The sequence below is a fragment of the Sphingobacterium spiritivorum ATCC 33861 genome (assembly GCF_000143765.1).
Classification (GTDB): domain Bacteria; phylum Bacteroidota; class Bacteroidia; order Sphingobacteriales; family Sphingobacteriaceae; genus Sphingobacterium; species Sphingobacterium spiritivorum.
This window is the reverse complement of sequence record NZ_GL379770.1, coordinates 342,709-573,394: the sequence shown is the minus strand read 5'-3', so window position 1 is coordinate 573,394 and position 230,686 is coordinate 342,709. Positions and strand designations below refer to the sequence as shown.

General features: G+C 41.1%; 197 protein-coding genes, 1 tRNA gene and 1 pseudogene (2 of these 199 running past the window's edge). 53 read left to right on the top strand and 146 right to left on the bottom strand.

Going from position 1 to position 230,686, the window contains the following annotated elements; all coding sequences use genetic code 11:
• Positions 1-1,083, top strand: partial view of an MFS transporter gene (locus HMPREF0766_RS02720; protein WP_002993465.1) — the 3' portion only. 108 nt of this gene lie to the left of the window's left edge; only the last 1,083 of its 1,191 coding nucleotides appear in the window; its start codon lies off the left edge, out of view; the stop codon is at positions 1,081-1,083.
• A 40-nt stretch (positions 1,084-1,123) separates the two neighbouring features.
• Complete coding sequence (locus tag HMPREF0766_RS02715) at positions 1,124-2,314, top strand: AI-2E family transporter (protein ID WP_002993464.1); 1,191 nt, start codon at positions 1,124-1,126, stop codon at positions 2,312-2,314.
• Positions 2,315-2,347: 33 nt separating this feature from the next.
• On the opposite strand, the gene HMPREF0766_RS02710 is transcribed toward HMPREF0766_RS02715, so the two are convergent.
• Both HMPREF0766_RS02710 and dinB read right to left on the bottom strand, forming a co-directional pair.
• On the bottom strand, positions 2,348-5,266 hold the full coding sequence (locus HMPREF0766_RS02710) for a DNA polymerase III subunit alpha (protein ID WP_002993462.1): 2,919 nt from the start codon (positions 5,264-5,266) through the stop codon (positions 2,348-2,350).
• Entirely contained in the window at positions 5,266-6,447 is a 1,182-nt protein-coding gene (gene dinB / locus HMPREF0766_RS02705) for a DNA polymerase IV (protein ID WP_002993460.1), read from the bottom strand. Before dinB ends, HMPREF0766_RS02710 begins: the two co-directional genes overlap by 1 nt.
• Positions 6,448-6,705: 258 nt before the next feature.
• On the opposite strand from dinB, the gene HMPREF0766_RS02700 reads away from it, so the two are divergent.
• Both HMPREF0766_RS02700 and HMPREF0766_RS02695 read left to right on the top strand, forming a co-directional pair.
• A complete protein-coding gene (locus tag HMPREF0766_RS02700) occupies positions 6,706-7,839 on the top strand; it encodes a sensor histidine kinase (protein WP_002993457.1) in 1,134 nt (377 codons plus the stop codon).
• Entirely contained in the window at positions 7,829-8,584 is a 756-nt protein-coding gene (locus HMPREF0766_RS02695) for a LytR/AlgR family response regulator transcription factor (protein WP_002993456.1), read from the top strand. Before HMPREF0766_RS02700 ends, HMPREF0766_RS02695 begins: the two co-directional genes overlap by 11 nt.
• Positions 8,585-8,739: 155 nt before the next feature.
• Here the strand turns inward: HMPREF0766_RS02695 and HMPREF0766_RS02690 are convergent, their stop codons facing one another.
• From HMPREF0766_RS02690 to HMPREF0766_RS02680, 3 genes are read right to left on the bottom strand one after another with little or no spacing between them, the layout of a single operon-like run.
• Entirely contained in the window at positions 8,740-10,152 is a 1,413-nt protein-coding gene (locus HMPREF0766_RS02690) for an efflux transporter outer membrane subunit (protein ID WP_002993455.1), read from the bottom strand.
• Complete coding sequence (locus HMPREF0766_RS02685) at positions 10,152-13,310, bottom strand: efflux RND transporter permease subunit (protein WP_002993454.1); 3,159 nt, start codon at positions 13,308-13,310, stop codon at positions 10,152-10,154. The genes HMPREF0766_RS02690 and HMPREF0766_RS02685 overlap by 1 nt, the downstream gene beginning before the upstream one ends.
• A 21-nt stretch (positions 13,311-13,331) precedes the next feature.
• A complete protein-coding gene (locus tag HMPREF0766_RS02680) occupies positions 13,332-14,480 on the bottom strand; it encodes an efflux RND transporter periplasmic adaptor subunit (protein WP_002993453.1) in 1,149 nt (382 codons plus the stop codon).
• 263 nt (positions 14,481-14,743) lie between these two features.
• On the opposite strand from HMPREF0766_RS02680, the gene HMPREF0766_RS02675 reads away from it, so the two are divergent.
• Positions 14,744-17,467, top strand: coding sequence for a DNA gyrase/topoisomerase IV subunit A (locus HMPREF0766_RS02675; RefSeq protein ID WP_002993451.1), 2,724 nt, complete (start codon positions 14,744-14,746; stop codon positions 17,465-17,467).
• Between the two features lie 90 nt (positions 17,468-17,557).
• Here the strand turns inward: HMPREF0766_RS02675 and HMPREF0766_RS02670 are convergent, their stop codons facing one another.
• From HMPREF0766_RS02670 to HMPREF0766_RS02635, 7 genes are all read right to left on the bottom strand, one after another.
• Entirely contained in the window at positions 17,558-19,156 is a 1,599-nt protein-coding gene (locus HMPREF0766_RS02670; RefSeq protein WP_002993450.1) for a SusD/RagB family nutrient-binding outer membrane lipoprotein, read from the bottom strand.
• A gap of 14 nt (positions 19,157-19,170) precedes the next feature.
• Entirely contained in the window at positions 19,171-22,449 is a 3,279-nt protein-coding gene (locus HMPREF0766_RS02665; RefSeq protein WP_248676696.1) for a SusC/RagA family TonB-linked outer membrane protein, read from the bottom strand.
• A 178-nt stretch (positions 22,450-22,627) separates the two neighbouring features.
• Positions 22,628-23,710 carry a FecR family protein gene (locus HMPREF0766_RS02660; RefSeq protein WP_002993448.1) on the bottom strand — a complete coding sequence of 361 codons (1,083 nt, stop codon included), beginning with the start codon at positions 23,708-23,710 and terminating at the stop codon, positions 22,628-22,630.
• Between the two features lie 95 nt (positions 23,711-23,805).
• The gene (locus tag HMPREF0766_RS02655) at positions 23,806-24,363 is read right to left on the bottom strand and encodes an RNA polymerase sigma factor (RefSeq protein WP_002993447.1); all 558 of its coding nucleotides are present in this window, start codon (positions 24,361-24,363) and stop codon (positions 23,806-23,808) included.
• A 280-nt stretch (positions 24,364-24,643) separates the two neighbouring features.
• Positions 24,644-25,114 (bottom strand): hypothetical protein, encoded by a 471-nt coding sequence (locus HMPREF0766_RS02650; protein ID WP_002993442.1) that lies wholly within the window; start codon positions 25,112-25,114, stop codon positions 24,644-24,646.
• Between the two features lie 588 nt (positions 25,115-25,702).
• Positions 25,703-26,218 carry a peptide-methionine (S)-S-oxide reductase MsrA gene (gene msrA, locus HMPREF0766_RS02640; RefSeq protein WP_002993440.1) on the bottom strand — a complete coding sequence of 172 codons (516 nt, stop codon included), beginning with the start codon at positions 26,216-26,218 and terminating at the stop codon, positions 25,703-25,705.
• 142 nt (positions 26,219-26,360) lie between these two features.
• Positions 26,361-27,383 carry a glycosylasparaginase gene (locus HMPREF0766_RS02635; protein ID WP_002993439.1) on the bottom strand — a complete coding sequence of 341 codons (1,023 nt, stop codon included), beginning with the start codon at positions 27,381-27,383 and terminating at the stop codon, positions 26,361-26,363.
• Between the two features lie 332 nt (positions 27,384-27,715).
• Between HMPREF0766_RS02635 and HMPREF0766_RS02630 the strand changes: the two genes are divergently transcribed.
• The 4 genes from HMPREF0766_RS02630 (at position 27,716) to HMPREF0766_RS02615 (ending at position 34,821) form a co-directional block, all read left to right on the top strand.
• On the top strand, positions 27,716-28,945 hold the full coding sequence (locus HMPREF0766_RS02630; protein WP_002993438.1) for a C40 family peptidase: 1,230 nt from the start codon (positions 27,716-27,718) through the stop codon (positions 28,943-28,945).
• Positions 28,946-29,009: 64 nt separating this feature from the next.
• Positions 29,010-30,065, top strand: coding sequence for a dipeptide epimerase (locus HMPREF0766_RS02625; RefSeq protein ID WP_201680392.1), 1,056 nt, complete (start codon positions 29,010-29,012; stop codon positions 30,063-30,065).
• Between the two features lie 65 nt (positions 30,066-30,130).
• On the top strand, positions 30,131-33,337 hold the full coding sequence (locus HMPREF0766_RS02620) for a SusC/RagA family TonB-linked outer membrane protein (RefSeq protein WP_002993435.1): 3,207 nt from the start codon (positions 30,131-30,133) through the stop codon (positions 33,335-33,337).
• Positions 33,338-33,354: 17 nt separating this feature from the next.
• Positions 33,355-34,821, top strand: a complete 1,467-nt coding sequence (locus tag HMPREF0766_RS02615) for a RagB/SusD family nutrient uptake outer membrane protein (RefSeq protein ID WP_002993433.1) — start codon at positions 33,355-33,357, stop codon at positions 34,819-34,821.
• Between the two features lie 75 nt (positions 34,822-34,896).
• Here the strand turns inward: HMPREF0766_RS02615 and HMPREF0766_RS02610 are convergent, their stop codons facing one another.
• The 4 genes from HMPREF0766_RS02610 to HMPREF0766_RS02595 form a co-directional block, all read right to left on the bottom strand.
• A complete protein-coding gene (locus HMPREF0766_RS02610) occupies positions 34,897-37,875 on the bottom strand; it encodes a glycoside hydrolase domain-containing protein (RefSeq protein WP_002993431.1) in 2,979 nt (992 codons plus the stop codon).
• A 163-nt stretch (positions 37,876-38,038) separates the two neighbouring features.
• Positions 38,039-39,502 (bottom strand): M14 family zinc carboxypeptidase, encoded by a 1,464-nt coding sequence (locus tag HMPREF0766_RS02605; RefSeq protein ID WP_002993429.1) that lies wholly within the window; start codon positions 39,500-39,502, stop codon positions 38,039-38,041.
• Entirely contained in the window at positions 39,503-40,558 is a 1,056-nt protein-coding gene (locus HMPREF0766_RS02600) for a S66 peptidase family protein (protein ID WP_002993427.1), read from the bottom strand.
• 22 nt (positions 40,559-40,580) lie between these two features.
• Positions 40,581-41,918 (bottom strand): dihydroorotase, encoded by a 1,338-nt coding sequence (locus tag HMPREF0766_RS02595; protein WP_002993426.1) that lies wholly within the window; start codon positions 41,916-41,918, stop codon positions 40,581-40,583.
• Between the two features lie 113 nt (positions 41,919-42,031).
• Here HMPREF0766_RS02595 and HMPREF0766_RS02590 point away from each other — a divergent pair, with 113 nt between their 5' ends.
• Positions 42,032-43,138: a YARHG domain-containing protein gene (locus HMPREF0766_RS02590; protein WP_037459876.1), complete on the top strand. Its 1,107-nt coding sequence runs from the start codon at positions 42,032-42,034 to the stop codon at positions 43,136-43,138.
• A gap of 87 nt (positions 43,139-43,225) precedes the next feature.
• On the opposite strand, the gene HMPREF0766_RS02585 is transcribed toward HMPREF0766_RS02590, so the two are convergent.
• The 11 genes from HMPREF0766_RS02585 to HMPREF0766_RS02535 all read right to left on the bottom strand — a co-directional run bounded on the left by HMPREF0766_RS02585 (position 43,226) and on the right by HMPREF0766_RS02535 (position 59,231).
• Positions 43,226-44,485, bottom strand: coding sequence for an MFS transporter (locus HMPREF0766_RS02585; protein ID WP_002993423.1), 1,260 nt, complete (start codon positions 44,483-44,485; stop codon positions 43,226-43,228).
• Positions 44,486-44,513: 28 nt separating this feature from the next.
• The gene (locus HMPREF0766_RS02580; RefSeq protein ID WP_002993422.1) at positions 44,514-45,662 is read right to left on the bottom strand and encodes a n-acyl-d-glucosamine 2-epimerase; all 1,149 of its coding nucleotides are present in this window, start codon (positions 45,660-45,662) and stop codon (positions 44,514-44,516) included.
• 16 nt (positions 45,663-45,678) lie between these two features.
• Positions 45,679-46,617: a DUF4434 domain-containing protein gene (locus HMPREF0766_RS02575; RefSeq protein WP_002993421.1), complete on the bottom strand. Its 939-nt coding sequence runs from the start codon at positions 46,615-46,617 to the stop codon at positions 45,679-45,681.
• A 34-nt stretch (positions 46,618-46,651) separates the two neighbouring features.
• Positions 46,652-47,320 (bottom strand): GDSL-type esterase/lipase family protein, encoded by a 669-nt coding sequence (locus HMPREF0766_RS02570; protein ID WP_037459534.1) that lies wholly within the window; start codon positions 47,318-47,320, stop codon positions 46,652-46,654.
• Positions 47,321-47,322: 2 nt separating this feature from the next.
• On the bottom strand, positions 47,323-48,009 hold the full coding sequence (locus HMPREF0766_RS02565) for a GDSL-type esterase/lipase family protein (RefSeq protein WP_002993419.1): 687 nt from the start codon (positions 48,007-48,009) through the stop codon (positions 47,323-47,325).
• Between the two features lie 3 nt (positions 48,010-48,012).
• Positions 48,013-49,845, bottom strand: coding sequence for a sodium:solute symporter family protein (locus tag HMPREF0766_RS02560; protein ID WP_002993418.1), 1,833 nt, complete (start codon positions 49,843-49,845; stop codon positions 48,013-48,015).
• Between the two features lie 33 nt (positions 49,846-49,878).
• On the bottom strand, positions 49,879-51,264 hold the full coding sequence (locus HMPREF0766_RS02555) for a DUF5009 domain-containing protein (protein ID WP_002993417.1): 1,386 nt from the start codon (positions 51,262-51,264) through the stop codon (positions 49,879-49,881).
• A 1-nt stretch (position 51,265) separates the two neighbouring features.
• Complete coding sequence (locus HMPREF0766_RS02550) at positions 51,266-52,204, bottom strand: DUF5017 domain-containing protein (protein ID WP_002993416.1); 939 nt, start codon at positions 52,202-52,204, stop codon at positions 51,266-51,268.
• A 15-nt stretch (positions 52,205-52,219) separates the two neighbouring features.
• Positions 52,220-54,058: a RagB/SusD family nutrient uptake outer membrane protein gene (locus HMPREF0766_RS02545; protein WP_002993413.1), complete on the bottom strand. Its 1,839-nt coding sequence runs from the start codon at positions 54,056-54,058 to the stop codon at positions 52,220-52,222.
• A gap of 23 nt (positions 54,059-54,081) precedes the next feature.
• Positions 54,082-57,270: a SusC/RagA family TonB-linked outer membrane protein gene (locus HMPREF0766_RS02540; protein WP_115388642.1), complete on the bottom strand. Its 3,189-nt coding sequence runs from the start codon at positions 57,268-57,270 to the stop codon at positions 54,082-54,084.
• A 131-nt stretch (positions 57,271-57,401) separates the two neighbouring features.
• Positions 57,402-59,231, bottom strand: coding sequence for an FAD-dependent oxidoreductase (locus HMPREF0766_RS02535; RefSeq protein ID WP_002993407.1), 1,830 nt, complete (start codon positions 59,229-59,231; stop codon positions 57,402-57,404).
• 155 nt (positions 59,232-59,386) lie between these two features.
• Between HMPREF0766_RS02535 and HMPREF0766_RS02530 the strand changes: the two genes are divergently transcribed.
• The gene (locus tag HMPREF0766_RS02530) at positions 59,387-60,628 is read left to right on the top strand and encodes an ROK family protein (RefSeq protein WP_002993404.1); all 1,242 of its coding nucleotides are present in this window, start codon (positions 59,387-59,389) and stop codon (positions 60,626-60,628) included.
• Here HMPREF0766_RS02530 and HMPREF0766_RS02525 read toward each other — a convergent pair.
• The 3 genes from HMPREF0766_RS02525 to HMPREF0766_RS02515 all read right to left on the bottom strand — a co-directional run bounded on the left by HMPREF0766_RS02525 (position 60,622) and on the right by HMPREF0766_RS02515 (position 63,504).
• A complete protein-coding gene (locus HMPREF0766_RS02525; RefSeq protein ID WP_174900123.1) occupies positions 60,622-61,434 on the bottom strand; it encodes a hypothetical protein in 813 nt (270 codons plus the stop codon). The two genes, HMPREF0766_RS02530 and HMPREF0766_RS02525, sit on opposite strands and share 7 nt — an antisense overlap.
• 86 nt (positions 61,435-61,520) lie before the next feature.
• Positions 61,521-62,702 (bottom strand): hypothetical protein, encoded by a 1,182-nt coding sequence (locus HMPREF0766_RS02520; protein WP_002993399.1) that lies wholly within the window; start codon positions 62,700-62,702, stop codon positions 61,521-61,523.
• A 1-nt stretch (position 62,703) separates the two neighbouring features.
• Positions 62,704-63,504, bottom strand: a complete 801-nt coding sequence (locus HMPREF0766_RS02515; protein ID WP_002993398.1) for an alpha/beta hydrolase — start codon at positions 63,502-63,504, stop codon at positions 62,704-62,706.
• A 210-nt stretch (positions 63,505-63,714) separates the two neighbouring features.
• Here HMPREF0766_RS02515 and HMPREF0766_RS02510 point away from each other — a divergent pair, with 210 nt between their 5' ends.
• The gene (locus HMPREF0766_RS02510) at positions 63,715-64,164 is read left to right on the top strand and encodes a GNAT family N-acetyltransferase (RefSeq protein ID WP_002993396.1); all 450 of its coding nucleotides are present in this window, start codon (positions 63,715-63,717) and stop codon (positions 64,162-64,164) included.
• Positions 64,165-64,200: 36 nt separating this feature from the next.
• Here the strand turns inward: HMPREF0766_RS02510 and HMPREF0766_RS02505 are convergent, their stop codons facing one another.
• The 14 genes from HMPREF0766_RS02505 to HMPREF0766_RS02440 all read right to left on the bottom strand — a co-directional run bounded on the left by HMPREF0766_RS02505 (position 64,201) and on the right by HMPREF0766_RS02440 (position 83,005).
• Positions 64,201-64,590: a DUF1398 domain-containing protein gene (locus HMPREF0766_RS02505; protein WP_002993394.1), complete on the bottom strand. Its 390-nt coding sequence runs from the start codon at positions 64,588-64,590 to the stop codon at positions 64,201-64,203.
• Positions 64,591-64,675: 85 nt separating this feature from the next.
• A complete protein-coding gene (locus HMPREF0766_RS02500) occupies positions 64,676-66,046 on the bottom strand; it encodes a phosphatidylinositol-specific phospholipase C domain-containing protein (protein WP_002993393.1) in 1,371 nt (456 codons plus the stop codon).
• A 222-nt stretch (positions 66,047-66,268) separates the two neighbouring features.
• Entirely contained in the window at positions 66,269-66,808 is a 540-nt protein-coding gene (locus HMPREF0766_RS02495) for a DUF3347 domain-containing protein (protein WP_002993391.1), read from the bottom strand.
• 37 nt (positions 66,809-66,845) lie between these two features.
• Complete coding sequence (locus tag HMPREF0766_RS02490; protein ID WP_002993388.1) at positions 66,846-68,054, bottom strand: efflux RND transporter periplasmic adaptor subunit; 1,209 nt, start codon at positions 68,052-68,054, stop codon at positions 66,846-66,848.
• Between the two features lie 60 nt (positions 68,055-68,114).
• The gene (locus tag HMPREF0766_RS02485; RefSeq protein ID WP_002993385.1) at positions 68,115-69,425 is read right to left on the bottom strand and encodes an efflux RND transporter periplasmic adaptor subunit; all 1,311 of its coding nucleotides are present in this window, start codon (positions 69,423-69,425) and stop codon (positions 68,115-68,117) included.
• Positions 69,403-70,617, bottom strand: coding sequence for a TolC family protein (locus HMPREF0766_RS02480; RefSeq protein ID WP_236590558.1), 1,215 nt, complete (start codon positions 70,615-70,617; stop codon positions 69,403-69,405). The genes HMPREF0766_RS02485 and HMPREF0766_RS02480 overlap by 23 nt, the downstream gene beginning before the upstream one ends.
• A gap of 232 nt (positions 70,618-70,849) precedes the next feature.
• A complete protein-coding gene (locus HMPREF0766_RS02475; protein ID WP_002993380.1) occupies positions 70,850-72,787 on the bottom strand; it encodes an efflux RND transporter permease subunit in 1,938 nt (645 codons plus the stop codon).
• A 110-nt stretch (positions 72,788-72,897) separates the two neighbouring features.
• Complete coding sequence (locus HMPREF0766_RS02470) at positions 72,898-74,205, bottom strand: efflux RND transporter permease subunit (RefSeq protein ID WP_002993378.1); 1,308 nt, start codon at positions 74,203-74,205, stop codon at positions 72,898-72,900.
• A 135-nt stretch (positions 74,206-74,340) separates the two neighbouring features.
• Entirely contained in the window at positions 74,341-74,691 is a 351-nt protein-coding gene (locus HMPREF0766_RS02465; protein WP_037459870.1) for a heavy-metal-associated domain-containing protein, read from the bottom strand.
• A 225-nt stretch (positions 74,692-74,916) separates the two neighbouring features.
• Complete coding sequence (locus HMPREF0766_RS02460; protein ID WP_002993374.1) at positions 74,917-75,321, bottom strand: HYC_CC_PP family protein; 405 nt, start codon at positions 75,319-75,321, stop codon at positions 74,917-74,919.
• A 237-nt stretch (positions 75,322-75,558) separates the two neighbouring features.
• The gene (locus HMPREF0766_RS02455; RefSeq protein WP_037459868.1) at positions 75,559-77,472 is read right to left on the bottom strand and encodes a RagB/SusD family nutrient uptake outer membrane protein; all 1,914 of its coding nucleotides are present in this window, start codon (positions 77,470-77,472) and stop codon (positions 75,559-75,561) included.
• Positions 77,473-77,485: 13 nt separating this feature from the next.
• The gene (locus HMPREF0766_RS02450; RefSeq protein ID WP_037459531.1) at positions 77,486-80,917 is read right to left on the bottom strand and encodes a SusC/RagA family TonB-linked outer membrane protein; all 3,432 of its coding nucleotides are present in this window, start codon (positions 80,915-80,917) and stop codon (positions 77,486-77,488) included.
• Between the two features lie 186 nt (positions 80,918-81,103).
• Positions 81,104-82,267 carry a FecR family protein gene (locus HMPREF0766_RS02445; protein ID WP_002993368.1) on the bottom strand — a complete coding sequence of 388 codons (1,164 nt, stop codon included), beginning with the start codon at positions 82,265-82,267 and terminating at the stop codon, positions 81,104-81,106.
• A 141-nt stretch (positions 82,268-82,408) separates the two neighbouring features.
• Positions 82,409-83,005, bottom strand: coding sequence for an RNA polymerase sigma factor (locus HMPREF0766_RS02440; protein ID WP_002993367.1), 597 nt, complete (start codon positions 83,003-83,005; stop codon positions 82,409-82,411).
• Between the two features lie 494 nt (positions 83,006-83,499).
• Here HMPREF0766_RS02440 and HMPREF0766_RS02435 point away from each other — a divergent pair, with 494 nt between their 5' ends.
• The 3 genes from HMPREF0766_RS02435 to HMPREF0766_RS02425 all read left to right on the top strand — a co-directional run bounded on the left by HMPREF0766_RS02435 (position 83,500) and on the right by HMPREF0766_RS02425 (position 85,006).
• Entirely contained in the window at positions 83,500-83,829 is a 330-nt protein-coding gene (locus HMPREF0766_RS02435; protein WP_002993363.1) for an ArsR/SmtB family transcription factor, read from the top strand.
• Positions 83,830-83,906: 77 nt separating this feature from the next.
• Positions 83,907-84,371, top strand: coding sequence for a DUF6428 family protein (locus tag HMPREF0766_RS02430; protein WP_002993360.1), 465 nt, complete (start codon positions 83,907-83,909; stop codon positions 84,369-84,371).
• Positions 84,372-84,385: 14 nt separating this feature from the next.
• On the top strand, positions 84,386-85,006 hold the full coding sequence (locus HMPREF0766_RS02425) for a low molecular weight phosphatase family protein (RefSeq protein WP_002993357.1): 621 nt from the start codon (positions 84,386-84,388) through the stop codon (positions 85,004-85,006).
• A gap of 95 nt (positions 85,007-85,101) precedes the next feature.
• Here the strand turns inward: HMPREF0766_RS02425 and HMPREF0766_RS02420 are convergent, their stop codons facing one another.
• The 25 genes from HMPREF0766_RS02420 to HMPREF0766_RS02300 all read right to left on the bottom strand — a co-directional run bounded on the left by HMPREF0766_RS02420 (position 85,102) and on the right by HMPREF0766_RS02300 (position 108,602).
• Complete coding sequence (locus tag HMPREF0766_RS02420; protein ID WP_037459517.1) at positions 85,102-86,331, bottom strand: hypothetical protein; 1,230 nt, start codon at positions 86,329-86,331, stop codon at positions 85,102-85,104.
• 232 nt (positions 86,332-86,563) lie between these two features.
• The gene (locus HMPREF0766_RS02415; protein WP_002993353.1) at positions 86,564-88,999 is read right to left on the bottom strand and encodes a TonB-dependent receptor; all 2,436 of its coding nucleotides are present in this window, start codon (positions 88,997-88,999) and stop codon (positions 86,564-86,566) included.
• A 41-nt stretch (positions 89,000-89,040) separates the two neighbouring features.
• Positions 89,041-89,544, bottom strand: coding sequence for a GNAT family N-acetyltransferase (locus tag HMPREF0766_RS02410; protein ID WP_002993352.1), 504 nt, complete (start codon positions 89,542-89,544; stop codon positions 89,041-89,043).
• A complete protein-coding gene (locus HMPREF0766_RS02405) occupies positions 89,537-90,316 on the bottom strand; it encodes an ABC transporter ATP-binding protein (RefSeq protein WP_002993351.1) in 780 nt (259 codons plus the stop codon). The genes HMPREF0766_RS02410 and HMPREF0766_RS02405 overlap by 8 nt, the downstream gene beginning before the upstream one ends.
• Entirely contained in the window at positions 90,316-91,326 is a 1,011-nt protein-coding gene (locus HMPREF0766_RS02400) for a FecCD family ABC transporter permease (protein ID WP_002993350.1), read from the bottom strand. The genes HMPREF0766_RS02405 and HMPREF0766_RS02400 overlap by 1 nt, the downstream gene beginning before the upstream one ends.
• Positions 91,323-92,342 carry an ABC transporter substrate-binding protein gene (locus HMPREF0766_RS02395; RefSeq protein WP_002993349.1) on the bottom strand — a complete coding sequence of 340 codons (1,020 nt, stop codon included), beginning with the start codon at positions 92,340-92,342 and terminating at the stop codon, positions 91,323-91,325. Before HMPREF0766_RS02395 ends, HMPREF0766_RS02400 begins: the two co-directional genes overlap by 4 nt.
• Complete coding sequence (locus HMPREF0766_RS02390) at positions 92,339-92,797, bottom strand: urease accessory protein UreE (protein ID WP_002993348.1); 459 nt, start codon at positions 92,795-92,797, stop codon at positions 92,339-92,341. Before HMPREF0766_RS02390 ends, HMPREF0766_RS02395 begins: the two co-directional genes overlap by 4 nt.
• Before the next feature lie 5 nt (positions 92,798-92,802).
• On the bottom strand, positions 92,803-93,519 hold the full coding sequence (hypB, locus tag HMPREF0766_RS02385) for a hydrogenase nickel incorporation protein HypB (RefSeq protein WP_002993347.1): 717 nt from the start codon (positions 93,517-93,519) through the stop codon (positions 92,803-92,805).
• Positions 93,512-93,865: a hydrogenase maturation nickel metallochaperone HypA/HybF gene (locus tag HMPREF0766_RS02380; RefSeq protein WP_002993346.1), complete on the bottom strand. Its 354-nt coding sequence runs from the start codon at positions 93,863-93,865 to the stop codon at positions 93,512-93,514. Before HMPREF0766_RS02380 ends, hypB begins: the two co-directional genes overlap by 8 nt.
• Before the next feature lie 10 nt (positions 93,866-93,875).
• The gene (locus HMPREF0766_RS02375; RefSeq protein WP_002993344.1) at positions 93,876-94,787 is read right to left on the bottom strand and encodes an urease accessory protein UreD; all 912 of its coding nucleotides are present in this window, start codon (positions 94,785-94,787) and stop codon (positions 93,876-93,878) included.
• 7 nt (positions 94,788-94,794) lie between these two features.
• Positions 94,795-95,406 (bottom strand): urease accessory protein UreG, encoded by a 612-nt coding sequence (gene ureG / locus HMPREF0766_RS02370; protein WP_002993342.1) that lies wholly within the window; start codon positions 95,404-95,406, stop codon positions 94,795-94,797.
• 11 nt (positions 95,407-95,417) lie between these two features.
• Entirely contained in the window at positions 95,418-96,104 is a 687-nt protein-coding gene (locus HMPREF0766_RS02365; protein ID WP_002993340.1) for an urease accessory protein UreF, read from the bottom strand.
• Positions 96,070-96,600: an urease accessory protein UreE gene (locus HMPREF0766_RS02360; RefSeq protein ID WP_002993338.1), complete on the bottom strand. Its 531-nt coding sequence runs from the start codon at positions 96,598-96,600 to the stop codon at positions 96,070-96,072. The genes HMPREF0766_RS02365 and HMPREF0766_RS02360 overlap by 35 nt, the downstream gene beginning before the upstream one ends.
• Positions 96,600-98,456, bottom strand: coding sequence for an urease subunit alpha (gene ureC / locus HMPREF0766_RS02355; protein WP_002993336.1), 1,857 nt, complete (start codon positions 98,454-98,456; stop codon positions 96,600-96,602). The genes HMPREF0766_RS02360 and ureC overlap by 1 nt, the downstream gene beginning before the upstream one ends.
• Before the next feature lie 20 nt (positions 98,457-98,476).
• Entirely contained in the window at positions 98,477-98,848 is a 372-nt protein-coding gene (gene ureB / locus HMPREF0766_RS02350) for an urease subunit beta (RefSeq protein ID WP_002993335.1), read from the bottom strand.
• An 18-nt stretch (positions 98,849-98,866) separates the two neighbouring features.
• The gene (ureA, locus tag HMPREF0766_RS02345; RefSeq protein ID WP_002993333.1) at positions 98,867-99,169 is read right to left on the bottom strand and encodes an urease subunit gamma; all 303 of its coding nucleotides are present in this window, start codon (positions 99,167-99,169) and stop codon (positions 98,867-98,869) included.
• A 46-nt stretch (positions 99,170-99,215) separates the two neighbouring features.
• A complete protein-coding gene (locus HMPREF0766_RS02340) occupies positions 99,216-100,421 on the bottom strand; it encodes a porin (protein WP_002993332.1) in 1,206 nt (401 codons plus the stop codon).
• A 79-nt stretch (positions 100,422-100,500) separates the two neighbouring features.
• The gene (locus HMPREF0766_RS02335) at positions 100,501-101,883 is read right to left on the bottom strand and encodes a sensor histidine kinase (protein WP_002993331.1); all 1,383 of its coding nucleotides are present in this window, start codon (positions 101,881-101,883) and stop codon (positions 100,501-100,503) included.
• Positions 101,867-102,565, bottom strand: coding sequence for a response regulator transcription factor (locus HMPREF0766_RS02330; protein ID WP_002993330.1), 699 nt, complete (start codon positions 102,563-102,565; stop codon positions 101,867-101,869). The genes HMPREF0766_RS02335 and HMPREF0766_RS02330 overlap by 17 nt, the downstream gene beginning before the upstream one ends.
• A gap of 248 nt (positions 102,566-102,813) precedes the next feature.
• Positions 102,814-103,425 (bottom strand): HEAT repeat domain-containing protein, encoded by a 612-nt coding sequence (locus HMPREF0766_RS02325; protein ID WP_002993329.1) that lies wholly within the window; start codon positions 103,423-103,425, stop codon positions 102,814-102,816.
• Between the two features lie 42 nt (positions 103,426-103,467).
• Positions 103,468-105,006, bottom strand: coding sequence for a sulfatase (locus HMPREF0766_RS02320; protein ID WP_002993327.1), 1,539 nt, complete (start codon positions 105,004-105,006; stop codon positions 103,468-103,470).
• A gap of 134 nt (positions 105,007-105,140) precedes the next feature.
• Positions 105,141-105,524, bottom strand: coding sequence for a hypothetical protein (locus HMPREF0766_RS02315; protein WP_002993325.1), 384 nt, complete (start codon positions 105,522-105,524; stop codon positions 105,141-105,143).
• A gap of 155 nt (positions 105,525-105,679) precedes the next feature.
• On the bottom strand, positions 105,680-106,714 hold the full coding sequence (locus tag HMPREF0766_RS02310; RefSeq protein ID WP_037459514.1) for a S66 family peptidase: 1,035 nt from the start codon (positions 106,712-106,714) through the stop codon (positions 105,680-105,682).
• Between the two features lie 553 nt (positions 106,715-107,267).
• The gene (locus tag HMPREF0766_RS02305; RefSeq protein ID WP_002993320.1) at positions 107,268-107,843 is read right to left on the bottom strand and encodes a hypothetical protein; all 576 of its coding nucleotides are present in this window, start codon (positions 107,841-107,843) and stop codon (positions 107,268-107,270) included.
• Between the two features lie 132 nt (positions 107,844-107,975).
• On the bottom strand, positions 107,976-108,602 hold the full coding sequence (locus HMPREF0766_RS02300) for a hypothetical protein (protein ID WP_236590559.1): 627 nt from the start codon (positions 108,600-108,602) through the stop codon (positions 107,976-107,978).
• A gap of 143 nt (positions 108,603-108,745) precedes the next feature.
• Here HMPREF0766_RS02300 and HMPREF0766_RS02295 point away from each other — a divergent pair, with 143 nt between their 5' ends.
• A complete protein-coding gene (locus HMPREF0766_RS02295) occupies positions 108,746-109,084 on the top strand; it encodes a YdcF family protein (protein ID WP_002993316.1) in 339 nt (112 codons plus the stop codon).
• A 4-nt stretch (positions 109,085-109,088) separates the two neighbouring features.
• Here the strand turns inward: HMPREF0766_RS02295 and HMPREF0766_RS02290 are convergent, their stop codons facing one another.
• The 12 genes from HMPREF0766_RS02290 to HMPREF0766_RS21775 all read right to left on the bottom strand — a co-directional run bounded on the left by HMPREF0766_RS02290 (position 109,089) and on the right by HMPREF0766_RS21775 (position 124,309).
• Positions 109,089-109,643, bottom strand: coding sequence for a hypothetical protein (locus HMPREF0766_RS02290; protein WP_037459858.1), 555 nt, complete (start codon positions 109,641-109,643; stop codon positions 109,089-109,091).
• Positions 109,644-109,956: 313 nt separating this feature from the next.
• Positions 109,957-111,231, bottom strand: a complete 1,275-nt coding sequence (locus HMPREF0766_RS02285; RefSeq protein WP_236590560.1) for a BACON domain-containing protein — start codon at positions 111,229-111,231, stop codon at positions 109,957-109,959.
• Positions 111,232-111,244: 13 nt separating this feature from the next.
• Positions 111,245-112,138 carry a BT_3044 domain-containing protein gene (locus HMPREF0766_RS02280; RefSeq protein WP_002993311.1) on the bottom strand — a complete coding sequence of 298 codons (894 nt, stop codon included), beginning with the start codon at positions 112,136-112,138 and terminating at the stop codon, positions 111,245-111,247.
• A 77-nt stretch (positions 112,139-112,215) separates the two neighbouring features.
• The gene (locus HMPREF0766_RS02275; protein ID WP_002993310.1) at positions 112,216-114,264 is read right to left on the bottom strand and encodes a RagB/SusD family nutrient uptake outer membrane protein; all 2,049 of its coding nucleotides are present in this window, start codon (positions 114,262-114,264) and stop codon (positions 112,216-112,218) included.
• Between the two features lie 23 nt (positions 114,265-114,287).
• Positions 114,288-117,425: a SusC/RagA family TonB-linked outer membrane protein gene (locus HMPREF0766_RS02270; RefSeq protein WP_002993309.1), complete on the bottom strand. Its 3,138-nt coding sequence runs from the start codon at positions 117,423-117,425 to the stop codon at positions 114,288-114,290.
• Between the two features lie 18 nt (positions 117,426-117,443).
• On the bottom strand, positions 117,444-118,769 hold the full coding sequence (locus tag HMPREF0766_RS02265) for an IPT/TIG domain-containing protein (protein ID WP_002993308.1): 1,326 nt from the start codon (positions 118,767-118,769) through the stop codon (positions 117,444-117,446).
• Between the two features lie 500 nt (positions 118,770-119,269).
• A complete protein-coding gene (locus HMPREF0766_RS02260) occupies positions 119,270-120,091 on the bottom strand; it encodes a hypothetical protein (protein ID WP_002993307.1) in 822 nt (273 codons plus the stop codon).
• A gap of 147 nt (positions 120,092-120,238) precedes the next feature.
• Positions 120,239-120,733 (bottom strand): YfbM family protein, encoded by a 495-nt coding sequence (locus HMPREF0766_RS02255; RefSeq protein ID WP_236590561.1) that lies wholly within the window; start codon positions 120,731-120,733, stop codon positions 120,239-120,241.
• A gap of 158 nt (positions 120,734-120,891) precedes the next feature.
• Positions 120,892-121,269, bottom strand: a complete 378-nt coding sequence (locus tag HMPREF0766_RS02250; protein WP_002993303.1) for a nuclear transport factor 2 family protein — start codon at positions 121,267-121,269, stop codon at positions 120,892-120,894.
• Positions 121,270-121,728: 459 nt separating this feature from the next.
• Positions 121,729-122,469, bottom strand: coding sequence for an SMI1/KNR4 family protein (locus HMPREF0766_RS21780; RefSeq protein ID WP_169311196.1), 741 nt, complete (start codon positions 122,467-122,469; stop codon positions 121,729-121,731).
• 130 nt (positions 122,470-122,599) lie between these two features.
• Positions 122,600-123,628, bottom strand: a complete 1,029-nt coding sequence (locus HMPREF0766_RS02240; protein ID WP_138944195.1) for a DUF6414 family protein — start codon at positions 123,626-123,628, stop codon at positions 122,600-122,602.
• Between the two features lie 216 nt (positions 123,629-123,844).
• A complete protein-coding gene (locus HMPREF0766_RS21775) occupies positions 123,845-124,309 on the bottom strand; it encodes a hypothetical protein (RefSeq protein WP_002993298.1) in 465 nt (154 codons plus the stop codon).
• A gap of 932 nt (positions 124,310-125,241) precedes the next feature.
• Here HMPREF0766_RS21775 and HMPREF0766_RS02230 point away from each other — a divergent pair.
• The 9 genes from HMPREF0766_RS02230 (at position 125,242) to HMPREF0766_RS02190 (ending at position 133,895) form a co-directional block, all read left to right on the top strand.
• Positions 125,242-126,087, top strand: coding sequence for an RteC domain-containing protein (locus HMPREF0766_RS02230; protein ID WP_002993297.1), 846 nt, complete (start codon positions 125,242-125,244; stop codon positions 126,085-126,087).
• 262 nt (positions 126,088-126,349) lie between these two features.
• Entirely contained in the window at positions 126,350-126,631 is a 282-nt protein-coding gene (locus tag HMPREF0766_RS02225; protein ID WP_002993296.1) for a helix-turn-helix domain-containing protein, read from the top strand.
• Between the two features lie 100 nt (positions 126,632-126,731).
• Positions 126,732-128,198, top strand: coding sequence for a DUF3945 domain-containing protein (locus HMPREF0766_RS02220; RefSeq protein WP_002993295.1), 1,467 nt, complete (start codon positions 126,732-126,734; stop codon positions 128,196-128,198).
• 2 nt (positions 128,199-128,200) lie between these two features.
• The gene (locus HMPREF0766_RS02215) at positions 128,201-130,285 is read left to right on the top strand and encodes a type IA DNA topoisomerase (RefSeq protein WP_002993293.1); all 2,085 of its coding nucleotides are present in this window, start codon (positions 128,201-128,203) and stop codon (positions 130,283-130,285) included.
• Entirely contained in the window at positions 130,282-131,175 is an 894-nt protein-coding gene (locus HMPREF0766_RS02210) for an ORF6N domain-containing protein (protein WP_002993291.1), read from the top strand. The genes HMPREF0766_RS02215 and HMPREF0766_RS02210 overlap by 4 nt, the downstream gene beginning before the upstream one ends.
• Before the next feature lie 335 nt (positions 131,176-131,510).
• Positions 131,511-132,455 carry an AraC family transcriptional regulator gene (locus HMPREF0766_RS02205; RefSeq protein WP_002993288.1) on the top strand — a complete coding sequence of 315 codons (945 nt, stop codon included), beginning with the start codon at positions 131,511-131,513 and terminating at the stop codon, positions 132,453-132,455.
• A 144-nt stretch (positions 132,456-132,599) separates the two neighbouring features.
• Positions 132,600-133,127 (top strand): MauE/DoxX family redox-associated membrane protein, encoded by a 528-nt coding sequence (locus HMPREF0766_RS02200; protein WP_002993285.1) that lies wholly within the window; start codon positions 132,600-132,602, stop codon positions 133,125-133,127.
• A gap of 19 nt (positions 133,128-133,146) precedes the next feature.
• Positions 133,147-133,446 (top strand): peptide ABC transporter substrate-binding protein, encoded by a 300-nt coding sequence (locus tag HMPREF0766_RS02195; protein WP_236590562.1) that lies wholly within the window; start codon positions 133,147-133,149, stop codon positions 133,444-133,446.
• A gap of 134 nt (positions 133,447-133,580) precedes the next feature.
• Positions 133,581-133,895, top strand: a complete 315-nt coding sequence (locus tag HMPREF0766_RS02190; RefSeq protein ID WP_002993282.1) for a hypothetical protein — start codon at positions 133,581-133,583, stop codon at positions 133,893-133,895.
• A gap of 30 nt (positions 133,896-133,925) precedes the next feature.
• Here HMPREF0766_RS02190 and HMPREF0766_RS02185 read toward each other — a convergent pair whose 3' ends face one another.
• The 3 genes from HMPREF0766_RS02185 to HMPREF0766_RS02175 are packed head-to-tail and all read right to left on the bottom strand — an operon-like array spanning position 133,926 to position 139,824.
• Entirely contained in the window at positions 133,926-135,275 is a 1,350-nt protein-coding gene (locus HMPREF0766_RS02185) for a RagB/SusD family nutrient uptake outer membrane protein (RefSeq protein ID WP_002993280.1), read from the bottom strand.
• A 12-nt stretch (positions 135,276-135,287) separates the two neighbouring features.
• Entirely contained in the window at positions 135,288-138,482 is a 3,195-nt protein-coding gene (locus HMPREF0766_RS02180) for a SusC/RagA family TonB-linked outer membrane protein (RefSeq protein ID WP_236581832.1), read from the bottom strand.
• A 13-nt stretch (positions 138,483-138,495) separates the two neighbouring features.
• Positions 138,496-139,824: a TlpA family protein disulfide reductase gene (locus HMPREF0766_RS02175; protein ID WP_002993278.1), complete on the bottom strand. Its 1,329-nt coding sequence runs from the start codon at positions 139,822-139,824 to the stop codon at positions 138,496-138,498.
• Between the two features lie 308 nt (positions 139,825-140,132).
• Between HMPREF0766_RS02175 and HMPREF0766_RS02170 the strand changes: the two genes are divergently transcribed.
• Positions 140,133-140,543 carry a helix-turn-helix domain-containing protein gene (locus tag HMPREF0766_RS02170; protein ID WP_002993277.1) on the top strand — a complete coding sequence of 137 codons (411 nt, stop codon included), beginning with the start codon at positions 140,133-140,135 and terminating at the stop codon, positions 140,541-140,543.
• 7 nt (positions 140,544-140,550) lie between these two features.
• Complete coding sequence (locus tag HMPREF0766_RS02165) at positions 140,551-140,967, top strand: helix-turn-helix domain-containing protein (RefSeq protein WP_002993276.1); 417 nt, start codon at positions 140,551-140,553, stop codon at positions 140,965-140,967.
• Between the two features lie 118 nt (positions 140,968-141,085).
• Here HMPREF0766_RS02165 and HMPREF0766_RS02160 read toward each other — a convergent pair whose 3' ends face one another.
• From HMPREF0766_RS02160 to HMPREF0766_RS02055, 20 genes are all read right to left on the bottom strand, one after another.
• The gene (locus HMPREF0766_RS02160) at positions 141,086-141,928 is read right to left on the bottom strand and encodes an RteC domain-containing protein (protein WP_002993275.1); all 843 of its coding nucleotides are present in this window, start codon (positions 141,926-141,928) and stop codon (positions 141,086-141,088) included.
• 226 nt (positions 141,929-142,154) lie between these two features.
• Complete coding sequence (locus HMPREF0766_RS02155) at positions 142,155-144,428, bottom strand: multicopper oxidase family protein (RefSeq protein ID WP_037459500.1); 2,274 nt, start codon at positions 144,426-144,428, stop codon at positions 142,155-142,157.
• A gap of 13 nt (positions 144,429-144,441) precedes the next feature.
• Positions 144,442-144,897, bottom strand: a complete 456-nt coding sequence (locus tag HMPREF0766_RS02150) for a heme-binding domain-containing protein (RefSeq protein WP_002993272.1) — start codon at positions 144,895-144,897, stop codon at positions 144,442-144,444.
• A gap of 32 nt (positions 144,898-144,929) precedes the next feature.
• Entirely contained in the window at positions 144,930-145,349 is a 420-nt protein-coding gene (locus HMPREF0766_RS02145; protein WP_002993270.1) for a hypothetical protein, read from the bottom strand.
• Positions 145,350-145,375: 26 nt separating this feature from the next.
• Positions 145,376-145,900, bottom strand: a complete 525-nt coding sequence (locus HMPREF0766_RS02140) for a DUF305 domain-containing protein (protein WP_002993268.1) — start codon at positions 145,898-145,900, stop codon at positions 145,376-145,378.
• 11 nt (positions 145,901-145,911) lie between these two features.
• Positions 145,912-146,577 carry a DUF3347 domain-containing protein gene (locus HMPREF0766_RS02135; RefSeq protein ID WP_002993266.1) on the bottom strand — a complete coding sequence of 222 codons (666 nt, stop codon included), beginning with the start codon at positions 146,575-146,577 and terminating at the stop codon, positions 145,912-145,914.
• A 6-nt stretch (positions 146,578-146,583) separates the two neighbouring features.
• Positions 146,584-148,704: a heavy metal translocating P-type ATPase gene (locus HMPREF0766_RS02130; RefSeq protein WP_002993264.1), complete on the bottom strand. Its 2,121-nt coding sequence runs from the start codon at positions 148,702-148,704 to the stop codon at positions 146,584-146,586.
• 18 nt (positions 148,705-148,722) lie between these two features.
• Complete coding sequence (locus HMPREF0766_RS02125) at positions 148,723-149,028, bottom strand: hypothetical protein (protein WP_002993263.1); 306 nt, start codon at positions 149,026-149,028, stop codon at positions 148,723-148,725.
• A gap of 14 nt (positions 149,029-149,042) precedes the next feature.
• Positions 149,043-149,924: a DUF3347 domain-containing protein gene (locus HMPREF0766_RS02120; RefSeq protein ID WP_037459498.1), complete on the bottom strand. Its 882-nt coding sequence runs from the start codon at positions 149,922-149,924 to the stop codon at positions 149,043-149,045.
• A 708-nt stretch (positions 149,925-150,632) separates the two neighbouring features.
• Positions 150,633-150,854, bottom strand: coding sequence for a heavy-metal-associated domain-containing protein (locus HMPREF0766_RS02110; RefSeq protein ID WP_002993257.1), 222 nt, complete (start codon positions 150,852-150,854; stop codon positions 150,633-150,635).
• A gap of 99 nt (positions 150,855-150,953) precedes the next feature.
• Complete coding sequence (locus HMPREF0766_RS02105) at positions 150,954-153,365, bottom strand: heavy metal translocating P-type ATPase (RefSeq protein ID WP_002993255.1); 2,412 nt, start codon at positions 153,363-153,365, stop codon at positions 150,954-150,956.
• A 264-nt stretch (positions 153,366-153,629) separates the two neighbouring features.
• Entirely contained in the window at positions 153,630-154,193 is a 564-nt protein-coding gene (locus tag HMPREF0766_RS02100; RefSeq protein WP_002993254.1) for a hypothetical protein, read from the bottom strand.
• A 35-nt stretch (positions 154,194-154,228) separates the two neighbouring features.
• A complete protein-coding gene (locus HMPREF0766_RS02095; RefSeq protein ID WP_002993252.1) occupies positions 154,229-155,326 on the bottom strand; it encodes a TonB-dependent receptor domain-containing protein in 1,098 nt (365 codons plus the stop codon).
• A 375-nt stretch (positions 155,327-155,701) separates the two neighbouring features.
• Complete coding sequence (locus HMPREF0766_RS02090) at positions 155,702-156,265, bottom strand: helix-turn-helix domain-containing protein (RefSeq protein ID WP_002993247.1); 564 nt, start codon at positions 156,263-156,265, stop codon at positions 155,702-155,704.
• Between the two features lie 262 nt (positions 156,266-156,527).
• Positions 156,528-157,712 (bottom strand): TolC family protein, encoded by a 1,185-nt coding sequence (locus HMPREF0766_RS02085; protein ID WP_002993245.1) that lies wholly within the window; start codon positions 157,710-157,712, stop codon positions 156,528-156,530.
• Entirely contained in the window at positions 157,709-158,287 is a 579-nt protein-coding gene (locus HMPREF0766_RS02080) for an efflux RND transporter permease subunit (RefSeq protein WP_002993243.1), read from the bottom strand. The genes HMPREF0766_RS02085 and HMPREF0766_RS02080 overlap by 4 nt, the downstream gene beginning before the upstream one ends.
• 377 nt (positions 158,288-158,664) lie before the next feature.
• The gene (gene arsB, locus HMPREF0766_RS02070) at positions 158,665-159,693 is read right to left on the bottom strand and encodes an ACR3 family arsenite efflux transporter (protein WP_002993239.1); all 1,029 of its coding nucleotides are present in this window, start codon (positions 159,691-159,693) and stop codon (positions 158,665-158,667) included.
• A gap of 3 nt (positions 159,694-159,696) precedes the next feature.
• Complete coding sequence (locus HMPREF0766_RS02065; RefSeq protein ID WP_002993237.1) at positions 159,697-160,311, bottom strand: low molecular weight phosphatase family protein; 615 nt, start codon at positions 160,309-160,311, stop codon at positions 159,697-159,699.
• A 19-nt stretch (positions 160,312-160,330) separates the two neighbouring features.
• Complete coding sequence (locus HMPREF0766_RS02060) at positions 160,331-160,795, bottom strand: DUF6428 family protein (protein WP_002993236.1); 465 nt, start codon at positions 160,793-160,795, stop codon at positions 160,331-160,333.
• A gap of 75 nt (positions 160,796-160,870) precedes the next feature.
• Positions 160,871-161,200, bottom strand: a complete 330-nt coding sequence (locus tag HMPREF0766_RS02055; RefSeq protein ID WP_002993233.1) for an ArsR/SmtB family transcription factor — start codon at positions 161,198-161,200, stop codon at positions 160,871-160,873.
• Positions 161,201-161,417: 217 nt separating this feature from the next.
• Between HMPREF0766_RS02055 and HMPREF0766_RS02050 the strand changes: the two genes are divergently transcribed.
• The 5 genes from HMPREF0766_RS02050 to HMPREF0766_RS22670 all read left to right on the top strand — a co-directional run bounded on the left by HMPREF0766_RS02050 (position 161,418) and on the right by HMPREF0766_RS22670 (position 168,938).
• Complete coding sequence (locus HMPREF0766_RS02050) at positions 161,418-161,699, top strand: methyltransferase-A70 family protein (RefSeq protein WP_052646364.1); 282 nt, start codon at positions 161,418-161,420, stop codon at positions 161,697-161,699.
• A 113-nt stretch (positions 161,700-161,812) separates the two neighbouring features.
• Positions 161,813-162,250 carry a DUF1896 domain-containing protein gene (locus HMPREF0766_RS02045; protein ID WP_002993229.1) on the top strand — a complete coding sequence of 146 codons (438 nt, stop codon included), beginning with the start codon at positions 161,813-161,815 and terminating at the stop codon, positions 162,248-162,250.
• Between the two features lie 13 nt (positions 162,251-162,263).
• Positions 162,264-167,669, top strand: coding sequence for an N-6 DNA methylase (locus HMPREF0766_RS02040; RefSeq protein WP_428834889.1), 5,406 nt, complete (start codon positions 162,264-162,266; stop codon positions 167,667-167,669).
• Positions 167,670-167,953: 284 nt separating this feature from the next.
• Entirely contained in the window at positions 167,954-168,574 is a 621-nt protein-coding gene (locus tag HMPREF0766_RS02035; RefSeq protein ID WP_002993226.1) for a DUF305 domain-containing protein, read from the top strand.
• A gap of 28 nt (positions 168,575-168,602) precedes the next feature.
• A complete protein-coding gene (locus HMPREF0766_RS22670; protein WP_002993225.1) occupies positions 168,603-168,938 on the top strand; it encodes a four-helix bundle copper-binding protein in 336 nt (111 codons plus the stop codon).
• 204 nt (positions 168,939-169,142) lie between these two features.
• On the opposite strand, the pseudogene HMPREF0766_RS02020 reads toward HMPREF0766_RS22670, so the two are convergent.
• The 17 genes and pseudogenes from HMPREF0766_RS02020 to mobA form a co-directional block, all read right to left on the bottom strand.
• Positions 169,143-170,259: pseudogene (locus HMPREF0766_RS02020) on the bottom strand (IS256 family transposase).
• Between the two features lie 88 nt (positions 170,260-170,347).
• Positions 170,348-171,175 (bottom strand): RteC domain-containing protein, encoded by an 828-nt coding sequence (locus HMPREF0766_RS02015; RefSeq protein ID WP_002993221.1) that lies wholly within the window; start codon positions 171,173-171,175, stop codon positions 170,348-170,350.
• 151 nt (positions 171,176-171,326) lie between these two features.
• Positions 171,327-172,268 carry a thymidine phosphorylase gene (locus HMPREF0766_RS02010; RefSeq protein WP_002993220.1) on the bottom strand — a complete coding sequence of 314 codons (942 nt, stop codon included), beginning with the start codon at positions 172,266-172,268 and terminating at the stop codon, positions 171,327-171,329.
• Between the two features lie 72 nt (positions 172,269-172,340).
• On the bottom strand, positions 172,341-172,814 hold the full coding sequence (locus HMPREF0766_RS02005; protein ID WP_002993219.1) for a heme-binding domain-containing protein: 474 nt from the start codon (positions 172,812-172,814) through the stop codon (positions 172,341-172,343).
• 23 nt (positions 172,815-172,837) lie between these two features.
• A complete protein-coding gene (locus tag HMPREF0766_RS02000) occupies positions 172,838-174,421 on the bottom strand; it encodes an efflux RND transporter periplasmic adaptor subunit (RefSeq protein WP_002993218.1) in 1,584 nt (527 codons plus the stop codon).
• A gap of 25 nt (positions 174,422-174,446) precedes the next feature.
• Positions 174,447-175,913 (bottom strand): TolC family protein, encoded by a 1,467-nt coding sequence (locus tag HMPREF0766_RS01995; protein WP_002993217.1) that lies wholly within the window; start codon positions 175,911-175,913, stop codon positions 174,447-174,449.
• A complete protein-coding gene (locus tag HMPREF0766_RS01990; protein ID WP_002993216.1) occupies positions 175,900-179,751 on the bottom strand; it encodes an efflux RND transporter permease subunit in 3,852 nt (1,283 codons plus the stop codon). The genes HMPREF0766_RS01995 and HMPREF0766_RS01990 overlap by 14 nt, the downstream gene beginning before the upstream one ends.
• A gap of 93 nt (positions 179,752-179,844) precedes the next feature.
• Complete coding sequence (locus HMPREF0766_RS01985; RefSeq protein ID WP_227694340.1) at positions 179,845-180,417, bottom strand: DUF3347 domain-containing protein; 573 nt, start codon at positions 180,415-180,417, stop codon at positions 179,845-179,847.
• A 24-nt stretch (positions 180,418-180,441) separates the two neighbouring features.
• A complete protein-coding gene (locus tag HMPREF0766_RS01980; RefSeq protein WP_002993214.1) occupies positions 180,442-180,867 on the bottom strand; it encodes a hypothetical protein in 426 nt (141 codons plus the stop codon).
• A gap of 9 nt (positions 180,868-180,876) precedes the next feature.
• Positions 180,877-181,443 (bottom strand): DUF3347 domain-containing protein, encoded by a 567-nt coding sequence (locus HMPREF0766_RS01975; RefSeq protein ID WP_232046363.1) that lies wholly within the window; start codon positions 181,441-181,443, stop codon positions 180,877-180,879.
• Positions 181,444-182,136: 693 nt separating this feature from the next.
• Complete coding sequence (locus HMPREF0766_RS01965) at positions 182,137-184,545, bottom strand: TonB-dependent receptor (protein ID WP_232279791.1); 2,409 nt, start codon at positions 184,543-184,545, stop codon at positions 182,137-182,139.
• A 676-nt stretch (positions 184,546-185,221) separates the two neighbouring features.
• Positions 185,222-187,225 (bottom strand): conjugal transfer protein MobC, encoded by a 2,004-nt coding sequence (gene mobC, locus HMPREF0766_RS01955; RefSeq protein ID WP_002993205.1) that lies wholly within the window; start codon positions 187,223-187,225, stop codon positions 185,222-185,224.
• A 200-nt stretch (positions 187,226-187,425) separates the two neighbouring features.
• Complete coding sequence (locus HMPREF0766_RS22655) at positions 187,426-187,632, bottom strand: GDCCVxC domain-containing (seleno)protein (protein ID WP_002993202.1); 207 nt, start codon at positions 187,630-187,632, stop codon at positions 187,426-187,428.
• Between the two features lie 7 nt (positions 187,633-187,639).
• Complete coding sequence (gene merTP / locus HMPREF0766_RS01950; RefSeq protein ID WP_002993200.1) at positions 187,640-188,233, bottom strand: mercuric transport protein MerTP; 594 nt, start codon at positions 188,231-188,233, stop codon at positions 187,640-187,642.
• Positions 188,230-188,604, bottom strand: coding sequence for an ArsR/SmtB family transcription factor (locus HMPREF0766_RS01945; RefSeq protein WP_002993197.1), 375 nt, complete (start codon positions 188,602-188,604; stop codon positions 188,230-188,232). The genes merTP and HMPREF0766_RS01945 overlap by 4 nt, the downstream gene beginning before the upstream one ends.
• Positions 188,605-188,700: 96 nt before the next feature.
• Entirely contained in the window at positions 188,701-189,981 is a 1,281-nt protein-coding gene (mobB, locus tag HMPREF0766_RS01940) for a conjugal transfer protein MobB (RefSeq protein ID WP_002993196.1), read from the bottom strand.
• A gap of 8 nt (positions 189,982-189,989) precedes the next feature.
• Positions 189,990-190,421: a conjugal transfer protein MobA gene (mobA, locus tag HMPREF0766_RS01935; protein WP_002993194.1), complete on the bottom strand. Its 432-nt coding sequence runs from the start codon at positions 190,419-190,421 to the stop codon at positions 189,990-189,992.
• A gap of 632 nt (positions 190,422-191,053) precedes the next feature.
• Between mobA and HMPREF0766_RS01930 the strand changes: the two genes are divergently transcribed.
• Entirely contained in the window at positions 191,054-192,088 is a 1,035-nt protein-coding gene (locus HMPREF0766_RS01930; RefSeq protein ID WP_002993193.1) for an IS110 family RNA-guided transposase, read from the top strand.
• Between the two features lie 101 nt (positions 192,089-192,189).
• On the opposite strand, the gene HMPREF0766_RS01925 is transcribed toward HMPREF0766_RS01930, so the two are convergent.
• Together HMPREF0766_RS01925 and HMPREF0766_RS01920 are read right to left on the bottom strand one after the other, a co-directional pair.
• Entirely contained in the window at positions 192,190-193,164 is a 975-nt protein-coding gene (locus HMPREF0766_RS01925; protein ID WP_002993192.1) for a DUF5712 family protein, read from the bottom strand.
• Positions 193,165-193,168: 4 nt separating this feature from the next.
• On the bottom strand, positions 193,169-193,717 hold the full coding sequence (locus HMPREF0766_RS01920; RefSeq protein WP_002993191.1) for a BfmA/BtgA family mobilization protein: 549 nt from the start codon (positions 193,715-193,717) through the stop codon (positions 193,169-193,171).
• Between the two features lie 850 nt (positions 193,718-194,567).
• Here HMPREF0766_RS01920 and HMPREF0766_RS01915 point away from each other — a divergent pair.
• From HMPREF0766_RS01915 to HMPREF0766_RS01905, 3 genes are read left to right on the top strand one after another with little or no spacing between them, the layout of a single operon-like run.
• Positions 194,568-195,335: a ParA family protein gene (locus HMPREF0766_RS01915; RefSeq protein ID WP_002993188.1), complete on the top strand. Its 768-nt coding sequence runs from the start codon at positions 194,568-194,570 to the stop codon at positions 195,333-195,335.
• Between the two features lie 11 nt (positions 195,336-195,346).
• Complete coding sequence (locus tag HMPREF0766_RS01910; RefSeq protein WP_002993187.1) at positions 195,347-195,745, top strand: DUF3408 domain-containing protein; 399 nt, start codon at positions 195,347-195,349, stop codon at positions 195,743-195,745.
• A 2-nt stretch (positions 195,746-195,747) separates the two neighbouring features.
• Entirely contained in the window at positions 195,748-196,383 is a 636-nt protein-coding gene (locus HMPREF0766_RS01905; RefSeq protein ID WP_002993186.1) for a hypothetical protein, read from the top strand.
• Positions 196,384-196,443: 60 nt separating this feature from the next.
• On the opposite strand, the gene HMPREF0766_RS01900 is transcribed toward HMPREF0766_RS01905, so the two are convergent.
• Together HMPREF0766_RS01900 and HMPREF0766_RS01895 are read right to left on the bottom strand one after the other, a co-directional pair.
• Entirely contained in the window at positions 196,444-197,238 is a 795-nt protein-coding gene (locus tag HMPREF0766_RS01900) for a cation efflux transmembrane domain-containing protein (RefSeq protein WP_002993185.1), read from the bottom strand.
• Between the two features lie 5 nt (positions 197,239-197,243).
• Positions 197,244-199,415 carry a TonB-dependent receptor gene (locus tag HMPREF0766_RS01895; protein WP_037459487.1) on the bottom strand — a complete coding sequence of 724 codons (2,172 nt, stop codon included), beginning with the start codon at positions 199,413-199,415 and terminating at the stop codon, positions 197,244-197,246.
• Between the two features lie 587 nt (positions 199,416-200,002).
• On the opposite strand from HMPREF0766_RS01895, the gene HMPREF0766_RS01890 reads away from it, so the two are divergent.
• From HMPREF0766_RS01890 to HMPREF0766_RS01830, 13 genes are all read left to right on the top strand, one after another.
• Positions 200,003-200,308, top strand: a complete 306-nt coding sequence (locus HMPREF0766_RS01890) for a DUF4134 domain-containing protein (RefSeq protein ID WP_002993181.1) — start codon at positions 200,003-200,005, stop codon at positions 200,306-200,308.
• A gap of 11 nt (positions 200,309-200,319) precedes the next feature.
• Positions 200,320-200,652: a DUF4133 domain-containing protein gene (locus HMPREF0766_RS01885; protein ID WP_002993179.1), complete on the top strand. Its 333-nt coding sequence runs from the start codon at positions 200,320-200,322 to the stop codon at positions 200,650-200,652.
• Positions 200,649-203,150, top strand: a complete 2,502-nt coding sequence (locus tag HMPREF0766_RS01880) for a TraG family conjugative transposon ATPase (protein ID WP_002993178.1) — start codon at positions 200,649-200,651, stop codon at positions 203,148-203,150. The genes HMPREF0766_RS01885 and HMPREF0766_RS01880 overlap by 4 nt, the downstream gene beginning before the upstream one ends.
• A gap of 27 nt (positions 203,151-203,177) precedes the next feature.
• Positions 203,178-203,810: a DUF4141 domain-containing protein gene (locus tag HMPREF0766_RS01875; protein WP_002993177.1), complete on the top strand. Its 633-nt coding sequence runs from the start codon at positions 203,178-203,180 to the stop codon at positions 203,808-203,810.
• 3 nt (positions 203,811-203,813) lie between these two features.
• Complete coding sequence (gene traJ, locus HMPREF0766_RS01870; protein WP_002993175.1) at positions 203,814-204,809, top strand: conjugative transposon protein TraJ; 996 nt, start codon at positions 203,814-203,816, stop codon at positions 204,807-204,809.
• A gap of 20 nt (positions 204,810-204,829) precedes the next feature.
• A complete protein-coding gene (traK, locus tag HMPREF0766_RS01865) occupies positions 204,830-205,453 on the top strand; it encodes a conjugative transposon protein TraK (RefSeq protein WP_002993173.1) in 624 nt (207 codons plus the stop codon).
• A gap of 10 nt (positions 205,454-205,463) precedes the next feature.
• Positions 205,464-205,892: a hypothetical protein gene (locus HMPREF0766_RS01860; protein WP_002993172.1), complete on the top strand. Its 429-nt coding sequence runs from the start codon at positions 205,464-205,466 to the stop codon at positions 205,890-205,892.
• A gap of 17 nt (positions 205,893-205,909) precedes the next feature.
• Positions 205,910-206,194 carry a hypothetical protein gene (locus HMPREF0766_RS01855; RefSeq protein WP_002993171.1) on the top strand — a complete coding sequence of 95 codons (285 nt, stop codon included), beginning with the start codon at positions 205,910-205,912 and terminating at the stop codon, positions 206,192-206,194.
• Positions 206,181-207,527 carry a conjugative transposon protein TraM gene (gene traM, locus HMPREF0766_RS01850; RefSeq protein ID WP_002993170.1) on the top strand — a complete coding sequence of 449 codons (1,347 nt, stop codon included), beginning with the start codon at positions 206,181-206,183 and terminating at the stop codon, positions 207,525-207,527. The genes HMPREF0766_RS01855 and traM overlap by 14 nt, the downstream gene beginning before the upstream one ends.
• 24 nt (positions 207,528-207,551) lie before the next feature.
• Positions 207,552-208,445, top strand: coding sequence for a conjugative transposon protein TraN (traN, locus tag HMPREF0766_RS01845; RefSeq protein WP_002993169.1), 894 nt, complete (start codon positions 207,552-207,554; stop codon positions 208,443-208,445).
• Between the two features lie 27 nt (positions 208,446-208,472).
• A complete protein-coding gene (locus tag HMPREF0766_RS01840; RefSeq protein ID WP_002993168.1) occupies positions 208,473-209,033 on the top strand; it encodes a conjugal transfer protein TraO in 561 nt (186 codons plus the stop codon).
• A gap of 11 nt (positions 209,034-209,044) precedes the next feature.
• On the top strand, positions 209,045-209,494 hold the full coding sequence (locus HMPREF0766_RS01835; RefSeq protein ID WP_002993167.1) for a DUF3872 domain-containing protein: 450 nt from the start codon (positions 209,045-209,047) through the stop codon (positions 209,492-209,494).
• Positions 209,495-209,615: 121 nt separating this feature from the next.
• The gene (locus tag HMPREF0766_RS01830; RefSeq protein WP_002993166.1) at positions 209,616-209,897 is read left to right on the top strand and encodes a hypothetical protein; all 282 of its coding nucleotides are present in this window, start codon (positions 209,616-209,618) and stop codon (positions 209,895-209,897) included.
• A 59-nt stretch (positions 209,898-209,956) separates the two neighbouring features.
• On the opposite strand, the gene HMPREF0766_RS01825 is transcribed toward HMPREF0766_RS01830, so the two are convergent.
• On the bottom strand, positions 209,957-212,608 hold the full coding sequence (locus HMPREF0766_RS01825; protein ID WP_002993164.1) for a hypothetical protein: 2,652 nt from the start codon (positions 212,606-212,608) through the stop codon (positions 209,957-209,959).
• The gene (locus tag HMPREF0766_RS01820; protein WP_002993163.1) at positions 212,608-214,209 is read right to left on the bottom strand and encodes a hypothetical protein; all 1,602 of its coding nucleotides are present in this window, start codon (positions 214,207-214,209) and stop codon (positions 212,608-212,610) included. The genes HMPREF0766_RS01825 and HMPREF0766_RS01820 overlap by 1 nt, the downstream gene beginning before the upstream one ends.
• A 175-nt stretch (positions 214,210-214,384) precedes the next feature.
• On the opposite strand from HMPREF0766_RS01820, the gene HMPREF0766_RS01815 reads away from it, so the two are divergent.
• The 3 genes from HMPREF0766_RS01815 to HMPREF0766_RS01805 all read left to right on the top strand — a co-directional run bounded on the left by HMPREF0766_RS01815 (position 214,385) and on the right by HMPREF0766_RS01805 (position 215,633).
• Positions 214,385-214,696 (top strand): helix-turn-helix domain-containing protein, encoded by a 312-nt coding sequence (locus HMPREF0766_RS01815; RefSeq protein ID WP_037459849.1) that lies wholly within the window; start codon positions 214,385-214,387, stop codon positions 214,694-214,696.
• Positions 214,677-214,976, top strand: a complete 300-nt coding sequence (locus HMPREF0766_RS01810) for a helix-turn-helix domain-containing protein (protein WP_002993159.1) — start codon at positions 214,677-214,679, stop codon at positions 214,974-214,976. Before HMPREF0766_RS01815 ends, HMPREF0766_RS01810 begins: the two co-directional genes overlap by 20 nt.
• 273 nt (positions 214,977-215,249) lie before the next feature.
• On the top strand, positions 215,250-215,633 hold the full coding sequence (locus tag HMPREF0766_RS01805; protein WP_002993158.1) for a response regulator: 384 nt from the start codon (positions 215,250-215,252) through the stop codon (positions 215,631-215,633).
• A gap of 2 nt (positions 215,634-215,635) precedes the next feature.
• Here HMPREF0766_RS01805 and HMPREF0766_RS01800 read toward each other — a convergent pair whose 3' ends face one another.
• The 18 genes from HMPREF0766_RS01800 to HMPREF0766_RS01715 form a co-directional block, all read right to left on the bottom strand.
• Positions 215,636-216,487, bottom strand: coding sequence for a pPIWI-associating nuclease domain-containing protein (locus tag HMPREF0766_RS01800; protein WP_002993157.1), 852 nt, complete (start codon positions 216,485-216,487; stop codon positions 215,636-215,638).
• Positions 216,488-216,492: 5 nt separating this feature from the next.
• Positions 216,493-217,941 (bottom strand): argonaute/piwi family protein, encoded by a 1,449-nt coding sequence (locus tag HMPREF0766_RS01795; protein WP_002993156.1) that lies wholly within the window; start codon positions 217,939-217,941, stop codon positions 216,493-216,495.
• Complete coding sequence (locus HMPREF0766_RS01790) at positions 217,938-219,440, bottom strand: SMEK domain-containing protein (RefSeq protein WP_002993155.1); 1,503 nt, start codon at positions 219,438-219,440, stop codon at positions 217,938-217,940. Before HMPREF0766_RS01790 ends, HMPREF0766_RS01795 begins: the two co-directional genes overlap by 4 nt.
• Before the next feature lie 23 nt (positions 219,441-219,463).
• On the bottom strand, positions 219,464-219,772 hold the full coding sequence (locus HMPREF0766_RS01785; protein ID WP_002993154.1) for a helix-turn-helix domain-containing protein: 309 nt from the start codon (positions 219,770-219,772) through the stop codon (positions 219,464-219,466).
• A 394-nt stretch (positions 219,773-220,166) separates the two neighbouring features.
• Positions 220,167-220,973 carry a PRTRC system ThiF family protein gene (locus tag HMPREF0766_RS01780; protein WP_002993153.1) on the bottom strand — a complete coding sequence of 269 codons (807 nt, stop codon included), beginning with the start codon at positions 220,971-220,973 and terminating at the stop codon, positions 220,167-220,169.
• Positions 220,973-221,686 carry a PRTRC system protein B gene (locus HMPREF0766_RS01775; protein WP_002993152.1) on the bottom strand — a complete coding sequence of 238 codons (714 nt, stop codon included), beginning with the start codon at positions 221,684-221,686 and terminating at the stop codon, positions 220,973-220,975. Before HMPREF0766_RS01775 ends, HMPREF0766_RS01780 begins: the two co-directional genes overlap by 1 nt.
• A 10-nt stretch (positions 221,687-221,696) precedes the next feature.
• Positions 221,697-222,851: a hypothetical protein gene (locus HMPREF0766_RS01770; RefSeq protein ID WP_002993151.1), complete on the bottom strand. Its 1,155-nt coding sequence runs from the start codon at positions 222,849-222,851 to the stop codon at positions 221,697-221,699.
• Positions 222,852-222,868: 17 nt separating this feature from the next.
• Positions 222,869-223,087, bottom strand: coding sequence for a PRTRC system protein C (locus HMPREF0766_RS01765; RefSeq protein ID WP_002993150.1), 219 nt, complete (start codon positions 223,085-223,087; stop codon positions 222,869-222,871).
• Between the two features lie 18 nt (positions 223,088-223,105).
• On the bottom strand, positions 223,106-223,714 hold the full coding sequence (locus HMPREF0766_RS01760; protein ID WP_002993149.1) for a PRTRC system protein E: 609 nt from the start codon (positions 223,712-223,714) through the stop codon (positions 223,106-223,108).
• A gap of 11 nt (positions 223,715-223,725) precedes the next feature.
• Positions 223,726-223,923 carry a hypothetical protein gene (locus HMPREF0766_RS01755; RefSeq protein WP_002993148.1) on the bottom strand — a complete coding sequence of 66 codons (198 nt, stop codon included), beginning with the start codon at positions 223,921-223,923 and terminating at the stop codon, positions 223,726-223,728.
• The gene (locus HMPREF0766_RS01750) at positions 223,923-224,147 is read right to left on the bottom strand and encodes a hypothetical protein (protein ID WP_002993146.1); all 225 of its coding nucleotides are present in this window, start codon (positions 224,145-224,147) and stop codon (positions 223,923-223,925) included. The genes HMPREF0766_RS01755 and HMPREF0766_RS01750 overlap by 1 nt, the downstream gene beginning before the upstream one ends.
• A gap of 18 nt (positions 224,148-224,165) precedes the next feature.
• Positions 224,166-224,504 (bottom strand): hypothetical protein, encoded by a 339-nt coding sequence (locus HMPREF0766_RS01745; protein ID WP_002993145.1) that lies wholly within the window; start codon positions 224,502-224,504, stop codon positions 224,166-224,168.
• Between the two features lie 25 nt (positions 224,505-224,529).
• A complete protein-coding gene (locus tag HMPREF0766_RS01740; RefSeq protein WP_002993144.1) occupies positions 224,530-224,727 on the bottom strand; it encodes a hypothetical protein in 198 nt (65 codons plus the stop codon).
• A 52-nt stretch (positions 224,728-224,779) separates the two neighbouring features.
• Positions 224,780-225,853: a DUF932 domain-containing protein gene (locus HMPREF0766_RS01735; RefSeq protein WP_002993143.1), complete on the bottom strand. Its 1,074-nt coding sequence runs from the start codon at positions 225,851-225,853 to the stop codon at positions 224,780-224,782.
• 43 nt (positions 225,854-225,896) lie between these two features.
• Positions 225,897-226,289 (bottom strand): single-stranded DNA-binding protein, encoded by a 393-nt coding sequence (locus tag HMPREF0766_RS01730; RefSeq protein ID WP_002993142.1) that lies wholly within the window; start codon positions 226,287-226,289, stop codon positions 225,897-225,899.
• 659 nt (positions 226,290-226,948) lie between these two features.
• Positions 226,949-227,224 carry a helix-turn-helix domain-containing protein gene (locus HMPREF0766_RS01725; protein WP_002993139.1) on the bottom strand — a complete coding sequence of 92 codons (276 nt, stop codon included), beginning with the start codon at positions 227,222-227,224 and terminating at the stop codon, positions 226,949-226,951.
• A gap of 219 nt (positions 227,225-227,443) precedes the next feature.
• The gene (locus HMPREF0766_RS01720) at positions 227,444-228,679 is read right to left on the bottom strand and encodes a site-specific integrase (RefSeq protein WP_037459845.1); all 1,236 of its coding nucleotides are present in this window, start codon (positions 228,677-228,679) and stop codon (positions 227,444-227,446) included.
• Positions 228,680-228,976: 297 nt separating this feature from the next.
• A tRNA-Pro gene (locus tag HMPREF0766_RS01715) sits at positions 228,977-229,050 on the bottom strand.
• Positions 229,051-229,330: 280 nt separating this feature from the next.
• Here HMPREF0766_RS01715 and rplS point away from each other — a divergent pair.
• Positions 229,331-229,678: a 50S ribosomal protein L19 gene (rplS, locus tag HMPREF0766_RS01710; protein ID WP_002993135.1), complete on the top strand. Its 348-nt coding sequence runs from the start codon at positions 229,331-229,333 to the stop codon at positions 229,676-229,678.
• Positions 229,679-229,755: 77 nt separating this feature from the next.
• Here rplS and HMPREF0766_RS01705 read toward each other — a convergent pair whose 3' ends face one another.
• Positions 229,756-230,686, bottom strand: the 3' portion of a protein-coding gene (locus HMPREF0766_RS01705; protein ID WP_002993134.1) for a potassium channel beta subunit family protein. Its footprint extends 59 nt past the window's final position; only the last 931 of its 990 coding nucleotides appear in the window; the start codon falls outside the window, past its right edge; it ends in the stop codon at positions 229,756-229,758.

Sequence of the window (230,686 nt, the reverse complement as noted above, 5' to 3'; positions counted from 1 at the left end):
AATTACCTGAGCAATATGGGCGGAGCAGAATACAAGGGGCTTATTATTGCATTATTTACACTTACAGCGGGTATCTCCAGACCGTTCAGCGGAAAACTCACCGATCGCTGGGGACGGGTGCCCATTATGGCTGTCGGATCTGTGGTCTGTTTTTTCTGTGGTTTTCTGTATCCCGTACTTACTTCCGTTTCCGGATTTTTGATGTTAAGGCTGATCCATGGATTTTCCACTGGATTCAAACCTACAGCGACTTCGGCCTATGTAGCTGATATTATTCCCCGTGAGCGCTGGGGTGAAGCTTTAGGGTTACACGGACTTTGTTTCAGTATTGGGGGTGCCGTTGGTCCTGCAATAGGGAGTGCTATATTTCAATCTTATGGCATCAATACCATGTTTTACAGCTCTTCTGTATTTGCGTTGTTATCCATTGTCATTGTGATCAATATGAAGGAGACGCTGAAGACAAAGGAAAAACTCCATATTTCTATGTTCAAAATATCCCGTTCGGATATTATTGATATCGGGGCTTTACCGGCAGGTATCGTTACTTTTCTGTCTTATTCTGCCTATGGTGTGATTCTGACCCTTATTCCTGACTGGAGTGAACATCTGGGTCTGAGCAATAAAGGTGTTTTCTTTACTGCCTATACAATTACCTCTATTCTGATCCGCTTTGTTTCGGGAAAAGTCTCCGACAGATACGGACGGACCAAAGTTATTATGGTCGGTCTGGTCATTGTAGCGCTATCGCTCTATCTGATCAGTGAAGGGGATTCCTTCTACCGGCTTATGCTTGGGGCGAGTGTATATGGTATCGGTACCGGTATCTTATCTCCGGCAGTAAACGCCTGGACCATTGATCTGAGTCATCCTCAGCAACGGGGCCGTGCTGTTGCGACCATGTATATTGCACTGGAGGCAGGTATCGGATTAGGTGCATTATGTGCGGGATTTTTCTATCAGGATATCATCTCCAGAATCCCTCAGATCATGCTGGTCAATTCAGGCATCTTATTTGTAGCGCTGGCGTATATGTTTTGGTGGGAAAAATCAAAAAAGATAAAACCTACAGTCCATATATAATGTTATTAGATAACAAAAATCACAAATCATACTCATCTATATGGAAGAAAAAAAAACCTCACAACCTTACGCACTGGGTCTGTCGTCAAGTCTCTTTGCACTGGTGCTCATTATTGCACTGATGTATGTCACTCAAAGCGTATTGGTTCCGCTTTTATTTTCTATTATCATTTCCATTACCCTTTTTCCGATTGCTAACTTTTTAGAGAGAAAGCTTCATTTTGTACGTTCTCTTGCGGCTATTGTTTCCGTCATTATAGCGATACTGATCATCGGAGGTCTGATTTGGTTTATTGTTCATGAAAGTATTATTATCGGCAAGGATGCTACCGATATTACGAAAAAGGTCATGTCCGTAGTCGAGAGTTTCCAGTCCTGGGTTGAGGGCCGCTTTGGTGTACAACGCAGTGAAATGGCAGCTCAGTTTCAGGAACAGAGTAACAAAATGCTCAACAATGTCGGGGGGTACTTATCGACAGCATTTGGTTCTATCGGCAGTACACTTGCGGGAATGGTTCTGGTACCCATTTTTATTTTTTTCCTGTTGTATTACCGGGATTTCTTTAAGGAATTTTTCTTTAAAGCCTTTCCGAACACCGAAAATCAGAAAGTACACGGGGTACTCAACAGGATTTATGAAGTGATCCAAAGCTACTTTTTAGGATTGGTCACCGTAATGGGTATAGTGGCCGTGCTGAATACCGTAGGATTAATGATTATGGGAATAGAATACGCCTGGTTTTTCGGGTCCTTAGCTTCGTTTCTGATGTTGCTGCCTTATATTGGCATCGCTATCGGATCTATTCTGCCTGCTCTGTTCGCATTGGCAACAAAAGACAATGCCTGGTATGCGATAGGCGTTATTGCGTGGTTTCAGGTGGTACAGTTTCTCGAAGGAAATATTATTACACCAAATATTGTGGGCGGAAAAGTGAGTATTAATCCATTGATGGCTATTATTGCTATTCTTATCGGAGGTATGATCTTCGGATTGGCAGGTCTGATCCTGGCATTACCGATGACAGCTGCACTGAAAGTAATATTCGATGCTATCCCTTCTATGCAGGCGATCGGTTTCCTTATCGGAGAACCTGACAAAGGACATCTCAAACGCAATTCAACACAGGAACTGCTTACCAAGTGGGGGATCGTACGTCCGGCAAGACTGAAAAAGAAAAAGGTTGCGGAAACTCCGAAACCTAAAGACGACAAGAATACTGAGAATTTATAGTTTATGTTGCATGGGGCTCAGGCCCCATGTAATTTAAAAGCGATACCCTATTTTTTTCATCCGGCTTACTTCCAGCGAATATACCCCAAACTCTTCCACAACCTTACCGGTCAATTGATAGAATCCGTTACCAAGAAAAGGATAATACTGTAGTGTGACCGGAAAATGTACAGTATCCAGCCAATCAGCATTACAATCCAGAAAAGTTCCGAAAACCATCCGCTCCTTGCGGATCGTCGAAGTCTCCTTGATCGTTACAAGGCGGCCTATCATGCTGACTTCTTTACCTAATAAATGAACCAGATCTCTCACATGGACTGTATCAGTCAGGTATTTCGGATCCAGCAGATCAAAAAAATCGCCGACGATAAATCCCATTAATTCCAGTTGATCTTTATAATCTTCCATAGGCTCTTCTTCGAATTCGGGCAACTGAAAATCAAGCTCAGGAGTTTCAAAAAGGGATACTTCCAGAATTTGCTGCCGGGTAGTCATAAAATTAGCTTCCCACAAAAGGGCTTTTTTATTTTTCCCGGTAAAGCGTAACGCATCAATACGGATCAGCAGATTCAACTGTTCCATACCCGGCGACAACCGGGCAATAAAATCATTCAGATCCCGGTATATACCGTTTTTTTTGCGTTCGGTAATAATGTTATGCGCAAATTTTTCTTCCAGTCCCTGTAAATGGATCAATCCTACGTATACGGTATCGTTAACAATGTTGGTATAGTACTGACTGTGATTGATACATGGGAGCTGTACATGAGCACCCGTCTTGAAAAGTTCCTGAAAATAAAATTCAGTACGGTAAAATCCGCCGAAGTTATTGATCACGGCGACATAAAACTCACGCGGATAATAGGTCTTCAGAAAGAGACTTTGGTAACTTTCCACAGCAAAAGATGCACTATGTCCTTTAGCAAAAGAATATCCGCCGAAGCTTTCCATCTGCCGCCACACCTCTCTTGTCACCTGCTCTTCATATCCTCTTTCGCGGCAATTATCAAAAAAGGTCTGCCGCAGTTTCTCAAATTTATTTTCCGAACGGTATTTCCCGCTCATTGCTCTGCGCAGAATATCTGCCTGATCCAGAGAAATACCCGCAAAATGGTGTGCGACTTTGATAACATCTTCCTGGTAAACCATTACGCCGAAAGTCTCTGCCAGCAATTCTTTCATCTTCGGATGGAGATATAGCACCTTATCCCGGTCATGATAACGTTCTATATACTGTTTCATCATTCCGGACTGCGCTACTCCCGGCCTGATAATGGAACTGGCTGCAACGAGTGTAAGGTAATCGGAGCATTGCAGCTTGCCCAATAGCTGCCTCATTGCCGGACTTTCGATATAAAAACAGCCTATTGTATCTCCTGAACGGATCTTCTCTGCCAGCAAAGGATCTTCAAAAAAGCGTTCCACCTGATGAATATCAATATGTTTTCCCGTATTTTCTTCTATCAGTTGCAAGGCATCTTTGATATGTCCCAATCCTCTCTGGCTTAATATATCAAACTTGAACAATCCGACACGTTCGGCTTCAAACATATCCATATGGATAGTCTGAAAATCTTTGGGCGGAAGTTCTACCGCCGCATAGTGGCATATGGGTTTTTCGCTGATGAGTACTCCACCGGCATGTACACTCAGATGGTTGGGAAAGTGTTCGAGCAATTGTCCGTACTTATGTATCCAGCCCTGTATCTTATCTTCTGTACGCCATTCGCGCTGTGCAACGAGCTGATCGATCTCTGCCTTTGGCAATCCGAATACTTTGCCCAGTTCCCGGATAATAGCACGTCGTTTAAAGGTACTGTACATCCCCAGTAGCGCTACGTGCTGCCGTCCGTACCTTTTGAACATATAATCAAAGATCGCATCCCGGTCTTTCCAGCTGAAGTCAATATCAAAATCCGGAGGTGAGCTCCGGTCGGGATTGAGGAAGCGCTCAAAATACAGATCCAGTTTGATCGGATCTACATCTGTGATCCGAAGGCAATAAGCGACAATAGAATTGGCTCCGCTCCCTCTTCCTACATGATAAAATCCTCGCTCGTGTGCATACCGCAGTATATCCCATATGATCAGAAAATAGGCATTAAATCCCTGTTTACCGATCATCTTTAGTTCTTTTTCTACACGTTCGAAAGCCTCCTTATGCTCTGTCCCATAGCGCATGACACAGCCTTCCATCGCCAGCTTGCGCAGCAGATGGCGATCATCTTCTTCGGTAGTTGTAAAATATTTACGGTTCTTATCGGTTTTCAGCTCCATGCTGATATGACAGCTATCTGCGACCTGTATGGTTCGCGAAATCACTGTTGGAAAGCGGGCAAACTGACGAACCAATTCCACTTCAGACTGCAGCATTTCATCGCTTCCGGCAATATCTTCAGGAAGAAGCTTGGAGAGCAGCGTATTGCGGGCTATTGCACGCAAGAGGCGATGTAAGTTAAAGTAAGTTCTGTCCTGGAATGTTACCGGGCTCAGCATCACGAAACGGTCTGCAGCAAGATCCTGCTGCAGTTCCAGCCGGTTCAGATCCTGCGGACGCAGGCCAATCAACTCCCCTTCCCGGAGTGCACTGACGGATTTCTGTCCGTACCGGTAAATAATCCAGAGATGTTCGGTTGACAGTTCGGGTTCTGCCGGGAAGTTTTCCTTACGCTGATTGTATGCAGACAAAAACTGGTTGATCTGGAAAAGACCTGTTTCATTGCGCGCTAAGAGGATATAACAGAATACATGGTCGTTGCGGATTTCTGTTCCCAGAATCGGCTTGATTCCCTGTTCTCTGCATTTTAACACAAAATCCCAGCTATCTGCCGTATTATTGATATTCGTCAGTGCAAGTGTGTGTATATCCAGTGCCCTGGCATCTTCTACCAGTTGTTTGGAAGAAAAAGTTCCGTAATGGTAACTAAACCAGGTTTTACAATTTAAATACATTAATTTCTCTCTTTTTCCGGTGGTTTGGGAACTGATATTGCCCTTTTGACAACTGCATCTCCGTAACGTTGCCGGATATAATCCATCGCCTGATAAAGCCGCACACTCTCTACCGTGTCTTCAAACAAATCAATCTGATACTGTCCCTGTACCAGATGGCTGAAACGTACGCCAAGCAGCCGCACCAATAGCCGCTTGTCGTACAGTTTCGCAAAAAGTTCTTTGGCCTTGGATAGCAATACGGCATCCGAAGCTGTATATGGAATAACCATTTGTTTACTCACTGTGTCAAAATTGGAGTAACGCAGTTTAATGGTAATGCAACCTGTAAGACGGCGATGCTGCCGCAACTGAAAGGTCATTCTTTCGGTCATACGGATGAGTTCGCTCTTCAGATAGTAAAGATCAATGGTATCCTGTTCAAAAGTCTCTTCCGTCCCTATACTTTTTTGTTCAGAATAAGGGACTATGGGCGTAAAATCTATTCCATTGGCTTTACGGGAGAGCTCTACGCCATTCTTACCCAGAAGATTCTGCATCATGGGAACAGGAATTTCACTCAATACCTTGATGGTACGAACGCCCATCTGATGCAATAATCCGGAAGTTTTGTTACCTATACCGGGCATTCGTTCTATCCGAAGCGGAGCGAGGTAATCTTTTTCAAGTCCATGTTCTACTTCCCGTTTTCCGTCAGGTTTGGCATCTTCCGTTGCGACCTTGGAAATGAGCTTATTGGAAGCTAAAGCATAACTGATCGGCAGACCGACTTCTTTTCGCACCTTCTGCTTGAGCTCTGCCATAAACTGACTGCAACCAAAAAAACGATCTACTCCGGTGAGATCTGCATAAAATTCGTCTATGCTGGCCTTTTCCATAACCGGCACATACTCACGCACGACATCGGTCACCATCCGGGAATAATAGCTGTAACTGTCCATATCTCCACGGATCACAATGGCCTGGGGACACAGGCGCAGGGCAAGTTTCATAGGCATAGCACTGTGAACACCGTATAACCGCGTCTCATAACTGCATGCTGATACGACAGCACGATCACTCATTCCCCCGACAATCAAGGGTTTGCCCACAAATTGCGTATTCTTCAACCGTTCTACACTCACAAAAAATGTATCCAGATCAAGATGCGCCACAAAACGCTTATCTCCCTGCCAAATCATAAGTAGTTTCAAAAACAATCAAAATTACTAACATTTTTAGTATTAAAACTAATATTTTTAGATTTTTAATCGAATTAAGCATTTAATTGTTCAAACCGGTCAAAAGATTATACTCCGTTTCATTGGCTGTTTATTCCTTTTCAGAAATGATTTTTGAGGGTTTAGTTAAAAAACATGTGCTATTCAAAGAATAAACCTCAATTTTGTATCTTACAATATATACACAGTATTGACCATACAATAATCTTTTCAAGTTTGATGGAATACAATAAAGAGGTGATCATTACAGAAAAAAAACTTTCTACAAATAAGGTCAAAAGAATCTTATTAGTGGTTTTTGCCTTCCTCTTGTTTTATCTGGTTTCTTTCCTTATAGATCCCTACGGCGAATTCTGGCAGGAGTATTTTCAACGGGGTATATTTGAAATCATTGAAGAGTTAGTTATTTCCTTTATCTTTTGTTTTCTGATCTCGGAATCCAGCATTTTTATTCATTCCCGTCTGAACAAATATGCCCCCTGGACAAAAAATAAGATAAAAAGACTGGTACTGGAACTCAGTCTCAATTTTTTTGTCGTACTGATCCTCATTGTTCTGAATTCTGTATGTTATTATCTGATCTATGATGACCCGGCCTACTCTCAGTCCGAACCGTCTATAGAGGAAATCCGCAACCTGCTGCAGTTTATTATTGTCAGTATGATTATTTCCTTTATGATTATCTCGATCAATACGGGAAGTTACCTGATCAATAACTGGGTAAATACAGAGACACAGGTCGCAAATCATAAATTGCGTACAGCAGAATGGAAACAGGCTTCTGTAGAGGCTGAACTTAATGCCCTGAAACTACAACTGAATCCGCATTTTATCTTCAATAATCTGAGCGTACTCTCCGAACTTATCCTCGAAGATCAGCAACTCGGCTATGCTTATTCAGAGAATTTTTCCAAGGTATATCGCTTCCTGCTGGTCAATTCCAAAAAGAATATGATCCTTCTGGAAGAAGAGCTGAAATTCCTGAACTCTTATATTTTTCTGATTAAACATCGGATCGGAGAAGGCGTTCATTTTGAAATCGATGTACAGGAAGAGAGTAAAAATATGTATATCCCTCCGCTGACCCTCCAGTTACTTATAGAAAATGCCCTCAAGCATAATAAAACGGATCGGAAAAATCCGCTCAGAATAACAATCCGTACCAGTACACAGCATATATTAACAGTAGAAAACACCTTATCCCTGATAGAGAAACCTGAAGGTTATTCTACAGGTATCGGACTGACTAATATTATCAGTCGTTTTAATCTTCTGTCCAAACAGCCTCCTGAAATTGTGACGAGTACGGACTCATTTAAAGTAATTATTCATTTGATGGAATATGACCGATAAGATAGTAATAGTCGAAGACGAAAAGCTCAATGCAGATCGCCTTAAGCGTTTGATCCACACCATACGACCCAATGCCTGCATAGTGGCGGTATTGGACAGTGTCAGTGATGCGGTAGTCTGGTTTTCTAAAAACGGAATGCCGGATCTGGTGATGATGGATATCCGGCTGTCTGACGGCGTGAGCTTTGATATTTTCGAACAAGTGAAGATCGATTGCTTCATTATTTTTACTACAGCTTATGACGAATATGCTGTTCAGGCTTTCAAATATAACAGCGTAGATTACCTGCTTAAACCAATCGAACAGGAGGAACTCGAAGTGGCTTTCAGAAAAGCAGAAATGTATAATTCCATTAATACCAACCATCGTTCGATAGAGCGCTTATTACATTATATCCAGCCAAAAGAATACCGAACAAGGTTTTTACTTCCCTTCAGAGACGGTTACAAAACGGTACAGGTGAGTGAAGTCAAATGTATCTATGTAGAACTGAAAGCGATCAAGGCCCGTCTCAAGAACGGAACAGATATCTTACTCTCACAGAGTATGGAAGAACTGGAACAACAACTTGATCCCCGCATATTTTTCAGAGCTAACCGTCAGTTTATTATCCATATTGATGCTGTACAGCAAGTGGTCAATTACTTCAACGGTAAACTTAAAGTGATATTAAACGGTATCGATCTGCAGATCATCGTGAGCAGGGAAAAGGCTATTGTACTCAAAGAATGGCTTGATTCTTAATCGCGGAAATGTCCCGAAAAATGAGGCTTGTTTCTTTGTATTGCGCTCAGGAGAGTGTCTGCAAAACACCTCCTCATTCCTCAAGGTATTGAGCGCTATATAAATAAGACCGGCTCCCAGAAAGAGCCGATCACTAATATAAACACCCACTAAATTTATTCTGTACCGCCACCGAGCGCTCTGTACAGCTCTGTCACGGCGTCATATTTCTCTTTCTGTATATTGATTGCTTCCAGATCATTCTGCAAGGAATTATTCTGTGCTGTAATGACTTCCAGGTAGGTTGCCATACCACTTTTATATAGCAGCAATGCATCGTTTACAGCCTTTTCCAGCGAGGCTTTCCGTTGTTTCACCAGACCGATACGTTCGCTTGTGTACTGCGTTTTGGCCATAGCATCTGACACTTCAGCCACAGCATTCATGACGGACTGGCGAAATTGTTCGGCTGTTTTCTGCTGTTCTATTTTTGCCTGTTCGTAGTTTGTCTGGAGTTCTTTTTTCTGAAATATAGGCTGTGTAATATTTCCGGCAATGTTTTTCACTAATGATCCGGGAAGATCAAACCAGTTATTAAACTTGAATGAGTTGGCTCCGACTGAAGGTGTGAGACTGATAGAGGGATACATCGCCACTTTGTTCAGTCCGACATTGGCATTTGCCACTACGACGGCATATTCAGCTACTTTCAGATCGGGTCTTCTGCTTAACAGCAGTGCAGGCACTCCTACCGGGAAATTCTCTTCGAAGCTGTATGTTTCCAAACCTGCTGAACAATCAATCCGGCCCGGATATGCTCCGCACAGAATACTCAACGCATTTTCCTGTATGGCGATATTCTGTTTAGCTAATGGCACCAGTAACTCGGCAGTCTTTTTCTGTGCCTCGGCCTGTTCTACTCCTAAAGAATTGACCTGTGCGGACTGAAACTGAAGTCTGATCATCTGCAACGTCTCATCGCTGAGCTTAATATTATTTGCCGCAATTTTCAACTGCTCATCTAAAGTGATCAGATTATAGTAGGCTTGTGCGACTTGCACGATAATACGGGTTTTCAGTGCAGTCAGGTTTTCCTGCTGCATAAGATAATTTGCTCTGGCAGCTTCTTTCTGCATACGTACTTTACCCCAGATATCTGCTTCCCATGATGCCGTAAGTGTTGCAGAAAAATCATCCATGTATTTTTCTCCTGTAAACTGTTCGCTCAAAGATCCGTTCAGGGAATTCCTGGACTGATAGACACGGGATGCGCCTACGGCAAGATTAAGTGTTGGCAATAATCCCCGTTTGGCTTGCTTATAGGATAAATCCAGTTGCTGCAGATTCAGCATTGCAACTGAAATATCTTTATTCTTTTCCAATGCCTGCTCTATCAATATGACCAGATCAGGATCTTTAAAAAAAGTCTTCCACGGCAACAGCACAGTATCTCCGGTCACCTGTACCTGCTCTCTGTAATTTTCCGGTGTAGCCAGATCCGGACGACTGTATGGTTTGCCAACTGCACAGGAAGACAGCAATACTGCTGTTCCTATGCACATGGCAATATGATTGATGATTGATCTCATTACTCTATATTTTGTACTTGTTGATGTGTTTTATTTTTTCCTGAAACTTTTTCCTGCAGATATTGAAACAGCATATACAATAAGGGTATCACGAATACTCCGAAAATAACTCCTGTCAGCATCCCGATAGCTGCACCTGTACTTATAGATCGGTTACCCATTGCTGAACCTCCGGTGGCTACCATCAGGGGAATCATTCCCACGATAAATGCCAGCGATGTCATGATAATAGGTCTCAGCCTGGATCGCGCTCCGTCTATAGCAGAGTCTTTGATAGAAGATCCCGCAGCTCTCCTTTGTACAGCAAATTCGACGATAAGAATAGCATTCTTGGCGAGAAGTCCGACTAACATAATCAGCCCCACCTGTACATAGATATTGTTATCCAGTCCGATAGCCTTTATCGAAGCAAACGCACCTATAATACCTGTAGGTATGGATAGCAGCACAGACAATGGCAAAAGATAACTTTCATATTGTGCGGCCAACAGGAAATATACAAACAGCAGACAGAGGGTCAGGATAATGACAGTTTGATTGCCGGCAGATTTCTCTTCCAGACTCAGACCTGTCCATTCATATCCATAGTCAGAAGGCAGCTTACCGAGGACATTCTTTTCCAGATTATCCATGACTTGTCCGCTACTCACTCCCGGTACAGGAACGACACTAATGGTCAGTGCATTAAAGAGATTATATCTGGATAAAGATTCCGGTCCATATACTTTTTTGAGTGCGACCATAGCTTTCACCGGAACCATCTGATTCTGGTCATTACGTACAAATATTTCATTGAAGGCATCTTCGTCCATTCTGAATATGCCATCTGCTTTTACATTGACTCTATAGAATTTACCGAATCTTGTAAAATTCAGGGATTGATCGCCAGCAAAATAAGATTGTATCGTACTCATCATACTATTGATCTGTACACCCATCTGTTGTGCCTTATCTTCATCAACTTCTATTTCCAATTGTGGAAAATCAGCTCTGAATGTGGTGTAAGCGTACTGAATACCGGGTTGTTGCATAATCTCTCCCATCACCTGATCGGCCATCTTCTTGAGGGCTTCCGGAGATTTACCGGCTTTGTCCTGCAAAACAATTTCTGCACCTCCGGTAACACCGTAACCGTCAACCGGCGGACTTCTGAAAGCCATTACTGTACCTTCTTTGATGGCGGCAAATTGTCCTGACAGGATGCCCATGATTTCATCTATATCCTGTACTTTACCCCGTTCTTTCTTGGGCTTCAGTTTGATAAATCCCATGGCATATGCGGGACTGGCACTGTTCGACAGGATGTTAAATCCGGTAATCGTCGAACTTGTCTCGACAGATTCTGTTTTTTCCAGAATGGCATCTATTCTTTCAGCTGTCGCTGTGGTTCTGTCCAAAGCGGTTCCGGGAGGCATACTTAAATTGTAGATGATAAATCCATCGTCTTCCATCGGCACAAAACTTTTGGGTGTACTCATCATTAACCATCCTGCTACCCCGGTGATAAGCAAAATAAACCCTGCACCTATCCATTTTTTTGCGGTGAGGAATTTCAGACCTTTTATATATTTCCCGGTAAGGTTGTCAAATCCGGCATTAAATGCTGTAAAGAATCTTTTTTTGAATCCTGCTTTTGCAGCTGGATCCGCATGCCCTGCGGCATGATTATTTTTCAACAATAAGGCACATAAGGCTGGTGTAAGTGTCAATGCATTGACTGCTGAAATAATAATTGCAATCGCTAATGTATAAGCAAACTGCTTATAAAATATCCCGGATGAACCGGTCATAAATCCAATCGGAATAAATACAGCAGACATGACAAGTGTAATCGAGATAACAGCACCTGTAATCTCACCCATTGCACTGTGTGTAGCTTCTTTACCGGTCAGATTAGTTCCTTCCATCTTACTGTGTACTGCTTCGACCACCACAATCGCATCATCGACAACGATACCAATAGCGAGCACAAGAGCAAAGAGGGTCAGTACATTGATCGTAAAACCAAATACAAGAAGGAAAAAGAATGTACCTACAATGGCGACTGGTACGGCAATAGCCGGAATAATAGTAGATCTGAAGTCCTGAAGAAAGAGAAATACGACAATAAATACCAATATAAAAGCTTCGATCAGTGTTGACTTGACCTGTCCTGTAGCTTCATCCAGCCGCTCTTTGGTACTCATCAGATTGACATATTTCACTCCCGGAGGAAATGTTTTCGAAGCATCGGTAAGCACATCTCTTACCCCTATTTCTATATCATTGGCATTGGATCCGGTCGTCTGCAGAATAGCTACCGTCACGGCATTCTTGCCATTAGACGTGGAATTTCCGCTGTAATTGATGGATCCGAATTCTATACGCGCCACATCCCTGAGCCTTACAAGCTCTGTTCCGTTTCTCTTGACAATAATATTCTCATATTCTTCCGTCTGGTTCTTTTTACCTTTGTAGCGCATTACATACTCCAAGGCAGCATCTGACTCTTCCCCCAATTTTCCGGGAGCAGCTTCTATACTCTGGCTGGAAATCGCCTGATTGATATCCGCAGGGATCAATCCGTAGGCAGCCATTTTTTGCGGATTCAGCCATACCCGCATAGAATAGTCCTTGACTCCAAATACCTGTGCCTGTCCTACCCCCGGTACCCGCTTGATCTGGGGAAGGACGTTGATATTGACATAATTCTGCAAAAAGAGTTCATCGTATTTACTGTTATCTTCAGTATATACGTTGAAGATCATGATCATACTATTTTGCTGTTTGGAAGTGGTCAGTCCCATACGGATCACTTCTTCAGGAAGTATAGGGGTGGCCTGCTGTACCCTGTTCTGTACATTTACCGCTGCCTGGTCAGCATTAACACCTTGTTTGAAAATAATAGAAATGGAAAATGATCCGTCATTACTGGCGCTGGACTTAATGTATTCCATATTCTCAACTCCATTGATCTGTTCTTCCAACGGAGTCACTACCGAACGGATCACAGCCTCACTGTTTCCGCCGGGATAACTTCCCGACACCATAACGGTAGGTGGAGAAATATCCGGAAAACGGGTAACGGGCAATCTTAATAAACCGATAATACCGAGTATCAACAGTACCACGGAAATTACGGTGGCCATTACTGGCCTGTCTATGATCTTTTTTAACATGATTACTTTTTGAAATAAATATTAATGAGCCAACGAGTCTGCTGCAACAGTAACAGGAGCTACTTTGACTCCTTCGGCAAGCATATCTATACGATTGACCGCTATTTTATCACCAGGTTTTACTCCGGATCTGACAATATAATTTTGTCCTGAACGGCCGGAAATCTCAATAGGTCTCATAGCCACCTTACTGCTGTCTGTAAGTGCAAACACAAAAAATCTATCCTGTATATCTTTTACACTTGCCATAGGTATACTTATCGCTTCGTCTATCTTTCGGGTAAGAATGATTCTCCCTGCTCCACCCGAACGCAATACTCTGTCCGGATTGGGGAATACGGCTTTCAGTGCAATGGAGCCTGTAGCACGATCTATATTACCACTGGCCACCTCTACTCTGCCTTTGTGTCCGTATACTGTACCGTCGGCCATGACGATTTCCACGGTATTCATGCCTTCATCCTTCTTTCTGGCTTTGGTAAAATCAATAAATTCGGCTTCACTCAATGAGAAGTAGACAAATACATTATTGATTTCAGACAAGGTCGTCAACGGAGAAGCATCTGCAGGTGTCACCAGATTACCGACTCTGTTTGGAATTCTTCCGATATAGCCACTCACGGGTGCTTTGATAACTGCAAAGTCAGCATTTATACGGGATGATCCCAATGCTGCTCTGGCCTGTGCCACCTGTGCAGTCGCGGCATCATACTGCGCCTGTGCGGTCTGAAGCTGCAATTCGGAAACAACTTTCCCCTGTACCAGAGGTCTGATTTTATCGAGTTCGATCCGGGCATTCTCCTGTGCAGCGATAGCTGCCTTCAGGGATGCCTCACTGTTATTGACCTGCTCACTGAATACATCGCCTTTTATTTTGAATAAAGCCTGTCCTTTACTGACATAGTCTCCTTCCTGCACGAAAATAGTTTCCAGATAACCGGACACCTGTGCTCTCACATCCACATTAACAGTTCCTTCAATAGTGCCGGGATAGGTCTTTATAAGGTTTGTCGTTCCTGTCTCTAATGTGATAAAATCTGCATCGACAGCTTGTTCGCCATAGTTTTCCTCCTGCTGATTACCTGTACAAGAGCCTAATATAAAAACGAGCGCAGCGATCGGGATCAAACGATTAAAAGTGCTTCTGAAAATAAATTCCTGCTTTACCATTGTGATATCATTAAAATTTTTCAATCACAAAGAACCGGAGTTCGGATCTATAATAAATGGAGTAAATTACTGAACCGTAGAAAATCGTATCTGAAACGAATACATTGATTTCTGAATCAGAAAAGGCTTTGCAGACCCGTCATTTTTATTTTGTGCGGCTAGTGCCACGAAGCGTTGGGAGAATCCAAAATCGTTTTGTATTTTTACCGGGATTGAGAAATCAGACCCATACAAATAAGTCTAACGATATTAGTGTACCGTAAATGAGCGACGAAACGAATTACAACAACGATAATCCGGAAGAACTTACACCCCAAGAAAACGAACAGACGAGTAATACGATTCCTATTACCGGTTTATATGAAAACTGGTTTTTGGATTATGCTTCTTATGTGATCCTGGATCGTGCAGTTCCCCATATTAATGACGGCTTCAAGCCTGTACAGCGACGCATCCTTCATTCACTGAAAGAGATGGATGACGGACGGTATAATAAGGTAGCGAATGTCATAGGTAATACGATGAAGTACCACCCCCACGGGGATGCTTCAATCGGTGATGCTATGGTACAACTGGGTCAGAAAAATTTACTGATCGACTGTCAGGGTAACTGGGGTGATCCGACAACAGGGGATTCGGCAGCCGCTCCGCGTTATATTGAAGGAAGGCTATCGAAATTTGCGCTTGAAGTCACTTTCAATCCTGAAACTACGGAATGGCAGCTCAGCTATGACGGTCGTAACAAAGAACCGGTGACATTACCAGTCAAATTTCCTTTGCTGCTGGCACAGGGAGCTGAAGGTATTGCTGTAGGTCTGGCAACCAAGATCATGCCGCACAACTTCAACGAACTGATCGATGGTTCTATTCAGGTACTCAACGGAGAGCGTCCCAATATATTACCTGATTTTCTTACAGGAGGTATGGCAGATTGTTCGGCCTATAATGAGGGGCAGCGCGGAGGTAAAATACGTGTACGTGCCAAAATTGAGGAACGAGACAAAAAAACTCTTGCTATTACGGAGATCCCGTTTGGTACGACTACGGGAGGACTTATTGAAAGTGTCGTAGCCGCCAATGACAAAGGAAAGATCAAGATTAAAAAAATCGAAGACAATACAGCCGAAAATGTAGAAATCATAGTTCATCTTGCTCCCGGAATCTCTCCGGATGTGACCATAGATGCACTATATGCATTCACAGCCTGCGAAGTTTCGATCTCTCCCAATACATGTGTCATCAAAAACGACAGGCCTCATTTTATGAGTGTCAACGATGTACTCATAGAAAACACAAAAAACACAAAAAACCTGTTGAAACAGGAGCTGGAGATTAAGTTGCATGATCTGCATGAGAAGATTTTCTTCAGCACCTTATTGAAAATATTTATTCAGGAGGGCATGTACAAGCATCCTGATTATGAAAACTCCGGTGACTTTGACACCGTTGTTCAGGTATTGAATGAACTGTTTACTCCATTTTTTGAACTCTTCTATCGTCCTATAGAACCGGAAGATTATAAGCGTCTGATCGACAAACCTATGAGTAGCATCACCCGATTTGATGTAAAAAAAGCAGACGAACAGATGGCAGCGCTGGAAGAAGAAATCAAAACTGTAAAACGGAACCTTCGACAACTGACAGAATATGCCATAGCCTGGTTCGAAAGACTGCGTGATAAATATGGCAAGGGGCGTGAGCGCCGTACCGAACTCCGTGCTTTTGATAAAGTAGAAGCGACACAGGTAGCATTGGCAAATGCTAAATTGTACGTCAACCGTGAAGAAGGATTTATCGGTACAGGCATGAAAAAAGATGAATTCGTAAGTGACTGTTCCGATATAGATGATATCATCGTATTCCGGGGAGATGGCAAATATGTTGTCACCAAAATTCAGGACAAGGTTTTTGTCGGTAAAGATATTATTCATGTAGCCGTCTTCAAAAAAGGAGATGAACGCACGATCTACAATGCGGTATACAAAGAAGGTGGCACAGGTACCAGCTATGTCAAACGATTTGCAGTAGTGGGCGTGACACGAGACAAGGAGTATGATGTATCTAAGGGCTCGAAAGGATCAAAAATATTATATTTCACTGCCAATCCAAACGGGGAAGCTGAAGTGATCAATGTACAGCTAAAACCACACTCCAAGCTTCGTAAGCTGACATTTGATCTTGATCTTGCCGAAATTGCCATCAAAGGAAGAGCATCTCAGGGAAATATTGTATCAAAATATCCGGTCAAAAAGATTACCTTCAAAAGCGCGGGTGTATCTACCCTCGCAGGACGTAAAATCTGGTATGATGAAATCCTTAAACGTCTGAATGTAGATGAAAGAGGCAAATATCTGGGTGAGTTTGACGGAGATGACAAAATACTGATTGTGCTTTCAGACGGTTCATATGAACTTTCCAACTTTGATCTGAGTAATCACTTTGATGAGAAGATGATCCGTATTGAGAAGTTTTATCCGGATCATGTATATTCTGCAATTCATCAGGACGGCAAAAGTGGAACTACTTATGTAAAACGCTTTACGTTCGATGACCTTCCGGTAGGCAAACGCATGACGCTGATCAATGACGAGCCGGGATCTAAACTGATCGTATTGACCAATGCCGCTGTACCGGTTGTCAAACTGGAACTACTCAAAGGAAAATCACAAACGGAAGAAGTACTGGAGCAGTCTCTTACCGAGATTATTGATGTCAAAGGTATCAAAGCTCAGGGCAACAGATTGTCCTTCCATAACATCAGGAAAATTGAGCTGATTACTCCGGAAGAAGATCTGACTCTAATAAAAGAAAAAGCAGCAAACGAGTCTGTCTCGGAAACAACGGAAGAAAGTGTAAAATCAGATGAATCCGGAAATGTTCAGACAGCCGAGGATAAAGGAACGCCTGCAGATTCAGGAATCAAACTGGAAATTACGAATCCGGATGATATACAGATAGATGATAAGGGACAGATGGGATTATTTTAATCTTTACAGCTTTTCTAAAACGAGATAAAAAAGTAAAACGGGCTATCTTTTTAAGAATAGCCCGTTTTATTATTTCATAGGATTTATGCCTTATTGCTTATCCCACCATACACGTCCGGATAGATTATCTCCTCCCGGAACAGCAGCAGAAGCAGCTTTATAATAAGCACTGTTAGATCCCGCTTCTTCCGCTACGGGATACGGAAAACGACGTGGTATTGTTCCCCCTGTTGCATTTCCAGGGTACACAACCGGTGTCAGATTCGGATATCCTGTTCTTCTCCAGTTGAACCATGATTCATAAAAATTCAGTGCTGTATTCTGATGAATCCAGTATTGCTGGCCAATCTGTGCCAATCCTCCTGTGAGTGGGTGCGAAGTAGCATAAGTCTCTGCATCGGCATCACTTATTGCTAATGCTGCATCATACTGACCTAAGAATGTAATACCGGCTTTTACGGCATTCTTATAATGAGTTGCAGCCGAACCTCCTATCCCCCATCGCTGTGCAGCCTCAGCTAACAGCAGCTCACTCTCTGCATAAGTCAGAATAAACGTAATCCCATCTCTTTTGATCATTCCCGGATGTGGTGACGAGTATTCGGGAAAACTGGTATAGGATGGGTGCGAACTGATTGCATACAAAGGATTGCTATTCAGATCTTTCCCGTTAGGCATCCCTTTCTGAACCGCAGGATCGGTTACGTAATTTGGATTTTGTTTTTTATTTCCATTATCATCCAGTTCATTTGGAGTAAGGAAAAATTTTGTGACAGCTACCTTTATACGCGGATCATTTGTATTTTTCAATGCATTGATAAAGGTGTCAGACCATTTCACATAGTAATGTTCCTGTCCGCCATCCCCTAATAATACCTGAGCATTACGATTCTGAGTCACACGCGCACCACTGACATCATGCTTCAGAAAAGCATTATCCGCATTGCTTTGAAGAGTTTTTCCAACCACTTTCTCGGCGTATGCTTTGGCAGTTGTCTCGTCCACTTTGGTCAGACGCATAGCTAATCGTAAAATCAAGGAGTTTCCAAAGCGTTTCCACTTTTCAAGGTCACTTTTATAGATCACATCACCTGTTACCTGATCCGCATTAGCATCTAATGCAGCCATAGCTTCCTCCACCTCTTTCAGCATACTCATATATATTTCCTGCTGCTTATCGTATTTGGCAGACAGATTATTCTGATAGTAACCCTTACCGGCTTCAGAATAAGGAACATCTCCATACAGATCTGTGATCCGGGCAAAAATAAGGGATTTCCAGATACGTGCTACGTTATGCAGATTCTTATACTGTGGTTTATCACGAGTAAGTTCGATTACATCCACTATAGGTTTTACCTGTTCAGCATAAGCCCTTTCCCAGTACGCCGAAGTATACCAGGGGGTAAGCATGTATTTATCTCCGGCCCAATAACTGACCACTGATGAAAGCCCCTGTATCATGGTACCTGAGTAAATTAAATTGCCACGCCAGGTCTCATAAGCAAAATCTGTACTTCCTGTATAAGTCAGTTGTGAAGTGGTGAAATTGAAATTAGGATTAAAAGTTGTCGGACCACTATTAACAGGATCCGTATTAATATCCACAAAATCTTTGGTACAGGCTGTCATTCCTAAAAGTCCGGCTACAACCAAAAGACCATATATTTTTATTGTGTTCTTTTTCATACTGTTCTTCTTGATTAAAATTTAACATTTAAGTTTACCCCAAAAGTTCTGGCCGGCGGCATACCTCCCAGTTCGAGACCCGGAAATGTCGCATTGTAACTGGATTCAGGATCTATATTATCTGTTTTCTTCATCAGGATAAACAGATTACGGGCTACCAGGCTGACATTTAAACTATTGATCTTATTATTAAACATCTTCGCAGGGAAACTGTAACCGAAGGTCAGCTGTCTGAATTTGATAAAACTGGCGTCATTCACAAAACGGAATGAGGTATTGTTGGCTGTATTTTCATAAAATTTAGGCGCTGTATTTCCCAATGTCTCACGATTTTCCAGCGTTGCTTTGTGCAATCCTTTGATATAGCCCAGATAGTCCGTCCCGGAGAACAACTTACCTCCGAATTTACCATCAATCAGGAATCCGAAGTTGAATCTTTTGTATGTAAAGTCGTTGTTCCAACCGGCAAACCATTTGTTATAGGCAGAGCCATAGTCTTTCAATTCGCCGCGATCCGGAGAACCGTCAGCCAGTTTTACAATCTCTCCGTTTGCATCATACTTATAATCATATGCCACAATCTGTCCTAAAGCTTTTCCCGGAATATTCTTCAGAAAACCTACCCCCGAACGAGATGTAGCAATCAGTTGCTCTGGAACACCATCTGCAAGCGAGATAACTGTATTCTTATTGTAGGTCATATTAATAGAAGAAGTCCAGTTGAAGTCTTCTTTTTTAATAATCACTCCGGTAATCAATGCTTCTACCCCTTTATTCTCAATCGATCCTGAATTCAGAATTGCGCCGTCATATCCTACCGTGCTTGAGGTCGTCACTGCAGTAATCTCATCGTCCGAACGTTTTTTGTACCAGGTCAGATCGACATTCAAACGGTTATTGAAGAAGCGCAAATCGGTACCGATCTCCAATTCGGAGGCTTTGGAAGCTTTCAATCCGGAATTCGGAATCTCCAGATTATTAATCTGTCCTAATGAGGCTCCATTTAAGGATTCACTCATTACTCTGTAGGTCAAAGCTGTCTGATAAGGTCGTGTAGCCTGACCGACAACAGCATAACCGGCTCTTAACTTACCAAAGTTAAGAGCGGAAGAGTTAAGAAATTCGGTAAAGACAAAGGAACCACTGATAGAAGGATAGACCACATTCAGTTTATTATCCTTACCCGGTGCCGCTAATGTAGAGAACCAGTCTGAACGTGCACTACCTGTCAGGTATAAAATATCTCTGTAGGCAAACTCCATTGTTCCATATACGGACTGTGTCTCCTGCTCTGTCTCTGCATAAGCCACAGATTTGTTCTTTAGTCCCGCAATATTGTATACTCCCGGAACCAGAACTCCCGATCCCTGATTGATAGTCAGATCTGTCTTTGTATTACGGTAACTCGCACCTACATTAGGAGTCAGGGAAATATCATCATTCACTTTAAAGGATTTGCCTACTAACACGTCTGCATTTATATCTGAAAAACGCATTTTCTGTGACACCAAATTATTAGGCGGTACATATGCAAGTCCCGGAGGCAGTACACTCAGGTAACTATTGGTGTAAAAATCCTGTCCTGCACGTCCTTGTATAAACAGTCCGTTATCAAATGTATAACGCGCAGAAATGGAACTGATCAACCGGTTTCTGTCTGTATTATTCTGGATTTCATAAGCCGCAAACCAGGGATTGGTATCCCATGTATTTCCGGTATTGTAAGGTATTTCTGCTCCCTTATCTGTTTTCCATGGCTTCAGATCTCTGATATCCAGACTTGTTGGCAGAAATACAGCATTGTAATTGGCACTACCTGCTCCATCCGAAAGCATCGGACGATTCTTTGCTTTTTCGATGATATAATTGGCACGTGCATCAATAGCCAGTCTTTTGACAGGTTCAAATGTACCTGTCAGATTAAAGGATTGTCTGTCTAAGCCCGAATTAGGCATGATGGATTTATTCGAAACATCACTGACAGAAAAGCGAAGTGCACCTCCCTCGAATGATTTATTCAGGGCTAATGAATTGGTCCAGGTATGTCCGTCTTTGTAGAAATTTTTAATATTATTCTGCTGCGCAACATAAGGTCTTGAAACACCGTCAAACTGGGGTACACTGCTACCGTCTAATTTTGCTCCCCAGCTGGATCCGCCTACCTGAGCTGCAGCAGCGGCGCTTACCGGTTTTTCACCATTCGTTCCCTGGCCATATACATATTGCCAGTCGGTACGGTCCATTACCTGTTCTACAACATAGTTACTGCTGAAATCAATACCTGATCCTTTACCCGATTTGGTGGTGATCAGGATGACCCCTGCTTTGGCACGTGAACCATAGAGCGCCGACGCGGCAGCACCTTTCAGCACAGATATACTTTCGATATCATCCGGATTCAGGTTACCGATAGCATCTCCCATATCCGGTGCATTGTCCCACTGACTGCCTTTGTTTCCGTTAGGATTGGTATTTCCGAATCCCACCGGTGCATTTTCCATCGGCACGCCATTGATGACGTAGAGCGGCTGGTTGGTCTGGCTCAGACTGGATGCTCCTCTGATCACTACACTGGTAGCTGATCCGACACCTCCGGAAGTGGCACTCACATCAAGACCGGCCACTTTACCGACAAGAGAGTTGGCGATATTGTTTTCACGGGCCTGCGTCAGTGTCTCTCCATTGATCTGAGTTACGGAATAACCTAATGTACGCTTCTCACGGGTCACCCCCAGAGCTGTAACAACGACTTCATTCAAAAGCTGATTGTCTTCCTGCAACGCTATTTTGATCTCATTATTATTTTGCACGGTGACTTCCTGCGACAGGTATCCGGCAAAAGAGATCAACAGCACACTTCCTGAATTTACATCTAATTCAAAGCGGCCATTCAGGTCTGTAGCTTTACCTATAGCAGTTCCTTTGAGGCGTACAGTAGCTCCGGACAGGGCTACTCCCTGTGCATCCGTTACTATCCCTCTCACTTTTAATTGTTGTCTGGGTGTAATCACTACGAGTCCGTCTCCCGAAACAGAATACTGAAGATCAGATCTTTTGAAAAGTCTATCCAATACATCGACGACCTTTGTCTCTTTTACAGATAAGGATATTTCTTTATTCAATAATTGGTTTGTCGAGTTATAGACAAAGTAGTAATCACTATTCTGTTCTATAATCTTCAATACTTTACTCAGTTTGGTTTTGTTAACATCTAAGGTAACTTTTTGCTGAGAATAGACACCTGCTGACACGTGGAGGCAGGCGATTAACATCATAATCAAAGTTAGTTTCATCCAGATAATGAATCTAAAGCGCATAAAACATACCTTATGCACTTGCAATAAGCAATTTTTAATCATACTTTGGTACTTGGTTAAAGTTAAAACTTGGCAGCGCACTTTTTGGCTTAGTTATGCTGCCGGTTTACTAATCATTTTTAGGAGGATGGTGTTGGCTCACCATCCTTTTTCGTTATTCATAAATCGTTATTTTTTTTCCATATATTTTATATTTAAAAGGGTTTACTTTTTGTAATGAACTGAGCACCTGCTCAATATCTTCTTTACTAAAGGTGGCTGTAAATCTAAAATTATTCAACTGCTGACCTTCCAGTTGGATATCCACATCATACCAGCGTTCCAGTATATGTTCCAGAGAGGAGAAGTCCTGATCTACGATTTCCAGACGGCCTTCTTTCCATGCGATATCTGCCAAAGGTAACTCTGCGGTGACGGGCTGCAGATCCTGAATCGTGATTTCCTGCAGAGGTAGTTTTTTGGTTTTCTTTGCTGTTTCCGGAAGAGTTTCTTCCTTTTTATCTGCTTTGGAAATAATTACTTTCTGATTTGGCTTTAATATCAGCGAGTTTTCATTACCTCTTTTACTTCTCATTTCGATAAGTCCGTGGATCAGTACAGCTTCCGAAGTCTTTTCATCCGGATAAGCCTTTACATTGAAAGCAGTACCCAGCACGCGGATGTCGAAATCCTGTGTATGAAGGACAAAGGGTTTGTCTTTATTTTTACTGACGTCAAAAAAAGCCTCTCCTATGAGTGTAACATTTCGTTCATTCTTATTGAAGCTGTTGTCCACAAAAAGCTGACTTCCGGCATTTAACGTGACCTTGGTTCCGTCTGAAAGCTCAATTGTTTTTTTCTCTCCATTGGCCGTTACATAGCTGATGCGGGAAGCAGAAGAAAGCTCTTCCTGTACATTCCAACGCTGTATACCCCAAAACAATCCGCCTGCAAACACTACTACTGCAGCGGCTATTTTGAGCCACAATGAAAATCGTACTATTTTATTTTCAGCCGGAGGGGAATTTACTTCAATATCAGCCTTCAGTTTGTTGACCTGCACATTCAGCGGCTTCTTATTTCCTACCAGGATAATATAAAGCTTTTTCGCTTGCAGTATTTTTTCACGTTGTTCGGGATGATGGCGTAAATAGGTTTCCCAATATTGAATACATTGCTGGTTTTCTCCCGAACAATACTGTTGAAACGTATCGTCAATCAAAAAATCTTCAACATTTTCGTATCTGGTGTTTATCATTTGGTCCTCTTTCCCTTATAGTGTCCTGTAGGGGAAGAATTGCCTAAGAAAAAAAACAACAAAATCACAAACAACTGATTATCAGTAAGAAAAAATTAAAAATCTTTTAACTCCTGTCGTAAGATTTTCAGGGCGTCATACACAGTGTTATAAGCAGTCTTGATCGTTTGTTGGGTTTGAGCGGCTATCTGTTCATAGGTAAGTCCTTCAAAAAACTTCAAATGGATGAGCTGTTTTTGTCTGAAGGTAAGTTTTTCGAGCGCTTCTTTCAATCGGTACTGGATCCATTCATTGGTCTGTACTTTTATAATAAACTCATCGTATGGCATTTCAAACCAGTCGTCCTCAGCCTTCACATTTTGTAATGCTTTATTTATTTTATTCTGCTTTTCCAGCAGTCTGAGCAATTTACGTTTGAGAAACGTAATGAGGTAAGCCTGGACATTCTCTACTCTTTCAAGTTTATCTCTTTTCTCCCATAATGTCACAAATACCTGATCCGTAGCCTCGCTGGACAGCTCTGCATCCCCACTTGTACGAATACCAAAATTGACCAATTCATAAAACAGTGCTTTATAGAGATCAAAGAAAGCATCTTCATCTCCATTTCGCATCCGTTCCCAAAGAAGTCTGTAGGTCAGTTTATTGTTCATATATGATTCGTACAGTTGCAGCTATTCTCCGTGGACAATTATACTTTAACAGTAACCTGTTTTTTTATAATGATCAGGAAAATGTTAAAAGTAATCATATTCGTATTATGAACCTTGAAAAGTTTAATATTATTTAAAAAAACACTTATTATACTGGAATGTACACTCCTAAAACTTTTCGAGTTTGTTCATTATAATATCAGATTTTATACATATCTAAACAACTTAACATAGATCATGAAAACATTAATGAAGCTAATTGACTCTCTGTAAATAAAACCTATTTACTTTCAGGTCTTAAAAAAGGCACATCCTTCGGTTGTATAAGTTCATCTTTATTCATTGTAAATAAAGAGTATTTTACCACTTTAAAATATTCAAGCCGGGTTGGCATTTTTTTAAATTCAGGGGTGGCAAGTAAACCATTATGATAAATATAATTATACCCAACAACACCTTTAGACTTTAAAGAATCGATTCCTGTAGCATCATTTAGGAATTGAATATATAATGCCCTGTTTGGGCCATTTTTTATTTTATTAATCTGGTCAAAATACTTTTTGGTATATTGATTCTTCTTATCTGCAGCATCAGTATCTTTTAAGTCTTTGTAAGTATCATAGTTTATACTATATTCCCTTAACCTTAGAATATCAATCATAATTTCTCTTGATGAAGGTTGTGCAAAAGAAACATTACTAAAGCAGATTAAGAGTATTAAACCGATGACTATTTTTAGTGATCTCTTCATGATAATTAAATATACGAGTTACCCATAAATATCTATTTCCCATTTTGCCATTTCTGCTTCTTCCCGCTATGCATGCCCATAGAAGTCTTTGATTTTCTGGGGGACTTGTGACTATCATAGGCAGAACATAAGTCCCTGGATCCGGAGCACCCCTGAATACTGCAAGCAGTAAAAATTATAAAAGTTAGTAGCATCAATCTAAACTTGTTTTTTACCATCTCCCTGAAATTTAAGTCCATCTTTAGGCTTTTTATGTTCAATCTAATTTCTACCATTCCATTTGTAGAATGGTATTCAGATACAGAACTATTTTAGTTAATGAAAATTTAAAGAAAAAAAATTAAACACGAAGATAGCAACAAAATACAAATATTGCAATTCAATATTTTAAAGAAAACATTTTTGAAACAAACTGAAACAACGTAAAACATTGTTTTGAAAACAATGTATTTTTTCCTCTTTTAATATTCGTGTTAAAAGTGATAGAAACAGAAGGAGCAAAAGAGAGATTTTGCTGACAGGATAAATACAGAAGGTAAGGTCTGATATTTCAAAAAAAGTGGAGATGGTAAAACATCTCCACTTTTTTTATGCTTTAAATTCTTTTAGAAATTTCTGCAATTTTGGTGCTATTACGACAGAACAGAATGGATTCTCAGGATGCGAATTAAAATAATTATGGTGATAATCTTCAGCTTCCCAGAATGTACTTGCCGGCTCTACAGCAGTTACAACAGGATCGGCATATACATGCTCTGCGTCCAGCTGCTGAATAAAGCGTTCAGCTTTCTCCTTTTGCTCTTCATTGTGATAGAATACTACCGAACGGTATTGCGTACCGACATCGTTGCCCTGTCTATTGAGTGTAGTAGGATTATGGGTCTTAAAAAAGATTTTAAGCAGATCCTCAAAACTTACTTTTGATTCATCAATATCCAATTGAACGACTTCTACATGGTCTGTAGTACCTGTACATACCTGTTCATAAGTGGGATGATCGTTCTTTCCTCCCATATATCCCGGTAAAACTGATTTTACTCCGTCTGTATTCTGAAAGATTACTTCGGTACACCAAAAGCATCCCCCTCCAAATGTTACTAGCATGATTATAAAATTAAAAACTCAAATTTAAACAATAAAAAACCAGTTGTCACCTGAGATCTATAACGACAACGTCAAAAAAACAACGCTCTTATGATACACATCCCCACAGCATGCCAGTGGTTAAATACAGGAATGAAAACTGTTATTTAAAAATATGTTTACCCTTAATCAGCAGATCCTGCTTTTCTTCCGTACATACAGCATAAGAAAATCCATTCTGCAATGCATAAGAGCCATATTCTCCCTTTTTATTAAGTGCAAGAAATCCAACCTGTATTTCTTTAGCTGTCTGTGGTTTCTTTTTAATAATGCGTTCTACAGCTTCTTTACATGCTGCTTCAGGGGAATAACCTTGTCGCATAAGTTCTACTACCAGAAAACTTCCTACTGTACGGATCACTTCTTCTCCTACACCGGTCGAAGTAGCTCCTCCTATTTCATTATCCACATATAGTCCTGCTCCGATAATCGGGCTGTCACCTACCCTGCCGTGCATTTTGAATGCCATGCCGCTTGTCGTACACGCTCCTGCCAGGTTGCCGTCACTGTCTAAAGCCAGCATTCCGATGGTATCGTGATTATATTGATTGCCGGGCAGACGCTCTGCCGCAAACCCCTTGTTCTCAATATTCATGACAGGTTTATACTTTTTCTCCTTCAACCATTCTTTCCATGCTTTTTCTCCTTCAGGGGTAAGCAGGTTTTCCTTTTCAAACCCCTGCTCTAAAGCAAATTGCAAGGCTCCTTCACCTACCAGCATCACATGAGGTGTCTTTTCCATTACTAATCTTGCCACCGATATCGGATGTGCAATATGTTCCAATGCGGCGACTGAGCCACAGTTACCTTCTGAATCCATGATACAGGCATCCAGTGTTACATTACCATCCCTGTCCGGATACCCGCCCTTACCTACAGTCATATTTTTCAGATCTGCCTCCGGTACACGTACTCCCTGCTCTACTGCATCTACAGCTTTCCCTTTTTTACTTAACACCTCCCAGGCAGCCTGATTCGCCGCTATCCCAAAATCCCAGGTCGAGATTACAATAGGTTTGCCCGGTTTCAGTATTTTGTCTTCAGCAAAACCGCTAAGTGTACTTATACTTCCTAAAGCAGCCGCACCAACGATTCCTTGTTTTATAAATTTACGTCTTGAATGCATACGAATAATATTTGTAGCACAATATTACGAAAAAGCTTTATGATTTGTGTACAGGCGAATCCCCCAAAACAAGCGGAATACTCGTTACTTTTCCGTAAAATCATAACACAGCCCAAGCTGAAAGGGTCGGTGAGCATCCAGGTCAACTGTTTTACTGCATATTACAGCAGAAGGACTTCTGTTTTTAAGCAACTGGTACCCCGATACCTGTTATTTTAAGACCTGTTCCATTCGTTTTTATGCAACTTTTTTGTTCAAATAATCAAAAACATACAATATAATTATAGATTTATCATATTTTTAATGGTAACTTAGACTATAAACTATCCAACATGAAGACTTTTATTACTTACTCATTTCTTGCATTTACCTTATTTACAAGTCTAAATCATGTAAATGCGCAAGTTATTGACTCTACGGCCTACCTCAAGATCAAAGAACTGCAAGAAACCGTAAAAACGGAAATTGCACCGGACAAAAGATTGAAGATTATAGAATTTTTATCTGTTGATATTCCCAAAAACATCTATGTTATCCAGACGACCGAAAAAACAGCAAAAGATAGACTTGAACAACAGTTAAAAGGGATCAATGCTCAGGTATCGGTCACCTTGCTTCCCGATGCTTCTGTAGCTGACAAGCCTGCAGGAGTGGTCAATCTATCAGTTGCCAATCTGCGCACCAAACCCGAACATTCTGCAGAGATGGCAAGTCAGGTATTATTGGGCGCTCAGGTAGACATACTGCAAAAGATCAAAGGCGACTATCGTGTACGTACAGCGGAAGGATATATTGCATGGGTTCCGACATCCTCTGTTGTCGCTGTGACAAATGAAGAACTGAATGATTGGAAAAAAGCGAAAAAAATTATCTTTACTGATGAATACGGCAAGTCCTATGCTACTGCAAATATGCAGGGACAACAGGTCTCTGATCTGGTATACGGGGATATGCTGATCCTGAATGGCGAAAGCGGCAATTTTTATGCGGTAACATACCCGGATAAAAGAAAAGCCTATGTCCGCAAAGAACAGGCGATGACCTACGACAAATGGTTAACATCACGCAAGCCGACATCTGAGAATATTATCAGCAGTGCCAAAACCATGCTGGGTCTGCCTTATCTGTGGGGAGGTACTTCTACCAAAGGAGTGGATTGCAGTGGTTTTACCAAAACGGCATATTTTATGAACGGTTATATTATTCCGCGCGATGCTTCACAACAGGTTCTCACAGGCCAGAATATAGATATTCTGGGCAAGGATGGTCATTTTGATCCTGAAAAGGCTTTAAAAAATCTAAAACCTGCCGACCTGTTGTTTTTTGCAGCAGGCAAAAACAGCAATCCCGATGCCCGTGTTACACATGTAGCCCTTTATATAGGCAACGGCACATTTATTCATTCCGCAGGATCAGTACGCATCAACAGTATGCTTAAAGATTCGCCCGATTATGATGACTTCCAGACCAGAACTGTAGTCGCTGCAAGACGTTATCTTGGAGAACATGAAAGTAACCTGCAAAAAGTAGAGAACAGCACCTATTACAATGCCGGAAAGTAACGGCAGAAAGTGTCTGAAAAATAAAAATATATCAAGTAATTTTAATACCACAAAAAGACCTATTATGAGTACAACAGCTGATTGGATAGCTAAAGACTTCGGAGCATTCAAATTGCGTTACCGCCCCTATACGTTAGAACTACGTCATGTATTTACCGTTGCATCTTTCAGTCGCAGCACGACCCCCGTAGTCCTCACAGAACTAGAGTATGACGGTATTATCGGATATGGAGAAGCCAGTATGCCTCCCTATCTGGGTGAATCGCAGGAAAGCGTGATCAATTTTCTGAATCAGATTGATCTGAGTAGCTTCAACTCTCCTTTCCAGACTGAAGAAATCCTGCACTATGTGGATCAGACCATGCTCAAAAACACGGCTGCCAAAGCGGCGATAGATATTGCACTGCATGATTTACTGGGTAAAATCCTGCAACAGCCCTTTTATAAAATATGGGGTTTAGATGCGGCACTCATCCCTCCGACATCCTATACCATCGGTATCGATACAGAAGAAATGATCCGTCAGAAAGTAGCTGAAGCAGACCAGTTCAAGATCCTGAAAGTAAAACTCGGACTGGATACGGATAAAATGATTATCGATACTATTCGTAAAGTGACTGACCGCCCGCTATGTGCGGATGTCAACCAGGGGTGGAAATCCAGAGAACAGGCATTGGAAATGGCTCATTGGCTGGCGGAGCGCAATGTGGTTTTTCTGGAACAACCTATGCCCAAGGAACAGATAGATGACAATGCCTGGCTTACGGAGCACAGTCCGATCCCGACGATCGCAGATGAGGCCTGCCAGCGGCTGGCTGATGTGCCGGCTTTGAAAGATGTATACACCGGTATCAATATCAAACTCATGAAATGTACCGGAATGCGGGAAGCAAAAAAAATGGCTGAATTAGCAAGAGCTCTGGAAATGAAGGTGATGATCGGTTGCATGACAGAAACGTCCTGTGCTATCTCAGCCGCAGCTCAGTTAGCTCCGCTAGTGGACTGGGCGGATCTGGATGGAGCGCTATTGATCGCAAATGATATTTATGATGGTATGCAGGTTGTAGATGGTAAATGTATCCTGCCGGAAAGACCGGGAATTGGAATACTAAAAATTTAGCTTTATTTTTAATTAATGATAGAATACTAACCATATTTTTTTAACAAATTAACTAACCCTTAACTATGAAACAACTTTTACTCGCATGTTTGTGTTGTATGTTTTGCTTCGCGGTATCTCATGCTCATGCACAACAAAGTGCTGTCACCGGTAAAGTGACAGACGCCGCGACAGGCAAACCTATTCCTGGTGTCACGATCACAATTAAGGGCAGCAGCAGAAGTACTTCTTCAGATGAAAAAGGCTCTTTTTCGCTTAGCGAAGTCACCTCTTCCAATACCTTGATATTTTCATCTGTAGGCTATCAGACAACCGAACTGGAAGTAGGCAACCGTTCATCTCTCACGGTCAGTCTGACGGCAAGTGATCAGGCTTTGGAAGAGGTCATGGTCGTAGCTTACGGTACAGCCCGAAAAAGTACCTACACCGGGTCTGCAGCAACCGTGAGTCCCAAAGAAATTGCAGATGTACCTACTACTTCATTTGAAAATGCACTAAGCGGCCGGGTGGCAGGTGTACAGATCAATTCGGCTTCCGGCCAGGCAGGGTCCACATCGAGCATACGTATCCGGGGTATCGGATCGATGAATGCGTCTAATGATCCGTTATTTGTAATTGATGGTGTACCTGTAGTATCCGGCAATGTGGGGCAGATCAGCGGACAGCTTTATTCGACATCCAATGTAATGAGCACGTTAAACCCTGCTGATATTGAATCCATTACCATCCTGAAAGATGCGGCAGCCTCTTCACTCTATGGTTCGAGAGCCGCAAACGGTGTAGTGGTCATTACGACCAAACGCGGTAAAACGGGCAAACCTACTCTTAACTTCCGGACGTCAATCGGTCTCACGCCTTCATGGGCAACAGATAATTATGAAATTGCTGACCCTCAGGCTCAGATCAATATGGAGTATCAGATCTTCCATGATTACCGCACATCCAATAAAAACAGTGCTACAGGTGTCAACTATACCGATCAGGAAGCAAGTACGTATGCACTTGGCCAGATCAATCGTCGTTTTAATATCCATGGTTACAAATTTGAAGTGGATAACCCATCGAGAATGACGAATGTCAAAATTCTGGGAATGACTGACGGTGTCGAAAACAGGGAAGGAAAATTTTTCGACTGGGAAGATTACCTGTTCAGAACAGGTGTATTTCAGACAAATGATCTGTCTTTAAGCGGTGGCACAGAAACGACGAAATATTATTCATCCCTATCCTATACAAAAGATAAGGGCAGAGCTATTATCAATGAGTATGACCGTATTTCAGGACGGATAAACCTTTCTCAGAAAGTATTTAATAATGTAGAGTATAATGTCAATCTGAATGTTGCCAGTACAGGCAAAACCGGATTTAATGACACCAGAAGTACGGGTTCGAATTATTTTTTCCAGGCCCGCAACTTGCTGTTCCCGTTCTACTGGCCTACAGATTACAAAACAGGTAATCCCTGGACTGCGCAGTATGGTAGTTTAGCTTACAATTCGGACTATTACAATAAGGAGTGGGACAACAATACAAATACATTGAAACTTGGAGCTGTACAATCCCTTTCTTGGGAAATCATCCCCAACCTGACAGCAAAGACTATCTTTTCTTTTGATAATACAGAAGTAAAAGATGATCTGTTCTACTCGGCTTTGCATTTTAACGGTCTGACTGATAAAGGAAGTTCCAGCAAATGGGCAACAAATATCCGTAAGTATGTTTCCTCTAACACGCTGACGTATGCTAAAAGTTTCGGACTGCACAATCTTAATATTCTGGGCGGTTTTGAAGCCGAAAAGAATAAAACGGATTATCAGTACAGCAATTCTATCAATCTCGGATCCAGCGCTCTAACGTCCATCGGAACAGGTGCCAATTTTAAAGCAGACAGCTATACCTGGGGGAATAACCTGATGTCCTATCTATCCCGGATCGACTACAATTATAACGAAAAATACTTCGCCGGTGCTTCCATCCGTAGAGATGGCTCATCCAGATTAAGTCCTGAAAATCGTTGGGGTACTTTCTGGTCAGTTTCCGGAGCATGGAGTCTGCACAAAGAAGAGTTCCTGAAAAACAACGAAACTATTTCCAGCCTGAGATTAAGAGGCTCGTACGGTGTAAACGGAACATTGCCCACCAATGATTTTGCATGGCGAACGTTAATGTATTACAAATACAACTACAAAGGTAATCCCGGTGGTATCGTGAGTGACGGTTCTACGGGACTGATCGACAGAGGGCTTGGAAATCTCAATCTGGGCTGGGAAGAAAACAAGACCTATGATCTGGCTTTAGAATTTGGATTATTTAATAACAGACTGACAGGATCTGTGGAGTATTTCAACAGAGATTCCAAAGATCTGTTACAGGATGTACCAACCTCCGGAACAACAGGTTTTACGACAATCCTGAGGAATGTAGGCGTGATCAACAACAGCGGATTAGAAATCGATCTGGGCGGCGATATCATCAAAAATGAAAATTTCCGCTGGACAGCACGTGTGAATGCTTCCTTCCTGGATTCAAAAGTCAAAAGATTAAACGGTGGAAAAGATATTATCTGGAATGACCCTACAGGAGGAGATGCCCGGGCTCAATTCATCTACCGTGAGGGAGAGTCTGTATTGTCTTTCTATGGTTATGAATGGGCTGGTGTAGACAAGAACAATGGTAAAAATGTATGGTATACGAACAACGATAAATCAGATTTTGAGTATAACGGACGATCGGCGACCTACAATTTTGGAAATGCAAGCCGTAAAATTATCGGCTCTGGTGTAGCGGATGTCTTTGGAGGGATTAATACAGACCTTGAATACAAAAACATCTCTCTGGGATTTAATTTCAGTTATAAAATAGGTGGCAAATTATACGATGGTGCAGAGAAAGATGTGATGGATGACGGCTATTACTGGGAAAGAATCCGATCAGCCTATTATTACGAAAATATGTGGTCTCCTGACAATATGGAAGGTAGCCTGCCAAAGATTGACGGTAATGATCTGACAGATGCCATTCAGTACAGCAGCCGTCATCTGTATGATGCTTCATTCCTACGTTTGAAAAATATCAATCTGGCTTACAGATTGCCGGCAGCATGGTTGAGCAAAGCTAAAATTTCCAATGCCCGTATATTTTTCAACGGAACTAATCTGCTGACCTTTTCCAAATATAAAATTGCGGATCCGGAAGTCAACCAGTATTCAACACGTGGCTGGGAAACGCCATATGGTAAAACGTATACTTTCGGTGTAGAATTCAGTTTCTAATTTTTATTGATATTGACATGAAAAAATATATAAAAATATTACTCGCAGCATCTGTACTTAGTACGGCATATTCGTGTAAAGACTTTCTGGAAGTCGAACCCAGCAATGCCGTAGACTATGACAAGGCCATCCGTACAGCCAATGATGCACAGATTGTGGTCAACGGAATTCTTCGTCAGATGACTTCCTCCAATTACTACGGACGTAATTTTATTATTTACGGAGACGCCAAAGGAGGAGATTTCACGCTCTTCTCTCAGGGAAGAGGATTAGACCCTTTCTATACGTTTAACCACAGTGCACAGGCCAATAGCTATTCCAGCTTCTGGACTTCTATATACAATATTATTTATCAGGCTAATAACCTGCTGGAAAATATTGAAAAGCTACAAAGTCAGGGTACACTGGAAAATTTTGCACTGGCCAAATCCGATGCACTTACGATCAGAGCATTAGCGTATTTTGACCTCGTGAGATTATATGGAAAATCGTATACCGATGATAAAAATGCCTGGGGTGTACCAAATATTACCAAAACATTATTGTACGACAGTCAGCCGGCAAGATCCACAGTAGCAGAAAACTACACGCAGATTATGAAGGATCTCAAGGATGCGGAAGCAGGTCTTCCGAAGACAAAAAGAGACGGTTATGTAAACTATTATGCCAATAAGGCGATCCAGGCGAGAGTCTACCTGACTATGGGAGATTATGACAATGCGCTGAAAGCCTCAGAGGAAGTTATCAATTCGGGTGTATACAGCTTGTATACCAATGCGCAATGGGTATCGTCCTGGTCCAATCAGTTTGGCTCAGAATCTATTCTTGAATTTGTGATCGAGCCTAACCAGGGAGATCTTGCGCGAACTTCTCTTGCCTTCTATTTGATGAGAAGAAATCATCAGACAGGAGCATTAGGTAATTTTCTTGCCAGCACACCATTCCTCACGGCTCTAAATGCAGATCCGAATGATGTAAGAAAAGGTGTCATGGCACGCGATGAGTCATCGGCCACACGATTAGGTTCCTGCTATAAGTATTCCGGTTCGGTAGCCTTCAGCGGTGATAAAGGGTCCTCCAATTTTACAGCGGTAAACATCAAAGTAATACGTTTATCCGAAATGTATCTTACAGCTGCAGAAGCAGCTTTAAAATCCAGTGTTCCTAATCCTACAAAAGCTGCGGAATACCTGCAGGCTATACGCAAACGTGCTCCGGCACTAACCCCTGCTACGGCAGCCAATGTAACGGAAGATCTGATATTAGCTGAGAAAAGCAAAGAGTTCTTCGGGGAAGGCATTCGCTATTTTGATATGCTGAGACTAAACAAGACTATCAATTTTGATGATGCTTTTGCCGGAATAAGTGTACCTACCCGTACATCTTCTATAAACCGCTCATTCTACCGAACTATATTGCCGATATCGCAGGATGAGATCAATGCGAATCCGGATATTCAGGGACAGCAAAACCCGGGATATTAAGATTTTCTGAAAACAAAAAAAGAAGCAATCTATTTTAAGAGATAGATTGCTTCTTTTTTAACAGCTGTTTTCGGTCTACTTCACAAGGAGCAGCCACCCTTTCCCCTTTTCTACCGGAATCTGTTCTCCGGGTTTGAATACCCGGGCTTCCTGCACATTCCTGATCGCCGGAGCCGTGACATGTACCTTCGCCGCATCCAGCCCCAATACTTGCCAGTCGATCAGCAGACTGACATTTGTATCTGTCTCTGCCCAACTTGCCAGGGCGATCAGCGTACTACCCTCCTTTTGATATACGGTTGTCAGGATTTTAGTATTATCTGTTTTCACCGGATTATTATCTACCCAATAGCCGATCATACGTGCTTCCCGGATACCAAATTCGTCCCATATCCGCCAGATATCACGGGTATCTTTAGCTTTCTCCCAGGGATATCGGTTAGTCATCCCATAGATCATCCCTCTCCATGGATTGCCACCATCCTGCAGCATTTCGCCCATTAATCCGAATGGAATCCCGCTTACTTCAGTCAAGAAGAAATCCGGATCATTTTTTTCGTAGTCAAAATACTCGCCAAACCAAAGACGATTGATGTATGGAAAATGCTCCATGTATAGATTGGCACTGTTATTAAATCCATCACTCTTATTAAACTGATTGGCCGAATGCAGATCGATAATCCCCGGATGATTGTTTTTGGTCATTACCCGTTTGATTCGCTTCATCGTAACACGATCGAATGCCACATCGTCCAGATAGATACCATCTATTCCCATATGATCCACCAACCAGTTCATCCCTTCCACATAGTAATTGTGCCAGCGGTTCATACCACTATTGATAATAGCTGCATCCTGGAACCGGGGTACGTACCATGCCCCGATATAATCGGTATTCAGATGTTCCTGTAACCAGGAGTAGCCTCCTCCCTTGCCGGAAGAAAACACTTCATGTCCCAGACTTCGCAAAGGATAGATTTCATACATCCTGTTAGATACTTCTCGTACGGTGTTGTATATCTTGACTTTTAATCCTTCATGATGTGCCGAATCTATATAGCTTTTCATTTCTTTTGTCGCTACAAACGGATAATTGATATAAGGGTTCAGATTATTCCCATGGTGTATATTGATGACATTCGCACCACTTGTCTTCACTTCTTCTATGGGTTTGTAAGCATGAAAGAAGCGATTGTCCCATTGCCAGTCGGTATTAATGGTATGGAATGGTGTAATCATCAGGTGAAAATTATAATACAGGGTATCTCCGGCTTTCATATTCCGCTCTCCGCTATAACTGTCAACTAATATAGACTTGCCTTTTTGTCCGATCTGTATCCCGCCTTTATTTTCGTTACCCCAGGAGGCAGGCAATATAAGTGGTTTCTGAAGATAAAAGTTAGTATTCAACGGTCTGGAATAATGCTGGTCCCTGAAGGCAAACTGCAGTCCTGCATTTACATTTCCAATCCATCCGCCATCCTGATTTTTATTTGCCACATCCCATTTCCAGTCGATGGCATCTTTACGATATCCTCCCTTTTCACCCAGACCCATAAAATATTTAGCATACTGTGCCTGTAGCGGAATGTGAAACTGCACATCCGAAAGATGTACATCCTGTGTGGCAATAAGCTGTACGGTATAGTCAACAAAACCATCAAACTCCAGAGATCCTTTAATATTTAAAATCAGATCAGGGGAACTTCCTGTCGTGGACCAACTGACTAAGCCTTGTTCCTTACGGTCAAATCTGACAGGGCTATATTCAAAAACAATATCCTGATTCGCATTCTTCCGGAAATGGAAATGTATAGCTTCTGTTAACAGATCATTACCCTGCTTCCCTATACTCAACATATCCTGCGTAAAAAATGTACGGATCTGTGCCGGAAATCCATTTTTATCCAGTGATACTGATCTGCCCAGCAGACTGATCTCATTACCTTCTATCTGTAAGGGGATATAAGGAGCAATCACAGTACTTTCCTGCGCTAAGGTCGAATTCAGCCAATTGAGACGTGTCAGCTTCCACGGCTCGTCATATCCCTGATTGACAGCAGAGCGATCTGACACCTCCAGGCGGACAGGAATATCCCTTGCTGCTGCATTAACTGGTTTGATACTGACGATCCCTTCGTATACGCCACTGACCGTTTCTTTGGGAACGTCAATCCCGCACCACAGCGCCTGTACTTTTTGCTTTGGAACAGTTACATTAAACTTAACAGGCTGTCCGGTATAACTCACCCCATCGGTGTTGATACAATTGATCCGTCCGGAAGCTATTGTATTTCCGTTTTTACTCTTTAAGTCTGAAAATACTACTTTGATATTCTGCAAATCCTGTTTATCAGAATAGAGTCCCAACTGGAAAGCCAGCAATTCTCCTTTGTCTGAGCTGACGCGGAGTGTTTGTCCTTCTATATTGCCGGTTGTCCATCGTTGAGGAAGATTATCAGTCATTTTGATCTGATGATCCCGGTCTTCCGGAAAAACAAGGTAACTGGATTTACGGTGTTTTTTAAGAAATTCGGCTTGTTCCTGCAGTGTAGAGACCACATCCATAGCATCATTCTGATTGAACGTATCTACGGCCTCGAGACGAACCAGTTTTGCATGTGCCTTTACTGTTTTATCCAATGTGTTTGTCACTTTCTCCTGCTTCAAATAGGCTACATCCGGATAGTTTTCACTTCTTCCGACCAATTTATAAGGTAAAAAGTAAACATAGTAAATTCCTTTACCTGAACGGGGTTCAAATTGAAATTCTCCGGAAACAGCGGATATATTACCGTAACGGGATGGCGAAAAAATTTGCTGGGTTGTGCTATCTACAAGTATTATTTGCTGGTCTGACCGTACATTACGATTACGCCATGTAATATTCGCTGTGACCAGCTTTGATGCGGATTCTACACGCAATACTGCTCGTTGTGTACCGAGTTCGTCCGCATTCCACAATGGTTTTTGTGGCGGATATTCATGCTGGGCCTGTACATGTAATGCCGTCAGCATACACAAGCTGCTAAGGAATGCAATTGGTTTGATCATCTGTAGTGTTATTATTGCTCTGCAAATTAAAGTATTGTTTCTTTTCAATACGTATGTTGAAGCAATAATATAGATTACGCAAACCTTTGAGTAACAGCATTTATACACGAAACCTCTGCTACCCTACCTTCTCTTGTCTTCAACAGAATAAAATAAATCTGATCTATTTTATTCCGTTAAAAGCATCCGGCAGATTCCTGCTGAGGTCGATCAGATATCCGTTGACAATAGCATATTTCAATTCATTATCTTTCTTCAGAAAAAATGTAGCTTCCTGACCGGGTGACAGCCCTGTAACATGACGTTGCTCTGTAGGCTGCTGTACTATTCTGACCGGCAGCCGCAATGCTTTTTGCTGGTCCTGCTCCCTTACAATTACAGTGGAATATCCTTGCTTTAGCAAACCAAAAATCACATCAGCTGTAAGTTCGCTGTAGTGACGGAATGCTGTAGGATAGATTTGTCCGTAAGAAAGCGTCAGACCCGTGGCATCCAGATCGTCATATCCGTAGAATTCTTTCAGGTCACCCAGATCTTCAATATATCCTTTGCTGTAATAATCATTTCCTGAGGTGATCTCATCACGACGGATTGCAATATCTACCTGCAGGGGTAATCCACCTGACACTGTACTTACATTTCGGAGCACTACATCGTGCAGTTGTGACGCATTAAATGGAATACGTTCATAATCTTTTATGTCGTATTGTTGATAAGATCCCTGTGCGATCTGTACCAAGGCATTCAGTATAATTGCAAAATTCAGCTTACGGATTTCCTGTTTTTCGGGATCACCTTTAAAGGCTCCGGACTCAATCAGGACTGTACTGGCTCCCCATTTTTGAAAATTATCGCCAAAAGCTCTGGGCGAATGTTCATCATCATATTTAGCTACTGCTCCGGGAATATAGTTCTGGAGCAATTTCTCCATCCCGACAATAATTTTCATTGCATTGCCTCTCACCTCATTGATATCCCGTTCCATATTATAGGCCGGAGCGAGTAAAGAAATGGTCACAGGTGTCTGCGTGCCCGGAACATTATAATAAATATTCTGATCATGCAGATTGAAACCATATTGTGGTTTCAGGCTTTCTGCACGTGCACGCAACAACTTTCCTTCCGGCGTCGCAGTATTGCGGGCATCGCGGTTGAGGTCTATCTTCTGCGCATTGCGTCGGGTATAACGTTCTGCTCCGTCCGGATTGAGCATAGGAATAAAGTGAATAGAAAGATGCTCCTGTAGTAGTGTCCGCACTCCTTCAAAATCATCTTCTTTCCCTTCCAGAAAATTAAAAAGGTCAAACAGCGCCATGGTCGCAGTAGGCTCATCTCCATGCATCTGTGACCACAGCATCACGACCTTTTTACCGGTTCCGTAGCGAAGTTCATAGATACTACGCTGCTCTACTGATGATCCGATCTGCTGCACATCCAGTGCATGCTGTTGCTGATGACGCAGGATGAGTTGTTCCACATCGGCATGCTTGAAGCGGCGATGTTTCAGAGCAGATTCTTTATAGGCCATGTGAGCCTTATCTAATTGCGTTTTGCTCAATACCAGTGATTGAGAAAACGAATCTTTTCCAATAAGCATAAGTAAACAGATAATTAAGAGCTTATTCATTTAATCTTTCAAAGCAGGTTGTATTAATTCTATAGTGCCTTTATCTGCATCTATCCGGACTGCTGCCCCTACAGGCAGTATATACTGATCCGCAATGTGACCAATCATAGCACCGCTGTATGCCGGTATCCCCAGAGGCTTGATATAATCGTTCATAACCTGTTGCAGTGTGAGTGAACCATAGCCTCCTGAAGGGCCGCAGCCTGTACACTTACCAAACACAAAACCTTTGATTACGGCTAATACTCCGGACAATTTCAGCTGACAGAACATCCGGTCTACACGTTCTACTTTTTCATCTACCTCTTCCAGAAACAAAATAGCATCTTTAAAGTCCGGCACATAAGGCGTTCCGCAGAGTCCTGTAAGTACCGTCATATTCCCGCCCAGCAATATGCCCTCTGCTTTCCCCGGATGAAGCGTCGTGATCCGCTCTTTATACTGAACTATGTGATCGCCTTTATCCGTAGGATTGGTAAACAAAGGAAGCTTATTCTCCAGGAACTGACTTTCAAATGCCCGCGCGACCTTATTGGTCCAGGTGCTGATCCCCACCGCTCCGTGGAAACCGATCATTCCGGTCTTACTGTAAAGCGCCAGCAGTAGAGCTGTAATATCGCTGTAACCTAATAATATCTTAGGATTACGACCGATCAGCTTATAATCCAGACGGTCCAGAAGCCGTGATGTACCTGTGCCGCCACGCACGCAGACAATAGCTTTTACCTGCCGGTCTCCAAACATTGCATGAATATCAGCTATGCGTTCTTCATCTGTACCGGCCAACTGTCCGTATCGGCTACGAATGTGTGCACCTTCCTTTACGTTGAAACCTAGTGTCTGAAAGATTTCTCTGGCTATGCTGATCGATTCTTCATCGTCCAGAACACCTGCCGGAGCTATCAGGCCGATCGTATCTCCTTTTTTCAACTTCTGAGCTAACAGTTGCCCTTGTTTGAACCAGGCTGCCGCCTTCTCGCTGTCGTGCGCAAATCCGGTAAGAGGAACTGCCGCAGCAGCCCATGTAATCGATTTGATAAAATCTCTTTTGTTCATCGTATAGGTAGTTAGGTAAGGCTTAGCGATTGAACAGCAAGCGCTGTCCTGCTCCGTATTCAATGAGTGAACCACCTGTATAAGCCAATTGTCCCGAGACAATTGTATGTTCTACAGTAGAGGTAAAAGTATGTCCTTCAAACGGTGACCAGCCACATTTAGACAGGATATTGGATTTTGAAACGGTATACGGTTTATGGAGATCCACCAGTACCAGATCGGCCCAGTATCCTTCACGGATAAATCCACGGTCTTCGATCTGAAAACAGATCGCGGTATTGTGCGCAGATTTCTGTACCAGTTGTTCCAGCGTCATTCTTCCCTGACTGACCATATCCAGCAGAGCCTGCAGTGCATGTTGCACTAAAGGCCCTCCCGACGGAGCGGTATGATAAGGCTGTAATTTTTCTTCGATCGTATGTGGGGCATGATCTGTAGCGATCACATCGATATGCCCGTCTAACAAAGCTTTAACGATCTGATCTCTATCGGAAGCGGTCTTGACTGCCGGATTCCATTTGATAAAATTGCCTTTGGCCGCATAGTCCTGATCTGAAAACCACATATGGTGGATACAGGCTTCTGCAGTAATGTGCTTTTGTTCCAAAGGGATATCATTGCGAAACAGTGCTGTTTCTTTTCCTGTGGAAATATGCAGAATATGCAAACGGGTATTATTTTTCTTAGCCAGTTCAACTGCTTTTGAAGAAGACAGATAGCAGGCTTCTTCCGAACGGATAAGCGGATGCATCTGTATAGTCAGTCCCTCCTCGCCATATTGTTCTTTGAAAATCGCAAGATTCGCTTTTATTGTTGCCTCATCTTCACAATGCGTAGCTACTAATGTAGGAGCGTTGGCAAAGATTCCTTCCAGGGCTTTTTCATTATCGACCAGCATATTTCCTGTTGAAGATCCCATAAAAACCTTGATCCCGCAGACTTTTCGAGGATCTGTCCTGAGTACTTCCTCCAGATTATCATTGGCAGCTCCCATGAAAAAGGAGTAATTGGCCAGGGCATTTTTAGCTGCAATATCATATTTATCCTGCAACAGTTCCTGTGTCAATGTATTGGGAACTGTATTTGGCATTTCCATGAAAGAAGTTGTTCCTCCGGCTACAGCTGCACGGCTTTCATGCCAGATATCGGCTTTGTGTGTCAGACCGGGTTCACGGAAATGAACCTGATCATCGATCAGTCCCGGAAGAAGATGGAGACCTGTAGCATCTATTTCTTTATCTGCTTTGACCTGAAGTTCGCTTCCTATTTTTTCGATTCGTCCGTTACGGATATAAACATCTGCTACTGTGGTTGTCCCTTCATTGACAATATGAGCAGATTTGATAAGTATTGAAGACATGGAGTGATTGTATTTGCTTTACAACAAATATACGCAATACCAAATTAAATAATCCGGCAATTCATATATTGCACGGGATGTGTATATTTATGATTGTAAAATATGCTATACTGATGAAAAATTTCCTATTGATATTATCGCTTTTACTGTGCTTCACAGCTTACAGCTATGCTAATGACGGGGCATTCTTTGCAAGAGGAAATCAACTTGTGCCGATCCATGAAACTGACATTAGTGTCAGAAAGGAGATCCTTACTATCAGAAAGGTGGGAGATAGACAGGTACATATCACCGTATATTATGAATTTGAAAATCCCGTTGAGGATAAGAAAATTACGGTCGGATTTGAAGCGATGTCTCCATCCGGAGATGTGGATGGCACGCCAAAAAATGGTTTTCATCCCTATATGAGAGATTTTACAGTAAAGCTGAATAATCAGGATCTTCCGTATAAAGTTGCCTACGTATATGATTCGCTCTATGTTAATAACGGCAAAATTGTATCTGAACCATTGGATAAAATCAAGAAAGAGATTGATAATGTTAATGAGGTTGGCTTTAACTATGTTTATTATTTTGAGGCTCCTTTCAGAAAAGGCAAAAACAGTATCCAGCATACCTACACCTATGACCTTTCCGGTTCTATAGATTATCAATACTATCTGGAATATGTGCTGACAGCAGCCAGGCGATGGGCAAATAAGCAGATCGACGACTTCACGTTGATTGTAGATATGGGAGATGTAACGGAATTCAATATCCATAAGACATTTTTTGACAAAAAGGAAGACTGGCAGATTAAAGGCTGGGGAAAAACTAAAGAGGTAGAAGCACTTCCTTCTTCTGTACATGAGTCGGATCAGATCCGGTTTACTATCCGTCAGGGTACACTGGTTTTTCATAAGACTAATTTTGCTCCTGCCGGTGAGCTTTATCTCTCTGCTGAAAACTACTTTCCTCCGGGAGAATCTTTTGATTCCAAAACAGATGTCCTGCCCTTTGCGGTATATGCTCAGGATCGTATTCTTAAGGCAAAGGATGAAACAAGCAAAAAAATATTACGTAATCTTCCGTTTGCAAGACGGGGATATGTTTTTAAGTCCAAAGACTTACGGGATTATTACAGTAATATAGACTGGTATGCAGCGGATCCGAAATATATACCGAAACCTAAAGATCTGACTCCGGAGGAGCAGAAATGGCTGAAGGAATTGAAATAAGGAATGAACTGTTCAAAAGAAAACACAGATGCCTCCTGAACCAAGTTCAGGAGGCATCTGTGTTTTATAAAATAAAAAACACTTCTGTTATTTCTCTTCTTCTTCCAGGTAATTGAGATCTTTTGAAAAAGTCTCCTGCATGCCTCTGATTGCCCAAAAGGCTAACAGCAGACACAATAGTCCTACGCAGATACCGGCATAGATCAGATTGTCAAATGAAGCATAGAGAAACTGAAAAAGTATCGTCAGGGGTACGACCGCTCCTCTCACAAAGTTAGGTACTGTAGTCGTAACTGTGGCCCGGATATTGGTACCGAATTGCTCTGCTGCAATGGTCATAAAGATTACCCAATAGCCTACCGAAAGTCCAAGGAAAAAGCAAATAAAGTAGAACGCAGTTACAGACAATCCTGTCAGCGAGAAATAAGCAGAAACACTGATAACTGCCAACGAAAGGAATACATACACGACTTTCTTACGACTTTTGAGTATCTGGCTGAGAAATCCGCTCAGGATATCACCTACTACTAACCCTCCGTAACAACAGGCTACAGCAGCACCTGCACTTACCTCTCCCTGTACGCCAAGCACTTTACCAAACTCCGGTGACAAGGTAATCAGAATCCCTACCACAAACCATAACGGAACGCCTATAATTATACATTTCAGATATTTCAAAAACCGCCCGGCATCTTTAAACAGAGACAAAAAATCGCCTCTCGAGGCATGCTTCTGATGGAGGGTCTTTGCAAACATAGCAGATTCTCTGACACCTATACGCAGTGCCAGTAAAGAAAGTCCCAATCCTCCACCGATAAAATAACACACTTCCCAGGAAAAAAACTGAGCCACAAAATACGCCGCTACTGCTCCGCTGACTCCGACCGAGGCAACAATAGTAGTTGCCAGTCCCCGTTTTTCTTTAGGCATAATTTCCGTTACAAGGGTAATACCTGCTCCTAATTCGCCGGCCAGACCTATTCCTGCAACTAAACGCCACAAACTGTACCCTTCAATTGTCGTTACAAAACCATTGGCAATATTTGCAATGGAGTACAGACAGATCGATCCGAATAATACAGACAGGCGACCCTTCTTATCTCCCAGAATACCCCAGAAAATACCGCCAACCAACATGCCCACCATCTGTATATTTAACAGAAAAATACCGTGATTAGTTAGCTGCTCCCCGCTATACCCCAAGGCCTGCAGGCTGGGAACACGGACAATGCTGAAAAGCAGCAGGTCATATATATCTACAAAATAACCCAACGCTGCCACAATCACAGCAGCGTTAAGTATTTTTGGATTATCCACAGTAGCGGATGGACTACTCATTACATTCATAATAAAGGCTTTATAATTGGTTATATACTTAAGCTAAAGTCTGATGAATCTGCCAGAGTGCACGCGGAGCGTGGAAACACCCTTTCCATTTTCCTCCTTTGAGGGGAAGCAGTACTTCTCCTCTTCTGTTGAGATAGCCGTACCATTCCCCGTATTCGGCATCTCTGAATTTTTCCCAGCTGTAATCATGTAATTTCACAAACCAGGCTTTCGCACGCTCATCTCCGGTCAGCTTCCACGCTTTGGCCATACATACCAGAGCTTCCAGATGTACCCACCAGAGTTTTTGATCCCATTCCAGTTGCTGTGGAGGGTGTCCCTCACTATCCAGAAAATAAAATATGCCTTCATACTCTTTATCCCAGCCATATTCCAATGCTTTCAATGCAATTTCTAATGCTTTATCAATAAGGGAACGATCTCCTTTTCTAACAGCCAGATCCATAATAAACCACATGGCCTCTAACGTATGTCCGGGATTGAGCAACCGGCCTTCAAAACTATTGCTGAAGCTACCGTCCGGATTGACATTTTCGAAAATAATGCCCCGCTCTTCATTATAAAACACCTCCATTACCTCATGAATGATCTCATCCAGTAATTGTTCCACCACTTGCTTATCTAACAGCTCTTCCATTTCCAAAGCCAGATTACTCAGAATCATGGGAAGGGAAAAATTACGCAGGTCCCGTGTTCCGGGATATATTTTATTGTATACGCCTTTGGTATCGGTTCTCCTTTTCAGTATCTGCTCAAAAGTCTGTTTGGCGATAGCACTGTATGTCGTATTTCCGGTAGCCTTATACAGGGCGCTGAATCCCATCGTTGCAAAACAATCCGAAAAGATGTTATAAGGTTGTACAAGTGGTTTTCCTTCTCTGTTCAGCGAAAAATACCAGTTCCCTTCTGCGTCTCTTCCGTATTGTTCCATAAATGCAGCACCGTGAAGAGCAATATCCAGCCATTCCTGTTTTTGTTCACAATGCTGGTAAAGGAATGAAAACATCCAGACCTGACGTCCCTGCAACCACATAAATTTGTCCTGATCGAAGACGTTACCCTGCCTATCCAGACACGTGAAATACCCTCCGCACTCCCGGTCTATGGAATATTTTTCCCAAAACGGAATCACCTGTTCTAATAATTCATTCTTATATATATCACTGTATATCTTCATAATATATTGTATCTGCTTAAAATCCTAATGTATTGATGTATTCTTTATATCTGTTGTATAAATGTCCTGCCTGCAGATAAGCCGACTGCGGACTCATAAAATGTGAAAATTCAAATGTTATTGCTTTATCGTAGCCCGCAGCATGAGCTGCTTCGAGCTTTAATCTCAGCTTATCAAACTTGATCGGCAGAAATTTGATCGGCATATCCCGGTCAAAGGATTCGGCATTTGTCCAGCACTCCAGTCCGTAGCGATCAGCAAGTTTCTTATTGATCTCAAAGAATGCCGGCAGCTCATGATAATCAATATGTCCATCCTGAAAAGCTACTGCATCTATCGCTCCGGAGATTCCATCAAAGATTTCACCCCACTCCTGCTCATGCTCCTTGACAGACACAGCATCTTCTTTGCTGAGGGATGCGCTGGAAGCCATGACTGCTTTTTTCCCATCTATCCAGGGAGAAATAAATGTCGGCAGACCATTGCTTACATCTTTGCACTGTTTTCCCAGGGTATAGAAGGCCTCTGTAGCACCCTTTGTTCTGCGGCTTATCTCTGTACTGATGTACCATCCGCCAAAACTTTTATAATGCCCGTATTTCTGCCATACTTCATCAATCACAAACCTGTTGGCATCGATTTCAAACTGCAGATTTCCGGTGTCCCAATACACACCGCTGTCATAGAGCCCTAAGTAAAATTTCATATCATACTTATCTGCCAGAGTAAGATACAGTTCTACCAGATCCATAGAAGGACGATAACAACCGTGCTTGCTCATCAGGTATTCTGACGGATAAGTAATAAAATTGCGGTATCCGCTACGGATCATAATCACCGTATCAATACCTAAGGCTTTCATATATGCAAAATCCCTGTCCCATTCTTCCGCACCCCAGTTCTGATGCGGAATATCATGCGATATTTCGTCAATAAATGTCCCTGTAATCTTCACTTGATTTTGTTTTTTATAGTAAGGTTAGCTAATGTTATAAATACTTGTTACGTTTCAGAAAATCTACCCATTTCACATAGGCCGCAGGTCTCAGATGTATTCCGTCGTTAGTCATATCGGGCAACAGATTACCCTGACCATCATTGAATAAAGAATACAATTCAATAAACGGCACATTGTACTGTGCAGCCAATGCTTTTATCCGCTTGTTCAATTCGATAATCAGATGTCCTTTGTTTTTGATGTAATCTGCTTTCAGTATTGCATCATTTACAGGCAATACACTCTGTACATACAAGGTAGTCTTAGGACTTCCCTTTTTGAAGCGCTGAATAATCTTTTCATAATTGGCTGCTGTTACCTCTACTGGAAGATTCCGTGAGATGTCATTGACACCGATCAACAAGAATACTTTCTTAGGTTTGGCATCTATGACAGGCTGTATCCTCGCCAATACTCCAAACGTATTATCTCCGCCGATACCTCTGTTGACAATGGGCTTTCCGCTCAGTAGCTCATGCCACATTCCTCTCTCGGTAATACTGTTTCCCAGAAAGACAATGGCCGAATGCGGGATCTGAAGAGAATTGAATAATTCCATTCGTCCCTGATAATACGTATTGTTATAACTGGAGTCAATTTTTTGTGCCTGTACATGTATGCTGTACAGCACCGCTATCAATGCGATTAAATTCTTATGCATGGTTATAAATATTTCTTGGTTTTCAGGTAATCGATCCATTGGATATAAGCTTCCGGACGCAGATGTATTCCGTCTGTTGTCAGCTCTTGTTTCAGGCGTCCTTCCTTATCCATGAATATAGCCTGATGGACATCTATAAACGGAACATCATACTGCTGACATAGCGTTTTGATCTGTTCGTTGAGCAGCACGACCTTTTGATTGGTCACGCGCTGGTAACCATCTGTAAACATAGATTCCCGAACCGGCAGTACACTCTGAATCAATAATTTTGTTTTCGGGGAGTCTTTACGTACTCTTTTAATAATCCGTTCTATATTCTGTACTGTATATTCCGGAGGAATCCCTCTTTTGACATCGTTAATTCCTACTGTCATAAAGATTTTTTTCGGTTGAAGGGCAGTAATGGAAGACAACCTGTTCAATATACCGTACGTCACATCTCCGCTGATACCTCTGTTGATAATATGAGATACCTGTGCGATCTCATACCATTGACCTGCTTCTGTAATACTGTTCCCCAGAAAGACAATAGCATTCTTCACTTTAGGCAACTGATCGTAATAGGCCTGGCGCTTCTGATAATAACTGTTTGCATAGCTACTGTCTATTACTGCTTCCTGTGCAAATAATCCTGTTATCATCTGCAGACACAGGAGCAGGATCATATAAATACGCTTCTTTTCCATATGCTATTTATCTGCTTCAGGGAGTTTATTCCACCAGAATTTTTTCAACAGAATACTGGTAAGGATCAGCACCGCACACCAGATCACCATTTTGGTATTTTCTCTTACCATAAAGTAGATAGGGATAACTACCTGTGCCATCTGCCATACAATCCCGACCACAACATTAAACATATCTCTTTTGAATCCCTTATTAGCTTCGAAAGAAGGATCTTCCATTTCGACCTCTTTCTTTATAGGCCCCCAAAAACCCCAGGGCTTTGTTTTCTTATAGAATTCTTTGACTGTTTCTCGATTTTCAAGGGGCTTGAGGTAAGTCCCGATAATACATCCCAGAAGGGAGAAAAGGAAAATAATGGGGAAGATATAAATATCGACAATCTCCGGAAACAGAAATAATTTGAGCGTAGAAGCTATAAGGCCGAAAAGCATACCCCAGAAATAACCGTCTCCGGAAAAACGCCACCAAACCCATTTCAACACGTTCGCAGCCACATAACCTCCATATAAGGCAGAAGTAATCCAGAGTGTAATCTTATTGAGTGAAGCTGCATTGAATCCAAATATAATACCGATAATAACCAGCAGCACTGAGGATATAATACTCAGGCGTATATACTTTGCATTGGTGGCATTCGGGTTTACATACTTTTTATAGATATCGTTGACAATGTATGCCGGGGCAGCATTGACAAATGCAGAGAAAGTCCCCATGAAAGCGGAAAGAAATCCGGCGAGGATCAATCCTTTAAGCCCTATCGGCACAAAACGATTCACGGCTTCAGGAAGCACTTTTTCGAAATCAATATTCGCTCCCATCTGTCCCATTTCAGGACCGAGATATACCAGTCCCAGCACTGCAAATGATGCCACCATCAGATAACGGGGTATATACATCACAAAGATGGAACTCACACTCATCTTTGCTGCATCGGACGGAGTACGTGAAGACAATACACGCTGCATATCGTAGCTGGGTACAGGTCCGGCGATCGAGGCAAATATTCCCTTGAATACCATCATCATAAACAAGGCACCAAACATTCCGAATCCGTCGGAAAGTATTTTATCATTTGCATTGGGGACCTGCGTCTTGCTCCAATCCAGATCAAGCGTCCAGCCAAATGACATATCAAGCCATCCGTCCGGTATGGCCGCACGAATCTGCTCTGCCGTCACGGCATTATAAGCAATATATCCTATAGCAAAACAAGCTAGTGTCATAATAAAGAACTGCAGTACCTCTGTCGCTACGACACTGTACATACCACCCTTAACTGTATATAAGGTCGTCAGCGCACAGATAATCAAGGCATATGACCGGGCCGAAGACAAATGATAGCCAAGTATATCCACACTCAGATCCCATGGAAGAATAGACGTACAAAATTTACCGATGCCCTCAAAGAAATAGGCGATAAAACCGATCACACTGATCACCGCAAATGCCACAATGATAATATGTGACAACTTAGAACCTTTGCCGTCACCAAAACGAAAAGTAATCCACTGTGCTCCTGTCATTACCCCCGACCGGCGCATCCAAATCGCCAGATATACAAAGACAAAAACCTGATTCCAGACCGGCCACAACCAGGGAATCCATGCACTCTTGAGTCCATAAATGAAGAGTATACTGACTGTCCACATCGTACCGGATGTATCAAACATCCCGGACGCATTACTCAGTCCCAGGTAATACCATTTCATCGTATTGCCCCCTAAAAAATAAGATTGCAGATCTTTAGATGCTTTTGTAGAGATATAAAATCCCAATCCTATTATACCAATGATATAAACAAATATGATGCTTATATCCACTAAACTTAGACTCATTGATTAAACGCTATAATTATAAAATTTGATAAACTATGATTTCCAGAACCACTTTTTCTCTGTGGTCCAGATGGTAAATAATGCGACAATACCTGTAAAAATAACGCCTCTCAATGTACCGTCTCCCAATCCGTGATTCAACCGGTTGAGGTATTCCTCCAGTCCGGAAAGACGCAATACCGGAATCAGCAGTAAGTTGCCTGCAGTGTAGGCTACCATTGGATTTTTACCGACTGAAGCCAGTATCCGAGTGATCCTGCTGAATAATCCGTAGACTTCCAGTACATACAGGGAGGACATTGTGAAAAAGGCTAGTCCAGAACACACGAAGTAATAACTGTATGTGGAAAAATCTTTCTTGATCCCTCCTTCATACGACTCCAGCAACAGACCCAGCAACAGCAGATAACTTCCAGTATACACAAGTCTGGATATAATATTGACCGTTCCGATCTTGCGGATCAGATATACGGCTGTGAACATCAATACCACAGACAAGAAAAAGTTGAGAACCAGCTCCCTGCTGTACAGAAGAATTACATTGCCCAACAATAACAGAAACCCTATCATTCCTACCATCAGATAAGAAGATTTGCAGGTTTTCCAATCCGACGGTGACTTCTGTTCTGTAATGATCCATTCCCCAACCAGTGTAGCTGGCAGAATAATAAACAGATATTTGAGGTAGTAAAACTTATACAACCAGTCGGCCGGAGTCCAGTTGTATATATAATAATTGATAGATCCTTCGTTTTTAGATGCCAGGAATACAGCCATTATCAACGGGAGAACTCCCATCCTGATCCAGATATTTTTCGCAGTCAGCCACCATATTAATGTCCCGAAAAGGGCCATGTTGGCCAGTACCAGAATAATAATATCCGGATTGTGGATATTGAATGATTTGTCCTGATCCTTACCCCAAAATACGATTGCTGCACAGGCCAGATAAGATATAATTTTTACTATCCAGTCATTGCGTTTTCCAATCTTCTGTTCCAGATCAACATAGATCAGAAACAAGAGACCAAATGACAATATTGACAGTACATATTCTTTTGTGCCGGGACTGTCACTAAGCACCCATGCTCTTGCATGCATCGTGAATAAAGCAAAGAACACTAACAGTATAAACCGCTTAGCTATGGACAGCAAAATCTGCCATGAGGATAACCTGGTCAACTTATTCTGCATAGACAGCGGAATCGCTGCTCCCATTGAAAACAGGAAGAAAGGAAATACCAGATCCACCCAAGTAATACCAGCAATTGCCGGATTAAACTGATGATCGGGTGGCGGCACCTGTGCATGATACATCCAGCCCGGCATGACTCCAAAGGCAATGCTCGCGGACAGGACCATCAGAAGAATAGCAATTCCACGTAAGGTATCCAGACTATTATTTCTTTTGACCTGCATGTTATGGATTCACTTTAATATCAAATTGTTTTACAGCCGTCTCTTCTCCTTTGTAATTCACATTCTGCGCAACGAATGTTACTTTATATGTACCCGGAGCTGTGAATTTGTAGGTCAGGCGTTGCGGCATCGGATCTATCATAGCTTTCTGAACCAATGGTTTATCCGGTTTGACACTCGTTGGTGCAAACGGAGCCGTGATCACCCAATGAATATGCGGTTCCAGTGTACTGTTGGGTGTAAAGAACAGATACGGATCTGAAGAGCTGATGGTCCAGTAACTGGCCTTGTTGACACCTGTCAGCACAGGGACAATCTTCCATCCTGCTGTCCGCACAGTGGCCAGTACAGCACGTGTGCCCTCCGGTGTCCTAGTGGCCAGATCAAATACAGGCAGTCTCCATGATCTTCCGCCCGTAGCGGCAGAGGTAGCCGCCTGACTTTCATACCGGTAAGCAAAATAGATAGGCTTACCCGGTACCAGTAAAGAAGAAAGGTCTGCAGGACCGGATGCTGTAGTCGTGGCAGCGATACCGTTAGGAACAGCTGCTGTAGACCAGGTAAATTTATCACTGATATCTGTCCACTCTTCCTCCTTGATCCCTGCTGCCGAATAATTTCCGGAGAATGCTGTCGAATACATCAGTTTCACATTCTTCTCCTGCGAACCGTATAATACACGCGAGGCTATGGATAGTTCCATGCTCAATCCTTCCATTTCGGTACGATCCCGGTACTGGTATTCACGTCCCTTTTCTCCCGAATAGAAAGATATAACATCTGCATATCCGGTATAGGTAAAGGTCACCGAATCCTGCAGACCTATTTCCATACGGTCAGGATTAGCCTCGAAAGACACTTTTTGAGGAATATCTTTCTGACAGGAATTCATATAAAAAATGCTGAGTATAGCTATTGTATTGATCCAAATCTTTTTCATTGTCGTTATCATTACTTACCAACCATTATTTTGTTTAGCCTTTTTGTTCATCTGGATCTCCCGTGACGGAACAGCCAGCAATGTATCCCGAGGCGAGATATTATCTCCGTGACGGGAGGCATATGCATAAGTTGCAGATGTACCTGTTGCAGTACTCTTGATATGAACAGCAACATTTTTCATGGTGCTGATGTAATCTCCCCAGCGTACCAGATCAAATCTTCTCAAGCCTTCATAGCCCAGCTCTAATGCCCGTTCTCTCCGTACAGCCAGACGAAACGCTACTTTATCAAGAGTTTCATTGGTTTTCAGATCCGCATTGACTGTCGCGCGTGGATCTAAGGTAGCTGTGGCAGTCGCTCCTGTTCCGTTTCCGGCAATGATTACATTCGGTACAGAAGTGAATCCCTGCCCTGGATTAAGAAGCATAATACTTGTCACTTTCCCTGCAGATATTACAGCTCTCGCCTCTGCATCGTAACCTCCGCCACCTACGATACTGACCTGTGGTTCCTGTGTATATCCTGTTCCGCCGTTATCGACAGTCACATAGTATACGCCATTCCCAAGTGTCTTACCATACGCTCTTCGTCTTACCTGATTCACATATTCAATCGCCTGACTTTGCGGTCCATTGAGCTCATTATCAGCTTCAGCATACATCAGCAGGACATCAGAATATCTTAATAAAGGAAAGTTGATGGTAGTCGTACCGTTAAATTTGGGATCAGTAGGTTCATATTCTCTTCTCCACTTTGCATCCATCCGGTTGTATATCTGTGTACCGTTGTAGCCGGCCTTCAGATTACCGGAGTAGTAATATGATCCGATTGTCCAGTCTCTCCGCATATCGGGAGAAAGGATCTGACTTACCCCATTGATCGTCATCGGATAATTTTCGAACATATTAAAGTAATATGGGATGGCATGCTTTGCACCGTAGCTGAATCCCCATGGTGTGGTAGCAGAAGCAGCTATACCATTGATGGAACCAAGTGAACCCTCTTCATTCTGTGTACCATTGTACCGGTTAAATTCAACTTCCCACATGGATTCCTTCACATCATAAGTTCCTTTACTCATGTTCTTGAAAACCTCTCTGAAATCCGGGTTCAATGCATTTCCTCCTCCGAGGATTACTTTTTCCGCCCATTTTTTTGCTTCCGCATAGCGGGACTGATCATGCAAAGGGGCTCCGCCCATTTTGAGATTGACACGTGCAAGAATACCCCATACCGTTTGTTTGGTCACCCGTCCTGCATGTCCGTAAGCAGAAGCAGGATTGACCATATCTGCTGCCTTTTCCATATCTGCAACAATCATCTTATACACCTCGCTGTAGGGTGTAAACTCCAGGTCATTATCCGTCACTGAAGAGGTTGCGGTAGTACGTACAGGGATATTACCCCAGTAGTTGGTCAATATAAAGTAGTAGTATGCTCTTAAGAATAAAGCCTGCCCTTCAATTGCTTTTCTTTTGGTAGCATCCATATCTACGCGGTCAATATTATCAAGCAAGGTGTTAGCCCTGTTGATTCCTGTATAGAGATAATTCCAGAGGTCTGTAACTTTTGTATCGGAAGGGTTGTAATTAAATAAGGCAAGATCCTGTGTCCAGGAGGAAAGTGCGACAAAACTATCGTCAGCGATATCAAGCTCAAAATAGATCGTACGACCGTATGTTCCGGATTTCGCGAGAATATCATATACTCCCGTCAGTGCCATTTCTGCCTCGGCCTCATTCCGGAAGAAATTCTGAGGAGCAACAGTACTGGTCGGCAATATTTCCAGAAATTTGTTGCAGGATGTCAATGCAGCTGCTCCAATGACTAAAGATATCAGTATTTTTTTCATAATTATATGCTGTTATAATCCTTTTAAAATGTTGTATTCAATCCCACAGTTATCGTTCTGGCTCTCGGGTAAGCAGAGAAGTCAAAACCCGGAGTCAGTGCGGATCTTCTCACGGAAACTTCGGGATCATAGCCTGAATATTTAGTCCAGGTGACAAGATTCTGTGCAGAAGCATATATCCGCAGTGTCTTCAGTTTGATTCCCTGCAAAAACTCCTTTTTGAAATTATAACCCAGCGCTACTGTCTTCAGTCTCAGAAATGAACCGTCTTCTACCACCCGTGTGGAATATGCTTTGGAAGCATTTCCTTTGATCGCTGCCACACCCGGGATATCTGAATCCGGATTTTCCGGAGTCCAGCGATCCGCATAGGTAGCCCACTGATTATACCCATACTTATAGGCCGATTCAAAGACAATACGATTGGCATTCAGAATATCATTGCCATATGACCATTGCAAGAAGACATTCAGGTCAAAACCCTTGTATGAAAAGTTATTCGAGAACCCTCCGATGTGAACAGGATTAGGATTACCGATCACTGTCTTGTCTGCTTCGTTGATAATATAATCCCCGTTCAGATCACGGTATTTGATGTCTCCCGGCTGAACAGAAGTACCTGAAGCATTATTAGAGGTGACATTGTCTTTCAGGACATAGTTATCACCTACTTTATTAAAATCATCATACTTATATACTCCCTCATAGATATACCCGTAGAACATACCGATAGGCTCTCCTATCTTGGCCACATATCCCGGAATATTTTTCCAGTCATCACCCCATCCCTGACTGGTCAGCAAATAGTTCTGATTTTCAGCCAGCGACAATACTTTATTTCTGTTAAAAGCAATATTAAAGGACGTATTCCAGCTAAAGTCCTTTTTGACAACAGGTGAATAGCTAAGGGTTATTTCCAGTCCTCTGTTACCCACTTTACCGATATTTTTGATAGATCTGTAATATCCGGTATTCGGAGACATATCGGCATTCAGCAACAGATTGGATGTTTTCTTATCATATACATCTACTTCTACAGTTAGTTTATCTTTAAATAATCCCAGATTATATCCGATATCAATCTGACTGGTTGACTCCCATTTCAGATTCGGATTACCGATACTGATATTCGCAAGACCATTGGAATAACCTCCGCCAAATGTGTATCCCGGAAAATTATTGTAGAAATTACCGGCATCTGTATTGACCGCAGCCATAGCAGGGTAAGCGGCAAAATTGCTGACAGCATTATTACCGGTGACTCCCCATGACACGCGAAGTTTGGAGGTTGAAATTGCCGGAACAGATTTAAGCCACTCCTCTTTATCCATCTGCCATGCCGCTGCCGCTGAAGGAAAATAACCCCAGATATTGTCTCCAAGGAAACGGGAAGAACCGTCCACACGTAAGGTAGTCGTAAAAATAAAACGATCCAGTAATTTGTAGTTTAATCTTCCCATAAAGGATGCCAGTGCCCACTCTGATGAACCTGCACCTACTGCATTAGGAACTCCCTCTCCCAGTCCATTCAGCCCAAGACTTTCATTTGGCAGAAGAATAGCACTTCCGTTGAAAAAGCGGCTTTTGCCGGATTCGGCAGAGAAACCGACCATCATATCGAAGTAATGATTCTTATTTAATCTCCGTGCATACGTCAGGGTATTGGCATTTTGCCAGCCCGAACTCATAAAGATAGATTTGGAACCGCTGACGGCAAAGTTGGAAATAAAACCGGATCTCGAAAACCGTCCGTTAAAAACATCATATTCGCGCTGTCCCTGATTGTAACCTCCGGCCAGGCGTAGTTTCAGATATTTATTGATTTCATATTCCAGGTAAGCATTTGTATTCAGACTCCCCCCATAGTTTTCCCGCAGTTCATTTCGGGCTGTCAGTATAGGATTGAAAGTGTTATTATTTCCCTGTTCAACTTCAGGATCAATAGGTTCATTGATCAGGTCTAATGTCGGATCAATAGACAACGGTCTGAATGACCATACACTGAAAAGCATATTCGTCTCATTGACATAACCGGATGCCGAAGTCGGAGTACCAAAGGTTTTGATGTAAGAATAACCGGCATTTATACCCACTTTCAGCTTGTCGTTGACCTGCTGATCCAGCACCATCTTACCCAGTATACGTTTGAAACCCGAATTAATCAGTACTCCATCTTGCCCGGTATAGGACAATGTGGTAGAATACTTGGTTTTGTCGGTTCCTCCTGCTATGTTAAAATAGTGATTCTGCATCGGTGCGATGCGTGTTATCTCATCTTCCCAGTTGATGCCTTTTACTGTACGGTAATAGTCCAGATTACGGCCATCCTGAAAATACAAGGTTTTGGTACGAACAGAATCAATCTCATTTTGCAGACGCACAAATTCGTAAGGATTCAGGGATTGTAGTCTTTTATTATTTTCCTGCAGCCCATAGTATGTATTAAATGTCAGTACCGGTTTTCCTACTTTCCCTCTTTTGGTCGTAACAATAATAACCCCATTGGCACCGCGTGCTCCGTAGATAGCAGTAGCCGAAGCATCTTTCAGCACATCAATAGATTCTATATCTCCGGGATCAATGGTATTTATGGGATTGATAGACTGGTCTCCTGCACTTTCAAATGGGAAACCATCTATTACAAAGAGCGGAAAGTTACTTTGTGTGATCGAGTTATTCCCGCGAATGGTAATGTCAATACCCGAGCCCGGCTGTCCTTCTGCTGAACTGACCTGTACCCCGGCCACTCGCCCGGCAAGTGCTTCATCAAATGTTTTGACCGGTGCTTTCTGCAGATCTTCGATCTTTACCGATCCCACAGATCCGGTCAGGTCCTTCCGTTGCGCAGTACCATATCCAATGACGACCACTTCATCCATTTGTGAAGTCGCCACTGCAAGGGATACCTGCAGCTGAGAGCGATCACCCAGAGCGACGATCTTTCCTTCATAGCCGACATAACTAAATGTCAGGGATTTGTCCGAAGATGTCACGGCAATACTAAAATTACCTTTTCCATCGGAAAGCGTTTGTTTCTGAGATTCTACCACACTCACAGACACACCTGCCAAAGGTTTTCCGTCCTGATCCCGGACAGTTCCCTGTACCTGCCGCGTCTGACTACTGGCGTTGTGTGATGAAAAAATCAACAGAATCATTAATGTAAGGATTCGCCACACATGACTTCCCTTCCATCTACTAATCTCATTCATGTTGTTCATAGCATTATTTAGGTTGTTTATAAAATGTTGGTTACTCGGTTTATTCTATAGCTCCTTCGAAGACGAGCTATATTGTTTTCATAAGATATATTCTCTTTAATCGATTGGGTTGACTGCATTTGTTATTTCAGCCGGCCCTGAAAATCTATATTTTGCGCAAAAGGGTTAAGATACTGATCGATAAGCACCGCCGCCTCAGCGCGTGTAAGATACTTGTTGCCGCTGTATGCGTTTATAATTTCTTCTTTATCCTTTTTCGGATCAACACGCTGAATCAGCGTAGCCAAAAAATCAATTTCCAGATCTTTACCGGAAGCCTGTACATCCCGCAGCTGTGGATAATACGTTCTTAATCCTTCGGTCAGATCATATTCACTGATACGGTGTTCCGGATAAAACCAGGTCTGGTTGGCCCACTTATAGGCGATTCCTTTTCCCTTAAGTATGCCGGTTGCACCGATACGCTGTACCGCTTCAAAATAGCTATCCTGTGGTTTGACATCTATAAAAGGAAGCAGATAAGCGTCATGATCAAGCAACGTCTGTTGAACGGCTCTTACCTCCAGATTCTGAGGACTGCGGTCTGCTTTTACTGCAAGAGCTGCCAGAGCACCGGCTGCCTGCCCTATACCCAATACCACCGGTTGAAGACGTGTAGCTCCTGCGACGATATTACTTACACTGATACTCTTCTCTGCAACGATAAAGTTATCTACACCTGCAGGAATAAGAGCGCCCAGAGGCACATTGTAAGAAGGTACTTTGATTTTTACAAAATCAATTTTCGGAGCCTCCGGATTTTTCAGATGGTGATGATCTATGGTATAGTCACCTACAATACCGCCTGTTCTGTATAATGGTATTTCCTGTTCATAGGGTTTCTGTACATAAGGCAGTGTCAACGCTGCAATCCCAGTTACCCTTCTGGATTCCCGATGATATGGAATGAAAGGCAGCTTATCCGCTGTATCAAACTCATCATCTGCCAGTCCCAGATGTTTAAATCCAAGTACAGTCTGCAGGTGGTAGATAAAACGCAAGGTATGATCTTTGGCCTCCTGCAACGCTTTCTTACGTTCTTCCGGTGATTTCTCGATTATATTCAGATAAATATCATTGCCGTCCTTTGGCCAGTTGATCATATATTTTCCATTCGGAAGTTTGCCGTAGGTGATCATTTGTGAACAGTCAATCTTAGGCGTATTATCATGTGAAGCCGGATCCGCGACATCACAGGCATGTTCGAATACCTTTGGATCATATCCCTTTGGTCTTCTGATCGTCTTATCTGCCCCCGGTCCGTAATCTTTCAATACTGCTACATAAGTCAGATCCTGAATAATATCGTTCGCTTTTTCGGGAGCATATTCCTCTTTTGTATCCTGACGGCTATCCATACCAATCTTATAGGATGCTCCCACGACCGGCAGCAAATCTCCAAGCTCCGTTGCATCGATTACAATTCTGGCCGAGACCAGTATTTTCTTCCCTTTCTTATCGACCTCGACCTCCCACCCCTGTGCGGTTTTAGTTATTTTCTTCCATTGTGCAGAATACCAGACTTCTACATTTTTTTCTGCAGCAATCATACTTTTCAGGATTTTATTCCCGACAGAAGGTTCAAACAGCGTATTGCTGACCCATCCTGTCTCTACCGCGGCAGGACCTCCATAATACTTATATAAATGACTTCTGAATTCGCCCCACAGTCCCGCCGGCATCTGATGATTGCCATCTATAGCAGAAACCCCGGCAGCCGTAAGCATTCCACCCAGCCATTGTGTTTCTTCAATGACCAGTGTCTTCACCCCAAGACGGGAGGCTTGTATAGCTGCCGTGGTACCACTGGCCCCTCCACCGACGATCAGTACATCGACACGGACAGGAGAAGCGCCCTCTGCATGAATTAAACAGGTAAAGAATAAGCTTATAAATACAAGGTAGATTTTCATTTTATCATAATATGGTTTACAGACCACTAATATATAATATATTTAAAATAAACACAACAATTATTAATTTTTTTTATTAATTGACTACCATTTAAAAGCATTTAGTATTTATCAATATATTTCATACATTTGATTTTAAAAAAAATCATATAACAATGACATTCCTTGAAGAGCTTAATGGCGATAATTTTTCGGGTGTTGCCTACAAGAACATACAGTTAAAGAAAAACATCATCTCTTTCTTTTGTACGCACAGCAGCGCTACTATTGCTGATCTATGCAAGGAATTAAACCTCAGCGTTCCCAAAGTGACCAACCTGATTAACGAACTTATTCAGGAGGAACTGGTACAGGATCTGGGGAAAATCAATACCAACGGTGGAAGAAGGCCTAACTTATACGGACTTATCGCTGATTCTGTATTCTTTTTGGGTGTAGACGTCAAACAGAACCATATTAATATCGGAATTACTAACCTTCAAAATGAACTGGTCTATATAAAAGAGCATCTGCCGTTTACGCTGAGCAACAGCACAGCCTCTCTGGAAGAATTAATACAACTGATCCATAGTTCGCTAAAAACATTCAATATTCCCAAGGAAAAAATTCTGGGTATGGGTATTAACCTTTCCGGCCGGATCAACTACGCTACAGGTTACAGCTATAGTTTTTTCCATTTTCATGAAGAGCCGTTAGCTAAAATTCTGGAGAATGAGCTGGGAATAAAGACATTTCTGGAGAATGACTCCCGGGCTATGGCCTATGGAGAGTTCAACTCTGAGGCGATCAAAACGGAGAAAAATGTGATTTTTCTTAATCTGGACTATGGTCTCGGGATGGGCGTCATGATCAACAGTTCATTATACTATGGTAAATCCGGATTTGCCGGAGAATTTGGTCACATTCCTATTTTTAATAATGAGATCATATGTAACTGTGGTAAAAAAGGGTGTCTGGAAACGGAAGCTTCGGGATGGGCACTGACACGCTTATTTCAGGAAAAACTACAGGAAGGTTCTTCATCCATTATCCTCTCCCATCCTGTCAAAACTTCGCCCAAAACAATAGCAGATATCAAACTAAAAGATATTATTGCTGCTGCAAAAGCGGATGATGTACTTGCCATAGAACTGATCGCTGAAGTCGGTGAAAAAATAGGAAGGGCAATTGCATTGCTGATCAATGTCTTTAATCCCGAACTGGTCATCCTGGGCGGAATACTATCGGAGACAGGGGAATATATCACACTCCCGATTAAGAGTGCGATCAACAAATTTTCACTGAGCCTGGTCAATAACGACACAAAGATTATTTCGGCTGTACTGGGTGAGAAAGCCGGAGTATTAGGAGCCTGTTTTCTGGTGAGAAACAGACTCCTGAACAAGGATTATCAATAAGCCGCACCACTTATAGAAATCTCTTCTCCACCCTTTGCAGTCCATTCTTTAGCAGATACAATATCAAAGTATTCTGCTTTGGGACAAGCCATTTCAGTATAACGTTCTTCATGAAAAGGAACCGCTACTAATGCTCCCATTTCATGACGGATCAGATTGGTATAAAACCATCTGGAGCCTTTTACTTTTGTCGTTGTAGCCTGTGCAGGTTTTCCCTCATTAGACATCTGATCAATTGCATTCACCCGCTTAAATTCGCCTTTGCGGCCAAAGGTATATCCAGCACATTCAAAGTCATATTCAAACTTTTTGCCGGCTCCTTCTACTACAAAACGAAGCAATCCGTCCCGTATCAATACAACGGACATATGCACTTCTTCACCGGGATACCAGTAGTAATCTTTGATAGCAGGAGCATTGACGAATACAGCGGCCTGCTCCGTACCATGACCGGTACGACGCATAAAAGGACGGAAGGCTTTACGCTCTTCGCTGACCACTCCCCGTTCATCTTTGATCACCTCCCAGCTCAGGCCTATATCCGTCTCCTGACCATCCATACAGCCCCCAAGATAGACAGATGGATTATCCAGATATTGTTTTGATTTTTTAGGATTGATACGGGTTTTATCAAATTCTAGCTGAGGTAAGAGTACCTTTCCTTCTATACCTACCCAATTATCTTCACTGGAGACTAATTTTCTGTAATAAGCACCTTCAAAACATGCTTTTGCCTGTTCCGGCCTGATCTCACCTTTAAAAAACCGTACGTCAGAAGAAGTAATACCTGCATTATCTAAAGGCATAGTATTTTTTTTGATTGATCCACAGCCTGCTAACAAAATTCCGATTCCGGTTATAATATATTTATACATAGCTATCCTCCCAATCGTTAATTAAGATCTATGGGTACTAAGATCAGTGGTGTAGGCAAACAAGACGCTCCGGGAGGCGAATATGTCAACTTGAGAATCTGCTCCTTACCGATCTGCTCCGGTTTAAAGATCTGAATCAGCACAGCTTCGGGATTTCCTTTCGTATTGAGACGCTCAGCAGGTAACTGTACTACACCTCCTTTATATACACCATCACTCACGACTACACTGGCAGCCATAGCGCTGCACCATTGATTGTCCGATCTGGAGTTCCAGGTCAGCAGAGCCAGTCCTTTACCATCATTACTTTTCCATTTCAGCTCAATATTATACATCACACCGTAATTGCCCGCTAATGTGGATACAGTATTACTTTCCCCTTCTATACCTTTTACCCAGGCATCATCTTTACCATCTGCCACCACGAGCTGTGTGACACCTTTATCTGTCTCCAGCACTGCTTCATTAAATACTTTATAATTGCTCACGCCAAACATTCCTCTCCCTGCATTTTTCTTATTGGTCGGGATTACAGAACCTATTGTTTCATAAGCCTTTGGACCACTTGTACCCGGAGCAGTCTGTAATACAGCTACTTCTCCCGGTTCATCGATCAGAAATTCATATATACCGTGTACCAGTTCATCATACCTGACCACATTGCGCTCCAGCACCTCATCGATCGCAACTGTCTGACCGGATTTTATAACACGTTCCTTGGCCAGTCCCTGCGAATTGAAGTAGTCGTATAATCCTTCCTTACCAACTTTAAAATAGTTTGTACTCGGTTTTTGTGAAGAATACTTAAGCATTTTCAGACGCATATTACCTTTACCGGTATTCTTGATTACAGCGGTGATCTTTCTGTCTGTTTTTGGTTCCTTGACACCGTTCACATTATACACATACAAGCGGACTGTGCCTGGTTCTACTTTTTCCTTCAGCGCGATCCCTTCCGGAATACGGATATATTCAGGATCGTCCGAAATCATATATTGCGGTCCCGGCCAGATCACTTTATCGTAATTTATTTTGGTAAAGCTCTCCGTCAGAAAGTTATCCAGACGGACAATCTCTCCCTGCTTTGTATTTTTTAATTGCGCTGTAATATGCTGCGGAACCTGCTGCGCATACAAAGCAGATACAAAAAGCAGTCCCAATGTTACGGACAATCCCTTTTTCTTCAGTGTAGTATTCATGTTATAATTTGGTTTTTAGTAAGGTGTTGAAATATTCAAAGTGTACCGGCAGGCTCTCAGACCAATAGGTCCCGGTATGTGCCCCGGGTCGTGCGATATAGGTAGCCTTGATCTTCCATTGATCACAGCTATCCCTCAAACTTTTGTTTGCTTTGTACAGGTAATCTTCAGTACCACAATCAAAAATGAAGGTTTTGGAAAGTCCCTTTAATCGTTTTATGTTCGTGACCACAGAATAACGGTCAAAGTTTTCATTTGTATCGCTGTATTCACCCAGATGTTCTGCTATCGTTGTTTTTTTAAACCCGGAGTGCCGCAGATTAACGACCCCGGAGCTGCTTCCGGCACTTAAAAAGGAAGCCGGATAGTTTACAAACAGCCACAATGCGCCGTGACCACCCATACTGGCTCCGGTGACAAAAGAAGCATCTGCACGTCCCCCGAAATGTTTATTGATATACGGCATAAGTTCCCGGATAAAGAAATCTTCGTATTGAATACCGGACTTCAACGGTGAATTCATAAACCAACTGCTTTTCAGTCCATCCGGACATACAATCAGGAATCTGTAGGTGTCCGACAGCCGTTGCAGATCCAATATCCTGGAAAATGTACGATAGTTAGCTCCATGACTATGCAGCAGATAAACAACAGGATATTGTTTCTTCTTCGAGTATCCTTTAGGCTTATATACATAAACGGAATCTGTAGTCTGCAGACTTTGAGAACTAATCAATACAGTCTCCTGTGCGAAACATAGTCCGGATAGTAAAAACAAAAGAAGAAAGAAGTAAATTTTCACAGGTTTATCATTTTAAGAACTCAAATATAAAATAAATTTTAATAAATAATAATCATTTATTAAAAAAAATTAATAACTAACCATGCGAAATACTAACCTTAATCCATTTAGCCCACACCTGAAAGGAATATCTTATCTTTATACTTTTTAAAATAAACAGAGGAATGCAGCTGACAAGAATGCTGCATCAATCTGAAAAGATAGTAAACTATGAATATACAGCAGGCAACACCTGAAGATTATAAGACAATCATGCAGATATGGGAATCTGCAGTAAGGGCTACACATGATTTTCTAAAGGAAGAAGATTTTTTATTTTTCAAAGAAGCTATTCCCAGAGATTATCTGCCGCAACTTACGACCTATATCCTGTATGATCAGGAACGGGCAATGGGTTATATAGCAGTGGCAGAGCAGTACCTTGAAATGTTGTTTGTACATGCGGACTCCCGAGGTAAAGGATATGGCAAGATTTTGTTGAACTATGCTGTTGAGAAGTTAGGGGTTCGCTATGTAGACGTAAACGAACAGAATGAACAGGCTGCAGGATTCTACTTCAAAATGGGATTTGAACAGACCGGAAGGTCGGCTAAAGACGGTTCCGGGAAATCTTACCCTATATTGCATTTACAGCTCCAATCAAAAAAAGCAGCCCGATAAGGCTGCTTCTTAAGTTATTTGTTAATAGCTGACGGATTACTGAGGGATATTTTCGATAAGAAGTTCATTTCCGACTTTATCATAATAAGCACAAGTCATCCGATCCATATCAATAATCCATTTTTCCACTCCCGATCGTGCACAATCCCGGCAAAAGGTAAGATAATCGGTAAGACCTTGCTGATGATCTTTAAGATCTTTCCTAAACTGCATTATATCACTTTGTCCGGCAATTTCCAGTCTGTCATACCTGGCCGGAGCTGATGTAGTATATCCTTCCGCACCAAAATAATCTATACGTCCGTCTGCTACATAAGCATCGTAGCCCAACACACCAAGTGCTTTAATTTCGCGCATGTAGGCTGGAAAATCTGCTCCGGATTTCACTTTGGCATGTGCCTGTCTGATTTGTTCTATTGTAAACATGGATGTCCGATTTTTTAAAACCTAAATATAACAGATTACTTCCATATTACAGCCTTTGTATGCTATTCCAAAAAGAGAATACGGATTAGCCAATCTTATTAATATACCAGAGTTGATTGTCTCCTCCATGCTTCGGGAATAGAATAATTTCTGAACCATTTTTACATATTCCTCCCTTTATATCCAGACAGGAGCCCTGTGTACTTTTTGGAGAGATCGTATACTGAACAGGATAATCACCTGTGGTCGTAATTTTCCACTTCTGACTGTCACTGCCACTTTTACCTTGTATAGCAACTTTTGTTTCACTGCCACTCCGGTACGCTGCGTCCAGCACTTTACCTGTTGTATGCTGTGGCTCCAGATAGCAGAATCCATCTCCGGCATCTGTCAGCTTCCATTTTTGATTGTTTGACCGTCTGGCTTCATATACAATAACTGAAGCACCATCCTGACTATCTCCACCTTTTACATCCATACAGAAATCATATCCATCCTGTAAAAGTCCCAATGTGGTACATATCTCTACAACTGAACCAATCGCAGGTGCATGTACATTGGCTTTATTACAGTTGATGAGCATCTTCGTGAGATTGGAACCGATTTCAGGAAAATCCATTGGTATAATACCATAGCGTGCAGGTGCAGATTCGGACAGATATTGATAGAAAAGCGGAAGTACTGCTTCTGCCATATCCCGCGGATTGGATGTAAGCGGTAACAATCCGCCAAGGAAGCCTGTGGCACTTGCAAAATTGATATAAAATTTCTCTTTACTATCCGTTGAAGCTCTGATCAGACAATTTTTAACATATACATTAAACTTGTCTTTACGGTCATCATCATCCGACCATGAGTTATACACATCCTGTATATAAAAATTAATATTATGATGGCTCAAGGGACCTTCACTGTCGTCAGGCCAGCCTCCCTGTGTATCCAGTCCAAAATCAGCACCATCGAATCTGCGGAATAATACAATCTTACCACGTACATCTTTCAGCAATGGGTTCTTATCATTAAACAGCCACCATCTTTTTTTCCAGTCACTCCGTTTTTCTATTGTATTCTTTACCCAATCGTGGATATCATTACCAAATTCTCTCTTGACCGACATAATAATCGTTTCCTGAGGATTCTTATCCAAAAACCGCAGACAGTCATTGATGACTTGTTCAAAGGTCAGGTTCAGTGACACAGCAATAGCGCGTTCCTTTCCATGGTACAACCACAGGACACCATCATCCTCTGTCCCTCTTGCCAATCTTATATCCAGATACCGGATACCGTTATTAAGTTGTTCCGCAATACTCTGTGTCTGACATTTTGCTGCACTGTCTACAGGGCCGTCTCCAAGCGTGTAAGTTCCGGAGTCATGTGTGCCGGGTATAGTCATTTCTGACAGCCGCTTATTATCATCAAGCTGACTCATCCATGTTTGTGTTAATCTTTCCATTTTTTATAGTTTTTGATCTTGAATAAAGATCCTATAAACAGGAATAATTATTACTCCATTAAGGCGGACAATAAACGGACAAGGAAGAAACTTATATTATATTTACATAACGTGGCTATTGAAAATTTACTTTCCCATATGTCATAGCCGAACAGCTCAGCGTAGATACTGTTTTATGACTCTGAAAACAGAAGAAAACACAGACGCTATGAAGACAGTCCTCTACTTCAGTGTTTCTTTTACCTCCCCACACTCCATCATCTTTTCGCCATAGTACGGGTTTCGTATACTCTTTTCATTACTTAGCCATACTGCTCCCTGATCGTCCAGCGCCATAGGACAATAATCCAGATAAACTTCTCCCTCTTTTAGTCCCACAGTCTTTATTCTACTCATCATCTCATTACTAAGGTCTGAAAAGACTGCTCTTTGCTTTTCGATATCAGAGACCGCTGTAATAGTGGAAGCCAGCTTCACGAACTGATCACTATTTTCCAAGGCTTTAGCAGCCAATTCCAACGCCATAGCTGCTTCTTTGGCAGCAGCCATATCTGAATTTATCAGGGCATCACTGACGAGCAGATATTGCTGATAAACGGTATTAAGCGCATCATCTTTTATGCCAACTACATTCTGTTTCACTTCCGTCATCTTTTCCTGCTGGGTAATACTTGTATCCGAAGTCTTGGTTGTACTATTGCACCCCATCAAAAGTAAGGCCGCTATCCATATTATACAACCGCTAAAAATTCCTGTTTTCATATATTTTATTTTCTTTATTTACATATTCTATGTTGTACTAACCCAAAGGATGCATGCCTCTCTTGAGTATGTACTCACTGTATAGCAAATAGGCTCCTGTAACAACCACTTCTTCCCCTTCCTGCAAACCTGAGATAATGCTCACCTGATCCTGATTGGTAATTCCGGTAATTACAGATTTTGGTTCAAAACTATCCGCTCCTGTTTTTATCCACACATGCTGCCCTTTGCCGTCATTTATTACAGCATCAACCGGTAAAACTATCCCATCAGCACTTTTTGTGGCATTGGTTAACAACACCTGTACCTGCAACCCTGGTTGCCATTGCTGTTTAGCGTTAGCTATACTTCCCCTGATTTGCGTGAGCTGCGTACCACTTTGCAATGAAGGATTTATAAAATCAACTTTCATCCATTGCTCCTGATCTTCCCATCCGACTACGATTACCTTTAATCTTTGACCTTGTACAATTTGTTTGGCCTCATTAGGATACAAATCAGCTTCTACCCACAATTGTCCGTAGTTTTCCAAACGCATTATCGGCCCTCCTTCTGCTACATATTGTCCCTGAGTAATACTCAGTTCAGCCACTGTTCCGCTTTGGGTTGCGAGTACCGTTACAAGCGGGCTCTTTTGTCCGGTTTTGGCAAGTTGTTGTATTTGTTGTTCTGTCTGGCCATATAACAATAGTTTTTGCTTTGCCGATGCCAGCAGTTGTTGTTCCAGTTTATCACTTTCAAACTGTCGTTGTTGTGCCACAGCCATCAGGTATTCCTGTTGCAACGTAGCCAACTCTTCAGAATAGAGTATATATAGTGGCTGTCCTTTTTTTATTATAACTCCTGTTTCGCGGATATATAACTGCTCAACCCTGCCTGCAATTTTTGCAGATATGTAATTACTATGTTCCGGATTCAGTACCAATCTGCCGTTCAATACTTTTTGCGGCAATACAATGCCTTCATTGCCTACCCGTATAGTCGCTATATTGGCAAGTAGCTGGCGTTGTTCATCTAACCTGACACTTTTATCTGCACTGTTTTTCTCGAAAGGCACCAGATCCATACCACAGATAGGACAAGTACTCATTTCGTGCTTAATTACCTGCGGATGCATAGGACAAGTGTACGTTTGTTTGGTTTCTTCGGCTGTTGGTTCATTTTTCTTTTCCGGAGTACCAGTACAACTCCAAAGTATGGTCACTATACTAAGGAGTATCCCTATTTTTATTACCGAACTTTTCATTTTACAATCCTTATTTTGTTAACTACATGAGATTATATCCAGCGACTCCACCGATACTTCTCAATTTTCATTTCCAGCTTTTATAAAGCTCTCGCTATCCACCAAATAAGCAGCATCTTTGGCAAATTCCCATGGAGAAATATCCTGATTGATCTGCACCATGCCGTCTATTCTCAGGCCGGTTTCTATGTTGACGGGTTTAAATACATTATTTTCTTTTTTGAATACAATTCGTTGTGCACCTGCACTCAGTATAGCAGATGCTGGCAGCCAGTAACTACCTTTGATATATATGGGTATTTTAGCCGTCAGAATTTCACCAGCCTTAAATCGTCCTTTCGTCAGATAGACTCTGGCCAGAGTAAAATTTTCTCCGGATTTTATCATTGGCTGTATAAGTCCTATAGTGGAAGTTTGAAAAGTCCCTTCCTTATCTGTGGTTTTATAAAAACCTAGCTTGGTTCCCTTATTTACATAAGCAGCCAAGGCAGGCTTTAAAGCAAATTCCGCCAACAACTGGTCAGACTTATAGATCGTAAACAGACTCTGCCCCGCGCTTACATATTGCCCCTCTCTTAACATGACAGATGTGTTTTGTATGGTAGTTGCCGGAGCTGCAGTGGTAGCAGTTTCATTACTTCCATTCATACCCGCCATCCCATCTCCGCCTCCGCCAGATGTCATAGCAGGAGCAGGAGTTGAAATAGCATTTGCTACGGACTTTTCTAATATAAAACCATCAGCAGGACTGTAAACGGGAATACGGTAATTAACTTTTTTGATTTGCAACACCTTTTGGATGTCCTCAGCAGTCATACCAAGCAACATCAAACGTTGTCGGGCCCGGGAAAGCAGAGGCTCTTCACCACTTTGGGCCAGATAGAGTAGTTCCTGCTGTGCTGCTGCCAGATCCGGCGCATAAATCTCGAAAAGCAGCTGCCCTTTACGAACGGGTTGGTAGTTGTATTTCACATTAATCTTTTCCAGACGACCTCCTACTCTGCTTGCCACTCCGGTCTCAGCTCTGTTATCATAATTTACAATTCCCTGTACTTCAGCCAGCATAATTTTGGATTGATAACTCGCTTTGACCACAGCCATATTGCCGACCACTTGCTTGTTGGATGGCTGTAACAGAGTACTCAGGCTACTGTCAATAGTGATTTTTCCAACATCATGATGTTCTTTCTTAGATTCCTGTTTGCAGGAAACAAAGACAGTAGTCAACAATAATATTATCAGCGCCGGAAAAGTAAAAGCAATCTGGAGCTTCCTAAGTTTCGTTCCCTTTCTGTCCTTTCTACTACAAGTTTGCAGTAGTCTTCCGGTAGTTCTGTCTTGCACCAGCTTAACGATATAATTCCTTTTCATAATCTGCAATCATTAAGTATAGTTTCAGTTTTTCATCCAGCACATTGCTCTGCATCATATTATATGCTTCCCAGGCTGTAATCACTTCGGGCAACTGCATTTTATTTTCACGATAACTGAGCACACTTACTTCCAATGTTTTTTCCAGTGTAGGTATAATCTTTTTCTCCATTGCCAGAATCTGCTGTTCCATGGTTTTTATCTGATATTGCATACCGTAAAGCATACCCTGTGTTTCCTGCAACATTGCCGCTTTTTCCATCTGCATAGCTTCCACCTCGTATTGCATACCTTTTATTTCTGATTTGTACATTTTAGAGGACCAGGGCGCGATAGGAATACTCACCATCCCCATTACACTATAAGCCTTGGGCATACCACTTCCAAAAGGTGACATATGGTCAAACCGAAACCGAAATTCGGGACTACTTTGTTTCTTCATAGCATGGATATTTAAATGCATAGACTGGATATTGTAATCCATTTTTGCAATATCTTTTCTTGCCGCAGCCAGACTTGCCGTATCCAGTGATCCTGCAATTATAAACTGAGGTACTAACGTAGTATCAATGGTAAAGGCAGTATTGCCTGACCGGTTCATCATACCATTGAGAGCAGCCATAGCCCGTCCGATTTCTCCTTCCTGCATCCGTTTCATATTTTCCGTTTCTTCAAGTTTGGCCACAGTTTGGTAAACAGCTCCAAGTCTGGATTGATTAAAAGGATATCTTACCTCTTCCAATTTACGCATGGTCTGCATGATATGCGTACTTTTATCCAATACAGACAGCTTCATTTTAGCCACCAGCCATGTGTAATAGAGCTTCTTCGCAGTGGTTCGCAGATCGTTCAGTGTAACATCGCGGGTTGCGCGTTCGACATTAGCTTGTGAACGGATATATTTTCTATCTGCATTCAACTTTGCAAAATTTGGTATATCCTGTTCAAGTTGCAGCATCAGAGAACCTCTGTCTCGCCCATCCATTATCATCTGTCCGGGATATGGTGTCATAAACGTACCGACACCAATCATTGGAGCCATCCAGGCAGTAGCTGCTTCCGCATTTTGCAGATAACTTTCTGCTTTTAATCCATATGTTTTCAGTAACAGATTGTGCTGATCTATCTGTTGTAAAATAGTCTCAAGAGACAGCACTTGTCTTTCCTGGGCATCAGCTACAGGAAAACACATAAACAACAGGATAAACAGGTTTGCCGCAATCCTCAAAACAGCGTTCAGGGGAATAATAAAAAGTATTTTTAAATAAACAGATAAGTAATCTGTAGTAAAGGCAGTAAGACCTTTCAAAACTGAAAACTCAGTTATTACATCCGATTTTATCATCCTGACGCAATCTGAATCGCAACCATTATTCTTTTTTTCCGACCGGAAAGTAGCATCCGGCGAACAAAATCCGGGAGTTTTAATGCTGTACATTGTGCACCTCCAATTTTCCGTATTTTCTTAATTCGTATTCTTTTGACATTAAAAAGATAAGCGGTGTGACCAGTAAGATATGTGTTGACGAAGTCAGTACTCCTCCTATCATTGGCAAAACAATAGGCTGCATAACATCCACTCCCACACCGGTTGCCCATAACACAGGAATCAAACCAAATAAAGACACACAGACGGTCATTAACTTTGGCCTAAGACGCTTGGCAGCACCATGAATAACATATTCTCTTAATTCTTCTTTACTGATCGTTTCGCTTGAATTACCTCTAAGTTTGACAAGTTGCTGCATAGCATCATTCAGGTAGATGACCATTACGATACCAGTCTCTACGGCTATACCAAACAAAGCAATAAAACCAACAGCAACGCCTACAGAGAGATTGACACCCCAGAAATAAATCATATAAGCTCCTCCGATCAGAGCAAAGGGAACGGTGATAAGACTTAGAAATGCTTCTCTTACAGAATGAAAGGCAAAATATAAAGAGAAGAAAATAATGACCAGCACTACCGGAGCAATCCACATCAAAGTTTGCTGACCCCGGATCAGATTTTCGTACTGTCCGCTCCACTCCAAAAAGTATCCCTCCGGCAATATTCCATCCTGCTTATTCAGCTGTTCCATTGCATCCTTTACCGTACTTCCAAGATCTCTGTCCCTCACATTAAACATTACTGCTCCGCGCAAAATAGCATTATCCGAACTGATCATTGGCGGACCATCCTCGAACTTTACGTCCGCTACAGCCGATAATGGAATTTCACCAAAACTCTGTGACTGTAAAGGAATACGTTCTATCTGTGCCAGGCTATTGCGATATTCCTGTGCCAGACGTACACTGATTGAAAATCGTTGCCGGCCTTCAATGGTATTGCCAATGCTTGCTCCACCTAAAGCCGTTTCCACCACCTGATTTACATCATCTACGTTAAGCCCGTAACGTGATAAATCCTCTCTTCGGATATCGATAGACAAATATTTACCTCCGGTAATAGGTTCGACAAACAAATCACTCACACCTGGAGTTCCTTCCAAAGCAGCTTTTACTTTTTCCGAAACTGCTGCAATCGTGTCCAAATCCTGTCCAAACACCTTTATCCCCACGTCTGTACGAATTCCTGTAGCCAACATATTGATACGGTTAATAATAGGTTGCGTCCATCCGTTTACCACTCCGGGTATCTGCAATTTGGCATCCAGTTCGGTCACAATATCTTTTTTAGTAATGCCTTCTCTCCACTGGCTTTTGGGCTTCAGTGTAATAATAGTCTCTATCATGCTGATAGGCGAATTGTCTGTAGCTGTATTGGCACGGCCGGCTTTCCCCAATACTTTATCCACTTCAGGAACCGTTTTGATAATCTTATCCTGTACCTGTAAGATTCTTTTTATTTCAGCATTTGATACATCCGGCAAAGTGACTGGCATAAATAAAATACTCTGCTCATCCAGAGGCGGTATAAATTCAGTACCTAGTTTTTTCAATAGCGGAATCGTGATCAGTAAGGCGATCACATTAATGGCAATAGTCGTTTTCCGCCACTTTAGCACCAGCCTGATTATAGGTTCATAGACCTTCTCCAAAAATCTGTTTACCGGATTGGCACTGTCCGGCTTAAACTTTCCTTTCATGAAGAAAGATATAAGTACCGGTGCAAGTGTAATCACCAAAAGAGCGTCAACGATCATGATAAACATTTTCGTGTAAGCCAGAGGGTGAAACAATTTGCCTTCTTGTCCGGTCAGCATAAATACCGGCAAAAATGAGGTAATAATAATTACTGTAGCGAAAAATACACCTCTGGATACCTGCTTGCTTGACTTGGTAATAATGGCCAGCCGCTCTTCTTCGCTAATCCAACCAGGTGTTTTGCGAAACTTATTTTTAAACCAATTTTTCATGGCGTCATCTTAATTTTGATTTTTATTCAAATACTTCCCGGGACCGGTCTTTAGGCCCCTCATCTCGTATAAACTAATGTTGTATATTAATTTCATACTTATCAGGTTTGTCAACTGTCAGAACTATTCGCTTTAGAGCCGTTAGCCCCGATAACCTCAGCATATCGTTCTGCCAGGTGTTTGTATGCATTTTCGCTCATTATAATACCGTTATCCACTATTACCCCGATCGCGAGCGCAATACCCGTTAACGACATAATATTAGATGATATATCGAAAGCATTTAAAAGAATAAAACTAGCTGCAATAGTTATAGGTATCTGCAGAACAATACTGACTGCACTACGCCAATGAAAAAGAAAAATGATCACAATTAAGGATACTACAATCATTTCTTCAATAAGTGTGTGTGTGATCGAATCTACTGATTCTTTTATAAGCTCTCCCCTGTCGTAAACAATGTCGAATTTCATTCCCTTTGGCAAGCCTCTGGCTACCTCTGTCATCTTGGCTTTTACGTTATCTATTACCTCTGCAGCATTTTCGCCATAACGCATCACGACTATCCCTCCTACACGTTCGCCAGCACCATCCTGATCAAATATCCCCAGTCTTGTTTCTCCTGTCATCTGGACAACAGCAATATCAGACATCCGGATTGGTGTGCCATTTTGGCTTTTGAGTTGAATATTAGCGATTTCATCTATAGATTTCAGATAACCCGAAGTCTTGATGATGTAACCGATATCACTCATCTCGAATTTACGCCCGCCAGCTTCGTTGTTATTACTGCGGACAGCGGCAATAACCTGTGGAACGGTGAGTTTATAATACAATAACTTATTGGGGTCAATAGCAATCTGATACTGCTTCTGAAAACCTCCAAATGAAGCAATTTCACTCACTCCCGGTACATTTTGCAAAGCAAACTTCACATACCAGTCCTGTATGGCACGCTGCTCACCCAGATCCGTATCGGGAGCATCCAGCGTATACCATAGCACATGGCCGACACCCGTACCGTCTGGCCCCAGCTGAGGAGTTGCCCCCTGAGGTAATGTACTGGAGATCGTACTGATACGCTCCATAACCCTTTCCCTGGCCCAGTAAACATCCACATCATCTTCAAAAATAACATAGATAAAACTCATACCAAACATAGACGAGCCTCGCACATATTTGATCTTAGGAATTCCTTGCAAATTCGTAACAAGCGGATAGGTCACCTGATCTTCTATCAGTTGCGGAGACCTGCCCATCCACTCTGTAAATACGATTACCTGATTTTCGGATAAGTCGGGAATCGCGTCTATCGGATTTTTCTTAACCGCAAATATACCCCAGACAAATATCCCAATAGCCAGCACCAACACGATAAATCTGTTGCGCATGGACCATTCTATAATTTGATGTACCATTTAAATTATCCCTTTCCTTAACTTGGTTCAATTACTGTTATATATTCATCCCGGATTATCAGAAAGAAGAGCTAAGGAGGCACAGACATGGTCAGTTACCTCCCAGCTTTTCTCATTTTGAACGGCATGAAAATATTAATGCGCCTTCGAAGGTTTACCTGTACGGTCGTACTGGCAGCATCCCGGCAACTTGTCATAAATCTCGTTTTTGGCTTTTACTTGCGGGGTATCATGACCTGCATTAGCTATTTTTTGTTGGATAGTCTGACTGTTGATTTTATTACTGTTGTAAGTAACAGTCAGTATTTTACTGTTTTTATCCCAGTCAGCGTTGGTAATAGCCTCATCTTTTAAGGACGCTTCTATGCGCTTTTTACACATACCGCAATTCCCCAACACTTTGATTTTTTCTGTTTTGCTTTGTGCCAGAGCCGCAGTTCCAAACATAGTCAATGCTACTATGGCGATCATTTTTAATGATTTCATAAAGATTTGAGTTTTTGTTGTCCCCATAACTTATGCAAGCGCCAAGAGACAACGGATTAATAAAAAAACATATAAATTGATACGGATTGAACCGTGAAGGAAAGGATTGTTTTTATTTGGCAGTCAGATTCAACTATCTGAAGGAAAAAACAGACTATTATCAAGCCTTTTTATTCTTTTTGAAGAGATAATTGTAAAAGATACCTTTAAAAACTTAAAAGGAAACTATATTCTGAAGGTACAATTTTTTATAAATATGGGAGAATGTTCTCCCAATGGAGGTGCAGTACTTGTAATATGTGAAAGAAGTAATGCACGAAGAGGAACAAACAACGAGGTTTCAAATATTTTGAATTGGGGAATAATAAAGACTACCTGCTCAAATTTATAACTTTGGTTATTTAACTTATAAGCCTTATCCAGATCTGCTTTGTAGTCTACATCCTTACAACAGTCGTTTTCCAGGGGTTGTTTTTTCTCCATTCCACAGAAACCACAATCATCGGTTTTGTCTTTAACGAAGGTCCAGTTTACCAACTGTCCCGAACAATAATGAAGATGTACTCCTGCTCCGCTGGCACTTGCCAGATAGAAAACAGTCGTAAAAATCAATATTAATTTCTTCATCATAAAGCAAATATTAATATAAAAACTAAAATACGCTTTACATAATTTTCGTAAAATTTTATATAATTAACGGAATAAAACCATAATTCTTAAAAATAAAAAGAGAGCTGTGAAAAATCACAGGCTCTCCATTATTAATCAGCATAAATCTATTTTTAAATATAAATATAAAAACCGCTGTTATCTTTATATTAGCACTAAGTGAAAAATATTAATCCTAAAAACTTCTCCTCATACTTATTACCACAGCGGATTCTGCACCAGCAACTTACTCCGAAGAATGTCAAACTGAGGAATAGGATACAGATACAAAGCTCTTGTCCATGCTCTTCTTTCCAGCAGTACACGCGTAAAGTATGAGTCCGCTGCACCGACAGGTCTGTTACTATAGCCATTCATATTCATAGCATAGAATAATCTTGGATCTTCATCCTTATCATCTGCTACCATCCATCTTCTGATATCAAAGAAGCGTTGTCCTTCCGCAAATAATTCTACCCGGCGTTCCCGCTGGATCATCTTGCGCTGCATAGCCTGATTTCCGATAATATTCTTCTTCCCGTCAGCAGCAAGCTGGCGGTATCCCGGTATCCCGGCACGCTCCCGGACAAGATCCAGATAGGTAATAACATTGGGATCATTGGCATCTACTTCATTACACACCTCTGCATAATAAAGATAGAAATCAGCTAGCCGAAGAAGTATGGATGGTCGTGCCCAATTCCAGGGATATCCGTCTGTAAATAATATCTGGCGGTTTTTGAACTTGGCTGGCAGATATCCTGTACGGGGATTATCCGCAGATGAGTTGTCTGTTCCCTGCCCTCTTGCAAAACCTATGGTATAATCCGGTCTTCCCGGAGGCTGTATAGACCAGCTTTTCCCCTGATACGCTATACCGGCATAGAAACGTGGCTCTCTGTTAGCATACATATTGAATACATTTTTATCTATACGTTTATTCTCGTTGCACGGATTCATTACATCGGTAAAGCCATCCTCTCTATACAAACTGGATTCTTCTATCGTGAGACCGTCTTTAACAAAAAAAGCATCCACAGCATTTTGCGACACACCAATATAAGCCCAGCCCACAAACATATCCCGGGGATTTGTATTTTCATCCTGAGCTGTACTACCATTGTAAGTATTCTTTCCTGTCGCCCATAAGATCTCATCATTATAGATCTGGAACAACTGATATACAGACTGATCAGCATCAAACACCCCGTTTGTATATGCTTTAAATAATTTATGGCCGTTTTTTGTAGTATTGGCAAACAGTTCTTCGAGACGTTTTTTTGCCGTCACCCATTTTTCTCTGTCATAGGCCCTGAACAATGCCTTTCCATCCGGATTTGCGAGTGTCAGCGTTTCCTGATACCCTCCGTTAAATACAGGAGAAGCTGCATAGACGGCCAGTTTTGCGCGCAAAGCCAGTGCTGCAGTAACCGTAGGACGTACGATTTCATTCAGATTATACTTATCATTGCCTGTCACATTACTGTTTTTTATCAGTGTTTCCGGCAAGTCGCCGGACTGAACAGCCTCTACCAGTAGCTGATCAATATATGCCACTGTTTCATCCACTGAAGCTCTTGGAAAATCCAGTTCTTTACTTTGCGGATCTAATATCTCGGTAACCAAGGGCACAGGACCGTATAACTCGAAAAGAGAGAAATAACTGTATGCAATCAAAAATTTGGCCTCAGCTTTCATCCTTTTTACTTCTTGCTCGGACAATACATACTGATCGTTTACGCCTCCTCTGGGCGCGACACGGGCAATAAAAATATTGGCATCGCGAATGATCCTGTATAAGGTACTCCAACGTTGAAAGTAAGCTCCGGCAGCTGTAAATCCAGAAATCATAGGCCAGAATCCATTGGCACTCAGCGTAGTTTCACTGGCCATAGGTACCCATACCCCGGCAAAACCTGTTTGATCGTTCATCCCTATACTGGAATATTCTGTAATACAACTAAACAAGCCGCCATGCCACCTGCGGATAAGTACCGGATTTTCAAAAACCTGCTCCAGTGTCAGGGACTCTGCTATTTCATCAGAGACATCCAGATATTTTTTACATCCTGTAGATAAGGACAGCGATATAAAGGTAACTACGACCAATATTGTTTTATTAAAAATTTTCATAACGCTCATCATTTTAAAAAGTAATTTCCAATCCCAGTGAATATGTACTGCTCAGCGGGTATTTTGCTCCGGAATTTGCACTGCCAAGTTCAGGATCCCAGAATTTCATTTTATCCCAGAGCGCAACATTAGTTCCCTGCAGATACAGACGCAGATTTCTCATTTTCAATCTTTTGATCAGGTCTTTATTAAAATCATATCCGATCTCTACATTCTTCAGGCGCAGAAATCCTGCATCCCGGTACCACCATGTACTCGGCATAACATTATAAGCATATCCTCCTGAATGTACGCGCGGCATAAATACATTTTGATTTTCGGGATCATCTGCCCTCCACCTGTTCTGCATTTCGATACGTGCCGAACCATTATCTACCCCCACATCAAACGGAATAATATTGCCGGCTACAGCGAGCATATTTGCAGAAGCATTGGCTGTGCCCTGAAAAAATACCCCTACAGACAAACCTTTCCAATCTGCATTGACACCAAATCCATATACAATCTCAGGCACAGGGCTGAAGAATTTATGATCATAAGTACGGTCGTACTCATTGATAAGACCGTCATTATTCAGATCTTTATATTTAATATCCCCTGGGGCTACATAAGAAGTAGAAGTTGGCATACCTGCCTTCAGCTTATAAGTTTTTGATCCGTTCTGCGCAGTCGTAATATCAAAATCAGCGGGAGTATAAAGCCCATCAGCAATATACAGGAATGGTCTATCTATCGAATTACCGGTATAATTCATATACGGATATTTTTGGGGAATCTCATCATATTCAACAATCTTATTGCGTGCATAGGTCAGATTTCCTCTTGCCGAAATATTCACATTACCGGCCTTTTGTTTCAATATCAGACTGGCGTCCACACCTTTGTTGTCTACGACACCAAAGTTCTGAAAAGGAAATGACCGGAATCCGGTAGCATCCAATACCGTTCTCCGTTGCAGGAGAATATCGCTTCTGCGATTTTTAAAGTAGTCTACACTCAGGTCCACTCGTCCGCTAAAGAGGCCGATATCTATACCGGTATTCAATTTTTTCTCTATCTCCCAGGAAACTGCCAGTGCAGGGAAAGTACCCTCTACAATACCTGCACCGCGACTATTACTGGAACTGCCTCCAAATCCTGGAGCCAGTCCGAAATCATAGCCGGGAGCATTTTCATTGATACTACCTCTGTACGGAAAGCGTACATCATCACGACCTATTCTGTCATTACCAGTGATACCGTACGATGCTCTGAGTTTCAGTTTATTGATATACTTCTGCGATCCTTCCATGAATTTTTCATTGCTGAGGTACCAGGCTACGCCGGCTGCCGGGAAGACTCCCCATCTGTTGCCTGTTGCAAAATTATCACTGCCCGTCGCTCCCATACTTGCTTCAACCAGATATCTGTTATCATAGCCATAGGTAGCACGCGCCACGATACTCTGTTTTCTGAAAGGCAAAAGTTTCATACCGTTAGCATCTCTTTGCGACTGCGACTCTTTCTGCATATACAGGATCAATCCGGACACATCATGCCTTTCCGCAAATACCCGTTTATAATTAAGCGATCCTTCCAGGTATATATTTTTTGAACCGCCGACATTATCTCCTCCCTGAACCTGATATGGATTTCCCAATGCCGATCCCGGTTTGATTGTTCTCTTATTGAGGGTTCCGTCTGTATTACGCCCTAAGGCAAAAAAAGTATTCGGAGTTTTGGATCTCAGTAGGGTTGAGTAAAAATCTGCATCAAAACTCACCACTCCATTGGCATATAGTCCCTCCGTTATAAACTTCAGATCCTGTTTCAATGCGACCTTGGTTTGCAGATATCCGCTCCATGTCTTACTATATCCACTGTTGTTGATCATATTATACGGCTGATTAACCGTCAACGCACCTACAGCTCCATGATCTGATGCAGTACCATCCGAATAGACCATCGGGATCATATGTACCGGATAATGACTTATAAAAGCGAAGATATCATCCGATGTAAATCCGGGCTGATTCTTACGCAGATACTGTCCGCTCATATCTACCGATAATTGTGTGGAATTACTCAAATGCATATCGACATTGGACCGCAGATTGAACCGGTCCAGACCGATATTGGAGTTGTAATTTTCCAACGCATTGGATTTGAAAATCCCATTTTCCTTAAAGTATGCTCCTGAAGTGAAGAAACGAACTTTATCAGAACCTCCGCGAAAATTTACCGTATATCTTGAACTCTGTGTATTCGATCTTAACAGATCCATCCAGTTTACAGAGGGATAGAGATCCGGATCTTCTCCTGTTCGGTATTTTTCCAGCTTCTCGTTTGTAATCTGTGGCTGAAAAACATCCTTATTCGGATTTCCCTGATCATTCCACAGTGCCTCATTGAATAAGGAGAGATACGTATATGAATCCATTAATTTCATCATTCTCTGGGGTGTCATGACACTGCTCTGAGCAGTGAAATTGGCAATTGTTTTCTGCACTTTTCCTCTTTTCGATGTGATCAATACCACCCCATTCGCACCTTCAGCACCATAGACTGAGGTAGCGGCAGCATCTTTCAATACCGTGAATGTCTCAATTTCTTCCACATCAATATCGTCCATACGTCTGGGAACACCATCTACCAGGACAAGTGGTGAGTTACCTCCTGCATAGGAACTCTGTCCGCGGATAAAGAAAGCAGCGGCATCATTACCAGGTTCACCACTACGCTGTACAGCGATAACACCTGCCAGCTGACCAGCTAGTATGTTACGTAAGTTTCGTTGTTTGATCGTGAGCTCTTTAGGCCCTACTGTACTGAGAGAAGATACAATACTTTCCTTTTTCTGCTGTCCGTATCCGATTACTGTCACCTCATCCAACTCATCCGGAAGGGCTTTCATCACGATTCTGATTCTCCTTTGATCTTCAACAGCAATTGTCTGAGACTCCATGCCTAAAAAAGTAACTACAATCTGATCGGTAGATTTCACATCTATTGAGAAATTTCCTTTCAGATCCGTCACCACCGCACGTGTATCTCCCTTAATCGTGATACTTACACCTGACAATGGATTACCGTCCTCATCTACAACCTGACCACTCAGCTTTATCTGTTGGGATCTGTACTCTTTTGGTACAGTAGCAGCTGCGACTGTACTTGCTTTCTCTTTGAACACAATTACTTTATTACTTATTGCGTACTGAAAAGGCTGATTTACAATCAAGAGACCCAGAGCCTTATCCAAAGGCTTGTCTTTTATCTGAATGGTAATGGGGTTGCTTTTATCCAGAAGGTGCTCCGGGATCACATAGGAAAACCCAGTCTGTTTCTGTATAGTGCGTAAAACCGATTTGACGGAAGCAGCTCTTACATCAAGACTGATATTCTGGGCTTCTGTACTCCCGAATACCTGTAAACAGAAAAAAAGGGAAAAGAATAAAGTTAACTTCATATACAGAATTTTAAAAAATATACCCCGGCACGGTCTATCACCATGCCACTGTTGGGTATGCGTAATTTTTTTCATAAATTAGTAAAGGTTAATGGTTAATAATAAGCAGTTATATTGTACAATTAGCCTGTCATGGAGCTGGAATACTGGAATATTTCAGCTCTTCTTTCATTGTACAACAGATTTTCAGGTTCTTTTTTTTATTCCGATCCTCCTTTCGTTAACAGTAAAATGAATATCATAGCTACTTTCAAGAGCTTTCAAAACATCTCTGAGTGGCAGGTTACGCTTAAGTGATCCGAATACTTTTTTTCTGCCAAGTGCGGCAGGTACAGGGTCAAAATTTACATCGTACCATCGCTCCAGTTCTTTTATTACCTCATCAAGATTCAGGTTATTCAAAACGATGAGTTCTTCTGTCCATGCCGCGTAATCTTCCGCATCCACTTTCACTATCTGGTTATTGCCGGACATATCGGTCCTCGCCTGCTGCCCCGGATATAGTCGACTTACAAAATTTGTTTTTTTACTTTCTATGTTAACCGCCCCTTCCAGTAATGTTGTAGCCTGAAAGGCTGCATCATGGTAAGTACGGACATTAAATTTTGTACCAAGCACCTGAATAATTTGTCTATCAGTTTCTACCACAAACTTCTTTCTTTTCTGATTGTGAGCCACTTCCAAATAAACTTCTCCCTCTACGAAAATCCTTCTCTCATCGCCGGAAAACCTTGAAGGATACCTTACTTTAGAATCGGCATTCAGCCATATTCGTGTACCGTCTTCCAGAATGACCTGATACTGGCCTGCTCTCGGAGTGGCAATACTGACCCATTTCACAGAATCCGACACTAATATTGATTCACCGTTTTCATATCCTATTGTATTATGTTTATTGATAAGCACAGATTGTGACTCACTCAGATTTATTGATTTGGAATTATCAAAAGTTACAACAGCACGATTAGTCCCCGGAAGGATATTTGCTGCAGCTTCTATACCTTTGGGAACAGTTACTGAAGTTTTCCAAACTATATACGAAAAACTGCCAACCATTATCAGGAACGCAGCAGTGAGCCAGACTATCTTCCGTTTTAGTGTCGACTTATAGCCGGAATTTATGTGGTTCAGAACCCCAATATCTATTTTTGCAGTCAAAAGATCGATCTGATCCATAGAAACAGAGGCAGGTATCTCTGTCTGCAATTGATTTAGAATAAGTTCTTTCAATAGTGTGGAATGCTCTACCAGTCCGAAATACTTCAGCAGTTCATTTAGTTCGGTCTCTGTAACGTTACCTTGAAGATATTTTCTAAATAACGCGGTTATTAACTGGTCTTTGGAATTCAACTTCCCTCCTTACTTTAAGCACTAATACGATTGGGCGAAAAAAACAAGGTACATAGATTCTAAAAAAAGAATTAAAATCCTGATTTACAGGCAAATAATTTTTTAAAAAGGGTCGACTTTTTAAAATTTGACATCAACTCTTCAACCCATTTCTAAAAAAAGGGCATATATAAGCACAAACAATTCCGGTGATTTGAGAATTTGATTTTTCAGAAAAATATTGGCTCGTTTGATATGTGTATTAACTGTATGCTGGCTAATACCAAGAGCTCTGGCAATTTCCTCATAACTATAGCCATCTAACTTAGCCATCTGAAACACTAGCCGCTGCTGACTGGGTAATTGAGCTAAGATCTGATGGAGCTGTTCAGAGCGTTGTTTGACAAAAAGGGTTTCGTAAATCTCATCCGACGAGCTATCTATAAAGGATGAAACCTTGTCATAAAGCTGTTTGTCAAGATTAGCTTTGCGAAGGAGATCATATGCCTTATTTGTAGCAATAGTGTATAAGTATGATTTGAATGATTTATCTGCATGAAGTTGAAAACGGTTTTCCCACACGGTAATAAATGTTTCCTGTGTCACGTCTTGTGTTAACTCTTCTGATTTGAAAATATAGAAAAGATGACCTGTAATATGATTTTTATAAAAATGATAAAGTTGCTCAAAAGCATGCCTGTCTCCATTCTTTAATTTCAGAAGCAGATTCTTTTCATTAAAAAGTGTGATTCTTCCCATATTCAGGTCTGGTTTAGCAAAATCAAAATAGAGAATAAATTACGATAAAAGCAAGTTATTAAAGGCAATTCTAATATTTTGTTGATTCTAAAATCCTGCCTTACTTTTTATCGGCAATACTTAAAATTATAATCGCACTATAAAAACTCATCCTGATTCCCATTAATAAGTTTACCGAATATTTTGCTGCACAAAGGATATAAAAAGGACCTGCTGGTCTACAAATAAATAATGTGAGCAATTAGCTGCTAACTGAAAGTTTTCAGCCTCTGCTATCCTTCTCACAGCAGCTATTTGTTTGTGGCGAATCACAATATCCAAAACACTCCTTAATAATACTGAACAGATAGAATATCTTATGATTATCCCAAGCAGCTTATCCGTCACTCCCCCTAGAATATTGCTTGATCATACACATTAAAAAAAATAAAAATTCAGAATAGTTTTGTTTATTAGCTTTAATATCGTAATATTGCGATATTAATACTGATAATATGGGTATCACTAAGACAGAAATATTTACTGACGAGCAGAATAAGCTGGCTTCCTTATTCAAAGTACTGGGTCATCCTGCGCGTATTGCTATCCTGCAATATATTATTGATCAAAAGACCTGTATCTGTAATGACCTTGTTGATGAATTAGGACTGGCACAAGCTACAATCTCTCAACATCTCAAGGAATTGAAAAATATGGGTATTATAAAAGGTTCAATTGAAGGAAAATCTGTGTGTTACTGCATAGAGGAAAAAGTATGGAAACATTTCCAACAACAGTTCAATATATTCTTCAATCAGGACGTAGCTGTCAAACAATGCTGTTAAAAGCATTTTTTTATCCAAACGTATCGTTATATTGCGATATAACAATAATAAACAATTAACTTTAAAATACGATTCTTATGAAACTATCAAACATTAAGGAAATTCTACCCTCACTGAACAACGTTGAATTTCAATTGGAAGACGGAACTTTTGTCCCTGAACATTTTCATGTAACTGAAGTCGGGCAGATTATTAAAAACTTTATCGATTGCGGTGGTGTGCAACGTAATGAAAAGACGGTAAGTTTTCAGCTATGGAATGCCGATGACTACGAACACAGACTAAAACCTGGCAAACTATTACATATTATTCAGCTTTCAGAAGAGAAACTGGGCATAGAGGATGCAGAAATAGAAGTCGAATACCAAGCGGGAACTATAGGCAAATATGATCTGGACTTCAACGGGAAAACCTTTGTTTTAAGAAATAAAACGACTTCCTGCCTGGCTCAGGATGCCTGCGGTATTCCTGACAGCAAACCAAAGATTGCTTTATCGCAGTTGAACAATTCGGGATGTAGTCCGGATTCAGGTTGTTGCTAATTTTTATACAGAATATGTATCCGGAGTTATATTCTACTATTCAGCATGTAGAAAAAGAACGGTTTATGACAGATGCAGCAAAGGATCGTTTGCAGGCATTAATAGATTATGTTCAACAGCAGGTCAATCATCAACGGCAGATCAACCTCCATTTTATCTGCACCCATAATTCACGCAGAAGTCAGTTGGCACAGATATGGGCACAGACAATGGCAGCTTATTACAAAATTCCGAATATAAGCTGCTATTCAGGAGGAACAGAAACAACAGCCCTATATCCAAAGGTAATAGCAATACTGCGTAAGCAGGGATTTCAGGTTTATAAAATTACTGACGGAAACAATCCGGTATATGCTGTAAAATATAATGCAAATGCGCTACCCGTAATCGGTTTTTCAAAAACATATGACAACCCGTTTAATCCTATGTCTCCATTTGCAGGGGTAATGACCTGTTCACAGGCGGACATTGACTGCCCTTTTATCGCCGGAGCTGAAAAAAGAATAGCTTTACCCTATGACGATCCGAAACTGGCCGATGGCTCTGATCAACAGGATGAAGTATATGAAGAGTCTAGTCTGAAAATAGCAACAGAGATGTTTTATGTCTTTTCGAGGATTACTCCTCATCCCTGATTTGAGTTATAAACAACAAAGAGACTTTACCCTTGTGGTATAGTCCCTTTGTTGTTGTTTTTATATTGATTTTATTATTGTAAGCTGCAAAACAATTATTCTTCGTCATCCCACAGTTCATGGTAATACTTCCATTTGAAAACATGATCTCTTATATTTCCGTGAGTCAATCCATCCATTCTGTTTTCCTTTAAATGCTGTATCTCATCAAATTCTTTTGACACAATAAATACCCGGACACGAGATGTGGGTATCAAATCTAGATAATGCCGAAGCACCTTATTTATATCTGCAGCATTATATGTTTCAGGGAGAGCTATATCATTGTCAATTTCCTTATCAAACAAATCATCCGGCACATTATCTATAGCTAGCCTCACTACTTTATCTTTCCCAGTCCAGCTGACCGCAAAAAAACTATGTATGCCAAGGGAAGTCTTATCATCGTACAGCACGGGAAGCCCAAATTGTGCTAATGAATCTCCTGCTAGTTTTTCGGAAATGCTATTGAAAAGATTCTTGATTTCAGACTTTCCCATAGTATTCTGAGCAATTATAATTGCATCCGCCTTATGAGCAGAGGTACTACTGACAAATTCTATATTATCAAAATTTACAGTATGGATACGGGCCGCAGGTAAGCCTATACGGTTTATGTTTTCAACACCATAATTGTTGTATTCGATTTTGTTTTTGTCCTTTGTCAACACTATTCTATCTGATGTTATTCTAAATCCATCGTTTACTTCTGCCAGTTCCTCAGCTAATTGAACCGGATTTAAATCTGACAACCCTTTTTCTTTGAAATAATCCGGCAAGGTCCACTCAAGGTTAAGAGCGGATAAATCAATTGTTTTGATTTTTGAAAGGATGTCCTCTTTATGTTTTTTCAGACGTTCTACCTCGCTGTTATATTCATCCTGTTTTACAGGTATCATATTTAATGAAAAACGATTATCTTTATCTGCTGTACCGATATAATTAAATTTAATCTTTAAAGTATCTTTTTCAATAGCTACCTCATATACACTATCCAGCAGTTCTCCTGTATTCTTCAATCTGCAATCGGTTAATGACTTAAGATCAGATATCTTGATTATCTTTTCATAAGGGTAAGAAAAGTAGAGTACATCTTTGCTTTCAGAAAGATGTATCCGCATTTCTGCAATCATATCCATATAAGCCAGCGTAATTCCCCACATGGATTTATTATTGACTTTTGTTACATTTTCGGGTTTCCAGTAGGTTTGCTTTTCTTGTGCATATGTCTTTATGGATAACATGGTAAGCAGTATAATGGATAGTATAGTGGAGTATATTTTCATTTTCTGTTTTTTGATCTTACATCGCTTTCATTTGAATTAGCTCTGCATCTAAATATACAAACATCCTCTTAAATCAAAAATCCAGAATCTCTTACCAGGATCTTTAGCGAACTACTATTCTCTCCTTTTTAAGCAGTTGGCGTCCCCGCCAACTGACGCATTGCATTATTTTTATTCAGGCACGAGCATGACGCTCGCGCCAGTCGGGAGGGATAGCCTGATATTGAAAAACTTATAAATTAAACCCTACCGACAGCATAAAGTTCCGCGGAGTGCCTATAAATCCTCTGGTATAATCGAATCCTCCGAGATAATAATATTTATCAAATACATTGTTGATATTCGCAGTAAAACGCATTCCCCTCAGATGATAGTACACCGCAGTATTCACTGTGGTATATGATGGCCACATATCCCATACGCCATTTCCATTTTCGTCTTTACGTGCAGCATTATCCATTCGACGCTGATCTACATAGTATACACCTGCTCCAAAACCCAGACCTTTGACTGCATATCGGGAAAATATATACTTCAGCCACATACCTGCCATATTTTTAGGGGCATTGCTCAAAGGCAGTCCTTCTTCTTCGGCTAATGAGGATGATTTTACTTCTGTATGGTTAAAACTATAGTTGGCCATCACCTGAAACTCTTTACTGATCTGCCCTCTGAAGTCGAGTTCTACTCCGCGGGAGATTACCTGGCCGGATTGACGGTAGATCGGCAGTCCGCTGTCGGATACACCTCCGGTAGCAATAAGCATATTCTCTCGCCCGATATGAAATACGGACAATTCGGTTTGCAGGTTGTTCTTAAAGAATCCGGTCTTTAATCCTGTCTCTACCTGAAAACTTCGTTCGGGATTGAAAGGACGATCTGCCCCATAGTTTTCATAATTGTAGATAAAATCTGCTCCTACGGGCACATAGCCTTGTGAATAGCTGGCAAAATAGTTGACCTGCTCATTAATTTTGTAAGTCATTCCCAATCGTGGTAACCAGGCATTTTGTTTGGTTTTGAACGATTCTTTCAGGTCTGCACTGCTGGAACGGTAATATTCATGACGTAATCCCAGCACCACATGAAGGCGTTCGCCCACAGTTACCTGATCCTGTATATAGAATCCCAGACTTTGGTAAGGGTTGAGAAACGGGAATTCTGCCTGCGGACGCCAGATGTAGGAAGAGATATCTATGACTTCCCGGTTGGGATTCTCCAGATCTATAGTAAGAGGTACCTCTTTACCATTCAACATCCGGCTACGGGATTCACGCAGGATATTGTCTTTATCTCCATGATATTGCGCATAATCTACTCCGAGAACCAACTGATGCTGGTGTTCCGGCCGATCCAGTGCATAACGCAGATAACTGACCAGATTATCTGTATAATCGGTGATCTGCTTGGATTGGAAGCGCATGTTCATCACCGTATTCTGTGGCGGATTAGCGTAGGTATTCAGTGTGCGAAATTCATTTAATTTTTCTTTATAGATCGACTTCATATAGTTCACATGAAGAGACAAATCTTCGGTAAGCTGCTGATTGAGCCGAGCAGACAGCGTAAGAAAATTTGTTTTAAAGAAATCGGTTGGCTGGCTCACATTGAACGACCGGGACTGTGCATAGAAATCATTGTTGCGTATACCTAATCCGCGATCCAGATAACCATCAAAATTGTCATAGGTCAGATCAACATCAAGCGTGGTTCCTTCTGCCGGACGAAAGCTGAATGAAGGAGCAACAAGTATACTCTTTCGCTGATTAACATCTCTGAAGGTTCTGGAATTTTCATACCCTACATTCAGTCTGTAAAGTACCCTTTCAGCAGAGTCAAGTGGTCCGCCAATATCCAGCGTAGACCGGTAGGTCTGGAAACTTCCTATTGCAAAATTAATGCTCGTATGTTTCTTTTCTAACGGTTTCTTAGTAACCATATTAATGGTTCCGCCGGGAGTAATATCTCCGAACAGGGATGCTCCGGGACCTTTCAATACCTCTATGCTCTCCAGATTGACAGTAAGCGGAGTACGCCAGAAACTGGTACCGTAACCGTATCCTGAACGCATACCATTGACCAGTCGCATGCCGCTGGTATAGCCGCTGTTAAATCCACGAATGGTGAGATCGTCATAGGCTGAAGCCTGATTGACGCCTGCCAGATCCTGTACGACATCCGTAATCACAAAGGCCTGCTTATCTTCCATAAATTCTTTACTGACCAGTGATATGGATTGTGGCAGATCTTTGAGTGAACCTGAAAATTTACCTCCCAGTTCGGTTGTATTAATAAGATAAGAATTGTTACGTCTGCCAGTGACGAGCACTTCATCCACCTCTACACTGACCGGAAACAATTGTACAATAAGTCCGCTTTTGTTATTCCAGTTTAGTTGATCTACGGATACTGAAATGGTCTTATAACCTACCGCCCGGAAATAGAGTGTTGCAGGAAACTTCACTGTGGCCGGAAGCCGGAAAGTACCATCGCTATTTGTCTGAAGCAGTTCTTTCGATTTGAGGGCAATAGTAATTCCCCGAAGGCCCTTTCCTTCTGTATCCGTTACTTTTCCGAATATAATGGGCTCTGTCTGTGCAAATACCTGTCCGTTTAGTATGCAGCATAAAAGGATGACGGTGTAAAAAGTATATTTTAATATATGCATAATTGTCTGTATTAGAACTTCAATTGTCTGATAGTGTAGTATTAGAGCTCACATTTCATATGGATAGTAGCGAAACCGCTATGATCTTTCCGGACAAGTGTCTGAAAGCCGCATTGTAACCAAAATTCGTATGCGCCTGTGAGGAACGGATGGGTATGCAGGTACAAAGTTGACACAGCCTGTGCCTTTGCAACTTCTACTAATTCCTGAAACAGTGCAGTGGCTATGCCTTTTCTCCGTCCTTTGGGATTCACATATAAGCGCACGACTTCTACAGTATTTTCCTGTTCTAAATGAAGAAAAGGAAAGCGTTGATCATAAGTCATCATTCCGATCACAGCCATAAGGTCTCCTCTATGGTCGCGTGCTTCCAGAAATGCACCAACCGGGCTATGGATATAGGTCTGTGCAAAATATTGCAGATCGTGTGGCATTTTGCGATGGTCTAACATGGGAAATAGTAGTTTACGGGCTTGTGACACGTAGGTGATCAGTTCATCTATATCCTGTTCTGAAACACGCTTTATGATCAAATCTTTATTCATAATGGTGCTGAGGATCGGGTAGAATTATTATTTTGCCCCGGTGCGGAATCTGCTCTAAACGCACCTGATAAGCCTGTTCTAATAAATGATGAATACTATCTGTATTTTTCCCTTCCAGACTGGTGATGACTTGCTGTTGCATGAGAAAAAAACGATCTCCGTAGAGAAACGCAAGATTAGGATCATGCATAATACAAATCACGGTTTTGCCTTCTTCGACCAGTTTTTTAAGGTTATCCAGTACCGCTACCTGATAGTGGAGATCCAGATGATTGGTCGGTTCGTCCAGCAGAATAATATCCGGATCCTGAACTAATACCCGACACAAAAGCACCAATTGTCGTTCCCCTCCGGAAAGCCGTGTATACGGCTTGTCTTTGTATTTCCAAAGCTCAAATCTTTTTAACACGTTTCGAACCTGCTCTCTGTCTTCCTCTTTTGGTGAAAACCTTGAAAAAGACGCACGACCTGTCATTACCACATCATATACGGAAAAGGGGAAATTGGTCTGGTGAAACTGTGTCATAAAACCCAGTCTGATGCCGTTGGCATTACCGACTTTAATTGCACGTCGTTCCACCCCATTGATATGTATCTGTCCCTGATATTCGCGTTGTACTCCGGCCAGAATATTAAACAAGGTAGATTTACCGCTTCCGTTGCGTCCCAGGATAACTGACAGCTCACCTTTGTAGAATGTGGCCCGCAGTCCGTCAAGCACAGCTTGTTTTCCGTAGTGAAAAGCTAAATTTCTGATTTCGATTGCTTCCATTATCCGTTCCAGTTTATAGCGTTTTTACGCATCAGGTAAATAAATAGCGGAGTGCCCAGCATCATGGTAAATACACCTACCGGAATTTCAAAGGGTAACAGTGTACGTGAAAAATCATCAATCAGCAACAGAAAAGTACCTCCGATACTGATATTGGCCCATACCCCTATACTGTTACTCGGCCCGAAAAGCATCCGGCTGATATGAGGCACAATCAGTCCGAAGAGACTGATCATGCCAACCGCAGCGACTGCCGAAGCGGTGATCATGGTGGCTGCACCTATCATAATAAGTTTGATGATTTTGGGATTGACACCTACCGCAAGTGCCTCCTGATCGCCCAGTGCAAGAAGATTGAGTTTCCAGCGGAAGAGGATGATTATTCCAAGCCCCAGAAGTATGGGTAGAATGGCAACCTTTAGTTTTGACCAGGAAGCGGTATGCAGATTCCCCATAGTCCATTGAACGATAGCCTGCAACTTGTAGGGATCACTCAGATACTGTAAAATGGTAAGGAAAGCCGTAAATACTCCTGAGATAATCATTCCGGCAAGCACCATAGTCACTAATGATCCTTTTGCACCGCTGTAGGATACAAAATACGTAATAGCGACAGCCATCACTCCAAATAAAAAAGCGGAGAGGTTGAGCGGAATCAGAGATACCAGCATAGACAATGCGGCTCCAAAGGCAGCTCCTGAAGATATCCCCAAGGAAAACGGATCCACAATAGGATTACGAAATACCGCCTGCAGTACTCCTCCGGCCACAGTCAGCGATGCACCGACACTAAAGGTCAGCAAGACACGTGGCAGTCTGACCTGCCAGACAATGGTTTCCATACTGGAATCCACTACCGCGACTTCCCATCCGAACGAAGAAGCAAGACCGGCATACACCAGATCCGTCAGTTCGGATAAACGGAGAAATCCTGTATTCCCTAACGCGAGAGAGAAAAACAGGACTAGCAAAGGCAGACAAATGAGTAAACTTAATTTCCAAAATTTCATATTTCGTCTTCCCAGATCTTTTTACTGTACAGAAACGCTAAAGTCTGCTGCAGTTCAGTTTTAAATTGTTGTTCAGAATAAGTTGGATAGCACCATTGCCGGAGCTGTTTTGCAAACAAAAGAAATTTGACGGTATGCGGATCGTAGTAAAAAGTGGGTTCCATGTTGTACACCTGCTTATCGATTACTGCCGGCACAGCTTCAAGTTCTTTTAAACTATAGACATCCTGTAATTTGGAATTCCACAATACAATAAGATCAGGATTCCACTTGTAAAGAGATTCAGCACTGATATTCGGTGCTTCCAGAGTCAGCGGACAGGCATTTTCGGCACCAGACACCTGCATAGACAAGTCTACAAGAGATCCTCTGCAGGAGGTTGAAAACACACGCCCTTTAGACCAGGCATAGTACACTTTCTTACGTTTTATATCTTCGTGAAGTTTCATTTTCTCCACTTCCTGCTCCACATATCCCACAATCGCTTCAGCACGCTGTTCCCGCCCCAATAATGTTCCTACACCGACGAGTTCATTATAGATATGATCTTTATCCCTGCTGGATACGACATATACCGGAATATGAAGATCTTCGAGCTGAGCGATCGTCTCTTTATCATGTTCGTATACGATGGCAAGATCTGCTTCTAAGGCTACCAATGTCTCTACATGTGTAGACCGGCCTCCGAAAGTAGGGGTCACAATTTGCTTACGGGCAATACGCTTATCAAGTAAAGACAGAAAATGGTAGGTAGAAGGATTCTGATAAATCTGTTGCGGAATACCAACCAGCCTGTCTCCTGCATTAAGCATATATATCTGATCGACGAAGGGCTCAAAAAGCACAACAACCCGCTGTGCATAGGTTTCCAGTGTGATCTCTTTACCACGTGCATCTACTGCCGAAATTTTTTCTGCTGTTTGTTTCTTTTCGCCGGGATTGCTGCAGGCAATAATCAATGTCAGGAGAATAAAGCTACTGACCCGGTGCCAGGCTGTTTTTCTTCTAGTTGTCATACTGAAATTTTATTTTTCCGGAACATATGCAAAGCCTGATCAGGCAATAACCGGGCTGAAGTCAGTTCAATATGCCCGGTATATTTGGCGGATAATGCACTATACAACCGGCCGTCATAAGCCACAGCAAAGGATGCTTCATTCAGACAGAAAACGGGTAAGTGCCGGTTGCCGACATCAAAGCAGAATTGTCCTGCCATCTGTGCATCCTTTGAATGCAGTATAATGCAATCACAAGGTTTGATATACAATCTGACAGCATAATTGTCGTCCAGATGCACGACCTGCCCTTCATTGAGATATTCTCCGGATTCGCGCTGTATACGAATCATTCTTCCGGTAGAAGTTTCCCGCTCCAGGAGCGTCTTTCGTACCTCATACCATTCCATGTACACAAGTTCTTCTGCTATACCCGACGGTATATCTGTATAGTTGTTGTCTGAAATATAAAGCATTCTGACTATTGCTTTATTTTGGACGCTTTCTTTTCTTCCACTTTATCGTTTAACCAGGCACACCATTCATCCATACCTTCTCCGTTCAGACTACTGATCGTAATGACTTCCAGTTTGGGATTGACTTCGCGTGCATCTTTGGTTACGGCATCTACTGAGAATGGTACATGAGGCAAAAGATCCGCTTTTGAAACGACCATCAGCTCGCTCGTCAAAAACATCCGTGCATATTTCTTGGGTTTGTCGTCTCCTTCGGTGGCCGCGAGCAATGTTACACGATAATCTTCTCCCAGATCAAACGCAGCAGGACATACCAGGTTGCCTACATTCTCTATAAACAGTAAATCCACATTATCCAGATTGATATGGTCTAATGCCTGCAGGATCATCTGCGCTTCTATATGGCACATTCCTCCGGTTACGATCTGTAATGCATTTATTCCAACTTCGCGCATACGTACAGCATCTCGTTCTGTTTCCGGGTCTCCGACCAGGACAGCGATATTCAGTTGTTTTCCAAGACGCTTACCGGTTTCCTGCATTAACGTGGTCTTACCACTACCCGGAGAGGAGCAGATATTAATAATACAAATATCTGCTAATCGCTCGCGGATAGCTTTGGCCACAAAATCGTTGGCCTTTAATAGATTTAGTGATGTATTTTCGCATTGTACCGATCCTACCGGCATTTGATTGCTTTTAGGTATTGCTGTATTACTCATGTTCGTTATTTTTAAATGTTACCTGTGTTATTCTTAATTCTTCTCCTTGAATTACCTTGTCAGATGTGATACCGCAGCTACAGACAAACCGGTGAAAAACGACCTCAAAAGACTTCTTACAGTTGTCACAAAAGGCCAGTATGGGCAGAACTTTTACTTCCAGCTCTGTATTTCTGAACCAGGTATCACCCGTAATATAGGCTTCAAAAGCATTTTGTATCAGAATAGGCTGAATATTACTTAATAGTCCAGCTTCCAGTCTGATTCTCACGATTTCCTGATAACGGTCCGGGTACTCTTCCCGCAGTGTATCAAATATCTCTTGTACTATTCCGGTTTCGTGCATAGTCGTAATGTTAAGCAGCCGCTTGTTTTCTACTTTTCTTTCTCTTTGCGGCCGGAGCTTTAGGCTCCGGAATTTCTGTATCTCCAGCCTCCTGGGTCTCTTGCGACAGCACTACACTTTCGTTAATCAGCAACTGCTGCTGATGTTGTGTAAATTCCCAACACATTTGTGACAACATCGTCAGAAAGCTGTACAACAATTCACCATCGTGTCCGAGTGCTCTCAACAGAATGCTGTTGTCTGCACAGTATGTAAAGCCGAAAGTGATATCTTCATATGATCCGGCTAATATTTCATCAAATTCTTCTTTCATCTGTTTTGCAAACGGGCCTGAATAGATGAAAGCGGCCTGATGGGTATAGTCTTCGAAGAATAATAACTTCCTGACAGGTTGCTCATGTGGCATGAGGCATTGATTATCTGTATAGATCAGTTTCCCGTCTCTGTACAGTGTTGTACGGCTGTGTACTTTCTGAAACTGGAAAGCTTCATTCATATAAATTCTGCCGGCACTGATAATATCTCCCCAAATCAATGTTGCCGTCTCCTGCATATCAATACGATTGGTTGCACGAAAGATGGCATCTTTGAAAGGAGTAACAGGATGCGGGACGTATTGCAGTATACTGTTTGCTTCCAGTTTGATTATCGTATCCTGAGTTGCTCCTTTTTTCATCGGATGCAGCTTATTGAAGGACTGTGTAAACAGCTTTAAACAGGCATCTTTCTTGACACGGATATCAATAGCCAGGTGATCTTCGTCCATAATACCGGGCGAGGCGCTCATAATGATCATCTCCAGATGCTCCTGTGCCCGGGGAGCGCCATAATGTGTAAGTTTGTAAGGAGCATTATGATAACTTTCCTTCAACACACTGTATGTGCCCTCTCTTTCGACATTGATCTTAATACTACTTTCCATCAGGGGTCTAGTTTTCTAACAGTGCATATTTTTTTATCCAGCTCTTGACATCTTCCAGTCCTTCGAGCGTCATCAGATTGGTAAAGATGAACGGTCTTTCTCCGCGCATACGCTTTGCATCACGTTCCATGACCGACAGATCAGCATGCACATAAGGTGCAAGATCTATTTTATTAATCAGCAGCAGATCTGAACGGGTAATCCCCGGGCCACCTTTACGTGGAATCTTTTCTCCCTCTGCCACATCGATGACGAAGATGGTAATGTCTGCCAGATCAGGACTAAATGTCGCGGTAAGATTATCTCCTCCACTTTCCACAAATACGATTTCCGTATCTGGAAAACGCTGAACCAGCTCTTCTACTGCTTCAATGTTCATAGAAGCATCCTCGCGTATTGCAGTATGCGGACAACCTCCTGTCTCTACACCTGAAATACGTTCTGCAGGAAGAGTTGAGTTTTTTTGCAGAAACTGTGCATCTTCACGGGTGTATATATCATTGGTCACTACGCAGATGCTGTAATCCGTAGCCATCTGTCTGGTCAGTCTTTCTATCAGAGCGGTCTTACCTGAACCTACAGGTCCGGCCACTCCTATTTTCACATATTTTCTATCCATATCTGTTATTCTTATGAAATGTAAATCCTGGTATAAAGTTTCTCATGCTGCATACAGCGTACATCTTGCGCCACGCAACAGTTGCCGAGCATATCAGGATCCATGTTTTTTTGTTTTCCGACGAGTTCCTGTATCAATCCCTGAAGATTAAACATCATTTTCTGTCCGTCCATCTGACTGATGGGAACGAGCTTGGCACAGTTGGTGACCATACCATTGAGGGTATTGTAATAAAATGCACTTAACGCATCGGAATATGCTATTTGCTGGGACTGTGCATACATTGCCAGTGCAATCGCATAATGTCCTCCGGCCTCTCCTGATTGTATCGCCTCCAGATAAGTCCGGCATCGTTTTACGGACTTAAAACTCTCTACTACTTTTAGAAAACGAATAGCCAGCTTACGGCTTGCTTCTCTGATTTCAGCAGGAGATTTGAGAGAGGTAACCAGATTATCCAGCTTCAGCAATGCAACTTTGCTAAACTTATCTTCACACAGGGTCCAGGCCTGATGAAAAAATGCAGCATCATTGTAAAACACGCTGTGTCTCAGCATGGATTCTGCATATTCTTGTGCCGTAGTGCTGTTGTGTACGATACGCTCGTGTATATACGTCTCCAATCCATAGGAATGTGTAAAACTCCCTATTGGAAATACAGAATCATTGATCTGCAGCAGGGTCAACAAAGGATTCATTTATCTTACTTGCTAATGTTATTTTAAATTTTGTTTTTTGCGTCCACTCATGGATACGCAACGTCTGTGTCTGCTGTAATACCCGATCCTCCACTATGGTATGATAACCTTGCTTGACAAATAACCTATATAAAGGGTCTTCATAAGCAATCACGACCTCGGATGAGGAGCGGATAGAAACAGGCAAATGCCGGTTTCCGATTTCGAAACAAACATTTGCCATTTCCAGCATATTTTCCGGATGTATCACTAAACACAGACAAGGCAAAATCCGGATCACAATGCATATGGACGCATCACTGAAGATCACATCACCATCTTCCAGGGATTGGGCCGTCTGATTACGAAAGCCTATCTCACGCCCTCCGGTTGTAAACCTGCGCAAAATACCTTTGTCAGCTTCATACCACTCCAGTTCCAGATAATCGGTTTCCAGTCCTCCAAACGATTGGGATGAACCATAGATATTGCCTGCTATGTTATGTGCACGAATCATCAGAACAGAAAATAGCGTTGCGCCATTGGAAGTTCACCCATAGGCTCACAGGTCGCTAACACGCCATCTACAGTTACATTGTATGTTTCGGGATCTACCACAATATTCGGAGTGGCATCATTATGTACCATATCCTTTTTCATCACTTTACGACATCCTTCTACCGGCAGACTTTTTCTGGCCAGTTTGAGGGAATCGATAGTTCCGTTTTCAATAGATACTTTGGATACAAAGTTGAAACAGATATTGGACACAGCTTTTCCGAAATTCCCGAACATCTGACGGTATATAATTGGCTGAGGTGTAGGAATAGATGCATTGGCATCTCCCATTTTGGCACCCAGAACCATTCCTGCTTTGATAATCATTTCGGGTTTTACACCAAACATTTCAGGTTTCCAAAGAATGAGATCGGCATATTTTCCGGGTTCGATAGAACCTACATATTTATCGATACCATGGGCTTTGGCCGGATTGATCGTAAATTTGGAAATGTATCTTTTCACACGGAAGTTGTCATTGCCGGTACCACTGTCACGATCCAGCGGACCACGTTGTACTTTCATTTTGTGGGCGGTCTGGAATGTGCGGGAGATTACTTCACCTACACGTCCCATAGCCTGACTGTCTGAACTCATAATAGAGAATACACCCATATCCTGTAAAATATCTTCTGCAGCAATGGTCTGCGGACGGATACGGGAATCTGCAAAGGCAAGATCTTCTTTGACATTCTTGTCCAGATGGTGACATACCATAAGCATGTCCAGATGTTCTTCTGCAGTATTGACTGTAAACGGTTTTGTCGGATTGGTGGAAGCCGGAAGAATATTAGGATACATCGCAATCTTGATAATATCCGGAGCATGTCCTCCACCGGCGCCTTCTGTATGGAAGGTGTGGATCACACGACCATCTATGGCGGCTACAGTATCTTCAAGAAAACCTGCCTCATTCAGGGTATCGGTATGGATAGCCACCTGTACATCATACTTGTCCGCTACTTTTAGAGCGGCATCAATAGTAGACGGTGTAGCTCCCCAATCTTCGTGTATCTTGACACCTAATGCGCCTGCTTCAATCTGTTCTTCAATGGGTTTGGTCGTAGACACATTCCCTTTACCAAAGAAACCTACATTGATCGGAAGATTTTCGAATGCTTCGAGCATTTTATGGATAAACCATTTTCCGGATGTAACTGTAGTTGCATTGGTACCGTCAGCAGGCCCTGTTCCTCCTCCGATAAAGGTAGTCACACCACTGTAAAGAGCAGTTTCGATTTGTGTCGGACTGATAAAATGGATATGGGTATCGATACCTCCTGCTGTCATGATCATACCAGCCCCACCGTGTACTTCAGTAGACGGACCGATGATCATACCTTTGGTAACTCCATCCTGTACATCCGGATTACCGGCCTTACCAACACCTACAATCTTACCGTCTTTGATACCGACATCGGCCTTTACAATACCCCAATGATCAATAATAATGACATTGTTGATACAGAAATCCAACACATCCTCATCCCGCAAAGCACGTGCAGACTGTCCCATTCCGTCACGGATGGTCTTACCTCCGCCAAACTTGTTCTCTTCGCCGTATACTGCGTAATCTTTTTCGATTTCGATCATCAGCTCGGTATCTGCCAGACGTACCTTATCACCTGTAGTCGGCCCGAAAAGAGAGGCATATTTATGTCGGGGGATGTATAATGCACCATCTTCATCATAACGGATGGATGATTTATCAAGTCCTAATTTTTCAAGACCTAAGGCATTAAGTTTAGTCGTAGCGATACTTGCAGAAGCCAGACCTACGATCTTAATCCAGTCTCTTCTATTCCATTCACTCATAATACGTTTCTTTTAAAAAGTTATTGAGATGATTTAAACTGTTGTTTTTTCATTTTAGAAATTGCGGCAGATTTGACCTTTTCACTGGTATATTTACCATTGGTCAGGCCGTTGAAGCCATGTATTTCTTTATCGCCGCCGATCTCTACCAAAATGACTTCTTTCTTTTCTCCGGGTTCGAAGCGAACCGCTGTACTTGCCGGAATATTCAGGCGCATACCGAAGGCTTTTTCGCGGTCAAATTGTAATGCTTTGTTCACTTCAAAAAAATGATAGTGCGACCCGATCTGTATCGGACGATCGCCAGTGTTGGCCACCACTACGTGTATTGTCTTGTAGCCGGCATTTGCTTTAATATCACCAGCTTTCAAAAAGTATTCTCCAGGTACCATAAATGTGTTTTTTTAATGTTATCGGATAGGATTATGAACGGTCACCAGTTTGGTTCCATCTGGAAATGTAACTTCAATCTGTACGTCATGTATCATCTCCGGAACACCTTCCATCACCTGTTTTCTTTTCAGTAATCTGGTGCCCCATTCCATCAGTTCGGCAACACTTTTCCCATCCCGCGCTTTTTCCATTAGTTCGGCACTGATATAGGCAATACTCTCCGGGTAGTTGAGTTTCACTCCTCGTTTTAATCGCTTTGCTGCTAGTTCTCCTGCTAGATGCAACATTAACTTTTCTGTTTCTCTTGGTGTTAAATGCATGCTGTTTTGATTATTAAAATAAGATTTTCAGTTAGTAGACCACCCTCTAATAGACAGGGATGGTAAAGTATCCTCCGACAGTCAATCTATTGAACTGTGTTTTGTCCATAGCCATCCGATCGGCATACTTCACACTATTGCCGACGTATCCTACATAGAATCGTAAATCCTGTTTTTTAAAAGGTTTATGTTGTAAGGCGACGAAATAGGTATAATTTGTTCTGAAATCATTTCCGACAGTCTCGTCATCTTTACTTCCGGCAGTTTCTATGGCTCCCTTCAGCGCGACTTCCCATTTATCATCCAGAAACTGATCATAACGCAATACTGCTGATTTGTATACCACGTTTTTAGCCAGCTGACGCTGATCTCCTGTCCGGGCATAGAAATCATTGATAGCTCTGGATGCAATAAGCGCATGATCCGCACCCATATGCGAGTATTGCAGGTCCAGATAGATCATCTGATTATCTGTCTTGTATTTATTGGCCAGTGAAACAGCCTGAGTAGCTCTTCCCTCCGCAAACTGAGCCAGGTTATAAGACCATTTGGTCTGAAGACGCTTATCGGCAAATGAACCTACCCAGGTAAAGTATCCACCTACAGGAGCTTTGGCCCGCTTCAGATCTCCCATTACAAAACCATTATTTATCAGATGAGTATCAAAGGTATTGTTGACTGTATTGTACAACTGCAGATGAAAACTATGATCCGGATTTACATTATAGGCAAGTTTACCTCCGACCACAAAGAGATTCAATATGCGGTCTACATAATCGGTAAACATAAATTCGTAGATAGGATTGTTCTCAAATTCATAAGATCCTACCATAGCGCTCTGCTTTCCAAGCGTAACGGACCAGTCGCGTTTTTTGCCGAATTTGTATTCTATAAAAGCAAAATCCAACGCTTGGGAAGAATTGTCGAGTCCTAAAGGTGAAAAAGATCTGTTGAGCCGAAAACGCACTTTGTAAGACAAACGATCATTATAGTCACCATGCAGCAGAAGTCGGGCTTCTTCCAGATTGAAACGGCTCAACGCTTCTTCTTTTCCCAGATTGTCTGCATCAAAAGCAGTCCGTAACATGACATCAAACTTGAAAAGTTGCGCACGATCGGGTTCTGCAGCCTGCAGGGAATCATCTTTACTTTCTGCCTGACCCGAAGGGTTTAACAAAGATGTACGATTTTGCTGTGCGCAAACCAGATGAATTAGTCCTGTAAAAAGAATTGTAAATGTAATAAGTTTCATAAATGAAGTGAGATACCTTGATTGTAACAAGGATACCTCTACCAGTTTAGAAACTTATAAGAATGAGATTAGAATAGTCTTAGAATGTTTTGTTTCCGGGTAATACCACACGCACATGTGTTCCTTTTCCTTCTTTAGAATGGAGTATCAGATCTCCGTCGTGAAGATCAATAATGTTTTTGGCAAGCAATAATCCTAGACCTGTACCGTGTATATTCTGGACATTTGATGCTCTGTAAAAGGAATCGTACACAAACTTCTGTTCCTGATCGGGTATCCCGATTCCCTGATCCTGTATATTGATGATCACATTATTCCTGACGGAGCTTAAGGATATACGGACGTCGAGATCTTTGCCATACTTGCAGGCATTGGATACAATATTGCTGAGCGCAATGAACAGCAGATTAAAATTGCCGTATACTTCCATGAGAGCGCTGTCTTCGGGCATGGCTTCAAAATCCAGATGGATAGACTGATAGTCTTCGGCCTGTCTTTCGGAACTGATCACCTTGAACAGCACTTCATCCATACGTACGACATGGTAGTCCTTTTTGCTATCTTCCAAACCGGATCGTGCTATCATCAGCAGATTATTGATCATACTGATAATGCTGTCTGTCTCTGCAATTATATTTTTCAAAGACTTTACCGATTCCTCACCCAGACTTTTGTCGCGCAAAGTAAGTTCAGCCTCCCCTTTTATAATGGTAAGCGGCGTCCGAAAAGAATGAGAGGCATTTGCTATAAAACTTTTTTGAGATTTGACAGATAGCTCCAGACGACTGATCATATCGTTAAAACTGTCAACCAGCATGGATACCTCATCATTGACCTGATTGGGTTTATCGAGCCTCAGGTTAAGGTTGGAAATGCTGATTTTATCGATTTCTTTATTGATGGTGGCAATAGGTTTGATAATGTGCCGGGCAAAGAGATAGGAAATAAGTGCTACTATCACTATACTGAACAAGCCAGCATTTATCAATGTTCTGTCCAGACTGACCTGTTCACCCAGTCCGTAATCGTCCCGCCCTGAAGAAATAATAATAAGGTCTTTTTCGGCAGGAGGCCCCTGAAAATAAAGGGCAAAATATGCCGTATCTCTATCCATATACTGCGCCTGTCCTGATGAAATAACTTCCTGATAAAAATCAGCAGGCACAGGCAGATCGGGTTTCGTATTGACTTGTTTTTCGCCCTTATCTATGCGAATAATGTAGTCCTTTCCTTCAGTCAGCTGACGGAGATAAGGACGCATCACTTCATAGTATAGCTCATTAATATGTTCGGCTTTCTCAACGGTATGCTTTCCGACAATTTTTGCATTCTCTTCCAGCCGGTGAAAAAATTTGGTCTGCAGACTATCGCGTGTGAAATAAGAAATATAGAGGGCAAACCCAATAATGAGTGTCCAGCAGATCAGGTTAAAAAGAAGGATTATTTTAGTTCTTAATCTCATCAATCTCTCTTAAAACATAACCCATCCCTACTACCGTATGTAATAATTTCTTATTATATCCTTTATCGATCTTATTGCGCAGGTAATTGATGTATACATCTACTACATTGGTACTGAGATTGAAATCCATTCCCCATACGCTTTCCAGAATATCTATCCTGGATACGACCCGCTTTTGGTTTTTCATCAGAAATTCGAGCAGACGAAATTCTGTAGCTGTCAGCGCAATATCTACATCCTGACGTTTTGCAATCTTGCTGCTGTAATCTAATATCAGATCGGCAAACTCTAAGTTGTTATTTTCTTCGACCCTGCTGGTCTGCCCTATTTTTCTGGAGAATCTGCTGACACGGGCTTTCAGCTCTTCCATATTAAAGGGCTTGGTGAGGTAGTCATCAGCATCGCTTTTGAATCCGTCCACAATATCTTCAGGCTGATCTAGCGCAGAAAGTATAAGAATAGGAACATTTTTCTTCTGCTGGCGGATATTGCGACAAACTCTTAGCCCGTCCATTCCCGGAAGCATAACATCAAGAATAATCAGGTCATAATTGCCCGAAACCGCCATTTCCAGTCCAGTAAGACCGTTGAGTGCCACTGAAATATTGAAATTCAATTCGGACAATCCACGACGAATAAGCGAAACTACAGCGCTGTCATCCTCTACCAATAATATTTCCAAATCTTCTTAAGTTAAAATGAAAGCCCGGAGTATAACAGTTATGTGTGCTATGTATTAAATAAACAACTTATTTACAAAATGTTGTCGCAGGATTCTCCGGGCGGAAAATTTCCCTAACCACAAATATTGTAATTTAATTTTATTAATCAGTTTACACTGAAATATTTTTTCATTCATTATGACGCCATAATGATCAAAAACAGGAAAATTAATACAGCAATATTTAACACGAATACTTGGCTGTGTGTCTATTGTTTTTTCAGAACATACTTATGCGTAAATGCTGTTTTACTATCTGACAGATCCCAATTGGAAATTTCTTTTTCAACAAGTTCAGGATATTTTTTACGGATATCCCGTAAAGAATTCCCAACCGATTTACGAAGATATTCACTATCACTGGATTTATGCCGGCTGATAAGTAGGATTGCTTCCTGTGGATGATCTTTAAAGTAAGGACGGCTTGTCCAGATTCTCAATCCTTCTGTAACTGCTCTGCAAATATTCGGGTGCTTTTCACTTAACCATTCTTTGATCTCAGGTAACGAATGTTCATAACCATTGTCCCGGCAGAACTGATCAAAGGCTTTTGCAATGATCTCCTGAACCTGCCAGCTTTCATCATTACGGGCACTTTCTTTTAAAACAGAAAGAACTGTCTTATCTTCAGCAGCAATAAAACCGAGTATAAAGATTCCTACAGAACGGATCTGATAATAATCATGATTCAAAAGTTCAAGAGCTATATTCTTTGAATCATCCAATGAGTGCGATCCGCATAGTTTTCTGGCTTCATCTTCAAAGGGTTTAAATCCATGTTCTGTCTTTATTAATTTCTGTATAAATTCAAACTCTTGCATAATTTACTCTCCTTTATTATTTGAAAATTACGAATTATAAAATCACAGTTGATCCGGGTACTTTACGGGAAGACCTGTCCGTTTGTCTACAGGCAATTGCGCATCCCGATTTCGCAATTCATCCGACAATAACTTACTCAATTCAATAGTTTTGGATTTCATTTTTGAGTTGAGATCGTATTTTTCACCTATATCTTCTGCTATATTATAAAGTTCCAGTTTTCCTCTTTTCATATCGTACAGCAGTTTGTAATCACCTTTTCGTATAGCGGAGAAAAAATTTATTCCGGGTCCGTCTGTATTGATCCATTTATTAGGCACATGCCAGATCAGATTTCTGTCTTTCCACGAATTATCGGCCTTACCTTCCAGCAAAATACATACACTCCGGCCGTCTATCTGCTTTTGTTCCATATTGCTATTCCGTACACCTGCGATCTCCAGTATTTTCGGAAACAAATCTTCCATGATGACAGGTGTATCTTCCTCTTTCGGTTTACGACTCTTTACATTTTTGATCAGCAAGGGTATTCTTATACCTCCCTCATAGACCGACCCTTTCCCGGCACGCAAAGGCAGATTCTGGGTATGAATTTCACCTGAACGCGCAGGTGTAAGGCTTAATCCTCCATTATCACTGACAAATAAGATAACGGTATTATCATAGGCATCATGCTCCTTTAAATACCGGACGATATCACCTATACTCTTATCGTACCCTTCTACCAAAGAAGCATATGCCGCTTCCGTACTATCCAGCCCTGCATCCAGATAGCGTTGTACAAAACGGGGATCTGCCTGTATAGGGACATGAACAGCATAATTGGAAAAGTTTAAAAAGACAGGCTGCTTTCTTTTAAGAGGCTCTTCCAAAGACTTTAGTGCATCTCTGGTAAGTGCTTCTGTGAGAAATGTAGGTGTTCCATAATATTCCATGAGGTCAGGAACAGCCTGATAACTCGTTTTGCCCGGGAGGTTACCATAATTTTGTTCACCATAATAGCTTTGCGGATGGCCTGCAGCATGCCCTGCAATATTTACCATAAATCCCAGATTTAACGGGCTGGCACCGGGAGTACCGGCTGATCCCCAATGTGCTTTACCAACATGAATGGTAAAATAGCCCTGATCACGTAACAGCTTCGGTAATGGGGTCGCAAACACGGTATGTTCAATATCCGGTACAGGACTTAAGCCATTGATATTCCAGTCCGGCGGAGACAATACTTCATCCTTATTATCAGTCGGACGATTGGCAACAGGATGTGTCCAATTGGTCACCCGATGACGGGCAGCATTTAAGCCTGTCAGAAAACTGACACGTGACGGGGTACACACAGGAGTGGCATAAGCATTCGTAAATTTCACGGATTCTCTGGCCAGTATTTCCAGATTTGGTGTATGAAATTTTTTATTTATCGGAGTGACCTCTTTATAGAAAGGTTCAGACATATCCTGCCAACCCAGATCATCGACAAAAAAGACAACAATATTGGGCGGTAAGGATTGCGCTTCTGCCCTCCAGACCCATAATAATAAAACAATAGTCCAGGCTAACTTTGTGCTGTAAGATCTTATCATAAGTAGTGAAATCTTGATCAAATAGTGTTAATAAACTGATACTTCGAATTTCGTATATGCAAGATACATTAATTTTCCAAATGCGGGTTGACCTTTCACAGACTCCTGGTGCTACAGGTTGCCGGAGTTAAAAATTACTTTTCATTCTCCGGGAATGACTTAAATCCTGAACATACAAGATAGCCTGCAAAGGCTCCAAGAATAGAAGCGATGATATCTTTATAATCAAAGTAGTTGTTTTTGAAAACAGTTCCCTGAATTAGTTCATATCCTATAAGTCCTACTGCTGTAAATATGGCGTGCTTTTGTAAGGTTATTTTCTGGTATTGTGTAAAATAGAAGATCACCAGAATAAGTCCTGCAAAAAAATTCGGTGAAGCGTCAGCAATTCCGAAATCATTGATCTGGTTTGCATAGATATATTGTCTGTAGCTGGATTTAAATATTATGGCAACGATGGAGAGCAGGATTATTATTATCCATACATACTTTGTCTGTGAAAGCGATTTGAATTTCATTTTTTATTTCAGGTATTTTTGTCTTGGTATGGGCATATACATGCTGAGTACGTTTGCTAAATTAAATAAAAAAGGGATTTCCGAAGGCATTTAGAAGCCAAAATAAAGGAAAAGCTCTTTATTTTTATGATGTCCCTTTTCTTTGTCAATGGAGATCAGCTCACGCCGTTTTCCAGTATCGAGAATGTTTTATTCAGACAATTGATCTCCGCTAATCTTCCGTAAGGAATAGTAAAAGTAGGACAGGTATGACCAAAATCCATACGGGTAATGACCGGCATATCATAAAGTCCCTCTTCATCCAGTACTTTCAAAATTTCGGTTTCATACTGCTCTGTATACAGATTGTCATAAGGTCTCCCAAAAATAATTCCTTTAGCGCTTTTGAGTATTCCTGTAGCGGCATAGTTTCTTAGCCACCATCTGATATATTCAGGCTTAGGTTTATCTTCTGAAGTTTCAAAAAACAGAATGCTGTCTTTCCATACTTCAGGAGCCGGCCAGTAATCGGTTCCTTTGAGCATTTCCAGCACCTCCATACAACCTCCGATCAACCGACCCTGCACGGTAGTAGTTCCTCGTATAAAATTCCAGTCATCAACAGGAGATAATGTTCTCTTTACATCCTGCAGTGTAATATCAAACCAATCCAGAAATTCTGTTGTCCAACCTTCCTTATTGGGATGGATCTGCCCGATAGCGGAAGATGAAAACAATGTTTTCCGAAGATCTTTGATCTGATAGTCATGCATGGCCTGATTTTCTGCAAAACCAACTAAAAGCGACGTTCCGTAAAAGGAACTTAAACCGGCTTTAAGACAGATAAAATGGGTGATGGTGCTATCTGAAAACCCCAGAAATATCTTAGGATTATCTCTGATAACATTCAGGTCGATATACTTTAGCATGCGTATACTGTCATCTCCGCCAATATTTGAGATAACAGCCTTGACGGAAGGATCTGAAAAGGCTTCCATCAAATCGTTAGCTCTCGCTTCCGGATTATTATAAATCCATTGGGCCGGACGTAATGCATGTCTGGTTTCGGTAACTTCAAGATTAAAAATTTGGTTCAGGCGCTCCTTACCTTTCAGATATCGATATGGTAATTCGCCCGCAGCACCCCATGACATTGATATAGTGGCAACTTTATCTCCATTTGACAGCGCTTTCGGAGCAATTAGTTTCATAAGCACTTCGTTATTATGCATACAATATGAAATTTGCAGGTAATGAACAGTAAAGTTACTATAATTTAAGTGCAAGAGACTAGTTGTAGTTGGTTTTTAATATTTAACGCCTCCTTAAAGATTAATCATTTCCAGCGCAAGTTTTAGCGTAGCGGTGCTTGTGCTTTTTGTGTCTTATGTCACAAGCGGACGCTTGCGCCGGAGAAGATTTAGCGTCTTATTAAAGATCATTCTTCTAGCGCAAGCTTTAGCGTAGCGGTGCTTGTGCTTTTTGTGTCTTATGTCACAAACGGACGCTTGCGCCGGAGAAGCTTTAGCGTCTTATTAAAGATCATTCTTCCAGCGCAAGCTTTAACGTAGCGGTGCTTGTACTTTTTGTGTTTTAGGTCACAAGCGGACGCTTGCGCCGGAGAAGCTTTAGCGTCTTATTAAAGATCATTCTTCCAGCGCAAGCTTTAACGTAGCGGTGCTTGTACTTTTTGTGTTTTAGGTCACAAGCGGACGCTTGCGCCGGAGAAGGACAGGTTCTATTTCCGACATAAAATCTGTGACGCTATTTTAGTATCTGATCTGCTAACAATCCTAACACAAGTCCGCCAACTGTTCCAAATATACCCAGTAATATCATGGGAATAGCGACAATAGTGGCTATTAGCGATTGTGATTCTCTTATTTGAATAGAATACTTTGATAAGTCAGCAGATGGAAGAGGGATCGCATTTGTTACTGCACTTTCAAAGTTGGATACAGTGTTGCCTTCGTTCAATTCTACGCTATAGCTACCAACCGGAGCGTAAAACCGGTACAGTTCCATTCTTCCGGTCGAAAAATCATTTGTTTGCGGTCTCAGTAATGAAGGATTTAATTTTATTTCCTGATTTTCTGATTTCTCACAGATGTGCAGTCTGAATTTGTCAACGGGTGTTCTTTTAAATATTTCTCCTTTTTGCCAAACAGAAAAGGTTCCGGCTTTTGTAACTGCAAAGGTTCCGGCTTTTTGTACGTACGGAATTTCCAGTACAATCTTACCATTAAAGGTTTTACGGATTAGTTGTATGCCCCGGATTAAAATAAAAACCCCTATCGGGATTAAACAAAAGAATAATATCTGGAGCGAAAGAAGTGTCATTCAGTATGTAAATAAGTTATTTCAGTCTTTATTTTTATTCAATTGGTTGCTAATATAATCCAATTTAACCCTGTTTTACTTTTGCTCACAAGCTGATGCTAGCGTATACAATGATAAAAGGGTGAATTTCTATTAATCTAAATCTTTCTGACTGACTTTAAAACTTTCATTGGTATAACGCAAAACTCCTTTCCATTTTCCGTTTAACGTAAATAGTTCGCCTGATTTTTTATTTCTCACGATTAATTCAAAGGAGCAGGTAATATTATACCTATCAATGGTTTTTTCAAGAATTAGCTTTGATTTTGCCGGGATATTAAGTCCCATGGAGAATGACATCTGGTGGTTGTACGGTTTTGTTAGTAAACTATCTGTCAGTGAAAACCGATCTGTATAGTAACTAAATCTACCGTCACCATAATAGATTTCGGGTACACTCACCTCAAAGTATGCTTTATCAAAATCCTTGGGCAGTTCTTTTCCATTTTTATCAAATTGAAAAACGGAAGTCTTGACAAGATCCTCAAATACTTCTTTGTGCCAGACATTTATAAGTACAGCAGACGGATTACTAAACTCTTCAGCAGCAAAGCCAACTTTTACAGTATCTATTTTATCGTTTTCTGAGAGGAAATAGCTGAGTTTCTGAATTTCATATTTATGAATATCTGTATTCTTATTATCCGTTTCTGGCTTTACTGTATCTTTAGAACAGGCTGAAAGAAATAAAAAAACAACAGCAACGTAGTATAATAACAATCTTCTACAATTAAACAGAGATTCAAAAGCCATAATCAAAAATAAAAATCAACAAACCCGAATATAACAATATTTTATTACATTTAAGACATAAGATAACCTCTTTTAGCTTACTTGTGCTTTTATTTTGGAGGCACAAGCGGATGCTTGCGCCAGAGAATTATTTCTATTCAAGGAAGTATCTGGTTAATAAAGGAATACCTGACACTGCAATCTTAGACGGGCCTCTTTCTACAAACACTGTAGAGGATTTTAAATTGTCCAAAGAGCTGACTTCACAATTGAATCCTGATATTCTGGTTGTGATAACCTCAGACTTTCATATGCAAAGAGCCGGAATACTATACAGACGGTTTACTGATGGGTCTAAAGTCCTGTTTATGCCAGCTCCGTCCTCTTTGTCAGAAGAAGAACTGATACCGCTTATCGAACATGAAACGCGTGCTGTAAAAAAACTGCATGAAGAAATGGATGAGCAATAAATCCTTATTCCTTTTCAAATACTTCAATATGATCCTGTATCGTTTTTTCGGTTTGAATAATATCCATAATGATCATTTTAAATGTCTGCTTTGTATTTTTATCTGTCTGATTTATATTTGAATACAGAAAACCCATTAAAAAATCACTCTTATCATTCAACGTTTGCTTTAATTCTTCAATATTGGAGAGTGTAGCTATTTTCTTATAATCGATTAAATCAATTTTGGTGTTAGAAACAGATTTCCAGGCATTGATTTTAACTTTTGGAATATATATTCCTTTGGATCGCATAACAATATCCAAAACAGCGACATCCTTGTTATTCGCATAAAAGTCCAGTGAATCGATTAAAGATCTTTGTTTAGGAATAATCGCTTTAATATCTTCCTTAGATTCTACAAGTTCACTCCGGATAGTTGAAAATATCTGGTTAATATAGGCTTTATCTTTTCGTTCGGAATTCCAGTTATCAATAAAAAGCGCGATCAGAATACCTGCAATTACAGGGATGATCTCTTTAATAAACTGAATACTATAATCTTTAATTTTTCTCTTCATTAATAGTTTGTTGAATAACATTAAGGCAAAACCTCTGTAGGTGTGCTAAATTACAAAAAATGCTCAAAAATTCTGTTTCTGTGGATGATGATAGTCCGTAATTTTTGACTTGCGTTACCTTTTATAGTCCTCTTATAGCGCAAGCATTAGCGTAGCGGTGCTTGAGCTTTATACCATTGTGTCACAAGCGTACGTTTTCGATAGACAAGATTCACCCTCTCATCCGACCAGAAATGAAAAGCTCTGACGAAAGTCAGAGCTTTTCAATCATGTCTCCCGCTTTGAAAACGTATCAGACATGTGTTTGCATTGTTTATTTCGTAACCGTAACCAAGATATCATCAATAAAAATACGGTTTACGGTAGACGGCCAGTTACCGGAACGCTGGTCAAAAGCGCCGCCCAAGAGCCAGAACTGGGTTTCGGAAGTAGCCCCTGTAATCACAAAAGAATACGTTGCTTCGGGGGCTTTCCAGGAAGCCCGGCTAGATTCCAGATTGGAGTTGGTAGCAGGTGTATTGTTGATTTTAAACTCACTTACACTCACTTTTCCCGGTCCTTTGACACCTGCAGTAAGGACATTGTGGTCACCACTGGCATAGCGCACAGCTTTAAACGTCACCAGCAGGTTCTTTGTGCGTTGTACATTAGCAAGTTTCGGAGAAATAAGATCCCCTCCGTAATTCGTCCGGCCCAATTTTATAAACCCCGGACGTGCATAGATAGAAGCATAACTTCCTCCTCCTTCAGTCGTATTGACAGTACTTGTCCAGCCTTTTGCGACTTCGGCCGAAGTCCAGGAGCCAATCCTTGTTTCGCCGGTGGTTACACTAAAAATTTCACTTCCATACGTTAACCAGTTGAAATTCTCATTTAACACAACATCTCCCTCGACCTGTAACTTCACTCCCTTTTGATAAACCGTCAATGGAGTGGCTTGCTGTACATCATCCAGAAACAAGAGCAGATTTGCGGTACGTTCAATATCTGTATTTTTATTGACCCGGATGGTTACAGGTGTATCACCTGAACCTTCTGCCGGAGAGATTTCCAGCCAATCCGCTCCCTCTTCAGGGGCTATTTTCCATTTTCCTGTGGAACGAAGAATATAGTTCCCCGTAAGACCAGCTTCAGGAACATCTAACTTCTCCGAAATACCATCAATTTTCAGGTAAGGATCTTTTTGCTGTTCTCCGGTTGTAGCTGCAGCCTGCTCAATTTTGAGCACATTGCTTTGCAACTGTCCGTTGACCGTAAAAAATAAAGTCATCGTACGAACCTCCTGATCCTTGTTTTTAGTTACCGTCACCGTAAAAGTACCATCTCCGCTTCCTTCTGCCGGATCTATCTTAAACCAATGTTCTTTGCGCAGGGGCTGAACTTTCCAGTTGCCTCCAGACTGCACGGTAAAGGTTGCAGATGAGCCGTTTGCAGCGGCCTCCATTTTGGAAGGATTATCTTTAAGTGTTAAAAAATTGTTTATTTCATTTTCATCTTTACAGGACGAAAAGAGTATGGTTAAGCTAAGACAAAAGGCCATTATAGCTTTTGGCAGAGCCTTCAGGCTGTAATAATTGTTCGTTTTCATGAGTTTCATATTTTTATTTTACCTGCATCTCTACACGTTCCTTCATTACGGTCGTGACATTCCCTATTGTATATTGGTAAGACAACAGAAACACATTGGTTCGCATACCGAAAGACTCTTCTACTTTGAATTTATTGGGATAAGCCGGGTCATTATTCAACTGCACAATCTTGATGTCCTTGTACGGCTTAATGGTCACATTGTTAAATTCGTCCATTTCCAGAATAAGACAATTTTTCTCAATATTAGGAACCTTGGAGACAAAGGTTTCACTTCCCGCCACCATGCGTACACTATTGGTAGTCAATGGAAACAACTGCTTATTTGCTGCTGTGGCAAGACCGTTGGCAAAACCGACCATAGCATACATTGAATTTTTTGCCTGCGATGCAAACTCATTCTCAATAATCACCTGATACAACATGGTACTTTTGGTAGGCTTAATTTCCACACCGGAACCATTAGTTGCTTTTAGTCCGATGAAGTAGGTCGAGTCCGGAGATAATCCGTCCGGACGTAATTTAATCATCGTGCGTCCGGTCAGTTCACCTGCCTTGATCACGATCTTATCATCCATGATATCATATTTTCCTTTAGGTAGTAATTTGGCATACAGATCTTCTGCATTATCATACACTGCAAAGTTATATTTTGCCAGAGGAGCTGAATCTTCTTCCAATCCGATAATCAGATCTTTTGTCGGTGCGTGAGTACCTCCTGAAGATGCCGCTACATATCCTATAACCTCTTCACCCGTCAGCTGCACAACTTCTTTAAAGGTATTGTGATAATCAGAACTGATTAACGCTACTTCATTTTTGTACATTTCCTTTTCGAACACTTCATTGTCCTTACAGGAAGCAAATACGATCGAAATTGCAAGTATTGCTATCAAACTTTGTTTCATAAATATTTCGTTATGGTCTTCCGTTGTCCTTACGGACAACGGAAGACCTGTATATTTTCTTCTTCTGTTGCTTATTCCTAATTATATCCCGGGTTCTGATCCAGTGAAGGCAATCTTCGCATCTCAGCACGTGGTATAGGTACCCAGATCAATTTTTTATCCACCTGACGGGTCAGAAATGAGGAAGTACCTGGTGAAACCCTTCTGTAGAATGACTCACGTGTTGCACCATCCGGATTCATACCGCGGATAGGTTCACGTTCGGTCTCTTCATACATACCCCAGCGACGTACATCATAAAAACGTCTGTTCTCCCATAAGAATTCAACCATACGCTCACGCTCAATCTGTTTTTGCACCTCCGCTTTACTGGAAAGCTGAGCAGATGATAAGCCCGGTAAGCCTGCGCGGTAACGCACCATATTAAAAGAGGTCTTGATCTCATTCTCATCACGGCCAAGCGTATAGCTCTGATCCCCGACCTGTACGGTATGACTTCCGGTAAGGTTATTCATGGCTTCCGCATAAGACAATAACATTTCAGCGTATCGGATAATCGGATATGCCTTAGGCATCATCCGCGCACCTGTACCCGTAAGTGCGTCAAAGGCATGGTTCCATTTTTTGATCACATAACCGGTAAGCGGATAGTTAGGTGAAGATGCCGATACCCCTCCACGGCCATCGGACTCCTGATAGAAATATTTGGCAGTATGGTTATTCAGTGTAGTACTGGATAAAGCTTGCCATACAGCACCATTGAAACCCACAGAAGCATAGAAACGCATCTCCCGGTTGGCATACATCTTGAATATACCCGCATTCATTGGATACCCTGAAAAATTGCGTGACTGTGTAGTAAAGAGATCGGCAAATGTTCCACCAGCAGGGAGGTCAGCAACCGATTCAAAATAAGTATCACCCCGAGCCTCTTCTCTGGTACGTCCGTCATCCATCAGGTAGGCATCTACCACTTTTTGTGTCACGGAAAAACGTCCCCAGCCACCCAAAGTCGGAGGAAGTGCACCCTGATTCAAATTGGTATTAAGGTATGCGGTATTTCTTCCCCAGATATATTCAGGGTTAATAGAAGCTACGGCTTCTCCGGTAAATACATCCGAATACGATCTGAATGCATCAATTCCCTTAGCGCCGTTAGGATAGACCCCGTAGAAATTAGGATCAGAGGTAACTCCGGCAGGCAGTACAGGAGTTCTTTCGTCGGCCGGCACTGTATACAATTTGTACCTTCCCATATCCATCACCCGCTTTGCTGCAGCAGCAGCCACTGCCCAGCGTCTTTCATTATACTGCTGAGATACATAGTGTACACCATCTGTCTTACGTACCCAGCTACCATAATAGGAGTTGGCTGCTGCGCCGCCATTAAACAACGGACTGGCATGGATCAACCGCAAACGCGCAATTAAAGCAAATGCAGCTCCTTTGGTCGGCTTACCAAAATCCAGTAAACTGACATCAAGAGGCAACTGTACAGCAGCCTTTTCAAATTCGCTGCAGATATATTCCATCGCTTCATCATATGTCGCTCTCGGACGATCATAATATTCGATCGTCTCATTGGTACTCACGATATCATCCCCCAACAAAATCGGAGGGCCGAAATCTATAATCAGATTGTAGTATGCATAGGCACGTATAAAACGGGTATAGCCTTCAATCCGGTTACGATCCGCATAAGTCATATCCCTGGGCAAATCAAGATTTTTCAATATCGTATTCGCTTTACGGATAATCTTATAGTATTTTCCCCACTGATTAAGTCCGCCGTAAAAATCAGGTGTGATATTTCCGGTAACAAAGTCCATCCCATAGTAAATATTGGTAGTTCCCGTTCCGGTCAATCCGTTTATAGCCTCATCGGTTGCCATTGGTCCCGGTGTATAATTACTACGGATGGTATTGGATTCGTCCGGGAACATAGCCGCTGCTCCCCACATGTAGGCTTCCATATACCGGGTATTTGTGAATGCCGAATCAATATTAAATTCGTCATCAAAATAATTGTCGATATTAAGATAATCTTTACAGGATGTTGCCATAAACAACAGCGGCAAAGCCAGTGCGACTTGTATTATTCTTTTTATGATTACTGACGTTTTCATGTCTTTAATTTATATCTGTACTACTAAAAATTAATATAGGCCTGTAGTGAATAGGTCGAGGGTATAGGATATTTACGTCCACCCCAGGCAGCTTGTTCCGGATCAAATATTTTGACATTATCCCAGATATACAGGTTGTTACCGACAAACTGAAGATCCATGGATTTAACCCCTACACGCTTAAGGAATTTCGGACTCACATTGTAACTCAGTGTGACCTCCTGTAAACGGATATAGCGTGCGTCTCCCTGCCAGAAGGTAGATAACTGGCTGTTGTTGCTGTTATTGCCGTATTGCATACGTGGGAAACGGGCGTTTGGATTTTCAGCCAGAGATAAATCAATACCCTGCTCTAAAGCATAATCCCGGGGAATCCATCGGTTTGCAGGATCATTGACCAGAGAGATCAGGTTGCCGTCCGTTCCTCCGAAGAAAGGCATATAACCCATACCTGTATTTTCAACCACCCCTTTATAATTCATCGGTTGACCCACATAGAAGAAAGAAGTTTTGCCCGTTCCTTTGAAAAGCACACCAAGAGAAAGGTTTTTGTAGCGGAATTCTCCACCAAAGCCGTACATCGTCAGCGGGTAGTTACTGTGTGTCAACGGCACTTTGTCCAAAGTATTGATCACACCGTCACCATTCACATCCTTATACTTGATATCTCCCGGTAATACTGCTCCAAAACTCTGCGTAGGACTATACTTGATATCATCCTCATCTTTGAACAAGCCCAGAGACTGGTATCCGCGGATAGAATTATACGGATAGCCGTTATACTCCAGATACGAGTACTCCAGATAAGCTTGTTCCCAGTTTTGCACCACATTTTTAGAATACGTAAAATTACCACGCAATGTCAACGTCATATCGTTATTGATCTTGGTCGTATACGTAATATTTCCGTCAGCACCGGAACTTTTCATGCGGCCAACATTGGCATAAGGATTGGAAATTACCCCTACATAATCCGGAACCTGCACGCGTGGCTGGAAAATACCATTACGCTGATCCTGGAAAAAATCAATCACAAAGTCGACCTTATTATTGAACAGTTTTCCTTCTATACCCACATTGGATTTGATCGCGCGTTCCCATGCCAGATTATCTGCCCCTATACGGGTTTCTGTAATGGTTTCAATACCTCCGACTCCCCAGACATTACTTTCGTAGATATCTGCCTTTGTCAGATAAGGGAAGCGAACGGCGTTAGAAATACGGTCGTTACCCACTGTACCATAAGATGCTCTGATTTTAAAATAGTCTAACCAGGGAGCTGCTTCCTGTACAAATTTGTATCCGGTAGGTACCCAACCCAATGCAATGGACGGAAAGAAACCATATTGACGCCCCGGCTGAAAGTTTTCTGAACCTGTATAACCAAAGTTGACATCCAATAAATAAGTATCTCTGAAACCATAGGTAAACCTGCTTGACACCCCCTGATAACGTACCGGAATAGCGGTAAGATTATTTGTCGCATCATCGGTATCTTTCGCATCACTGAGGTAATAATAAAGCAATGCCGATGTACGGTGGTCATCACCAAATTTCTTATCATAATTTAGTGTAGACTCAAAATGATACTTGCGATATTGTCTCAATCCTTTAACATATGCTGCTGGTCTTTCCTGTACTTTCTGAGCCATAATCAATGATCCGTCCAGATTACGACCAGTTGCTTCATACAGTGCAGGCTGTATCCACCTGCGCTCTGCAAAATAGCTGTGAAGGTCATAAGCTCCCTGTGCACGGATTTTCAATCCATCCAGCAAGCTTTTCAGATCCTGATCAAGTGCCAGCGTAACTTTTCCCTTGTAAATCTGCTGATTGTAGCTACCGGTACGGTTAATCATTACATAAGGCGAGGAACGTTCTCCGCTACCTACACCCGGTAACAGTCCGTTGGAATATTGAATCGGAATAGAAACCGGAGTAAGTGTAGACTGCGTTTTCCAGATAAAGTCCGTATCGGCTATACCGGGCTCTTTCTTGTCCGACAGAAATCCATCTGATCCTAAAAATACTTTGGTTGTCTTGGTCAGGTTGATATCCAGATTCACCCGGTAATTGTAGGTGTTGTAGCCTACATTGGAACTGTAAATAGAATTTTTGTCCACTTTGTATGCTGCTGTTTCGGTGTTACCCCCAAGACTCAGGAAATAACGGGCAACCTCAGATCCTCCGCGACCAGAAGTATAATAGCTCTGACGCCAGAAGTTTTTATTGAGGATTTCATCCTGCCAGCTGATATCCGGATACATGTCCGGATCCAGATTATACTTTATAATACCTAATTCCGTATCGTTGAATAAAGGCTCACTGCCACGTACAGCGGAAGCCTCATTAGCCAGCAATGCATAATCGTAAGCGCGAAGATATTCAGGCAGGCGACTGAGACGGGACATAGTCGAATTGACACGTCCGGTTATCTGAATACGGTCTACAGTACCGCGTTTGGTCGTTACTAACACGACCCCGTTGGCTCCCCTCACACCATATACCGCAGTAGCCGATGCATCCTTCAGAATGGAGAAGCTCTCCACATCTGCCGGGTCAATGGTATTCAGATCGCCTTCAAGACCGTCGATAAGGACAAGTGCTTTGGCATTAGCACCAAAGGTACCGATACCACGTATCCAGAAGTCAGCGATATTCGCTCCGGGTTCACCCGAAGTCTGCATTGAAATAACCCCCGCAGCACGTCCGCCTAATAAGTTGGCGATAGAAGGAGCAGGACTTTGCAATTGCTTTACATCTACAGTCGTAATGGCACCTACGGAGCTGATTTTCCGCTGCTGGGCGCCCAGACCAACGACTACAACCTCCTCTATATTCGTACTTTTTTCCAGTAATGTTATAGTCAGATTTGCGGTAGATTCTACTACTAAATGTTCTGTCGTTTCGTATCCTACACTCGTAAATACTAGTCTGTCCCCGTATATAGCTTTAATATTGAATTTACCTTTTGCGTCTGTCGAAGTAGTCCCGGTGGGTTTATCCTTAACATAAATCGACACACTGGATACCGGCTGCCCCTTGTCATCAACGACACTCCCCGCAACCGTTAGCTGTTCTTGTTCTTGTGTTTGTTGTGCATACGTGACCGAAAAACACAGGTATAACGGTAGCATACACAAAAAATGAATGATCTTCATGATATTGTAATAGGTTAATTATTCGATAACTAGTTTACGGATGCGTGCATTATTCCAATCGGCGATATAGATATCTCCCTGATCATTGACGGCCACTCCCCAGGGTTGGTTGAACTGGGATTCGACTGGTCCTCCGTCTTTATAACCGGCTTTCGTCGGCTGCCCGGCAACTGTAGAGACGATACCATCAGCAGACAACATACGGATACAATGATTGCCGTAATCCGCGATAAACATATTTCCGGCTCTGTCAAACTTGATATCTTTCGGAAAATTGAATACAGCATCTGCTACCGGTCCGTCCCGGAATCCTGAACCTCCCGGTGCATTGATACGTTTAAACCCTCCTGTACCGTTCGGATCACGAAGATCTAAAACCGAAATCCCCTGAGCAAAAGTATTCGGACTGGCGTTGGAATGCAGGGTGATATAGAGCTCCCATGGTTTAGCCGGATTGATCGCCTGTCCGTACTGGGAGCCGTAAGGTCCCTGATGTACGATAGTAGCCGCATAAGTAACCGGATTGATTTTTGCTACTTTTCCGTCACGAAAACGGGTATACAGATGTCCGTCATACGGACAGAAGGTAACGAAGTTAGCATAGCGGTCGGCCTGCACGATAGAACCGTAATCAGCGGCAGAGAATTGTGCATTACGCTGACGCAATATCCAGGCTTCTCTGGGATCGAATGAGAAGAATACTTCAGCCACAGATTCGTGTGATACGGTCATAATACCTGTTGCACGATCTACTGTTACCCCATTGGCATACGGGTTAGGCGAAGAGGCTGCAGAATATAAAGGAGTCACGATATTTTCCTTCTCATTGATACGTGCAATACCAAATGAACCTCCGTCACGCCAGGTCATAAATAAATTACCCTGCGCATCCATATCCAGATACTTGCCGTATACATGTGCCTGATCAAGCGGACCGGCCAAAAAGTTTTTGTCACCTGTCCCGGTGACTGTACTGACCTGCGCCTGAATATGATAGGTAAATGAATTGTTGTAAACGACTGAATCTTTCCCGATAACAACAGAAATCTTTGGGTCATCTCCCGGAAGACGGGGTACGATAGCGTATATACGCTCGCCACTGGAGGAAATGACAGAAGCCTGCGCATTGTTGAAATACACTTTGATCTTGCCCGGGTCGGAACCGAAGTTTTCACCATCCAATAGAATTTTGTCCTTTGCCCCACCCTCCATCGGATAAAAACTTGTCAGGACAACAGGTTTATTCGGGTCATAAGCTTTTTGCTCAAGCTCACTTTTACTTTCACAGCCGCTGAAAAACAGGGCAACTACGAAAGAACAAGCGGTTAATAAGTAGCAGTTCATTACATAAATAGTTTAGGTTGAGTAAATGTTCTTTTTCAGGGGCAATATTAGGGATGTACTGTTTGCTTAAGGTTAACAGCATATTATTATAATATAAGGATTTAACGTTTTTTAACAGGATAATTCACTAACTCTTAACATAAGACTTAATGACACAGCCGGAGCAATAGCAAAGAGGAATGCTGATTTTAAGCAAAGATTTCATGCAGGTCTCCGCACCAAAGTGTGCATATCTAAATAAAGGCAGCGGGAAAATGCACAAGATTTTTCTATTCCAAACTTGAGATAAAACCGGAGTAGTTTAGGAAGAAAGAGAAAGGGAGTAAACAAGAGTTTATACTGAAGAGGCCGGAAGTTTCGGGGAACAATAGCCCTTCAGGAATAATAGCTTAGGTAATGGCGAAAGAATAGAAAAAGAATGACAACTTGTCTCAACGCTCCGGAATCAGCCTGCCTGAAGGCAAAAGACAAAGCCCTGACCAAAGGCAGACTTTATTCCATTAAACGTATTTTGCTTTTTTTAAAGCGTTTGAAAAATCCAACCGAAACTTTGAAGCATCGAATCCATCTAATTTTTTCTGCTTATCCAGCAAAATCTGGGTTGATTGATATAACAATTCAAATACATAGGAACATATCTCTTCCTCTGAGATAAGCGTCCTTAACTTTTCGAAATCCGGCCGGACACTGTAATGCCCCACATTGTAAGAGTAAAACTCGGTGTATGAGGAAGGATTTCCAACTCTTTTCTGAAAGCGCAATGGATAAGGTTTGTGACTTTCTACAAGCTCTAAATCTATCCACAGCTGTTCCATATTAGCTCCGTAATCTTTGTGCAGGGCTTTTTCAATGGATTCAAAATGTTTCGTTACAGCTTCTGAAACATGATAAGTATTTTGATCTACACTATTTGCATGAAATGCCACTTTTAAAAGGCTGCCAGCAGGCTTTGGACGACTTTCCGGAAAATCTCTTATTATTCCAATCTTAAATGTGCCGTAGGAATTGAAAAATATCATTTTTGTAAATGACTGATCCATGATCCCGATTTCTTTCTTGTGCAGCATCTTCCCGATTTGGTCGACAACAGATGACTTATGCACTAATGAACTGTTATTGGAGGAAATACAGAGATAGATTTCACCATCCGTAAAAGTATCATCTATCGTTTGACTAACAAATTGAGTCCTGAAATCTTCGTTAACACCGCAATAATGCCATTTTACTTTTCCATCACTTTGGGCTAAATCACCATCTTCATTAAGCCAGTTTGTGAGGTGAAATTTACTATGAAAAAATCTGAATAATTGTTTTGAGTCCATTGGATTAAGTATTATCTGATTACTTCAGCTATGGTTATTTTACATCTCTCACAACAGGCCGCAGCCTGATGTCAGGAGCATCCGAACACAAGAACTTCGGAATTAGTCCACCCCACGCAGACGGTGAAGCCCGCACTTTTTTATCGTCTAATTTAGAAATGTAATGATTGCTTCTTTATTTTTTGTAGCGTCTGCAAAAACATTTTGTAATGTCAAAAATCCATCAGCCAGATAATCAAAAGCATCATCCCCTTCGTCCCAAATGATCGGATAAACTTCTAATTCATTCATTCTTTCAGGGTTGAACCTTTGTTTTAAATCAGCAATTGTAATTGCCGAAATTTCACCATTTAATTCAGCAACCTGCTCTGCTGTCAAATAATGAGCGGGACCATAACCTAAATCCTGCTCTTCATCAATAATTTGTGCGCTGAATAAAATTCTTACCAGATTGTATTTCGCAGTGGCCAGACCTTGTCCGGTTAGTAAAAATATAATTCCATCCCAGGACTTGTCAATGTCAATCAGATTTTCGGCGTCTGCTTCATCATTATAAATGCTGTCTTCTAATAATGAACTATCTTTCAAATACGCTTCAAGTTCAGACGTTGTCACTCGAAGCAAATTTGCTATCATACTCATAAGTCAATTATCATAGTTTAAAAATTTAAAATTTCTTTTTATAATGTGATTGTTGGTAAACATGCCGATGATGGGTCCCAATCTTTAGAATAAAAGTTCAATCGAAGAACAAAAGCTTTTCAACCTTGCTTTTAGCAATATTTTATCAACAGCTTCCCTTATATCGCAACACAACTTCCCGCTATAACTTTTAATTGACCGTCAAACATTTTCCAAACCCGCAGATAACGAAAGTTACCTTCAAAGTTTTGTTCCAGCATTTTTCCTTTAATCTTTGAAGACAAAGTAACCACTACGTTTTCACCAATTTGCTTTACAGAATCGATTGAGGAAGTGATTTCTTCTAAAACAAGGTTTCCGGATCTGTGCGTTTCCAGATCCATTTCCTTTGTAATGACTTCACCGTCTGAAAGAACAAAAAGCAAATCATCATGAAGCAATTGATCCAGAATCCCGACATCGCTTTTCTGCATCGCTTCGCGAAGTTGATTTTCAATATCCAGGATTTTCTGTTCATTAAGGATTATGGAGCTCATTAGTTGGTTTTTTACGATTTATAACAAACTTTCTGTTAACAGGTATTTATACAAAACTAATATACGAAAAGTTTAGCTTGGCGGAGCACCTTACAGTCTGTTTGCTAGTAGAACTATAAATGTGATTCCTTCTGTTAATTCCACAGACTCTTGTGGTACAGATAAATTTGGTGATTAAAAGGAAAGAGAAAACAAATTATTATACAATATAGGCCGATATTGTCAGGAAGTTAGAAAGTTAAATAATACTGCACATAACAGGCAACAGCTTGGCGATAGTGGCGATTTAGAAAATCGAACCTTTCAATCCTGCACTTCACCTAGGTAACAGCTTTTTACTATTTTCTAAATTTATGAAAAAAGGAAATATAAAAAACTGTTGCGACAAAAAAAGGAGAAATTGAAAGTTTCTCCTTTAAACCGCCATTTTATGAAACCCTCATGAGCAGCAGTAGCGTTTCAGAGTCTGTTTTGCAGTTCTTCAATTTCCAGCATTAGCCATTCATTATACCAGGCATCAAACTTTTGTCTGTTCCCGTTTTTATCTAAAACGGGAGCAACTCCTCCCCAATTATCGCGAAAATCAATCCAGATCTCACCTTTGCAATTTCCGGATATTACAATGAAATAGTATTCTCCGCAACCAATTCCACAAATGGGCAAAACTCCGTTTACTTCAAATCTTTCGTAGTATTCATTTCGGGGATTCTCTCCGTTTATGGCTATAAATTCCTCAAACTCCTCGTTAGTTGGCTCCCTTAGTTGAAAAAGATCGTTTCTAAATTCGCTGGTATACTTGCCAAACCAGTTAGTGAATTTCTCATACAAATATTCCCAGTTTTCTACGTTATATTCCTCTTCAAATTGAAATGTATTTTCCAGGTCTGTTATGGTGTCATCAAAAATAAAACAATGTTCTTTGTCAAATGTCACTTTTAAAATTCCGAGATCCGGCCCAATTCCGGCATCATCCCAGGTGCTTCCGGTTCCATTTCCAATTTCAGTAAGAAAAAGTTTATATTCAACCGGTAGATGAACATTATTGTTGTGCTCGAAGTCACTAATTATATCTTCGTCAAGCGGTGGGTTTAGAGACTTAAAAATTGCATTCTTTTGTTCAGCAGATAATTGATTTTTATCAGCAAACTTTTCAATTAGTTCATAATAACGTCTTAAGTTAGATTTAATTTCTTCAATCAATATTTTACTATGATTTTTCTGCATATTGCGTATAAAGGAGCGTGTATTCGCGATAGTAGTGGATGAATAATAAAAGAAAGAAACTTCCAATTTCTACCTTATCCCTCCATTTCGCAAATACGATGTTTTATTAATAAATAATTTCTTGATAAATAGCAATCGGGCTAATTGAAATTTTCGGATAAGAAGGAACGAAAAAAAACTTTTCAAATCCTTGAAAAGATGAGAACACATTTCTAAACGCTTTTATAAAAAGTTCAGAGTCTTCTAATTCACTATCATCGTATCCCAAATATTCATCATTTAGATCTTTTCTATTATCTTTTTTTTGAGGACAAGATGTAATGATACCAAAAACTGATAACTTAATATTTGGTCTTGAGCCGTATGTATATATTATATCATCAAAACTTCCATTGACTAAGTACTCATTTTTTAAATTTGCCAAAATTTGAAAGTCATTAAAAATATCAAATGGGGCTAATCTAAAATTTAATCTGTGAGCAGAAAATGTATCTAAAAAAATTTGAACTCCTTCAATGAAGGTTTCATCTAAAAAATTAGCATTCACTTGGGACTCCAGTTGTTTATCAAAATTTTTCTCGATTGCAATTAATCTTATTAGCTCTTTTTGAGAATTTGGGTTTTTCTTTAAATCTCTTTTTAGTTCGTTGATTTGCTCTTTTTGCTTTTTTATTTCTGGATTGTTTTTAATAGCAGAACCATATATCAATCTTTGTATTTCATTGAAATTTGACATTATTCTTTTAAAACGCTCAAAGTCCTCGAATGTACTCCATCCAGTAGCTTTGATATATTTAAAGCTAGGAACTTCTTGAAGAAAATCATTAAAACTTTTACCGTCATTTTCAAATTTGTCATTTATGTCTGTTAAAATTCCTTTTTTAAAAAGTGAGGTTTCGATCTGATTAAGTAACTCGTGATAAATTTCTATAGTTTCCGTTTTAATATTTTTATCCTTGCCATTTCCACCAACTTTAGCCTTAAGGATTTTAATATCAATACCTATTTCAGAATTATCTCCTGATTCTTCTTCAATCGTTTTTGTTAAACGACTTAACAAACCATCATTAAGTTGACTATTTAATGATTTTGCTTTATCATAATCAAAATAGATTAAATCTTTTATTGAATTCATTTCAGTTAAAATATACATAACGGATTGCTGCTTGACGATAGTGACAAATTAGAAAGTCGAAACTATCAATTTTGCACTAATCTGATTACCAGCTTTTTTATTATTTACTAAATCTATGAAAATAGGAAATATAAAAAGCTATTATGACAAAAAAAGAGAATATTTCATTTTATCACTTAACTTACCATTTTGCAAAACCCTTCTTATATGCCATTTTTATTTTACGAATAGCAGTATTTGATAATCTCCTCTTTCAGATTTATAAGAATTTCCTGCTTGACTAAATCCGTATTTCTTTAATAAAGAAATCATTTTTTGATTTTTTTCTCTTACAGTTGAATAAATATTATTTTCTGAATTTGATATTAACTCAACTATTTTATTACCATTCCCTTTTTCTAAACTTACAACCCAGCCTAATTCAAAACGATATTCTTTTGAATCTTTTTCAGTGCCTGATAACCGAAACACTTTTTCTTTGTAAGTTTTGTTTGGATTTTTTAGGGCAGCTATTCCTAATGGTTCCTTTATGTTACCAACTATTAAAAGTTTTGGATTTTTTTCAATTAAGCCATCAAAAGTTACCTCTGAAACTTCATTCGCATTTATTAGAATATTTTTGAAGATATTAATTTCATTAGTAGAGAAAGCTTTAGCTTCTTTATAAACGTAATTTTTCATTAGAGTATGTGGTTAAAATGGCATATAACATATTTTTAACGAACCTAATATACAAAACATTCCGCCAATCCGTCTCTATAAACGCACTTCGCCTTACATATCCAAATAAGATATAACAAATTATATTTCAATAGGTTAACACAGCATTAAATATCGTAAAACTAAACAATCGCTACAAATAAATTATTATCTGTATGTGGATAACGAAACACACTGAAAGTATTTGAAAAAAGTTGATTACGCAAAGATACGCTAGCAATACAATTAAAGTATACAAAGATTATGTCCGTTTAGACCTTAAACATATCGATGATTAAGAGGGATTCAATCGCAGTGGCAGGATAACCTCACTCCGCTCGGTGATCCTGTATAGGGTGGGATCAACGGTTCTCATCCCGCCGAAAATAAAAAAAGCCCTGACTTTCGTCAGAGCTTCTCGGTCGGGGTGGCAGGACGAATCTGCGCACACTCAAATATCTATATGTCAATATGTTGACTTTCTTTAAAAAGAACTACTCACCGTTTAACTCACATATAATTTGTGATTCGATGTTGCAAATTTAATCATTTAATTTGATTGAGCAATACAATTTGGTGATTTTTGATTTAAACCTCAAAATCACTAAAGCGATTTTTCTGGCTCATTTTTTCAAATAAAAAGATTAACAAGGTTCAAAGTTATATAATAAAGCAATCAGACTTAAAGTCTCTTTATATCCGTTAAATTTGCGTTTACTAAAGGGGCTTTTCAAAGTCATTTCATACTGAATATTTATAAAATAATCTCCACAGTTGGGTGAGATTTATGACAAAAATCTTCCCACAGGTGGGGTGAACTTGGGTAAAGGTATCACTTAATATAATGATGTTTGTGTATTAATTAGGGATAAACTGAATTTGAAATTCGCTATTGATCACAAAAATTATGGGCTATGCAGCATTCTTTACACACCATTATTTTAGAGATACATAATAAGGAAGATAAGATTTTATCACAGAGCAAAAGGTTGATTGATGAGGCTTATGAAATGACCTTGTATCTACAAGACCTGTTATTTGAGGTCAAGAAATATATTGCTAAAAAGGGCTTTCAAAATGATGGGGAAGAAATAAAATTCTTCCGAACCATCAAACCCCAAATACTTGGAAAACTCATCTACTACAATAAAATTTACCGGATTGAAACGACCTGTCCGGTCAGCAACGGCAAAATGTATTACAGTTACTTTTCGACTCAATTAGCCAATCTTAAAAGAGAGTACATTGAGCATATCTGCAATTCAGATTTTTATAGGTACTATCGTTCGGGGCGTACGGACCGTGACGACACCTATTTCAAAAGAGGCAACATAAATTACCACGACGGTCTGAACAGTATCGTCTTTGAAATTGATCCCGAATTTTCTACTTTCTACGATTACAAGACCGCAAGGATTATCGCCAACGAATTGCTTTATACCTATCTGCTGACGAAAATCAATCCAGATGAAAATCCCGATGCTATTTTACAAAAGCCGGAAAACGCCAAAGATATTTTTTGGACAGAAAGCAAAAACGCACTTGTCGAATTGATATATGCCCTGTATGCTTCGGCAGCAGTTTCGCACGGTAAAACCGGTGTCCGAAAAATCAGTTTGATGTTCCAGATACTTTTTGGCATTACGCTCGGTGACCTGCACCACGCATTCCACAGAATGAAAACCCGAAGCGGTTCCCGAACGGCATTCTTGGACCAGCTTAAAACTTCATTGGAAGAATATATGGATAAAGACCTTTAACCCAATGCAGGTCTTTTGTTCAGGGCAGTGCATTGTTGTGTACTGCTTTTTTGTTTATACCATAAGCCAATGTATGTCAATTGGCAAATGATGGTATAAACCATCTCCTAAATACTCGAAATTCTTTTTAAGCCCTACCAAACAAGGGTTTCTCCCAATTGCAAAAATTTTCAAAAAACAGCCAAACCAATTGGCAGGGCTTGGCTGATAAACACTGCCACGCTTCCCAATTTTGCATGGTGAACATTAAAACTTATCGACTATGAATATTGACAGAATGGAATTTATAGCGTGGATGGAACGCATCATGGACAGGTTTGATATGTTGGGCGACAATATTGACGATTTAAAAAAGAAACGCAATAGCATAGACGGAGAAGAACTGCTCGATAACCAGGACCTGCTGCAAATGTTGAAAATCAGTAACCGTTCCCTGCAACGCTACCGCTCCATAGGTAAACTACCTTACTATACCATTAGCGGAAAACTGTATTACAAGCTATCCGATGTGCACCAGTTTATCAGGGAGAGTTTTAACAAGTAAAACGCCAATGCGTGCCAAATACTGCCTTTGACTGCCACTTCGGGCGATGCAGTAACTGCTTCATTTACTTTCGGCAATAAAACTTTAAACTTTTCAGATTATGAGTGAAGAAAAAGAAACAGAAAACCAACAGGTTGCTTCCGAACAGTTATCGGATATACTTTTAGTGCTGGATAAAGAAAAAATGAAAATCCAAGCTGTAAAAAGTATTGACAAAAGCGGAAAAATGGAAACGGTTGACCCTACGAAGAAGAACCAAAGCGAGTTCATGCGGGTGGATAAACACGGTGATTTCGTGACCAATTTCCTTTCCAATTTTTGGAGGCAGTTAAAAGACCCTACCAAATTTGCTCTTTTCAAAGTTTCGGCTGACGAAGCCGTAGAGAAAGCAAAAGAATTTCAGAATCAGATAAACAATCCAACTGCCGAAGGCAAAAAGAAAATGGAAAAGCATGAAGTGAAAAATGAACCCGAACAAGAGCAAAAACAAGAAAATAAAAATGATATGACAAAAACAGAGACAACCCCGGAAACAAGCGAGTACCGCTTCCAGCCGGAACAGATTGATTGGGAAACAATGAACAATCTCGGATTAAGCAAGGAATACCTTGAGAAAAAGAACCTCCTTGACCCACTATTGAGGGGTTACAAGACCAATGAGCTTGTACCTATAAGCGTTAATCTTGGCGGTGCGGTCGTCCGTACAGATGCCCGCTTGTCTTTACAGTCCACCCCGGAGGGGGACGTTGTGGCAGCGGTACACGGTATCAGGCGTGAACCCAACTTAAACTTTGAGTTTTTCGGACACAAGTTCTCAGACGAGGACAAACAGAACTTACGTCAAACAGGCAATATGGGGCGTGTGGTCGATCTGATAAACTCCAAAACAGGCGAATTGATGCCGTCCATCATTAGTGTGGACCGGCTTACCAATGAGCTGATTGCTTTGAAAACAGATTTCATCAAAATCCCCGATGAGGTTAAAGGTATAAAACTAAATGACGAACAAAAACAAACCTTAGTGGAGGGCAAACCCCTGTTCATTGAGGGAATGATTTCTACAAAAGGTACTCCCTTTGATGCAAACGTACAGTTCAATGCGGATAAACGGTATGTGGAATTTCTGTTTGACCGAAGCAACAATGACAGGCAAACCCAAAACAGCCAACAGGACAATCAGCAAAGCAGGTCGCAGGAAGCCCCGAAAACCTTTAGGGGAAAGGAACTGGAGGATGACCAATACAACAAGTTCAAAGACGGTCAAACAGTTTACATTCCGAATTTGGTCGATAAGAAAGGGCAAACTTATAACGGCTATATCACATTCAACAAGGAAACAGGAAAAACCAACTTTGAGTTTCCCAACCAATACAAGGAACGGATAAAACCTACAGAAGCCCATAAAACGCAGATTGCCGTCAATTCCGAGGGCAAGACCAACGAAGCGACCAAGAATATCAAAGAGCCTCTACAGAAAGGGCAGCAAAGACCGAAAAACGAAAAGCAACAGGAGCAACAGAACAAACCCAAAGCACCTGCAAAATCAAAGGGTAGGAAAGTGAGTTAGGTATGAAAACAATTATCGCAGAAAAACCAAGCGTAGCAAGGGAAATAGCCAGCTTGTTGGGTGTTTCCGAAAAAAAGGACGGTTATCTAACGGGCAATGGCTATTTCGTTACGTGGGCATTCGGACACCTTATCGGTTTGGGAATGCCCGAAGATTATGGGATTTCGGGATTTGACAAGGCTTCCTTGCCGATACTCCCGAATCCGTTTATTTTGACTGTTCGTAAGGTCAAAAAAGACAAAGGTTATACAGTCGATACTGGAGCATTAAAGCAACTGAAAGTCATCAAGGAGCTATTCCATAAAAGCAACAGTATTATCGTAGCTACCGATGCAGGTCGTGAGGGTGAACTTATCTTTCGGTACATTTATGAATATCTGAAATGCCGTAAGCCCTTTCAGCGGCTTTGGATAAGCTCGCTTACTGAAAAAGCAATCAAGCAAGGGTTTGACAGCCTGAAAGACGGTAAAGAATTTGACGGCTTATTTCAGGCTGCACAAGGCAGAAGCCGTGCCGATTGGCTGATCGGCATCAATGCGACACAGGCATTGAGTATAGCCGCTGGCAACGGCATTTATTCGCTGGGCAGGGTGCAAACACCTACATTGGCTTTGATTTGTAAACGCTATCTGGAAAATAAAAATTTCGCTATTAAAAAGTATTGGCAAATTCAGCTATTGCACCGCAAAGAGGATATTGATTTTAAGAGTATCTCAAAAACCAAATGGAACGAACAAAAGCTTGCGGAAGATACATTACGACTGGTCCAAAGACACGGAACCGCAACGGTCATATCTGTGGAAAACAAAAACACCACGGAGCAACCCCCCTTGCTTTTTGATCTCACAGGCTTGCAAAAAGAAGCCAATAAAAAGCTGAACCTGTCGGCAGAGCAAACACTCAATATTGCCCAGAACCTTTATGAAAAGAAATTTATTACCTATCCACGTACCGGAAGCAAATATATACCCGAAGATATGTGGAGTGAGATACCTAATCTTGTAAGAGCGTTACAGGACAATGATAACTTTAAGCAAGCTATTTCTAAATTAAAATGGGGTCGCTTCAATAAACGTGTCGTGAATGACCTGCGTGTAACAGACCACCACGGAATACTCATCACGGACAAAGTGCCGTCTGCACTCAATGCCGACGAAACAAAGGTTTATGATATGATTGCCTTTCGACTGCTCGAAGCTATCTCTCAGCCTTGCATTAAAGAAATAACGGATATAGCATTGGAAGTATCACACTACGATTTTATGCTAAAAGGCTGTAAAGTTTTGGAAGCGGGCTGGCGTTCGATCAAAGGAACATTTTCGGACGAAGATACCGAACCGATACAGGATTTGCCCGAACTGAAAAAAGGCGGTGAATTGAAAATCAAAGAAGCCTCCTGTTTGGAAAAGAAAACAAAACCACCTGTGCTGTTTACCGAAGCCGGACTATTGTCGGCAATGGAAAATGCCGGAAAGGAAATAGCGAATGAAGATGAGCGTAAAGCCTTGCAAGGCATTGGCATTGGAACACCCGCTACAAGAGCGGCAATAATCGAAACGCTTTTTAAGCGGGATTATATCAAGCGTGAAAAGAAATCCCTTGTTCCTACCGAAAAAGGATTGCAGGTTTATGATGCTGTAAAGGACAAAAGAATTGCCGATGTAGCTATGACCGCCGAATGGGAAATGGCTTTGCAGAAGATTGAAAACAACGAGGCAGATGCTATGGATTTTCACCAATCCATGGAAGCCTACGCCTCGGCCGTTACGCAGGAACTGTTGAGCATCAGCATTGCGGGCGAAAAGCAGCACGAACTGACCTGCCAAAAGTGCAAAGCCCATAAACTGCTCATCAGGGATAAGGTGGTCAAATGTCCCGATGAAGCGTGCAACTGGCTTTTGTTCCGCAATATCTGCGGGGTACGGTTGAGCCTTAACGAAGTGGAGAACCTCGTAAACAAAGGAACGACCAGCCTTATCAAAGGGATGAAAAGCAAAGCAGGCAAAAAGTTTGATGCCCGTATCGTACTGAAAGATACCTATGAAACATCGTTTGAATTTGACAACAGCACATATAAAAAGAGATGAACAGCAACGCAATCATAAGCCGAAAGGAAATAGAAAACCTTATCTACACAATACGGGGCAAACAGGTTATGTTGGACAGCGACCTTGCCAAGTTGTACCAGGTCGAAACAAAAAACCTTAACAAAGCCGTAAAAAGAAACATAGAGCGGTTTCCCCAATCATTCTGCTTTCAATTAACAGAAGAAGAAGCTGAAAACTTGAGGTTCCAAATTGGAACCTCAAGTTTAAATTACGGCGGCAGGCGTTACCTGCCCTATGTTTTTGGCGAGCAAGGGGTCGCCATGCTGTCCGCCGTTTTGCGCAGCGAGATAGCTGTAAAGGTCAGCATCGAGATTATGAATGCCTTTGTGGAAATGCGCAGATTGTTAATCGGAAATGCCGCATTGTTCTCCCGGATGGATAAAATCGAACTCAAACAGATTGAAGCGGACGGCAAATTTGAGGAAATCTTTAAGGCTTTGGAAAGCGGGAAGCTGCACAGTGATAAAGGTATTTTCTATGACGGGCAGATATTTGATGCCTATACCTTTGTCGCCGATATTATACGGAGCGCACAAAGGTCAATTATCCTTATAGACAACTATGTGGATGATACGGTGCTAACGCTACTCGGAAAGCGTGGGCAATCCGTATCTGCCACTATTTACACCAAAAATATCAGTAATCAATTACAACTCGATTTACAACGCTACAACAGTCAATATCCGGCTATCAATGTACACGCATTTGCCCATGCCCATGACCGTTTCCTCATTATTGACGGTACGGAACTATACCACATCGGCGCATCACTAAAGGATTTGGGTAGGAAATGGTTTGCCTTTTCCAAAATGAGCGCAGAGGCAAGTAAGATGATTAGTTTACTAAATGGCATATTGCGTGAGGGATAGCAGCGACATCCTTTTGTGGTCCTTTAAGATCCGCAAAAGATATAGCGGATAGCCCGACCCGGTTGCATTTTTGGGTCGTCCTCTGTGCGGTGGTTAAATGCAGACGGTGGCACGCCCCGGTACACTTTCTTTCCCACTTGCTTCAATTGTTTGAAAAAAAATTTTACCCAAGTTCTACCCAACTTGGGTTTTTTATTCATTTGAATGGTTCAGATTTGTATAGCCTATATCAAATTCCATCCGTTTGATTACAGGAACCCCTTACCGTAAAAGTGGAATTGAAGTAAGAGGGCGGAATTTATTAAGGCATCCGATAGGAGAATAAATTACCGCCTATGGAAATACCTTATATCCTAAAAATAGAAAGCGAATTTAAAAGGTGGATAGCCAATCCCAACGACCTCCCGGAGTGGAGCAAATACCCATTACCTTTCGCTGTCCAAAGGCAGGGCTTTACGCTGCCGTATTATGAACTATTGAGCCAGCAAATTAAAAACAGTCCTTTTTTTATAGATTTAGTGCAGCTTAATGTAAGCAACCCTGTTTATATTCCTTTCGACATTCAAGAGCGGCAACTGTACCTTTATTTTATGCTCAAAGGCACATTGTTGTATATGACTGAAAGCCGTAAGCCGATTATAAAAACGCAGCCTAACAGCTTCCTCATGTCCTATTACGATTCGGGCAGGTATTTCGCCTATGCCCAAAAAGGCATGCATATCTGTCTCGTGGTAAGTATTTTGCCTGAATGGATAGAAAGCATGTACCATAACTACCCTAATATCCAAAACGTCCTGCATCGTTTTAAACACGATAACCGCACCTACGACACCATGTACCAATGCAGGATGGACAGGAAGATACACCGATGGCTGTATAAAATATACAGTTATTCACAGACCAATATCGGGGCATTGGATGGCAATCTCCGCAAGTATATCAGCTACCTTCTGGAGCATTACGACACAATGTTAGAAGACCAAAAAGCCGACCTTGCTTATAAAATCAAAGCCTATATCCAGGAACATTATTGTGATAATGCGCTTACCATAAAATTCCTTTCAGAATACTTTTTCGTTACGGAACGTACTTTGCTCAATATCTTCAAACGCCAGTACCACATAAGCGTACAGGATTTTATTACCGAATTGCGCATTTCTCACGCCTTGTTCCTCATCGAAAAACAAGGGAAAGCTATAAAAGACGTATATATGGAAGTTGGCTACACCAATGAACGTCCATTTCGTACTGCTTTAGAGCAATACCTGAAACGCAGGTAACGGAATTTCCCCGAAATTGATAAAATCGGAAAATTTCTTACACAAAGTTGCTCAATATTTACCGATTTTGTCTTTCACACGCTTACGGCTTTGATGAACTTTGTATCAAAGGATGGTGATAACCATCATTAAGATACAAAGACAATGGAAACAGCAGCTACATATCAAAACCAAATCAAAAGAAAACGGATAACACTCAATGTCGTTATTATTCTTTTGCTGCTTCTTTGGATACCCGTAGGCATCGATAAAATAACAGACTTTACAGCGTTTAAAGGAGGCATTCTCCGCCAACCTTTTTCAGATAGCATAGGATATATCCTAATATACTCGCTCCCGGCATTGGAGTTAATAACAGTGCTGGCATTGGTAATGGAAAAGTATCGCAAAGCAGGTCTAATACTATCTACCGTATTAATGACCGCTTTTACAGCATATATCGCTGTGGCTCTTATGGGTGCATGGGAAAAATTACCATGCGGGTGTGGTTCGGTGATAAGTGGTATGAACTGGACACAGCATTTTTTCTTTAATCTCTTTTTCCTTTCCCTAAGCATTTTGGGGCTTTACTTATGGCATAAATTACGAGGTAGCAACGCCGGAGGCGAAGCTACCGAGGGCGCGTCTGCCAAAAGACATATAAAAAAGTATTTTTTAACATCAAAATTTTAAAGCGATGAAAAAATTAAAAATGAACCTATTTGCTGTAGTAGCAATAGCCATTGCAGCTGTAACCATGTCGTTTACCGTGATGAAAAACGCCAGTTTTGCAGGAGAAAAATGGTTTGAGTACACTGATGAAACCGGAGATGGAAATCCCAACAATCCTGAAAATTATATACTCACGCCAAGTGATGGCGCTAATCCGCCTACGTGTTCTGAAGGAAGTGACGAAATCTGTGCGGTTAAGGCTCAACCTGTGATGATTGGTGGTGAAGAACATCCCAATTTAGGTACTGTTATTGACGACAGAGAAAGAAAGCTGCAATAGCTTTTTCAGTAAATAATTTGAAAGAGTGTGAACAAGGATTATCCCATGTTCACACTCTATTTAGAGAATACTTTCGTTAATTAGATTTAATCATCCAAAGGAAAAGACCATTTCTTCAACCTCAAAATTTTAAAATGATGAAAAAAATAAAAAATAACCTATTTGCACTGGCAGCGGTAACCATTGCATCTGTAACAATGTCCTTTTCGGTAATGAAAAACGCCAGTCTTGCTGGAGAAAAATGGTTTGCCTATACAGATGAAACGGGAGATGGTAACATCTCCAACCCAGAAAATTTCGCACTTGTTAATGAAAATGGTAGTACAGCACCTCCGTGTATAACGGGAAATGATATATTGTGTGCTATTAAGGCAAAACCACTCATTGGAGATACTGAACACCCTGATATGAATACAGTTATTTCGTCTATATATACAAGGATAGAATAATAATTATTTGCGGTATTATGCTGAACCTTGTTACCGCTCGTTTTGTTGCATACCGTTGTTAAGTATCACACTATTGGGTATGGGCAAGACATACTTTGGACTGTTTGGCTCTAATGTATAAATCTTTCCGTCAATATTTCTTGTTATCGTTTTTGAAAAACGGCTGTCCTTGTTCAATCGTCTTAAATCCGACCACCGTAATCCCCGCCATATTAATTCCTTTCTTCGCTCATCCAAGATAAACCTTAATACAGTTTCATCATTGTCCGAACTGAATGGAATAAATGTACTGTTATAGCGATTTTTTAATAGTTCGTTTACGGTCTGTAAAGCCGTGGTAATATTTCCTGCTCTTGCTTCACATTCAGCTTTTATCAGATAGATTTCGTTGGTAGAAATTCCGGCAAACCACATTCCTGAATTGCCATCGTAATTTCCCCTAAAGGAATAATAGCCCGCTCTGTTTCTAAAGAAAGCTGTTTTTCTAATATCGTTCGATTCATAAGACTTATATAGGTTGCTATCAATTCTTCCATAGGTAATGCTCATCACCATACGCCCAAAATCGTTAGCATGAAAAATTATTTCTTCATTATAGCGAGGTATCGGGAATGAGGTTGCCGACCCCATTGTTAATGTATTGTAATCAAGTAAAGCATCTGAATAGCTTAAACAAGTGTCTGCGTAAGATAGTGCTTTATCATAGTCTTCCATTGATAAGTATATGCGGGCTAACAGTCCATAGACAGCCTGCTTCGTTGGTGTTGTTTTATATGGGCTATTGACGGATAAAAGTATAACAGCCCTGTTCAAGTCATTGGTAATTTTAGTATAAGTTTCTTCAACCGATGACCTTATAGATTTCTCACCAATATCAGATTTTAACCTTAGTGGAATACCTAAGTCTGTTTGTGCCGTATTTTTCTCATAAGGTTTTGCCCAAAGCTGGGCAACATTGTAAAATGCAAAGGAGCGGAAAAACAAAGCCTCTCCCTCAATTTGGTTTTTTTCTACCGGAACAGGTTCAATTTTCTCCAACTGCTCCAAAATCAAATTGCATGAGTAGATTGCTGCATACATCATCGACCATTCGTTGGTTTCATCATCGTTAAATACATCATCATTCCATGTATAGATGTTTTTTGCTGTTAATGAAGTGAATCTATTCAAATTTTCTGTTTGTACAAATTGATTATCCGTAGCACCATCCTGAATTGAGGGATACCAGCTATTCATTCTCGATGTGTTATACAATAATGCTCTAAGGTCTGCAACCGTGGTCGGTACGACAAGCGATTTATCCGGTTTAACGTCCAAATATTTTTCACATCCTGAAAATGTGATTATTGTAATCAGTAATATTATTATATATCGTGTCATAGTTTCTAAATTTTAAAAGCCTGCTCTTAAACCAAATGAAAAAGTTCTTAGTGGTGATAAATCTCCAAATTCCGGGTCGACGTTATGTTTATCCGCTTTCCATATCGTCCCTAAATTGGTAGCGTACATCAATACCTCCAATCTTTTCAGTTTCCATTTGTTTTCCAATGATTTAATTTGGTAACTAAGGTTGATGTCCTGTAAGCGTATATTGTCTCCCTTTGAAATCAGCACTTCGGCACGTGGATAAAAATAGCCATCCCGATTGTTATTATTCGGATAGACCATTGACGGAATCTGTGTGGTGACTTCATCACCCGGCTTTTGCCATCTTAGACTAAAATCCGAATGCGAACCTGTGCCATTGAATATTGCGTTATAGTACACGCTGTTTCTCCTGAAATAGAACCCTAATTTATAGCTGATATTGAATGAAAGACTTAACCCTTTCCATGAGAACGTATTTCTTAAAGCACCGAAATGTGTAGGAGTGGCGGAGCCATAATAAATCAGTTCTTCTGGTGTGGTTTCGTTGCGGATGGCTGCATAATCTTTGCTTACTTCGCCATGAAGGTAGCCCATAGGGTCGCCTGTTTCGGGGTCAAGACCAGCCCATCGAAATGCAAAAATAGAATAGGCGGGTTTTCCAATGATGGGCGAAATAACCAATCCGCTATTAAGATAATTATTGAGGTCTCTTGTCTCGGCAAGATATTCCGTTATTTTAGTTTTTACGGTACTGTACAGCAAGTCTGTCCGCCATTCAAATGCTTTACGGATATTGACACTATGCAATTGTATATCTATTCCGTTTCCGGTCATGGAAGCCGAATTTCCAAGATAAGTGAACCCTCGGCTACTTAAGGAACCTATTGCACCTGTGGTTTGGTCGATAGGCATATAACCAATAAGGTCGGTATTTTTCTTGTGATAGTATTCAAATGTACCGCTTAAACGTTGTTTTAAAACAGCAAAGTCAAACCCTACATTGAACTGCCCGTTCTTTTCCCAACGAAGATTTTCGTTCGGTGGATTAACTAATACACCATAAGGCGTATTTATTAAATTTCCACCATTGTAATAACGCATTGTGGGCAGAGCCGAAACATTGCGATTGAGGTTACCGCTATAACCGAAAGTCGTCCTTAGCTTCAACAGGTCAAGCCATGTAATATTGATAAACCGTTCATTCGTCAGATGCCAGCTACCACCAACCGACCAAAGTGGGGTAAACCGTTGATTGCTCCTTACTCCAAACAGATTTGAGCCATCTTGTCTTGCACTAATGTTAAGATTATAGCGGTTATCAAACGTATAAGCCCAATTGGTAAAAAAGGATATAAACCTATCGTTAGTTTCGGATGTAAAATATGGATTTGGAATTTTTGCAATTCCACCTGTGGGACTGTACAAAGTATAATCAGTATCGTAATTAACTGCGATAGTCGTCAAAATATGGGGATTATAACCATATTGTGTAGACTGTGTTAGAGTGGTGTTTGCCTGACGAGCCTCTGCTCCAGCAAGACCTGTTAGCTGGTGTTTATCCCAAGTTTTGGAGTAATTCAGTTGTAAACGGAGAGATTGCGACGTGAAGCTGTTTGTTGATTCATTTAAGATATCGCCCAAAGGTATTGGGCGGAATAACGCTCCATCCGTACCAACCTGTGTATAGGTATTTATCCTATCACGGGTATAATAGGATGCCATGCTCCGTATATCTTTTCCTGCTCCCTGTGCGTTTTCATATTGGTATTTGATTTCTACAATCAGCCCTTTGCCAATGTCATAATTCAGCCCTGTATTCAATATCAGGCTGTTTGTTTTCTGCTTATTGTTGATGAGGTTTATTTCGTCCAATGGACGATACGTCCAATCTAATAATCCATTTTGTTTTGTTTCCTGAATATAGTTTGACCGATAATATCGGTCTATTGGTAAAGCGTTTCCATTTTCGTCCGCAATACGGGCATAAGGTAACGAAGAAAAATTGGTAGGTCTTCCTGCGTTTGTGAAGGTATGGGTAAAAAACAAGGCGGCATCCAAACTCAATTTTTTGGAAAGTCGAAACGTATTGTCAGAACGTAGATTATACCGTTTATAACCTCCATCGGTGGTGCTGGTATTGTCATCATAGCCACCAGAAAGATAATAGCTTACATTTTCGCTCTGCCCACTCACGTTTAGGGAATATTGCTGGTTTAGCCCTTTCCTGTAAACGTATTTATTCAATTCCCGACGTATATCGTATTGCGCTAATTCGTTCAGCCCTTGTTGCAATGCGGCATCGGTTAGTAACCCGTGTTTATTTTTATACATTAATTCCACTGCGGGGGATAATGGCACGTAGCCTAACTGCTCATTGGCATCGTAAAAGTTATTGTCAAAAAGCATTTTTTCGACACCTATATAATCCGCAGAAGACATATAAGGCAGTTGCATCATATCCGGCTTTTGAATAAGAGTCATATTGCTGTTAAACGATATGGCAGGCGGCTGGTTCCGTTTGGCTTTCTTGGTCGTTATAACGATTACACCGTTTCCGGCTCTTACGCCCCATATAGAGGCTGCGGTTGCATCCTTTAGAATGGTAATATCTTCCACATCGTTCGGGTTAATATCATTTATATTGCCCTCGTAGGGAAAATTATTCAGTATGATTAATGGTTTCGTATTGGAAAAAATAGTGCTTAGACCTCGTATGCTCAAATTGTTACTGCCTACACCGGGTCTGTTATCAAACATTGCTGAACTGGCAATACCGTCCAACCTGCTCAATACATCGGTAGAGATTTGACGATTAAACAATTCGTTGTCGATATGGTCAAATGACCCTGTGGCTCTTTCTTTGGGTATTTTTTGAATACCCGTGGATACCACTACTTCGCTTAAAGTATTGCTTGCCGGATTTAGATGCACCGTCAATGGGTTTTGTGGAGCAGCAGAAAGGACAAATGTCGTATCTGCTAATCCAATGTAACTAACACTAACTGCTAAAGGGAATGCTTTATTTGTAAATTCAAAATTTCCGTCTTCATCAGTTTGTACGGTGTTATTCTGACTGCGGTTCAACAATTTGACCGTAGCACCTGCTACGGGCTGACCATTTTCATTATTGACTACCTTACCCCGAATGTTGGATATGTTTTGGGCAATGGTATTGGTAACTGAAAAAAGTATGAGTAAAAAAGTAATTGTTCGTTTCATTGAGTAGTTTGGTTTATAGTTCAGAAATGACAAAAAAATCCAGCACTCTTTCATCTTCCACGATGGCAATACCGAATGGTTTAAGTTGCCTGTTAACAGCTTCCACATCCTCAATAGCATGTGCTATTTTTGGGATGGCTATTTTTTCGTCAGTAAAATCATTTACAACAGGAATATGCTGTATATCTTTATTGGTCTTGTTTACCCAAGCCGAAAGGTATTGTAAGCCGTCTTCGGGTTTATTGGGGATTATTGTCGTTTTCCCTATAATCTTAATGGTATAGCATTTTGTATTACGTTTTTCCATACGCCCATTTATGCCAAAGTGATAATTGAGGTCAGCCTGTACTTTTTGGGGAAAGTGCTTCAATACTGACAATGGGGCAATCCATTCGTAGCAATACTTATCCTGTAAAAACCTTTTCTCCGAAACAGAAAATGGTTCCTTCAACTCCAGCTTTGTCCGGTTAGGTGGCATTGTTAGCAATTCTCTAAATGCAAGTTCGTACATACGGCGGATGTCAGCATTGGTAGATAGTACCCGAAAGGTGCTATCTTTTTCGTTCACTTTTGGTAGAGCATTTGAACGAGGAATGCCTTCTATGGCTAACGTAATAATACTTCTGCTAACAAAAAAATCCCCGTCAGCACCATTATTATTAAGCAGTAATGGACGTGTGTCATCATAGGTAAGGTTGTCCTTTTTCTGTGCAATGCTATTTGCATTGCCTTTCAATGCCGAAGTAATATTTTCCTTTGTTACATCAGATGAGTGTGTAATAGCTTGTACTTCGCCGGATTTGCTAATCCATACCTCATGCGGCAACATGGTGTAAGGGAAATGGAATTTATATGTATTGTCATCGGTAACTGAAAACAAGTTTAATCGGGAAAGTACTCGATTCTTCTTTAAGAATGCTTTTATTTCGTTGGCTTTCTGGTCTGTCATCGGTAAAATGATAACATCGTCTTTAAACTCCTTTTCCAGTTCGTGAAGTCTTGGCAATGCAGCTACACAAGTACCGCACCACGTACTCCAAAAATCCAATATTATCAGCTTGCCTTTGTAATCGGCAAGGGTGATGTTTTTTTTGTCCTGCGGGTGGTTCACCACCTGCAAAGGTGTGTTCCAAAGAGCATCAGGGATTTGGTCGCCGATGTTTAAAGCGGTGATGTTTTGGTTGTTTGCAGTCCCGACTTCTCGGGACTGCGGACGGGCTATGCCGACACCAAACAACATGAAACAAATTAGAATTAGGAAGTGCCTGCCGCCCGTTACCAGTTCCGGGTTATGGCAGGCTATAAAAATCGTTATCCTATTACGAATAAGTTTATTCGCCATTGGGTTTATAAATTATGGTTATTGGGAAATGATTAATTGCTCCGAGTATGGTTGCAGGACGTGCTAATCCGGGCTTTTGATGATGCAGCGGAGGCTGAATTTCTTTGAGAAGAACAAAACATCGCTTTTTATCCCTCCCGTTGGGGAAAGGAAGTAATATTGTTTATAATTGTTTGTCAATCTTCTCACTATTAGTTATTTGTTCCAAATAACGTTGAAATGGAGATTTTTTTGAAGTAATTTTGGTTGTCTATTATGCTTTTTTGGTTGTCTTTTATTATATTTACGCTATCAAATGACAATGAAATATGCAAGAGGAAGACAAAGTACACGTTTTGGAAACGCTGGAAGAAAACCATCAGGGCAGAAATGCGCAGCGTATCCGTATTTACTTGGGCATTAAGCAAGAAGTGCTTGCTAATGAATTGGGTATGAGCCAGCCACAAATTTCTGCCATAGAACGGGAAGCTGTTTTAGAGCCGGAAATGTTGGAACGATTTGCTTTTGCATTAGGCGTAACCCCTGACCTCATTAAGAAATTTGATGTGGAACGAGCTATTTATAATATCAACAGTTATAAAGATAGTACTGTTCAACATGGTGAGAATAGTACGCAGAATATTAATCCGTTAGATAAAGTAGTCGAGTTATACGAACGGTTGTTGCAAAGTGAGCGGGAGAAACTGGAATTATTTATAAACCAAAAAAATCATTCGTAAAATAACAATGGAAAAAGAAAAAGAAACCGTGTATTTGGAGGGGAAAAACCACATGGGTATAAAAATTGGCAGTGCAAGGCGATTGGTAGGTATTACGCAAAAGGATTTGGCAGAGCGTATGGGTGTGACCAAGCAAGCTGTATCTAAATTGGAACAAACCGAGAACGTGGATGACGAACGATTGGAAAAAGTAGCTATTGCGCTTGGCGTAAGCGTAGAGGGTTTGAAGAAATTTGATGTGGGGCAGGTTCTTTACCATACTAATAATTTTTACGAAAAGGTTGAACCGACAAATGGTGCTATGGTTGGTACAGTAAGAATTGAAAATAATCATCAGTTTTCAATTGAGCAGGCAACCAAGCTGTTTGAAGAATTATTGAGAATGGAACGGGAACATTTTCAGAAAGCAAAAGATAAGAAATAACTAAAGTATCTTTTAAAGCATAACGATAGATTCAGGCTTCCCTCGTAACCAAGAAGCGAAGAATTTTAAAAGAAACGGCGGATCTGCAAGTCCGCCGTTTCTCTTTCTATCGCTGTCATTATTTTTCCTCCTGCTCATCCATTTTCTTAATAAGGTTATCCCGCAGTGCATCAAGGAATTTGGTACGGTTTCGTTTCCGGTTGCGTATTTCGAGATAGGTATGGTAAAAGTTTCCCAAATCAATATTAAAGGCATTTTCAAAATATTCCGCTATCAACCTAATATCCGTATTGCCATTATCGAGAACGCTTTGGTAGTATAGGGAGTAAATGAGTTCTGTCAAAGCAGCTTTACTACCTGTCCAGTTCAGCCCCGAAATAGCAGTGCGTTTTATAAACAAACGCTTGTAGGTGCAGTAAAGCTGGTCTTCGAGATACACCTGTATCAAATCATTCGCCATTATCTTGGCTACCTTATAATCGTGGGAAGTAGAAAAAGATTGGTCGGACTGAAAATAATAGGTATCCAGCCACAGTTTTATATCGTGCTTGCCCCGAACAAACATTTTCTCGTCAAGAAACGAGTTGTTGCTTCGGTAATATTTATAAAAATCAATGTTATTGTCGAAAAACCTTTTTAGCTTCTTCAATTCTTTTTTAAGATATTTTCTAATGCGCTTAGCCCCGTAGGGCTTCCTCGTCTCGATTTTGTAAATGGCATTATAATAAATCAATTTTGAAACAATGACTGGCTTTTGATATTTAAAAAATCGGATTTCTTCATCAACATTTGTAAATCCTCGTTTCAAAACATAATCTTTAATTTCGGACAGACATTCCACAATCCGGTATATAATGGCTTCTGTCCGTTGTACCGGGTTATCGTTTTCAATCTCCAGTTCTTGGATTTCTGTTTCCAATTTAAGATATGTTTCATTGTAAAATTTATCCATTCGTTTCATTTTGATAAATATGATACTGATTAATATAGAAATGCTAATACTGCTCGTATTAGCCCATGCAACTACATGAAAGAACAACCAGTATGATGCTGGTGGTGGAACTGTTGTATTGTCTGATGGGTTGTAGTATGATGCAGGTTAATCCAAACGAATTATACCCCGCATCACCCACTGTATTTTGCCGTAATTTTACGGTTTGCAGTTTACAACCATCCGGTATTTTATTTTAATATGTCAATGCAAGCCCTACACCAAATCCCATATCACTATCATAGTGGGTACGTATACCTATATTTTTATTGATGATATACCTAAGCTCCCCCATATATTCTAAGTCGGTATTTACCATGAAGCCACCTCTTAATCTTTTTGAAATTGGAATATCTTCGCGCATTAACTGCAATCTTACAATTCCATCGTGATATACTTCTGCCTGGAAATTGACCAGCATAGGTAACGTATACATAAACCCTAAACTGAACGCCTTGCGGGTGTCTTTCTTGTTGGTTTGTCCAAATATGTTCTTTTCGTGCTCATCTTCTCCCATTTTCCGGTAACGAAAATCAAAACCTACAAAGGGCATGAACCATTGCATCTTTCCAATGTATCTACCTAAGTGAGTTTCTACTTCATACCCGTGCATACTATTATAGCCTAAGCGCCATTCTGTTCCTAATTGATAGCGTGCATTCATTAGCATAGCTTCTCCATCATTACCATTGGTTGCAAAATCGTTTTGTGCCATAAAATGGGGCATATTACTTTCTCTTTGCAATTCTTTATAGGCTTTTGCCTTGTCAGGTAAATAGGGGTTATTGTAGTCTCCAACTTCAAACACCCTGTTCATTCCCGCCATCATGTGATATAATATATGGCAATGAAAGAACCAATCACCTTCCTCATTTGCTAAAAACTCAATGGTATCCGTTTCCATAGGCATGATATCCAACACATTTTTAAGCGGCGATTTTTCGCCTTTTCCGTTTATCACCCTAAAATCAAATCCGTGAAGATGCATAGGATGCCGCATCATCGAATTATTATAAATGGTAATCCGTAGGATTTCTCCTTTTTTTACAGGTATTTTGTCCGTTTCCGAAAGTATTTTATTATCCATGCTCCATACATAGCGGTTCATGTTGCCAGTAAGTGTGAACTTCAACTCTTTTACAGGCGCATCTTTTGGAAGGGAGGTGTTGTAAGGCGATTGCAACATAGCATAATTTAATGTTTTGATGTCTCCCAAGGCATTAGCGTTGTAACGGTTAGGGTCGTCATCCATGTTCATACCTTCATGCTTGCTGTGGTCTGATTTCTTTGCTGCATCTCCGGTAATTTCGGGATACATCACTACATTCATGTCCATTTGGTTCAGGCTCATCTTCATGCCCATATCGTCCAAATCGCCATTCATTTTCATCATATCGTTCATCATCTTCATCCCCTCGAAATACTTCAATCGTGGGAGCGGGGAAATAAGCTGTTTGACCCCATCACCTATAAAGTAGCTTGCTGATTGTGTTCTGTCCTCGGTTGTTGCTAAAAACTCATATGCTAACCCATCTTGAGGGATAGTCACTACAATATCGTAAGTTTCAGAAACTGCAATGATTAATCTATCCACTTCTACAGGCTCAACATCATTTCCATCATTCGCTACTACTGTAATTTTCCCTCCAGCATATCTTAGCCAGAAATACGAAGACGCCCCGCCATTGGAAACGCGTAATCTGACTTTGTCACCTGCTTTTAGCTTTTTACCACCAATTGTTTTCAAATCGGTGCTATGGCTACCATTTATTAGGATTTTATCATAGTAAACATCACTGACATCCATCGCCAGCATCCGTTTCCACTCATTTTTTACCTTTACGCCTAATTTTCCCTCCTTAATAGCTTCAACGTACGATTGCGTAGCACCTTTCTTAATGGCCGCCCAATCATTTGCATTGTGTAGCATACGGTTGATGTTATCCGGGTTAAGATTTGTCCACTCACTTAATATAATCGGGACGGTCGGCAAATCGTCAATTCCTTTTCTAAAGGTTTTATCGTCGCCTCTTTTTTTCATGATAAAACTACCGTACATGCCTATCTGCTCCTGCAAGCCTGAGTGCGAATGATACCAGTGCGTGCCATGCTGGATAATCGGAAAACGGTAGGTGTAGGTTGTACCCGGTGCGATGGGCTTTTGCGTAAGCCAGGGCACACCGTCTTCTTTATTGGGCAGGAACACACCATGCCAGTGCAGTGATGTGCTTTCTTTCAATTGGTTGTGCACCACTATTTCGGCAGTGTCGCCCTCGGTAAAGGTAAGGGTGGGCATGGGGATTTGCCCGTTTACGGCAATCGCCCTTTTTTGCTTACCTGCATAGTTGACAAGTGTATCTTTTACATACAGCTCGTAATGCACTACTCTCTGTGCAAACAGCGTTTGCGTGCAAAGCAGCATCAGCACTGTTTGCAATATTCTTATGGGTATTTTTTTATATCTGTTCATTCGTTGAAAAATTTTATTTAATGCTGTCTTCCATTGTGCCAAACCACGCTATCAAAACCTGCTTATCCTCCGGTGACAATACTGCATTACGATGAATTAGCGTATATGACGACAATGGCATTTCCCCGTCCTTAACCTGCCCGGCCATAGCCCTGAACTTGTTTCGCTGCCTGCGGACAGAATAGTCGCCAAATTCGCTAAAGTTGAGTTCCTCTTTCCCCTTTTTTATATGCTCTGCCATGTACCATGCGCCGGGCTGGATACGGCTGTACCACGGATAATGGGTATTGTTGCTATGGCAGTCATAACAGGACTGAACAAGGATAGCCTTTACATTTTGGGGTACGGTGTACACCCTTTCGATATGGGTGGCTGGCACTTCAACCGCCTGGTTCCGTAAGGGCTGAAAGAACTGTATGGCAATCAGGACGACAGCCAGCCCCAATATGATTTTCTTCTTTATGGTCATAATTATTTTATTGTGGCTTCATCTTTTTGTGTCTACTGTTTTTTCACATACTTGGCATAATTCTCCTTGTTTTCAAAATAAGAAACTTCACCGTTATTTCCTGTCACAGCAATCACCGCATTAGCTTTGTCTACCTGCTTATGGGAATAGGGGTCTATCGCCATCCGCACGGTCGCATCTTTTGGAATACGTTCCTTACACATTTCGCAACATCCGTAATAGGTTTTACCATCAAATTTTACGTCAAACTGCCTTTTGCCCATATAGGCATCGTTGACCATGCAGACTTCATCCGATGGAACCAATTCACCTATTTGGGTAGTATGTCCGTTGCTTTCCGGAGTTGCCTGCGAATGCTGCTGTTCCGCTTCATCCTTATTTGACCCCGCCTGACCGCAAGCGGTGAATAGCAGGGTTAATAAGGAAATAAAGCCAATTATTATTTTGTTCATGTCCAAACTTGTTTTTTTAAATTTTATTATTTACTTTCTTCAAACTCTTTTAGCTTGCGCTTCATTAGTTCAATTTCTTCCGCTTGGGTTTTAAGTATATTTTTTTGCAGCTCTATCAGTTCCGGGTCGGTCAGGTGTGCCTTTTCGGACATCAATATGGCTGCTGCGTGATGGGGTATCATACCCTTTGCAAACTGCTTGTCCCCGACATTGATTTGTTCCCTGATACCAAACCATGAAAAGATGCCAACAGCAACCGAGATGATGGCTATCGCCCAATTCATCTTCCTGTTGGGGTACATTACTTTCATTATCGCTAATTCGATAAGCAGCATTGCCGAGGTCATCAGCAGGGTCATGTACAAATTGTTGATATTGGGTATCAGGTTCTGCCACCCGTCAATCATGGCGTACATGATAAAATACATCACTGCGAACATGGCTACAGCCATCACCGCAAAGCGTTTGTACATGGCCGAAGCATGTTTTGTATTGTGCGTGCCATGCTCCGAGGAATGACCCGCATGGTGACTGTTTTGCATATTTTCCATAACCCTGAATTTTATTTGCTGTTAATTGTTTTTTCCACCTTACCGCAGGTCAGCATTTTAGAACCGTAGTAAGGGTTTTTGATTTCCTTGTTTTCGCTGAACCAAACAGCACCCTTACCGTCATTGAACATCGGGCAATGGTCCTGATACAATGTTTGCGATGTACCGAACAAATCAATCAGGTCTTTCAAATCTTCGCCAAGCGAGGCCAAATGTTCCCGCTGGTGGTGGATGTTGCCGACATTTTCCCCGATATGTTCTGCGTGTTCTTTAGCATCGTCCGCTATGTCCATGTACTTTTTGTGCTTATCGGCAGGAACGGCTTTCATGTCCACTTTATTCAGGGTAGCTAACAGCTTTTTCCCTGAACTGGCGGCAGCTTTGTCATCGTCCGAAACAAGGGCGTTCTTTAAGGACAGATAATCGGTAACTATGGGCGCAATAGAAAAGTTTTTTGCTTCTTCTTTTCCTGTTGCTTTTGCTTCCTGACCGCTCGGAGTTTCACTCACAACGGGCGCAGCTACCGTATCATCCTCTTTTGGTTGGGAAGCTGACTGTTCTTGTGATACAACAGCAGTATCACTTGAAGACTGCTCGTTTTTGTTGGATGCCTGATTGCATGATACTGTTACAAATGCCATGATAACAGCAATGATTGATAATGTTAGATTTTTCATTTTTATTTATTTTTTGATTTTTAAAAAACTTGCGTTAATAGCCACTACAATGGTGCTTACACTCATCAGCACAGCACCCATAGCGGGACTTAAAACAAAATTCGGATAGAGTACGCCTGCCGCAAGGGGTATTGCCACCACGTTGTAGCCAACCGCCCATATCAGGTTCTGTACCATCTTTTTGTAGGTAAGTTTGCCGAAGTCAATCAGTTTGACCACATCCCTCGGGTCGCTGTCTACCAATATGATATCCGCTGTTTCGGCAGCCACGTCCGTACCGGAACCCACGGCAATGCCCACATCTGCCTGTGCCAGTGCAGGTGCATCATTTACACCATCACCAGTCATTGCTACGATTTCGCCTTTTGCCTGAAACTCCTTTACTTTCTCCTGCTTGTTGTGCGGAAGCACATTAGCCAAATACCCGTCCATACCCAATTTTCCGGCTACGGCAGCAGCAATCCTGTCGTTGTCCCCGGTGAGCAGAAAGGACTTGATGCCCATTTTTTTGAGTTCCTCAATCGCCTGTGCCGACCCCTCACGGATGCTGTCTGCCAAAGTAATGATGCCGATTACCCGGTCATCAATGAGGACAAAGTTGACCGTTTCGGCTTCCTGATTGATTTCGCTTGGTATTTCCGGCAGGGAAAGGTGGTTTTCGGTGAAATAATTCGGGCCGCCAGCTACGACATTTTTCCCGTTCACAACACCTTTAACACCTATGCCCTGCATATAGCTGAAGTTTTCAGACTTCCATAAGGCAAGGCTCTTTTCTTTCAATGTAGCCATAATGCCTTTGGCGATATGGTGTTCCGAATTTTGCTGTACTGCGGCAGCATACTGGATAACCTCATCGGCATTATATTCGTCTGTTAACGGTATAACCTTTTCTACGGCATGGGAACCTTTGGTGAGCGTTCCGGTCTTATCAAAAATGACGGTGGAAAGTTTTCGGGTGGTTTCAAATGCCGTACGGTTGCGGATGAGCAGGCCATTGGTCGCCGAAAGCGTTGTGGAAATGGCGACCACCAACGGGATAGCCACGCCCAATGCGTGCGGGCAGGCCGTTACCATTACCGTCACCATTCTTTCAAGCGCAAAGGCAATATCTCCACTGCTTGCATACCAATAGGCAAATGTGCCTATGCCCACGGCAATGGCAATAAAGGTGAGCCATTTGGCAACTTTGTCCGCAAGGTTCTGTGTATTAGACTTAGTAGCCTGCGCTTCCTGCACAAGATTGATAACCCTGTTCAGGTAGCTGTCTTTTCCCACGGCTGTTACCTTAACTTTCAGCGCACCATCGCCATTGATAGAGCCTGCGATGACCTTTCCGTCCTTTTCCTTTTTTACGGGAACACTTTCCCCGGTAAGCATACTCTCGTTGATATACGAAAGCCCCTCCAGTACCAATCCATCGGCTGGAATTTTTTCTCCCGGTTTTATGATAGCCGTTTCACCGCTTTGCAGGTCTTCGAGCTTTATCTTTACAGCTTCTCCGCCACGTTCCACGGTAACATCGTTGGGCAGCAAAGCCACCAATGACTGTAATGCCCGTGAAGCAGCCATTTGGGAACGCATTTCCAGCCAATGCCCTAACAGCATGATGTCAATTAGGGTTGCCAGTTCCCAAAAGAAGTCCATACCCTGCAAGCCAAATACAACGGCTACGGAATAAACATAGGCTACGGATATGGCAATGGCAACAAGTGTCATCATCCCTATGGCTTTGGCTTTCACCTCGCCAATCATTCCCTTTAGGAACGGTAAGCCTCCATAGCAATAAATCACCGTACCCAATGCCAACAGCACATATTTATCGCCATTGAAAGCAAGGGAGAAACCCAACCATTGCTGTATCATGTGCGACAGGAGCAGGATAGGGATTGTAATGACAAGGCTTATCCAAAAACGTGTGAGGAAATCGCCTGTATTATGCCCCTCATGTTTATCAAAGTTTTCGTCATCATGGCCATGTTGAGAATGCCCGGAATGCTCATGTTCTGGCGTGTGTTCATGAGAAGCTGACGTACCGCCACCGGGAACCAATGCCATGCCACAAAGAGGGCATTTGCCCGGTTCGTCTTTTAGCACCTGCGGGTGCATGGGACACGTGTATTTTTTCATAACAAGGGATTTTAAAAGTTATGTTGCATTTAATTTTTTTACCATCTCATGGGTCATTTCTTCAGCATAAGTACCATAGGCATCAACAAGTACCCCTTTGCTCTTACCGTCATTGGACGATATGGCATAAATCACGGCATTGTTATCAGGACTGCTGTCGAGGCTTTCAAACCTATGAGTTTCCGTAACCGTAAAATCCTCCGGTTTTAGTTTCAGGCTCTTTGACGCACAGTAAAGGCAGTCCGGCAACAGACTAAAATCAATACTGTACCCACGTTGTCTTAGGTCTTTAAGAGCCTGCACCATATCACTATACTGTTCCATAGCTTTCCGACCTGTTATTTAATGGTTTCGACCGTACTGCCGCAGGTAAGCATCTGTGAGCCGTAATATGGGTTTTTAATGGCATTCTCTTTACTTAGCCAATTGGCCCCCTTACCTCCATTGTACATAGGACAGTGCTGGTAATAAACTGGTGTATCCTGTTTAGACACTTTAGCCAGTATGTAGATGCTTCCCGAAAGTGCCGCAAAAGCACTTCTTTGTTTTGCAACGTCTTTTGATTTTGAAATGCTTTCCGCATTAGCTGTCAAGTCCTGCATTACTTTCATCCAAGCCGTATGTTCCTCTGCCGAAAGCTTGTTCATATCGACTGCTTTAAGGGATGCAGCCAATTCAGCGGCTTTGGCAGATGCAGTTGCCTCATCGGTTTTTATCAAAGCATCTTTCACTGAAAAGTAGTTGTCAAACACAGCTTTTAGCTGTGATTGATTTTGAGCTGCATCCTTGTTAGCGGGTGCTGCCATTTCACCGTGGTTGTGATTGCCATGTCCGACTTTCATGTCCATTGCCGCCCCTTTGTTTTGGGCAATTGTCTTCAAAGGTCTATCGTACTGGCAGCATTCAGCCAGTTTCGCATATACGTCATCCGGCGCACGGAACTTCTCACTATCATAACCCGCCAAAGCGATACGTTTCAGGATTTCATCCTGATTTGTTTTCTCGCTGTCATACGTGAGCGTAGCCATCTTGGTATCTTTGTTCCAGTCCACGTTGGCTACCTTTTTTATGTTACCTGCTTTTTCGATGGTGGTTTTACACATACCACAATTGCCGTAAATCTTTACGGTTTCTGTTTTCGCATTTTTGATTTGTGCGAAACCATTCATTGAGGATAGTAATACGGCGATTACCATCACTATTTTTGATAATGATTTCATAATAATTACTTTTTAGAAATGAAGTATTGAAAGCCCATTTCTGTTTTAAACTTTAAATAAATGATACAAATAAGGGATTTGCAAAAAGCCGAAGCGGCTTCTGACAGGACATACCTATGGCTGGCAGGCCATAAATTTAGCTTATTTTAGGCGGTAGCCAAATGGAAAAAAAGCCCGAAGAATAATAGGCTTCTTTGAAAGCGAATTTTTGCTTTTTAGCTGCTGCTAAGTGATCTTTTGCCTTTAATTCGATTACGGTTGGGACATTTAGGGAAGTGGTTGAAGCACCGCACCTGCAAGAGCTGTGGGAACAACCGCCCCCGCATTTGTCACTTTTGCATTTTTTACAGGATTTGCTCTTGCAACCTTTTGTATGTTCTGATTTTTTGGATTTCTCCTTTGAGCAGGAAGACTGCTCGGTCTTTGTTGAATTTTTGGAACAGGCATAGCTCTGACTTGGTATCATAAAGAAAACCAAACAGAACAATGTCAAAATGCCTATATGTATTCTATAATTTTTCAACGCAACAAAGTTACAAATTAGATTGGTTTTTTATATCGTTTTACGTTTTTTTTGCTATATGGAAAAATAATGCCATATACGCAATAACCTATCGCCTTTTTTCAGAATTGATAAAATGCCCTTTTTCATCAACCCAACCTCATGGAAATTCGGTCGGAAAAAGGGCATTTCAAAAAGTTGCTGGCTTAGGCATCCAAAGGTTCTATTTTGAAGCCTGCCTTTTGCACGGTCGATATTACTTCATGCTCGGTAATGCCCTCGGACTTCACGGTAAGTACTTTGTCCTTGTTGGCCGTGTCCACTTCCCAATGGCAGATGCCCTCTGCCTTGTCCAAGTGCGGCTTTACAGATGCGATACAGCCGCCGCAATTGATGTTCGTCTTGAATTGAAATTGTTTATTTTCCATTGTTTACAAATTTTAGAGTTATCTGATAATGCAAATTTCCGTACTATTCAGTTAGTTATTGTTGTGTAATTTCTTGTTTGATTTGTGAGATTTACTGTTTTATTTCTTCCACTTCAACCGCAGGCTGTTACTGACCACGCTCACGCTGCTCAATGCCATTGCCGCACCCGCAATCATCGGGTTGAGCAGGAAGCCGTTAACAGGGTAAAGGATGCCTGCCGCTACCGGAATGCCGATTACGTTGTAGATAAACGCCCAGAACAGGTTTTGCTTGATGGTGGCTACGGTCTGTTTGGACAAGCGTATTGCCTGCGGTATCTTGGTCAGGTCGGACGAAATGATGGTCATCTTGGCTACGTCCATTGCGATGTCGCTGCCTTTGCCCATTGCGATACTTACATCGGCTGTTGCCAATGCGGTGCTGTCGTTGATACCATCGCCCACCATTGCCACTACCTTTCCTTTACTTTGCAGTTCTTTCACAAAGTCGGCTTTGTGCTGTGGCAAAACTTCGGCTTTGTAATGCTTGATGCCTGTCTGCTCCGCAATGGCTTTTGCAGTAGCTTCATTATCTCCGGTCAGCATATACAGGTCAATGCCCATTTCCTGCATTTCCCGGATAGCCCGCACCGATGTTTCCTTAATCTTATCGGCGATAGCGATTACAGCAAGAGCCTTTTTGCTGTTTGCAAACCAGATAACGGTTTTAGACTGTTTGCCCCATTCTTCGGCCTGGTCTTGTAATTCGCCGGCAATGGCAATGTTGTTTTCTGCCAATAGCTTTTTGTTGCCTACATAATAGGTTTCGTTGTCATGGTCTGCTTTTGCGCCTTTGCCCGTAATGCTGTCGAACATGGATAAAGAGGTGGTCGCTACATCGCCAAGATGCTTCACTACGGCTTCTGCCAATGGATGCTCGGATTGCTTTTCGATGCTCAAAAGGATTTCTTTTGCAGTGTCCTCATTGTTCAGCCATTTAATGCCCGTTACCTGTGGTCTTCCCTCGGTGATGGTTCCGGTTTTGTCCAAAACGATGGCATTTACTTTTTTGGCCAGTTCCAAACTTTCGGCATCCTTTATCAAAATGCCATTTTCAGCACCTTTACCAACGCCTACCATAATAGCGGTGGGTGTCGCTAAGCCTAAAGCACAGGGGCAGGCAATGACCAATACCGTAACGGCTGCCAACAGACCTTGAACAACCCCGTTTTCGCCTCCCAAAATCAACCATAGCGTAAATGTCAGGATGGCAATACCTATCACTGTGGGAACAAAGATGCCCGCAATCCTATCGACCAGTTTCTGTACGGGTGCTTTGCTTCCCTGTGCATCCTGCACCATTTTGATGATGTGGGCAAGCATGGTTTCTTTGCCCACTTTTACCGCCCTGAACCGGAAGCTGCCTTTTTGGTTAATCGTTCCTGCAAATACTTTTTCTTTTTCTTTTTTCAATACAGGTACAGGCTCACCGCTTAACATGCTTTCGTCCACATACGAATTGCCCGATATGACCATGCCGTCTACCGCAATCTTTTCACCGGGCTTTACGAGTATCACATCGCCTGCGCTTACGTCTTCGATAGCGGTCTGCTTTTCCGTTCCGTCCGCATGTACCACGATGACCGTTTTTGGCTGCAAGCCCATCAGCTTCTTAATGGCTGAAGAGGTGTTGCCTTTGGCTCTTTCTTCCAGCAGTTTTCCCAAGAGGATGAATGCGATAATAACGGCAGCCGCTTCAAAATATACGTGAGCATGCAGTCCCCGTTGATGCCAAAAGTCGGCAAACAGCATATTGAAAACACTGAACAGGTAGGCAATACCTGTACTCAATGCCACCAGCGTATCCATATTGGCGGAACGGTGCTTTGCCTGCTTCCAAGCGTTTACAAAAAAATCCCTGCCCAACCATATTACAACGGGCGTGGAAAAGAGCCACATTATCGGGTCTGCATAGGGCATATCCATAAAGAACATTCCTATGATTACCACGGGCAGGGAAAGGATAATTGCCCAAATGGTCTTGTTTTTCAAGGTTCGGAATTTCTTTTCGTGGATGGCTTCGAGCGTTTCCTGCTGCTTGGTTTTGTCTTCAATCAATAGGTCGTAACCTACTCCCTGAACCGCTTTTTGCAGGGTGGAGGCATCGGTCATATTGGGCAGATATTCCACGGTAAGATTGCCCGTTGCAAAGTTCACGGAAGCATTAACTACTCCCGGTTGGTATTTAACAATGCTTTCGGCACTGCCCGCACAGGATGCACAGGTCATGCCCAATACCGGAAAAGCACTTTTAACCGTAGGAACTCCGTAACCTAAATCTTTAATTGCCTTAACAGCTTCGCCTACGGTTTCATTGCTATCTACTGTAATCGCTGCCCTGCGGTTGTTCAGCTCTACTTTATGGGTTTCTACGCCTTTTACCTGTGCCAATCCCTTTTCAACGATTAATGCACAGTGTTCGCTTTCTACATCCTCCAACGGTATGTATATATTTTCTCTGTTTGTCGCCATATTTGCCTGCTTTAATTTACAATGCAAAATTGGCTATTATAATTATGGGTACTGTTGTGAAATTTTGGATTTGATTTGTAAGATTTATTGAAATCCTGTATAGGTGAGCCACTTCATCAGATGGTTATCGCCATAAAGCCAGTTTTAGATGGTCTTTAAAACCACAAAGCATTGCGAAAGATAATCGCAATGCTTTATTGTTTGCTTAAAAAGCTGTGGTCTTAAAATACTGACGGATGCCCGGTCTTCTTCTTGGTGCGGGGTTTATTCAACTTTAGAATTAAATTGAATATCTACGTCAGTTGATGACTTAGGGTCATTAATCAAGTCCGTTTCAATCTTTCCTCCCTGTGGATAATGGCGCAGCACAACCCTGACCGTACCAGTGGAAGCGGTCGTGGTTGTCCAAACGCTTTCCAGCCCTAACGTAACGTTGTTGTCATCCTTATCCAAATTTGTGATTTGTATATTTGATGTGGAAGATGGCACGTAATAAATACGGTGGTCTATATTTTCCTCACTTACTTCTTCGGTAATGTCTTCACCATTTACCTCGTCAAGAAAGGATACGCTGACATCATAGGACTTACCCGGTTGCAGTGCAATCTGGTCTATGACCGGGGCGTTTCCTCCGGCTCCGTCAGCACCTTTCCAAGCATAAAGAAGTTCGTTCGTGGTTCCCTGTTCCTTAAAACGTAGCTGTACCGTAGTGATTACCTCGTTGTCGTTTTCTTCGGGGATAGGGTCATCGTCTTTGCTGCATGAGGTTGCGAATAGTACGATTGCCGCTACGGCAATCGAAGAAAAATGTTTGAATTTCTGTGTCATTGTTATATAAATTTAATTGTTGAAAAACGTGTTTGTCAGAAAACGTACTTTAATCTAACGGAGATGTTTCTGCCCATTTCGTCCGTAAAATACCTGAAGCTGTTCAGGTAGTTTCTGTACCGGGTATTGAACAGGTTGCTCACTGCAAGATTGATGTTCAGTGACCTGCCCAAGACACTGACCACTGTACCAGCGGATATATTTGTCAGGAGATAACCATCAGGGGGCAGCTTATAATCCTGCTGGCCGTGTATGTTTTCATCAGGTACTCTTGTCTGTTTTAAGACCAGCGGAATTTCCATCCCGATATAGGATTTTTGGAAAGACCTTATATCGGGCAGTTCGTAATTGAACCCCAATGAAAACCTGTCCGATGGCATGGAAATCAGCCAGTCGTTTATCGTTTTATTGTACGCCCTTAGCAAAGATGCCTTTCCTATGATGTCCAGTTTCTGTACAGGCTTGTAATTGATTAATAAATCCGTTCCCGTGAGATAGGCATCAGCCTGTTGATAGAAGAATTTGGGAAATGCACCTGCAATGGTCAATACAGGCTCTCCCGGGCGGGGCTGTAAATAGATAAAGTTGTTGATGGAATTGTAGAATACAGACCAGTCTATATTTACTGATTTTTCTTCATTGCTATATGAAAGCCCCAAGACCGTGTTTACAGCCTGCTCTATTTTCAGGTTTACGTCCCCAAGTTCATAGGTGGCAGTACCTTGATGTATGCCGTCAATGAGCAGTTCGTTAACGTGGGGAGCCCTATTGGCAAGGCTGACCATTCCGTTTATCCTGATATGGTCTGAAAGATGGTAGATGGTATTGAATGATGCCCCGATTGTTGAAAAATCAAAGTCATGCTCCACAGGCTGGTTATTGTAAGGGTATCGTACCGTACTGATTTGCTTAAAATCATACCTGATACCGCCCTGAAGCTCCCATTTGTTCTTCTTCCATTTTTCAATCCAGTATGCACCGTATGTTTGGGAATTGTAGGCAGGGATGAGATACCGACCTTTGTAGGTATTGTCCTGCTGCATAGCGGATATGCCGATACTTCCGTTAAAGTTTTTGAATGTGGGATGCTCCCAAGAAATTTCTTCGGAAATCGTGCTGACATTCAAAGTCATTTGAGGCGTTGTAATTTCGCTGTTCCTGACTATATCAAATTCTTCCCTGTTGTTGAATTGTGCGGCAATCTGTATGTTCAGTTTCCCGGCTTTCTCTCCGGCAAATATCTCCGGGTACTGGATAGGTTAATGGAAGAAGATTTAGTCCACAAAGTGGTAAACGTTGACGGGGGTGTAGGATATGCAAGTTGCCATAACTGTGAAGTAGTCCACAATCATAACCACTTGCATTTCAGTTGTCAAAAATGTAAATCGGTAACTTGTATAGAGGATGTGCAACCGTTATTTAAGTTGCCTAAAGGATATAAAATAAGTGAAGTCAATTTTACGGTGTCAGGGCTTTGCCCGCAGTGTTCCTGAATAGCGTAGCCGTTCCTATACTTTATCCAACGGCTTTCTCTTATCTTCCCGGACTTGTTTGAAATAGCTCGGGGTAAGCCCCGTTACTTTCTTGAACTGGTTGCTCAAATAGGCTACGCTTGAATAGTTGAGGCGCATGGCAATCTCACTTAACGACAGTTCATCATACACCAGCAGTTCTTTTACCTTTTCCACCTTTTGGGCGATAAAGTATTTTTCAATAGTTGTACCCTCTACTTCTGAAAACAGATTGGACAAGTAATTGTAATCGTGGTGCAGTTTATCGCTCAATACATCGGAAAGGTTGGTTTTTACATCACTATCCTGATGATGTACCAGGTCAATGATAATGTTCTTTATCTTTTCTATTATCCTGCCTTTTTTATCATCAATTACTTCAAACCCCAATGGCTCTAAAGTCTTGACCAAAGCCTCTTTCTCCGTAGGTGTAATTTCTTTGGTAAGGGTAACTTCGCCCAGCTTTACATTTTTAGCATCTAAACCAAGTTTATCCAATTCGTTTTGCACCACCATAATACAGCGGTCGCATACCATATTTTTAATAAAGAGTGTATTCATATCTTACTAACTGCTATATTAAGCACAATAAACAAATTTACGATTTAAGTCGAACTACGCTCGTTGCTTCCTGTCTAAATCAAGTTATCTGATTGCATTGTCTGCATAGGCGCTTTTAATTTGGGTTTTTGTTAACCTGAAGCCTCGGCCCAGGCTTCTAATTTAGTTAATTGAAACCTTGCGAAAGTTGTATTCCGCAAGGTTTTAAAACAGTGATACATCTGCCTTTGCTAATGGTCTGCATTCACCCTACAATATTAAATTATAGCAAATACTGGTACAGTTCGGCTATTGCATCGTTGTACTCTTTCTCCGCCTGCAAATAATTATTGGTAGCGGTATAAAAGTAACTTGCCTCCAAAAAATATTGGATAGTGGTTATCTCTCCGAATGATAACGCTTTATCCAATAGTTTAATACTGTTGATACTGCTTAATACTTTCTCATATTCTGCTACCGTCTTTTGCAGGTTGATATACTTTTCATACAGTTGCTTCAAATGATAATAATGTTCGTTCTTGTGCCGTGCTACCTGTACTTCTGCCACCGATAATTCAGCCTGCTTTTGCTTCACCCGATTTTTGTTTTCACACAAAGGAATGCTCACGCCTACTTTTGCACCGTAAAACTGCTGCCCTAAAATACCCTGATAATGAAAACCCACTTCAAATTTTGGCAGGGTCAATGCCTTAGTAACTTCAATATCCTTTTGGGCTACTACGGTCTGTTGTGTCAAATATTTTCTTACCGGGTCTTTGTATTCAATTGTTTCTTCCAATTCTTCAAATGCAGGAACGGGCTTATATTCAGGGTATATGGTATCGTTAAAGACTATCTCTATACCGCCGTTAAGTTCCGTCAGTTTTTGATGAAGTTGGTTGATAGCGGAAATGTTCAACTGATAATCTTTATTAATCTCAATCAATTGAAGTTTAGCCTTATTCACGTCCAGCACATTACCTTCGCCCTTATCCAGTTTGGTCTGAAAGTCGGTCAGGAACTTTTCGGTTTTTGTTTTCCGTTCTATAATTCTTTCCTGAAGTTTATTGCGGTATATCAGTTCAATGCAAATCTTTTTCGCTCCCAATAATATTTCCTGCCTGTTGGCTGTTAGCGAAAAATCTGCCTGCTTACTCTGCTCGCCAGCCAATGCTTTCTTTTTACTGTAAACCGTGGGAAAGTCGAAACGCTGCAAGACGTTAATGTCCGTTTGGTTGCCCGCAATGGCATAGGGTGAGCCACGCATAAAATCGTAGCTGACCACAGGGTCGTACAGCGTATTGCCCGTATGGTACAATAACTTCTGCGCATCCCAATATTTGCTTTGGGTTTGCAGCGTTTTATTGTTCTTGGCAACATCAGACAAGACGGTTTCCAATCCTGACTGTGCCTGCAATTGTATGGTAAAAACGCACATACAGATTGCCGTTAAAAATTTTATGTTCATGCTTTAGCTGCTTTTTTGTTAGATAAATAGTACACCGCCGGAACAATAAAAATGTTGAGCAATGTAGAAGTAAGCAAGCCGCCCAATATCACTTTTGCCATAGGACTTTGTATCTCGTTGCCGGGCAAATCGCCCGCAATAGCAAGCGGTATCAATGCCAGCCCTGCGGTAAGTGCCGTCATCAGGATGGGGCTTAACCTGTTCTTTGAGCCTTGTATAACCGTATCGTACAAATCCAACCCCTCATCACACAATGTATTGTAATGCGATACGAGCAGGATGCCGTTACGGGTAGCCACACCAAACAAGGTGATAAAACCGATAATGGCAGGAATGCTCAAAATGCCACTGGTAAAATAGATGCTGAACACACCGCCAATCAATGCCAAAGACAGGTTGATTAAAATGATGGCGGCTAACTTTACCGTTTTGAACTCCCGGAACAGTATCAGGAAAATAATCAGAATGGAAAGCAGGGAGGTCGCAATCAAGGTCTGCGATGCTTCTGCCTCCGCTTCAAATTGCCCACCGTATTCAATGTGGTAATCTTCGGGCAGCTTTATTTTTTCGCCCACTATCTGTTGGATTTCCTCAACGGCACTAACGATATTGGTTAAGCGAAAACAAAATGTAACCGCAACAATCTACACCAAAGCAATCAGCAATCAGCTACAATTGGACATAAAACGGTACAACAGCCAATACCTCCCGATTGAAATTAAGGTTTTCTCCGATACCCACGACCGATTTTTGATAATAGACCAAGCGGAGCTTTACCATATAGGGGCTTCGCTCAAAGACCTGGGCAAAAAATGGTTTGCATTTTCCCGAATGGATATTGAGGTGGGCAGGATGCTTCACATCTTGAACAAACAATAAACGCTCCGGATTCAGAGGGTTTAATTTTAGTTTCTTGACAATTCTAAAATCCCGCTAAGTTATTTACATCAACTTAGTATAGTTTCTTCTTCAACCATAAACTTGCCCTTACCAATAGTATCAGTACAGGCACTTCGACCAATGGTCCGATAACGCCAACAAATGCCTGTGGAGAATGAATACCAAAAACCGCAATGGCTACGGCTATGGCCAATTCAAAATTGTTCCCGGTGGCTGTAAATGCTATGGACGCGTTCCTGTCATAAGGAACATTCAGGGATTTGCTTATAAAAAAGCTCACGAAAAACATCAATACAAAATAGATGATTAGCGGTATGGCTATCTTAATCACGTCCACTGGCAACTCCAATATCTTGTCGCCTTTCAAACTGAACATCAGTACAATGGTAAACAATAATGCGTAAAGTGTAATAGGTGATACTGCCGGTATGTATTTTCTATTGTACCATTCAATGCCTTTTGATTTTATAAGAACATATCGGCTCACGAAACCTGTAAAAAAAGGAATACCCAAGTATATCAACACGCTTTCGGTAACGTCTTTCATTGATACATTTACATTGAAATTGGCTAATCCTAATTTACTCGGCAATACGTTGATAAAAAGCCAAACCAAAAAACTGTAACTCAATATCTGAAAGACACTGTTCAACGCTACCAATAGTGCCGTATATTCCCTGTTGGCTTTTGCCAGGTCGCTCCATACAATTACCATTGCGATACATCTTGCCAATCCTATCAAAATCAATCCCGTCATATAATCGGGTTCATTCCTTAAAAACAGAACGGCTAACCCGAACATCATTACCGTACCGATTACCCAATTGAGGAATAAAGATATTCCAATTACTTTTTTATCCTTAAACGCTTTGGGCAATACTGTATAATCCACCTTTGCCAATGGCGGGTACATCATCAGTATCAAACCTATTGCCAGCGGGATATTAATGGTTCCTACGGACAAGCTGTCTGTTACGTTAGAAATGTTGGGAAAGAAATATCCTAATCCTACGCCAAATGCCATAGCAAGGAATATCCATAGGGTAAGGTAACGGTCAAGAAATTTTAGTTTTGGTTGCATTGGTTATTTTTTAATCATTGAAAAAACATAGAACATTTCAGTTGCTATCTCCAAACTCCTTTCCGCATATATCTTTGTCTGCTCTGTTGTGCCGTCTGAAATCTTCGGGTCTTCAAATGTGATAGGTATTCTCTTTTCTGCACCTGCAATAAAAGGACAGCCATCGTCTGCCTGTGAACAGGTCATAATGGCAGTGAATGCCGATACAGGATTGAAAGGGCTATCGTACTTTTTTGAAAAACCGATAATCGGCAAAGCATTTTCACTGTACTTAATAGCATAAACAGGATTGTCCGCTTCCGAAATTTTGAAAGCAGAAAAACCCTGTTCATTCAATGTTTCCACTACTTTCGGAAATAATGCCGTTTCTTCCGTACCGCCCGAATAGCAATATACATTCGGGATATGGTAATATACACTTGCCACCTGTGCCCAAACCTGCGATAAATGGCTTCTTCGTGAATTGTGTGTACAGATGAAATTGAGATTTATTACCTGTCCGTTGCTTACTTTTTGTTGTACGAAGTCTATCAAGGGTTGCAATATGGTTTTACGTTCTTCGCTTACGGTCTGAACATCAGATATTCCCTTTATGGTTTCAGCTAAATTCTTGTACATTACGATTGGTTTATAGGGTTTAACAACAGTCCGAATTAGGCGAACAGCAAGCACTGTTCAGCTCTGATAATTCTACTTTTTGTTTTTCGGCAGGAATACCGCAGGCATCACTTGCCAAACAAGCGGTTTGTTTGTTTTTCAGTACAAAATGGTTTCCGTTAAAATCCAGATTGTATTTGCCAATGGTTTCGCTTTGGTATTCCACTTCTATTTCGGCATCTTGAATATCCAATTTTTCTTCGGACAGTTTGATGATGTTCAATAGTTTGGTCGGCTTTAGCCTGTGTTCAAAATCGTTGGCGTTCCACAACTGGAAGTTGACGACCTTTTCATTTCTGATCGTTCCGCCACAATCAATAAAATGTTTTGTAACAATACCTACCTCCGTAACGTGGAAATGTTTGGGGACAAATGTTCCGTCCGCTAATTGAAATTCAACATTGTCCAATGTTGGTAAGATTTCTTTGATGTTTGATAGTTTCATTGTTTTTGAATTTTGAAATGATTTATTAAAATATTGTATCGTAATATAGCGATGTTAAATATTAAAAAAACACGGCTAACAGCACTTGTTTACCTTTACTTCCTGATCAAAGAATGAATTAAAATCTGCTTGGATTTTTTTCCAAACATTTTTATCGATGCAATAACAAACAGATTTAACCTCGATTGTGCCTTGAATGATGCCGATACTCTTTAACTCCTTTAAATGCTGAGAAATCGTAGCCTGTGCCAATCCCAATTCCTCGACCAGATCATTACAGATACAGGCTTTCTGGTTAATGATATATTGAAGTATGGCAACCCTTGCAGGGTGTGCCAGAACCTTAAATAGAGAAGCTAATCTGTTTTGCTCGTCCGTGAATATTTCTGATTTAGTAAGTCCCATGCTTTGTTTTTTATATATCGCAATATTACGATAATAAATTTAGATATAATATGGTTTGTAAAAAAACAATCAATTCTTTTAATAATCTTATGTGTGGTAAAACCCTACCTCTCAAAGCCAAACTCTGCCACTTTCAGTCGACCTTTTCTTCTCGCTGATACCTTAGCCGTTGCAAGAAAAAAAAACGAACAGGAACAATGATTGGGTTTTTATTGGAATGGGATATATTACACGGGCAAATGCAGAAATCGTCCTACTGTTCACAAAGGGAAAACCTCTTGAAAGACATGCAAGAGATGTTCCACAGGTGCTTATATCTCCCCGTGGAAGACAATCCGAAAAACCTGACAAAATCAGAAAGCGTATTGTTCGGCTTTTTGGGCAAGTTGACAGACTGGAGCTTTTTACAAGACAAAGTTCCCAAAACGATGATGATGATTTTGATGGGTCGGACGTATATGTCAATGAAGTGGACAACTCTATAACGATATCTGAATAAACACTGTTCTGCCAAATCCTGCCTCCCGAAGCCAAACCCTGCCACTTCTTCAAAGGCTCTTGCTCCCTGCTCTAATTTTAGGTTTTACGCAAAATTCTAAACAAAATTTAATTATGAGTACACAGCAAAAAGACCTGTCGTATTTCCGTTTACGACTACAGGAACTCCTGAACAGTAGTTTCCCTGAAAAAGCCAGCAACCAAAAATTTATTGACCAGCGTTCCTCGTGGGCTGCCAATGCCTATGAGGATGCGTTCCGTTCCGGCAATGCCATTGAGCAATGTAATGAGATAGCGAATTACATACTCTTTGAGGGTTTGCACTTCTCCAAGTTTGATATGGTTTTTCAGGTAGTATGCAATGAGTTCGATACCCTAATGGCAGACGAGGAACTGCGGCGGTTCGCTCTGAAAATGTTCCCTGTTTGCGAGAATGTTTTCGCCCAATATGAACTAGCCGATGATTTTGCCTACGGTTATGAGTTTGACCTGCTCTATACCGAGATAACCGGAACCATCGCAATATGGATTGAGGAAAATGGGCTTCAGTAAACGGCAGCATCTCTTGGACAATATCGAAGCCCTGCGGATTGCCTTTACATTGGAAAAAGAGCAACGAAACGCTACCGTGGGTGAAAGACTGTCAATGAAACAATACAGCGGATTTGGCGGTCTTAAATTCGTATTGAACCCCATAGCAAATGAAATAGATATCAACCATTGGAGGAAAACCGAACACGATTTATTCCCCATTACGCTGGAACTCCACAAACTGCTCAAAGAAAAGTCCGAAGACGATAAGCAATACCGCCGATACGTGGACAGTATGAAAAGCTCCGTGCTGACGGCTTTTTATACACCTCCACAGGTAATTGATGCAATTTCCGAAACCCTGCGGGAAAGCGATGTAAATATTCAGAAATTCCTTGAACCCTCCGCAGGTATCGGCTCGTTTATACAATCCTTTTCCGAAAACCAACAAACCAAAGTAACTGCCTATGAAAAAGATTTGCTGACAGGCAAAATCCTAAAACACCTCTATCCCGAAAGCAATATCCGTGTGAGCGGTTATGAGGAAATCCCCGAAAAGGAACAAAATAGCTATGATGTTGTTGCAAGCAACATTCCGTTTGGCGATACTTCCGTGTTCGATCTTACGTTTTCCCGAAGCAAAGACCCCGCAAAAATACAGGCTGCCCGTAGCATACACAATTATTTCTTTTTGAAAGGAAACGATATGCTCCGTGAGGGTGGTTTGCAGGTATTTATTACTTCGCAAGGAATTTTAAACAGCCCCAACAATGAGCCGATACGTAGGGCGTTAATGAAAAGCAACCATCTGGTGTCGGTTGTCCGATTGCCAAACAACCTGTTCACGGAATATGCAGGTACAGAAGTCGGAAGCGACCTGATTATCCTGCAAAAGAATACGGCAAAACAACCTCTGAGCGAATTGGAAGAGCTGTTTTGCCAAAGCAGGCAGACCAAATACGATACTTCAAGCAATGCTTTTTTCCGTGACGGTACGAGGGTCATACATACCGACCGTAAGATAGATACCGACCCATACGGAAAACCTGCAATTATCTATACGCATAAAGACGGTGTTGCGGGGATTGCCAAAGATTTGAAGCAAATGCTTTCCGAAGATTTTGGAAAGCACCTGAATTTTGATTTGTACAAAGGCGAAAGCAACGATGAACCTATCGTACAAATTCCGATTACGCCAACGCCGGCACCTCCGGCTACTGAACCCGAAATCATACAACCCGAACGACCGCGTTTTACTGCACCAGCCATTGTACAGGAAAGCCAGCAGGAATTAAAACAGCTAAGCATTTTCGACCTGTTTGAAAATGTAAATGAAACCGTAGCGGTTATTACCCCGCCAAAGAAAACCACCCAAGCCAAAAGACAAACGACAAAAAGAAAACGTACCCCAAGAGGTCGGCAAACCGACCTCTTTAGCGGAGCGATGCAACAGTCCTATACATCTCCAGCATCAAACGGCACGGTCAATAAAACCTTACAAACCAATGGCACAAAACAGAAAACAATCGGCGATTTATTTTCACAGGCAAACAGTAATGGCCAAGCCGATAAGTCAGCCGGTACCGTACCTGCTACTGTTCCCGAACCTGCTCCGTACAGTGACGAACTCCAACAGTTTCACCGTAACGATTGCCTTGTCGTAGATAACGGTTGGGTCGGCTATTTGCAGGAAGTGGATAAAAGTGATGCAAGGGCAATATTCCACCCGTTGCAGTTACCGTCTTTGCAAAAAGCAAGAGCCGAAGCATATATCCAAGTTCGTGATACCTATATCGACCTCTACCAAAAAGAAGCCGAGAAACATTCAGAACACAAGGAAGAAAGGGAAAACCTTAACCGCTTATACGATGCTTTTGTCAAAAGGTACGGAAATCTCAACAGTGCGGACAATATCAAGCTCATCAAAACAGACAGTGTAGGCAAAGAAATGCCCTATCTGGAGCGTGTCGTTGGTGGTGTAATCCATAAGGCAGATATATTCAGCCGTCCTGTAAGTTTTTCTACCGCAACCATTGCAACGGACAATCCCGAAGAAGCGTTATCGGCTTCGCTGAACAAATACGGAAGCGTGGATTTGGACTTTATGTCCGAAATCAGCGGTATGCCTGCTGATGCTTTGAAAGAAGCCTTACACGGTCTCATCTACTACAATCCATTGCAAAAGGAATATGAAATATTCGAACGCTGGGTTGCGGGCAATGTAGTGGAGAAAGCCAACGAAATAAGAGATTACCTCGAAAGCAATCCCGATGATACCCAAGCTAAAGAAAGCCTTACCGTTTTGGAAGAAGCCCGACCAAGACGTATCGAATTTGAGGAACTCGATTTTAATCTGGGCGAACGCTGGATACCCACTGGCATCTACGCCCGATTTGCATCGCATCTGTTCGACGCAGATGTGAAAATCCACTATTCGGACAGTGCCGATGATTTTTCCGTCACCTGCAAACAGAAAAATGTCCATATATGGGATAAATATGCGGTCAAAGCCCAAAGCCGGACGTATGACGGGATTGCCCTGCTCAAGCACGCCCTTGTCAATACCACACCCGATATTTCCAAAACGGTACAGGTTGACGGAAAGAATGTCAAGGTACGGGATATGGAAGCCATACAAATGGCGAATACCAAGATTGACGAAATCCGAACCTCCTTTAACGATTGGCTCCACGCCCAAAACGATGAGTTCAAGATAAGGATGACTGACCAATACAACGACACCTTTAACTGTTTTGTCCGACCGCACTACGACGGTTCCCATCAGGTGTTTCCGGAATTGGACCGAAAAGCATTGGGTATTGAAGACCTGTATTCAAGCCAAAAGGATGCTGTCTGGATAATAAAGCTCAATAACGGTGCTATCTGCGACCATGAAGTAGGTGCCGGAAAGACGTTGATAATGTGCACGGGTGCACAGGAAATGAAGCGTTTGGGACTGGCTCACAAACCGATGATTATCGGGTTGAAAGCGAATATACCTGAAATTGCCGAAGCCTACCGCACCGCCTATCCGCACGCTAAAATACTCTATCCGGGCATTGATGATTTTACGCCCCAAAAACGACTGCGGATTTTCGGAGATATTAAGAACAACGAGTGGGATTGTGTGATATTGACCCACGACCAGTTCGGAATGATACCCCAATCGCCCGAAATACAAAAGGAAATCCTGCAATCCGAACTGGACAGTGTGGAGGAAAATCTTGACGTTTTGCGAAGTCAGGGCGATGAAGTAACCCGGGGTATGCTCGCCGGAGCAGAGAAACAGAAAGAAAACCTCGAAGTCAAGCTGAAAACCCTGCAACACGACATTGAAAACCGCAAAGATGATATTGTGGACTTCAAGATGATGGGTATCGACCATTTATTTGTAGACGAAAGCCACCAATTCAAAAACCTGATTTTCAACACAAGGCATTCAAGGGTTGCAGGATTGGGCAATCAACAGGGAAGCCTAAAGGCACTGAATCTTTTGTTTGCTATACGGACTATACAGGAACGTACCGATGCGGATATGGGGGCAACTTTCCTTTCGGGTACGACTATCAGCAATTCACTGACCGAATTGTACCTGTTGTTCAAATACCTGCGACCAAGGGCTTTGGCAAAACAGGGCATTAACTCGTTTGATGCGTGGGCGGCAATCTACGCAAAGAAAACAACCGATTATGAGTTTTCGGTCGCCAATAATATCGTGGCAAAAGAGCGTTTCCGCTACTTTATCAAAGTGCCGGAACTCGCTCAATTCTACTCCGAAATCACGGATTACCGTACCGCCGAAATGATTGGAATAGACCGTCCCGAAAAGAACGAGATATTTTACAACATACCTCCAACTCCAGACCAGGAGAAGTTTATTGAAAAGCTGATGGAGTTTGCCAAATCAGGCAAAGGGGAATTACTTGGCAGAAAACCGCTATCTAAAAAAGAAGAAAAAGCAAAAATGCTTATCGCTACGGACTACGCTCGAAAGATGTCTTTGGATATGCGAATGGTAAGCCCCCATTACCAAGACCACGCCGATAACAAAGCTTCCCATTGTGCAGATAATATTGCTAAATATTACAATAAATTCAATGCACAGAAAGGCACGCAGTTCATCTTCTCGGATTTGGGAACATACAAGCCAAATCAGTGGAATATCTACTCCGAAATCAAACGTAAGCTCGTGGAAGACCACGACATACCTGCACACGAAATCCGCTTTATACAGGAAGCGAAGAATGACAAGCAACGAAAAGAGCTAATCAAAGGAATGAACGAGGGCAAAATCCGTGTCCTTTTCGGTTCTACGAGTATGCTCGGTACAGGTGTGAACGCACAGAAAAGAGCCGTTGCCGTACACCATTTAGATACGCCGTGGCGACCGTCCGACCTTGCGCAAAGGGACGGTAGGGCTATCCGCAAAGGCAATGAGATTGCCAAGCATTTTAACGACAATAAAGTGGATGTAATCATCTATGCCGTTGAAAAATCGCTGGATAGTTATAAGTTCAACCTGCTGCACAACAAACAGCTATTTATTGACCAATTAAAATCCAACAATCTTGGTAAACGGACGATTGACGAAGGTGGTATGGATGAAAAGTCGGGTATGAATTTCTCGGAATATGTAGCTATCCTTATGGGCAATACCGACCTTTTGGACAAAGCTAAAATAGAGAAACAGATTGCCGGATTGGAAAGCGAAAGGCAATCGTTCAATCGTTCAAAATCAAGTGCCAAGTACAAACTGGAAGATTATGAGGCAGAACTTGGAAAAGCCCAATCCCGCTATGACCGTATGAGCCTTGATTGGAATAATTTGCAGGGACGTATCCAAAAAAACACTGACGGTTCCGTTGCCAACCTTATTAAATTAGACGTTTTGTCGCCCAATGCGGATATAAAACAAATCGGTGCAAAGCTCAATCAGCTTGCCGACAAATCCCGAACGGGTGGGGATTATGAAGAAATCGGTAATCTGTATGGCTTTCAACTTTTGGTAAAAACGGAAATGTCACAAAAAGAGGGGGTGGATATTCGTGTAAACCGTTTTTTTATTCAAGGTGAGGGTACTATCAAATATACATTCAACAATGGTGTAATGGCAAAAGATCCCGAAACAGCTTCACTAAATTTTATTAAAGCATTGGAAAAGCTGCCCACCTATATCAGAAAAGAACAGGAGAATATGGCAGATTTCCAAAAAAACATTCCAATACTTAAGGAAGTAATCAATGGTACGTGGACAAAAGAAAACCGACTTAGCGAACTCAAAACGGAGTTGGCGGCAATTGAGCGGAAAATACAGTTATCTAACACTCCGGAACCAATAGAAAATTCTACAGAACAAGTCGAAAAGCAGCAAGAAAATCCAAAGGCTATGGAAAGCGTAGTACCGACAAAAAGTATTTATATGTCACGGGGAGTATTGTAAAAACATTTACCCATTCATACATTTTCCTAATCACAACATCTCAGGTTCGTTCAATTTATTTCTGGACTGTGATTCATTTCAAAATTGATGAATAAATAGTAGCATAAACCACTACATTACAGAAATAATCTTACACCCACATATCTTATCTGTAGCTCGTTTTGAATCCAAAAAATCAAACAAATTGAATTGTATGTTGTTCTGTCTATGTGTTCTATCAAAAAAAGTCTTTAACATTTCATTATTAAAAGAGAAAAGGAAATTGATAATAATAATATACATCTATGAAATTAGCGATAAAAATAATGGCAATAGCAGGAATACTGTTATTTATCCAAGCGTGCGATAAGGACGATATCAACAAAATCAAAATCCAGAATCACGATGACAATGAAATGATGACTATCATGCACAACATGATGGATGAGATGATGGCCATGCAAATGCCCCCCGACCCTGATAATGCTTTTGCTCTGATGATGCGAATGCATCATCAGGGAGCGATCGACATGGCAAATAAGGAACTGCAATCCGGCGATGATGCGCAAATGAGGGAGATGGCCCAGAAAATAATTAAAGACCAGAAGGCTGAGATTCAAGAATTAACCACATTTCTCAATGGTCACGTACCGCATCTAAATGTTCCCGAATTTGTTACAGAGCAGATGAAAAATATGGAACGCTCAGGCAGAGTGACAGATCTCCAAATCATTAATGGAGACACGGATCACGATTTTGCCATGTTGATGATTCAGCATCATCAAAATGCAATTGGAAACGCAAAATTGGAACTTATTTACGGACACGAAAGTGCTATGCAGACAATGGCAAAAAATATTATTGAAAAACAGGATCAGGAAATCTCGGAGATTCAAACCTGGTTATTAGCTAATAAGAATAGATAAATAATTTCTCACTTTAAACAATAAAATTATGTCACATCAACAATTTCAAAAATGTATTGACGAATGCTACGCCTGTGCTGTAGCTTGTAACCATTGTGCAGCTTCTTGCTTGCAAGAGGACAATGTAAAAATGATGGCTCGATGTATCCAGCTTGATCTGGAATGTGCAGCCATATGTAGAGCCGCAGCCGAACTCATGAGTTTGGGAAGCCAATATAGCCGTCACCTTTGCAAGCTATGTGCGGAGATTTGTAGAGCGTGTGGAGATGAATGTGCTAAGCATGATATGCAACATTGCAAAGAGTGTGCGGATGCTTGCTACAAATGCGCAGAAGCTTGTGAGCAAATGGCAACGGCGGTATAATCTCATTATTGGTAGAAGTCTAAAAACCTCCAATGAATTCAAACTGGGTAAAGAATTTCAGGACCGTTTCCATTTGTAAACGATAGTTAGGGAAAGAGGAAAATGGACTGGCTCCTTCGCCGAATAATGATCGACGGGAGTGTAAAATAAACTGTGTCAATGGTTGAATTACCGCCCCGCGGGGCGGTAATTCAACCATTTTTCTTATTGCAAATCTAACACCATTCTTCCCGGAAACCAAATTGCTAATTTCTGTGCTGTTGTTCCCCAATTGGCTAGTGGCATCGTCCATTTCTTCTTAATGTTGTTATGTGCTAAATAAATCAATTTCAATAACGCTATATCGGAGGTGAATGCACCTTTAGTTTTGGTGACCTTACGCACTTGGCGATGAAATCCTTCGATCGTGTTAGTCGTGTATATCAACTTTCGGATGGATTTATCGTATCGGAAATAGGTGGTCAGACGATCCCAGTTGCGTCGCCAGGATTCAATGACCACAGGATACTTTTCACCCCATTTATCCTGAAGTTCATCCATCCGAAGCTCGGCTAGATCCAACGTATCGGCCCTATATACGGGTTTTAGATCGTTCATGAACTCCTTTTGATCCTTACTGGCTACATACTTTAGGCTGTTTCGGATTTGATGTACTACACAGGTCTGTACTTCGGTGTCGGGAAAAACACTCTGTATCGCTTCGGAAAACCCTTTTAAATTATCGATACAAGCAATTAAGATATCCTCTACGCCTCGATTTTGTAAATCAGTCAATACGCTCAACCAAAAGTTAGCTCCCTCATTCTCCGAAACATACATCCCTAACAGATGCTTATGTCCATTTCGATCAATGCCAAGAATATTGTATACTGCCCGCGAAACAAACCGATGGTCTTCTTTTACTTTGTAGTGCATGGCGTCCATCCAAACAATCGTATAAAGCGAGTCTAGACTTCTTGATTGCCACTCCTTGACCTGGGGAATGATCTTATCGGTAATCGAAGAAAGCTAAAATCGTCTCACGTTTCTTAATAAGCTGGGGTTCGAAGTTAGACCGACGGTCACGCGGAGTATCGATCTCGATAGTGCCATCTGAGGTGCGAATCTGCTTGCTGGACTTGCCGTTACGACGATTACCACAAGAGCGTTCAGCTTCATCCAGATGGCTCTCAATCTCAGCTTCTAGCGCTGCTTCTAAAAACTTTTTCATTAAAGGAGCAAAAGCTCCGTTCTTGCCATAAAGTGATTCACCACTACGTAACTGTTCTAGGGCCAGGTCCTTCATGGACTCAAAATCAAAATCGCTTTCCTTAATACTCATAATTACTATGTCAAAAATAATACTTCTGTTTATTATCCTTGACACAGTTTATTTTACAGTCTCTGATCGACAAAATCGTCTTTTGATTTTATATTTCGTCCTGTTCTTCCATTTTTTTAATCAAAGCATCACGTAAGCTGTCAAGGAATTTCGTTCGGTTCAGCTTTCTTGCTTTGAGTTCCAAAAATGTATGGTAAAAATCGCCCAAATCAACATTAAAACTGTTTTCAAAAAATCTGACTATGGTTATAATATCTGTATTCCCATTATTGAAGACGGCTTGAGAATGCAGTCCGTAAATCAATTCCGTTAAAGCCGCTTTGCTTCCCGTCCAACTTAATGTTGGTAGGTCTATTGATTTATCTTTATAGATTATGTTGTGAAGTTGGTCTTCAAGATAAACTTGAATCAGGTCATTGGCAATTATTTTTGCCGCCTTATAATCGTGGGATGTAGAAAACCGGTGGTCGGTTTCAAAATAAACCGTGTCCAAACTTAACTTTATATCGTGTTTGCCCCGAACAAATAACTTTTCATCTACAAATGAACTGCCTGTTCGGTAATATTTATAGAATTCAAGGTTACTCTCAAAATACCGTTTGAGTTTCCTTAGCTCACCATTAATGTATTTCCTAATAGCTTTTATATCATTAGGTTTTTTTGTCTCTATTTTATAGATAGCGTTATAGTAAATGAGTTTTGCAACAATGACTGGTTTTTGATATTTGAAAAAGTGGATCTCTTCATTTATACTATCAAAGCCATTTTTTAGTGTATATTCCTTTATTTCGGAAAGTCTCGATAATATCAACTCGATAATAACTTCATACAAAGCTATGGAACCATCCAGTTCAAGAGACACCTCTTTTATTTCATCTTCTAGTTTCTTTATTATTTCCTCGTAATAATTGCTCATTAAGTAACATTTTTAATTCATCAAAAGAGGTCGGATTCTAAATCCGACCTCATAGAAAGTCAAACTTAATAGGACAAATTCAATCCGAACCCCCAGCCCATATCGCTGTCATAATGGGTAGTAGCGGCAATGTTTCTGGTCAAAATGTATTTTAGACCACCCATATACTCTTTGTCTGTGCCATTTTTGTACTTCTCATTTTTGCAGTTTCACCTACAGGAATATCTATAACAACGTGCGTGGAACCCGCCGCTGCTTTTTTTGAGAGTACCGAAGCAATTAGCTGTCCCTCGCTATCTATATCGAGGGCTTTTTCGATTTTTATCAGCAGATCATCTGCCGGGCTTAACTGGGCTGTTCCACCCCAAACGATACACCCCCCTTCCTTATGAACCACTTCTTTTATTTTTTCAGGGGAAAGCGTTACATTGGTAAATACTTCCATGGTATCTGCAGTACCGGCAGGCGAGGTAATGGCACGGGAAGACGTTTTGGGCATTGTAAGGCCAAAGGCAGTAACAATGGCAACTACCAACGGTGTTGTTCTATTGCCTGGTAACCCTCCGATGCAATGCTTATCAACAACAATCTCCTTGTTCCAGTGCAATTGCATACCAGAAGCAATCATGGCTTTTGTAAGATAGGTGATTTCATCAAGATCCATTCTATTTCCGGCACAGGCGGTAATAAATGCTGTGAGGTCGATATTGGAATAATTGCCCTGAACTATATCCGTAATGATTTCATTGTACGCCAAGTAATCCAGTTTCTGATTGTAGATTTTTGCCCGTACGTGGCTTAAAGATTTAATAGGTTCCAAATGTGAAACATACAAAGTTTCATTTGGGGAAACATTCAGTTTTTTTGCTGCGGCGTCCGATAACCCAATTTCATCAGTCAATAGAAGATTGGATGAAATTACATTAAGACTTGCTACGATTGAGTCCGTTGCAGTGGATATTCTAATTCGGGTAAGTGCCTCAAAGCCTTCTGAAGCACAAACGTGGCAGTTTTCATGCATATATACTACATTCTCGTTTTGAGTGTAGATTCCGAGATGTTTGTATTTTAAGATATTAGATTGGTTTTCCACTTTTCCTGTTATTAAAATTTACGTTTTGAGTCTATTTCCGAAGGAACCGTCTGTACTATTAACACTCTAAACTTATTCATTATCCATCAACGAGTTAAAGTATTCAACTAACAGCTTCTTATCTTCCATGCTTAGACGAGCACCCCCATGCATCCACGTATATGAACTCAACGGCATTTTACCTTTCTCGATTTGCTCAATAATCTGGCTAAACTTTGAGTTTATCCTTCTCGGGCTGTAATTTGGCAAATCATCAAAGTTCAATTTCTCTTTTCCTTCGGTTATATGATCTGCCATGAACCAACCCAAAGGCTGAACATTAGTGTACCAAGGGTATTGGGTATTATTGCTATGGCAGTCATAGCATGATACCGACAGGATTGCATTAACTTTTGCATCGACCTTAAATGAATCAACAAAAACCTGGCCCGCAGGAACCGGGGATAGGTTCCTTTGGGGGGTTATAAATTGCATTAACACAAACACACTTAACAGAACTGTTAAAATTACTTTGTATGCTTTCGTTCGTTTTCCGTTTTTTTTCATGATCTAATATTAATCAAGTACCATTATCCCCGGTCATAGAGACAGCAACTCGGTAAGTCGTCATAAACCGCCTTGGGAGCCTTGTCCAGCTCTGTATCGTGACCAACATTAGCAATAGCTTTGCTTATGGCACTTTTTGAGGTTACTTTTGAATCGAAATCCAAATGGATAACTTTGGCATTAACATCCCAGTTTGCGGAAATCACCCCCTTGACACTTTTGGCCGCTTTCTCAATCCGGCTTTTGCACATTTCACAATTTCCTGATACTTTCAACATATCATGGGTCTTATTGACATTGGTTTGAGCATCGCCATGCTGATGTCCGGCAGCCGATGCTGCGCCATCGTTATTCATCATACTGATTTTACCTTCCAGCTGGGCACTTGCATCAACGGTGAAAGCTCCCTTGGTCACGATTTCCTCGCCATTTTCCAGCCCCGACATAACAACATATTGGTCGCCCAATGAGGGGCCCAAGACGATCTCCCGAAGTTTAAAAGCAGGCGTGGATGTATTTGGCTGTTTTACGTAAACTATGGAGCGCTTCCCTGTCCATAAAACCGCCGACTTGGGAATGACCAACTCATCGTTGTAGCCCTTTAAAGGAGCAGTGATCCTTGCTGTTGCATACATTTCAGGTTTGAGATTGCGATCCCGGTTATCGGCTTCGACCCTGATTTTTGCCGTTCTTGAATTGGCATCAAGGATAGGGTTAATAAAGGCAATCCGCCCATTATAGACTTTTCCGGGCAAACTCCGTAATGTATATTCCAGCTGATCTCCCACCTTTAGAAATGGCAGATCTGTTTCATACGCATCAAAAACCGCCCATAACTTGGAAAGGTTTGAAATGGTGTACAAGACGCTCCCTTGGCCGATATAATCGCCCGGGTTTACATTTTTTGCTATGACAACACCACTTGTATTCGCATATATATTGACGTAGGGTGAAACTTCGTTGGATGTCAATATTTTGCTTATCTGATCCTCTGACACCTTCCATAAACTCAGCTTCTCTTTCGCGGCATCCAATAGGAGGGGCTGCATATCCTGCAATTTTGCAGCTTCGAGCAATTCTTGCTGCGCCGTCAATAAATCAGGCGAATAGATTTTGGCTATCAGTTGTCCTTCTCTTACCGACTCGCCAGTAAAGGTTACGTAAAGATTTTCAATACGGCCATTGACATGCGATGTTTGGGATTGTTGTAAACGTTCGTCCACCTGAATAGTCCCATACAGTTGGACATCTTTAACAGCGTCTTGGTGGCCGACAATCGAAGTCTGGATATTCGCCAATGCTATGGCTTCTTCTGACATCTGGATGGCGTCATCGTCAATTACATCATCACCTCCCCCGGATGATTTCAAGGGAATTAGATCCATTGCACATATCGGGCATTTCCCCGGTTTATCCATTCTGATCTGGGGGTGCATGGAGCAAGTCCATACTGTTTCCCCGTCCTCGGTCACTTCCATTTCAAGGTCATGGCTGTGATCATGGGACGAATTCCCGCCAAATATCGCCCAGCCAAGCAGTAGTCCGGACAATAATATAACCCCGTAAGTTACCGCCTTATTTCTAAAAATATTTTTCAGTTTATTCATTGCTAAGAATTTCAAAATAATTGCATTATTTATGGTCTGCTAATAATTTTTTTATTGACACAACCATCGTATTATAGTTGGCAAGGGCCTCAGCTTTCCTAAGCTGATAATCCAATAATTGCCGCTGCACCTGAATAACGTTGGTCAAGTCACTTTTGCCTGTAACGAACTCTTTTACGATCAGGTTATATGTCGTTTGGGCGAGCGTAGTTTGTTTTTCGTACAGCTCGATGGCACGCTGAGCATCATCCAGTTGGCTTTTGAGACTGTAAAACTCGCTTTTCAAAGTGTTGAAGGTGTTTTTAAAGTTCTCTTCGCTTGATTTTCGCCATAGCCTGCTTTCGTTTTGCTGGGCATTGTATTTTTTACGGAAGAGTGGCAGGCTCACTGAAACCATAGGCATGACCATATCCTTACCGTTCATCCCGTCCATGGCCAGCATTGAATTATTCGTCCTTCCCACAACCATGTATTCCACACCGATACCAATCATGGGATAACTCATTTTCCGATCCATTTCCGCTTTTGCCTTAAATGCCAAGCCTTCTTCGGCAATCATTTCAAGCATGGGGTTGTTTGCCTCAATAACCCTTAGTGCCTCTTCCTCGCTATATAAAAAATTCAGCTTGTGGATCTCTTGTCCCAGCATGACCTTTTCAGTTGCTTCCCGATTCAACAATGCATTGAATTTTGCTTTTTCGGCTTTAATCTGAGCATGTAAACTTTCAATGTTATTTTCAATTTCGACAATTTCCAATTGGATACGAAGCACCTCTGACATACCCGATCCGGAGCCACCTTCCATTGCTCCCATGCCACCACCGGACGGCATACTCATATTCTGATTAGTAGCAGGAGCTGAATTGCCTCCTCCCATACTCATCCCTCCCATACCCGATGAAGCACTAGATCTGGTTGGTGAGGAAGGCGTATTACTGCTTACGACGGGTGCTACACTTGATTGTGAGGTGCTTGAGGGCGCAGAGAATTTCCGTATTGCCAATTGTTCCAATTGTTTTAGAAACACTTGGTTTTCCTGATTATTCTTGAGTTGCTCGTTCAATTTTTGCATCGTGTACCACTGTGTGCTGACCTGAAGGATCAGATTATTTATGGCTTCCCGATACTGTTGATCTTGCATATTGGCCATATGTGTAGCCTCTGTGCGAGCTGCTTTTCTCGTGCCGAACCATGGAAACATTTGCATCAAGCTCACATTTCCAATAGAACGCCCTCCTATAATTTCCATAGGCATCGTATATGCTTCCATGGACAATTCGGGGTCTTGGTATGCTCCGGCTTGCGGAATTTTTTCAAGGTATGCCTCATGCGCATACTTTTGTGATTTTACACCCGGATTATTTTCGATTGCGACTTGTATATAATAGGACAGCGAATCGGTGGGGTAGTCTTGGGCTAAAGCTTGCGAAAAAATGCTTAAGCTTGTTAATACAGCCACGGTTATATACCGATTTATCTTATTCGTTTTCATTCGCTATATTTTTATTATTTTTTCTATTTTCTTTTTTAGTGGCAGATTCCCTCCACCAGCACTGGAATACTGGAACCACAAACATGGTCATGGATTGGATCAGCATGCCGCCGAAAGTCGGGATGGCCATTGGTACCATGATTTCCGCACCTTTACCGGTAGAGGTCAGGACAGGCAGTAAGGCGATCAGTGCTGTAGCAGTGGTCATCGCTGCCGGTCTGACACGCTTTAAGCCTGCGTATATGACTGCTTCCCGTATTTCATCTTTTGTTCTGGGGTTCCGTGCTTCAAATGTATCGTGGATGTATGTTCCCATTAATACACCATCACTCGTCGCCAGTCCGAACAGGGCGATAAATCCTACCCAAACGGCAATGCTGAGATTGATGCTGTGCATCTGGAACAGATCCCTCATATTTGTCCCTCCGACAGAGAAATCCATAAACCAAGGCTGTCCGTAAAGCCACAACAAAATAAAACCTCCTGCAAGAGCTACAAAAACACCGGAAAAATGAATTAACGATGCTGTAACCGTTCGGAACTGAAAGTAGAGAATTACTAAAATGGCTAACAAACTCAGTGGTATAATAAGCATTAGCCTTTTTGCGGCACGTTCTTGCTGTTCATAATTTCCGGCAAACTTATACGTCACCCCGTTGGGTAAATCCAGTTCTCCAGACGCTATTTTTTCCTTTAGGAGTTGATCCGCTTCGTATACTACGTCGACTTCCGCTATGCCACTTTTTTTATCAAAGATTACATAACCCAACAAAAAGGTATTTTCACTTTGGATCATCTGAGCGCCCTTGGCATATTCAACATCCACCACATCCCCCAATGGAATCTGAGCTCCTGTAGCTGTCGGAATGATTATTTTTCGCAACGCATCCGGGTCATCCCGTAATTCTCGTGGGTAGCGCAGGCGAACGGGAAACCGTTCCCGGCCTTCGACTGTAGTGGTCAACGTCATACCGCCGACTGCCGCACTGATTACTTCCTGAAGCTCGGCAACGGTAATACCGTATCTGGCCATTCTATCCCGGTTCAGATGGATTTCGATATAGGGTGCGCCAACAGCCCTGTCGTAGAAAACGGTCGATGGCATAACAGATGGAACATCCTTTAAGGCTGCTTCCAAGGCCTTGCCACCGATTTCAATCGACTCCAGATCCGGACCCGAAACCTTTAGCCCCATCGGAGCCCTCATTCCCGTAGAAAGCATTACCATTCTCGCTTCTATCGGTTGCAACTTAGGAGCGGAAGTCAATCCGGGCAGATGGGAAACATTGACGATCTCTTGCCATATATCGTCGGCCTTTTTAATTTCAGGACGCCATCTGCGGAAAAATTTTCCGCTTTTATCTTCAATCAGACTGTCCCGTGGTATGGAACGGAAACCATCGGAAACAGCATAGGTCTTGTCACCTTTCAACACGAATTCTCCGGAACTGTTTACCTTGAACCTTTCACGATGCCCGTCTTCATCCAGATAAAATTCCGGGATATAATTGATCGTATTTTCAAACATCTGTGTAGGAGCCGGATCAAGTGCAGAATTCACACGGCCCCATTTTCCTACGATAAGTTCGACTTCCGGTATGTTTTGAATACGTTTATCAAGTGTTCTGATCAATTGCAGGTTTTGTTCAATCCCAGTATGCGGCATACTGGTGGGCATCAAAAGGAAAGAACCTTCATTGAGGCTTGGCATAAATTCCTCCCCGATACCGGGAAATGTTTCGGTGGATTTTTGCCAGAAGGCAGTCTCCCGAAATGATTTCCAACCTGTCTTTTCGAAGCCATTTGCAACAAAACCAAAACTCTTCTCTACGCCCATCCATGCTAACATTCCGAATAATAAAGTAATGATAGGGATGGCCATGAATTTCCACCGGTTGGAAAGTGACCATCGAAGAATCTGTTCATAATAGATCACCAATGCCCATAACATTCCCAGGATGGAACCAATGGCAAAGAATACGAACACAAAGTTAAGTGTGGTGCTTGCCTGCGTGCCGAGTGGCAGCCACTCAACCGTCAGGTAATACATCGCTACAAAAAGTGTGATAGCTACATTAACGTAGTTGGCAATTTTTTCTCCTTTCCATCTTGGTGTAAACAGGTTGTTGACTCCGATCAAAGTCAATGCGAACGCGACAAAAACACCTGTATAGATCCAAAGAGCGATACCGGCAACTACCAAAACGTAGTTGGCTATCCGGCGAACTTTACTCCCATTGATACGGATTGAAAATATATAATAAGCCAGTGTTGGCAAGATAATAATGCCTAACACAAAGGCTGAAACCAAAGCAAAGGTTTTGGTGTATGCCAAGGGACCGAACAACTTACCTTCTTGTGCTTCCATCATAAAAACAGGTAAAAAGCTGATGATCGTGGTGAGCATCGCCGTTGACAAAGCACCCGACACTTCCGCAACAGCGGTGGAAATCAAGTTTACAAAGGCTTTCCCCCGACTCTCAACACCCTTGGCTTTTTCTTCATCCATATGGCGTAGTATGCTTTCGATAAAGACAATCCCCACATCCACCATGACCCCAATGGCAATGGCGATTCCCGAAAGGGCAACGATATTCGCCTCGACCCCCATTTGTTTCATGATTATGAAGGTCGCCAGTACGCCAATGGGCAAGATACTGGATATAAGAATCGATGCTCGCAGGTTGATCACCAGCACGATCACAACGATAATACAGATCAGGATTTCGTGTGCTAAAGCATTTTCCAGCGTCCCGATGGTTTCCTGGATTAAACCCGAGCGGTCATAAAACGGAACGACGGTGACTTTTGAAATAGTCCCATCCTCTAATGTTTTTTGAGGGAAACCTGCCTCCATTTCTTTGATCTTCGCCTTGACATTATTGATGACTTCCATGGGGTTGGTTCCATGCCGGGCAACTACTACACCGCCAACTGCTTCCACGCCTTCCTTATCCAATCCACCGCGTCGTGTGGAGGGTCCCAAATTGACAAACCCAACGTCTTTTATCTTTACGGGAACATTATTGCGCACAGCCACTACGGCATCTTCAAGATCCTGGACACTTTTAAGGTAGCCCAATCCACGCACCAGATATTCCGCTTTGTTTATTTCGATCGTCTCTGCACCGATATCCAGGTTGCTGTTTTGGATAGCCGACATGATATCCATTACGGATACATTGTATGCGCGCATCGCATCTGGATTGATATCGACTTGGTATTCTTTTACGAAACCTCCGATGGAAGCCACTTCGGAAACCCCTTCCGATGCTGCCAAATTATATTTGGCATAGAAATCCTGAATCGTGCGCAGCTCATCGGGGTCCCAGCCTCCTGTAGGTTTTCCGGTTTCGGGATTGCGTCCCTCCAGTGTATACCAAAAGACCTGCCCCAAAGCAGTGGCATCCGGCCCGAGCGTGGGCGTTACATCGGATGGTAATGTGCCGGCAGGCAATGAATTCAGTTTTTCCAGAATACGGGAACGGCTCCAATAAAACTCAACATCCTCTTCAAAAATGACATAGAGGAAGGACATGCCGAACATCGAACTGCTCCGGATTGTTTTTACGCCGGGGATGCCCAGTAAGGAGGTCGTGAGTGGATAGGTAATCTGCTCCTGTATATCTTTGGGAGACCTCCCCATCCATTCGGTCGCAACAATTTGCTGGTTCTCCCCAATGTTCGGAATCGCATCGACCGGCACAGGATCGCTCGGCAACGCATTTTGATGCCAATTAAAGGGCGCTGTAATCAGCCCCCATATAAGGACAACCACAAGTAATAACAGTGTTATTACTCGGTTCTCCAAAAAATATTTGATAATTTTTTTAAGCATAACATATACATTGTTTACATTTTAATATCAGATACCAGCCTACAGAAATCGACCGGTACCTGATATTTGAATTTCAAATCTTAATCAGCGTTTTTACTTCAGTTCTTCCTGAACTTCACCACATGTTAGCATATCTTCACCATAGTAAGGGTTTTTGACCTCTTTGCTATCGCTTAACCAATATGCTCCTTTGTTGTCATCGTACATCGAGCAAAAAATCTTGTACATGGGCTTTTCGGTGCCGAATTCTTTTGTTATATCATAAAAATCCTTGCTCAAGATCACTAAATGTTCTCTTTGATGAGCGATATTGCCTATGTTATCACCTATGTGCTCCGAATGTTCCTGAATATCAGCAGCGATGTCATCGAAGGTGCTTTTCTGTTCTGCACTAAAGCCCTCGGTATTAATCTTGGGGAGTGCTTCCAGCATGCCTTTAGCTGCATTTGCGGCTTCTTTATCATTATCGGAAGACAAAGCAAAAGTCAGGTGCTGGTAATGGGAAAAAAGTTCCGAAAAAGTTCCCTGGTCGCTTGCAGCGTTGCTTTCGTTGGATACCGTTGTTTCAGTATGGACGTCGCTTTCTGATTTTTTTTCAGAAGCGCCATTGCATGCTGCCAAGGTCAATACGGATGAGGCTAGTAAGCCTACAAATAAATGTTTCATTGTCATGATTTCTGTTTTTAATAATTAAAATTGATTTATGTAATTTGTATATGTAGTATTATTTTCAAAATATGATACTTCCCCGTTGTTGCCCGTAATTGCTATTATAGCAGTCGCTTTATCTATCTGCTTTTTGGAAAATGGATCTATGGCAACGCGTGTAGAAGGATCTTTTGGAATACGTTCTTTACACATCTGGCAACATCCGTAATATATTTTTCCTTCAAAATTTACCTCAAATTGTTTTTTGCCCATGTATTCATTGTTGACCATGCATACCTCTTCCGACGGAACTACATCGCCCATTTCAAAGGCATTGTGGTCACGGGTATTTGTATTTGAGCTTTTTGAAGTATATGTATTGTCTTGCACCTTTAGTGTAGGGTTATTGTTGCATGAACTAAATATGACTACAATAGAAGTAACGATCCCAATCAATAGACATCTCATAATGGCTGACTAATTTAATTTTTCAATAGTACTACCGCAGGTCAGCATTTTTGAACCGTAATACGGGTTTTTGATATCCGTACTTTTACTTAACCAAGTTGCACCTTTGCCATCGTTGTACATCGGGCAGTTTTGGTAGTACATAGTTGTTTTTTGCTTTGATGCGTTTGCCAATTCATAGACATTCTTAGAAAGTAGGGCAAATGCCCTCCGTTGCTTTACGACGTCTTTCGATTTCGAGATGTTTTCTGTGTTTAAAGACAGTTCCTTCATGACCTTCATCCATACGGTATGCTCTTTGGGAGAAAGTTCACCCATATCCACTGTTTTAATAACTGTGGCTAATTCAGTAGCATTTGAAGATGCTATATTTACATCTGCGTTTACCAAAGCATCTTTTATGGAAAAATACTTGTCAAATACGGCATGTAATTGTGATAAATTTTGTGATGGAATATTCTTTGCTTGAGCTGTTCCACCATGGTTGTGATGTTGCTCGTTCTGGTTTTGCGCAAAGCTGTTTGCTGCGGATAGTAATACGGTGATTACCATCAATATTTTTGATATTGATTTCATTTGGAACCTTATTAAGTATTAAAAATGGTAAATAATCAAAAGCCAGATCTGGCTTTTAATAAAACATGTATTGCGGATAGGTGCAAAATCAACCGATTTCGCACACCTATGGCTATACAGTACTAATTTAACTTATTTTAGGCGGTTGCCAAATGGAAGATTCCCCTGTAGAATAAAAGGGTTCTTTGTATAAAGGGTATGATTTTTTACTTTTAGAAAAAACAGGATTTTGAGCGTTCCTAAAAAATGGGGGTGTTGCAGAAAAACTATTAGAAGAGCTGTGGCAGGACGTAGGTCCACAATTTCCAGAGCATTCATTGCTCGTGTCATCCTTAGACTTACAGCAGTCTTTCTCACATTGATCTTCTGAATGATGCTGCTTGTTGGCACTGCAACATGACTTCTCCTTGATAACAATTTCTTTGGAATGCGATTTACACGCATAGGATTGCATTGGGATTATAAAAAAGCCCAATAAGCATATAATCATTAATATGTTTATCCTTTTTAACATGTAAAAAACAAAAAAACTATTGCAAAGATAATGGTATTTTTCAAACCGGTTCGTTTTTTTTGAAATAAATGGCAGATAAGTTTCTCTTATCCGCCATTTATTTTTATTCCATGAGCATTATAGTGTCAGTTACATTTCCTGCTAGCGTTCTTTTAAATCTTTCACTCAATAATATCGAATCAGAAATTCATTATTAATTTAACACTGATATTTCGTCCCATATTGAATACACCCATACGCCCGGTTACGGGGTTTTCAGAAGCATACTTCAACCTACTTAAATGGTTCTGATAAGCTATATCAGCAAGGTTTTCGCCACTGATGTACAAAGACATAAAGTCGCTTCGGTTGAATGCCTTTATATTTGTCCCAATTCCTGCACTTAAAAGCGTGTAAGCTGGTGTTGCGGTTTCCGTTCCGTAAGCACTGAAAAATTTATCCTGCTTAAAGAAACGGTCAAGACCGAATTTGATATAGGCGTTAGAAAACGTATGATTAACCTCCTTTAATTCAGCTTTGATTTCTCCCCTGTATCGTGGGGCAGGAATAAACGGCAAATACTTTGAGCTTTCGGGCTGGTTGCTTTGGGTAGCCTGAACATAAGAAAATGAGTTTTCCAAATGCAGCCAATCCATCGGATGGGGATGTATATCCAGATAAATTTCGCCACCAAGCAAGGTGGCATTTCCTGAAGTATAATGAAACCCAGGAGCCGGGTCTGTGGGGTCAGGAAATATCTCTGAACCATCATTCGCCGCCATTTTTTCCAAATAGATATAGTTTTGAATGAAGTTTACAAATGGGGTAAACTCTAACGTGATATGTTTGGAATTAAGGAAATATGCAACATCCACCTGATGGCTGATTTCTGATTTTAAATCAGGTCTTCCGATGATATACCGAAATGTTCCCTCGTGTCTTCCGTTGGCAGAAAGCTCTGTGCTGTTCGGTGCTCTGAAACCTCTTGATACGTTGAATTTGAATGTGGAATTTTTATCCGCTTTGTACGATAATCCCAAACTCCCCGAAATGCCATTGTAGTTCTTATCAAAGGCAGTAAATTTCAAGCTCGCATCGGAATTTGTACCGGAAACAGGATTGTCGTCTTCATCGAGGTAAAGTTCTTGGGAGTTCATATACCTGTTGTCGAACCTGATGCCTCCGGCTAAAGTGAGCCTGTCAAAAAAAGTTTTCTGTGTGAAAACAAATCCACCTGCATCAAACAGATAATAGGCAGGTATCATAAATTCCTCCCCTTTGTTGGTATTGGACTGCCACATACCACCGATACCGACCGAAGTTTCCCAATCGTTTGACTTTTCAAAATTATATCGCACATTATAATTCAGCGTGTTCAAGTCAAAGAACAAAGCCGGTTGGTCGGGAGCGGAAGGGTCTTCGTGCTCTCTTCGCTTGTTATTTTGAAAACCGAAGTCGGCATTAAGTGTTCCTTTATCCAATATGAAATAACTGTTTGAAGCTACTCCAATATGATTTATCTTCTGATGCGGAAAACCTGTTTTATACCCTTTCAAATCTTCGTCCGTTGCAACCATTTCATCACCATTGGCATTTTCGTAGATAAATCTTCCTAATTCATCTCTTTCTCCCTCTACAAGGTTAAGGGTGTTGTTATAAGAGCTTACGGTCAGGTGCGAGTGTCCCCAGCTTTTGTTTATTCCCAAAAACAAGCTGCCGTTGAGTTCCTTAAAGCCCGAATTAAACACTTTACCGTCATAGGCGTTCTGATAATTGCCCGCAAATTTGTTGCTGAACCTGCCGAGCCATTGGAAGCCGTCTTTATTCCCCGCATTGGAAACGGAGTAGCCTATGAGGTTGTTATTACTTTGGTAATTGGTAGAAACCTGTGTTTTTACCTGTCCCAACGGCAAAGCTTTCGGAGCAAGGAAATTAAGTACTCCCGCAATACCGTCCGAACCGTACATCAGGCTTCCGGGACCTTTGACAACTTCCACCCTGTCCACCGCATTCTCGTCTATCTCGATACCGTGTTCATCGCCCCATTGCTGTCCTTCTTGCCGAATACCATTGTTCAATGTGATTACTCTGTTAAATCCCAAACCCCGAATGGTCGGCTTTGAAATTCCTGCACCGGTAGTTATCTGGTTTACGCCGGGTATGTTCCGCAAGCCGTCTATCAAATTGGTGGCAGTATTCTGTTTCAAGGTATGACCGTCCACCGCTTTAACAATAACAGGGCTTAGCTTTAGCTCTGTTGAGCGGGCTACACCTGTAATAATCAATTCGTTCAGCTCTGTAACAGCTGGGCTTAACAGAAAGTCCATAACCGTATCTTTTTCAATGGTTATTTTTTCGATTATCGACTGATATCCTATAATGCTTACTTCTAAAAGATAAATTCCCCGTTTGAGATTTCTGATTTCATAATTACCGTCTGTGTTGGTTGATGTTCCTGTTTTAAGGTCGGCAATATAAATCGATACTCCTGCTAAGCTATGATTTATGTCTTTGGCTTTGATCGTACCCGAAATTTTGTTTTGTGCAAATATGTTTTCAGTTGATAGTAATATGGCGATTGCCATCAAAATTTTTGATATTGATTTCATTTGGAAACTTAAAAAGTATTAATAAGGATTCTATAAAAGCCAGACCTGGCTTTATAAAACGTGTATTGTGAATAGGCGGTAAATCAACCGACTTTGCACATCTATGGCTATACAGTATTAATTTAAGCTATTTTAGGCGGTTGCCAAATGGAAGATTCCCTTGAAGAATAAGCGCGTTGCTGGTATAGAGGATAAGATTTCTTACTTTCAAAAATTAAAGTATTTTGAACATATTTAGAAATCTGGGGTGTTGCAGAAAAACTATTAGGAGAGCTGTGGCACGACGTAGGCCCACAATTTCCGGAACATTCATTGCTTGTGGCGTCTTTAGATTTACAGCAGTCTTTCTCGCAATGATCTTCTGAATGATCTTGCTTTTTGTCACTACAATATGATTTATTCCTGGTGACAATTTCTTTGGAATGAGAATTACAGGCATATGACTGCGCTGGGATTAAGAATAACCCAAATACGCATATAATAATTAAAATGTTAATCCTTTTTAACATACAAAAATCAAAATACGTTACAAAGATAATGGTATAATTCGAATTATTTTTGCTTTAGTTCAGGCATTTATTACTGTACCATATTGAAATTAGTATCATCTGCTGTTCGCGATGAATTAATAGAATATACTTCAATTTAAATTTTAGCGTGTAGGATATAAAAGAAACTATTCTTTTTTTTCATGCAAATGCTGTAATTCAGGATCATTGTTAATCCGCTCCGTTTCCCTGTTTATAATATGAACAATGTCTGATTTTATCTGACGGTAATTACGCTCAATATCCCGTTTCATATTATCCATTCCATTTTCATCAATAAAAGATAAGATGTTCGGTATCTTCTGATACGCTTTGGTTTCGGCAGCTACCTTTTCATTATCTACAACAATTTCAGCGTGAAATATCTTTTGTTCGATGCGCTCATCGAAGTTGTCAGATACAGAGCCGACAAACAGACCCTGTGTAAGCGTTGAAATTTTGGAAGCAGGGATAAGGCTGTCTAATTGTGTGGATATAGAGGTCGATTTATCGTTACGGTTGATGGTCATGCTCTGGCGTTTCTGTAATACTTTTCCGAAGCGTTCCGAAAGGCTTTTTGCTGTTTCGCCAACCACCTGACCGCTGAAAATATTACCTACCGTATTTTGAATTACTTTGCTTTCCTTATCGCCATAATCTCGGGTTAATTGCGAAAAATCCTGAAAGCCCAAACACACAGCAACCTTATTACTACGGGCAGTGGCTATCAGGTTGTCCAAGCCCCTGAAATATATCGTCGGCAATTCGTCTATGATAACCGAACTCTTTAACTGCCCTTTCTTATTAATGAGTTTGACAATTCTCGAATTGTAGAGTCCTAAAGCTGCGGAGTAAATATTTTGTCTGTCGGGGTTATTACCTACACAAAGTATCTTAGGTTCTTTGGGGTTGTTGATGTCCAATGAAAAATCATCGCCTGTCATTACCCAATACAACTGCGGTGATATCATTCGTGACAAAGGGATTTTAGCCGATGCAATTTGTCCCTGCAACTGGTCTTGTGCTCCGCCTTGCCAAGCATCCATAAATGGTGAAAGATAGTTTTCCAAATCAGGATACGAAGTTAAAATGGTAAATACATCCGAATACTTTTTATTCAGCAATTCAATGGCGTGTGGAAAGGTGCAATACTTACCATTCTCGTAAATTTTTAAAAACCAGATGATAGCCGCTAAAAGAATAATTGGAGATTCGACAAAGAAATCTCCTTGTTTTTGTATCCAGCTTCTGTTGAGGTTCAACATAATCGTGTAAGCGGCTTCGTAAGCATCGGATATGTCAGTCATAAAATCTGGATTGAGCGGATTGCAACGATGGCTCTTGCGTGGATCGTCAAAGTTGATGACGTAGAACTTTGGTTTTATTTCGTACTTATCCTGATGTTTCAATAAATGATTATAAGCAATAGTAGAAAGGTCGTCAAACTTGAAATCGTAGATATACATCGAAAAACCTTTTTCAATTTGTTGCTTGATATAATTGTTAACGACGGCATACGATTTACCAGAACCCGGAGTCCCCAAAACAATCGTTGCTCTGAAAGGATTTACGATATTGATCCAGCCCTTGTGTTCCTTTTTATTGTACCAAAATTTAGTAGGCAGGTTTACGGAATATTCATTTTCCATCAATTTGGTTTCCTGCATAAAACTTTCGTTCTCCATATTGAAAACATCATCCATCAGGTTGTTTTTCAATAACCTGCTTATCCAAACCCCAGCCATCAGCAAAGCAATATAACCTAGTCCGATAGTCAGTATATAAAAGAATGTGCCAATGATGGGCGACAACTTTAACAGTGGTGTATTCAGAAAGAACAGCAAAAAACCAATTCCCAAAGCCACGTAAATCTTTGACCAGGTTATCTTCTCGTTCTTCACGCCTTTGGTTCCCAAACAGCTTAAAGCCAATAACACGATTGCAAATACTTTGGTATATAAAGTATGCGAAAACAAACCGGCTGTTCGGTCAAAATTCCCTAATATTTTATTGATTACTTCTAGTGTCCAGCCACGTTCCATAAAGAAACCATAACAAAACCAATAAAGATGCATCAGTACTAATAGAATACTAACTGCTCTCATAAAAGCCATTATTTTGGCTAAACCTCTTAAATCGTCTTCTCCTTGCATTATTTTTAATTTTAATGTTCGGGCGTGAATTTAAAGACTATAAAGATTGGCTTTGGAAAAGTGGTAGTGGATGGCGGTGAGTGGCAGGGTTCGGCTGGGTCTAAGAGGTATAGCTTCTATACCCCTTTTATATAGTAATATTTATAGGTAGTAAAATAAAAATACTTTAGTTATATCGACCTTCTTTTGTTTTATACCCGTTAGCAACATTTTTTGTTTTGCTGAATAGGTGGACAAGGAACATTTCCATAACTACAATAAACACAACAGTCGCCTTGCTTTGGTTTAAGAACATGTTTGCACTTTTCACATTCGTAAAAATATTGGCAAGCATCTGTCGGCATTGTTTCTTCTTTCTTGTGTCCGCAGTTGGGGCAAGTGATTATTGATTGCAATTTGATTTCCATTTTAATTTTAATTTTTCGCGGTTACAGAATACCCTGTTGAGTTTATTGCTTTTTCAATTTCAGAAATATTTGTTTTCGAGTTGTCAAACTCTACGATTGTATTTCCATTTTCATAAGAAGCTTTTAGATTGACAATCCCTATCAATTTATTCACTTCGTGATTTATGTGTTCTTCACAACTTGCACAAGTCATTCCGCTAATCGTAAATTCTACTTTTTCAATATTGGATTTGTCCACTATTATGATTTGCTTTTCTGTCTTTGGGTAGAAAACACTTGAATAATATGGAAAAGCAAGCATTACTATTGCAAATGATGTTACAATTCCTAAAAACGTTTTCGACTGAATGAATTTTGGTTTTTCTGCTGTTTCACAATTGCAATCAATTTGCTTTTTAGGCTTTAACTTTTGATACCAAGCAAAACCAAGAACCAAAATTGTCAAACCGATAAAATACGGTCTGAAAGATTCAAGCCAAGAAAAAGTGGAGGCAAGTCCGCTTGTTCCTGCAATGAGAGCCAAAACTGGTGTAACGCAACAAAGTGAAGCTGCAATTGCAGTCAAAAGTCCTGCGCCGATAAGTTTGTTGTTTGTTTTCATATTGCTTCTATGACTTTGTTTTCATCAAGTATTTTAAAAAACGGTTTTAGCAATTTTTCATATTCCTTGGTCAATGAATAAAAAATAGTTTGGGCCTCCCTGTCTGTTTCTACTAGATTACGGTCTTTAAGTTTTCGTAAATGTTGTGAAACTGCCGAGATTGTCATTCCAAGAACGTCGCTTATATCGCAAACACAAAGTCGTTTTTCTTCGTAAAGTAGGAAGAGAATTTTAAGTCTTACGGTATTTCCTGCCAATTCAAGCCCATTCGATAAATAATCAAACGAATCGTTAAGCTCTAAAACCCGGTCTTTACAGCGGTTTATTTGTTCAATGTCTGCTTGTTGACGTATACAAGAATTATTACCCATAGTGCAAATATAGTTAATTCGTTTATTTAAGCAAATGCTAAAATACAATTTAACAAATCGTTTTAAAAGCAGATTTTAATTCCAAAAGATGACTTACTATAGTCTTCTTTTCTTTTTCTTCATCCTATTAGCAAAATCCTGTTCCTCGTAATCTTCCCCCTGTGCTTCAGGTATGAGCAAACCTCCAAAGGCTTCTATCAAACCGTCTTCGTGTTTTTCAGTATTTAAGAAGTCGAACAAATGATGTGGTTCTTCCGCAGGTAAATCCTCCGTATCAGTTGGTTTGGACAATTTTGGTAGGGGTGCAACTGGCTCTTTAATCTCCGCTTTGATATTATTGTTCCAATAATCATTAAAGGTATTGGCAGAAAGTTCTTTTGCCAATCGTGAACCGTTCCAAACGCTTTTAGAGTTGTGGTCAATGAACGACATACCGTAAATTCGTCCGGTATCGTTTCTGCGTATCACTACATTGATACCTTGCTCGCCTAACTGTTTTTTAAAGCTCAATTCGTCAACCGTTGATTGCAGGGCAATGGTAACGGCTGATTTTAAAGTCTGTTTGGTTGCGGTATCTTTCAGGGTTGTTTTGCATTTCGCAAAATGCAATTCCAAAGCCGGAAGCCCTGCGTTCTTTCCGAAAAACGAAGCCTTGAACGGATGTCCTGCTTTTTCGCCTTTCTCATTCAATGGAATGTACAATAAACCCTGCTGTGCCTTTCCGTGTAATTCTCCCTCCACTTTCTCGGTGGTAATATTGAACAGGGAAAGCAAAGCATTGTATTCTCCCAAAGTTTGGTATTGATAATAGTTCGGCAAGTGGCGAATGACCGAAGCAATCTGACTTTTTATATCACTTGCCCGATAATCCACCGGACGAAAAACCTTATCATTGTGATTACGTTCTTTGTCCGTTGCGGGTATCAGACCGTGTTTTCTTTCCAGTTCACGGCATACACTCATAGACCGCATTTTCTCAAAACTATCCGAAATTTTCACGCCCTGTTCGTCCACGCAGACCGATACGATATGGATATGACTACGGTCAATATCGGTATGTTTGAAGACCACAAAAGGCTGTTCGCCGTAACCCATTTCACGCATATATTCTTCCGCCATTTCCCTAAACTTATCATCATCTACATTATCCTTGGGATCAGGATTGAGCGAAATATGCAACGTATGTTTCTCGGTATTGCGGTTGGCGATGAGATAAGGAGCAAAAGATTGGGCTAATTGTGCTACGGAATAATGTCCGTTAGCAGTTTCAATTATCTTATTGGCGAACAAAATTTGTCCATTTTCGTTCTCCACTTTGAGCTGATTATATGCCAAGGCTCCGTATAAATTTGCGCTTCTACCAATTTTCGCAATCATTTCTGCTGTTATTTTTTCAGATATTTTACATCAAATTCTTCCGTTATCTGGACAATTTCTTTAAACAAGGCGGTCATTTCAGCCGTATGTTTTTCCAATTTATAGAGATATGCTGCTGCCTTTTTCTCCGAAAAGTTCTTATACAATAGCTTTACGACCTGATTATAATTCACGCCAATAGATCGAAATTGACTGTGAAACGAAGTCAATCGCATATAAAAATCAATTGTTCCTTTGTCTATTTTAACAGATTTTATCGTCTTATCGAAGATGCAAGAGGTTATAAAATGTGCCTTAACCTGCATACCGGACTTTTCAAATAAGTCAAGAAAACGGGCATGCTCTTCCTCATTAAAGGAAATCGTGTACCGGATTTTAGCGGGATCGTTTTTTAGAGGACGCCCGCCCTTTTTTAACTGCTTTCTGCTGTTTTCATTCATCACTAATCCATTTTTAATTCATACAAAACGCCGACTTCGGAGGACGTTTTCTGCCCCCGGCAGGGCAAGTTGTTTTGAGCATCGGAAATCTTTTCGAGATGCTCAAAACACAACTCATACTTTAGCATCGGTAATTAAACAGATCAGTCAAGAGTCCCTGAGATAACTTCATAACGTATTTAAATATGGATATATAGCAAGATTGTACCAGAGCTGATCAAAGTATTACGTCAATGAAGGAGAACAAAGGTCTGAGAGTAACTAACACAACTCCACAGCATGGATTCCATGTATGTTTGGCAAGACTCTACCTTAGACCTTTATCTTTCGTTATGCAATCAGGGTAATCTAAAAATTAATGTTTCCGGTATCCTGTTCTTAAAAAATGTAATTTAAATCAATAACAACAGAAATGGATATAGGGAGGAAATGGTAAAAGAGCATCTGCATAACCTGCAACACCATTGGTTTATGGTGTATGTATAAGCAAGAATCTGCCTTTACCGGTTTTCTGTCCATGAGTCTCTATAGTATTTTAAGCCGGAGGTATTCATTCCTTTGAGCCTGTGTAGAAAGATGAGTATAGACTGTGGGACTTCTCTCTGATTCAAATCTGATCTAAAGATGTATATATGAGTAAAAAAACAACATTAAAACAGTGTCTGGGTATAGATGTATCCATGAAAAAGATTGATTGCTGCCTTTCGTTGCTGACAGAGGAACTAAAAGTAAAAGTAGTTGCTTCCCGCTCGTTTGACAACACACAGAAAGGATTTGCACAACTCGAAGAATGGCTTTCCAAGAAGAAAGAAACAGCACTTGTTCTGTACATCAATATGGAAGCTACGGGAACTTATCACGAAGAAGCAGCTTATTTTCTCTCCGACCTAGGACACTCTTTGAGTATTATCCAACCTTTAAAGGGAAAACAGTATGCCAAGAGCCTGAACGAGAAAAACAAAACAGATAAGATTGATGCTCTGATGCTGGCACGAATGGGATTGGAACGCCAGCTAACGTTGTGGAACCGTCCTGACGAGAAGATGCGTATTTTAAAAAGATTGAGCAGGGAACGCATGTCGCTTATCAGAGATCGTAATGCACTCACCAACCAGCTGCATGCTTTGAACCATTCCTTTCAAGCCTTTGCCGATAGTAAGCAACGTCTTGAAGACCGTGTGCTATTGATCAATAAACAGCTCAGTGAGATTGAGTCCCAGATGAGGGAGCTGGCATCAGGGGATGCCGTATTATGGAAAAAGATTTGCCATGCCATTACCATTCCGGGCATTAACTTTGTAACTGCTATTACCGTGATCGCAGAAACAGATGGGTTTGCCAATATGAGTGGAAGACGTCAGCTGGTAAGTTATGTCGGACTGGATGTGATCATGAAAGAATCCGGTACTCTTTCGTGGCGACCCCATATTTCCAAGAGAGGAAATGCCCATATCAGGGCGGCACTTTACATGGCAGCGGTAGCTTCCATTATTCACAACAAAAACCTACGATCCTATTTCAACCAGTTAAAAGATAAAGGAAAGCCTGGTAAAACAGGAATCGTAGCCCTGGAACGGAAATTACTTGTGTTGATCTTTACGCTTTACAAAAATGAGCAGGATTATATAGTTGATTATGATAATGGTGTTGCCGCAGAAAGTAAGTAGCCCACAAAAGCGGGCTACGGTAGATGGTCTCTGCCTTTGACAGGCATAACCTCTGTGAGTGGTAAATATACTTATTTTTGACGGGATTATAAATACAGACTTTATATTCCCCCGGGACGTCTTTTTCTTTTTTTCTTCTTCTTAAAATGAGGAACCTGATCATCCGTATGCTCATATAACAACGGATCGGAAGAAAACAGAGTACCCAAAATACTTACCGCAGAATCCCCAATGATGTCTATGAGTTGGGCTAAATCCGTATTGTTATTTTGGTAAATATCCTTTGCAGTATCAGGAATGTTTTGCCTTTCTGTATCAGTCAATTTACTTTCAAGCTGATCCAGCAAATGAATAGCTCTTTTTTGTTCCGGATTCCCACTCTTCATTGTGAGTGCATAGTTCATTGAATCTTTTAAAGAACGGTTGTAATTGAACATCCGGTCAAAAAGGAGTTCCCCGGATTCTTTAAAAGCCACACGGTCAAACTGACCGAGTTTAACGGAATGTTGCTCATTACGTCCCCGGGAATTATTCAGCGGGCTCAGTTTGATTTTGTTGGTGATATCCTTACGGCTGACGATAATCTGTATGTGCATTTGCTCGCCTGCTTTGCGTTCTCCTGCCTTTACCGCTCCTTGTTTTACTTCTTCATCGGTGTGATAATGGTAACGGTAGCGTTCTAATTTGCCGTACCACAACAGGTCTTTTCCGCTTTCTATTCCCGGGCGTTTAAAATTACGTGCGTATGCATCCATTACACAGGCAGCGTACTCTTTTAGCTTTTCTTCTGCACCTTTCTCTCCAAACTGTTCTTTGAGGTAAATGATTTCTTTTTCACTGGGGCTGATGTTGATCAAAAAGAACTTTGCATCGTTCCTGCTTAATTTGGCGATGTTGTTGTCGATTTTTACCCGGACTTCCTGCGGAGTGATATTCTTATTCAGGTTATTGAACCATAGCTCATTTTCTCTGCTTTCTTCGAGTGCGGTACGGTTTTCTTTTTCCAGATAACCCACCAATTGCCCTGAGCTTCCTTTGTTGTTGCCCGTCTCGGAATCCGTTATATTTATATACATGATTTTACAGATTTTTGAGCGATTGTCTTACATGTGCAATGAGCTCTTCTTTCTTTATTCCTGAGGTTGTCCAACCCATTTCTTCCCGCTCTTTGATGTAATAATCCAGCAGTTGGGCAAACTGTTCCTTCAAAATCTCTTTTTCTTTCTGTTTTGAAACCAGGTGTTTCAGTCCATTCAGGATCTGTACACTGCGTTTGGCAACAACAGAAGTTTGCTCACTTTCGGCTAAAAGATGTTTTCCTATCCCTTCCAAAACGTCCTTTTGCCTTAAAGAAACAGTTTTTAATACATCGGAATCTGTAAATAAAGGCAATAGAAAGTCCTTTTCCTGCTGACGGATAAAAGACAGAATACGGCTGATACCTGAAGAAAGTTCACGTTTGAGCATCTCGTCACCGGGGTCTGACGGATCTTTTTTGCTACGGTAAAAATAGTCCACCATCTGGCAGAACAGCTCTTTCTTGCTCCGTCCAAGACTGTTAGCCAGTTTTTCTATCTTCTCGTCCGTTTCTTTGGGGTAACGGATACTGTTGGTATCTCTCTGTTTCATAGCCCTTGTTTTCTAAACCCACATCAATCTTTTTCTAAATGGTGATATACCCTGTGGTATACCATTTTCGCTGTTATATGCCACCTGAATGGCTACAGGTATACCTCCGGTATACTAAAATCCTCTGCAACGCCAGTAAAGAGGCAAGCGAGTAGGGCTCTGCCCAACTCCCGCTTGCTTTTTTCAAAACATTTGTATGTTCCCTATATATTCTCATTACCACTGTATTTTATTTTCAAAAAAATCACGAAATAATTTGCTTTTCATAATAGTATCTTGCCGTGTTCTGGTGAACACAAAAATCCGCCCTTCGGGACGGATTAAATGTAGCAGGGATAAACGGCTTGATGCCGTTCTGCTTTTGTCCAGTTCCTCAAGATGCCTTTGCATAAATCTGTTAATAAAATTCTATATACAAAGTAAGACACTACTTATGAGAGCATCACAATCAGACACATAGCCAAACACTGCCTTTGGGTGCCAAAGACTACCACCCATCAATAACGAGCCGATTCAATCGCTTTATTTGCCGTATAGTTTTAGTGCAGGTAATAAAAAATGTAATGAGGATAAAAAATAAATTGGGTTTTAGTACAGAAATTTTGGAATAAAAGCATAGGGTTTTAAAAACATAAAACTGTAAAAGCATAAAAGCGGTAAAGCAATTTACAAGTTGTAAGGTTTTCCAGTTGCTAAAAATGATTACCCACCAAGCGGTAATAAAAGCAAATAACAATCAAGAAAATTTCCAAAAGGGGAATACAGGCATATAGGAAATAGGTACTATTTAAATAAACCAATATTCAAACCTGCCAAACAAATAAAATGTGTAACAATAAATCTTTAAATAATGGAAACAAAAAAGAAAACTTTAAAAATTAGTTTTTCAACGCCTAAAGGCGGTGTTGGAAAATCTACTATGACCGCATTACTTTCAAGTGTATTGCATTATCGTTTAGCTTTTAATGTCCTTGTAATGGATTGTGATTTCCCACAACACAGCTTAGCCAATATGAGGGAAAGGGATTTGAAAACTATTATGCAGAATGATTACCACAAAAGAGCTGCAATGAAGTTGTATCAAAGTATCAATAAAAAAGCATATCCGATTATCAGTTGTAAACCGGAGGATGCCTTGTCAAAGGCTTTAGAATACGTAAATCAATCTGCAATAGAGCCTGATATAACTTTTTTTGATCTTCCCGGAACAGCTAATACAAAAGGTGTGCTCACGACCTTAAGAACAATGGATTTTATTTTTTCTCCAATTAGTGCTGACCGTCTAGTTATGGAAAGTACACTGAGCTTTACTAAAGCATTCCTTGGCTTGCCCGAAACGGAGGAGAGTAATGAAGATCAGAAAATGTGGATGTTTTGGAATCAGGTAGATGGTCGAGAGAAAACAGGAATATACGAGGCTTATCAAAGCGTTATTAACGAACTCGATTTATCTGTGATGAATTCTCGGATAATGGATAGTAAACGTTTCAGAAAAGAGACGGACGATACACCGAACAGTGTATTTCGGTCAAGTCTGTTACCTGCCGAACCTCAACTAATGAAAGTAACGAGACTGGATTTATTTATTGAAGAATTTTTAAAAATTGTTAATCTCTAAAATAGTTAAGTATGTCAACAGATAAGAGAAGAAAAGATTTTGATAAGCCCGATGTTGATGAAGAATTAATCATGAATATCATGAGTGGTAATCAATCTGTTACTATACCCGAAGTTATTCAACAACAGAAAATACAGAAGGAAACAAAACCAAAAGCCCGCAATAGCTCCCTAAAGAAGGTGGATTATGAGGAGACATTTCTGGTCAATCGTTTTCCTTCAGGTCGAAACGGAAAGGTCGTTTACATTCGTCCAGAATATCACGAAAGGTTGTTACGTATAGTACAATTAACAAGAGAAGAAAAGACTACACTCTATTCTTATATCGACAACATTCTTGAACACCATTTTAGAGAGTACGGGGACGATATTACAGATTATTTCAACGAACGTTTTAAACCAATTTTATAGTTATGGAAATTGTAATAGTAATATGCCTGCTGATCGTCATTGTCCTGCTTTTGCAGGATAAGATTATCATTAAGAAAAGGTCAAAACAAAAACCTCCGCAAAAGAAAGTCAATCCGGATCTGCCCGATATTATGGGACAGCCCAAACCCGTAGAACGCCTTTCAGTGCCAAACACTGCCAATGAACGCCAGATTGAGGAACCAGAGGTAAATCCCGATAATTTAGACATTGAATACGACGAAAATGAAAACAGGAGTATTCAGATTCCGCAGGAAGAGCTGGATGAAGTTTTTAGCAATCAACCTGATTTTGAAGAAGAGGAAGAAGAATGGAACAGGTACGGAATATCTGGTGGCGATAATGGTTTTGCCCAAGGGGTTACCTTTGAAGAACTAAGCTCCGTGGGGATGTTGCTTCAGCAAGAAAAACTGGAGTCATCTCAAAAGGAAACAGCGATAGCAATCGTTCAGAAAATACAGGGAACCGAATTATTTAGTCTGCTGGAAAATTCTATAGCGGGTGCATCCAGTAAAATTGCCAAGCTATTGGATAGCTCACTCTCATCTGAAACGGAAATCAGTTCTTCCACTTTGCGGAACAATGATTTAGATGATTTTGATATTGGGGAGTTTGTCTGAAACGGAATTATTTTAATTGAGCCTGAAAAACTAAATTTCAGGCTCAACTTATTTTTACATTTACTTTGCCAACTTCAATATTCTGTAAGCCCCTCTTGCTACAATTACAAATACAATAGCTCCAATAATCAAATCTGGATAACTTGAATTGAGCCAATTAACTAAAAGACCAGCAACAATAACTCCCGAATTGATAATGACATCATTTGATGTGAATATCATCGAAGCCTGCATATGCGCTTCTTTACTTTTGTTCTTTTGTAAAAGATAAAGGCAAAATACGTTTGCAATCAATGCTAAAACTGAAACGACAATCATTGTCTTGAAATCGGGCATAGCTTCAATTCCCATACAACGTCTGATTACTTCAACGAAACCTATAATAGCCAGTAAGACTTGGAAGTATCCTGCAAATCTGGCGATGTTGTTTTTTAAAGCGATTGTTCCACCCACGGCGATTAATGCCAATGCGTAAACGACACTGTCGGCAAGCATATCCAAACTATCGGCTACCAACCCCATTGAGCCTGAAAAAACACCGAATAACATTTCCAATCCAAAGAACAGGAAGTTGATAATCAATACGATCCAAAGTAATTTCCGTTGCTTCTTGCTTGTATCTGTTTCAACAACGAAATTACTTTTTTCGGTTGAAACCAATGTCGTATTTAGATTCAGTGTTCCCAGAGCCAAAAAAATTGGCTCTGGGTTTCCATCGTGATAAACGTCTAATTTTCTATTGGCTATATCGAATTCCAATCCTTTTACCGTATCAAAGTCTTGCAGTTTCATACGGATTAATTGCTCCTCGCTTGGGCAATCCATTTTAGTTATATTGAATATGGTTTTTTCCATTTATTTTAAAGCTTAAATTTTATTCCTCCGTTAATCACAAATCCGTCCAAAGGTGCATAAATGTCTTTAAAAACTGGATTGGTTATTGTTCCTGTATAAATGCTGTCAAAGCGTGTTTGTCGGGTGTCGAGGAAGTTTTCAAAGTTGATGTACAGAGAAAATCTTTCCCAAATCTTTTCAGCCATAAATCCAGTAATAAAGTAATCTTTGCCCGTAGTTCCATTATTCAGTTTTTGGCGACTGAAATAATAGGCTTCCAGACCAATTTTCCATTTGTCTTCTATTTCATACATCAGGATGGAATTAATGCGGTGTTTTGGTGTTAAAGGGCTTTCTACAGTCGTTCCATTATGGTGTAATCGGGCATCTGTATAGGTATAACCCAAAAACAATTTCAGGTCATCATAACCAATTTTAATATTGGTTTCTGTTCCTTTGGTATGGATGTAGCCAGGAGAATTAACAAACTGATACAGATTTGCCGAGGAGTTTTCAAGTAACAAGGGATTATCCAAATAGGTGTAAAAGAACAATTGATTTATGCTAAATGACCAATCTTCCCCAATGTAGGTGCGGTAATTGATGTCTGCATTTGCTCCATAACTTTTTTCCAATTTATTGGTCTTGTCGTCAATGGGCATTACATTTTGATATTGTAGGCGTTCGCTTTCTTCCGTAAAAATGGTAGGTGTTTTATAGCCAAATCCACCACCAACTCGTGAAGTTAAGCCCTCGGCAATGTGGAATAGAGCCGAAACTCTCGGTAAGAATACCACCCCATAATCCACAACATAATCCGTTCTAAAACCTGTTTCCAATTGAAACCAATCCGTAGCATTAAAAGAATTTTGTACAAAAGCACCGAATGTAGTCTGATTATAATCTCTCAACGGAGATGCCATAATCTGCTTTTCTTTGAAATTATCCGTCCAAATATTAATACCTGTGACCCATTCCGATTTTTCAGTACTGTTGGTGTAGTTGGCTTCGGTAAAACTTGCTGTTTGTGTTCCCTCAAACTGATAGTTTGGAATGGTAGTATTTCGGTTAAAATAACTTACACTATTTTTGACTTGAACAGTACTGTTTTCATTGATGATATGGTCGAAAATAAATTGTGTGGAATAGCGTTGTGTTTTATTTTCCTCAAAATATTGGTTTGTATTATCTCCATTTCCTTTGATGTAAAGCATATCACCTCCCAAACGGCTCTCGATCGTTGTGTTGATACCGAAGTTCAGTTTCGTCTTTTCATTGAAATAAACGAAGAGCTTCGGATTCAGTACATAGCGTTCGAATTGTGGAATAGCGGATAGTCCGTTCTTAGCAGGATCATAAGCTGCGTTACGGTTATGGGAAGCAAATATAGTTGTTCCAATTTTATTAAACCTTTGTCCATAAAAGCCGTTTATATCCAAACCCCTGCCGGATGTTCCATTGAGGTGAAAACCTAAATCTCTCTCATAGGTCGGCGTTTTGGAAATCAGATTGACCAGTCCAGCTATTGCTCCGCCTCCATATAGTGTAGATGTAGAGCCTTTGATGACTTCTACTTGTTTGAGGTCAAGTGGTGGTATCTGTAACAAACCCAATCCACTTGAAGCACCTGAATAAATGGGGAAACCGTCTTTCAGGATTTGTGTATATCTTCCATCAAGTCCCTGAATACGAATACTTGCATTGGCACTGGTAGGCGAAGTGGTTTGTACGTGAATACCTGTGCTTTCCGCTAAAAGCATACGAATATCTCCCGGTTTCATGTTCCCTTTTTCGCCCAGTTCTTCACTTCCAATAAATTCAATACGGGTAGGGATATTTTGTATACTCCTTGTGCTTCTTGTGGATGAAATGACAACTTCCTCTAACTCCTCTGAACTTTCTTTGAGTAAGATTTCAATAGGACTGTTGTCAGCTAATGGAAATTCCAATGTATCTATATAGTCGTTAAAACCGATATAGCTAAAATGTATTTCCTGTATCCCATCAGGAATATTTTCTATTATGATGAGACCGTTTTCGTTTGATGTAGCGGCAAGCGAGGTTCCTTTTATAGATGCTGTCACTCCAATCAAAAGATTTTTGTTTTCACTGTTTCTAATAACAGCATTTAAAGTGTTTTGTGCAAATACACAGAGATTTAGTGTCATAAAAAATGACACAAAGACTATTTTTTTCATTGTATAAAAAAACATTAATGTTTGAAAAATGAGAATTGACGGTTTGTAGCACCGTAATCTGTTATTGTGCCGAAGACACTAAAAACATTAATTAATCTTAGGGGGTTGCCAAATGGAAGAGAGGAAGTCTGAAACAGCTGACGCTGTTATTACACCTAATTTCTTTTTAGGTTGTTGGACATAATTGGATGTTAAAGCATAAAAGGAAGTAATTACAAATCCAGTACAGGTATTGCATTTAGAAAAAGGCGAGCAACATTCCATACCGCAATCGTCGCTATCTTGTTCTTGACTATTTGTTGTTTGATTCACTAGGTCAAAACATTTATCTTCCATAAAGCTTGGCAAGGTCGATAAGACCAAAACCATTAATGCTAATATGTACGACAAGGATTTCATTTTACGAAGATAGTAAAAACCTCTCTCTTCCTGTCAACACCTCTCTATTTTCTTTAGCAATTCAGCCACCCACAGCCAAACAATTCCTCTCACTGCCACTTTGTTATCACGCCTTGATTTCTAAAACACCTTTGTCCCGAAAGTCCGCAAGGTGCGGGATAACAGTAACAAATTAATGTGTTTCAATTATGAAAAAACAAAGTAAAAAAGTTTTGCTGGCAGCCGTAGCAATGCTGTCAGGAATGGGTGCGTTCGCACAGGGAAACGGGTCGGCAGGTATCAACGAGGCTACCCAAATGGTAACGTCTTATTTCGACCCTGCCACCCAACTCATTTATGCGATTGGGGCGGTTGTCGGCTTAATCGGAGGTGTTAAGGTGTACAACAAATTCAGCTCGGGCGACCCCGACACATCGAAGACGGCGGCTTCGTGGTTCGGTGCGTGTATCTTCCTGATTGTTGCGGCTACTATCCTGCGTTCATTCTTCCTGTAAACCTCTGCCTTATGAACAGTTATAACATTAACAAAGGCATTGGCAGGACAGTGGAATTTAAAGGGCTGAAAGCCCAATACCTGTTCATATTCGCTGGTGGTCTGCTCGGTACGCTCATCTTCGTGATGATATTGTATATGGCTGGCGTAAGTAATTACGTCTGCCTGTTTCTCGGAGCTGGCGGTGCTTCGCTCATTGTATGGCAGACCTTTTCGCTGAACCGAAAGTACAGAGAACACGGACTAATGAAAGTAGGTGCGAGAAAACGACACCCTCGCTACATTATTTGTCGTAAGCCTGTACGCAGGTATTTAAAATTCACTCCTAAACCGAAAGCCGTATGAGAAATGTAGCCAAAACAACCACATTGGAACATAAGTTTCCACTCTTGGCAGTAGAAAACAACTGTATCCTGTCCAAAGATGCGGACATAACCGCCTGTTTTGAAGTACGATTGCCTGAGCTGTTTACGGTAGCATCGGCTGAATACGAAGCTATTCACTCCGCCTGGCATAAGGCGATTAAGACATTACCCGATTTTACAGTCATTCACAAGCAAGATTGGTATATCAAAGAAAGCTACACTCCCGATTTGGCACAGGAAGACCAGAGTTTTCTTTCCAAAAGCTATCAACGGCATTTCAACGAACGACCATTCCTGAACCATTATTGCTACCTGTTCCTGACAAAAACGACCAAGAACAGAATGCGTATGCAAAGCAATTTCAGTTCGCTTTGCAAGGGTACGCTTATTCCAAAGGAAATCAATAAGGAAACGATACATCAATTTATGGAAGCGGTCGCACAGTTTGAACGTATCGTGAATGATAGCGGTTTTGTAAACCTGCGACGTTTGACCGAAGACGACATCATCGGAACAGACGAAAAACAGGGATTGCTGGAACAATACCTTACACTTTCGAGAGAAGCCGGAACACCAATGCAGGACATCGCATTAGGAGCGGAAGAAGTGCGTATCGGCAACAAAAGGCTGTCTTTGCACACCTTGTCCGATACGGACGACCTGCCTGCAACTGTTTCGGCTGATACCCGCTTTGAAAAGCTATCTACCGACCGGAGCGACTGCCGTTTGTCGTTTGCTGCACCCGTAGGGTTGTTATTGAGCTGTAACCACATTTACAATCAGTACCTATTCTTGGATAACAGCGAGGACAACCTGCAAAAGTTTGAGAAATCTGCCCGTAATATGCACTCTTTAGCCCGTTATAGTCGGGCGAACCAAATCAATAAGGAGTGGATTGAGAAGTATCTGAACGAAGCACACAGCTTCGGGCTATCTTCTGTAAGAGCACACTTCAATATTATGGCTTGGTCGGAAGACCCTGCGGAACTCAAACAGCTAAAGAACGATTGCGGTAGTGCGTTGGCACTAATGGAGTGTAAGCCCCGCCACAACACGACAGACGTTGCCACATTGTATTGGGCTGCAATGCCAGGCAATGCTGGCGATTTTCCGAGTGAGGAAAGTTTCTATACGTTTATAGAACCTGCCTTGTGCTTCTTTGCAGAAGAAACGAATTACCACAATTCGCCCTCTCCGTTCGGTATCAAAATGGCGGACAGGCTTACAGGAAAACCAATCCATTTGGATATTTCCGATTTGCCGATGAAACGTGGGATTATCACGAACAGAAACAAGTTCATACTTGGTCCGTCAGGTTCGGGAAAATCTTTCTTCACTAACCATATGGTACGCCAATATCACGAACAGGGTGCTCACGTTCTACTCGTAGATACGGGTAACAGTTATCAGGGATTATGCGAACTCATCAAAGGAAAAACCAAAGGCGAAGACGGTGTTTACTTCACGTACACCGAAGATAACCCGATTGCGTTCAATCCCTTTTATACCGATGACGGCGTGTTCGACATCGAAAAGCGGGAAAGTATCAAAACTCTGATACTCACTCTTTGGAAACGGGACGATGAACCGCCGACAAGGTCGGAAGAAGTAGCATTGTCCAATGCTGTTTCCGGTTACATCGAACGTATCAAACAAGATGATACTTATCCGTCATTTAACGGCTTCTATGAGTATGTAAAAGACGACTACCGCAAAGTATTGGAGGAGAAACAAGTCAGGGAAAAAGATTTTGACATTGCCAATTTCCTGAATGTTCTCGAACCCTATTACAAAGGAGGAGAATACGATTATTTGCTCAACTCCGATAAGCAGTTAGACCTTCTTTCCAAACGCTTTATCGTGTTTGAAATTGATGCGATAAAAGACCACAAAATCCTCTTTCCCATAGTCACGATTATCATTATGGAGGTGTTCATTAACAAAATGCGCCGACTGAAAGGTATTCGCAAACTTATCCTGATTGAAGAGGCTTGGAAAGCGATTGCAAAAGAGGGAATGGCAGAATACATCAAGTATTTGTTCAAAACCGTGCGTAAGTTTTTCGGAGAAGCCATTGTCGTAACACAGGAGGTCGATGATATCATCCAGTCGCCCATTGTGAAAGAAAGTATCATCAATAACTCCGACTGTAAAATCCTTTTAGACCAACGCAAGTATATGAACAAGTTTGATGATATACAGGCAATGTTGGGGCTTACCGACAAAGAAAAAGGTCAGGTACTTTCCATCAATATGAACAACGATGCAAGCCGCTTGTACAAAGAGGTTTGGATTGGTTTAGGTGGTACGCACTCGGCAGTCTATGCCACCGAAGTTAGTTTGGAGGAATACCTCGCCTACACCACAGAGGAAACCGAAAAGATGGAAGTGATGCAGCTTGCTGCGGAACTCGATGGTAACGTAGAACTCGCTATTAAGCATATCGCAATGCAACGGCGGGACAATTCAAATCAATAGTCATTAACAATTTAAAAAATCAGAACAATGAAAAAAGTAATGTATCTGGTGTGTACGGCACTGATGCTCGCCGTAGCACCGTCAGCAAAAGCCCAATGGGTTGTAACCGACCCCGCTAATTTGGCTTCAGGGATTATCAACAGTGCGAATGAAATCATACAGACTTCTTCCACCGTGAGTAATGTGATAAAGAACTTCAACGAAGTAAAGAAAGTGTACGACCAGGGCAAGGAGTATTACGACAAGCTGAAAGCTATCAACAACCTTGTAAAAGATGCCCGTAAGGTGCAGCAAACCGTACTCTTGGTGGGCGATGTGTCCGAAATGTACGTGCAGAACTTCGGCAAGATGATGAACGACCCCAATTTTTCGCCACAGGAATTGGTCGCTATTGGCAACGGTTATTCGGCACTGCTCAATGAAAGTACCGAACTGCTGAAAGAACTAAAGCAGATTGTAACCTCTTCAAGCCTTTCGCTGAATGACAAAGAGCGTATGGACATTATTGACCGTGTGTACAAAGAGGTAAAGGATTACCACAGCCTTGTACGCTACTACACCACTAAGAACATTTCTGTGAGCTACCTAAGAGCGAAAAAGAAAAACGATGCCCAAAGAGTGCTTGAACTCTACGGAACTGCTAACCAAAAATACTGGTAAACTATGGAATGGGATAATCTTCACGAACTCCTGCGATCGCTTTATGACGATATGATGCCGCTTGCAGGCGATATGGCGGCAGTAGCTAAGGGTTTGGCGGGATTGGGAGCATTGTTCTATGTAGCATTAAAGGTTTGGCAGGCTTTAAGCCGTGCCGAACCTATTGATATGTTCCCTCTGCTGCGCCCGTTCGCTTTGGGGCTGTGCATTATGTTCTTCCCGACTATCGTACTGGGAACCATCAATGCAGTGTTAAGCCCGGTGGTTGTAGGAACCCACCAAATACTCGAAGACCAGGTGATTGACCTGAACAAGCTGCAACAGCAGAAAGACCAGTTGGAATATGAGGCAATGGTCAGAAATCCTGAAACTGCCTATATGGTATCAGACGAAGAGTTTGATAAGAAACTGGACGAACTGGGTTGGTCGCCGTCCGACATTGGTACAATGGCGGGTATGTATATGGACAGGCAAGCCTACAAGATTGAAAAGGCGATAAAGGACTGGTTTCGCAATCTATTGGAAATACTCTTTCAGGCGGCGGCTTTGGTCATTGATACCATACGAACGTTTTTCCTGATAGTCCTCTCCATACTCGGACCAATAGCCTTTGCTATTTCCGTATGGGACGGCTTTCAGTCCACGCTCACGCAATGGCTCACGAGGTATGTAAGCGTTTACCTGTGGCTTCCCGTTTCGGATTTGTTCAGCTCAATGTTGGCAAGAATACAATCCCTCATTTTAGAACGGGATATAGCAATGCTTGCCGACCCCACCTACATTCCTGATACGAGCAATACCGTGTACATCATTTTTATGATTATCGGCATCATCGGGTACTTCACTATACCGACAGTAACAGGTTGGGTAATCCAAGCCGGAGGCGCAGGGAACTTTACCCGCAATGTAAACTCCACGGCAATGAAAGCCGGAAATATCGCCGGAGCAGGCGCAGGTTCGACAGTTGGAAACATCGGCGGTAAACTGATGAATAAATAAACAATTAATCATTCTAAAAAATGGAATTTAAAACGCTAAGAAATATCGAAAACAGCTTTAGGCAGATAAGGTTATATGCCATTGTGTTTGCGGTTCTCTGCACCAGTGTGGTAGGATACGCCGTATGGCGTTCCTACCGCTTTGCAGAAGAACAACGCCAAAAAATCTATGTACTGGATAATGGTAAATCCCTGATGCTTGCCTTGTCGCAGGATGCAAGCATCAACCGCCCGGTTGAAGCAAGGGAACACGTCAGACGTTTCCACGAACTGTTCTTTACGCTTGCCCCCGACAAGAATGCTATTGAAAGCAATATGAGCAGGGCATTCAACCTTGCCGATAAAAGTGCTTTTGATTACTACAAAGACTTATCGGAAAAGGGCTATTACAGCAGGATTATTTCGGGGAACGTGCAACAACGCATAGAGGTAGATAGTGTCGTGTGCAACTTCGACAACTACCCGTATGCAGTGCGCACCTATGCCAAACAGTTCATCATCCGGTCAAGCAATGTAACCAGACGTAACCTGATTACTTCCTGCTATCTCGTTAACTCCGTTCGCTCTGACAACAACCCGCAAGGTTTCAATATTGAAAAATTTGCAGTCGTGGAAAACAGGGATATCGAAGTCATCGAACGCTAAAAACAATCTTATGGAAGCATTATCAGATTTAAAAACGTTCGCAAAAATCCTTACAGACAAAGGATATAACGGCTATTTCCATACGCAGGGTGCGTATGCCAGAAAGCTGAAAGACAGTATCAGCGAATACCTCAAAAGCTGCCAAAAAGGTGCAGACAATTTACCTAAACAGGATTTATTTCTGACAGGCTACCTACAATGGTCGGGTGATGACAAGCCCCGTGTAGAATGCAGTATGTGGGTAAAATACCTGAATGGCAAATTTTCGCTTAGCCGTATGGAAATAGCCAAGAAAGACGGCTTCGGGCAGTTGCTTAAAAAATCAGAACTGGCAAACCTGTCCGTCATATCTGCACCCAAATTAACGGAAGCGGTCGCACTGGTCAACGATGAGCCAAAGCAACAGGCGGGTAAAAGTCCTAAGCGTTTCAAGCTGTAACAACAAATAGTAAGGCTATGAAAAAATTAAGAGCAAATATGGACAGGTACTTTGACCGGCTCGATGAACGTTGGCGGGCGTTGCCTTTGCGCAAACAGCGCCAATATACGCTGTACTTCTTTGTGGTTTACCTACTGCTCACCGTAGTGGTCATTGGCAAAGTGATGTACGACACCTCAAAGTCAGGTAACAATATGGTCATTAAACATATTGAGAACCCTGTCCTTAAAAATGGAAATCCTGCAAGGTTGCCGGATAGTGTATCAACAATTTTAAAAAATCAGATTTATGAAAGAAAATGAGAACAAAAAATCGGTTGTTCGGGTAACGGAGGGGAACCCGAATGAAACTGCTGATGTGTTGCAAGACGGCGCACAGAACAAAGCCGACAAACTCAAAAAGCCACTTATATTCCTTTTAATGGGAGTGGTATTTCTCGGCTGTATGTACCTGATATTTAAACCGTCGAAAGACAAAAAGGCGGTGGAGAACATCGGATTAAACGATGCCGTACCACAGGCTACCGGGGCAGGAATGCCTGCCGATAAAGGCAAGGCGTATGAACAGGAAATGCTCGAACGCAAAGAGCAGGAAAAGCGCAATGCACTGACCACGCTTTCTGATTATTGGAATACTGAAGACAGTGCATCTGCTGACAATGAAGAAGGTTTACCTGAACAAGATGAAGAAAGCAACGGCTTTGGCGGTGGCGGCAGAAATTCGGGAAGAAACGGTAATCATGGATTGAACAGCTACAGAAATATGCAAAGCACATTGGGTTCATTCTATCAGGATAATAATTCTGAAACAATGGAACTCCGCAGGCAACTGGACGAAATGAAAGAAAAGCTGGCCGAGAAAGATGTGCCACCTGTGGCCACCGTTGACGACCAACTCAAATTAATGGAGAAATCCTATGAAATGGCTGCAAAGTATCTTCCGCAAAATGCTAACACCGGAAATGCTGCTCCTGCCAACGGTGCAACTACTGGGGCTGCGGGTGCTAACCAAAAAGAGCAATTTGTATCGTTCACACCAACAAGAAAGAACATTGTATCAGCCTTGTACCGTGAACCGTCGGACAGTGCCTTTGCAGCCGATTGGAGCCAAACAAAAAGCCGCGGGTTCTATACCGCAGGTTCTACTGAAGAGGTAGTACAGCCTAAAAACAGCATCAAAGCCTGTGTAAACGAAGCCCAGACAGTAGTTGGCGAAACGGGTGTGCGCTTACGACTATTAGAGCCTGCTAAAACCCCGCAACGTACCATTCCCAAAGGAACAATTGTAACGGCTAATGCAAAATTTCAGAATGGCAGGCTACAATTAAAAGTTACCTCCGTAGAACTGGAGGGCAACATCATTCCGGTAGATATAATCATTTACGATTTGGACGGGCAGCAAGGCTTGTACGTTCCGTATTCGCCGGAAATGAATGCACTTACCGAAATGGCGGCCAATATGAGCCAGACAGGGGGAACAAGCGTAATGCTCACGCAGAATGCCGGACAGCAGGTAGCGGCTGATTTAAGCCGTGGCGTGGTACAGGGTATCTCAGGCTATTTCGCCAAGAAAGTAAGAACGCCAAAGGTTACACTGAAAGCGGGCTATCAGGTCTTTCTTGTATCTAAAAAATAATGTTGAACTCAAATAAATAAAACAATGAAAAATCATTTAAAAACCTTTTGGGCTTTTGCCCTGATACTCGGCTTTGCCGTAAACTCTTACGCACAGGACACCATCAGAACGCCGCTTGCCCTGGGCAAGATAGAACCGTACCGTATGGAAGTAACTTACGATAAAACTTCGCACTTGATTTTCCCGACCGCCATTCGTTATGTGGACTTGGGCAGCGAATACCTGATAGCAGGAAAAGCCGAAGATGCAGAAAACGTGTTGCGTGTGAAAGCATCTGTAAGGGACTTTGAGCCTGAAACCAATTTTTCCGTTATCACGAATGACGGTCGTTTTTACAACTTCAACGTGTATTACAGTTCCTACCCGGCGGCAATGAGCTATGACCTGCTCACGATGCAGAAAGCGGTAGATAAAGCCAATGGTAACGATGTGCTTTTTGAAGAATTGGGCAACAATTCGCCCTCGCTGGCAGGCTTGCTACTGGAAACCATTTACAAGAAAGACAAACGCATTGTAAAGCATATTGGAGCTAAGAGCTTCGGCATTCAGTTTATGCTCAAAGGCATTTACATCCACAACGGCAAATACTATTTGCATACGGAATTGAGAAACCGTACCAATGTGCCATTTCAGATTGATTTTGTGAATTTCAAGGTAGTGGATAAAAAGGTAGCCAAACGTACCGTAGTACAGGAACGTCCGATGATACCGCTACGCACTTACAAACCATTGGACGAGATCGGTGGAAAAACCATCGAGCAAAACGTGTTCATGTTAGACCAATTTACCATTGCTGATGACAAGGTATTACTGATTGAGATTTTCGAGAAAAACGGTGGCAGGCATCAAACACTTCAGATAGAAAACTCTGATTTAATCAAGGCTCGTTTGATTAACGATATGCACCTGAAATTTTAATAACCCTTTAAATAAGATAGCAATAAAATGAAAAAGTATATCTATACCGTGATGCTTGTTTTAATGGGCATCACAATGGCACAGGCACAACGAATGCTGCCTAAACAGAAAGGCTTGGAAATAAGCACAGGCGTATTATCCAATGATAAGATTGGCAATGATTATTACATCAGTGTAGCGATGACTGTAAATGGTAAAAACGGCAATTACCAGCTTTGGGCATTGGAATATACACACCAATACCACGACTATAAAGACCTGCGCATACCGCAGGAAAGTTATAGTGCCGAAGGCGGTTACAGTTTCTACTTGTTGGGCGATGCCCGAAAAAACATCACGCTGAATTTAGGAATAACAGGCGTAGTCGGTTATGAAAGCATTAACCGGGGCGAAGCTATGTTGTATGACGGATCGAAGATACTGAGCGAGGACAATTTTATCTACGGAGCTGGTGGACGGCTCACATTTGAAACGTACCTGTCCGACCGATTTGTATTAGTCCTGCAAGGGCGTACAAAAGTCCTTTGGGGTAAAGACTTAGAACAGTTCCGACCGTCCGTAGGTATGGGATTAAGGTTTAACTTTTAAAACAGAAAACAATGATAGCAATATTCAATAATTTCAGAATAGGATTACTGCCGATATATGTATTCCTGGCAATCCTCACAGCTTCGGTTACGTTGGTATCTTGTAGCAAAGATGATGAACTCGAAATACAAAAGGACTTTCCTTTTGAGGTCAAAGTGATGCCAGTGCCTAAATATGTTGCCAACGGCCAGACGGTAGAGATCCGCATTACAATACAGCGAACTGGAAATTATAGCAGCACGCAATATTTCCTTCGCTACTTCCAGTTTGACGGAAAGGGCACACTTAGGTATTACGATGAGCCGCCGTACCTACCTAATGATCTGTATGAGTTACCAACCGAGCAGTTCCGTTTGTACTATACTTCGGCATCTGCAGTATCTCAATCCTTTGAGGTTTGGATTTCGGATAACTTCGGGAACGAAAAGCAGATAACTTTTCAGTTTAACAGTAGTGATTAATACAGCATGTCAATTCATAAAAAACGGCTTATTGGATTGGTAAGCCGTTTTTGTATTGAATACGCATCGTTCAGGGGCTAAACAAATATTTTTTTGTAAATTCAAATAGTGGAAATAAACTATGGTTGCATCACTCGTTATAGGTATCATATTTTTGGTTGCAGGCTTGGTACTTCGTTACTGGATTAACCGTAGAAAGTTTTACAGGCGCAGCTCTATGGGAACTGAGGGGTTCTCATCTTATGAAAGTTCGATTTTCATTAAATTGATTGAAAAGGTTGGCAAATGGATAGCTTATGCGTTGATTATATTTGGGCTGTTGTCGTTATGGGTTTATTCCCGTGAAAAAAAGGAAAAACAGCAGCCTGACGTAACAACCGAACAACCTGCCCAACGCAGATAATTATTACAGAATTTTAAAAGCAAATCGGATAGCCCAAAAGGTTATCCGATTTTTTATGACTACAAATCCGTACAAATAAAAGAAGAGAGCCTTAACGGCAAATATATTTCATCTGGGCTATGTTTTATATAATCTTCTTTAACATCATCCCACATAAAGCCTGGTCTAACTAGCGTAAAGTCATTTATTTTATTTACTGATTGAACATAGCTGTAACCCCACGGAGATTTGTAAATAATTTGACCTTGAACTGCCAGTGTATCGAAGTTTTTTTCTGCAAGTTGCTTCATAACTTTTTTAAATGCTGGACAAACTTTGTAATAAAACACCATCAGATTCTGTTCAAGTCCTTTGGTTCGCTGTTTTAGGTCAGAAATTCTAAGATTGATTTTAATTTGCAAATCATCAAAATTATTTTCAAAATCATCAATATTTTTCCACCCTAAATAATGAAGCGTGTTTAGAAGCATTGAAAAAAAGTAATGCATCTCGCCATCTTTCCAATAATTGTTTATCAGGCAAACAATCGTGTTTACAAGTGCATCGGCTTTTAATTCCTCAACTTTCTTTTTTGTATAATCAAATTCGTATTCTTTAAAGCCTGTTCTTGCCAACATTAAAAAGTCGCCTATTAAGTTTAAACAACAACCTTTCACATTATTGTTGTCATAATTGTTGCTAAACGGAAGATAGCTAAAGAAATGTTGCTTTTCTTGCTCGTCGTATTTTTCTGTTTTGCCTCCATATTCAAGTATCAGCTCAAGCGTTATCAAATATTTGGTTAAGTCTGTTAATGTGGGTTTATAGTTTTGGGGTCTATTGTTACCATAAAGAAGTTCTTGCTGATTATAATACAGATTATCAAAATAGCTTGTCAATTTTCTTTTTTCAGACTTTAGCAACGCAAAAGAAAGATTACGAACTATTTTTACTTCGTTTTTCTCATTGCCATCAATGTTACCTAAATTTTCTTCCTGTTCATCAATGCTAATATCAATCTGTCTGTTTATGGACAGAGATTTTGAGTGAATGAATTTTAAAACATCTAAAACCCGAAGCGAAAGAGAAGAAAGCAAAAGACTTTTCTCATACGCAGAATGCTCAATTGGTTTGTAAGAAGAAAGGTCATACAGCTTTTCGGGCTCGTTGTTTCCGTCTCTTTTTGCATCTGTAGTTTTACGGCTATTCAGAATACTTGCACTTTCTTCGTTTTCCGTTTCATCAATTATCGCATAATGCAACAAGTCGAGAACTTTGCTTAGTTCTCCATTTTGGATTTCGCTGTAAATCCTTTCTATGTCTTCAGTTTTAGGATTTGGATGGGTTTTGGCAAGATGAAAATAATCAGACACCAAAAGTTTGTTTGATACAAATTCATCCTCCATATTAGCCAATTGAACGTACTGAAAACTACCTAATTCTGCATTGAGTTTTACTTTTAGTTCTTGCTCAAACTTCGAGAATGTTTGGGAATGAAAATATCGGTTCTCTTTATCAAAAAGCATAAATTTAAACGGTTCTGAGAAATTGCCATTTAAGTGAATTGTAAGCTCATCATAAATCAATTCTGCGCTAAGAAGTTGAACCTGAAATTTATTATTCTTGATTATCGTTTCATAAATGGATTTATGAGCTGTAGAAGTAAAATCTGAAAGTTGTTTTTTGTTGCCAACTTTCAATTTTATGCCTAATTTATTAAGCAAGCCACCTTTTTCAGATCGTATAAGAAGTGAAACTTCTGCATTTGCATTTTTTCCTGCTAATGCCAAGCCCTCCGGTGTTATATTGGCACTTCCGAAAAGGCAAAATTCTTTACCATCTTTTGTTTTAATATGGATAATCTTTCCGTGAAGTTTAGAGTTTGAATTATCAGATTTCGAATATTGAACTCTACTGATACCAGCATTGCACCAGTCGTAAAATGAAAATGTTTTACTTAAATCCATTGCCGATGGAATAAAACCACTTTCTTCTAAAACCACATTAATATCTGCTTTTGGGAAAAGATTTTTAAGCTCTTGCAGTACCTTTCCTTTGCTATCATAAAATGGAGAAATGGTAGTAATTTCAACAATTTTTTCGTTGCTAATATGTTTTAATAGCTCATTCCAAATCGAAGAGGTTTCGGAATTGAATAAAAAAGCAACTTTCTCTTTTTGTGAAGTATTTAAAAATTCAAACGGTTTTACTGCTGGTAATTCATTAAGCCATTTTGAATGTTCAATTATCCACCTTGTGGTCTTTTCATTCATCTGACCTTTAACTGTTGATGAAAGCATCGATAAATAATTCCAAGCAGATGAAAATATTGGGGCGTTCTCGGTCGAACGAATATCAAAATGATATGCTCCCCAAATTTCATCGTTGTTTCCATTTCCCGAATTGGTAAGATTTCCTGAACCAACAATTAATAAACCCTCCTTATCGCCAAATAGCATCCAGATTTTTGGATGAAATACTGAATTTTGAAAAACAGGATAAAGTGAATAACCGGCAGTAAGTTGCATTTCTTCGCCAGTGGCTTGTCGCATCAACTCTGAATAATAGTAGCCGTCAATAAAAACATTAATGTTTCTCACACCACACGAACGCAACCATTTCATTGCTTTCATTTCAAAAAAGTAAAAGTCAAAGCTGAAAGTGGTAAGAATACAAGAATGGTATCTTCTGCTTCCAATTAAAGTCAAAATGTTTTCTCTTTCTAATGCCATTAGTCAACCAAAAGTTTTGTGTGAAGCGGAGACAAAACCTTTTCCTCGTCGATTACCTGCAAATCAAACATTATGTTTTGCAAAGCATTCATTCTCGGCGATGTATTTCTTGGTGGAAATATGTCGATGAAACGGATGTATTGTTCTTCTATAAAAAATTTATGCGTGGATTGTGAGCCATTACCCATTTTTCTAAGGGCAACCATTGTGTGTCTGTAAATTATTTTGCGTAAAATAAATTGTTCAACAAAATCTTTAAGAATTTCTTTCTCTGCTTTATGAACTGTAAGGATGCCATCAACCATATTTCCATCTCTTTCTGTTCTCTTTCTACTCATAAATTCTTTCAAAGGATGCAATTGTTCTCTATTATTTTTGAACAGCTGAAGTAAAAGCATGAAACCGTATTTACCAGCAAGAATTGGGTCGTTGGTTTGGTTGATTGCTCTTTTCGTTTCCTCTTCGTCGTTCGTATCTGGAATGAGTGATAAAATTTCTGAAACTAAAGATGTGGGCTGTATTGATTGGTTAAAATCTTTGCAAATTTCTTTTGAGATGCTATCCGAAAACTTCTCAACAAAAGACGGCAAATATTGGTCTTGTTGAAAATCGTAAAGATGTTGCAGCAATGCCCAAAATATTGTTCCGCAACTGTATTGCCAATATTCATTTAGTTGATAGCAATACCAACCGATGTTTGTTTCTGTTTCGGGTTGAGTGCTTGAACCTAATTTTTTATGATAGCTTTCGAGCAAAAATTTATACCAATTATAGTCATTATCGTTTTGAACCGCTGTTTTTATTAGCGATAAAATGGTTTCTCTTCTATGAAAAGTCACCAATTCTTCAACTTCTTGGCTTGGCTCATCTTTGTCAAGGAGCATTTCCATATACAATTGCCATTCACTGCTTTCAGTTTCTATAGTCTCAATCGCAAAATATTTGATTAGTTCTGGTATATCCGATTGGTAAAGCTTTCCTTTTTTTATGTTGCTGTAAAATAACTCTTTTATTTGGGGGGATAATGATATCTCAAAAGCATTAGCTAATTGTTTTCCTGAAACTTTTTGTCTGGGATGTGGTTGGCTTATATTGTAAACAACGTCTCCAAAATCATTTACCGCAGTAATAATTAATGAAAGAGCTTGCATCGCCCCATAATAATATTGCCCAAAAGCACCGGACGGATATTTCCAATACACATTTTTGTCTGTACCGTCTTTATCAGCCCCCTCAGCTAAATCAAAATAATCATTTTCAATCGTGTTGAGTAGGTTTGATGCGAAATTACTTCCTGTAATTTGCTGAACTGCTTTCCGCTGACTTTGCATTATGATAGCAATCATTAACTCAGCCCTGCGAATAAAGCGGTATTGCTCTTTTGAATTTCCCTTTTTCTCTGTTTTAAAGTAAAAATCTAATAACCAGCAATAAAAGCCATAGTACCGCAGTCGATTAGTCAAGTTAGAAATTCCGGGCAACATCGTTGCATAAGTTGCCTCTGAAGTTGTCTGAAGCCCTAATGGGTCAAGTCCTGTAATTAAATTTATTGATGCTCCCCAAAACGGATAGTTTGATTTGCCTTTTTGTAATAATGCCATTTAAAAATTCTTATTGAATTTGTTATTAACCTATAATTTTCAAATTTACAAAATAAACTATGCTGAAATTTATCGCGGAGCCAAACACTACCTTTCAGAGCCAAAGCCTGCAACATTTTCTAACGCTATCATAAGCATTTATAAATTCGACTTCCATAGTAAAATTGAGCAAACAATGGAAGTAATTGCAATACAAAAGTCGGCACTAGACGGAATGAAAAATGAGCTAAAAGCACTTTTGGAATTGACCGAAAATGCCACACAGAAATATACGCCCATTTTTAAAGCGGAACAATGGCTCGATAACCAGGAAGTATGTCTGATGATGAACATTACCAAGCGGACTTTACAGACCCACAAAAGCAAAGGACTATTACCGTATTCAAAACTGAACCGTAAAAATTATTATAAACGCTCAGATGTACAGGCTTTGCTCGAAGCCGGACAGCTGGACAATACTACTGAAAATGGATTTATTCACGAATGATAGTGACGATATCATCGCCCACAGGGAAATGATTACACAGCTACGAAATCGTATTGAACAGATATTAAAAAACTACCGTCCTGTAATGAACGGTGAAATATATCTTTCGGGCGAAGATGTGTGCAAGCTGTTACATATCAGCAGACGGACTTTACAGCAATATCGTGATGACCAAATACTCCCATACATCCAGATAGGCGGCAAAATCATTTTTAAGCAAACCGACCTTTTACGGATACTTGAACAAAACTATGTCTGCAATGGACAAAAGAACAAGTAACGGATTTCAAGCAATCATATTTCTATATCGAAACGAGTTTAGTATCTTTGCTATGTAAAATATAGAAATACTTAAAGTGTTTTTGCTTTAAGTCCCACATTGAAAACTGGTAATTTTTAGACAACGGGACGATAAGGAAGAACGCTCATGCCATAGGCGTGGGCGCTCGCTTATTCGTTGTCGGGTATACCAGTACCTCAATGTGCGGTAAGTGTAGTTGCCTGCGCTTTCTTTTTGTGCAGGAACTTCATCTAACTCAAAAAAAGGTAACGTATGAAAACTGGTACTGTACAAGAAACAATCTCCCTGTCTTTTATCAATGACAAAAGCCCTGTAACCGATAACATCTGCAAAGATCTCGCTGCATCTGGAATGGAAATACTATCTCGGTCAGAAAGCATTGAAAATGGGCTAACACAGTTGTCTTCATTGAATGAACTCCCCAAAGTCTGTATTATTGACTTGGATTTTTACGACCAAAATGTGCTTAAACAGCTTCAAGAATTAAGGAAAGAGTACCCTGCAATCAAACTGGTTGCCCATAGCGATATTGATGATGAGAAAGTTGGGAAATCTCTTTTAGAGATTGGGTTTTCAAGTTATCTACTACTTGGAAGCGATGTTGATGATTTTAAGAAAGCTATCTTCAGTGCTTAAGACTATATTTCATCATCATCGTCTCCATACCAACTTGAAGTATCCACATCGTAGTCATCGACCTCAAACTTAGAGGACGGAAAATCCTCTTCAATTTGATAGCGTATCTTCGTTTCAAAAGGGAATGTTTCTGGCAAGTCTAATCCATCACCTTCACGTCTTTCTTTATTAGACCCATATTCAAGAATCACATGTAAATCTCCAAAGACGTCCACTACAATTTCATATTCATTAATTTCTGAAATATGATATTCTGACACTTCACTATATTCCAGTGAATGGTGAGGTGCAAGTCGATCAACATTCTCAAAAAAATTAGTTACAACGGATGATACCATATGCTCTTCGATATGTCCATCAAGGAATTGTTTAAGATCTTCACGATAGTTCTCAATTGTTTCTACCAAACTAATAAAAGAGTTAAGTACATCTTGGCTCATACGCTCAATTTCAGAATCGCTAATATTAAACACCTCAGGATTAATATGGGTATACTTGCTTAAAGTATTGATTGTTTCTTTTACATCCTTTATCATGTCTTTGAGTTCGTCAACCTCAAATCCCCAACGATCTAAAAAAGTGTCGTCTATTCCACCTTGGACTGCGTATTTAATTCTTTGGTTTCTTGTAGGTTTTCCGTCTGCAGTTTCGGGGCTAAACCAAACACAATTTTTCACACGTTCTTCCGGAGCAAGGTTATATAAAAAATGTCGTGACAACTCCCTTATAGAGCATGCAAAATTATTAAAGCGAAGTTTGTTTGTTCGATCATTTAAGCTAGCAATTGAAGCTTCAAATAAATCCAACTCAAATTGGTTGGATAGTAATTGTTTTATTTTTTCGGCTTTCTCCATAGTCTCTACATATAAAAGCTGTATTTAAGCTGCATACTATCTTCTTGGTTCAAATATTTTAATATTTCTCCAACATTTCTCGCACATTCAATTGTAATAGGCATCTGCCTATCAAATTGTGTATTATTCCAATTCATTTTGGTTAATGCAAGGATTTCATCGCAAATGATGTTTGGAGATTCATCATGTTGTGCTAATTTTATTTCAATGGCTCGAGGGATATATCTACCTGGATACGTTTCGTAGTACGGCACAGATCCTCTTGTATATAGCAAGTGGTGTTTATAACTCATAGCGAAATGTGTTCCCCTCATCGGCGGATAATTGCCATTCCTGTATAATCTTAAATCAGATGTTTGTATAGAAACTAAGTCAACTTGATTTATATGCAAATCACGAGCTGCTTGGGTAAACCCGTAAACTTCATCTTCACTGAAGTTAGAGGTCTTATGGATTACTAGTCTTTTCGGAAAAATTTTTACGGCTTCATAATATTCAGTTAGGGACTGCTTTAGAAGATTGAATGCTTGTTCTTCACTTAGATGTGGTGTTCTATCGTTTTTTTTCAAAGTAATTTCCTCACCTCTTAAAATGACACCTTTCCCTAACTCATTAAATATTTGGGCAATACTTGTTTGTGTTGAGCTTCTATCTCTACTTTTAAAGAAGCTTATACCGGCATAACAAGTAGTTTCAGCAGTGTCTTTTCTGATCAATGCCCAAGGCGTTCCTGAAGCTTTATAGTATAATGCTGTAAAAAAATTCCAAGCAACCGTTGCAGGATCTTGCATCTCTTTGGTTGGTTTTGCAACTCTATCCCTAATGATTTGGATAGGCACATTATATTGCATTGCCTTTGCTTTAAGATTTCTCCTGAAATTCTGTTCTTTTGAAGAAACCTCATCTTCATCAAAATCACGTTCATGAACTTCAGTTTCTTCTTCATCTTCACCAGAAGCTTTTGCCTTAGCTTCGGTAATATGTTTCATTAAATTTTCAGGCAAAGCGCAAAGAATTACATCTGGTTTTTTGTTTTTAGATAAGAATTTGATTTCAGCTAAATAGAGTTCTGTAATTTCTGCAATTATCGTTTCCAGGGAGTTGCTTTTCTTGACGATTTTCTCTAAATCAGAGTTATTTAACTTTCTTAGGTATGTATCATCATAATTGATCTCGCACTTAAAGCCTATACTTTTATTGAAACCGCAAAAATTTAGAAAAAGGTTGGGATGTGGGGTTTTACTTTGTTTTCCATCAATATGGGTTTTGCATGATTCTATCCATTCTAAAACTGCATCAACACTGTCAGATTTTCCAACTACTCCAATGGTGATTTTTTCAGGTCTAACTTGATCAATATCAAATGGATTAAAATTGTAAATGCCACTTTTAGGACAAATCTGATGTCCTAAGCCAAATTGTAATGATGGTTCTTCTATATATCTTAATTTCATTGATCAGAAAAAATTGAGTTGGTTAATTCGTTATCAAGGCTTATTTCCGTTGGAGTAAACTCAGATGTTTCTTCAACGATTTTAACGGGTATCCATTTTTGTTCATCTAGGCTGGGAGATAAACTTAATGGCTCATTTTTCGAGGTCTGCAGGTATGGATATTCAGTAACAAACAGGTCCGTATAAGATAAGTAGTACGCAAAGAATCTAAAGTAATTGTAAACAGAATTGTTATTCTCAAGTCGTTTTATTCCTGCCATATATGCTGATTCAAATCGACTTTCCCTATATCCACCCGGATTTGTAAAGCTCCATGTTGGATTTATGACCAAATACCAATCTATTTCAAAATTTAAAAAAGATGCTTTGAATGCTAAGTGTCTATAACAGATTATGTGCCCCTCCTTCTTATTTGTCATTTCGAATATTACTGTCTTGGTAGACTCTTTTTTACCCTTCCATCTAATTTGCTTTGCTTTAGGAGGTCTTGAATTGGCAAATCTGAAAATTCCTCTTGGCGGGAAGAATTCTATTCCTTTATAATAGCAAAGTTGGATCAGAGATTTTCTTAAAAGGTTTTTGAATACTTTGTTACTCGCTTCATCTTGTTCGTAGAAGTCTTTACAATCCAAAGTAGTTATTGTGCCAGCATCTATAATTTTTCTCAATGGTTCGTTGTTTTTAGATAAATCCCGAAAAGTATAAATACACTTTTCATGTAAAATCCAGTCTTCAAAATATACTTTATTTTGTTTTAAAGCCTTTTTGACCAGTGTGTTTGGCTTCAACTTTTTCACTTTCCTTTTTCCAATACTCTCCAAATAATCGTTTAGATTTTCGAGGATAGCTTCTTCATTAATAAACAATTCTGCCTTATACAAAACCTTCGGAAATGATATTTTAACCATGTTAGGCGAAATATCTTCTGGCTCGTTATTCAAGTATCCATTTTCGAACTTAAGCTGGCGCTGTTCAATCTGTATATCCGAAAACTCATGCTCGTATAATTTAGAAATCGCTTGAATTTTGGGCGTTGAGCTTATAGCATTTATTTTCTGAAGAATAACGTCCTTGTCTATAATATGGTCACTTGACTCAAACCCAAAACTATCGGGTATTACATCTTTCAGTTTTGCATCATTGTATTGCGGCTTCTTTTCTGTGAGAATATATAAGTAGAGTACATCAAACTCATTTTGTAGGTCATACTTTGAGAATGTTTCGAGCGTAGTCCTAATTTTATCAAGAGAAGATGTTGACGTAATTTGAAAAGCCACCCTATTCTTAAAGTCGGCCAGATCAATTGCTGGAAAATTTTTCTTTTTTGTAGAATTAAGATTTTCAAGTTCCAACCCGAAAACCTCATTTAATAACGGTACCAAAAAATTCTCTGCATGGATATTAATATGATAATTTCCTATTGCATTAAACCCTTCCACTTCGTGGACAAATCTCGCTGCACAAGTAGTGATCTTGTTGATGTATTCAATCCTGTTCAATTTTTGAAATATTTCGAGGTTTATTATTTAGTTTGTGACATATACTTTATCTTCTTTTCGGCAACTCTAAGAGTTTTATCCGCCAACGATTCGTCTTTTAGCTCAATTGCAATTTTCTCACTGAGGTATTGAATAAGTAATTCTTCTCGTTCTATGCCCAAAATATCTGCGAGTTTAAAAACCTGTTCCTTATTGATATTTCTTTGCCCTCTTTCAATTTTACTCAGAATTGCTGTATCCATTTCGAGCAAAGCAGCAACTTGCCTTAAGAGAAGCCCTTTCTCCTCTCGTTTAGCACGTAATATTTCTCCAACTGTTTTTTTATAATCCATTTTGTGTATTTGAAATATTCTACTTGACAAATAATGTCAAATATACGTTATTCCTTTAACTATTAATCGCATTGAGCAGGCAATATATTATTAACCAGTTATTGTGGCTCTTCAAGGTAATTATCTGATAAAATTAATAACTGTGTGGCGGTAAATAATGCGGCGTTCTTTTGCTTCTTTTCTTTGGTCGCCAATGTGGCAAGAAAAGAAGTTCCCTAAAACAACAAAAGGGATAATGAACATCCCTCAAATAATGTCGCAACCTGTTTGGTAAAATGTGCCGGAATGAATGGTGGGTAGGCATCCCATTTTGCCAAAGAGGTTGCTCCGATTTATGCAAAAAGACTGTCCCGACCATCGGGAGGGAGTGTCTTTTTGCCGCCCGATTTTCCAATCAGGCGACTTTTATAGGATGGGTTCGGAAATCTTTCAGGTTGTGAAAAAATCCCCTGTATGGTGTCAAACCATTTTTAAACATACCCCATAACAGTGAACAACCCATCTGAACCAATGAGGAATTGATATACAAGTCCTGCTTTTCCAACGCTTCGGCAAGGGAACAGCTCGGTGTATCGTCTTCCAGTTCGGATTGTTTAAGCAGTTCGCCAAATTCATCCGTAACCATTGGCAGGCTTGCCACCGTTTCATATTTCTCTGAATTGGGTTGGCGAATTTTTCCTATGGTAGATAGTAAAACTTGTCCTGTATGTTGACTGTTGCCGAAGTCCAACCAATAACGTGGGCGGTTGGAATAGGGTCTTCCATTGCTCAATTCACTTAATATTTCCGCAATTTCAAATCTTGCTTTTACGCTATCCACACAGGAAATATAAATACTTGCTCCTGCATTTTCGGGGAAACTGTCGCTATTGTCTTTTTCAAATTTCCTTGCTTCCGCTTTCCAGTTCGTACCTGAGAAGCGATTTATACGGTTAATGATAGCAACAGATTTGTACAAACCGACCTCACTTTCTGCAAAACGCTGTCTTCCTAAATTGGCTTGGGTAATTACATCATCATCCCAAAGACGAATAAACAACCCTGCGTGTCCTAACTCGTTTAGGCTGTGGTTCATCTCAAGCAAGGCAGTCATTACTTTTGAGCCTGTACCACCTGCACCGATTACGTTTACCGTTATGGGATTGGTAGGATTTATCAAATCGCTGTCCGTAAAATGGACTTTTAAAATTTCTTTGCTCATTACAATATCGTTTTTATGGTCTTGTTTGTCTTTTTCAATATATCTTTAGGAAAGGCTTTGTCTGTGCCGATGAGGTCTTTCCAAAGGCTTACACAATTTCCTTTTATGGGGTTGTGTTCGTTTACCAAGTGACTGAAATAGCTGTTAAAAAAGTAGCTTTCCCACGCTTGCATAAATTCTTCAACCGAAGCAGAATTTTTGATATTGATATCTACAGTTCCCATACATACGTGTCCGTCCTCGTAAATATTGAAAAATGGTGCGTGAAATAATACGGTATTCTCGGTAGGTCTTCGGTCTTTTTCTAGGGCGAAAACAATAAGGCTCTGTTTGCTTGCATACCAAAGCATTGCAGGTACTTTCGCCGTACCGTTTGGTATTTCAAGACTTTCAGTAAAGAACATTTTGACTTTTCGTGCTTTGGTGTACCAAAGTACCGTACCGTTTTCACTCGGATTAATGTGCAGGACGTTGGTAGGCAGAATGCCGTTAGATTTTAAAAATGCCTTGCTCTTTTCCTTTTCCGTATTGAGTGCTTTTGCCAATTCTTTAGCTTCTCTCTCGGTCAAAGGATGGGCGTTGATTGGATTACCGTTCCTATCCATATCAAAATGCTCTACATAGGTGGTTCTATTACTTCCTTTGGTTTGGTAAAAAACCAAAGCCGATAAAGGGTGGTAAAGCGTTCCAAAGTTTTGTGTTATATCTTTCATTTTAGAGTATCTAAAAGTTATTCAGTATGTATATCAATTCCTCAATTAAGGCAAAAACACGGTTTTCAAATTCAAGGGTATTTGCAGTAATATCACTACCATCAAACCTTTTCACAATGGTGGGTTCTTCCATTTGTCCGTATTCTTGCAACTCGGTGTTCACGCTCTCAAAAAGTGTTTGAAACAAAATACCTTTTGCATCGGCACAGAACGAAACGTACTTTTCCACACCTATACTATTTTCCATATCTTCTTCGCTTGCTTCTCCGCTTGGCAGGGCATTACGGTTTATGGTAGCATTCGGGTATTGTTCATACAAGGCAAAGGCTTCACTTGCCAGTTTGTAGCAATCTTGGTCAAAGCTGTCTTTGATTTTAAAGGAGTTTAAACGGACTGCAAATCGGCTCAAATTGTGCTTGTTGTAAATTTTCTGCTCCATACGTTCGCCTATCTGTTCTGATTGCCTAATCTCGCTTAAATACGTTGTCGTGTCCTCATTCTCGTCATCGCTTACAATCCACTCTGTTACCATTTCATACATCCAATACAGATAACTGTTTTCCTGTCGATAGTAAGGAACATCTGCAATGTGGTATAGGTACGCACACACGGATTGCAATAGCTGTACGGCTTGCTTGCGATTGGGATGCTTAGATAGTCGGTACAATGGCACTACGGGAATGTAATACAGGGTTGCACCTGTACTGTACCGTTCTTCACTTACGAAATACGTTTTCTTACTATCCTGTATCAAACGGAGTTCTTCCCAATCACGAAACTTCTTTCTTAACTGTTCCTCTGTGGAATCCAAAGCTAAAGCGATATTGTAGGGATAGCCGTACTGCCTGGACTGCATAGGTTGTATACAGTAATGCCCTGCCAATTTGGAAAGGGACTGATAAAAATCCCTTTCCGTCTTTTCCGATTTTCCACAAGCCTGTACGGTTTGTGCTTCTTGCAGTTTAGGCAGAAATGAGCATTTTAGAAAACCATTGGTAGTACCGTTATCGGTACCGATTTCATTTTGTCTTTTCTTATTTCGTCTGCGTTCTTTGGTCTTTGCATCCAATCTGCGAACTCGCCCAACTGTTTGTGCAAAGTCTTCTGTTTCGGTTGCTGTAGGGTTTTGATGATGCCCGATATGATATTGCGTTGCATAATTCATTTTTTTTGATTTTTGATTTAACCTTTCGTTCCCATTACACTCTCAAATCGGTACTGTATTGTATCGTCACGGATAACAGGGGCAGATACTTTGGCAGTGGTCAGTATCGGATAAGAATTTGCATAGAAATTCATTACGGCTTCCACGCTCCAACGTGGTTCGGGGTCAGTCAATGGAATATCCTGTCCTTTATCTTTGAGTATGAAAATTCTCGGTAATACTGTTGCTAATAACATAATGTTCGTTTTTAATTGTTAATATTCTACTTCTTCGTTTGTTGTATTTATTGGGCAATAGGTAGCAACCTCCTCCGTTTTTGGCGGTTCGGGTTGCTCCTCCGTTACTCCACCAAAAAGGCTCGGTGTCCCGAACTTGTCGGACAATGACGTTTTGCGTTTGCGTATCTCGTCCGCTTTTTCGGGAAACTCCGTAATGTCGGGTACTTTCATCCACGCTTCACGGAACTTGCCCTCTTTCTCCAACTCGTCCACCTTTGCCATACCGTCTTTGTACTTCTTGTCTTTGGTTTCTTTTTCCTTTTTGGCTTTCTCGGTTTTCTGCTTCTCCATTTCGGATTGCAGTTTGACGGTTTCCATTTGCTTCATAAAGGCTTCCATATCCACCATTAAACCCGATATGGCTTTAATTGGTGCGTTTATCTGCTCAAAAAATCCCTCGTCAAACTCCTGCGAAGTGGCGTTAAAAATCAATGGGGGAATGAGGTTTTTCGCACTATCTCCGCATTGCTCATTGTTGAGCAATACTGTTACGATTAGTTTGTTTTCTATCCCCTTAGAAATGTTCAGTTGCAATATTCCTGTAAAATCCAACTGCTGTACTTGATTGAAAAAATTTGTGTTCATTGCTGTGAGTTTTAATGTGTTGTTACTTGTTCTTTGATGGCTGTAAGTTTCTCGTACATATCCGCCCAATAGGCTTTTTGCCTCTTGTCGAACTCGGAAAAACGCTCGTCCTCGTGGCGGTATTCTTTGTACCGCCCTGCTATTTTTATGGCTTCCTTTAAATCCGTTACTTCGATTTGGCAACCGTTTAAATCTGTTACGTACATCATTAATCGTCTTTTAGGATTACCATCGTGTTATGATTAAAGGCATAGTCAAACGCACCGTTTGATACCCTATGCCTTCTTCGCAGTTCCACGCCCTCATCATCCCAACCAAAATCGGGAAGACCGTTTACCCTTGCCACAAGCTGTGCATTGGTCAAGTGCTTAAATCGCTCCCTGCAAAACTTTTCAAGGTCTGTTTCTTTGGTAATTCTATCTGTTGTTTCCATCTTTGATTGCTTTAAGTGTTAATGACTGATTTCTGCTATTTGGTCAATCCTGCCATAGATTATACTCCGTAGGCTCGTTTTGTCGGGTGCGCTGTATTCCTGCCAACTGTCGTACTGCTTCACTACATAGGTTTTTAGAATATCATCAAACCCAAACCGATAACCCATTAGGGGAACTGCCCCGTTAAAAAAGGCGTTTCGGTTTACCGCTTCCGCAATCCAATTTTTCTCGGCTCGGCTTAGCTTCTCGCCCTTGTTCAGTTTTTCCCTTAGCTGATAGACCTTTGAGGTTTTCAGCGTTTCCAATTCGGGTACTTCGTGGCTGACAAATTTTATCGCTATGGCGTTCGTTTCCATTGTAACTGCTTTTGAATGTTATGCGTTAATCTTCGGTGGCATAAACCCCATTTACATAGTAGCCGTGTAATTTTTCCCAAAGGCGTACTAAACCGTTCGTGTCTATATAGAAATGCTCTGTACGATTGCAGTAAATGATAAATACGCTTTCGCCTTTGTGCTTCTTTTCAAGGCTCTTGGCTCTCGCCAAATTTTTGGCTTCCTCTATTGTTATCGCTTTCATAAAACTTATTTTTAACAGGCTACCACCGATTGTGGCGGTAGCCTGTGATTATCTAATTGAGGTTTAGGATTTCCGCACCGTCTGTCGCAAAGGCTGTACATAGGTCAAATGCTTTTTGTCCTTTCATTTGAGCCGTTCCACCCAATACAATACTCTGTAACTTGGCTTCGTCATCCCTGTAATTGCGTACATTTTGGAAGTAGCCTGTAACAGCATTGTATGCTCCGAACAATGTGCCTTTTGTAGTGTCCATTTGTTGCGTATCACTCGTCATTGCATAGGCAAACGCATCGTTCACGGCATTTTTAAACATTGTTGATATTTCGTCTTCAGCACCTTTTTTGATGAGCTCAAGGGTTTCTTTGTTCGGGCATAGTGCCAATTGGATTAGCTTTCTGACCTCTTGGTCTGTTGCCCTTATCGTTGTCCAGTCATTGAAAATACCCTGTAGCTGGTCGCTCAATGTGTTGGCTAACCCCATTATCCTATGTGCATTCTCGATACGCTGTTTTGCTCCCGATGTGTGCTTGATACGGACTACATTGGTCATATTCCGCAATGAAGCGTTAAGGGTGTTTTGGCAAACGATACGGATAGGCGTAAACGCTGCGGTAATACTTCCGCTTCCGTCGTGGCTTGTGGTAAGGAAGATGTATTTTTCCGTAACATCATCGCCATTGCCTACACGGATATAGTCGGGCAATTTGGCTGTGATAAAAATGCGTTCGCCTTTGCCCAATGCCCCTGCGGTTTCGTACAGAATACCCTCGCCACCTCCTACGATAGCATCAAAGAAACTGAACGCTTCACGGTTTTGTACGATGTGGTAATCTTTACCCACTACGCCCAATACGGCATTGTTATCGGTGCGTATGTTGGCGAAACAGTTAGGTACTTCCAGTTCGTTACTGCCTATCTCGATACCGTCTGCGGTTTCGGTAATGCCCGAACCTTTGGTAAACAGAGGGGATTTGACTACCTCGTAATCTAACCCTGCGTGTCGGATAGCTTCCTCGCTTGTGGGGTACTGCTCTACGATTTGCCCCAGACCGTGCCACGCTTTTTGCTGAACGCTAAAGAATGAATAACGTCCTGTTTTCTCGTTGTAATTGATGTTATGTGCCATAATGCTAAAATTTTGATGTTGAAAAACGATTGAATATTCGTTGTTAAAATGGGAGGTCGTCCTCGGTTGATATTCCTGCAATGCTGTTGTTTTCTGCTTTTGCAGTAACCTGTACGGTTTCGGCTCTATTGCTACCTCCGTGCAATTTGATTTGTGAGGTATGGAAATTAAGTCCTGCTCTTGGTTCTCCGTCTTTGTTTACCCACGCTCTCGGACTTACACGCCCTGTGAGTTCTACCAAAGTGCCTTTTGTCAGTAGCCTTGCCACGTTTGGAGTTATCCAGTAGGCACAATCGAAGTAGGTGGTTTGCTCTACTCGTTCGCCCTGTTTGTTACGGTAGCTGTCGTTTACCGCTACTGAAAAGTTTACCACCTGTTTTTCGTTCGACAATGTGCGTACTTCCGCATTTCTTGTCAGTCTGCCTGTGATGTTCATTTTCGCTGATTTTTAGTGATTGATATTTGATTTAATTTTTCTGATTTATTCGGTAATGAGAGGAGGTGCTGTTTCGTTTCATTACCATTTTTAATGCTTATAATTTTCATAACTGACATTTTTTTTATTCGTCCAAAGAGCCGGAGTATGCTATGTTTCGTTTCACGAGCATAAAAGGTTCGTGTTTAGCCGACACAAGGTTTTGAAAAATAAATACTACCCAGCGGGTGGAGATTTTTTTTCAAACTTGCTTGACCTTTTGGCGGTGTTAAGAACACGGAAATACCTTTGCTCTTGAAATGGGACAATAGTGCATACAGGCTTCTTTGAATAAAAGAAATGTGGAAGCCGAGAAAATTGCATTAGAAAATGGTCTGTTTTGAATTGAAATAATACTTCCAATTCGTCGGATTGATAAATGTTTTCTTAAGGTGTGGTTCTCAAAACCACAGAACAGGGATTTTAAAAATATCTGAAAATGGGAATAGCGGAGAGGTTTTTTTTAAAAATTTCTGTTTCAGAAATAGCCGGAAAGCTCTTTTACTGCGAGGATATTGCTATGGGAGGTAAATGTGCTTTGGCTGCAAAAAGTACCGGCAAAAAAAAAGCAGGATCGTCAAATCCTGCTTGATATCATTTATTTTTTAATATTTTAATCCCTAACTCCCATCAACACCATCCATTAGTTTCCGGATATCTTCATACCGATAATACATCAATCCACCGATTTTCGTGAACGGTAACGTTCCGTTTAGCCGAAGGTTTTGGAGTGTCCCCGCTGAAATCCCCAATAATTCTCGGATCTCGTAACTCTTGAGCCATTCCCGAGGCTCCTTTTCGGCTTTTCTCGGATGTGGTCTATTTCTCCTGATTTCTTCAAGAAGTTCCTTTTTAAAGCTATCTAAGTCTTCTTTAGTGATAAGTTCTACTTTCATTTGCGCTGCTTTTTAATGTTTCTAAATTCTCTCCTCTAGAACAGAATTGATTTATGGTCTTTTCTGTCTTTACGGATACAAATGAACCAAAAGTATCTACGAATTTGATCAACATGGCAGTCAGTGGTTGCATTTGGCGTCCAAAGGCACACATATAGTATTGCATCCATTAAAATTACAACCTTACCTCGTTTCATTTCAATAATGATCTAGAAGTATCTAATCCTGGGAAGCCATTCTAACCTCTAACTTGTGCATATCCTCACTTAGCTTATGTTCCAACACCTTAGCATAAATTTGGGTGGTACGTATAGATGTATGGCCAAGCATTTTACTCACCGATTCAATTGGCACACCATTGCTTAATGTCACCGTTGTAGCAAAAGTATGCCTTGCGAGATGGAACGTTAAATTTTTATTGATGCCGCAAATTTCTGCGATCTCTTTTAAATAACCGTTCATTCGCTGGTTGGATATGACAGGGAAGATCGTTCCATTCGCCTCAGCTACCGGATGCCCTCTGTACTTCTTAAGAAGATCTGAAGCCTCGGGCAGCAAAGGAACTCGAACCGTTGTATCGGTCTTTTGTCTTTTTGTCGTCAACCAATCTTTTCCGTCGATTCCTTTTGAAATATTTTCGGGGGTCAGGTTAAAAATGTCGATGTAAGCAAGACCTGTATAGCAACTAAAAATGAACATGTCCGACACGGATTGCAGACGCTCTATTGAAAAGGATTTATTAAGCAAAACAGTTAGCTCCTCTTTTGACAAATGGCCTCTTTCTACCTTTTCAAACCGAAGTTTGTATTTGGCAAATGGATCCCTAACCAGCCAATCCATCGTAACAGCCAAATTGACCATCTTCCGCAAACGTTCCATATGTTTCATCACCCCATTATTATTTATGGGCTTATGATGATCTTTAGGTTTGTAGTCATTAAGGAAGTTTTCAAAATCCAAAATGAACCGATAGTTCAGTTCATCCAACGGTATGTCTTTTTTTCCATATTTTTGTTTTATAAATTTTTGAATATAGGTTTCGGTGGTATAATAATTTTTCATGGTACCGGGGGCAAGTTTACTTACTGCCACTTGTTTATGGTATTCCACTAGCTTTAGAAGAGTCATTGTTTCCTCTATGTCCTCGCCTAGGTAGACAGATTTAACCGCTTCAATGGTAACGGTTTTATTTTGCTGCACCAACTGGTGATAACAATCGAAAATAAGGGAGCGTACCTGCTCCATGTGGCTGTTCAGCTTTACGATTTCTTGGCGTTTTCCTTTTGCTCTTCCTTTTACTTCGTCCCAATTGTTGATCGATACTTTGCTTTTTAGGGAAATTTCAGTTCTACGGCCGTTTACTGTAATCCTTGCATAAACAGTGGCCATTTCGTCTTTCTTGTTCTTGGGCAACCGTAACACGAATTGAATCCCAAAAGTGTTTTTACTCTTCATATCCATTTATTTTATGTTCAACTGATACACTTTAGTGCAGTTCTCTCAATCCAACTATTGGATATGATGCAGTAAAGAAGTCAAACAATAATAAATAGCATCAAAATAAATGTTGTAAATAAATGATTTACAATTATTTATAAGCTATCCGGTGAGTAAATATAAAACTTAAAAAGACTCACCGTTTAACTCACATTTAGATTGATATTTATTGGGGTTTCCTGATATAATATAAAACAAAAAACCCTCAAATTCATAGAATTTGAGGGTTTTTGACCTTACTTAGTGTAAGTGTTGTCGGGGTGGCAGGATTCGAACCTACGACCTCCACATCCCAAATGTGGCGCGATACCGGGCTACGCTACACCCCGAAAAGGTATCACCTTTGTTTTGTGTGGCACAAATATACGGCGAAAAACCATTTTGTCAAATATTTTTTGACTTCTCTGCCAAATATATCTGTAACCCACTCATAACGAACTTTATTAAATATTATTTACATCTTATACAATACCCGCAAAATTGTGTACTTTTGCATCCGAAATACAAGAACTCAACTTTTTGAAAAAAGTATTTTTGAAATTGAAAAAAAAGCTGTAATATTGCATTCCGATTTTTACAGGACAAAATCGTTATTAATTACTCGAAATCATGGATTTAGTAAAATTTGTAGAAGAACAAGCGGTTACGAAAAACGAAATTCCCGCTTTCAAAGCAGGAGATACCATCAGCGTTCATTATAAAATTCGCGAAGGAAACAAAGAGCGTGTGCAAGTGTACCAAGGTGTGGTGATCCAATTAAACAGCGAAGGTACTAATGCAACTTTCACCGTACGTAAAATCTCTAACGGTATTGGTGTTGAGCGTATTTTCCCTGTAAATTCCCCTAACATTGACCAAATTGTAGTAAATAGCTACGGTAAAGTTCGTCGTGCGAAATTATTTTATTTACGCGATCGTACTGGTAAAGCTGCTCGTATCAAAACAAGACGAGTATAATTATTTACTCAACGAACATAAAAAAGGCTTTGAAAATACTTCAAAGCCTTTTTTATGTTTACTTTACTGTACCCGGATTAATATTCGGATACAAAAGGCTTCGTCTGCATAATATCGTTGATCTGCGTTAACACCTCCGGTGTCAGTAACGGCAATACCTCCAGTGCTTTCAGATTTTCCAGCAACTGACTCTCTTTGGTTGCACCTAAGATAGCTGTAGTTACATTTGGATTGCGCACACACCAGGCAATCGCCAGTGTAGGCAACGATACACCCAGCTGCACCGCCAGTTTACCCAACTCCTCTACCCTGTTCAGTTTATCCTGCGCCAGCGCTCTATCTTTAAGCCAGCCATATCCTTCCAGTGCCAGCCGCGAATCTTCCGGTATACCGTTATTATACTTTCCGGTTAGCAAACCCGAAGCCAGCGGACTCCAGATCGTCGTACCCATACCCAGATTCTTAAAGATAGTCAGGTAATCTGCCTCCATCTTCTGACGGTTAAACAGGTTATACTCCGGTTGTTCGACAGCAGGAGCTTCCAGTCCCAGTCTACCTGCAGCAGCATGCGCTTCCACTATCTCCGCTGCAGACCATTCACTCGTACCCCAATACAGAATCTTACCCTGCTGAATCAGCGTATTCATGGTACGTACCACCTCTTCAACCGGCACATTCTTATCCGGACGATGGCAATAATACAAATCCAGATACTCCACCTGCAGACGTGTCAACGCCTCATGGCAGGCTTCTGTAAGATGCTTGCGGCTCAATCCATGCTGATTAGGCTTTTTATCCGCACCCTTCCAGCCAAAAAAAGCCTTGCTGGATACCACATAAGAGGAGCGGTCCCAGTCCTTCTGCTTCAGGATACGTCCCATCATCTCCTCCGACAAACCGTTGGAATAAACCTCTGCATTATCAAAAAAATTAATCCCGGCATCATAAGCCAGAGACATAAGGCGATCGTTCTGCTGATCATCCGTCTGACGGGCAAAAGTCACCCAG

Coding starts and splice junctions, on each gene's coding strand:
- HMPREF0766_RS02715 (WP_002993464.1), top strand. CDS start 1,124: ATGGAAGAAAAAAAAACCTCACAACCTTACGCACTGGGTCTGTCGTCA.
- HMPREF0766_RS02710 (WP_002993462.1), bottom strand. CDS start 5,266: ATGTATTTAAATTGTAAAACCTGGTTTAGTTACCATTACGGAACTTTT.
- dinB (WP_002993460.1), bottom strand. CDS start 6,447: ATGATTTGGCAGGGAGATAAGCGTTTTGTGGCGCATCTTGATCTGGAT.
- HMPREF0766_RS02700 (WP_002993457.1), top strand. CDS start 6,706: ATGGAATACAATAAAGAGGTGATCATTACAGAAAAAAAACTTTCTACA.
- HMPREF0766_RS02695 (WP_002993456.1), top strand. CDS start 7,829: ATGACCGATAAGATAGTAATAGTCGAAGACGAAAAGCTCAATGCAGAT.
- HMPREF0766_RS02690 (WP_002993455.1), bottom strand. CDS start 10,152: ATGAGATCAATCATCAATCATATTGCCATGTGCATAGGAACAGCAGTA.
- HMPREF0766_RS02685 (WP_002993454.1), bottom strand. CDS start 13,310: ATGTTAAAAAAGATCATAGACAGGCCAGTAATGGCCACCGTAATTTCC.
- HMPREF0766_RS02680 (WP_002993453.1), bottom strand. CDS start 14,480: ATGGTAAAGCAGGAATTTATTTTCAGAAGCACTTTTAATCGTTTGATC.
- HMPREF0766_RS02675 (WP_002993451.1), top strand. CDS start 14,744: ATGAGCGACGAAACGAATTACAACAACGATAATCCGGAAGAACTTACA.
- HMPREF0766_RS02670 (WP_002993450.1), bottom strand. CDS start 19,156: ATGAAAAAGAACACAATAAAAATATATGGTCTTTTGGTTGTAGCCGGA.
- HMPREF0766_RS02665 (WP_248676696.1), bottom strand. CDS start 22,449: ATGAAACTAACTTTGATTATGATGTTAATCGCCTGCCTCCACGTGTCA.
- HMPREF0766_RS02660 (WP_002993448.1), bottom strand. CDS start 23,710: ATGATAAACACCAGATACGAAAATGTTGAAGATTTTTTGATTGACGAT.
- HMPREF0766_RS02655 (WP_002993447.1), bottom strand. CDS start 24,363: ATGAACAATAAACTGACCTACAGACTTCTTTGGGAACGGATGCGAAAT.
- HMPREF0766_RS02650 (WP_002993442.1), bottom strand. CDS start 25,114: ATGAAGAGATCACTAAAAATAGTCATCGGTTTAATACTCTTAATCTGC.
- msrA (WP_002993440.1), bottom strand. CDS start 26,218: ATGCTAGTAACATTTGGAGGGGGATGCTTTTGGTGTACCGAAGTAATC.
- HMPREF0766_RS02635 (WP_002993439.1), bottom strand. CDS start 27,383: ATGCATTCAAGACGTAAATTTATAAAACAAGGAATCGTTGGTGCGGCT.
- HMPREF0766_RS02630 (WP_002993438.1), top strand. CDS start 27,716: ATGAAGACTTTTATTACTTACTCATTTCTTGCATTTACCTTATTTACA.
- HMPREF0766_RS02625 (WP_201680392.1), top strand. CDS start 29,010: ATGAGTACAACAGCTGATTGGATAGCTAAAGACTTCGGAGCATTCAAA.
- HMPREF0766_RS02620 (WP_002993435.1), top strand. CDS start 30,131: ATGAAACAACTTTTACTCGCATGTTTGTGTTGTATGTTTTGCTTCGCG.
- HMPREF0766_RS02615 (WP_002993433.1), top strand. CDS start 33,355: ATGAAAAAATATATAAAAATATTACTCGCAGCATCTGTACTTAGTACG.
- HMPREF0766_RS02610 (WP_002993431.1), bottom strand. CDS start 37,875: ATGATCAAACCAATTGCATTCCTTAGCAGCTTGTGTATGCTGACGGCA.
- HMPREF0766_RS02605 (WP_002993429.1), bottom strand. CDS start 39,502: ATGAATAAGCTCTTAATTATCTGTTTACTTATGCTTATTGGAAAAGAT.
- HMPREF0766_RS02600 (WP_002993427.1), bottom strand. CDS start 40,558: ATGAACAAAAGAGATTTTATCAAATCGATTACATGGGCTGCTGCGGCA.
- HMPREF0766_RS02595 (WP_002993426.1), bottom strand. CDS start 41,918: ATGTCTTCAATACTTATCAAATCTGCTCATATTGTCAATGAAGGGACA.
- HMPREF0766_RS02590 (WP_037459876.1), top strand. CDS start 42,032: ATGAAAAATTTCCTATTGATATTATCGCTTTTACTGTGCTTCACAGCT.
- HMPREF0766_RS02585 (WP_002993423.1), bottom strand. CDS start 44,485: ATGAATGTAATGAGTAGTCCATCCGCTACTGTGGATAATCCAAAAATA.
- HMPREF0766_RS02580 (WP_002993422.1), bottom strand. CDS start 45,662: ATGAAGATATACAGTGATATATATAAGAATGAATTATTAGAACAGGTG.
- HMPREF0766_RS02570 (WP_037459534.1), bottom strand. CDS start 47,320: ATGCATAAGAATTTAATCGCATTGATAGCGGTGCTGTACAGCATACAT.
- HMPREF0766_RS02565 (WP_002993419.1), bottom strand. CDS start 48,009: ATGGAAAAGAAGCGTATTTATATGATCCTGCTCCTGTGTCTGCAGATG.
- HMPREF0766_RS02560 (WP_002993418.1), bottom strand. CDS start 49,845: ATGAGTCTAAGTTTAGTGGATATAAGCATCATATTTGTTTATATCATT.
- HMPREF0766_RS02555 (WP_002993417.1), bottom strand. CDS start 51,264: ATGCAGGTCAAAAGAAATAATAGTCTGGATACCTTACGTGGAATTGCT.
- HMPREF0766_RS02550 (WP_002993416.1), bottom strand. CDS start 52,204: ATGAAAAAGATTTGGATCAATACAATAGCTATACTCAGCATTTTTTAT.
- HMPREF0766_RS02545 (WP_002993413.1), bottom strand. CDS start 54,058: ATGAAAAAAATACTGATATCTTTAGTCATTGGAGCAGCTGCATTGACA.
- HMPREF0766_RS02540 (WP_115388642.1), bottom strand. CDS start 57,270: ATGAATGAGATTAGTAGATGGAAGGGAAGTCATGTGTGGCGAATCCTT.
- HMPREF0766_RS02535 (WP_002993407.1), bottom strand. CDS start 59,231: ATGAAAATCTACCTTGTATTTATAAGCTTATTCTTTACCTGTTTAATT.
- HMPREF0766_RS02530 (WP_002993404.1), top strand. CDS start 59,387: ATGACATTCCTTGAAGAGCTTAATGGCGATAATTTTTCGGGTGTTGCC.
- HMPREF0766_RS02525 (WP_174900123.1), bottom strand. CDS start 61,434: ATGCCTTTAGATAATGCAGGTATTACTTCTTCTGACGTACGGTTTTTT.
- HMPREF0766_RS02520 (WP_002993399.1), bottom strand. CDS start 62,702: ATGAATACTACACTGAAGAAAAAGGGATTGTCCGTAACATTGGGACTG.
- HMPREF0766_RS02510 (WP_002993396.1), top strand. CDS start 63,715: ATGAATATACAGCAGGCAACACCTGAAGATTATAAGACAATCATGCAG.
- HMPREF0766_RS02505 (WP_002993394.1), bottom strand. CDS start 64,590: ATGTTTACAATAGAACAAATCAGACAGGCACATGCCAAAGTGAAATCC.
- HMPREF0766_RS02500 (WP_002993393.1), bottom strand. CDS start 66,046: ATGGAAAGATTAACACAAACATGGATGAGTCAGCTTGATGATAATAAG.
- HMPREF0766_RS02495 (WP_002993391.1), bottom strand. CDS start 66,808: ATGAAAACAGGAATTTTTAGCGGTTGTATAATATGGATAGCGGCCTTA.
- HMPREF0766_RS02490 (WP_002993388.1), bottom strand. CDS start 68,054: ATGAAAAGTTCGGTAATAAAAATAGGGATACTCCTTAGTATAGTGACC.
- HMPREF0766_RS02485 (WP_002993385.1), bottom strand. CDS start 69,425: ATGAAAAGGAATTATATCGTTAAGCTGGTGCAAGACAGAACTACCGGA.
- HMPREF0766_RS02480 (WP_236590558.1), bottom strand. CDS start 70,617: ATGTGTTTTCCTGTAGCTGATGCCCAGGAAAGACAAGTGCTGTCTCTT.
- HMPREF0766_RS02475 (WP_002993380.1), bottom strand. CDS start 72,787: ATGAAAAATTGGTTTAAAAATAAGTTTCGCAAAACACCTGGTTGGATT.
- HMPREF0766_RS02470 (WP_002993378.1), bottom strand. CDS start 74,205: ATGGTACATCAAATTATAGAATGGTCCATGCGCAACAGATTTATCGTG.
- HMPREF0766_RS02465 (WP_037459870.1), bottom strand. CDS start 74,691: ATGAAATCATTAAAAATGATCGCCATAGTAGCATTGACTATGTTTGGA.
- HMPREF0766_RS02460 (WP_002993374.1), bottom strand. CDS start 75,321: ATGATGAAGAAATTAATATTGATTTTTACGACTGTTTTCTATCTGGCA.
- HMPREF0766_RS02455 (WP_037459868.1), bottom strand. CDS start 77,472: ATGAAAATTTTTAATAAAACAATATTGGTCGTAGTTACCTTTATATCG.
- HMPREF0766_RS02450 (WP_037459531.1), bottom strand. CDS start 80,917: ATGAAGTTAACTTTATTCTTTTCCCTTTTTTTCTGTTTACAGGTATTC.
- HMPREF0766_RS02440 (WP_002993367.1), bottom strand. CDS start 83,005: ATGGGAAGAATCACACTTTTTAATGAAAAGAATCTGCTTCTGAAATTA.
- HMPREF0766_RS02435 (WP_002993363.1), top strand. CDS start 83,500: ATGGGTATCACTAAGACAGAAATATTTACTGACGAGCAGAATAAGCTG.
- HMPREF0766_RS02430 (WP_002993360.1), top strand. CDS start 83,907: ATGAAACTATCAAACATTAAGGAAATTCTACCCTCACTGAACAACGTT.
- HMPREF0766_RS02425 (WP_002993357.1), top strand. CDS start 84,386: ATGTATCCGGAGTTATATTCTACTATTCAGCATGTAGAAAAAGAACGG.
- HMPREF0766_RS02420 (WP_037459517.1), bottom strand. CDS start 86,331: ATGAAAATATACTCCACTATACTATCCATTATACTGCTTACCATGTTA.
- HMPREF0766_RS02415 (WP_002993353.1), bottom strand. CDS start 88,999: ATGCATATATTAAAATATACTTTTTACACCGTCATCCTTTTATGCTGC.
- HMPREF0766_RS02410 (WP_002993352.1), bottom strand. CDS start 89,544: ATGAATAAAGATTTGATCATAAAGCGTGTTTCAGAACAGGATATAGAT.
- HMPREF0766_RS02405 (WP_002993351.1), bottom strand. CDS start 90,316: ATGGAAGCAATCGAAATCAGAAATTTAGCTTTTCACTACGGAAAACAA.
- HMPREF0766_RS02400 (WP_002993350.1), bottom strand. CDS start 91,326: ATGAAATTTTGGAAATTAAGTTTACTCATTTGTCTGCCTTTGCTAGTC.
- HMPREF0766_RS02395 (WP_002993349.1), bottom strand. CDS start 92,342: ATGACAACTAGAAGAAAAACAGCCTGGCACCGGGTCAGTAGCTTTATT.
- HMPREF0766_RS02390 (WP_002993348.1), bottom strand. CDS start 92,797: ATGCTTTATATTTCAGACAACAACTATACAGATATACCGTCGGGTATA.
- hypB (WP_002993347.1), bottom strand. CDS start 93,519: ATGAGTAATACAGCAATACCTAAAAGCAATCAAATGCCGGTAGGATCG.
- HMPREF0766_RS02380 (WP_002993346.1), bottom strand. CDS start 93,865: ATGCACGAAACCGGAATAGTACAAGAGATATTTGATACACTGCGGGAA.
- HMPREF0766_RS02375 (WP_002993344.1), bottom strand. CDS start 94,787: ATGGAAAGTAGTATTAAGATCAATGTCGAAAGAGAGGGCACATACAGT.
- ureG (WP_002993342.1), bottom strand. CDS start 95,406: ATGGATAGAAAATATGTGAAAATAGGAGTGGCCGGACCTGTAGGTTCA.
- HMPREF0766_RS02365 (WP_002993340.1), bottom strand. CDS start 96,104: ATGAATCCTTTGTTGACCCTGCTGCAGATCAATGATTCTGTATTTCCA.
- HMPREF0766_RS02360 (WP_002993338.1), bottom strand. CDS start 96,600: ATGATTCGTGCACATAACATAGCAGGCAATATCTATGGTTCATCCCAA.
- ureC (WP_002993336.1), bottom strand. CDS start 98,456: ATGAGTGAATGGAATAGAAGAGACTGGATTAAGATCGTAGGTCTGGCT.
- ureB (WP_002993335.1), bottom strand. CDS start 98,848: ATGGTACCTGGAGAATACTTTTTGAAAGCTGGTGATATTAAAGCAAAT.
- ureA (WP_002993333.1), bottom strand. CDS start 99,169: ATGCATTTAACACCAAGAGAAACAGAAAAGTTAATGTTGCATCTAGCA.
- HMPREF0766_RS02340 (WP_002993332.1), bottom strand. CDS start 100,421: ATGAAACTTATTACATTTACAATTCTTTTTACAGGACTAATTCATCTG.
- HMPREF0766_RS02335 (WP_002993331.1), bottom strand. CDS start 101,883: ATGAGATTAAGAACTAAAATAATCCTTCTTTTTAACCTGATCTGCTGG.
- HMPREF0766_RS02325 (WP_002993329.1), bottom strand. CDS start 103,425: ATGCAAGAGTTTGAATTTATACAGAAATTAATAAAGACAGAACATGGA.
- HMPREF0766_RS02320 (WP_002993327.1), bottom strand. CDS start 105,006: ATGATAAGATCTTACAGCACAAAGTTAGCCTGGACTATTGTTTTATTA.
- HMPREF0766_RS02315 (WP_002993325.1), bottom strand. CDS start 105,524: ATGAAATTCAAATCGCTTTCACAGACAAAGTATGTATGGATAATAATA.
- HMPREF0766_RS02310 (WP_037459514.1), bottom strand. CDS start 106,714: ATGAAACTAATTGCTCCGAAAGCGCTGTCAAATGGAGATAAAGTTGCC.
- HMPREF0766_RS02305 (WP_002993320.1), bottom strand. CDS start 107,843: ATGACACTTCTTTCGCTCCAGATATTATTCTTTTGTTTAATCCCGATA.
- HMPREF0766_RS02295 (WP_002993316.1), top strand. CDS start 108,746: ATGCTTGCGCCAGAGAATTATTTCTATTCAAGGAAGTATCTGGTTAAT.
- HMPREF0766_RS02290 (WP_037459858.1), bottom strand. CDS start 109,643: ATGAAGAGAAAAATTAAAGATTATAGTATTCAGTTTATTAAAGAGATC.
- HMPREF0766_RS02285 (WP_236590560.1), bottom strand. CDS start 111,231: ATGAAAACGAACAATTATTACAGCCTGAAGGCTCTGCCAAAAGCTATA.
- HMPREF0766_RS02280 (WP_002993311.1), bottom strand. CDS start 112,138: ATGAAACAAAGTTTGATAGCAATACTTGCAATTTCGATCGTATTTGCT.
- HMPREF0766_RS02275 (WP_002993310.1), bottom strand. CDS start 114,264: ATGAAAACGTCAGTAATCATAAAAAGAATAATACAAGTCGCACTGGCT.
- HMPREF0766_RS02270 (WP_002993309.1), bottom strand. CDS start 117,425: ATGAAGATCATTCATTTTTTGTGTATGCTACCGTTATACCTGTGTTTT.
- HMPREF0766_RS02265 (WP_002993308.1), bottom strand. CDS start 118,769: ATGAACTGCTACTTATTAACCGCTTGTTCTTTCGTAGTTGCCCTGTTT.
- HMPREF0766_RS02260 (WP_002993307.1), bottom strand. CDS start 120,091: ATGGACTCAAAACAATTATTCAGATTTTTTCATAGTAAATTTCACCTC.
- HMPREF0766_RS02255 (WP_236590561.1), bottom strand. CDS start 120,733: ATGAGTATGATAGCAAATTTGCTTCGAGTGACAACGTCTGAACTTGAA.
- HMPREF0766_RS02250 (WP_002993303.1), bottom strand. CDS start 121,269: ATGAGCTCCATAATCCTTAATGAACAGAAAATCCTGGATATTGAAAAT.
- HMPREF0766_RS02240 (WP_138944195.1), bottom strand. CDS start 123,628: ATGAATTCAATAAAAGATTTAATCTATTTTGATTATGATAAAGCAAAA.
- HMPREF0766_RS21775 (WP_002993298.1), bottom strand. CDS start 124,309: ATGAAAAATTACGTTTATAAAGAAGCTAAAGCTTTCTCTACTAATGAA.
- HMPREF0766_RS02230 (WP_002993297.1), top strand. CDS start 125,242: ATGCAGCATTCTTTACACACCATTATTTTAGAGATACATAATAAGGAA.
- HMPREF0766_RS02225 (WP_002993296.1), top strand. CDS start 126,350: ATGAATATTGACAGAATGGAATTTATAGCGTGGATGGAACGCATCATG.
- HMPREF0766_RS02220 (WP_002993295.1), top strand. CDS start 126,732: ATGAGTGAAGAAAAAGAAACAGAAAACCAACAGGTTGCTTCCGAACAG.
- HMPREF0766_RS02215 (WP_002993293.1), top strand. CDS start 128,201: ATGAAAACAATTATCGCAGAAAAACCAAGCGTAGCAAGGGAAATAGCC.
- HMPREF0766_RS02210 (WP_002993291.1), top strand. CDS start 130,282: ATGAACAGCAACGCAATCATAAGCCGAAAGGAAATAGAAAACCTTATC.
- HMPREF0766_RS02205 (WP_002993288.1), top strand. CDS start 131,511: ATGGAAATACCTTATATCCTAAAAATAGAAAGCGAATTTAAAAGGTGG.
- HMPREF0766_RS02200 (WP_002993285.1), top strand. CDS start 132,600: ATGGAAACAGCAGCTACATATCAAAACCAAATCAAAAGAAAACGGATA.
- HMPREF0766_RS02195 (WP_236590562.1), top strand. CDS start 133,147: ATGAACCTATTTGCTGTAGTAGCAATAGCCATTGCAGCTGTAACCATG.
- HMPREF0766_RS02190 (WP_002993282.1), top strand. CDS start 133,581: ATGATGAAAAAAATAAAAAATAACCTATTTGCACTGGCAGCGGTAACC.
- HMPREF0766_RS02185 (WP_002993280.1), bottom strand. CDS start 135,275: ATGACACGATATATAATAATATTACTGATTACAATAATCACATTTTCA.
- HMPREF0766_RS02180 (WP_236581832.1), bottom strand. CDS start 138,482: ATGAAACGAACAATTACTTTTTTACTCATACTTTTTTCAGTTACCAAT.
- HMPREF0766_RS02175 (WP_002993278.1), bottom strand. CDS start 139,824: ATGGCGAATAAACTTATTCGTAATAGGATAACGATTTTTATAGCCTGC.
- HMPREF0766_RS02170 (WP_002993277.1), top strand. CDS start 140,133: ATGCAAGAGGAAGACAAAGTACACGTTTTGGAAACGCTGGAAGAAAAC.
- HMPREF0766_RS02165 (WP_002993276.1), top strand. CDS start 140,551: ATGGAAAAAGAAAAAGAAACCGTGTATTTGGAGGGGAAAAACCACATG.
- HMPREF0766_RS02160 (WP_002993275.1), bottom strand. CDS start 141,928: ATGAAACGAATGGATAAATTTTACAATGAAACATATCTTAAATTGGAA.
- HMPREF0766_RS02155 (WP_037459500.1), bottom strand. CDS start 144,428: ATGAACAGATATAAAAAAATACCCATAAGAATATTGCAAACAGTGCTG.
- HMPREF0766_RS02150 (WP_002993272.1), bottom strand. CDS start 144,897: ATGACCATAAAGAAGAAAATCATATTGGGGCTGGCTGTCGTCCTGATT.
- HMPREF0766_RS02145 (WP_002993270.1), bottom strand. CDS start 145,349: ATGAACAAAATAATAATTGGCTTTATTTCCTTATTAACCCTGCTATTC.
- HMPREF0766_RS02140 (WP_002993268.1), bottom strand. CDS start 145,900: ATGGAAAATATGCAAAACAGTCACCATGCGGGTCATTCCTCGGAGCAT.
- HMPREF0766_RS02135 (WP_002993266.1), bottom strand. CDS start 146,577: ATGAAAAATCTAACATTATCAATCATTGCTGTTATCATGGCATTTGTA.
- HMPREF0766_RS02130 (WP_002993264.1), bottom strand. CDS start 148,704: ATGAAAAAATACACGTGTCCCATGCACCCGCAGGTGCTAAAAGACGAA.
- HMPREF0766_RS02125 (WP_002993263.1), bottom strand. CDS start 149,028: ATGGAACAGTATAGTGATATGGTGCAGGCTCTTAAAGACCTAAGACAA.
- HMPREF0766_RS02120 (WP_037459498.1), bottom strand. CDS start 149,924: ATGAAATCATTATCAAAAATAGTGATGGTAATCGCCGTATTACTATCC.
- HMPREF0766_RS02110 (WP_002993257.1), bottom strand. CDS start 150,854: ATGGAAAATAAACAATTTCAATTCAAGACGAACATCAATTGCGGCGGC.
- HMPREF0766_RS02105 (WP_002993255.1), bottom strand. CDS start 153,365: ATGGCGACAAACAGAGAAAATATATACATACCGTTGGAGGATGTAGAA.
- HMPREF0766_RS02100 (WP_002993254.1), bottom strand. CDS start 154,193: ATGACACAGAAATTCAAACATTTTTCTTCGATTGCCGTAGCGGCAATC.
- HMPREF0766_RS02095 (WP_002993252.1), bottom strand. CDS start 155,326: ATGACTTTGAATGTCAGCACGATTTCCGAAGAAATTTCTTGGGAGCAT.
- HMPREF0766_RS02090 (WP_002993247.1), bottom strand. CDS start 156,265: ATGAATACACTCTTTATTAAAAATATGGTATGCGACCGCTGTATTATG.
- HMPREF0766_RS02085 (WP_002993245.1), bottom strand. CDS start 157,712: ATGAACATAAAATTTTTAACGGCAATCTGTATGTGCGTTTTTACCATA.
- arsB (WP_002993239.1), bottom strand. CDS start 159,693: ATGCAACCAAAACTAAAATTTCTTGACCGTTACCTTACCCTATGGATA.
- HMPREF0766_RS02065 (WP_002993237.1), bottom strand. CDS start 160,311: ATGTACAAGAATTTAGCTGAAACCATAAAGGGAATATCTGATGTTCAG.
- HMPREF0766_RS02060 (WP_002993236.1), bottom strand. CDS start 160,795: ATGAAACTATCAAACATCAAAGAAATCTTACCAACATTGGACAATGTT.
- HMPREF0766_RS02055 (WP_002993233.1), bottom strand. CDS start 161,200: ATGGGACTTACTAAATCAGAAATATTCACGGACGAGCAAAACAGATTA.
- HMPREF0766_RS02050 (WP_052646364.1), top strand. CDS start 161,418: ATGGGATATATTACACGGGCAAATGCAGAAATCGTCCTACTGTTCACA.
- HMPREF0766_RS02045 (WP_002993229.1), top strand. CDS start 161,813: ATGAGTACACAGCAAAAAGACCTGTCGTATTTCCGTTTACGACTACAG.
- HMPREF0766_RS02035 (WP_002993226.1), top strand. CDS start 167,954: ATGAAATTAGCGATAAAAATAATGGCAATAGCAGGAATACTGTTATTT.
- HMPREF0766_RS22670 (WP_002993225.1), top strand. CDS start 168,603: ATGTCACATCAACAATTTCAAAAATGTATTGACGAATGCTACGCCTGT.
- HMPREF0766_RS02015 (WP_002993221.1), bottom strand. CDS start 171,175: ATGAGCAATTATTACGAGGAAATAATAAAGAAACTAGAAGATGAAATA.
- HMPREF0766_RS02005 (WP_002993219.1), bottom strand. CDS start 172,814: ATGAAAAAAAACGGAAAACGAACGAAAGCATACAAAGTAATTTTAACA.
- HMPREF0766_RS02000 (WP_002993218.1), bottom strand. CDS start 174,421: ATGAATAAACTGAAAAATATTTTTAGAAATAAGGCGGTAACTTACGGG.
- HMPREF0766_RS01995 (WP_002993217.1), bottom strand. CDS start 175,913: ATGAAAACGAATAAGATAAATCGGTATATAACCGTGGCTGTATTAACA.
- HMPREF0766_RS01990 (WP_002993216.1), bottom strand. CDS start 179,751: ATGCTTAAAAAAATTATCAAATATTTTTTGGAGAACCGAGTAATAACA.
- HMPREF0766_RS01985 (WP_227694340.1), bottom strand. CDS start 180,417: ATGAAACATTTATTTGTAGGCTTACTAGCCTCATCCGTATTGACCTTG.
- HMPREF0766_RS01980 (WP_002993214.1), bottom strand. CDS start 180,867: ATGAGATGTCTATTGATTGGGATCGTTACTTCTATTGTAGTCATATTT.
- HMPREF0766_RS01975 (WP_232046363.1), bottom strand. CDS start 181,443: ATGAAATCAATATCAAAAATATTGATGGTAATCACCGTATTACTATCC.
- HMPREF0766_RS01965 (WP_232279791.1), bottom strand. CDS start 184,545: ATGAAATCAATATCAAAAATTTTGATGGCAATCGCCATATTACTATCA.
- mobC (WP_002993205.1), bottom strand. CDS start 187,225: ATGCAAGGAGAAGACGATTTAAGAGGTTTAGCCAAAATAATGGCTTTT.
- HMPREF0766_RS22655 (WP_002993202.1), bottom strand. CDS start 187,632: ATGGAAATCAAATTGCAATCAATAATCACTTGCCCCAACTGCGGACAC.
- merTP (WP_002993200.1), bottom strand. CDS start 188,233: ATGAAAACAAACAACAAACTTATCGGCGCAGGACTTTTGACTGCAATT.
- HMPREF0766_RS01945 (WP_002993197.1), bottom strand. CDS start 188,604: ATGGGTAATAATTCTTGTATACGTCAACAAGCAGACATTGAACAAATA.
- mobB (WP_002993196.1), bottom strand. CDS start 189,981: ATGATTGCGAAAATTGGTAGAAGCGCAAATTTATACGGAGCCTTGGCA.
- mobA (WP_002993194.1), bottom strand. CDS start 190,421: ATGAATGAAAACAGCAGAAAGCAGTTAAAAAAGGGCGGGCGTCCTCTA.
- HMPREF0766_RS01930 (WP_002993193.1), top strand. CDS start 191,054: ATGAGTAAAAAAACAACATTAAAACAGTGTCTGGGTATAGATGTATCC.
- HMPREF0766_RS01925 (WP_002993192.1), bottom strand. CDS start 193,164: ATGTATATAAATATAACGGATTCCGAGACGGGCAACAACAAAGGAAGC.
- HMPREF0766_RS01920 (WP_002993191.1), bottom strand. CDS start 193,717: ATGAAACAGAGAGATACCAACAGTATCCGTTACCCCAAAGAAACGGAC.
- HMPREF0766_RS01915 (WP_002993188.1), top strand. CDS start 194,568: ATGGAAACAAAAAAGAAAACTTTAAAAATTAGTTTTTCAACGCCTAAA.
- HMPREF0766_RS01910 (WP_002993187.1), top strand. CDS start 195,347: ATGTCAACAGATAAGAGAAGAAAAGATTTTGATAAGCCCGATGTTGAT.
- HMPREF0766_RS01905 (WP_002993186.1), top strand. CDS start 195,748: ATGGAAATTGTAATAGTAATATGCCTGCTGATCGTCATTGTCCTGCTT.
- HMPREF0766_RS01900 (WP_002993185.1), bottom strand. CDS start 197,238: ATGGAAAAAACCATATTCAATATAACTAAAATGGATTGCCCAAGCGAG.
- HMPREF0766_RS01895 (WP_037459487.1), bottom strand. CDS start 199,415: ATGAAAAAAATAGTCTTTGTGTCATTTTTTATGACACTAAATCTCTGT.
- HMPREF0766_RS01890 (WP_002993181.1), top strand. CDS start 200,003: ATGAAAAAACAAAGTAAAAAAGTTTTGCTGGCAGCCGTAGCAATGCTG.
- HMPREF0766_RS01885 (WP_002993179.1), top strand. CDS start 200,320: ATGAACAGTTATAACATTAACAAAGGCATTGGCAGGACAGTGGAATTT.
- HMPREF0766_RS01880 (WP_002993178.1), top strand. CDS start 200,649: ATGAGAAATGTAGCCAAAACAACCACATTGGAACATAAGTTTCCACTC.
- HMPREF0766_RS01875 (WP_002993177.1), top strand. CDS start 203,178: ATGAAAAAAGTAATGTATCTGGTGTGTACGGCACTGATGCTCGCCGTA.
- traJ (WP_002993175.1), top strand. CDS start 203,814: ATGGAATGGGATAATCTTCACGAACTCCTGCGATCGCTTTATGACGAT.
- traK (WP_002993173.1), top strand. CDS start 204,830: ATGGAATTTAAAACGCTAAGAAATATCGAAAACAGCTTTAGGCAGATA.
- HMPREF0766_RS01860 (WP_002993172.1), top strand. CDS start 205,464: ATGGAAGCATTATCAGATTTAAAAACGTTCGCAAAAATCCTTACAGAC.
- HMPREF0766_RS01855 (WP_002993171.1), top strand. CDS start 205,910: ATGAAAAAATTAAGAGCAAATATGGACAGGTACTTTGACCGGCTCGAT.
- traM (WP_002993170.1), top strand. CDS start 206,181: ATGAAAGAAAATGAGAACAAAAAATCGGTTGTTCGGGTAACGGAGGGG.
- traN (WP_002993169.1), top strand. CDS start 207,552: ATGAAAAATCATTTAAAAACCTTTTGGGCTTTTGCCCTGATACTCGGC.
- HMPREF0766_RS01840 (WP_002993168.1), top strand. CDS start 208,473: ATGAAAAAGTATATCTATACCGTGATGCTTGTTTTAATGGGCATCACA.
- HMPREF0766_RS01835 (WP_002993167.1), top strand. CDS start 209,045: ATGATAGCAATATTCAATAATTTCAGAATAGGATTACTGCCGATATAT.
- HMPREF0766_RS01830 (WP_002993166.1), top strand. CDS start 209,616: ATGGTTGCATCACTCGTTATAGGTATCATATTTTTGGTTGCAGGCTTG.
- HMPREF0766_RS01825 (WP_002993164.1), bottom strand. CDS start 212,608: ATGGCATTAGAAAGAGAAAACATTTTGACTTTAATTGGAAGCAGAAGA.
- HMPREF0766_RS01820 (WP_002993163.1), bottom strand. CDS start 214,209: ATGGCATTATTACAAAAAGGCAAATCAAACTATCCGTTTTGGGGAGCA.
- HMPREF0766_RS01815 (WP_037459849.1), top strand. CDS start 214,385: ATGGAAGTAATTGCAATACAAAAGTCGGCACTAGACGGAATGAAAAAT.
- HMPREF0766_RS01810 (WP_002993159.1), top strand. CDS start 214,677: ATGGATTTATTCACGAATGATAGTGACGATATCATCGCCCACAGGGAA.
- HMPREF0766_RS01805 (WP_002993158.1), top strand. CDS start 215,250: ATGAAAACTGGTACTGTACAAGAAACAATCTCCCTGTCTTTTATCAAT.
- HMPREF0766_RS01800 (WP_002993157.1), bottom strand. CDS start 216,487: ATGGAGAAAGCCGAAAAAATAAAACAATTACTATCCAACCAATTTGAG.
- HMPREF0766_RS01795 (WP_002993156.1), bottom strand. CDS start 217,941: ATGAAATTAAGATATATAGAAGAACCATCATTACAATTTGGCTTAGGA.
- HMPREF0766_RS01785 (WP_002993154.1), bottom strand. CDS start 219,772: ATGGATTATAAAAAAACAGTTGGAGAAATATTACGTGCTAAACGAGAG.
- HMPREF0766_RS01780 (WP_002993153.1), bottom strand. CDS start 220,973: ATGAGCAAAGAAATTTTAAAAGTCCATTTTACGGACAGCGATTTGATA.
- HMPREF0766_RS01775 (WP_002993152.1), bottom strand. CDS start 221,686: ATGAAAGATATAACACAAAACTTTGGAACGCTTTACCACCCTTTATCG.
- HMPREF0766_RS01770 (WP_002993151.1), bottom strand. CDS start 222,851: ATGAATTATGCAACGCAATATCATATCGGGCATCATCAAAACCCTACA.
- HMPREF0766_RS01765 (WP_002993150.1), bottom strand. CDS start 223,087: ATGTTATTAGCAACAGTATTACCGAGAATTTTCATACTCAAAGATAAA.
- HMPREF0766_RS01760 (WP_002993149.1), bottom strand. CDS start 223,714: ATGAACACAAATTTTTTCAATCAAGTACAGCAGTTGGATTTTACAGGA.
- HMPREF0766_RS01755 (WP_002993148.1), bottom strand. CDS start 223,923: ATGATGTACGTAACAGATTTAAACGGTTGCCAAATCGAAGTAACGGAT.
- HMPREF0766_RS01750 (WP_002993146.1), bottom strand. CDS start 224,147: ATGGAAACAACAGATAGAATTACCAAAGAAACAGACCTTGAAAAGTTT.
- HMPREF0766_RS01745 (WP_002993145.1), bottom strand. CDS start 224,504: ATGGAAACGAACGCCATAGCGATAAAATTTGTCAGCCACGAAGTACCC.
- HMPREF0766_RS01740 (WP_002993144.1), bottom strand. CDS start 224,727: ATGAAAGCGATAACAATAGAGGAAGCCAAAAATTTGGCGAGAGCCAAG.
- HMPREF0766_RS01735 (WP_002993143.1), bottom strand. CDS start 225,853: ATGGCACATAACATCAATTACAACGAGAAAACAGGACGTTATTCATTC.
- HMPREF0766_RS01730 (WP_002993142.1), bottom strand. CDS start 226,289: ATGAACATCACAGGCAGACTGACAAGAAATGCGGAAGTACGCACATTG.
- HMPREF0766_RS01725 (WP_002993139.1), bottom strand. CDS start 227,224: ATGAAAGTAGAACTTATCACTAAAGAAGACTTAGATAGCTTTAAAAAG.
- HMPREF0766_RS01720 (WP_037459845.1), bottom strand. CDS start 228,679: ATGAAGAGTAAAAACACTTTTGGGATTCAATTCGTGTTACGGTTGCCC.
- rplS (WP_002993135.1), top strand. CDS start 229,331: ATGGATTTAGTAAAATTTGTAGAAGAACAAGCGGTTACGAAAAACGAA.